This window comes from Photorhabdus cinerea (assembly GCF_011189575.1).
In the GTDB taxonomy this organism is placed as follows: Bacteria; Pseudomonadota; Gammaproteobacteria; order Enterobacterales; family Enterobacteriaceae; genus Photorhabdus; species Photorhabdus cinerea.
Window position 1 is genome coordinate 1 of record NZ_PUJW01000004.1, and the last position, 230,686, is coordinate 230,686.

A 230,686-nucleotide genomic window follows, 5' to 3' on the forward strand; every position below is an offset into this window, starting at 1 on the left:
CGACACACAAACCCGTCAAAAACGTGAGATAACTGAAATTGGCGAACTACCCGATACACTTACATTCAATAAGCCACCTACTGATTTTGATACGTGGGATGGTAAAGAGTGGGTAGTTGATAAAGACCTTCTGAAGTCTCATCAGATTAACGAAGCAAAGCAACAGCAAGCAGCACTGTTACAGCAAGCAAATGAAACACTGTCTCTATTGCAAGACTCGGTTGACTTAGAAGTCGCTACAGACTCAGAGAAAGAAGCTCTGCTTGAGTGGAGAAAATACAGAGTATTGCTGACTCGTGTAGATGTGAACCAGGCTCCTGATGTTGAATGGCCGGAAGTGCCGAAGTGATAGTAGGGCCAAGCGGCCCTTATTGTTCACAGCAATAGCAGCTTACTTTCCCATTGCTCAATAATTTCTCTCTTCTCTTTCAGATAGTCATAGCGATCATAGTGCTTTGTTGAAACACCGGGTTTCTTGTGATTCTGCAACTTATCCCTCATCTCAGAACTGATTCCCATTGCTCCCCTTTAGATAGTGTAAAATTAACTGCTACACTTCATATGGAGTGCTTTTTTTTGTTTGTACATATGTGTGTGCATTTTGTTTTAATTGAATAAATTACCATTATAACATATTGTTTTTTAATGTTAAAAATTAATGTTATTTACTTTAAGGTGGAATAATGATAAAGGTGCTGTTTTTTGCTCAGATACGTGAGCTGGTAGGTACTGATTCACTGGATTTAGATAATAGTTACACAACCGTTGATAGTTTGAGAAATACATTAATATCGAAAGGTGAACGTTGGGCTTTGGCGCTGGAAGATGGAAAACTGCTGTCAGCTGTAAACCAATCTTTTGTTCATGGCGGACATCTATTACAGGATGGTGATGAAGTGGCTTTTTTCCCACCAGTGACTGGAGGGTGATTAGTGGAAAACACCCGTATTTTTGTTGGCTTGGAAAATTTCAGTGTAGGGGAGGAGTACGAGTGGCTTTCTCAATGTGATGAAGATGGTGCTATTGTCACTTTCACGGGTAAAGTTCGTAATCATAATTTGGGGGATAGTGTGAATGGATTGAGGCTGGAACACTATCCCGGCATGACGGAAAAAGTGCTACAGAGTATTATCATTGAAGCACGCAGCCGTTGGCCATTGCAGCGAATCAGCATTATCCATCGGGTAGGTGAGCTCTATCCGGGGGATGAAATTGTGTTTGTTGGTGTCACGAGTGCGCATCGTAACATGGCTTTTGACTCTGCTGAATTTATTATGGATTACCTAAAGACAAAGGCACCTTTCTGGAAAAAAGAGTTCTTGCCTGATGGTGAACGTTGGGTTGAATCCCGTGAGGATGATCTGGCGGCGGCGAGACGCTGGTGACGTTGATTATGAAGCTATTTCCTATTTTTGCGAAACGCTTCGAAAACTGATTTAGGTACACCAAACGGCTATACAAGTAATTATTGGATGGTTAATTGTTTTGATTATATTCTGTGATAATGTATAAAACTTGAATGGGTTGTTGATATTAAACAGCCTGAATCTTTAAACATTGTCAATAAGGGTAAGCGTTATGGATCGATATCCACGCTCAAACGGTTCGATAATCCAACAGGCGGGAACCGGACTGCAAGCTTATATGGCCCAGGTTTATGGTTGGATGACTTGTGGTCTGTTGTTAACGGCGTTTGTGGCTTGGTATGCGTCACAAAGTGAGGCTGTTGTTGCATATATTTTCTCAAACTCAGTCGTTTTCTATGGATTGATTATTGCTCAGTTGGGATTGGTTTTTGTCCTCTCTGGCATGATTAACCGCATGGGTGCTTCATTAGCCACTGGGTTGTTTATGCTCTATTCAGCTCTGACTGGGCTAACGCTTTCCAGTATTTTTAAAATATATACTGGTGGCTCCATTGCGACTACTTTTGTCGTGACGGCGGGGATGTTTGGTGCATTGAGTTTTTACGGTTATACCACTAAACGTAGCCTGAGTGGCCTTGGTAGCTTCTTATTTATGGGATTGATCGGCATCATTCTGGCTTCTTTGGTTAACTTCTGGTTAAAGAGTGAAATGTTGATGTGGGCTGTAACCTACATTGGAGTAGTTATTTTTGCTGGTTTGACTGCTTATGACACTCAGAAGCTGAAAGAAATGGGTGAAGATCTGGATGTGAATGATAAAGAGAATTTGCGTAAATTCTCTATTGTTGGTGCATTGACTCTGTATCTGGACTTCATCAACATGTTCTTGATGTTGTTGCGTATTTTTGGCGATCGCCGCTAAATTTACTAATCTGTTTCTGATAAAGCCCTGCATAGTCAAAATGCAGGGCCGTTTTTATCAAGCAATTTTCCGTCGAAATAACCAATAGGCAAGGTTGCCAGTTGTGGCCGTGATCGCCAAAAGAGGCCACAGGCTTCTCCAGATAACAGTAAAATCCGCGTCTTTGAGATAAATCTGCTTGGTTATGTCATTAAAATGCCAGATAGGATTAACCCAGGTGAGATTTTGTAACCATCCCGGCATATTTTCAACCGGGGAGATATAACCGGAGATTAAGATGGCAGGCATAATAAAGACAAATACACCAATAAAGGCTTGTTGCTGAGTGTAGCAAAGGGAAGATATTAAGAGGCCAAAGCCCACCAGCGATAAACTGTATATCAGCATCGCGCAGTAAAACAGCGGTAGTGAGCCAGAAAATGGGATTTGATAGCAGAAGATACCAATAGCCAAAACTAAAGTTGCCTGAAAAGTGGCGACAACCACAGCTGGAACGGCTTTACCAATGAAAATTTGCCAGGTGGTCATTGGTGAAACTAGTAGCTGATCCAATGTTCCCTGTTCCCTTTCACGAGCAATTGACAGTGCAGTGACAGTTAATATCCCGACTGTAGTAATCAGTGCAACTAAAGACGGTACGACGAACCATTTATAATCAAGATTTGGGTTATACCAGTTGCGGACCACTAATTCGCTATTATTGGTTTTTGGTATATTGCCTGCGAGTTCTTGTTGATAGTTCAGGATAATTTCCTGGATATAGCCAGCAGCAATTTGAGCACTGTTTGAGTTACGTCCATCCAGCAATACCTGGAGGGAAACTGGGTCATGGCTGGCAATCTTAGAACTGAAATCTTGGGGGAAACGTACCACTAACAAAGCTTTCTGGCGATCGATTACTGGCTGTATTTCTTGTGAGTTAGTCAGCAATATCACGTCAGGAAATGCTTTTGATTTTGCCAGCCGCTGAGTAAGTTCAATAGAGGCTTTGCCTTTGTCTTCATCAAAAATAGCAATGGTAGCATTGGTCACATCAAGCGTTGCAGATAGAGGGAATAAGATCATCTGAAAGATAACCGGCATAACCAATATAGCTCGTGTCTGAGGATCTCTGAGCAAGGACTGTAATTCTTTAATAATCAGTGTGTAAAGACGATAAAACATAACAGCTCCTTTCTAGTCCAAACGACGCCGGGTTTTCCATGCAGTCAGGCCAATAAACAAAACAGCGGAGGCAATCAGTAGTAACAGGTTTATCATTAACACTGCGCTGATATTTCCCGCCAAAAAAAGAGTATGCAGGCTGCTGACAAAATAACGAGCAGGGATGAAATAGGTCACTATCTGAATAAATGCAGGCATGCTGTTTATTTCGAAAATAAAGCCGGAAAGCATAATTGCAGGTAGAAAGGCGACATTTAACGCGATCATTGCTGCATTAAATTGATTACGTGTAACGGTAGAGATCAGTAGCCCTATACCAAGGGCGGTGGCCAGATAGAGGCTGGTAATCGCAGACAATATCCACAGTGAGCCTCGGTATGGTACACCCAGTATGAATACTGACACTAGCATACAGAGTACCATGGCGAGAGATCCCAGCACTTGATAAGGCAAGAGTTTGGAAAGCAGTAGTTCGGTGCGGGTAATTTGTGTGGAAAGCAGGGCTTCCATCGTGCCGCGTTCCCATTCCCGAGCAACAACTAATGACGTCAGGATTGCACCAATGACGGTGATGATAATAGTTATTGCCCCGGGAATAATGAAATGCTGGCTGATTGTTGCTGGATTGAACCAATAACGGACTTGCATATCAATCAATGGAGTAACAGAGTTTCCGTGATCTTGTCTCTTTTGTTGCAGCCAAATCTGCCATATTCCTTTGGCATAACTTTGTACAAAACTTGCTGTATTGGGTTCACTGCCGTCAGTAATGACCTGGATCTGTGCTTTACCATCAGGGCGGGCAAGTTGAGCATCGAAATTCACAGGAATAACAATCAGCCCGCGTATTTCCCCTGATTGCATCATATTAATTAATTGCTGACGATTATCGCTGATTTTGGGTTCAATATATGGTGAACCAGCAAAAGCATGTATCAGCTCACGGGCATCTTCACTTTGCTGTTCCACTAAAATACCAATACGGACTGTACTGGAGTCGAGATTAATACCGTATCCGAAGATAAACAGTAGAATCAGCGGAATGACAATAGAAATTAACCCGCTGGTGGGATCGCGTAAGATCTGTTTGGTCTCTTTTACACAAAGGGCTTTCAGTCGCCACCAAGAGAAGTGGACCGCTTTCTTTGGAGCATGCTGATTTAGGCTCATTGCGGCTCCTCATCATAGTTAATGACCAGATCAATAAATGCTTGCTCCATTGATGGGTCAGGATTTTCGTCAGTAGCAACCTGCTGTTTCAGATCATCCGGCGTTCCGGCGGCAATCAGTTTACCGCGGAATATTAGCCCTATCCGGTCACAATATTCTGCTTCGTCCATAAAATGAGTGGTAACCATGACAGTAACGCCTTTATCTACCATACCGTTGATATGCAACCAAAATTCACGTCGTATTTGCGGATCAACACCAGAAGTTGGTTCATCCAGAAACAAAATATCTGGTTCATGCATGAGTGCGCAGGAAAGAGCAAGACGTTGTTTATACCCTAGTGGCAATTCGTCGGTCGTTTGATGTAAAACCGATTTGAGATTGAAAGCGTTGACCATACCATCAATTTTTTCTTTTTGTTTGCGCCCACGTAGACCATAAATGCCTGAAAAGAATTTCAGGTTTTGTTCAACGGTCAGGTTGCCGTATAGTGAAAATTTCTGTGCCATGTAACCCAGATGTTGACGAGCTTTCCCAGAACTGATTTTCAGATCCATTCCTAATACCAGCGCTTTACCTCCAGTCGGTACCATGAGTCCACACATTATTTTAAACGTAGTGGATTTACCCGCGCCGTTTGGGCCAAGCAGGCCAAAGATTTCTCCGCGTTTTACCTGAAAATCAACATGGTCGGTAGCAGCAAAATCACCAAATTTCTTAGTTAAATCCTGTGCTTCAATCACTGTTTCTGTAGGGTTGACGTTAATTTGTGGCATAATTTCTGCCAGTTCTGAGCGACGGGTAGGACCACCACCGAGTAAGTCTATAAAAGCATCTTCAAAGCGGGGTGCAGCTTTAACTATTTCAGCATCAGGTAGTTCAAGTTGGTTAAGCAGCTCTTGCGGGGAAGCATCAGGTCTAATAATAAGACGTACATATTTGCCTTGAATCACGCCATCTGTCACTAGTGGTAGGGTGAGGGCGTGTTGCAGCGTTTTTCTGCGGGAACCCTGTTTTGCGCCAAGTAGGAAAGAACGCCCGGACATCTTTTGAGTGAGTTGCTGCGGTTGCCCGCTGTAAAGCAACTTTCCTTGATTGAGTAACAGGACATCGCGGCATCGTTCAGCTTCGTCCAGATAGGAAGTGCTCCATAAGATCAGCATGCCATCATCTGCCAATGCGTGAACCATCTGCCAAAGTTCGCGGCGGGCTATCGGATCGACTCCAACTCCGGGTTCGTCCAGTAACAGAACTTTGGGTTTGCCAAGTAGGGTACAGGCGAGTCCCAGTTTTTGCTTCATACCTCCGGAAAGCTTCCCGGCCAGTCGCCCGGTAAAACGTGTAAGGTCTGTGAAAGTGAGCAATTGCTCGTAGGTTTCTTTACGTTCGTTACCCAGTACGCCGCGTAGGTCCGCGTATAGGTTCAGGTTTTCTAATACGGTCAGATCTTCGTACAAGCCAAATTTCTGTGGCATATAGCCCAATTCAAATCGCACTTGTACGCCATTTTTAATCGGATCAAGCCCCATGATTTCAATAGAACCGCTATCTGGCTTTAGTAAGCCTGCTAACATACGTATCAGCGTGGTTTTTCCGGCGCCATCCGGTCCCACAAGTCCGGTGACAGAGCCACCGTAAATCTCTGCGGTCAGGCTGGATACCGCAGGATTATTTAGGCCAGGAAAAGTTTTTTCTACTTTTTCCAGCCTTATCGTGTATTCAGAGCTGCTCATGACAGCTCCTTATTGGTCTGAATCAGGAAAATGCAGGGTAATTGGCATACCTTGACGTAGAGCATCATCTGGGTCGGTAACAATAATGCGTAACCGATAGACCAGATCGGTGCGCAGATCGGGTGTCTCGACATTCTTTGGCGTAAATTCAGCTGTTGGCGAAATAAAACCAATTTTACCGTGATAAGGTTTATCTTTGCGGCTGTCAGTGTAGAGTAAGATTTCACGCCCTGGGGTTGCCTGGCCAAGGTGGCTTTCACTGATATAAGCTCTTACCCAAACCGGATTAGTTAAAGAAAGTGTAAATACGGTATTGCCTGCTGCCAGCATAGTGCCCGGCTCAATTGCACGGGTCAGAATGGTACCGGGCGAGGGGGAGGTCAGGTGAGTATCTTGTAAGTCCAATTTAGCCTGAGCAACAGCGGCTTCGGCTTGAGCAAGTTGGCCCTTGGCTTCTGCAATTTCTTCTTTACGATAGCCGGCTTGAAACTGGTTCAGTTTATCTTTTGCTGCTTGCAAAGCTGCCAGTGCTTGATTGCGGTTAGTCTTGGCATCTTCGAGTTCGTTGGCTGAAATAACTTTGCTTTGCCATAAACCTTGCTGACGTTTGAGGAAATTATCAGCGAAACGCCAGGCGGCTTCACGTTGTGCAACTTCCGAGCGCACTTGTGCAATTTCTTCTGTGCGATAGCCATATTCCATCATAGCCAGATGTGCTTTAGCACTATCGCGCGTGGCTTTTGCTTTATTCAGTGCGTTAATGAATGGTGTATTATCCAATTGACCAATCACCTGATTCGCCGTGATCGTATCGCCTTCATCAACTTGCAGGCTGGCGAGTTTTCCATTAACCCGGAAGCTAAGATTGACCGTGCGTATATCTACATTACCGTAGAGTGTTAACGTATGGTCATTTTTACTCTGATAATAGTAACTTCCTAAAATAGCGCCAAGAATGACAGCGACTACCAATATTATTAGTGTTAGTTTCTTGCGGTACATGATATGCCTTATTGTTCTAATTGTATGAATTGTATTTTTTAAGTCCGTTTAATAATAAATCGATATGTTGGATGAGGATTTGATCAATCAATTTGTACTCGTCTGGTCCGATATTATTCCAGCTTGTCTGGCGTAATAAGGTTTCCCGTGCCATTCGGAAAGAGAGAATTTCACCCATCAGAGCGTGTGTATGGAGCATAGTAGAAAGCTGATGTTCATCAGCACCGATATAGTTGGCAATCAGCTTATTTAATCTATTGTGGAGAGGAGCCAGTGCCTGCTCATGGATTAAGGTATAGGCATCGGTTGGCGCTAGCTGTTCTCTGGCCATTATCAAGCTGATGTTGATACTCTCTTTTTCAATCATCAGACGATTAATTCCAAGAAATCCTTCATGAATTAGCCTTAGTATATTTTCTGGTGAATAAGGAGTTGGTGATGAAAAAAAATCATCAATTTCTTTAAAAAGATCAGTAAATTCAGTCTTTATTGTGTCAGTAATATATTGGGCTACCGCCTGATAAAGTCCCTCTTTAGAGCCAAAATAATAAGCTATAGAGGAAATGTTTTGTTGAGCACGGAGTGCTATTTCCCTGGTCGTTGCTCCAGCCAGTCCGGATTTACCGAAAATCTCAAGCGCTGCTTTAAGTAGCTGTTGTTTGGCTTGTTCGCCTCTGGAGGTTTGAGTGTTGTTGACTGACATGGATATGGGTCCTGTTGCAAATAATCAAAAGACTTAAACAAAATATCAATCATATGGTTAACCTTATACTTATAGTAAATCAATGTAAATTACAGAAAAATGTCACGGATCATGAAAACTACCGGCTGAATACCTGTAGTTTTAGTTGCATCATCAGAAAATATATCTGATATAATAATCCAGATATGGCGCATTGCAGTTTGTGTTATTTTCTTTGTGGTGTTTACCGCGTCTGATTTTCTTCCCATAAAACTGCCCCTGAATGTAGTTCAGGAATGGTGAAGTCTGGAGTATTTCTTATTTATGAGTTTTGAATCACTCGGCTTAAGTGCTGATATTTTGTGTGCCATTGAAGAGCAAGGTTATTCAGCACCAACGCCAATCCAACAGCAGGCAATTCCTGTCGTATTAGCCGGTAAAGATTTATTAGCCAGTGCTCAGACAGGCACGGGTAAAACCGCAGGTTTTACATTGCCGATGTTGCAATTGCTGAATAGTTCCCCTGTTCAGACGAAAGGGCGTCGGCCAATCAGAGCATTAATCCTGACACCAACTCGAGAGTTGGCGGCTCAGGTTGGTGAAAATGTACGTGATTACAGCAAATATCTTAGACTGCGCTCTCTGGTTGTCTTTGGGGGGGTTAGTATTAATCCTCAGATGATGAAATTGCGTGGTGGTGTGGATATTTTGGTCGCAACGCCGGGGCGTTTACTGGATCTTGAACACCAGAATGCGGTCGATTTATCGCGGGTGGAAATTTTGGTATTGGATGAAGCCGATCGCATGCTGGACATGGGTTTTATTCATGATATCCGCCGGGTACTGAATAAGTTACCACCGAAACGGCAAAACCTACTGTTTTCTGCCACCTTCTCTGACGAGATCAAAAGCTTAGCTAGTAAATTATTGCATAATCCTGTCAGTGTCGAAGTTGCCCGCCGTAACTCTGCTTCTGAACAGATTGAGCAATTTGTCCACTTTGTAGATAAAAAGCGGAAAGGTGAATTGCTCTCTTTCCTGATTGGCAGTCGTAACTGGCAGCAGGTTTTGGTCTTTACTCGTACCAAACACGGAGCGAACCGTTTGGCAGAGCAGTTGAATAAGGATGGTGTAACGGCTTCAGCTATTCACGGTAACAAAAGCCAGGGGGCAAGAACCCGTGCTCTGGCTGATTTTAAAGAGGGTCGGATCAGGGTGCTGGTAGCGACAGATATCGCTGCCCGTGGTCTGGATATTGATCAACTGCCTTATGTGGTGAACTTTGAATTACCTAATGTATCTGAGGATTATGTCCACCGAATTGGTCGTACTGGGCGAGCAGATGCTACAGGTCAGGCACTTTCTCTGGTATGTGTTGATGAGCACAAATTGCTGAAAGATATTGAACGTCTGTTGAAACGGGAGATTCCCCGTATGGCAATCCCCGGATATGAGCCAGATCCAACCATCAAAGCTGAACCTATTCAGAATGGCCGTCAGGGACGTGGCGATAACCGTCAGAAAAATAGTCATCGCCGTTCTGGGGCACCTTCGCGTCAGCGTAGCAACAATCATGTGGATCGATCAAATAAAGCGTCTAACATCAGAGGTTAATTAATGCGGGTTTTACTGGCTCCGATGGAAGGTGTGCTGGACTCTTTAGTCAGGGAACTTCTGAGTGAAATCAATGAGTATGATTTGTGCATTACAGAATTCTTGCGGGTCGTTGATAGCCTGTTGCCAGTAAAATCTTTTTATAAGCTTTGTCCTGAATTGCGTAACCAAAGCCGGACATTATCTGGCACTTTGGTACGGGTTCAACTCTTGGGCCAATATCCGCAATGGCTAGCAGAAAACGCGGCCCGAGCAGTTGAATTAGGGGCCTATGGCGTCGATTTGAATTGTGGTTGTCCGTCGAAAACGGTCAATGGTAGTGGTGGTGGAGCGACGTTGTTGAAAGATCCGGAACTGATTTATCAGGGGGCAAAAGCAATGCGTGAAGCTGTACCTTCTCATTTGCCTGTGACGGTCAAAGTTCGTCTGGGTTGGGATAGTGGTGATCGGCGATTTGAAATTGCTGATGCAGTGCAGCAAGCGGGTGCAACGGAAATTACTATTCATGGACGGACCAAAGAGGATGGTTACAAAGCGGAACGTATTGACTGGCAAGCGATCGGTGAAATTCGTCAGCGTCTTTCTATCCCGGTTATTGCCAATGGTGAGATTTGGGATTGGCAAAGTGCGCAGAATTGTATGGGTATTACAGGCTGTGATGCTGTCATGATCGGACGGGGAGCGCTTAATGTTCCCAATTTGAGCAGGGTGGTGAAATATAACGAGCCTAAAATGCACTGGCAAGAAGTTGTTCAGTTATTACAAAAATATGTTCGGTTGGAAAAGCAAGGTGATACTGGGCAATACCATGTTGCTCGTATTAAGCAGTGGCTCGGTTATTTACGAAAAGAATATGAAGAGGCTACAGTACTCTTTGAGGAAATAAGGAAACTGAAAACGTCTGCTGATATAGCACATGCGATTTCTTTAGTGTGATTGCTGATTAAGAACAAATTATTGTAATGGAACCTTTAATAAGGTTCCATCTTTTACTTAATCAGCGGAAGAGGTAACACAATAAATTTATTTGGTGTCGTCGTTACCTTGGGCTATGAATGAGAAAAGCTTATTAACTCTGCGAGAAAGGCCATCGTTAATCATAACAATGTCATAATCAACAGGTGGATCAGAAAGATCATTAACTGCGACTAAGCTCATACCATACTGTTCGGTATAGGCATTAATATGTTGAAATACGAGTTGTTCAACTAAGCCTAGAGAAGGTCTTGAATTGGGTTCAGTAAAAGGTAAATCAGGGGTAAGGTGGGTATAGTTTTTGTCCTTCACACTAGAGATAAAACCGTTAACTATTAAAAATGATATTGGATAGAGAGCTTTAATTTCTTCTAACCCTTTTATGTGCCAGGCCAGGGTAACGATATCCTTACGATTATGTATCCTTAGAAAATCACTTTTATAACTCGGTATTAATGTTCCGTTAAAAACAGATTCAGCATAGGATGCGAAAATATCGTTACCGGTGGACGGGCAGGCAGAAGCGCAAACATGAATACGAATATTATTATTTCCTTTCTCGATGTACCGCCTTTTTAAATACAGGCCAATAGTAGAGGCTAATACACCACCTAAACTGTGCCCTGTAAGAGTAATATTTTGTACCCCTTCTGCCAGAGCAATTTTATCAACTGCATCAATCAATGATTCTCCATAGCCAGGTGTGTTATTACTTTTTATTTGATTAATAACGTAGTCTAAGGCGATGTGGGTTCCTTTCGAAATTTTAGCATCTTTAGGGGCTTTGGGATCCCAAATTGACCAGTTTTCAGTGGTACCTACATTAAAGTTCTCATCACACCAGTTAACATCAGACCATGATCCTCGAATAACGATTCGATAGTCATTTGGAGTTTCGAGGTTTTTCACAATGAATAAAACGTGATCATCTTTTTTATCTATAACACTTTTTTTCTTATTAACATCAACATTACCAACACGAAAAACAGCAGGCCCCCAAACGATGGAGAACTTATTTGCTGTTATCTTACTACTTTCTAATGATTTTTTAATATTTTCTGAAACGATAGCGGGTTCTGATTTGTAAGTTAATATACTTCCTGAACTGCTAATAAAGCTTAATGCGAGATTTATTTTTTGGTCTTTAATAGAAATAGTCATTTTTACTTCCAACTTTTTTATATGATAAATGTTAATTTAATGTTTCGGTTTGAATATCAACAACCAAATTTTTGTTTTAAATTAAAGCTAAAAATAAAATTAAAGTTTGTAATAACCTTTAATTTAGCTACATATGAGTATATGATAATTTAATGTTAATTTATTTAACAAAATAAATTATCTATTATGAGCTTTAAAGTAAGCGATAAAAATTAAGCTATGTTTTTGTGAAATTATATTAGTTCTTAGTAATGATAAGATGGAGAAAGTTGCTGTGATATTATCCATGGAAAATAATTTAAATTGGTATCTACAAAAGCGAGTGATAATAAATTGGCGTGATTTTAGTGATATGTAGGAAGAAATAATTGACTTACTCTATTCAAATGTAATTTATTAGCATGAATGGAACCTATAGTATAGGCTCCATTTATGCTAAATCAAAGCTATACCCGTTATCTTTCAAGTTGCCTCTTTGTTGGCTGCACTCACTCACCCCGGTCACATAGTTTGCTATGCTCCCGGGGATTCGCTCCCTTGCCGTCGCGATCCATCTTGAAATCCATTGGGTATATGCACAATAAGATGACATTATGCAATACTGATTTTACCTTTGGTTAGAAACTTGAAGAGTTCAGAAATACTTTCGGATAGGCTATCATTAACCACAACAATATCGTAATCAGTCGGTATATTTGAACTATCATCAATGGTAATGAAACTCATGCCATACTCTTTGGTATAGGCATAAACATGTTGATTCCCGATATTAATGAGTAGATCGTCAAACGACATTATAGGTGATATTGGAATATCTGAATGAATAGGGAAATCTGGGAAGATTTGAGTGTAATTTTTACCGAGAACAAAAAAAATAAGAGTATTAATTGTGCCAGTTAATATTGGATAAATAGTCTTAATTTTCTCCAATCCATTTATATGCCAGGCCAGGGGAACGACATCTATGCTATTATGAATTCTCAGAAAATCACTGTTATAACCAACCGTTGATATTTCATTAAGAACAGATTCAGTGTAGGAAGCAAAAACATCGTTACCGGCAGTGGGGCCTGCAAAGGCACAAACATTAATACGAATATTATTGTTTCCTTTATCGAGGTACTGTCTTTTTAGATATAAACCAATGGTAGAAGCCAGCACGCCTCCCAAACTGTGTCCTGTAATGGTAATATTTTGTATCCCTTCTTTCAGGGCAATTTTATCAATTGCATCATTGAGCGATTCTCCATAACCTGGAGGGTTGTTGCTTTTCATTTGATTAATAATGTAATCCAATGCCATGTTCGTTCCATAAGCAATCTTTGCATTTTTAGGTGATTTTGAATCCCATAGCGCCCAGTCTATAGTTTTACAGACAATAATATCTTCATTAAGCCAGTTAATATCAGACCATGATCCCCGAATGACAACGCGGTAGTCATTTGGGTCATAGCGATTTTGCACAATGAACAAAACATGATCGTCCTTTTTGTCTATAACACTTTTTTTCTTATCAATATCAACACTGTCAACACGAAACACAGCAGGTCCCCAAACGATAGAGAATTTATTCGCGGTAGCCTTACTACTTTCCAATGATTTTTGAATATTTTCCGAGACGATGCCCGGTTCTGGTTTGTAAGTTTTTATACCTCCAGAGTTAATAATAAGGCTTAGCGCGAGATTTACCTTTTGGTCTTCATAAGAGATAGTCATTTTTACTCCCTATTTTTTATGTGAAAAATGTTAATCCGATGCTTAGGTTTAAACATCAAAAGTTAATGTTTTTAGTCTTCTATTCAGATAAAAAGTAGAATTAAACTTAAAGTTAATAATAACTTTTGAATATGTCAAATAAATGCATGGAAATTTCTGATGTTGTTTTATTTGATAAATTATTTATTATGAAATTAAAAGCGAATAACAAGAATTATATTTTTAATGATTAGGTAAAAATATTATTGCAATTTTACAATGTTATATTGATTTATAAAGAATAGTAATGTGGGGAAATAGTATTGATACTATTTTTAAATAATAATGAATGATTAATGTTATTATAGATGTCTAAATAAATAATAATAAATTAGTGTTATTTGTAGAAAAATAATTTTATTATTATATTTAAATGAATGCTATCATATTTAATGGAGCTTTTATTAAAAGCTCCATTTTTCTGGGATAAAAAATAAAACCAATATAAATCAGATTATGCAATATTAGTGTTATTTTCTGGAATAGGTATAAGTAAGAAATAGGCGACAATATCTTGAGATAAATTACTGTTAATAACAACAATATCATCAATAGGTGGTTGAGTACCGTCATTGACTTCAACTAAATTCATATCATATTGATTTGCATATGCTGTAATATGTTGAAAAATGACTTGCTTATTTAGATTTAATTCTAAAATAGGTGCTGTAAAAGGTAAATTTGGAGTGAGTTTTGTATAACCTTTATCTTTTACAAGAAGAACAATCTTTTTAAATTTATTAATTAATTCTTCATCTAGTTTAATTAATGGTTCATAGATGGTTGGAATTGTTTCTAATCCATCCAGATTCCAGATCAAGGAAATGACATCTTTACGATTATAGATCCTTAAGAAATTGCTCTTATAGCTCGTTACTGACGAACTGTTAAAGACATATTTAATATAAGATGCAAAAACATCATTACCGGTATTTGGATTAGCAAAAGAGCAAACATGAATACGAATATTATTTTTTCGCTTATTAAGATATAACCGTTTTAAGTATAATCCGAGAGTAGAAGCTAGAATGCCTCCTAAACTGTGCCCTGTAATGGTGATATTGTGCACTCCTTTTTCCAGGGCAATTTTATCAATTGCATCAATGAGTGATTCGCCGTGACCGGGAGTATTATTACTTTTCACTTGGTTAATAATATAGTCTAATGCTATATGCGTTCCATAAGAGATCTTAGCATCTTTAAATTCTTCAGGAATATTGGGGTCCCAAAGTGACCAGTTTACAGTTTCGTGTACAGCAAAGTTTTCAACTTGCCAATTAATGTCAGACCATGACCCTCGGATAACGATTCGATAGTCATATGGGAATCTGCGGTTTTTCACAATGAATAAAACGTGGTCGTCTTTATTATCCTTAGAGCTTTCGCCATTATTAATACGAAAGACAGCAGGCCCCCAAACGATAGAGAATCTATTAGCCGTAACCAGACTCTTTTCCAATGATTCTTTAATATTTTCTGCAACGAGAGTTGGTTCTGGTTTTTCGGTTATTATACTTCCTGAGCCACTGATAAAGCTTAGCGCAAGATTTATTTTTTGATCTTTAAGGTAAATAGCCATTTTTACTCTCCATCTTTATAATATAAATGCTGATATTGTGTTTTAGTTAAGACATTAATATTCAACTCTTTTATAATTTACTGTACCTAGGTATTTTATCTGTTGTTCTTTGTAGTAAAGGAAGCTTCAAGGCAGTGCTCAAGTAAAAGCTGTTGAATACACTTGAATGCAACTTTCCTTACATACTATGTATAAGCTTAATATTATTTTTAAATAAAATATAGAGTTGAATTTTAAGTTAATGATAATAATATTTAAATATACTTGTTTAATTATTTCATGTAACTTTATTTGATAAAAAACAACATTAATTAAGGAGTTAAGAAATTGAATAATAACGATATGGAAATTATTGAGTAAGATGCTATTTGATTATAAAAAAGGCATATCAGAATGTTTGTATTAAATAATGGTTATATTATTTCCAAAGTCAATGCTTACAGTTTATCCTGGGACTACTTTATTTGTTGTAGGGCATAGGGTGAATATGCCCTTTGGTGGTTAATCATTTCTCCAGTGGTAGGGCATTATCTGCTCCCCATTCAGCCCATGAGCCATCATATAAGTAACTATCTTTCTTGCCGATTATATCTAAACCTAGTACCAAAACAGCGGCTGTCATACCTGAGCCACAACTAGCGATAACAGGTTTATTTAAGTCAACGTCTTGTTTACGGAAAATATCTGTAATTTCAGCTGATGATTTAAAGTGACCATTCTCTACTAGCATAGTCCACGGAACGTTTTTACTACCAGGAATATGGCCCATTCTTAGTCCAGGGCGTGGCTCTGGTGCTTTAGCCTGAAAACGGTCCGTTGCTCTGGCATCCACGATTTGAATTTGTGGATCATTTAACGAAGCCAGAATTTGTTGCAGTGATTTCACTTTGTTGGCATCGAAACTGGTATTAAAGGTTTGAGGACTGCGTGTCACTTCACCTAATTCTGTTGTAAATCCTGCTTGTTGCCAACCTTGTAAACCTCCATTAAGAATACGGACGTTGTGGCTGCCGAATACTTTGAAGGTCCACCATGCGCGAGGGGCAGAGAACATATTGCCTTGGTCGTAAACCACGACTAGATGATTTTCGCTAATGCCCATTGCTCCAACAGTCTGACTGAACGTTTGCGGATCTGGCAGCATATGAGGTAATCCGTTTTGATGATTTGCAATTTTATCCAAATCAAAAAATTGGGCACCGGGAATGTGTGTATCTAGCCAGAGCTTATGACAATCAATTTGTTGAGGTGGTGGAGGTGCCGTTGTATCAAGGGTGACGAGATTTTCATCATCAAGATGATCTTTCAGCCATTGTGCACTGACAAAGTATGAATTATTCATGGGCGCTCTCACTTTATATAAAAGATAAAATCGTGTCGTGGTCCGTTATCATTGCTGTACCGGCGCTGTGGTTGCCTCTTGTTGTTGACTGGTTGGTGGTTCCATTGGTGTGGTTGAGCGGGTGTACATATTAAGGCCCGCTAAGAATACGCCGCCGATTGAACCGAATGCAAAGATAGCGATGAACATGATAAGTAATTTTTTCATTATTGTTCTCTGGTGCCATAGAAAATAGGAAGTATATAGGGTTCTGAATAGCTGACAAGGCAATAACCAACTTACTTTTTGGATTATGAATGATGCTTTGAATAGCTAAGTAGATGCAGTTAAATTAATGTCATTGTCATATACTATGGGTGTGTTTAACTTGCCTCTTATTGACATGAAATTGGCGTTAAATTATTTACTTAGCCTTGTAGGCTCGATATTGAGCTGATTTCATTTCTGCTCTGTGGGAAAATAGTGTTTCGGTTTGATGACAGCAGAGTTCAATGGCACTTTCTAGTTCAATAAAAAATCAAATAAGCCAGTGGTATAAGGCGTTACCTCAGCACATTAATGGCTTTATTCCCCGAGCTGCACAGAGGCAGATGATTGCCGAAGTTGCAAAAACGCTTGCCGATCAAGAAGGGCGTCATTTAGTTATTGAAGCGCCAACCGGAATCGGTAAAACCCTTTCTTATTTGATCCCTGGCATTGCTGTGAGTAGATCAGAAAGTAAGCCATTGGTCGTTAGTACCGCTAATGTTGCTTTACAGGATCAGATTTACAGCAAAGATCTTCCTTTGCTGCGCAAAATCATTCCCGATCTGAAATTTACTGGGGCCTTTGGGCGTGGTCGTTATATTTGCCCGCGTAATCTCGAAGCCATCTGTGCAAACAACAGTGGACAGATAGATTTAATATTTTTGGTTGAGGGCAAAACAGAACTTGCTAATAGTGAAGAGAGAGAACTGTGTCGCAGGTTGCACAGTGACTATACAACTTTTGCTTGGGATGGGTTGCGTGATCACCACAAACTGGCTTTGTCTGATACTTTATGGTCGAAAGTTAGCACAGATAAAGCAAACTGCCTTGGACGTAATTGTCAATATTATCATCGCTGCCCATTTTTTATTGCTCGCCGTGAAATCGAAAATGTGGATGTGGTGGTTGCTAACCATGCGTTGGTGATGGCAGCGCTGGAGAGTGAATCGGTGCTACCCGACGCCAAGAATTTGTTATTAGTACTTGATGAAGGCCATCATATACCAGATGTTGCCCGGGATTCACTGGAAGTTGAAGGGGAAATTACACTGTTTCAACTTAATGGTCAGTTAGATACTTTTATCCGCCATGTTGAGCAATATCTGGTGCAATTCCATCCTGCAAAGCCTCCACGTCTGGCTAACGCTGGCCGCCTTAATGAACATAGTGAAAAACTACGGGAATGTTTTAAAGAGCTTGCTACTGTGACTCAGGCACTCTTACCCGAGAAAAGCAAGATAGATGAGTATTTGTTTGAGATGGGTAAGTTACCGGATAACTTGCTACTTTGCTGTCAGCAATTGTTCAAATTGACCGATGGTTTACGTGGGTTGGCAGAAGCGATACTGAATGATTTGACTGAACAGACAGCTAAACAGGATATTGGCAGATTGCATCGGGCTATTTTGCATACTAGTCGCACGCTTGGATATTTTGAAAATATGACTAAATTATGGCGGTTGGCCTCATTGGAAGAGTCATCTAGTGCACCGGTATCGAAATGGTTGAGACGCCGCTATGAAAAAAATCAGTCACACCTCTATTTTTATTGCGCAGGTATCAGAGTGAGTGAACAGCTCCATCAGTTGCTTTGGCGTAATATTCCTCATGTGGTTGTGACATCAGCAACACTTCGTTCCCTGAACAGTTTTTCCCGTATTCAGGAATTAACTGGGTTAACTGAAAAAGCGGGTGACCGTTTTGTCACGTTATCATCACCTTTTAATCATGTACGGCAGGGAAAGCTGGTTATTCCCAAAATGTCGCTGGAGCCGACAATTGACAATGAAACTGCTCACTTGGAAGAGATGGCGCGTTATTTCAGGACCCAATTGTTGAGTCGGAAACATAAAGGGATGCTGATTTTGTTCAGCAGTCAGAGGGCTATGGATACTTTTCTCACTTATGTGACGGATTTACGTTTGATGTTACTTGTTCAGGGGGATCAGCCGCGTTATCGGTTAGTTGAAACACATTGTCAGCGTATAAATGGAGGACAATGTAGTGTGTTGGTTGGGTTGCAATCTTTTGCTGAAGGTCTGGATTTAAAGGGTGATTATCTGTCTCAGGTTCACATTCATAAAATCGCATTTCCTCCAGTTAACAATCCGGTAATTATTACTGAAGGTGAATGGTTGAAATCGCTTAAACGTTACCCCTTTGAGGTTCAAAGTTTGCCAAGTGCTTCTTTCAGCCTTATTCAGCAGGTAGGAAGGCTTATTCGTAGCCATGAATGTTATGGTGATGTGGTTATTTATGACCGGCGTTTGCTGAGCAAAAAATATGGATTGAGGTTGTTAAATGCTCTGCCGGTTTTCCCTATTGAGCAACCGGAAATTCTTTCAGAAAATGAAATCAGACAAATAGAAAGGATAAATAACTTACATGAAAATTTGTAATTTATTTATCCTTTATGAATAAAATCGGCAGAAGGCGTTGTTTATCCTACTTTTTTTAGAAAGCAGGTTTTCAATACCAAGCCTTTGATTTTGTCTGCGTTACATTCGATTTCATCTTCACGATGGTTTAAGCGGATATTTTTAATCACAGTACCGCGTTTTAAAGTCGCAGATGTACCTTTGACTTTCAGGTCCTTGATGACTTGAACAGAATCACCATCATTGAGCACAGTACCATTACTGTCTTTTACTTCGGTATCCATTTTATTATTTCCTCAAGTTATTTATGAAATAAAGCGTAGATTATAGACAATTTATGCTTATTTTTAAAGGATATGACGAAATTTGTCTGCATGACAGGAATTTTATGATGTTCTTCAATGCTGGAGCCTTCGGTGGTGGAAGGCTGATATAAACAGGACCACGGTGTTAGCATAGTCCTGTAAGTAACGCAGAGCTCTTATAATGGCTCTTTATATTTTATTGCTCAATGTTTGCTTCAATAAACCATAAGAATTTGTCGAGGTCCCGAGAGGCCGCGGTAAGTATATCCGCAGTATTTTCGTCTTCGACTTCGTCAATAGTTGTGCGGATATCATTAGCAACAACGGCGTAACGGTCAGCCAGTGCTTTCAGATGATCTTGCACGTTATGGATATCTATCGGGTAGATTTTCAGTAAAGTATGTTTATTCACGGCTTGTACAGTTCCAAGCGTTATTCCACCCAGTTGCACAACTCTTTCTGCGAAAGTATCCATATGTTCAGTAATAGTAACATGGAAATTATCTAGCATTTCGTGGATAGAAATGAAGTTTCTGCCACGCATATTCCAATGTGCTTGTTTGGTGAGCAGGGAAAGATCAATAAAATGGATCACCATATGATTCAGAATTTCAATTGTTTCCTGCTTAATATCATCGTCAACATCATTACGAGTATAAAGTAGTGTGGATGGTTGTGTTTTAATTAATTTGGCTGTATCCATAATAGTTTTCCCTTAGTATTAATAATGAGATTCTCATTTATTGAAATTAATATAACTCGATATTAATCTTGAATCATATAGCTTATTCCTATTAAATCAATAGCCCATTCTTATAAAGAATTTTAGGTAAAAATTAGAATTAACATATTAACAATGAAGTTATGTGATTATATATCAATAGAATAATTAAAAAAACAGGATGATTATTTATAAAAATGTGTAAGACTAATTCAGGGGTGATTATTTATAAATAACCGGAGAATTATCCTATTAATTACTCCGGTTGCCGTTTTATTTCAATTAAATAGAATTATTAATCGACTTCTACTATTTTAGGCTTACCTTTAATGGTTGATGTAGAACCGATAGAGGCGAAAATAATGCAAAATAGGGCCAGCCATTGAGTTGTCGTTAGATGTTCATTGAGGAACGTAATACCAGATAAAGCGCCGAGGGCGGGTTCAAGACTCATCAAGGTACCAAATGTTTGTGCGGGTAAACGGGTTAGAGCAATCATTTCTAATGTGTATGGGAATGCAGTAGACAGAATAGCGATTGCCAGTGCCAGAGGCATAATTGACATATCAAATAACAGTTCTGGACCCGTTTGTATTAGTCCCACAGGGAAAAATATTAAGGCAGCGATAAATGAACCGACAGAAACTGTTGCTGCTCCGTAACCTGCCCCCGCGCGTTGGCCGAAAATAATATATAGTGCCCAACAAACACCAGCACTGAGTGCATAAATAATCCCCACGGGATCTAATCCATTAATATTATTGCCAATCGGTAACAGGAAAGCCAAACCAGCGATAACCAGCGCAACCCAGAGAAAATCTATTGGCCGGCGTGATGAGAACATAGCTACGGCTAATGGACCGGTAAACTCAAGAGCAACGGCAATACCTAAAGGAATCGTCGTCAGTGCCATATAAAACGTATAGTTCATTGCTCCGAGCGCAATGCCATAGGTAAATAGTGGCATAATTGAATCTCGGCGGAAACGCAGACGCCAAGGTTTAAAAATAAGAAATAGAATGATAGTTCCAAGACCCAGTCGTAAAGCAGTAACGCCGGGTGCGCCGATGACTGGAAACAGCATTTTGGCAAGAGAAGCACCGCTCTGAATTGACGTCATGGCAAGTAATAATAGGATTACCGGTATTAACGGAAAAGCACTCTTTTGGAGCTTGGAAGAAGACATCCGGACAAAACCTCAATGAAAATCAAGTGATCTGGTTGGTAATTTTCTCAGTGAAAGGCAGATAACTCAATAGGTTTGAGAAATATAATTTTAAGTAAATACTGTCCATTCATTAGATTATATTATATAAAATAGTAAAATTATTTTTCAGTATTGGGGGATCATTCTCTAAAAAATCAAATAGCATTATGAAATGTTGTTAACTCATTGATGACTGATAATTAATTCCTTTATTATTTTGATTTTACTGGAATTAATTTTCTAATTTATATTATCTCTATACATAAATGAGTTGTATAATAGTTATGTCAATGTATAATTATATTTTTTACAGTAAATATAAAGTAACAGGGACTTAGATAATGAAAAGTATTGCCGTTTATTGTGGTTCAAGCCTCGGTATATCTGAAATATATAAAGAAAATGCCATTATCTTTGCGAAAGAACTAGTTAAGCGTGAAATTACTTTAATTTATGGTGGGGCCAGTGTAGGCATTATGGGAACTGTTGCTGATACTGTGCTGAAAGAGGGCGGTAAAGTTATTGGTGTTATACCAACATTGTTGGAAAAGCGTGAAATATCACATAAGAACCTAACGGAATTATACATTGTCGAGACTATGCATCAGCGTAAAAGTAAGATGATTGAATTAGCTGATGCTTTTGTTGCTTTACCTGGTGGCTTTGGTACGTTAGAAGAGTTCAGCGAAGTATTTACCTGGAGCCAGATTGGGTTGCACACTAAGCCCTGTGGTATCCTGAATATTAATAATTTTTATGATCCGTTGGTTTCTATGATTAATAGAATGGCCGATGAAAAATTTTTGCATGAAAAATATCGGCATATGGCAATAATCGAACAAGATCCTGTCACCTTACTTAATCGTTTTAACACCTACAAAGCGCCATCTGTAAAAACTTATTAATGATCATTTTATAATAAAAATGCCGCCCACTTTTATGAAAAAGGGAGTTATTTAGAAGGTAGCAGAATAACGGAAATTAATCTTTGATTGAAATGGGAAATGTTACATATTTAAATAAACCATTCCTGTTGAGGAAATATTAATTTGAATATTTTCTACAGGAATGGTTGTTAATATAGATTATTAAATATTAGCTTACAATAGTATATTCTACTATTGGGTTATTACCAACGTCTGCTGTATAGGACAGATGTAAATCATCACCTTCATAATCTGTTGATATTGAATAGCTGCTGCTTCCAATCAGAGGATTATTCCATGTAATATAAATGCTATAGATTTCGCCTTTGCTATCTACAAATACATAAGTACAGCGTCCTGAAACACCACTAATGATACTATTTGAGTCGCTTCTCCAAATAGCTTTTCCAGGAGTACTATCATTGTTTCTATTAATTACTTGGGGAGGAAGAGTTGTCCACTCACCTTGATCTAAGCGAATAGAATCTTGGATAAGTTTGAGTTTATATTCTGATTTATTAGTTACTTTTGCAATAACACTGATTGGTGCTTTTAATGAAATTGCTTCGATTTCTGACATGGTATTACCTCTTGTGATTAATTCTAAAAATATGTTTAAAAAATACCAAGATTTAAATTTAACCTATTTGATTAGATAAATATCTTGAGTGGAACCGACCCATTAGAATTCCGTTTCATAATTTTCCCTTAAAGTTAATTTATTTGTATTTGGAACTTCTTATTCACTGCTGTAACCATTTGCATTATAGTTAGTGATAATTCTTATCTATTTTAAATGCTAAAAAGACAAACTATCTATTAACTATACAAATAAAAACTTTTCTTAATTTCGGTGTTTTTTAAAGATACCTTTTATTTGAGATGAATGTCAATTTTTTTACCCTTTAAGTTTTATTATAAAATAATAAGAGATTAATTATATTTTTATACTTAAAAACATAAATATAGATGATAAAATATATCTATGTTTTTAATAATTTATATACAAAGTGATTGTAATGGAAAACAAAATTGGGTTGCCAGGTTTATGGTTAATTAATAATTATTTTATTATTTATCGAACATGAATTTGCAATTTTATTGATGAAATGTTAATGCGTTGTGATGTTGAATGAGTATAACTTGGTAACAAACTGTATTTATTTGACACAACGATAATCATATACACTAATTTGATAATTCCTGGTTATTGCTTATAGGTTTATTTACTTATTGATTAAGAGAAAATTATATAATGACCCAAGATTATATTCACTGATGGTATTATTACATGTTTGATAAAAATTCCAGAAAAAGGGAATTGCTGTAAACGCAATATCATCAATGCTTAATATTGGGAGAATGAATGATATTTAGCTATTTATTTTACTTATTGTTTTAATTAAGGATTGCGTTTTACGTTAAATTGAAATCACATTATGGTATGGTTTTATAATTTACAATATCAATAAGCAAGGAACTTCTCGCTATTCTGTTAAAAGTGAAAATTAAAGTTTTTCATCATTACTGGATTATTCTATTGATGAAATTTTGGGGCAGTAATTCTGTTTCAGAATTAAGTTATATGTCAGCGGGAAGAGGGTAGTAAATTGTATTAAAATGTAATTTCATACCTTTTTTGTCGACAGGGAAATTTCGGTTTAATTATAGACGACTGTTTTAATAATGTGTACGCTGTGTCCATGCAAATGAACATAAACCCCCAAGATATCCGTCAGCACATTCTAGAAATCGCTCAACAAATTATTGGGTGTAAAGGTTTTGTAGCGGTTGGAATCAATAAAATTTTGAAAGTGTCAAGGTTGTTAAAAGGCTCGTTTTGTTATTATTTTGCGTCAAAAAAGGTATTTGGCGCTGCTATGCTTGAAGATTACTTTACGCATTATCTAGAAAAGGTGAATACATCATAGCGCGCAAGGAGTGGACTGCTAAGGAAAATCTAATGCAGTATTGGTAGGGGGGGAGCCTTTGGGAGACGGTGCTGTATGTGGGCAAAGTGTCTGGCAGTTAAGTATGGCGCTGAAGTGAGCTGGATCAGGGCTGGTATGAAATGAGCCGCCAGCTTGAGTACAAGCAGCGCTGGCGAGGTGGTCAGGTGATAGCGGCCCTCACCCGCCTGAGTCACAAAGTGAGAAGGTGGGAGTAGTGGATGTCAAGAAGGTGGGTTGGATTGTACTGCTGAAGAAATCTTTCCATTGGCTGAAACCTTATTCCAGATTTGGTTGGGAGCCAGTCTGATGGCTAAGATCAGGGAGAGTAGCGCACCGTTACAGAATGCTTTGGTGACTACGAAGCGATTGCTGGATGCATAAAAGATAAAAACACTGTTGGAGATATCACTATTCATCAGTGTTTTTTTATACCTAAGAGTTAGATGACTAGTCTACTTTTAGGATATTTCGATGATATTGACGTTATGTTGAAGGAGAATATGAATGTTTCAAACGCAACAAATAAATCGCCGTATCGTACTAGCTTCACGTCCGCATGGTGCTCCCTCATCCTCTAATTTTCGTCAGGAACAGCAACCTATTCCTGAAATTAGGGAGGGGGAACTTTTATTGCGTAGTGTTTTTCTTTCGCTGGACCCTTACATGCGCGGTCGTATGAATAATAAAGCCTCTTATGCTCCACGGGCAGAACTTGATGATGTCATGGTTGGTTCAACGATAAGCCGGGTAGTGTCTTCAAATCATCCGGGATATCAGATTGGTGATTGGGTATTGGCGGATGGCGGTTGGCAGGATTATGCCATTTCCGATGGTAGTAATCTTACCAATTTAGGGCAATCTCCTTCTCACCCGTCCTATACATTAGGCGTGCTGGGTATGCCTGGCTTTACTGCTTATACGGGGCTATTAGATATTGGTCAACCTAAAGCAGGTGAAACATTAGTTGTTGCGGCTGCAACGGGTCCGGTAGGGGCAACAGTTGGTCAAATCGGTAAGCTCAAAGGCTGTTACGTCGTTGGTGTCGCAGGTGGTACAGAAAAATGCCGCTATGCTATTGATGTGTTAGGGTTTGATGCTTGCCTTGACCACCATGATCCAGACTTTGCTGACCAATTGAATAGTGCTTGTCCTAAAGGTATCGATATTTATTTTGAAAACGTGGGTGGCAAAGTGTTTAACGCAGTTTTGCCGCTGCTAAATACCTTTGCTCGCGTTCCGATTTGTGGGATGGTGTCTCTCTACAACGCGACCCGTGTTCCGAAAGGGCCAGATCGTTCGCCTTTGTTAATGGGGCAATTGTTACAGAAGCGAATTCGAATGGAGGGGTTCATTATTTCTGATCATTATGCTCGGCGTTTTGATGAGTTCTGGCGTGATATGTCCGCTTGGCTCGCTGAGGGGCAGATAAAATACCGTGAAGAGATAGTGACAGGTTTGGAAAATGCTCCAGAGGCGTTTATTGGTCTGTTACAAGGCCATAATTTCGGCAAATTAGTTGTCCGTGTTGGCCCTGATAATTAAATCCTGCGAGGAGAATTAAAGGGGATATCACGCCGGATATTAGCTATCGTATCTTGCAAGCAAGTCTTTGAGCTGGAAGAATGCCTCGAGTTGCCCGGGGCTTCTCTACAATAAAATAAGAAATTGAATTCTCCGTGTAATATCTGGCTGTGTTATCCCCTAAAAATTTATAAATGAGCAGATATCGAAAATAATCTTGATAAACTGCCTATAAGATATAGAAATTATTTTGACCAACGAATTAACAGAAAACATCAGCAACCATTATATATTCAGTCTAAAAATGATCTTTACCAGATTGTGATAAGTGATAGTCATAATTTTAATGATTGGTTATATCTGCGTAGTGCATTATGGCCTTTGGCATCAGAAAAAGAGCATTACGAAGAAATGAACTTGATTTTAGATTCTGATAATCAAGTCGCTTTTATGATCCAATCTGGTACAGATGATTGTTGCGGTTTTGCAGAGGCTTCACTGCGCTTTGAATATGTAAATGGATGTCATTCTTCACCCGTAGCTTATCTTGAAGGGATCTATATTACCCCGGAATTCAGGAGGAAAGGTTTGGCAACCCAACTTGTTACACGTATTAATAGTTGGGCTAATGATCATGGATGTACTGAAATGGCATCTGATACCGATATAAATAATGAAGAATCACAGAGTCTTCATTTATCACTTGGATTTATGGAAACAGAGCGGGTGGTTTTTTTCAGAAAATCAATTAAATAGGTATAAATGAAGGGGGTAAAAGTTTGGTTATTAAGTTAGTAGGAATACTGATTTGTACTGCGCTGTGTGGTATGTGTATTGTTTTCTTACATTCACAACATAACCCTATATTGCGCCTTTGTTAGCTCAAAGAATGCTCAAAACTTCCCGCGACCTCTTACTCTTGTTGTGGCATAATGCGCCGCTATCGATTTTTCCGATTTCCCTTTTGTTTCTAATTTAAGAGCGAATGCTGTGTTAAGTACAAACAACATCACCATGCAATTTGGCAGTAAACCCCTGTTTGAAAACATTTCTGTCAAATTTGGTAACGGTAACCGTTATGGTCTGATTGGCGCTAATGGTTCTGGTAAATCCACTTTTATGAAAATTCTTGGTGGCGATCTGGCACCAACTGCCGGCAATGTCAGCATGGACCCCAATGAGCGTATTGGTAAACTGCGTCAGGATCAATTTGCCTTTGAAGAGTTCACTGTACTGGATACAGTGATTATGGGGCACACGGAATTGTGGCAAGTGAAACAGGAACGTGACCGTATCTATGCGATGGCAGAAATGAGTGAAGAAGATGGCTATCGTGTTGCAGATTTGGAAGTAGCCTATGGTGAGATGGATGGTTATAGTGCCGAAGCGCGTGCCGGGGAGTTGCTGCTGGGTGTTGGTATCCCGGTGGAGCAGCATTATGGCTTGATGAGTGAAGTGGCTCCAGGCTGGAAATTGCGTGTATTGCTGGCTCAGGCACTGTTTTCTAATCCTGATGTTCTGTTATTAGATGAGCCAACTAACAACCTGGATATTGATACTATTCGTTGGTTGGAGCAGGTGCTGAATGATCGAGACAGCACCATGATCATTATTTCCCATGATCGTCACTTCCTAAATACAGTCTGTACTCACATGGCAGATCTTGATTACGGTGAATTACGTCTATTCCCCGGTAATTATGATGAATATATGGTTGCCGCAACTCAGGCGCGTGAACGTTTGATGGCTGATAATGCGAAGAAGAAAGCACAAATTGCGGAGTTGCAGTCTTTTGTCAGCCGCTTCAGTGCTAATGCTTCCAAATCAAAACAAGCGACTTCCCGTGCCCGTCAGATTGATAAAATTCAATTGGAAGAAGTTAAAGCATCTAGCCGTCAAAATCCGTATATCCGTTTTGAACAGGATAAGAAATTATTCCGTAATGCTCTCGAACTGGAAAGTTTGACTAAAGGTTATGACAATGGCCCTCTGTTTAAAAATCTCAGCCTTTTGTTAGAAGTTGGCGAGAAAATGGCAGTTATTGGTGCTAACGGCATAGGTAAAACGACTTTCCTGAAAAGTCTGGTTGGTGAAACAGAACTAAACAGTGGCACGGTTAAATGGTCTGAAAATAGCAGCATTGGTTACTATGCTCAGGATCATGCCTGCGATTTTGATTGCGACCTGACGGTTTTTGACTGGATGGGCCAGTGGAAGAAAGAAGGTGATGATGAACAATCCGTTCGCAGTGTACTGGGGCGTTTATTGTTCGGTCAGGATGATATTAAGAAGAAAGTTAAAGTATTATCTGGTGGTGAAAAGGGTCGGATGTTATTTGGCAAGCTGATGATGCAACAGCCAAATATTCTGGTAATGGATGAACCAACAAACCACCTGGATATGGAATCCATTGAATCCCTGAACCTTGCTCTTGAATTGTATAAAGGTACTTTGATATTTGTTTCTCATGATCGGGAGTTTGTTAGCTCATTAGCAAGCCGTATTCTGGAAATCAAATCTGATAAAGTCGTTGATTTTAAAGGTACTTATGATGAGTATCTGAGCAGTCAGGGAATTATTGGGTAATATCCTTGTAGAATAGCGTGCCGCGGTTCAGATAATCGGGGCACGTTATTTCCATCTACGGGTGGATTAACAACTACACACTTCGCAATTTGGATCTTTAAGTAATTTAATATTGCGAAATTGCATCGTCATGGCATCAAACAGTAAAACCTTTCCGCTGTTTATCTTACCGTATCCGGTAAGTAGTTTGATGGCTTCCATGGCCTGCAATGTACCGATGGTACCTACCAGTGGTGCCATAACCCCCATTTCTACACAAGTTAAATTGTTTTCACCAAACAGCCTGCTCAGGCAACGGTAGCAAGGGGAATCCGGCTGATAAGTAAATGTTGTCAGTTGTCCTTCCATGCGGATCGCTGCCCCAGAAATCAGTGGCATTTTCTTTGCTAGACACAGGCAGTTTAGTTGCTCGCGGATTGTCACATTATCAGTGCAATCCAATACCACGTCATTCTGACCGATAAGTTCCTCCAGCGCTTGATCTTCTAGTAATGCATTAACAGTTTTGATTGTGACGTGTGGGTTTATTGCTTGAAGAGTTATTTGTGCTGAGTGTACTTTGGCCATCCCAATACGCTCGTCTCGATGCAGGATCTGCCGTTGTAGGTTTGAGAGAGAAACAGTATCAAAATCCAGCAGTGTTATTGTTCCCACACCTGCGGCTGTCAAATACTGGGATGCTGCGCAACCTAAGCCACCAGCACCGACTATCAGTATCTTCGAAGATTTCAGTTTTTCTTGGCCGTCAAAATCGAACCCTCGCAGCACAATCTGACGGTTATAGCGTAGGGTTTCTTCGTCTGTCAGTTCAATGGCCATTATTCGTTTTTTAGTAAGTGATTGAACAATTCGATTTCGACATTTTCGCCAGCTTCTACCCGTCCACGTTCGCGTTCCAGAACAATAAAGCAGTTACCCAAACTGAATGAACTGAATATATGAGAGCCTTGATGCCCTGTAGTACGGACTTCCAATTCCCCTTGTTCATTCACTGAAGCAATACCGCGTTGGAAATCTGTTCTTCCCGGTGTCTTTTTCAAGGGTGTAGTGACCTTAGCACGGATACGCATTGGGGGGTGCCATGCGGTAAAACCAGACAGGCGGGCGATTAAAGGTTGAACCAACTGGTAGAAGGTGAGGACGGCTGAAACCGGGTTGCCGGGCAAACCACAGAACCAGGAGTTTTTTAGTTTGCCGAAAGCAAAAGGTTTGCCCGGTTTTATTGCCAGTTTCCAGAAACTGATTTCTCCCAATTCATCCAGAATTTGTTTGGTGTAGTCTGCTTCACCTACAGAAACGCCGCCACTGCTGGTAACTAAATCAGCTCCTTGATCCGCTATTTCAAAAGTATTGCGCAGTGCTTCGGGGGTATCTGCAATAACACCTAAATCAATTATGTCGCAATCCAGTTTTTCCAGCATTAAGCGAATGGCAAAACGATTGGTATCATAAATTTGGCCCTCTTTAAGCGGTTGACCGATAGCTTGCAATTCATCACCGGTGGAGAAAATAGCAACTTTCAATTTGCGGACCACTTCAACTTTGGCAATTCCCAAAGATGCAATCAGTGGCAATTGAACGGTGGATAATTTACTGCCTGCCGGTAGTACCACCGCACCTTTAGTCATATCTTCGCCTGCCAAACGGATATTCTGGCCTGGTTTGGCTGGTTGAGTGAAAATGATACCGTCAGCCGCAATTTCTGTGTGTTCCTGCATAATGACAGTATCAGCACCTGTAGGAATAGGCGCTCCAGTCATGATTCGGATACAGGTTGTCGCTGGCCATTCTCCTTGAAAGGGGGTGCCTGCCAAGGCTTTTCCTGCCAAAGGTAGTGGCTTATTACCGTTTAAATCGGTATAGCGTACTGCATAACCATCCATTGCTGAGTTAGCAAAAGGTGGAACATTAATAGGAGAAATAATATCTGTAGCAGTAATGCGTCCTGCTGATTGGCTAAGGCTGACGGTTTCTGTGTCAGTCAGTGGTGTCGTTTGCGCCAGAAGTTTTTCCAGCGCTTGTTCCAAAGAGATCAATTCAGAGGTATGACAGTGATCCATAATGATACTCCCAGATAGCATTTTGTAATTGCATCATTATGGCAGAGATCATCGTATGTGTTAGCGATATTTAACTTTGGTGAGGTTTCATTTGCTCCATAAGCGCGGCGATATTGGTATTGGTTACCCAAAACGCCGCAACATGTGACAAATACATAAAATATTGCGATTAACCTGATATCTTGGAGTTTGCTGTTGTAATAGTCAGGTTAAAAAGCCGGTGGAGTCTATAAAGTTTGGCCGCATTCAACTTTTATGATCTGTCCTGTCATTGCTTCTGCTTTTAATAACATCAAGGTGACTTCTGCAACATCTTCTGGTGTTGCGATTCGTTCTAAAGGCAAATGGGTACAGAGCATCTGCATTTTTTCCTCTTTTCCTTTCCACCATCTTGTTTCGACGGCTCCAGGTGCCACGCAGTTAACCCTTACCGATGGAGCAAGTGCCCGAGCTAGGGATCTTGTTAGTCCGTGAACCGCTGATTTGGAAACTGCATAGGGAATAGAAGAACCAAGGCCAGTTTCGCCAGCGATACTCCCGACATTCACGATAGCACTCCCTGTCCTTGCTTTAAGATAGGGGGCTGCATACCGGCAGCAATGAAATGTGCCTTTCACATTAACATCGACAATGGCATCCCAAATATCATCAGAGATAGCCTCAAGATCTTCAAATTGAAGTTGCCTTGTTATCCCTGCGTTATTAACTAGATAGTCAATTCCATTAAATTTTTCCACGACAGTGTTTATCATGGCTTTTACTGCTGATTCGTCGGCAACATCCGCTTTTATTGCTATGGCTTGTCCCCCGTCCCTAATAATAGATTCGGTTGTTTCCAACGCCTCAAGTTCACTTTGTGAATAGATCACTGCTACAGCCGCACCTTGTTTTGCTAGCATAATACTGATAGCTCGTCCGATGCCAGTTCCACCGCCAGTAATAATTGCTGTCTTACCTTGGAATTCTTTATGCATAAAAATCTCCTCAATAATTTAGTACGTAGTTTGACGAATCATACCTCTCCTATAGACAGGCTTGCCAGTATCATTATGGAACTATTAGATAGAGGTCTAGTTAATATTACGTTGTAAAGGCTCGATGTGATTTTATGTGGGTTCAATTTAACAAGAGGTGAATTTATAGTGCAGAACCTGAGAAATAATATATTTTGCTATTTCCAGTACTGTAATTCATGGCTTACTTGTTCTTTAATTATAGGCAGAAATAATTTACGTTCTTTGATTGGAATTTTGTTGGCTAAAAGTGTCAATTATATTTGATTTTTGTTATAATTTTATAAAAATAAATTAAAAAATAATGCCTTTCGTCACTATGAGCAATACAACATCTTCCCAACTTAGCCACAACTCTCAGGCTTTCCATATCGCAATGAGTGGGTTTTTAGCACTGGTTGTCGCTATGGGGATCGGGCGCTTTACCTTCACGCCTCAAGTTCCTTTAATGATTGCAGAATCTCAATTGAGCCTGACCGGGGCGGGTATCGTCGCGGCTTTTAACTATTTGGGTTACCTAGCGGGTTCCTATGACGCGATGCGGGCGCACCGATTTATTGAATACCGACTCTGGACAGGATTATGGGGAGCGGTGACCATTACGTTGTTTTCTGCGCTGTTAGATGGTCCGGTATTACACAGTATCGCTCGTTTTTTTATCGGCTGGGCTAGTGGCTGGACATTGGTACTGGCGGCGGCATGGGTCAATGAGCAGCTAGCCGGATTAAACCGTCCTGCGTTGGGGGCTGCTGTATTTGCAGGACCCGGAGTGGGGATATTTATCAGTGGTATCCTTGCGGTAGGTATTCAAGCATGGCAATTGAACGCTGCCGAAGCATGGATACTGTATGGCATTTTAGCGCTGATTCTTAGTGTTTATATTAGTCGGCATTTCCCTCGTCGCGGTGAACTACACCGTTCGCAGACGGAGGTGAAAAAACTGATTTTGACACCTGCAATTAAGCGATTGATATGGAGCTACAGTTTAGCGGGATTTGGTTATATTTTACCTGCCACTTTTCTTTCACAAATGGCAAGTGAGCGCTTCTCCGGCAGCTTGTTTGCCCAGTTTGTCTGGCCGATATTTGGTGCCGCTGCGGTAATCGGCATTGGTTTTGCTATTTTGACTCGTCATATGCTGACAACCCAAATCCGGCTGGCGATCACCTTATGGATTCAGGCGGTAGGTATTCTTATGTCTGAGATTGTGCCGGGAATCGGTGGTCTGGCATTAGGATCTTTGCTGGTTGGTGGTGGTTTTATGTGCGTGGTGCAAATGGGGTTTCAGTATGGACGTGAATTAGCGCCAGAACATAGCCGTTATATGGCCGGATTATTAACCACCGGATACGCTATCGGGCAGCTTGTTGGGCCAATGTTGTCAGCGGTTTCTACTGCGATAACCGGAAAATTGGAACCAGCGTTGTATGTCGCATTAATTGCCTTGGTCATTGCTGGGTTATTGGTTTGTAACAAGAATAAACAGACCAGTGAAGAGCGTGTGTAAAAAATTCATACGATGATGAAAAGCAATCACTGGATAATCACCACGTGCTCATTTACAGTGTATGAAATAGTTACCAATGCGTTGTGATTACCTTGTTGTGGTACCCATGATTCAAACATCAATTTTACTACCCGCCAGATGATGGAAAGTAATATCTTTGGAGAAAATAATGTCATCCCTAAGTAAAGAAGCTGAGCTTGTGCATTCGGCGCTGGAAGCTCGTGGTCTTGAAACTCCTCTGCGTGGTCAGGTGTTGGCACCGGAAGTACGTAAGGTGCGGATTGAGGAGCATATGACGGAAATTATGAAACTGTTGAATCTTGATCTAAGTGATGACAGTTTGGCGGAAACTCCCAGCCGTATTGCAAAAATGTATGTTGACGAAGTTTTTTCAGGGCTGGATTACAGTAATTTCCCGAAAATCACACTGATAGAAAACAAAATGAAAGTGGATGAAATGGTGACCGTGCGTGATATCACGTTGACCAGTACCTGCGAACACCATTTTGTGACTATTGATGGTAAGGCTACTGTTGCCTATATTCCAAAGGATAAAGTCATTGGATTGTCTAAAATTAACCGCATTGTGCAGTTTTTCTCGCAGCGCCCGCAGGTACAAGAACGCCTGACACAACAGATTCTGATTGCATTACAAACACTGCTTGGTACCAATAATGTCGCAGTATCTATTGATGCGGTCCATTACTGTGTGAAGGCGCGAGGCATCCGTGATGCAACCAGTACCACGACAACAACGTCCCTGGGCGGTCTGTTTAAATCCAGTCAGAATACCCGTCAGGAGTTTTTACGCACGACTCGCCATTTGTGATTTCTATATAATAATAGGGATATCAGAATGACTCGCCAGAGAATTGATACATTGGATAGTATTCGTGGTCTGGCGATTCTGGGGATATTGTTACTCAATATCTCTGGTTTTGCTTTGCCATCTGCTGCTTATCTGAACCCGGAATATAATGGCTCGGCTTCTTCATCTGATTTGCTTATTTGGTCTGTGCTCAGCATTTTTGCTCAGGGAAAATTCCTGTGTATGTTTGCCTTCTTATTTGGTGCAACATTGGAGTTACTACTGCCAAGGGGCAAAATCTGGAATTATCCTCGATTGTTCATACTCGCCCTGCTAGGGGGGGTACATGGCATTTTGCTGTGGGATGGTGATATCTTGCTCCCTTACAGTTTGGCGGGTTTTTTCAGTTTTTATCTGATTAGCCAAAATAACGCCAGCAACAGATTGTTTATGAAAGGCGCTATTTTTTATTTGGTTGGATTAGTGCTGTTATTTATTCTTGGGTTTTTATCGAGAGGCGAATCTAATAATAATGGCTGGCAACCGACGGAATTCCATGTGCTATACGAAACATTCTGGAAAACAAGTGGTGGCTGGCTGGCAATAGAAGAACGTTTCAATCAAGTCATATCGATGATGATCATGATGTTTGCTCAGTATGGCTGGCAGCTTATCGGCATTATGTTATGCGGGGCGGGATTAGTGCGTAATGGCTGGCTAAAAGGTGAGTTCTCAGTGAACCATTATCGAAACGTAGCGTTATTGCTGATACCACTTAGCGTCGCCATTCAGATACTTTCTGTGGTAATCCAATATGTTCATGACTGGGATTACTTTTGGTCAGGTATTGTCGGCTATATTCTTTCCGAGTTGGTAATACCTTTCCAGGCATTGGGTTATATGGCTCTAATATATGGCTTTTGGCCGGTGATTTCAGGTTGGCGAATTAATTATTGGCTCAGGCAGGTTGGACGAATGGCTATGAGTAATTATTTACTGCAAACCTTAGTCTGCACAACGCTGTTTTATCATTTTGGGTTGTTTGGCCAATTTAGCCGCTTGGAGTTACTTGCATTTATTCCTCTCATCTGGGCGGTGAATATTCTTTTTTCATGCTGGTGGTTACGCCGTCACCAACAAGGACCGTTAGAACGGTGCTGGCGTGATGTTACGGCTGCATTGGTCCGGCGCTCTTAGGCTGGGCTTGGTCCATTTCGTGTAACTCTTCCGGGGCTATTGCCGGATAACCCGTTATGCCTTCCGGTACTTTGTGCGGAGCAGGGATTGGGATCAAAGGGCCTAGGAAGCGAGGCTCACGTTTCAGAATATAAAGATCAGTCAAGGCACCAAGACGAGCAATTATTTCGCGTAACCGAACGGTGATCATATTTTTGGGTGTAGAAACCGCATAGCACTGAGCGGCAATTCCCATATGTATAGCGATAAACAGAGCCCGTTCGCAATGGAATCGTTGAGTGATAATGGTAAAATCATTGGTATCAAAAACCTTACGGGTTCTGACGATTGAATCAAGTGTTCTGAAACCAGCAAAATCCAAAACGATGTTTGCAGCAGGAATACCCGCTCTTACCAAATCCCTACGCATGGTTACCGGTTCGTTATAACTTTGCTGGGCATTGTCGCCACTTAGCAACAGATATTTGATTTTGTCACTGTTATAAGCATTCACTGCTCCCTGAATACGGTACATATAATACTGATTGGGTGCGCCAGAGAGGTAATATTTAGAAGTACCAAGCACCATACCTACTTCACGTTTAGGAAGTTGTTTGAGGTCATCAAAGATATAGGGAGCTGTTTTCCAACTAATCCAGCGGTCTAGTGCAATGGCTGTCAATATCAGCATCCCTGTGATGAATAACAGATTAATTATCAGGCGCTTCCACATGCTTTTGCCTTTATATACATCAATGACTGAATTCAATAAAGGCTACTGTACCTGAAATGCCTAAGCAAGTTTTCTCTGTAAGAAAAAAGCCTGACAGCAAGACTGACTGGCTTTTTTAGGTCTTTTTAATGCTAAAAATCAGAATGAAGTGCGTTTATACACGCGATATTCAGGTTTCCAGAAGTTGCGCTCAATAGCTTCATCCAGCGCACCATCTGACGTAACAGTTGCAACACCTTGTATTTGTGCTTCTTTTGCAACTTGTTTAGCAATTTTGCGTGAAACTGCCTGAATATCATCAATTAGTGGTAGTAATGGGCCTTTACCCTCTTGAGCCAACGGTGAACAATCAGCCAGTGTCCGACTTGCCGCCATCAACATACCATCAGTGACGAGTTTGGCTCCTGATGCAATGGCGCCTAGGCCAATTCCAGGGAAGATGTAGGAGTTGTTACACTGAGCGATTGGATACTCCTGACCTTTGTATTTTACCGGCTGGAATGGGCTTCCTGTTGCAACTAAGGCGGTACCATCGGTCCAGCTGATAATATCTTCGGGGCGGGCTTCAACACGGGAGGTAGGGTTGGATAATGGCATTACGATTGGACGTTCGCAGTGTTTGTGCATCTCACGGATGATCTCTTCTGTAAACAGGCCAGCCTGACCTGAAACACCAATCAAGACAGTCGGTTTGGCGTTACGAACAACGTCGAGTAGAGAGATTGTATTGCTATTCACATCCCATGCAATCAGTGAGTCGCTTTTTTGTACCAGTTTGTTCTGAAAATCCAACAGATTTGGCAGCTTATCTGTCAGTAAACCAAAACGGTCAACCATGAAAATACGAGCGCGAGCCTGTCCTTCACTTAAACCTTCAGATTTCATCTGAGCAACGATCTGTTCTGCGATACCACAACCGGCGGAACCTGCTCCCAAGAAAGTGACAGTTTGATCTTTCAATTGACGACCCGCAGCGCGGCTGGCTGCAATCAGGCTACCCAGAGTAACAGCAGCCGTTCCCTGAATATCATCATTAAAGCAGCAAATCTCATGGCGATAGCGGTTGAGTAGCGGCATGGCATTTTTTTGCGCAAAATCTTCAAATTGCAACAATACGTTTGGCCAGCGGCGTTTAACGGCCTGAATAAATTCATCGACGAATTCATCATATTCTTGACCAGTAATACGTGGATGGCGCCAGCCCATATATAACGGGTCATTCAGGCGCTGTGGGTTATTAGTTCCCACATCCAGTACCACTGGCAGCGTATAGGCTGGGCTAATGCCACCACAGGCGGTATACAGGGAAAGCTTACCGATAGGAATACCCATCCCGCCAATACCTTGGTCACCCAGGCCAAGAATGCGTTCGCCATCGGTAACAACGATAACTTTTACATTTTGTTTGGTCGCGTTTTGCAGCATGTCATCAATATGTGCTTTGTTTGGGTATGAGATGAACAAGCCTCGGGCGCGGCGATAAATATCGGAAAAGTGTTCACAAGCCTCACCTACAGTTGGGGTATAGATGATTGGCATCATTTCGTTCAAATGTGCATCCAGCAGGCGGTAGAACAGAGTTTCGTTAGTGTCCTGAATATTTCGCAGATAAATGTGTTTGTCTGCATCATTTTCGAAATCAAGGTACTGTCGATAGGCACGTTCAGCTTGTTCTTCGATGGTTTCGACGGCTTCAGGTAATAAACCATGCAGGTTAAAGTTGCTACGTTCTTCTTCAGTAAAGGCACTGCCTTTATTCAGCAGGGGGAATTCCAACAGGATTGGGCCAGCATAGGGAATATATAATGGACGTTTACTTTCGTGTTCCAGTTCCATGAATCTTACTCTTTGAACTAAATGGATAACAAGGTCAATTATAGATCCTAAGAGATAGGAAAAATATGTACAGTAAATGTTACTTAATTAGAGGTATTATGGGTAAAAATGAGAGACAACATCCAGATTTGGCTAATAAAATATTACGTTAACTGTGTTCATCGAGGAAAACCCTCTATCTGATATATAGAGGGAAAATTGAATTTTTCATCGAACTTAGAAGGTGTAGTGCTCAAATTTACTACAACCCAAAGTAGCAAGTATGGATTGAGTCGCGCTTCGTTGGGATAAGTGACTGTGTTTTCCCTCAATGAGTACCGCTCTTTCGATAGCCAAATAGTCACCACCAGACATATTCATCAAAATCAGTGCTGCTTGTAGTGGGGGTAAGCTTGGGTTAAATGCAGCATTTTCTGCGTAACGGCCAGAATAGATTTTTCCGTCTTTTCCCAAAAGTGCTATACCACTGTATGAATTGCTGTATGGGGCATGGCTCTGGTTTGCTGCATCTAGTGCAGTCAGCACCAGCTTATCGGTGGTTTCTAATTTATAGCCATGATTAACCGGGTCCATTAACAGAGTGGTAATACCCAGATCGTTTGGACCAAATGGATCGGGTAAATAGTCACCTAATGTTGAAGGTGCCTGCTTTGGCAGATGGACCTCTAGTTGTGTGCCACTATTAAGTTCGTTCATAAACTGACGACAGTGACCGCATGGAGAGTAATTCACGGTAATGGATGTCAGTTTTTTCTCGCCCCGTAACCAGGCGTGGGTGATAGCACATTGTTCAGCATGAATTGTTTGCTGTAACGGCACGCCGGTAAATTCCATATTGGCACCAAAGTAGAGGTTTCCGCTTTCTCCATGGGCAATTGCGCCGACATTAAAATGTGATATCGGCGTGAGGGAACATGCTGCTGCTAGTGGCAACAGGGCAATAGCCAATGTGTTATCGTCAAAGCTACAGGCTTTCTTGATGGATTTTACTTGTTCAGCGGTAAGCATAGCAGGAAAGTTGTCGTATCCTGCATAGGGTAAAAGTGCATCCTGTAGTTTAGATGGCAACTGTGCCCAGATAGAGTGAAAACGAACTTGCATAGAATGATCTCCAAATTAAGTTGAGATCATTCTAGGCTGTCTGGTTAGGTTTTTAATGTGATTAACATCATATAGATGGTGAAATTTTTGTAATTAAAGCCAGTAATTGAGAGATCTACATCAAATTTTTTTAACTATAACTAGCCAAATAAGTATAGCAGCACTGGGAACACAAAAGGGGCCGTCAGTGAAGTAATGATACCGCAGGTCATCAGTGCTAATGAGCTATATGCGCCTTCAATAAAATTAACTTCCGCACAACGGGCGGTACCTAAAGCATGTGATGCTGTTCCCATTGCTAAACCGCGGGATGCTTTGGTTTTTACCTGCAAAATATCAAATAGGTTATGACCAAATACGGCGCCAAGAATACCGACAAAAATGACACAAGCGGCGCTAATTGCAGGAATACCGCCGATAGCATCGGCTACTGCCATTGCGATAGGCGTAGTGACTGATTTAGGAAGTATAGAGGCTGCCATTTCAGGCGTGGCGCCGGTCCACAGTGCAATGGCAGTACCTGTCACCATAGCAACAATACTGCCGATAAAACAGATACTGATAATGGATTTCCATTGGGCCCGGATCTGATGCAACTGTTCATATAAAGGAAATGCCAGCGCAACCACGGCGGGCTGGAGCAGATCATTTAAAATCCGGCTACCTGCGAAATAGTGATCATAGGGGGTATTGGTTATTAACAATATCGGAATAAGCACCGCGATAGAAACCAATAAAGGATTGAGAATAGGAACTTTGAGCCGTAGTGAAAGTTTTCTTGCGATGTAGAATACAATCAATGTCAGTGGTAGTGACCACCAAATATGACTTAACATTTTTATTTCTCTTGTTTTTGTTGTTCAATCTTCATTTCTGATACGGAGCCAATAACCGGACGTTCACGGTGAATATAATGGGAACTGTAAGCAACGATAATCATAACAACGGCGGTGCTGATCAAGCATGAAAGGACAATTGGTAGCATCTGTTGGTTGATCTGGTCGTAATAATTCATAATGCCCACACCGATAGGCAGAAACAGTAGAGTCATATTTTTCAGTAACAGACTACAACCGGGTTTTGCCCAGTGAGCAGGGATAAGCTGAAAAGCGAGTAAAACGAACAATATCAACATACCGATAATACTGCCAGGGATAGCGATGGGTAGCAGGGCAGAGACGGCATTACCTGCCAGCAGACACAGATAAATCAGTACAAATGCTCGCAGGTACTGCCAACCTATAATCAGTACTTCACGAAACGACATAACAAAATTCCTAATTCCAGTGAGGCATTCATCATACAATTAACGCTGAAAATGTGCCATAAATCACATTTAAAAAAAGCGGGGACCATTGCTGATCCCCGCTAAGATATATCAATTAAGATGAATTTATTGCTATTTCACTTGCATACCGGGTTGTGCACCGCTGTCAGGGCTGAGTAAGAAAATATCTTTTCCGCCGGGGCCAGCAGCCATTACCATACCTTCAGAAACACCAAAGCGCATTTTACGCGGAGCCAGGTTAGCCACCATGACGGTCAAACGGCCTTCCAGCACTTTTGGATCGGGATAACTGGAGCGGATACCGGAAAACACCTGACGAGTTTCACCACCCAGATCCAGATTCAGTTTCAGTAACTTATCTGAACCTTCTACGAAATCAGCTTGTTTGATAAGAGCGATTCGCATATCAACTTTAGCAAAATCATCAAAGGTGATCGTGTCTTGAATGGGATCATCTGCCAATGGGCCACTGACTTTCTGTGGTGTGTTAATGTTTTCCTTAGATACAGCAACCATAGCATTCACTTTGTCCATATCCATACGGTTGAACAGTGCCTTAAAGGCGGCAACCTGATGATCCAGCAGAGGTTGTTCAATGCCATTCCAGGTTAATTCTGTGTTCAGGAACGCTTCGGCACGTTCTGCCAGACTTGGCAAAACCGGTTTCAGGAAAGTCATTAGAACGCGGAACAGGTTGATTCCCATTGAGCAGATAGCTTGGAGATCCGCATCACGACCTTCTTCTTTTGCGACAACCCATGGAGCTTGTTCATCCACATAACGGTTTGCCAAATCAGCCAGAGCCATGATTTCACGGATTGCTTTACTGAATTCGCGGTTATTAAACTCTTCTTCAATGACTTTTGCGCCATCAATAAACTTTTGGTAAAGCGCTGGATCAGCTAATTTATCCGCTAACTTGCCACTAAACCGTTTATTAATGAAGCCTGCATTACGGGATGCTAGGTTAACAACTTTATTAACGATATCGCTGTTAACACGCTGAACAAAATCTTCCAGATTCAGGTCGATATCATCGATACGTGAAGAGAGCTTGGCTGCATAGTAATAACGCAGGCAGTCGGCATCCAGATGATCCAAATAAGTGCTGGCCTTAATAAAAGTACCGCGGGATTTGGACATTTTTGCACCATTGACGGTGACATAGCCGTGAACAAATAGATTTGTTGGCTTACGGTAACCACTGCCTTCCAGCATGGCAGGCCAGAACAGGCTGTGGAAATAGACAATATCTTTACCGATAAAGTGATAAAGATCAGCGGTGGAATCTTTTGCCCAGAAATCATCAAAGCTCAGATTTCCGCGTTTGTCACATAAATTTTGGAAGGAGCCCATATAGCCAATCGGAGCATCCAGCCAAACATAGAAATATTTGCCCGGTGCATCAGGAACTTCAAAACCAAAATAAGGGGCATCACGGGTGATATCCCACTGTTGTAAACCGGACTCAAACCATTCTTGCATTTTGTTAGCAACTTGCTCCTGTAATGCGCCGGAACGGGTCCATGCTTGTAGCATGTTACTGAATGCAGGCAGATCGAAGAAAAAGTGTTCTGTTTCACGCATTTCTGGTGTCGCACCAGAGACAGCCGAACGTGGGTTGATCAGCTCAGTAGGACTGTAAGTAGAACCGCAAACTTCACAGTTATCGCCGTATTGATCTTCTGCTTTGCATTTCGGGCAGTTGCCTTTTACAAAGCGATCCGGTAGGAACATACCTTTCTCAGGATCATATAACTGAGAAATAGTACGATTCTTAATATGACCGTTCTTTTTCAGCTCCAGATAAATTTTAGTTGATAACTCTTGGTTCTCTTTGCTGTGCGTGGAGTGATAGTTATCATAGCTAACTGAAAAGCCAGTAAAATCCTGATGATGTTCTTGGTTCACGGCTGCGATCATCTCTTCAGGAGCAATATCCATTTGCTGAGCTTTCAGCATGACTGGTGTTCCATGAGCATCATCGGCGCAGATAAAGTGAACCTCTTTGCCGCGCATTCGCTGAAAACGGACCCAAATATCTGCCTGGATATGTTCCAGCATGTGACCGAGATGGATTGGACCGTTAGCATATGGTAACGCACACGTCACCAATAATTTTTTTGCGACTTGAGACATAATAAGGATCTAACTTCCATAAGTGAAAAAGGGAATTCGATGTTACCTGATCAAAAAAATTGTCGCTAGGGTAACGCTTAATCTTAGCGAGTTTTATTGAATAAAAATCGAATCAGTGAGCTGGAAATGAGTTTTTGTGCCTGATCTTATCCGAACTCGTTTGGTTCTGTTATGATGAAAAAATGGTTTTTAGGTAATAGCGATAATCAAAGGAGCCGGGATGAACTTACAATCCCCCGAGCAGACCAATCCTGACCTGCTGAAATCTCAGGTAACAAAAATACTTGCTGCCTTTACACATCTGACATTGGAACACGATCTGACAACTCTAAAAGCACTGCATCACTGCACGATGCTTGATGGTGTTCTACATATTGAATTGATCATGCCGTTTGTTTGGCAGCGTGGCTTTGAAGCGTTGAAACAGGCAACAACCCAAAAATTGCAGGTGATAACGGGCGCAAAATCTGTTGCGTGGAAACTGAACCATGATATCAGCACATTACGTCGTGCTAACGATCTGCCGGGAATTAATGGTGTCCGTAATATTTTAGCGGTCAGCTCAGGCAAAGGTGGTGTAGGTAAATCTAGTACAGCCGTAAATCTGGCATTGGCGCTGGCTCAGGAAGGGGCAAAAGTCGGTATCTTAGATGCAGATATCTATGGTCCTTCTGTTCCGAGTATGTTGGGAACCACTAAAGAGCGCCCAACTTCTCCTGATGGGCAACATATGGCACCTATCATGACTCACGGTCTTGCCACTAATTCCATTGGTTATCTGGTGACAGATGACAATGCGATGGTATGGCGTGGCCCGATGGCCAGTAAGGCATTGATGCAGATGTTGCAGGATACATTATGGCCGGATCTTGATTATCTGGTTATTGATATGCCTCCCGGAACCGGTGATATTCAGCTTACTTTGTCACAAAATATCCCGGTAACTGGGGCAATAGTGATAACAACGCCGCAAGATATTGCATTAATTGATGCGATGAAAGGTATCGTGATGTTCCAAAAAGTGAAGGTTCCTGTATTAGGCATTGTTGAAAACATGAGTGCGCATATTTGCAGTAACTGTGGTCACTTGGAGCCTATTTTTGGTACTGGAGGCGCGGAAAAATTAGCCGCTAAATATGACTGCAAATTGCTGGGACAAATCCCCCTGCATATTTCGTTACGCGAAGATCTAGACCGTGGTCAGCCAACCGTTATCAGTGATCCTGATAGTGAATTCACGGATATTTACCGTGAAATTGCAGCCAATATTTCTGCACAGATGTACTGGCAGGGAGAGAAGATACCGACGGAGATTTCATTCCGCGCGGTTTGATAGTTGTATTTGCCTGATGGCAACGGGTGATTGATCTTTTCATTGCCCGTTTTTTGTGTGACTGAGATAAGAATTCCTTTCAAATTGTACTTGTTGCATAGTTTTTATGCGAAACGCTTCGAAAAAATGAGACTTAATCTTGTTTACACTGGAACAGATACAATTAACTCCCTATAATCTCGCCCGACTCAGCACTCATAGGTGCTTTGTTCCCCATTTTTTCTAGAATCAGGTTATCTCTATTATGGCTGACGAAGCACACCAGTGCACAATTGTAGGAATTTCCGGTGCATCTGCCTCAGGTAAAAGTCTCATTGCTAATACACTTTACCGTGAATTACGCGCTCAGGTTGGTGATCACAATATCGGTATTATACCAGAAGATTGCTACTATAAAGACCAAAGCGATCTATCAATGGAGGAGCGTTATAAGACCAATTATGACCATCCAAGTTCAATGGATCACAATCTGCTCTTTTCTCACCTGCAAGCTTTGAAAGCCGGTAAATCAATTGAATTACCACAGTACGATTATGTTGCTCATACCCGCAAACCAGAAGCGGTTCATTTTGCACCAAAAAGAGTTATTATTCTGGAAGGTATTCTGTTACTGACAGATAAACGCTTGCGCCAGGAGATGGACTTCTCTATTTTCATTGATACGCCATTGGATATTTGTCTTATGCGCCGGATTAAACGGGATGTTCATGAACGGGGACGCTCTTTGGATTCTGTTATTGAGCAATATCATAAAACTGTGCGTCCAATGTTTCTGCAATTTATTGAGCCATCAAAACAATATGCAGATATTATTGTGCCGCGCGGGGGTAAAAACCGGGTAGCGATTGATGTATTGAAAGCCAAAATTGGTCAGTTCTGCGAATAATAAAGCTTTGCTTGTCAGGCGTTGATGAGCATCATCGTATTTGAGAGGAAAAATAATGCGACTCTGTGATCGCGACATTATTAAATGGCTTGATGAAGGTAAACTGGTCATTTCTCCACGTCCGCCGATTGAACGAATTAATGGGGCAACGGCTGATGTTCGCCTTGGAAATCAGTTTCGTGTTTTCCGTGGTCATACTGCCGCATATATTGATTTGAGTGGCCCAAAAGATGAAGTCAGTGCTGCTCTTGATCGCGTGATGAGCGATGAAATTATTCTGTCTGATAATGAGGTTTTTTTCCTTCATCCTGGGGAGTTGGCACTGGCTGTCACTTTGGAATCCGTTACGTTGCCTGATGATTTGGTGGGGTGGCTTGATGGGCGTTCTTCTCTTGCTCGTCTTGGATTAATGGTACATGTGACAGCACATCGGATTGATCCGGGCTGGCATGGTCAGATTGTTCTCGAATTCTATAACTCTGGTAAGTTGCCTCTGGCATTACGTCCGGGTATGGTGATCGGGGCTTTGAGTTTTGAACCGTTGTCTGGCTCGGCTGATCGTCCATATAACCGTCGTCAGGATGCGAAATATAAAAACCAGCAAGGCGCGGTAGGTAGCCGTATTGATGAAGATTAATACCTGGAATGGTTACTGAGTTACATACACCGCTTTGACATCAGCTGAGGAAGTCATGAAGAGATTACTAACGACACTGGTTATTTTGCTGGTCGTGATTATTGCCGGTTTGGCGGTATTAGTCATGTTAGTAAATCCGAATGACTTTCGTGTTTATATGATTAAACAAGTGCAGAAGAAGAGTGGTTATCATCTCGTCATGCAAGATAGTATGCGCTGGCATGTCTGGCCAAAACTCAGCATCATTACCGGACGTATGTCATTGACCGCACCAAATGCGGTGCAGCCAACGGTTACGGCAGAAAATATGCGTTTGGATGTTGAGTTGTGGCCACTTCTTTCGCATCAGCTTGCGGTTAAAGAGGTCATGCTGAAAGGGGCGGTGTTGCAATTAACCCCGGAGAGCAAGTCTCAGAAAAAAGAGAATGAGCCCGTTGCACCGAAAGGAAATAGAGTAAATCCTGTAGGTAAAGGTGAGCGCTGGAAGCTTGATATTGACAGAATTAAGGTCGCTGATAGTTTGCTTATCTGGCAGGATAGTGATCATTCTCAATTAAATGTCCGTGATATAAATCTGCTGATGGAGCGGGACGACCAAAACCGTATCAGCGTGGAGTTGAGCAGTAAGGTCAGTAAAAATCAGCAAGAACTTGCTTTTAATCTTAATGCAGACGTAGATATTTCTGATTATCCTCATCGTGTTGCCGGTAATATTGATTCTTTTGATTATCAGCTTCAAGGGGTTGGTATACCCACGGGGGGCATCAGTGGTTCAGGGAAAGTTAATGCGGTTTACCAGGAAGAAACCACTGGGGAGCCACAAACAATCTCTTTACAGGCGCTTAATTTCACTGCCAATGAGAGTGAGTTGTATGGCAGTATAAAGGCAATATTGGCAGCATATCCTGATTATCAGATAAATTTATCATCCAAAAAGCTGAACTTGGATAATTTGGTGGGATGGGATCGGCTTCCTAAAGATGATTCGGAAATTAAACGCTATTATCGGGTAGAAAATAGCTTAGCCAAACCTGTGATCGCAGTTTCAAGCCCTGCGCAGCCTGATTATAGTGCTAAATTTCTGAATGATTTTAATGCTAATGTTACCATTAAAGCGGACAAATTTATTTATCGGGGAATGGAGATCGATAACCTGATATTTAAAGCGGTCAGTAATAGGGGGCTTGCTGAAATTTTTGCCTTGAGGGGGAAATTATTTGGTGGTCATTTCTCTATTCCAGCTACTCTGGATGCAACAGGTGATCAGCTTAGATTACATACAAAGCCTTTACTGCAAAATATAGAATTGGAACCCGTACTAAAAGCATTTTCTTTACCACTGGTATTTAGTGGTAAATTCAATCTGAACGGGGATCTTTCTGGTAAAGGATACGACGATTATGCTATTTCACATGTTTGGCAGGGTGATCTTAATTTCAGTTTAGTTGATGCCAAAATGCATGGGTTGAATATTCCACAATTAATCCAGCAATCTGTTGCCCGTATAACGAATAAAGTGAATATTCCGGATAATATGGGTAGCTTTACTAGCGCTAAAAAGCTTGATGTTAAAGCTGTGCTTAACCAGGGTGATATAAAAATCAATCAGCTTTATGCGGTATCCGATTTGTTGAATATTAACGGTCAGGGTAAAGCTAATTTACTTAAACAAAATGTTGATGTCGCCTTAAAAGTACAGATAACTCAAGAGTGGGGCACGGATAATGAGCTGGTTCGCCGTCTGAGAAAGCTGAAAGTACCATTACGGATTTACGGTAATTGGGATAATTTGCAATACCATCTTGATATTGAACAATTACTACGTAATGAGTTGGAAAATAAAGCAAAACGGGCAATTTCCGATTGGGTTGAACGTAATAATAATTAGCCCATGCTTGATTTAGTGTATCGTTAGGAAGCTGAGTATTGAGTGGTTTTTATATATGACAGTTAACTACTCAGCTTAGTTGGATGCCTAAATAATATTCTTATGGTTACCTGAAGAGCCAATTTGAACATAAAGGGGAGTTGCCAGTTTACATTTTAATAATTGCTAACATCTCTTCATTGTCTTTATCCATACCGACTTCAACGAAACCAAAGCTGGCATAAAAGTTTTTCGCTACAGCATTATTCGGGTTGTAACAGATTTCGATTTCTTCCAGTCCATGTGTTTGTTTAATTTCGTTAAGGGCTAGCTGCATTGCTTTGCGTCCAATGCCTTTGTTTTGATGATGTTTATCTACCATAAAACGCCAAATCGATATTCTTCTGTCTGTTTCAGGTACCCACATGAAAAATCCAACAGGTTTGCCGTTTAAGCAAATTGCGCGTGTTTAATATGATGGGTTGAATTTTGATTCAACCAGTGACCATGTATTATCTGCAACATATTCATACTGGTCTTTGGTTACAGTTAAGTCACAGACATCTTCATAATTGTCTTTATCCACATCTGTAAGGGCTATATTCACGTAATATCCTTTTGAATGAATTAATAATATTATCGATTGGCAGTTTATATGAAGTCTATTGAATTGCAAAGCCATAGGACTGTGTTTTTCACGCCTACAATTGTAGGTCGCTTAATACCAAGTATTTGAGCAAGTTCTTATGAGATGAACTATTAACCGTATCTGCATATGGTATTGATAACAAAAGCTAAAAATGACCCGGTACAGTTTAAACTGACCGGGTTTTATTTTGTTTCAGAAGAAAAACTCAGTGATGGGAAATACGCTTAGTGAATAATAGCACTGAATTATTCTTTATTTTCTTCCTCTGAAACGAGCGGCGTAATTTTTACCTTATTGATCCGGTGACTGGTAACTTCCAGTGGTTCAAACAAGTAATTACCAATTTGAAATTGTTCACCTTGTTGTGGAATATGTTGTGAATGCTCCATTAATAAACCTGCCAGGGTTTGATATTCGCGCTTTTCATCCAGTTGCAAAGGAACATAAAGGATCAAATCATCCAGAGGCATATAACCATTGGCAATCCAGCAACCATTTTCAGTTGTTTGTATATCATGCCGGGCATCAGTTTCTTCACCATCTACGGGCAAATTACCTGCGATAGTTTCCATGACGTCTGTCAGAGTAACCACACCTTCCACAGAACCAAATTCGTCAACGACAAACGCAAAATGAGTTTGTGCCCGGCGGAACTGTTCTAACGCCTGAAGGAGTGAAAGATGCTCTGGGAAAATCAAAGGTTGTTTTATCAGCGACTGTAAATCAAAAGGCTGTTGGTTAAGTTGTTGGTTGAGCAAATCAATAACATGGACAACACCTAATGGTTCATCACTGGTATTTTCATCTGTGACGACAATGCGTGTGTGAGGACTTTTACTCAGTATTTGCGTCAGGTTTTCTGCTGGGGCATTAATATCAAGATACTCCACATCGTGACGGGAGGTCATGATACTGTTGACGTTACGTTGAGCCATGCCTAGCACTCGGGCAATCATCTGGCGCTCTTGTGGATCAAACACTTCTTGATTGTCAGAAATCAGATTGGATGTGTGATTATCCAATTCTGCATTTTCATGTTTACCGCTAAGGATACGTAAAACGGCTTCTGCGGTTCTTTCACGTAGTGAGCGGGAAGCAGTAAGAAATCTGCGGCGGTTAAACTGAGCGAACTGGTTTAGGGATTCAATCATAATTGAGAAGCCGATAGCGGCATACAAGTAACCTTTTGGTATGTGATAACCAAATCCTTCTGCTACCAGACTGAAGCCAATCATCAGTAAGAAACTTAGACAGAGAATCACGATTGTCGGATGGGCATTGACGAAGGTTGTTAGCGGCTTGCTTGCCAGTATCATCAGGAACATCGCAATGGTTACTGCCGCGATCATGACACCGATATTATCCACCATACCGACAGCGGTAATCACTGAATCCAGTGAAAATACGGCATCGAGGACAATTATTTGAACGACAACCGTCCAAAATTTAGAAGTTTTGTGTTGTTGTCCTGAGTGAGCATCTTTTCCTTCCAGCCGTTCATTCAACTCCATAGTTGCTTTGAATAGCAGGAAGAGGCCGCCTACTAACATAATCAGGTCACGGGCACTGAATGGATGTTCCCAAAGCGTAATTAATGGATTAGTTAGCGTTATCAGCCAAGAGAGACTAAAAAGTAGTACGACACGCATCAGTAGTGCACAGGTTAGCCCTGTAATACGTGCTTTATCTCTTTGTTTTTCAGGAAGTTTATCTGCCAGGATGGCAATAAAAACTAAGTTGTCGATTCCGAGGACAATTTCTAGAACGATAAGAGTAGCCAGTCCGGCCCATATCGTTGGATCAGCGATCCATTCCATACAGTTTATTTTACCTTATTAATATGACGGCTTATGCCGAACTATGAATAATGGGCATTGACTCATAAAATTTCAATAGTTGATTTTTCATCTGAGGAAGTTTTTTTTGAAAAATGAGGTATGGCAGTATCGATTGCACCAATGAACTATCCACTAAGCCTAATCCTGAGTTAACATGTGATCACATTAACAAATTGTCCAGCAATAATCATTATTGGTGGGCAGTATTATCATCAGACAGGAGTTATTCATGTCCAAGCAGCAGATTGGTGTTGTTGGTATGGCAGTGATGGGGCGTAACCTGGCACTGAATATTGAGAGCCGTGGTTATTCCGTATCTATATTTAACCGTTCCAGTGATAAAACTGACGAAGTCATTGCCGAGAATCCAGGGAAAAAATTAGTTCCAAATTACACTATCGAAGAATTTGTCGATTCACTGGAAAAACCGCGTCGTATTCTGCTAATGGTTAAGGCTGGTGAAGCAACGGATAAAACTATTGCCTCACTGACACCACATCTGGATAAAGGTGACATTTTGATTGATGGTGGTAATACTTATTTTCAGGATACTATCCGCCGTAACCGGGAACTTTCTGCTCAGGGCTTTAATTTTATCGGTACTGGGGTTTCCGGGGGCGAAGAGGGGGCATTGAAAGGCCCTTCTATCATGCCTGGTGGTCAGAAAGATGCGTATGAGCTAGTTGCTCCAATTTTGCAAGAGATTGCGGCTAAGGCTGAAGGTGAGCCTTGTGTCGCGTATATTGGTCCGGATGGCGCCGGTCATTATGTGAAAATGGTCCACAATGGGATTGAATACGGTGATATGCAGCTCATTGCTGAAGCCTATTCTTTATTGAAATATTCTCTGAACCTGAGCAATGAAGAGCTATCTGAGATTTTCATCGACTGGAATAACGGTGAATTGAGTAGTTATTTGATTGAAATCACAGCTGACATTTTCCGTAAGGAGGATGAAGACGGTCAATATTTGGTTGATGTGATCTTGGATGAAGCGGCAAATAAAGGTACGGGTAAATGGACCAGCCAGAGTTCTCTTGACCTGGGTGTTCCAGTTACTTTGATCACGGAATCTGTATTTGCACGTTATATTTCTTCTCTGAAAGATCAGCGTGTCGCGGCTGCGAAAATTCTGAGTGGGCCGGTAGCACAACCATTCAAGGGTGATAAGGCTGAATTTATTGAGAAAGTACGCCGTGCGCTTTATCTGGGTAAAATAGTCTCTTATGCTCAAGGTTTCCAGCAGTTGAAAACGGCATCCGATGAATATCAGTGGGCATTGAACTATGGAGAGATCGCTGGGATTTTCCGGGCAGGTTGTATTATTCGCGCTCAGTTCTTGCAAAAAATTACTGATGCATATAGTGAAAATACTGATATTGCTAACCTGTTGCTGGCACCTTATTTCAAGAAAATTGCTGATGAGTATCAGCAGGCACTGCGTGATGTTGTGTCTTATGGTGTGCAGAATGGTATCCCGACTCCTACTTTTTCCGCTGCTATTTCTTACTACGATAGCTACCGTTCAGCTGTATTACCAGCAAACCTGATTCAGGCACAGCGTGACTACTTTGGCGCTCATACTTACAAACGTACTGATAAAGAAGGTGTCTTTCATACTGAATGGATGGAGTGAATTCGGTTATCACATTTAAAATGAGGTAATGAGCTAAGGAGAGTGAAGCGTTCGTCAGGGATGATATAGCATTGCCCTCTGTGATAATCCAGAAACACACTGTTGCGGTTATAATCAATATTTACCGCAACGGTGTGGCTTAAATTTGAATATGATCAACCAGAAAGAGACAGTAGATCATTGTCTTATCACATTAAGCAATGGGATTGGTATTGATGATATGAAAATCAAAACGATTCTTTCCTACATGGACCAGTTTCAGATTTCTTGGGAAATTGAGACCTTCATCAATAGTTGCGATACCATGTACATCATAAGAAAAATAGAATGATCCGTTACCAATATATTCTCCGGTGTTGACATTTCTTACGTAAATTGAAGTTACTAACTTTTCCTGTACCAGGAGTTCATCTACGACAACATAATCTTCACCTGTCGTAGTATTAACTTCAATTTTATCTTGTCCTTCTCCATTATATATTTTAGTGGTTAGAGAGAATTTTATATCTGAATGAGTATCATCAATTACTCTTAGAGCAATCAGTCTGGTATCTTTCTGAATGACTCTAAATTTAGATAACCCTCTAATTTCTTTATCAATATCTGGATTGTCGACTACCCATTCATAATATCTATTCTCTGGATCGTTATAGTGACGCCATGCCTGAACTTTTGATAATTTTCCAATTTTTACTGAAAGGAATTTATCGTTAAGATGAGAAGGAAGCGATATAATTTTATCTAGCTCTTGGTAATCGTGTGATTTACCTTGATAGTTTTTTCCTTCGAAGAAGGTTACACCTGTAATTAATTTTTTCACCATTATTCTCTACTCCTCAAAGTTGATTCTAGTAATATATAATTTACCAAAAAAACAATATAATAATTATTAAGTTACTTTGTGATACTTTCTTGAAAGCATACCTGGTCATATTAGAGTTATAGTATTTACTTGTTTATAATTTTTATGCGAATTAGTTAGTGCTTTTTGATGTAATATTTGTCACTGGTAATGCATTCATTCCTTATCTTTAGATGTTAAATTCCGATTTAAGAAGAATAATATTAAACTAAGTAATATTAAAAATAGCACAAAAATGTATAAAGTAAAGTCAGTAGAAAAACACATGAATAATGTCTTTTTAATCATGTTAATATAATGCAATACACTGTTTGGAATGTGAAGATTTGATTATTTTTTTAATTTATCTTTCGTGTTATCATTTGATTATGAATGTTTTTCATGTTTGGTATTTTTAGAATGAATTGTAAAATTATTACTTGTTGATAATGTTGGGAAAATTCTATGTGAAAAATGTTTAGTAATTAAATGATTGAATTTATATATAATTTATGAAATTAATAATTAGAGAAATATCTATCTGAATGAAGGCCGGCCATGATAATTATTTTAATATGGCTTAATTTGATGTCTTATTTTAAGGTGTTAAAAATTTATATGATAATTCATGAAAAAAGTCATTTATAGCAAAGAATGACTTATTGTTAAAAACCTAGTCTTCCGTAAAAGAACATCAATTTTATAAAATATTCACAATCTCTTATTTCCTTACATTGTGATAAATAAAAAATTATTTTTAGCATCGGAAAATTTCAAGAATAATAGAATACACCGTTGCGGTTCTTGATGCTATTCCGCAACGGTGCAGCTTAAATTTTCAGAACGTAGCCTGTCTGAAAAAGATAGTTAATTGAAAACGATAGTTAATTATCGTTAAATTACGCCCAGATTAGTGAGAAAACTCAGTACTAATAATATGAATGTCAAAGCGATTATTACCTGCATTGACTATTCTCAGATTTTTAGGGAAATTAGCCTTCTCATCAATAGTAACAACACCATTTGAATCACGATAAAAATAGAATGATCCGTTATTAATATATACTCCAGTTTGGGTATTTCTTATTGCAATAGCGGTGACTAATTCTGTATTAAATGGGAGTATGCCAACAAGTGCATAATCATCATCAGTTGTCGTTTCAACCGGACCTACGCAATGGGTATTCGTGTACATGGAAAATTTGATACCTGAATTAGTATCATCAATAACTCTTAATGCAACCAGGCATGTATCTTTTGATGCCACTTTAAACTTAGATAATCCTCTAATTTCTCTATCAATATCTGGGTGATCAAATTCCCATTCACGATAGCGTTGACCTGGCTCCCAATCACTAAGGTGACGCCATGCATAAACTTTTGATAGAGTTCCGATTCTTACTGAACGAAATCTATCATTGAGATCGTAGGGAAGTGGAATAATGCTATCGTTTTCTGGATAATGATGTGCTTCTCCCAGAAAGTATTTTCTATCGAAGAAAGTTGCACCTGTAACTAGCTTATTTGTCATATTTTTCTGTTCCTTAAATTTTATTTTAAAAAAGTATAATCTTTCTTTCTGAAAGCGGTTTTAGAATACAGTGATTATGGGAATTTTGTATTAATAAAATATAACGAGCAGATGTATTAAATTATTTGCAATATAACATTAATATAATTGATAAATCATTTCTGATCGATATTTAAAATAAAATCGCTGAGATTTACGTAATTGAGAATTATTATCAAAAAACACTTTTCTTCTGGTGGGAAAATTATTCCTAAATGTAATTGATTCTTTTGAATATATGGCTAAATATTGAATAATTAGATATTTGTAGCATTTGATAACTAGATCTATGAATTTTACGTTTATATAACGTGTTGGTAATAGTATCTTTACCTCATGATATAAATTTACAGGGAAGCAGGATAGTTAACATTTTGAATGAATATATTTAAGATAATATCTTAAATAGCCTATTTTTATAGGCTGTTTAATTAGTTTTTGATTAATTGAATTAGATGATCATCTATTTACTTCAAGTTAGAAATGGAATTAATTTATGATGTTTTTGCTCCCTGTCTATGACTACTTTAATTTTCTTTAATAATGTTTATTCTACCCGACGAAAATTCACCAGTTCAGGTTGTGCGATTCGGAGATAATCTTTGGTGTTGAGAATCACTGAACATTCAAGGCTCCCAGCATTGAAAGCCAGTTCATCAAAACGTTCAAACAGTAAAGGGTCAGCAACCAGTTTCAGATCTGGATGGAAACTGAACGGTGGAATAGCACCGAATACACATTGCGTCAGTTCAGAAACTTCTTTAGGGCTTGCCAGTGATGCGCGAGAACCCCCAATCTGTTTTGCTAGTAAAGAGAGGTCAGCTTGTTGATCTGCAGGAAGAACAGCGAGCACATATTGACGAAATCCTTCTCCTTTGACATGACAAACCAGTCCTTTTGCTCCTTGTCCAAGTTGTGTGCCACGGATTTTTGCAATTTCTTCAGAACGCCCTGCGGTTGGATGTTCAATTACTCGATAACAGGCATGATTCTCATTCAGTAATGTAGTTAGATTGCTAAATATTTCGTTAGAGGACAAAATAAACTCCTAAGTAATAATGTAATGAATTGATCTATGAGTTTTCATAATTATTGTGTTAATTATATTTTCATCCAGACATATTACCAAATAAAAATATTATAAGATATGTATCCGAATGGATATTATATGAACTTACTGAAATACATATTTATAGTTTTTTGAGATATATGACTCAAATAGAGCTATTATTTATATTTACCTCAAGAAAACTATTTATAGTTCTATGAGATGATTTCTGAGTCTTGTGTTTTTTTATATATACCTTATGGATTTCAAGATGCATCACGACGGCAAGGGAGCGAATCCCCGGGAGCATAGATAACTCTGTGACCGGGGTGAGTGAGTGCAGCCAACAAAGAGGCAACTTGAAAAATAACGGGTATATTTCCATATCAGAACTATTTAATAGTAAGGAATTGTCAATGATGACGACTAAATTTTTTATGCCATTAGTCAATATGATTGGAGTTGGCTGTCTGGTTGAAGCGGTAAATTCGATGAAAGATTATGGTTACAAGCGAGCATTAATTGTGACTGATCGTATTTTAAATGAACTTGGAATGGTGGCAAAAGTTCAATCTTTGCTGGCTGATGTGGGTATCGAAAGTGTGATTTACGATGGTACAAACCCGAATCCGACAACGGTTAACGTTTCTGAAGGTCTGGCTATATTGCATCAAAATAATAGCGATTGCGTTATTTCATTAGGTGGTGGTTCACCGCATGATTGTGCAAAAGCCATTGTATTACTAGCAGCCAATGGTGGAGATATCCGGGATTATGTAGGTATTGATCGCTCATCTAAACCACATTTGCCGTTAATTGCCATCAATACTACTGCGGGTACCGCGTCAGAAATGACACGTTTCTCTGTCATTACTGATGTTGAGCACCATATTAAAATGGTTATCGCTGATAAAAATATAACACCTGTTTTGTCGGTGAATGATCCAGAATTGATGGTGGGAATGCCGAAAAGTTTAACTGCCGCGACGGGAATGGATGCAATGACCCATGCGGTTGAAGCTTATCTCTCTAAAGAGTCCAATCCAATAACGGACGCTTGTGCACTGAAAGCGATCTCCATGATTAGCCACTCCTTACGTCAAGCAGTAGCGAATGGGAGTAACATAGAAGCTCGTGAAAACATGGCCTATGCACAATTTTTGGCGGGTATGGCATTTAATAGTGCACTGCTGGGATATGTTCATGCCATGTCTCACCAGTTGGGCGGTTCCTATGATTTGCCACACGGTGTGTGTAATGCGGTTCTGTTGCCGCATGTTCAGGAATTTAATGCCAAAGTATCTGCTGGTCGTTTGAAGGATATTGCTGCGGCAATGGGGGTAGATGTAAGAACCATGGATGATCAGCAAGGGGCGGCAGCGTGTATTGATGAAATTCGTAAACTGTCAAAAGATATTGGCATTCCGGCTGGTTTGGCTGAACTGAATGTCAAATTGGAAGACCTGCCAATGTTGGCAACTAATGCCTTGAAAGATATATGTTGTTTGACTAACCCAGCTCAGGCTACCCACGAAGAAATCGTTGCAATTTTCAAAGCTGCCATGTGATCTGTAAATCCTCACCTCATAGGGCATAATTATCTACACATTGTCAAACTGACCCAGAATATTTGTGGCTAACTGGGTCAGTTTCTCTGCTGTCCTACAACTTTGCTCATCAATGAGCCGTACAATTGCTTTTCATCTCTGTAATAACATGTCTTGGTGGCATATTTTCTTAAAAATAATTATAGCTACACATGGGTAAAAAAAGTCAGGGTACATGCTAATTACCATGTGGAGATAAGCGGGCATTATTACTCAGTACCCTGCGCCTTTCTGGGAATTTAATCACTTGTGATTTAGTGGTGGAAGCAAGTCACCTGACTTCTGGTTCATCTTTCCCTTAACCGGCGAATGATACAACTGAGATCCAAATCTTGGTCTTGCAGCAGAACTATTAAGTGATACATCAGGTCAGCCGCTTCATTCGTAAGTTCTTCTCTGTTATTAACTGTAGCTGCCAGAGCAGTTTCTACGCCTTCTTCACCGACTTTTTGAGCAATTCGTTTAGTACCGCTGGCATATAACTTTGCTGTGTATGAGCTGTTTGGGTCGGCTGTTTTACGGCTAGCCAGCAATTTTTCAAGTTGAAAGAGAAAACCCGATTCAGTTTGTGCCGGAGCGAAGCAACTATTTGTACCAGAATGGCAGGTAGGGCCGATCGGATCAGCGAGTGCCAATAGAGTATCATTGTCACAATCCGGATAAATCTTAACTAAGTTAAGAAAATGTCCAGAGCTTTCACCTTTGGTCCACAAACGTTGTTTGCTACGGGAAAAGAAAGTGATTTTGCCCGAGCTAATAGTGATATTAAGCGCCTCTTTATTCATATATCCCATCATTAGGACATCCCCGGATACAGCATGTTGCACGATAACTGGCATCATATAGGAGACTTTTTCCCAATCCAGTTTTTCGATTTGTTGTGTGGTTAGCAAGTTCTTATCTCCACGCCTTGTTGTGAAAGGTACTGTTTTAATTCACTAATATTAATAATGTGTTTATGGAATACAGATGCGGCTAGTGCACCATCGACATTTGCTTGTTTAAAGGCGTCAAGGAAGTGTTCTGGTGCTCCTGCTCCGCCAGAGGCAATGAGAGGAACATGACAGACGTCGCGTACCTGTTTTAGCTGAGCCAGATCGTAGCCATTGCGTACACCATCTTGATTCATCATATTTAACACGATTTCACCTGCGCCACGGTGTTGTGCTTCTTTTACCCAATCAAGAGTTTGCCATTGAGTGGCTGTTGTACGTTTCTCATCACCAGTGAATTGATAAACCCGATAGTCGCCAGTAATTTCATCAAACCAGGTATCAACCCCGACGACTACGCATTGAACACCGTAGCGATCTGCCAGGCGGGTAATCAAGGTTGGGTCAGTAAGTGCAGGAGAGTTGATGGAGATTTTATCTGCACCAAATGAGAGGATTTGTCCTGCATCTTCAACAGTTTTAATGCCACCAGCAACGCAGAAAGGAATGTCAATCACTTCTGCGATTCTGGATACCCAACTTTTATCTACCACTCGTCCATCAGATGAGGCGGTGATATCGTAGAAAACTAATTCATCAGCGCCTTCTGTTGCATAGCGCTGAGCGAGTGGAACAATATCGCCGATGATTTCGTGATGACGAAATTGAACACCTTTAACCACTTGTCCATCACGGACATCAAGACAAGGAATTATGCGTTTTGCCAGCATTGGATTGCCTCCGTCAGGGTAAATTTCCCATCAAGTAATGCACGGCCAATAATAACCCCGGCTACACCGCTGATAGGTAGAGAAGCGATATCATTTAATGCTCCAATACCTCCGGAAGCCTGAAATGCAATTTGTGGATAGCGTTGGCAAATTTCCCGATATAATTCAATGTTTGAGCCGTTCAGCGTGCCATCGCGGGAGATATCGGTGCAGAGTACATGTTTCAATCCAAAAGGTAGATATTGTTCAATCACTTGTTCCAGTGTGGCTGCTGAATTTTCTTGCCAGCCATTGATAGCGACTTGCTTCATACCTGTATCATCGATGCGGACATCCAGCGCCAGCACAATGGCCTCTGAACCATAATGTTGAAACCATTGGGTAACCAATGCGGGCTGTTTTATGGCGGTAGAACCGATAACAACCCGTTTAGCGCCGGTATCAAGTAGTGCTTTTATATCTTCTTCTGTACGGATGCCGCCACCGACCTGAACAGGGATGGAAACAGCTGAAAGTAACTTATTGAGTAGAGGAATTTGACGGGCTGACGGCTCTTTAGCACCAGTCAGATCGACCAGATGGAGTAATTTTGCTCCCTGCTGTTCATATTGTTGAAAATAGGACAAAGGATCATGTCCATAATCTCGCTGTTGACAATAATCTCCCTGATGTAACCGTACTACCTTGCCATCAATCAAATCTAATGCCGGTATAATCATTGCGCTTACATCTCCAAAAAGTTCTTTAATAGCTTGGCTCCAGCTGTGCCGGAACGTTCAGGGTGGAATTGCACACCAAAGAAATTGTCTTTGGCGATTGCGCTGCTGAAAGTATTGCCGTATTCAGTTTGAGCAATTGTGTGTGCATTGACTGGAATCGCGTAACTATGAATAAAGTAAAAATAGGCATAGTCTACAATGCCCCGAAATAGCGGATGTCCCGCTTTTGGCAGTACCTGATTCCAGCCCATATGTGGTAACGGAAGCTGATTGGTAGCCATTTTTTTGACGGGTGAATCAATAAGTCCAAGCATCGTTACATTATTGCTTTCTTCGCTGGTAGTCGCGAATAACTGCATTCCGAGGCAAATACCTAACACAGGCTGGTTCAGTACTTTAATCAACGGTATAAGTTCCCGTTGTTTCAATTGATCCATTGCTGCACTGGCAGTACCAACGCCGGGTAAAAGTAATTTATCGGCTGTCAGGATCGTTGCTGTTTCTCGGCTGATTTCTGGTGCATAACCTAATCTGCGGATGGCATAAGCCACAGATGACAAGTTGGCGCAGCCAGTATCAAGAATGACGACTTTCATCACAAAACCCCTTTGGAACTTGGCAGTGTATCGCCTTCTATCCGAATCGCCTGACGCAGTGTCCGACCAAAGACTTTAAACAGGCTTTCTGCTCTGTGGTGATCATTATTGCCTTTTGTCTTTAGGTGCAGTGTGCAGTCCATTGTATAAGAGAGTGAGCGGAAGAAGTGCTCGATCATTTCGGTACTCAGATCACCGACTCGTTGATATTTGAATTCAGCTTGATATTCAAGATGTGGGCGACCGGAGATATCGAGAGCGCAGTGAGCAAGGCATTCATCCATGGGTAATACAAAACCAAAACGGGAGATGCCTCGTTTATTTCCCAGAGCCAGTTTTAACGCTTTTCCGAGAGCTAGTCCGGTGTCCTCAACGGAGTGGTGATCATCAATACAGAGATCGCCTTTAACCTGAATATTCATGCGGAAACCGCCATGGGTTGCAATTTGATCCAGCATATGATCAAAAAATCCGACGCCAGTATTGATTTTGCTGCCACCTTCACGATCTAACCAAACTTCAATGTTGATGGATGTTTCTTTGGTGACACGTTGAATGTGAGCATGGCGATCTTGACAAGTCAGTTGGGCGCTTATGGCTGACCAACTAAGGTTTTCTGGATGATAGCGCAATCCTTGAATACCCATATTTTTAGCCAGTTGCAGATCGGTTTCCCGATCACCAATAACATAACTGTTAGCCGTATCCATCAAACCCACTGTCAGATATTTTTCTGCCAGTTTTGTTTTTGGCTTACGACAATTGCAGTTATCTGCGGGTTTGTGAGGGCAGATTAAAACTTCATCGAAATTGATCCCCTGAGAGTTAAAAATTTGCATCATCAGGTTGTGCGGTGGTTCAAACTCCTCTAATGGAAAACTTTCTGTACCAAGGCCATCCTGATTGGTGATCATAATCAGCTTGAAACCTGATTTTTGCAGGGCAAGCAATGCGGGAATAACGTTAGTTTCCAGTGCTAGTTTGTCCAGGCTATCAACTTGAAAGTCTGCTGGTGGTTCAGTAATCAGCGTGCCATCTCGGTCAATAAAAAGTAGTTTCTGGTTCATCAGCTTTCTATTTCCTTTGGTTATTTGTTTTTAGTGGAAAGGGCGCTAATGGCTTCAACCACCTGTTCACACTCTTTACGAGTGCCTATAGTGATCCGCAGGCAACCATCCAAACCGGACTGTTTGCGCTGGTCACGCAGGATAATCCCCTGATGCCATAATGTTCTGAAAACTGTTTCAGCATCATAGAATTTCACTAGTATGTAGTTGGTTTCACTGGGAAATACCTTTTCAACGATTGCTAATTTATTCAGGGCATACTGCAAGTAGTCGCGGTTCTCCTTTATTTCAACAACCCGTTTTTGCATAACTGCGATACCTTCTGCTGTTAGGGCTTGTGCTGCAATATTCGCAACGGGAGTAGAAAGTGGGTAAGGCGCAATGACTTTTAATAACAGGGCGATAATATCCACAGAGGCGAGAGTAAATCCACAGCGCAAACCAGCCAAAGCAAAAGCTTTCGAGAGGGTTCGCAAAATAACTAAATTCGGATAGTTTTTTAGCCAGCTTGCGATACTATTCTCCGGGCAGAATTCAATATATGCCTCATCAATTGCGACGATTGCGCGGTTGGCGGCCAGTTCCAGAATTTTACGCAGTGAAACAGGATTAATTGGGTTCCCTGTTGGGTTATTAGGGCTACAGATGTAGATTAGTTTTACTCGGTCGAGGTTATTTTCGATCGCTTCGATATCCAGTTGCCAATTTTCCTGAGTGGCAATTTTCTTTTGTTCGACACCAAAAGCTTCAGCGCTGACACTGTACATACCATAAGTCGGAGGGCAGAACAGAACAGCATCTTGCCCCGGTTCACAAAATACGCGGATCAGCAGTTCAATGGATTCATCGGCACCACGACAGGCAAGTACTTGCTCAGGTTGTAAACCAGCATAGGTAGCATAACGGTGGATGAGGGATACCGGCTGGCAGTCAGGATAGCGGTTTAGTGTCCGCTTGGTGAACTGGAAATCAGGTGGCAGTGGGTATTCGTTGGCATTCAACCAAACATCTCCGCTGCCTCCAAGGCGACGGGCGGACATATAAGGTATTAATTTGCGGACATTTTCCCGTGCTAACAGATTGATATCAAAAATATTATCCATGTTCACTCCTTATCTGCAATATTCAGTGCAGCCACACGTAAAGTTACTGCGTTTTTGTGAGCGGTGAGTTGTTCTGCCTGCGCCAGTGTTTCGATGGTCTGAGATAGATTTAATAGCCCTTGCGGAGTCAGTTGCTGAATAGTCATACGTTTCAGAAAATCAGCCAGACCAAGGCTGGAATAAGTTGAGGTGTAGCCATAGGTTGGCAAGACGTGGTTAGTTCCTGAGGCGTAATCTCCCGCAGATTCCGGCGACCAGTCACCGAGGAAAACAGAACCCGCATTGGTGATTTTTTCAACCAGTTGTTCTGGCTGACGAGTCTGAATAATCAGGTGCTCAGGGCCATAGCAGTTGCTGATTTCTACACACTGTTGCAGGCTTTCTGTCACGATAATACGGCTATGTTCTAGCGCCTTAGCCGCTATCAGATTGCGGGAAAGCTGGGGCAGTTGTTTCTTGATTTCCTTTATAACTTCTTTGGCTAACTTTTCATCAGGAGTTACCAATATGACTTGTGAATCTGGGCCATGTTCTGCTTGTGAAAGTAAATCAGCGGCAGCAAATACTGGGTTTGCGTCCTCATCAGCAATAATAAGCACTTCCGATGGGCCTGCGGGCATATCAATGGCGGCGCCATCTATTCGTTGGCTAATTTGCCTTTTAGCTTCAGTGACATAAGCATTACCTGGGCCAAAAATTTTGTCTATTTTAGGGACGGACTTTGTTCCGAACGCCATAGCTGCAATGGCCTGAGCACCGCCAATCTGGAATATTTCTGTAATCCCACATAATTTTGCAGCATAGAGAATTTCATCTGCAATAGGAGGTGGAGAACAAAGCACAACTTTACGGCAGCCTGCTATTTTGGCAGGTGTTCCAAGCATCAAAACTGTAGAGGGTAATGGTGCTGAACCTCCGGGTATATACAACCCGACAGAATCGATAGGCCGTGTTACTTGCTGACAACGCACCCCTGGCTGAGTTTCTACTTCAATCTTTACAGGTTTCTGAACTTCGTGAAAGACGCGGATATTGTTCATTGCTTGCTGCATCGCCTGTTTAATGTCGTTATTGAGGCGGTTATCTGCGGCTGCTATTTCTTCTGGTGAGATACGGATATTTTCAATAACAGTTTTGTCGAAACGTAGACTAAGTTCTCGCAGAGTGTGATCGCCACGTTTTTTTACTGCATCCAGAATCTGTTCCACTGTGTGGGAAATTTCTTCAGAAGCGACAACCGCCGGGCGTGCCAGTAAAGCTTGTTGCTGTTTACCATTATATTCCTGCCAACGAATGGGGGTCTTGAAACGAGTAATCATCTTTGTTTACTCCATCATTTTTTCAATTGGCAGAACCAAAATGGAACTTGCGCCAAGGGATTTAAGTTTCTCCATTGTTTCCCAGAACAGCGTTTCACTGCTTACCATGTGCATGGCAATGCGGTTCTGATCACCAGCCAGCGGTAGAATAGTTGGATGTTCTGCTCCGGGTAGCAGAGAAATCACTTCTTCGAGTTTCTCACTGGGTGCGTGCAACATAATGTATTTGGATTCACGGGCTTGAATTACCCCTTGAATGCGGGTCATCAGTTTATCAATCAATTGCTGTTTCTCGGCGGGCATTTTGCCATCACGTTGAATAAGGCAGGCTTTTGAACGATAGATAACTTCCACTTCTCTCAGACCATTTGCTTCCAGTGTTGCACCCGTTGAAACGAGATCGCAGATGGCATCTGCTAATCCGGCACGAGGCGCAACTTCGACTGAGCCGTTTAGCAGACAAGATTTAAAGCGGATTTTTTTCTGATCGAGGTAACGTTTTAACAGGTGAGGATAAGAGGTGGCGATACGGGTGTTTTGTAGGCATTCGGCACCGGTATAGTTGTAATCCAGTGGAGTAGCCAATGAAAGACGACAAGTGCCGAAATCGAGACGGCGTAAGGTGAAATATTGTGGATCTTCTCCCTGAGCACGACGATTTAATAACTCTTCTTCCAGTACATTTTCACCAATAATGCCCAAATCAACGACGCCGTCCATAACCAACCCTGGAATATCGTCATCGCGTACCCGTAGGATATCGATTGGCATATTTTCTGAGAATGCAATCAGCCGCTGTTGTTGCAGATTGATTTTAATACCACAGCGAGACAACAACTCACGGGAATCTTCGCTTAACCGGCCAGATTTTTGCATCGCTATACGTAAACGTGATTTATCTAACATTTTTATCCCCACTTAAAATTGGAAACATAAAAAAACCCTCGGAAGAACTCTTCCGAGGGTTTTGTATCGCATTCATGCCACCGGAAGAACCGCTAAACGTCTTCCAGTACACAACAGCCTGAAAGACTAATCAGGATGATGATGGTGATGATGGTTGAACTGAATGCGGATCATAATGGCTTCTCTTTTTCTATTAATTTTATTAATTGTATATTTCTATTGGTTACTGTTTGCTGCCGGTTGCTTTGTGGTTGACCAACAGTGGTTCAATTTTTTGCTTGCTATTCAACCTATACGATTTGGCAGGTTAAAAGCAACCTATTTTTTAACAAGAAATTTATATTTTAATAATGTCTTGTTTTTACTTGAGATATTGTTTTTAATGAGAAAAATACAGGGTTAATAATAACAGTGGCTTAATGTTTAAATTGTTTGCATAATCAACGCAATATCAGACATAGAAGGAGTGGTGATGAAAAAAGTTTCCATTATCGGTCTGGGTTGGTTGGGGATGCCATTAGCCAAGGCATTGAGCTGTAACGGTATGCAGGTTGTTGGTAGTAAAGCGACGCCGGATGGCGTAGAAGCAGCACGTATGTGTGGGATTGAATGTTATCTATTACAACTGGAACCTCAGATTAACTGTGCTTCTGATGACCTGGAACAACTGATGACAGCCGATGTGTTGATTATTACTTTACCGGCAAGTCGTACCGCGGGTGGCAGTTATAACTATGTCAAGGCGGTTCAGTTAGTTGTTGATACCGCCCTGTCATACTCGGTGCCGAGGATTATTTTCACCAGTTCCACTTCTGTTTATGGGGTTATGGCCGGTGAACTCAATGAAGATGCTCCTTTTCGCCCTGAAACACCATCAGCTCAGGCATTGGTTGAATTGGAAAACTGGTTGCATAAATTACCAAATATTTCCGTTGATATTCTGCGTTTGGCGGGGCTGGTGGGAAGTGGCCGTCATGCCGGGCGTTTTTTGGCGGGGAAGAAAGAAGTAAAAGGTGGTGATCAGCCGGTAAATCTGGTTCATCAGGATGATGTTATTTCAGCCATTAATTTGTTACTTCAAAGGTCCAAAGGCGGTCATATTTATAATTTATGTGCGCCTGTTCATCCAACCAAAGCGGAATTTTATCCTAAAGTCAGTGGTCAGCTTGATTTAATTCCACCTGAATTTGCCAGGGAAGAAACTCAGGTGGAGAGTAAGATTGTTGATGGTAGTCGTATTTGTAGGGAGTTAGGATTTAAATATCAATATCCAGACCCCGGATGGATGCCAATGAGTTGATTTTTATCAGCTTAATTCAATCATGACAATTTCTCTGAACGCTGGTCTTTCTGTCATCAGATGATACCAGCGTTCAATATTTGGCAAAGATGGACGTTTGATACGGACATTAAGCCAAGGGTAGATCATGGGTCCTAATGCAATATCTGCCATACCAAATTTATCGCCGGAAAAGTATTCTTGTTCTGCTAAGGCGTTATCTGCTATTTCCATCAGTTTTTCAATTTCAGTTAGTGTTTGTTCTATTTGCTTTTGATCCCGTTCTGCTTCAGGCGTGCGAATAAGACCTATCAGTAGCTGTCTGATATGAGGAAATAAATGTGAACCGACCCAATCCATCCATTTTTCTACATTTGCTCTCTCTTGTAAGTTTTGCGGATAGAGAACATTTTCACCAAATTTTGCTGCAAGATAACGGACAATCGCGTTAGATTCCCACAAGATAAAATCACCTTCTTGTAAACAGGGAATTTGTTTATTCGGGTTCATTTTCAGATATTGCGGATCATCCAGTTTGCCAAATTTACCGCCAATATCTATCTGGTTATACGGCACATTAAGTTCTTTCAGGCACCAAAGTACTTTTTTTACATTAGAAGAGTTTTTACGGCCCCAAACGGTCAGCATTGGTTTCTCCTTGAATTGGGATATTAGGAAGTTATTTATTGCTATCTACCATTTCTCATCAGCTTAAATTAAAACCAATGATAAGAACAACCTTTACACTGTTAAGTTGGTTTCTTATCGTACAACATCATATATTAATAGAAATTTGACATTGTTATTGCAAGTAAAAGGGAGGAACGTTAATGAAGAAAAATCTGACTATGACGATGAAATGTGTTACTGCGGCGCTGACAGTGATATTAGTAGCAAGTACTCACGTTTATGCATCGGATGAACCGGTTGTTCCTTCGGTGGACGCCAAAGCTTATGTGTTGATGGATTACGATAGCGGTAAAATTCTGGCCTCAGCTAATCCTGATGAACGGCTTGATCCAGCGAGTCTGACAAAAATTATGACCAGCTATGTGGTTGGTCAGGCGATAAAAGCAGGAAAAATCACGCCAGAAGACGTGGTTACTGTGGGAAAGGATGCCTGGGCAACGGGTAATCCGGTATTGAAAGGTTCTTCTCTGATGTTTCTTAAGCCTGGTGATCGGGTAAAAGTGATCGACCTGAATCGTGGCATTGTTATTCAGTCGGGTAATGACGCCAGTATTGCTTTAGCTGATTATGTGGCAGGTAGTCAGGATGTGTTTGTCAGCCTGATGAATAATTATGCAAAAGCACTTGGATTGACTAATACCCATTTTCAAACAGTTCATGGATTGGATGCTGAAGGGCAATTCAGTACTGCTCGTGATATGGCGGTATTAAGCCAGGCAATGATCCGTGATGTTCCTGACGAGTACGTTCTTCATAAAGAGAAAGAGTTCACTTTTAATAAAATCCAACAGCCTAATCGTAATCGATTGCTATGGAATAAAAATATAAATGTGGATGGTGTGAAAACAGGATATACCAGTGGTGCGGGCCATAATCTGGTTGCTTCAGCGACGGAGGGACCAATGAGGCTGATTTCTGTTGTACTGGGGGCACCAAGTGATCGGGTTCGTTTCGCAGAGAGCGAAAAGTTACTTTCATGGGGATTCCGTTTTTATGAAACGGTGACACCAATTAAAGTCAGTGAGCCATTTGTTTCAGAAAAGGTCTGGTATGGTGATCGTTCAGATGTTGCTCTTGGGGTGGAAAAAGATGCGGCAATCACCATTCCCCGAGGTCAACTGAAAAACTTGAAGGCCAGTTACACGTTGAATCAGACGCTATTAGAAGCACCTTTGGCTAAAAATCAGGTTGTGGGTGTGATTAATTTTCAATTAGGGGATAAAGTTATTGAACAACAGCCATTGGTCGTTAAAGAAACGGTTGAAGAAGGCGGTTTTTTCAGTCGTATCTGGGATTTTATCGTCATGAAAGTTGGCAGTTGGTTTAATGCAATTTTTGGTTGATTTAACGTAATTTTATGTGGAAAGGTAAGATTCCTGGTTTGGAGCGCGGCATTTTTGCCGTGCTCGCTCCGCAAAGACTACCTTCACAAAACTACAACGACAATCAGCAAAAACCATGTCATGATTGTCATTGAGGATTTGCAGGTGAAAAAACTGTCAAAGTTAGCTACGGGTACGGTTGATCAACCCGGACGCAGCGACAGGGCGAAATCAGGTTTAAACTGTTCGATACTGGAGCAGGGCTGGTATGAAATGCGCCGTCATTAGAAATGATCTGTTGCATAGCCTGAAGTTGGATTTTTAATGCGTTGGCTTTCTTCTGACATTTAATCACCTATTATTATATACCCTTCATCTTTCAAGTTGCTGCTTTGTTGGCTGCTTTCACTTACCCCAGTCACATCGTTATCTATGCTCCAGGGGATGCGTTCACTTGCCGACGCGCTGCAACCTGAAATCTATTGGGTATAAAGAGTGATGAGTGGGAGAAAGTAGATATTTTTTGAACATTAAAAATAGGAGTAAGTGTTATTGATATCTGTCAAGGAAATGAGTTTAATTTGATTTTAACATTTTATAGGTAATGTTTAATTAGGAATTGATTTAATTATTACAATATATTGTTGTTAAGTTATTAAATGTGTAATAAATGAATGTGTTTAGGCTGATTTTTGTTTTTTTATTTATGATATTGAATTCGAAAAAATTCTGTCAAAACAGGCAGAACCCTGATATTGCAGCTCTGCCTGGAAAGAGTGGTGTCTGATAGAGGTTGTCTTTTAGCTTTGAATAAACGTCAGCCTCATTCTACCAAGGAAATGCTACGCCAAATTTATATTGTAACAATACTGTATTCGGTGTAGATATTTAGCAGTTTATAGATTTATCTTAAGAAGCCAACAGTGTTGCGTTGTAGATATAATTGTATCCACCAGGAGAGACTACTGATGAAGAAGTTATATTTACACGTTTGTTGCTACTGCAAGCGTTCAGAAGAAGCTGATACAGCGCTGCACCTCTGTAGTCCTGAGCATTCCACCATAAGAGGTAGTTAAATTTGCCGTTAGGGAATTGCATAGTAACAGTAATCTGCAATTGGTTTTGATCAGGTGCAGCTTGAACTGAACTTACTGTACCGACTGCGAAATAGTAATTAGGAGCCTGAGTAGTTTCGGTTTTAGTTTCTGTTGCTACTTCGTTGTTTGAAGAAGGATGTGCATAGTTCATTGTATTAATCCTATAATTTAATGTAGTTGAAAAAATAAATTTTTATTACTTAAAGATGCGAAGCAATAAGTTGTCCGCCGAAGAAATATAAGATAATTGGTAATTGTAATCTATATTAAAAGTTTATCTGTGTTATATAATTATTGATGCTGTTAAAATGTTGTCAATAATATATTTCCTCTAAATGGTTAGATATGTGATAATAAATGCATGGCGGTGATTAAAAAATAACGTTGATATTTGTTGCTGATTATCTGAATGGGGAAATTAATAATTAATTCCCATGAGCGTTATTATTTCAGGGCATTATTGTTAATAAATTATAGAGTTGAATGTCGTATAGGGGTTGGAGTGCACTCGTAGTACGTGAGAAATTATTTTCTTTTTTCTTCTTCATTTCTATTTCTTAGAGGATATTTTGTTCAAATATTAGTAAATTAGGTACTTATATAATTATAAATTTGGTGATTAATAGTTATGGTACGTTACATAGATAATAATATCAAATAAAACAACTTGATTCTTTAATAGATCATTAAAGTTATTCTTTCATTGTGAAATATTAACGATGTATAAAATGGGAATATTATTTCATCTTATTTTTGAAAATTGAATTGATAGTATGTGTTATGTTATAGACAATTTTGGATGAATAATTATCTTTTGATGAAAATTAATTCCCAGGTGGTATATGAGGGGGATATTGATTAAATATATAGTTAGGTAAATTAATTTATAAATTTCCTTTTGTTATTTTTATAGGTTTCTATTTTTAAATAACATTGAATAGAATATTGACGGGCAGAACGTTGAGATTATGTTCTGCCCTAAATCTGGTAGGATACATCTTTATGACAATCAGCTTTATTCTACCAGAAAAATGTTGCGCCTAATTCCTGTTTACAACCGTACTGTATTTTACGACCAATCAAATCGCTTAAAATCAGATTAAGTTTTTATTAGGAATCTATTATTTGGCACAGACATTTAACAACGGATGATTATTTTACATAGATAATTCTACGTAATTGATATAATCACGATCGAGAGGTCCTACTTTTCCTACGGTTCCTATTTTTACATCTTTCTTAGCACAAAGAGCTTCCATCAGAATCTTATAAATAGCCATGCCTCTATTGTCCATAAGATTCCATTTTAAAAGCATCTCTTCAGAGCCGCCATCAAGCAGTAATACAGTCACCATGACTTGCATGACATTATCAGGCATAACTTTCATGCTAATGACTTTACAGCTACGTAAGAGCATATCATTCATCATATCTTTATCTTTTACTAAAGAAGGGTGCATATCGTTAATCATCATAATAAACTCCATAATATATTTTAATTTATTGATAAATAAGCTTATATTCTCTCAAGAAAAGAACGGAAAACCACTAGCTTGAGAAATATAAGATGGTTGGTACTTCTACTATAAAAGCAATCTGCATAAGAAATATTTTTTGCACTAAAAATATAGGACAGTTGGCATTTTTAATTGGCATATAACATTTTGTCTGACACATATAACTATAGGTGCCATTTGGATGTTGTCAATTAAATTTAAGAAAATAATTTAATTAATTGATAAATATAATTATATTTCCCAAAAAGAAAATAAACTGTAAATGTGAAGTAGTTGTAATTTATTACATTTTTTATAATTAGATGGAATTAAGGTATTTTTGATAATATATTTATATTGGAATGATTAGTGTGATAATTAAAATGAAATTGCATTTTTAACTGTGTAAAATAATATTTTTTATTTTCTTAAAATTTATATAATTATCAATATGAATGAGTTGTTATGTATCTTTTCTTATAAAAAAGACCTTTCTATGATAATTGTTTTTCTATTCTTTAAATAACTTATTAGAATATAAAATAGAGTTGTTAGTGATTATTTTAATATAAGCATCAACTATGTCGGAGAGATATGCATATTAATTAATGTTGTTAATAACAGAAATGTTCATTTAACACATCAGGAATATATATCTGAGAATAAGAATAATATTAATCAGGAAGTGTAAATACTTTGTGGGATCATGCGGGGGTAAGCTGTGAAGCGGTTCCATGTAATTATGCGGTTGCTGCCCGCTGAAGAGAGCAGCAACCAGGAATTGATTATGCAAATAGTGAGTAAAGAACAGCAGAGATAGCAACTAAGCCCATGAAGGCAACAAAAGTATTGCTTAGTTTGCCGCTATATTTGCGCATAGCAGGAACTTTACGGATTGCATACATTGGCATGATGAACAGCAGCATTGCGATAATTGGACCGCCCAATCTTTCGATCATTTCCAGGATACTTGGGTTCAGAGTTGCGACTATCCAAGTAGTGACTAACATGAAAATGGATGTGATGCGATTCAGTTTATTCGGTTCAATGGTTTTACCTTGGTCACGTAGTGTCTTAACCACCATACCGTTAAAGCCTTCACGAGCACCCAGATAATGCCCAAGGAAAGATTTGGTAATCGCTATGAATGCAATGAACGGAGCAATGTAGGCAATCACCGGTGTATTAAAGTGATTAGCCAAATAAGACAGAATAGAGATGTTTTGTGCTTTAGCTTCTGCCAGGTTTTCTGGAGACAGACTCAGTACGCAACTGAATACGAAGAACATGACGGTCACAACCATCATGATGTGAGCATACGATAGAATGCGGGAACATTTTTTCTCTGCATTTTCGCCGTACTCTTCACGTTTTGCCACAGCAAATGCAGAGATGATTGGCGAGTGGTTAAAGGAGAATACCATTACTGGGATCGCCAGCCACAGAGTAATCAATAGCCCATGGCCTGCACCTGTTGCAGAAATAGTGATGTTTTCGAAGATTGCGGTGTTCCAGTTAGGGATCAGATAAAACGCCAGTAACATCAGAACCGCAACAAATGGGAATACCAGTACGCTCATCGCCTTAACGATAGCTTGTTCGCCGAAACGAACGATGGCCATTACACCAACAATTAGGATCAGAGCTAATAGGGCACGAGGCGGAGATGGCAAATGTAATTGGTGAACAATAAAGCTATCTACGGTGTTGGTAATAGCAACACTGTAAACCAGTAGTATCGGGTAGATGGCGAAGAAGTAGAGCAGGGTGATGAGTTTACCTGCCAGGCTGCCAAAGTGCTCTTCTACTACTTCAGTAATATCTTCACCTGGATTTTTACCGGACAAAACGAAACGGCACATCCCACGGTGAGCAAAGAATGTCATTGGGAAAGCCAGTAGTGCCATCACCAGCAGAGGTAGCAAGCCACCAATACCTGCGTTGATTGGTAAGAACAGTACACCGGCACCAATCGCAGTACCATATAAACCAAGCATCCATACTGTATCTGATTTACGCCAGGTTTTATAATCGCTTGGGCTGACAGCCTTGGATGCGATCGTACCTGTTTGAGTCATATCCATAATTATCTCCGAGAATAACGCGGTAAATTAAAAAAATAAAATTACAGTACCGCAAGCATTCAGTAAATGCATGTGGTTTAACTCTTTCTGTATAAATAATAAATTCTTTAAATATCTCTGGTTTTTATTTAAACGTTTTTATTACCACATTAACATATTGGTCGAAAATTAGACTTTAAATTAGCAAGCCAAAATTTTCGCTTTACTTTCTTTTTTGAAAGAAAGTCTGGAAATTTTAATTCCAGATTTTTGATAGCAGCAAGATAGCGATTTTTAGTGAATAGTACCGTGATCATAGTCTCAAATGCCAGATAAATCCCGTAAAGTCATTATGTTACGATATTTAGTGTAATTGTTGCCTAAATATTGCAATTTTAATAAGGTCAAATTATAACCTGAATTGAACCATTACTCAACTCTCATTATTCTCTTATGTTTTTGTTATTTCATTGTCTTTTGTTTACATATTAATGAATGGAAATGAAAAATAGAAGTTAGAGTTAATAAATTGATAAATATCAATTTGTTACTGGATATAAAAATATTTACATCTTATGCTATATTTGTATCTTTGTGAAAAATATATATAAAGCCAGAATAATAGATTGGTAGCGTCAATGATATGAGTGAGATATGAGCTATGTATTCTTCGATCAAATATTAATAATTCCTGCCGTTGTATATCTATTTACATAGTGGTTTAGTGTAGTTTTCTTGACTGATGAGAAGCTTTGAATTGGATTTTAAGAATAGATAAATGTTAAATATGGTCCAGAATATTATTCTATTGTTTAACTAGTGTTCATTTTTGAGGGTAAAATTAACCAATGACTTCTGATAAAAAGATCTTGATTGAAGTAGAGTTTACTCGTCTGGAATAATTAATTTGCATCTGTGTTGCTGATTAAAAATACAATTATGCGTCAATATTAGCATGTTAGTGAGCTCAAGTTGGTAGTATGCATTAATTTTTTATCCAGCCTTTACGGATAGGAAAAGCGCAGCAGCGTTGATACAGATTATTCAATATTTTTTGTAAATTTTCACCAAATAAGAACCATATCATTTGTGTGAAAGCGCATGCCATCAGACTGACGAGAAATGCTCCAACCATATCCATCGGCCAGTGGACACCTAAATAGACTCTGGACCATGCGACAGCCAACGCGATTGCCATCATACACAAGCTTGGCCAAGCCCTATACCAGAGTAGAAAAGATAGAGCGAACGTGAAGACAGCTGTGCCGTGATTACTTGGGAATGAGGTTGTTGGAGCGTGAAGAAGAAAGTTATAACCAAAGCCTTCTGCGAAAGGGCGGTCGTGAGGGCAGAATAAACCAATACAGAATGAGGTTAGCATAGCAAAACAAAAAGAAATGGTGGTTTTACTGACGATAACCCGGTGATGGGGAAGGGCACGTTCTGAACCCCATAACCAAAAACCTGCCAATATCAGAGGAAAAATTAGAGCCAGATATTTCGCAATGAAAATCGCCATTGCAATCATCAAAGGTGATGATTCAGGCGTGGCATTGAAAAAAGTAAATAGATTATGGTTTATTTGCTCTAACAAATCGGGCCTCACATACAGTCAGTTACTTGTGTACATAACGACAATTGGGCGTAAAAGATTAAAGTTGGAAGAAGTATGAGTAAAGAATAATTGTCATAATTATTTGGTATTATTTATTTTTTGTTTATATTTACACCGGAAAAATGTTGGGTGGTGATAGTAAAAAAAACGGACAATATATTGATATATATAGAAATATATCCAAATTGGCTGCATAATATTACTGATGCTTAAGAGTTTGGATCATCTGAGAAATGGGTTATGCGTTTGCGAAAGTCAGATTCTTCAGGCAATAAAAAAACCCGATAGTCTTAAACCAAAATGGATGAACTATCGGGTTCCTCAATATGGGGATATCAAAGAAAAGCAGTGGCATTAACTCAGACTACGATTTGGCAAGAAAGTTCTTCGTGATAAGAAAAAAATACAGATTTTTTTCAGTTTGATGAAAATAACATTTTTTGTGCAAATCAGACGAGGCCGAGTCAGCTGTTATCAATAATCAATGGCTGTTTTTACAGCGACAAAGTAAAGTGTGAAGTTCGATTATTGTAACAAATGGTGCTCTTTTACGTATGCTTCGAAATCTGTGCAGCCACCAATATGTTTTTCATCAACGAAAATCTGTGGGACAGTTTCTACTGGTTTACCAACAGTTTTTTCTAGATCAGCCTTAGTGATACCTTCTGCGTGAATATCAACATAATTGAAATCAAAATCATCACGTTGTTCTTTCAGTCTTTCAGCTAGCTCTTGCGCGCGGACACAATACGGGCAGCCAGGACGGCCGAAAATCACAGTAAACATATAAACTCCTTTTGGTTATATAAAAAGAATCTTAATTGATGTGTTGCTCATGTTCATTGATAGCTACTATGCCTGCATAGATCTGTAAAAAAAAGCAGGAATTGCCTTTTGTTTTAATTAATCATACCGATTTTAGCAATAGATTTACGGTAGTATAATACCGCATTAAAATTGTCAGTGAGAATGTAATGAAGAATGCGACCGGGTAGTATGAGTTCGTTGGCAGATATGTCAAAACAGGTTATCCTGCTGGAGATCATTGGCATTGACTGGTTGTTCCTGGCATATTTGACTATGAATGATATTGTCCTTAACAGATCTACTAATGACTCCAGAAGCGCATATTGTTATGATTTTTGCAGGTGTTGGTTGTCTGATTCCTGCTGCGGTCAATATCATTTGACGCGCAGTGTATGGCCTCTTTTTTCTGGGAATCGATCCTAAAAAAAGAGAGTAAAAATAAGTCGAAAGGTATCGATAACGGTAAAGAAAAATAATTTATCAGTTATTGGTGATAGCGCGATAAAGAATTATTTCGTAAGCTATAGCGCTTTTTCATTTTCCGTTGTATGGGGTTGTTAGATGGGTTCACTTGTCATTCCTGACTTACCAGTGTTGCGTGAGTGGTTGGATCAGCTCAAAATTTCCTACTTTGAGTGTGATTCGTGCCAGGCATTGCATCTACCTCATATGCAGAATATTGATGGTTTATTCGATGCTAAAATTGATTTGCTCGATAACGTCATCTTGTTCTCTGCTTTGGCTGAGGTTAAGCCAACAGCAATTATTCCTCTGATGGCTAACCTAAGCCAGATCAACGCAAGTTCGCTGACTATTAAGGCTTTTCTTGATATTCAGGATGAAAACTTACCGAAATTGGTAGTATGCCAGTCTTTCTTGGTTTCAGCCGGACTCACCTTTTCCCAGTTTTCTCATTTCTTACAACAAAGCGAAGAGCAAATTGCGGGTGTGGTTTTTGAAATTCACAGTAATAATCTGTTGTATGTTAGTCGTGATATCGAAGTTGAAGGTGACATTGAAGAGGACGAAGAGTCACAGGTTTCGGCTAAAGAACCCACTTTTACTCTGCACTAATATTCCAAACGCGGTTATTCAATAATGCAATGTGCACAGTATTCTTCGGGGCATTGTCACTCCTGTCAGTGGCTTGAGAAAACCTATTCTCAGCAGTTAGAAGATAAACAGCAGAATTTAAAACAATTATTGGCCCAAACTACCGTTGGTCAATGGTTGTCTCCGATTGCCAGTGAACAAAGTACCTTTCGCAATAAAGCTAAAATGGTCGTCAGTGGCAGCGTAGAGCGTCCATTGCTGGGAATGTTACATCGTGATGGTATCGCAGTTGATCTGTGCAACTGCCCCCTTTATCCACCGTATTTTCAGCGTGTATTCGATGTTGTTAAATCTTTCATTGCCAGTGCTGGGTTGACGCCGTATAACGTTGCCCGTAAACGGGGTGAACTGAAATATCTGTTGCTGACAGAAAGCCGTAATAGTGGTGAAATGATGCTGCGTTTTGTACTGCGTTCTGAAACAAAAATTGTTCAATTGGAACGTGCTTTGCCCCAATTGAGAGCGCAGTTGCCACAGCTTACGGTTATCTCTGCTAATATTCAGCCAATCCATATGGCGATTTTGGAAGGTGAAAAGGAGATCCTTTTTACTGAGGAAAAAGTACTAAAAGAAGAATTTAATGGTATTCCTCTTTACATTCGGCCACATAGTTTTTTCCAGACTAACCCAAAAATTGCTTCTGAATTATATGCGACAGCAGGGCGTTGGGTCCGTGAGCTAAAAATTAACAGCATGTGGGATCTGTTTTGTGGCGTTGGTGGCTTTGGGCTTCATTGTGCAGATAAAAACACCCGTTTAACTGGAATAGAAATCAGTCCTGAAGCGATTGATTGTGCTCGTGATTCGGCCAAAACACTGGGTTTGGAAAATATCGAGTTTCAGGCTTTGGATTCAACACATTTTGCGGTAGCAAAAGATCAGATTCCGGAGCTGGTTCTGGTAAATCCACCTCGTCGGGGAATTGGTAAAGAGCTATGTGATTATCTCAGCAAAATGGCACCTGGCTATATTCTTTATTCAAGCTGCAATGCTCAGACGATGGCGAAAGATATCGCTGCGTTAGCTAATTATCGTGTAGAAAAGATACAGTTGTTTGATATGTTCCCTCATACTGAGCACTATGAAGTTTTAACGTTATTGGTATTAAATCGTTGCTGATTTTGTATTGTGAAGAAAGGGATGAGGCGGTAGAAATGCTCCATCCCGTGATAGCCAAACATTTAATTTCGGTGCTCAAAAGCCAGTGCACGGCGCTCAATCATCCTCATTAGTAAGGTCAAGATACCGTTAACACACAGGTAAATCACACCAGCGGCAACAAAAGCCATTGCATCATAATTACGGCCAAACAAAAGCTGGCTGTATCCCATTACTTCCAATAAAGTAATTGTGCTGGCAAGAGAAGTACTTTTGAAAATTAATACGACTTCGTTGGAATAGGAAGACAACGCTCGTTTGAAGGCATATGGCAGCAGGATCTGCATAGATTGTGCTTTAGACATTCCCAACGCTTGGCAGGAGTGCCACTGACCGGCAGGGATTGCTTTTACTGCACCGTAAAATAGCTGAGTAGAATAGGCTGCACTGTTAAGCGCTAGCGTTACCATTGCACAGAACCAAGGTTCAGACAGCAGCTGCCAAAATAACGGATACGCTTTTATGGATGGAAATTGCCCTGGGCCGTAATAAACCAGAAAGAATTGCACTAGCAAAGGAGTGCCGGTAAATAGAGTAATGTAGATTTTTACCAGTTGTGTCAGTACTGGCAATTTCATGGTCAGAACCATAGTGAACAGCACGGATAGAGTGAAAGCGACAAAAAGAGCTGCAATAGTTAAACTCAGGCTGATTTGCAGCCCTGGTAAAATTTGTTGAATATATTCAAGCATCAGGAAGCACTCCGATCAAAGCGAGTGGTATGCATCTCAATTTTCTTCAGAATCAATTGACTGATCAGGGTGATAGCCAGATAGATAAGCGCCACAATCATATACCAGGTAAAGGGTTCTTGAGTACGTGTTGCAATACTTTTGGTTTGCAACATCAGATCATTGACGCTGATAAGCGATACCAACGCAGTATCTTTCAGCAAAACTAACCACTGATTGCTAAGCCCGGGTAGAGCATGTCGCCACATTTGGGGCATTATCAGGCGGAAAAATATTTCAGCGCGACCAAGACCCAATGCGAGACCGGCTTCCCATTGGCCGATAGGAATTGCTTTTATCGCACCTCTCAGTGTCTGGGATGCATAAGCTGAATAGAGCAGGGAAAGTGCAATAACACCACAGAGGAATGGGCTGACATAAAAATCTTGAATATCTATCTGAATTCTGGGATGCCAGAAAATAAGATAGACATCAAAGCCATCAGCCAACATCATCAGGAATTGTGATGCACCGAAGTAGACGAACAGCACAACCAAAATTTCCGGTAATCCTCTGAACAGCGTAACCCAGCAGGTGCCAAGCATGGCAAAGGGTTTCCAGCGAGCTGATTCCCAGGCAGCAAAGATCATTGCCAGAATCAGACCAAGCACTAATGCAGAAATGGCAAGGCCGACGGTGATACCGGCGGCGCTGACTAAAGATTGAAATTCATTAGATTGAAATTCATTCATTGAGATTCAGTTATTATTCAAACCATTTTTTATAGATGATGTCATAAGTGCCATCTTGTTTGATGTCAGTTAATGCTTTGTTCAGCTTATCCTGTAGCTCTTTGTTACCTTTGCGAACCGCAAAGCCTAAGCCGATGCCAAAGTAATTTGGATCAGTGACTTTATTACCCACTGTACCTAAGTTTTCATTCTTTTTCAGCCACTCGTTTACAACGGCAGTGTCACCAAAGACAGCATCTAGGCGACCGCTTTTCAGATCCAGAATGGCATTCTGATAGCTGTCATAGGGAACGGTTTTAATTTCTTGCCGTTGTTCCATCAAGTATTTCTGGTGAGTTGTACCGTTCTGGATACCCACTTGTTTTCCTTTCAAGTCCGCGATACTGGAAATTTTGCCTTTAACTGCAATGAATGTCGCTGAGTTGTCGTAGTAAGTATCAGTAAAATCAACCTGCTTTTGACGCTCAGGTGTGATGTCTATACCTGCCGCTAAAGCATCAAAACGACGAAATTTCAGGCTTGGAATTAGACTATCAAATGATTGGTTAGTGAAAGTGCATGCCGCATTAATTTTCGTACAGAGGGCATTTGCCAGATCTATGTCAAAACCTTGTATTTTGTTGTTTGCATCAATGAACTCAAACGGGGGATAAGTCGCTTCCGTAGCAAAACGAATGGTCTCTTTTTCCGTGGCGGTTGCAGATAAAGTCACTGTACCGAAGAGGGTGGCAAAAAGTAATTTTTTCATCGCTATATCCTATTAATAGTTAGTGTGACAGATAATTAGCAAAGGCTTTGGTTTGTGGTTGAGTAAAATGACGGGTATCACCTTGTTCTATAATGCGGCCATTTTCCATATATACGACACGGTTTGCGGCTTTACGGGCAATTTCCACTTCGTGAGTAACGATAATCTGTGTGATACCTGTTTCGGACAGTTCATGAATAATGTTCACAACCTGTGCTGTAATTTCCGGATCTAGTGCGGCAGTGGGTTCATCAAATAACAAAACCTGGGGTTCCATCATCAATGCTCGGGCAATAGCGACCCGTTGTTGTTGCCCTCCGGATAAATGTTGTGGGAAGCGGTCAGCAAAATCATTTAAGCGCAAGCGGGAAAGTATCTTATCTGCTTTTGCCCGCGCCTGTTGTTTGGATAAACCGAGCACACGGCAAGGCGCTTCGATTAGATTATTCATAACAGTCAGGTGTGGCCACAAGTTATATTGCTGAAAAACCATACCTACATTCTGACGTAGAGAACGAATCTCTTTTGGTCCCGGTGGTTGTTCAAAGTCGAATTGATGATTAGCGATATTCAATTGACCGGAACGCGGTATTTCCAGCAAGTTTAATACTCGCAATAAGGTGCTTTTACCCGCGCCACTCGGTCCCAGCAAAACCACGGTTTCCCCTGAAGAACACTCAAGATTAACGTCAAACAGTGCTTGATGCGCACCGTAATAGCAATCAATGCTTTTTAATTGAATACTCATGCTTTATTTCTGAATAGTCAGTGATTTAGTGTGATGCTAAACCCGTTGGCATAATTATGCAATATTTTATACAGATAATATGACTAATTGATATTTCAATTACATATCTGATTAACTGGTTCTATTCGCTATTGACACTATTCTTTAACAAGAGCTTATTTATGCTGATTTCATACTGAGGAGATTGAGTAAGACGCCAATTGATAAGCAATTAAGATGAATAATTATTGCTTCCTACCGATGGCGATCAAGTCCCCAAATCGTAATTTATGACATCAAATATTATTGTGGCTGAAATTCTGGTTAAGTAAAGAATGCTATCAGTAAAGGAGCCAGTAAGCTCAATACAAAACCGTGAACAATAGCTGCTGGAACGATACTAACACCACCACACCGTTGTAATACTGGTAGGGTGAAATCCATAGAAGTCGCGCCACTTAATCCTACTGCGCTTGAGCGGTATCGATTGACCAAGGCTGGAATTAGCATAATCGCTGCCAGTTCACGTGCCAGGTCGTTAAAGAATGCGGCACTGCCGATTACTGGTCCATAAGCATCAGAAAGCAAGATACCAGAGAGGGAATACCAGCCATAACCGGAAGCAAGTGCTAAACCTGTTTTCACTGGCAGTCCAAGGATAAATGCTGCAATTGCACCACCAGCAAGCGCACTGATCGCGACAATAATCGCAATAATCATACCTCGGCGGTTCAGCAATATTTGTTTCAGGTTCATACCGCTGTTACGTAATTGAATACCTACCAGTAACAGCAAAATAACCAGAGCAATTTCACTGGCACGACTGGCGAAATGCAGCCACGACCAGCCGGTTAGTCCAAGTAGGAAACCTAAAATCAGAACGCCACATAATTTCAGTGATTCAAAAACCATATGTAAACGGGCAGGGGGCTTTTCCTGTTTGTGCGGACCGGCAATCCATGGATCTCGTTTTTCAAGAAGGAATAATGCCAGCATATTGGCGGCAAAAATACACAAGAAGAATACAGTTGCATACTGAAAAATAGAGAAGAGGTTACGGCCTAAATCTTCTAGCAAAGCAAGGCTTACCCCCATTAAAAACAAAATAACGTATACCATTGCATTGAGGAGGCGATGAACAGCATTTAGCAGTGTTTGATTATTCGAACGGAAAAAATAACCAAGCGTTAACGGTAAAAGAATGATCAACAGCCCAGAATACATAATTAACATCCTTATAAAACAGTTAACGTCTTTTTATCCAAGTTTAGTGCGAAAATTAACCTGAAAAACCACAAAAATAAATATAACAATTTTTTTACACTAAGAGAATAGTCAGGGTAGAGAGAAGCAGGTTGTTGCTCAAAGAATTTTTTATTCTTAATGTTGGTGTGTTATTAATAACTTTCAGTGGGTATAAAACTCAAACGGAGTTGCATCTATCTGGGATGAGTGGAAATTTCTGTTTTTCGTGGTATTGCAGGAAACATTGTTTTTTGCCATTCCTTTTGTCCAATGATTAAAGTGATGATATTTAAATGAATTTTATTCTTTCGAAACGTCGATGGATGGTGTTGTTAGTTATTGTGGCAGTTATTGCATTGGTTTTGGCGTATTTTCTGCATAGGCCAGAAACGGTTAAATATCAGACTGTATCCGTCATTAAAGGCGATTTGCAAAAAAATGTATTAGCAACAGGTAAACTGGATGCGGTCAGAAAAGTGGATGTTGGAGCACAAGTTAGCGGACAGTTGCAGAACTTGTATGTTGAAGAGGGAGATAAGGTGACAAAAGGCCAGTTACTGGCGTTGATCGATCCCAAACCTGCCCAAAACCAAGTGAAAGAAGTTGAAGCGACGATCAAAGAACTAAATGCTAATTTGATGGAGGCCAAGGCGCAGTTGAAACTGGCACAGTTGACATTACAGCGTCAGAACAACTTGGCAAAAGTGCAGGCGGTATCTCATCAGGAATTGGACCAAGCTAAAACAGATGTTGAAGTGAAAAGAGCGAAGGTAGAAACGTTGCTGGCGCAAATAAGTAAAAATCAAGCCAGCCTTGATACTGCCCAAACTAATTTGCAATACACTCGTATTACTGCCCCGATGGATGGCATTGTTGTCAATATCAAAACACTTCAAGGGCAAACGGTAATCGCGGCACAGGAAGCGCCTACTATTCTGACACTAGCTGATCTGGGAACGATGTTGGTAAAAGCGGAAGTATCAGAGGCAGATGTGATTTACCTGAAACCGGGTCAGAAAGCCTCATTTACTGTATTAGGCGCACCAGATAAAAATTTTCCAGGAGTGTTGAAAGATGTTTTGCCGACGCCAGAAAAGATTAATGATGCAATTTTCTTTTATGCCCGCTTTGAAGTGGCTAATCCTGAGCAACTTTTGCGTTTGCAAATGACTGCTCAAGTGAAAATTCAGCTGGATTCCTATCATGGCATTTTAATGATCCCGCTTTCTGCTTTGGGTAGGCAAATTACATCAACCCGTTATGAAGTGGATGTTTTGAATGGGGGTAAAGAAGAGAAAAAGGAAGTAAACATTGGTGTACGCAATGATGTAGATGTACAGATTTTATCCGGCCTGAAAGAAAATGAGCAGGTGATTACTGGCCGCGGTGAAGCAGGGGATGAGTAATGAATGCGTTACTTGAGCTAAAAGGCATAGCACGCAGCTATCCTGCTGGCGAGGAACAGGTAAAAGTACTTGATAATGTTACTTTATCTATTTATGCCGGTGAGATGGTGGCAATTATCGGCGCTTCGGGATCAGGTAAATCGACACTGATGAATATTCTTGGTTGCCTTGATAAACCCAGTTATGGCGAATACCGGGTAGCAGGACAGAATATTGCTGAACTGAATAATGATGAACTAGCGGCACTGAGACGGGAACATTTTGGATTCATTTTTCAGCGCTATCATTTGCTGACCCATTTAACCGCAGAACAGAATGTAGAGATTCCTGCCGTTTATGCGGGAGCGGTTAAAACAGAGCGTAGGCAGAGAGCGATAGCATTGCTTAGTCGTCTAGGGCTAGAAGAGAGAATCAACTATCGGCCAGGGCAGCTCTCTGGGGGACAGCAGCAGAGAGTCAGTATTGCCAGAGCATTAATGAATGGTGGTCAGGTTATTTTAGCTGATGAGCCAACAGGGGCGTTGGATAGCCATTCCGGTGAAGAGGTGATGGCAATTCTCAAACAACTGTGTGAACAGGGGCATACCGTCATTATTGTCACTCATGATCCGAAAATTGCGGCTCAGGCACAGAGGGTTATTGAGATAAAAGATGGTCTTATTATGAGCGACTCTGGTCCGCAGCTGTGTAAAAAAGTAACTGAGGTCCCGTCAGTAACATCAAAAATATCATCAATCCGCCAAATCTTTGGGCGGTTTAACGAGGCTTTATTGATGGCATGGCGGGCGATGGTTGCTAACAAGATGCGAACTTTGTTGACCATGTTGGGGATTATTATTGGTATCGCATCTGTGGTGACTATTTTGGTCATCGGAGATGCGGCCAAGGCATTGGTGTTATCCGATATTAAAGAGATTGCAACGAATACCATTAGTGTTTATCCGGGAGAAGATTTTGGTAGTGACGATCCGGTCAGTAAGCAAGCGCTGAAAATAGCAGATGTCGACGCTATTAAAGTGCAGCCCTATATTTTGGCGGTTTCACCTGTGATTGAGGGGGGAATGCGTCTGCGTAAAGGAAACATTGATGTTGCGGCGAGAGTATCGGGGATTGGTGATGAATATTTTCAGGTTTATGCTCTGCGTTTTGCTCAGGGAATGAGTTTCACATCGGATATGGTACGCCGTCAGGGACAAGTTGTGGTTATTGATAAAAATACCCAGCGTAAGTTATTTCCTCACCAAAAAAATGTGATTGGAGAAGTCATCTTGATGGGTAATATGCCCGCTACTATTGTAGGGGTGATAGCTGAAAGAAAATCTGCATTTGGCGGTGATAGTTCATTACATGTCTGGTTGCCTTACAGCACAATGACCAGTCGCTTGATGAACCGCAATTACCTGGATTCTATTACCGTGAGAATAAAGGATGGTCATAACTCCAAAGATGCGGAACAGAAGATTGTTCAATTGCTGACTCTACGCCATGGAAAAAAGGATATTTTCACCTACAACACGGATATGCTGATAAAAACAGTGGAAAAAACCACCCGCACCTTACAACTATTCTTGACAATGGTGGCAGTAATTTCACTGATCGTTGGCGGGATTGGTGTTATGAATATTATGTTGGTTTCGGTGACAGAACGCACGAGAGAGATCGGTATCCGTATGGCAGTAGGGGCCAGGACCAGTGATGTCATGCAGCAATTTCTGATAGAAGCTATTTTGGTTTGTCTGGTTGGCGGTGTTTTAGGAATTGCACTTTCCTATACGATTGCATTTATTGCTCAATTAGCGCTACCTGGTTGGCGTTTTGTCTTCCAGCCCATTGCCTTACTTAGTGCTTTCGCCTGTTCTACCGCGATTGGGGTGATATTTGGGTTTCTGCCCGCCCGTAATGCTGCTCGCCTTGATCCAATAGAAGCTCTGGCAAGAGAATAAGTGAAAAAATGTTACGCCGCAGGCAATTGTCTGCGGCGTGTAAGGTAATACCTGGTTATAACTCATAGGCTAAGTTATTTATAGCCTTTGGGTTCGTTTTCAAGGGGAACAATAATGCTGGCATGATTTCCCTTTGGGCCTTGGTGAACGCTGAAATTCACCTTCTGGCCTGCTTTCAGCGTCCTGTAACCGTCCATCTGAATGGTTGAGTAATGAGCGAAGATATCTTCTCCGCCGCTTGCAGGACAAATAAACCCAAAGCCCTTAGCATTATTGAACCACTTAACAGTACCTGTCTCCATACTTCGACATCCCTCGTTTAATAATTTCGGTTGAGATGAGTCATTAATATAACAGTCGTAAACAATCACATGTAAACAGTTACATTATCTGTGTTTGTTCACAAAACATACTGTAGTAAAAATCAAATTCTCGTCAAGCACAGAACAAATGTCTGGTTGTTTTGAATGACTAAAGTTTGATATAGATAACGATATGAGTTTCGTTCATTCACTTTTATACCGAATTTTCATAGGGGAATAGTCTGTGGTAAAAGGAGTTAACCAGATAATGATAAGATAAATGGGAACATAATTTATTTGCTGGCAGTGGCTGGTATTAGAGATTAATCCTGTTGGGAAAATAATGAACGATTATCATAATAGTTTGAAAAGTAAGGAATCAGTTAAGGATGAACGACAGCAAAAATTGCAGCCGCCGTCAATGTATCAGGCCATTCTTAACAATGATGATTACACTCCGATGGAGTTTGTAGTTGACGTATTACGAAAGTTCTTTTCTTATGATATTGAACGGGCAACGCAATTAATGTTGGATGTCCATTATCAGGGAAAGGCTGTTTGTGGGGTTTATACTGCTGAGGTGGCAGAAACGAAAGCGGCTCAAGTAAATATGTATGCCAGGGAGCATCAGCATCCATTACTTTGTACGCTGGAAAAAATCTAACCAGTCATACTGATTTTAGGGGGAGGTGCTTATGCTCAACCAAGAGCTTGAACTTAGTCTTAATATTGCTTTTGCTAAAGCGCGGGATAACAGACATGAGTTTATGACCGTGGAGCACCTGTTGCTGGCGTTGTTAAGCAATTCATCAGCGCGTGAAGCATTGGAAGCTTGCAAGGTCGATCTGGTTCAATTGCGCCAGGAACTGGAGAATTTCATTTCACAAACCACACCATTATTGCCTGAAAATGATGAACGGGAGACTCAGCCAACATTGAGTTTTCAGCGTGTTCTTCAACGTGCGGTATTTCATGTTCAGTCTTCTGGGCGTTCCGAAGTGTCCGGTGCCAATGTACTTGTGGCTATTTTCAGCGAGCAGGAGTCTCAGGCGGCTTATTTGCTGCGTAAACATGATGTAAGTCGCTTGGATGTGGTTAATTTCATTTCTCATGGGGCTCAGAAAGAAGACACTGAATCGGATCATCAAGGAACAGGTGCGCAGGCTGCGGAAGAACCGCCGGCAGGTGAAGATCGTCTGGAGAATTTTACCGCTAATCTTAATCAACTCGCTCAGAAAGGGCAGATTGATCCATTGATTGGTCGCCAGGACGAGTTAGAGAGAACGATTCAGGTATTGTGCCGTCGCCGGAAAAATAACCCATTGTTGGTGGGTGAATCGGGGGTTGGTAAGACAGCTATTGCTGAAGGGTTAGCATGGCGGATTGTGCAAAAAGATGTGCCGGAAGTGATGGCGGATTGTACGATTTATTCACTGGATATAGGTTCATTGCTGGCAGGGACTAAATATCGTGGTGATTTTGAGAAGCGCTTCAAATCTCTGTTAAAAACCCTTGAGCAGGATAGAAAAAGTATTCTATTCATAGATGAAATCCATACCATTATTGGTGCGGGTGCGGCGTCAGGGGGGCAAGTAGATGCGGCCAATCTGATTAAGCCACTGTTATCCAGCGGTCGAATCAGGGTGATTGGTTCCACGACCTATCATGAGTTCAGTAATATTTTTGAAAAAGATCGGGCGCTGGCTCGTCGTTTTCAGAAGATTGATATTGTGGAGCCTTCACCAGAAGAGACAGTACAGATTATTAAAGGGTTGCGGACCAAATATGAGGCGCACCATGATGTGCGTTATACCACGAAAGCTATTCGTGCTGCGGTTGATTTGTCAGTGAAATACATTACTGACCGTCACTTACCGGATAAAGCCATAGATGTTATTGATGAGGCAGGAGCGCGTACTCGTTTGGTGCCGGTCAGCCGTCGTAAGAAAACGATCAATGTGTCGGATATTGAATCTGTTGTCGCGCGTATTGCTCGTATTCCTGAGAAAACCGTTTCTGCCAGTGATAAGGATGTTCTGAAGACGCTGGATGATCGGTTGAAAATGTTGGTGTTTGGTCAGGACACCGCGATTGCGGCATTGACTGAAGCCATTAAAATGAGTCGTGCAGGATTAGGGCAGGATAATAAACCAGTAGGTTCTTTTCTACTTGCAGGCCCGACAGGTGTTGGTAAAACAGAGGTCACCGTCCAACTTGCCAGGGTGCTGAATATTAAATTATTGCGCTTTGATATGTCGGAATATATGGAGCGTCATACCGTAAGCCGTCTGATTGGTGCACCACCGGGATATGTTGGTTTTGATCAGGGCGGATTATTGACAGATGCTGTGATTAAACATCCTCATTCAGTATTGTTGCTCGATGAGATTGAAAAAGCGCATCCCGATGTATTCAATCTGTTATTACAGGTCATGGATAACGGTACCCTGACCGATAACAACGGCCGTAAAGCGGATTTCCGCAATGTTATTTTAGTCATGACAACGAACGCTGGTGTACGTGAAACTCAGCGCACATCCATTGGATTTAAGCAGCAGGATAACAGTTCTGATGCAATGGAAGAGATCAAGAAGGTATTTACGCCAGAATTCCGTAACCGCCTTGATGGCATCATCTGGTTTAATACGCTTTCTATTGAGGTTATTCAGCAGGTAGTAGATAAATTTATTGTTGCACTGCAAGCACAATTGGATGAAAAAGGCGTTTCACTGGAGGTCAGTGCAGATGCCCGTCAATGGTTGTGTGATAAAGGATATGATAAAGCGATGGGAGCTCGTCCAATGGCTCGGGTTATTCAGGATAGTTTGAAGAAACCGCTGGCAAATGAATTGCTGTTTGGCTCATTAGTGCACGGCGGTTCGGTTAGTATTGGTCTGGATAAGGCAAAACGAGTGCTGACTTATGATTTCAGTAATGCTTATAAGCAGAAACCAGAAGATGTAGTGCACTGATATAGGATTGCACCACAGGCAAATATAAAACTGCTATTGCCTGTGGTGTAATACCTAAAAACGGTAATGAATCAGCGGCTACGGAAGACGATACGGCCTTTGCTCAGGTCATATGGGGTCAGCTCAACTGTAACCTTGTCGCCTGTCAGGATGCGGATGTAATTTTTACGCATTTTACCTGAAATGTGAGCAGTGACTACGTGCCCGTTTTCTAATTCAACGCGGAACATAGTGTTTGGTAGCGTGTCTAGCACTGTACCTTGCATTTCAATATTGTCTTCTTTGGCCATCTAATCCTCTAAGTTTAACAACCATCGTTTTTAACGGGCAAGATAATGCCGAAAAACCCTCATTATGTAAAGGAATGTTGTATTTTAAACCGCTATTTTGCAAACGGTTCACCACGATATTCCCGCCATAATCAACATAAGTGGCTAAAATATTGATTATAAATCCAGCACTTGTTGCAACCAGCAGCCTGGTTTTAATGGTCGATTTCTAAATTGATAAAGATACTGAATGAAATTTTCCCTAGAGATTTCTTTCGCTCCCAATGACGCGGTGTGATGATTCAGAACCTGGCAATCAATTAGTTCACCATCGTGTCGCAGGAAATGGTGATAGAAAGCAATAAGCGCGCATTTGGATGCATTCTCCATTTTGCTGAACATAGACTCACCGCAAAATAGTGTACCAACGCTGACACCGTACAGGCCACCAACAAGTCGCTCACCGTGCCAGACTTCTACTGAATGTGCCTGTCCTGTCTGATGTAATGCCTGATAACCTTGCCTAACATCCCTGCCTATCCAGGTTCCTTCCTGCCGTTGCGCGCAGGAGTAGATCACCTGCTCAAAAGCATGATTTACCGTAATACGGTATGGGTGATTTCGCAGAAACCGACGTAATGTCCGGCCAGTATGTAATTCTCCCGGAATGATTACCGCACGTGGATCAGGAGACCACCAAAGCGGCACTTCACTTGGTAAAAACCAAGGGAAAATTCCTTCATGGTAAGCCGCATTCAATCGTCCAGCAGATAAATCTCCGCCTACTGCTAGCAGGCCATTGGGTTCCGTCAATGCCTCTTTCGGCAGAGGAAAATCATATGAATGATCCAGTTGAATTATTGGCATTGTGTGTTACAGCTCCGACTCAGAACCAATACGATATTGTCGCTGATAAAACTGATAATAGTGGCCTTGTTGAGCCAATAACTCATCATGCTGTCCTTGTTCAACAATTGCGCCTCCGTCCATAACGTAAATACGGTTCATATGGTTAAGCCCGTACAGACGGTGAGTAACAATAATCAATGTCTTATGCTGACAGTGTTGGTGCAGCAGGGACAGAATTTGCTGTTCAGTGTCTGCATCAAGCCCTTCAGTGGGTTCATCTAATAGCATCAGTGGTGCTGAGTGCAATAACGCTCTGGCAATTCCCAGACGGCGTTGTTCACCGCCTGATAACTGACGACCGCCTTCGCCCATCCAGCAGTTCAGCCCTTCATCTGTTTCCAGCAAATTGCTTAAACCTACCTGTTTCAGCACAGTTTCCAATTCATTATCGGTTGCATTGGGTTTTGCCAGTAATAAATTTTCACGTAAAGTATGGCTGAATACATGAACGCGTTGTGAAACGACTGACATCATACTGCGCAGAGTGGGTTCGTCATAAATAGAAACAGGATGCTGGTTCAGACAGATAGTACCTGCATCACTATTCCATGCGCGTGTTAGTAACTGTAACAAAGTCGATTTACCACAACCTGTCTTTCCTAACAGAGCGATGTGCTCTCCTGCTTGCAAGGAGAGAGAAATGTTTTTCAAGACCGGTAATGCCTGACCGGGATAAGTGAAACTAAGATTCTCAATGTCAATACTGACCTGCTCTGAGCTTTTTGGCCCTGATGAGGGGAAAATGATTTCCGGTTGTTGTTGCATCAATTGGGAAACGCGGGTTGCCGAGGTAATAACTTGTCCCAGATGCTGGAATGCGGCAGTGACAGGACCCAGGGCTTCAAAAGCTGCAAGAGAGCAGAAAACAAACAACGCAATCAATGCTCCTGGCTGGTGGTTATCACCGACACTATTAGCTGCCATCCATAGGATCAACGTGACAGTCATCCCGGTAGCAAAAATCATGATTGCTTGTGACAAGCCTGTTAGATTAGCTTGCTGTTGCTGACGCTTTAACCAACGGGACTCAATATCCGCCATCGACTTGCGGAAGCGGTCAAGAGCACCGAATACCATTAATTCGGCTTGTCCCTGTAATGCCGCAGTGAGTTGAGTACGGTACTGACCACGCAGAATAGTTAAATCGCGGCCAATGGGTTTACCTGCGTTATAGAATACAAAGGGTAACAGGAGCAGCAGAGCCAGCATAATACCGCCGAGAGTATAAGCCAGCGTGAGATCCAGAAAACCAAGGCCGAAAGTCAGTATGATGATAATGACAAAGGCGGCAAATATCGGTGAAATGACCCGTAAATAGAGATGATCCAGTGTTTCAACATCAGCAACCAACCGATTTAGTAATTCACCTTGGCGAAAACGGGCAATGCCTCCCGGAGAAAGGGGTAAAATTTTCTGAAATGCAAATACTCGCAAATGAGCCAGTACACGGAATGTTGCATCATGGCTGACCAACCGTTCAGCATAACGCCCGGCAGTACGCAGAATGGCAGAGCCACGGACACCCGCAGCCGGTAGCATATAGTTGAATGTATAGATTCCGGTAAAACCTGCCAATGCTGTGCCTGCAAGGAACCAACCAGAGAGCGTCAGCAAGCCTATGCTGGCGAGTATAGTCACCGTAGCTAATACCATTCCCAGACTGATAAGAAACCAATGGCGGCGATAGAGCGCCAGAAATGGAAGCAATACCTGCATAATTAAAGCTCCTTATTCCGATGGGATAACAGACGGGTGAATACTTCCCCTGATTGACTTAGCGTCTGGTAATCTCCTTGTTCAATGATTAATCCCTTTTCCATGACCCAGATCTGATCATATTCCAGCGTTTCTTCCAGTTGGTGAGTCACTAATAGAGTTGTCTGATGATGAGATGCTTGATTCAGTGTTTCCATCACCCGTTGCTCACTACGAGCATCCAGACTAGCGGCAGGCTCATCCAGTAATAATAACTGGCAAGGTTTTAATAAGGCACGGGCGACAGCGATACGCTGAGCCTGACCAACGGACAACCGTGCTGCATTATCACCGATAATGGTATTCAGCCCATTAGGAAAATCATTAACAAATTCGGTGACATATGCCCGTTCCATAACCTGATCGATTTGTTGTTGATTAGCATCAGGCTGGTTAAGCCGAATATTATCAAGCAAAGTCTGTTCAGGTAGATGTGGGTTTTGCCCAACCCAACTCAGTTGATCTCGCCATTTTTGTGGCTCTAATTCTCGCAGTTCGGTGCCATTGATTTGGACTGAGCCACGATAGGGTAAAAACCCTAACAATAAATTCAAGAGGGAGCTTTTGCCCGCACCGCTTTGGCCAACTAATGCAACTCGTTGATTTTTCTCTATAGTAAAATTTAACGGGCCGGCGAGCAGACTGCCATTATGAGCCAGAATTTCCAGATTATTAGCGATTATCGTCACTGAATTTTGGGTGGTTAGCGTTTTACCGCCACCGGAGGGGGCTTGCTCACCATCACTGCTTAACAACGTCACTAATGATTCGGCTGCTCCAATGGCTTGTGCTTTAGCGTGATAATAAGTACCAAGATCACGTAGTGGCTGGAAAAACTCTGGCGCGAGGATCAACACTAAAAAACCCGCAAATAGAGTGATTCCCATACCGTAACTGCCAAAATTAAGTTCACCAAGATAGGAAAAACCAAAATAGACAGCGACGACGGCAATGGAAATAGCCGTGAAGAATTCCAGCACAGCGGAAGAGAGAAACGCCATCCGCAGAACTTCCATTGTTCTGCGGCGGAAGTTATCAGTGGATTCGCTGATCTGTTGTATTTCTGCTTTACCACGATAAAACAGGCGCAGTGTTTCCAATCCGCGCAGACGATCAAGGAAATTACCACTCAACCGCCCTAAAGCAACAAAATTGCGTCGGTTAGCATCCGCTGCACCTAAACCCACCAATGCCATAAACAGAGGAATAAGTGGGGCGGTCGCGAACAAAATCAGCCCGGCAGCCCAATTAATCGGAAATAAGGTAATCAGGATAAGAATAGGGATCATCACGGCAAGATACATCTGAGGCAGATAGCGGGAGTAATAATCTTGCATATCTTCAATCTGCTCAAGAATAATGGTTGCCCAGCTACCTGCTGGTTTGCCTTTAACCCATACCGGGCCAAGTTGTTCAAGCTTATCTAATACCATAGCGCGGATTTTCTGGCGCACGATTTTGCCACAAATAAAACCAATTCGTTCCCGGATAGCACTGATTATTGCCCGTAGAGCAAAAGTCGCTGCCAACATCAGAAATTTATCTGTGATGTGTTCGCGGGGAATATTATCCATGATTAAAGCTTGCAGGATTGAGGCCAGTAACCAAGCTTGGGTGATGATCAACAATCCACTGATTAAGCCAAATAGCATGGACAGGCGGAGCCAGCGCTGGGCTGGAGCACTTTGCTGCTTTAGCCAGCGAATCAATTCATACTGTCTTGTTTTATCCATAGGAAAAACTTCTGATTTAGCGGGTGATGATAACGATGTACTAAAGAGGCTGGACTGGTGTCAGCACCCTGCCGATATGTTACATGTTAAAAGGCGCTACCGAAATAGCACCTTGAAAGAAAAAGAATTTATTTAGATTTAGTTGCCAGCTCATCCAGGAAACGTTCTGCATCAAGGGCAGCCATACAACCCGTACCGGCAGATGTAATTGCCTGACGATAGGTGTGGTCCATCACATCACCGGCGGCAAATACACCGGGAATTGAGGTTTGAGTGGCGTTACCCTGTAAACCAGATTGCACTTGAATGTAACCATTATCCAGTTCTAATTGGCCTTCAAAGATAGCTGTGTTGGGAGTATGCCCGATAGCAATGAATGTACCGGTAACGGCTAATTCTTCTGTTGTGTCGCTTTTGGTATCGCGCAGGCGAACACCGGTAACACCCATATCATCACCAAGAACTTCATCCAGAGTACGATCGGTGTGCAAGACGATATTGCCGTTTTTTACTTTATCCATCAGACGGCTAATCAAGATCTTTTCTGAGCGGAATGTATCCCGGCGATGAATTAGATGAACTTCTGATGCAATATTAGCCAGGTATAAGGCTTCTTCTACAGCGGTATTACCGCCGCCGACAACGGCAACTTTCTGGTTACGATAAAAGAAACCATCGCAGGTTGCGCAGGCTGAAATACCGCGGCCTTTAAATGCGTCTTCAGAAGGCAGACCAAGATAACGTGCAGAAGCACCTGTTGCGATAATCAATGCGTCACAGGTATATTCTTGTTCATCACCATAAAGGCGGAAAGGTCGGTTTTGCAAATCAACTTTTTGAATATGGTCAAAAATGATTTCGGTCTGGAATTTTTCGGCATGCTGGTGCATACGTTCCATTAACCCAGGGCCGGTCAGACCTTCAGGATCACCTGGCCAGTTCTCGACTTCAGTGGTGGTAGTCAACTGGCCGCCTTTTTCTATTCCGGTAATAAGAGCTGGATTTAAGTTTGCCCGGGCAGCATAAACCGCGGCCGTATAACCGGCCGGGCCGGAGCCAAGAATAATGAGTTTGTGGTGGGCGGTGCTCATGAATACCTCATTTCCATTTATCACATCATATATCGGGCGATTGTAGGAGAAATAGGAGGGTAAAAAAAGCTAAAATACTCATGTTACTAACGATTTTACCGATAGATATTAACTAATAATGATTTTAACCTGAGAAAAGTGTTCTTTTAATGCGGTTTGAATTTGATTTGCTTCTTTTTAATCAATGGTAGGCTATTGAAACGATTAACTGAAAATTTGTTCCACAGGTTGTTCTGATTTTTGTTCATTTACTTTGACAATCGGCTGTGCATTTGCGAAAACATCACTGTAAGAGATAATTATCCACTTCGCTAAATTCGTTTCTATAAAAATCGACAAATTGACATGCGGATAATCCTCGGTATAGCACTAAAAAAATGGCCTGTGAGCTACATGACTGTGATAGGGCGGGCTTTAATTTAGGACATCTTTTCCAACTCAAACTCAAGAGAGATAGGGGAAAATGTTATGGGTGTAGGAAAATAAAGAGAGATCATTAAGATGATAGATAATAAAAAGCGTCCGGGAAAAGATCTTGATCGTATAGATCGTAATATACTCAATGAGTTGCAGAAAGATGGTAGAATTTCTAACGTAGAACTGTCTAAACGGGTAGGGTTGTCACCAACACCTTGTTTGGAGCGTGTACGTCGCTTGGAACGTCAGGGATTTATTACTGGCTACACCGCGTTGCTAAATCCTCATTATTTGGATGCATCATTGTTGGTATTTGTTGAAATTACCTTGAACCGTGGTGCTCCAGATGTTTTTGAACAATTCAATGCTGCTGTGCAGAAATTGGAAGAGATTCAGGAGTGTCATTTAGTTTCCGGTGATTTCGATTACTTATTGAAAACCCGTGTACCGGACATGTCAGCGTATCGTAAGTTACTGGGCGAAACTTTGCTACGTCTGCCAGGTGTTAATGACACCCGCACATATGTTGTGATGGAAGAAGTGAAGCAGAGTAACCGTTTGGTCATTAAGACTCGCTGAGATCTTGCCAAAAATGTACAGATGCAAAACTGGAAGAACTTAGGTACACTCCTGTTTATGCATACAGTTTCAACGCTGAGCTATCTCGGCGTTGTTCCGTTAAATCAACAGGAAACCTGGAGAGCCTTTCTTGAGCCAGGAATATACAGAAGATAAAAATATTAAGTTGAAGAGACTGAGTAGTGGGCGCAGGTTGTTAGAAGCTGTGCTGCTTGTCATTGTTATCCTTGTGGCTTATCTGATGGTCGCACTTATCAGTTTTAACCCTTCTGATCCCAGTTGGTCTCAGACTGCATGGCATGAGCCGGTTCATAATTTGGGGGGAGGTGTTGGTGCATGGCTGGCTGATACTCTGTTTTCTGCATTTGGTATTTTGTCTTACACCATTCCTCCATTGATGATATTGGGTTGTTGGACTGCTTTCATACAACATGATGACCGAGAATATGTCGATTTCTTTGTGCTTGCTCTGCGTGTAATTGGGGCATTGGCAATCGTTCTGACTTCATGTGGATTAGCGGCATTGAATGTTGATGATCTTCATTATTTTGCCTCTGGTGGCATTATTGGCAGCCTGTTTAGTAGTGCTATGTTGCCTTGGTTTAATGAGCTGGGCGCGACACTGGTATTACTGTGTATTTGGGCAATTGGATTTACGCTATTTACCGGCTGGTCGTGGTTGACTATTGCGGAAAAAACCGGGGCTGTTATTCTGGGGACAATAGGATTTGTGACCAACCGTAGCCGTAATGAACAAGAATATACGTCATCATATAGTGAAACCGCTATTGAGCAGGACAGCTCTGTTTATGGCAAAACAGAACCAGAATTTAAAGTGGCTGATATCGATCATGATGATGTGTTGTTTACTGCACCTTCAGCCACGGAATTAGCAAAAGCTGAATTAAATGAACCGGAATCAGAGAAAGCGGAAATTGAACAAAAGCCGCAACTTGATATTCCAGCCGTTAATATGGCTGACATTGATGCTGAACCTAAAATTCAGGTCAATGCATCCGATATTGCTGTAGAGTCCCGGTCATTAACAGAAGAATATGAAAAAAATGATGACGAACCGATTCGTTACATATTTGAAATTCCTTTTGAGCATAATTTTCAACCCGCATCTGAACGGGCTGTTGACGTGGTTCCGACATTTGAGCCGGTTGAAAACAAGCAAAACCATATTGAAAACAGACAAAGCAGTAGTGACACATTCACTTTTATGTCGGAAACCGAGCCAAAAGAGGTTGCAGTAGCGGCGACATCGGCAGCGGTTATTACAGGCAATTCTCAGGTTAAGCAGGGGATCGGGCCAGAGTTGCCTCGTCCTAATCCTGTCCGTATTCCAACCCGTCGTGAACTATATGGCATCAAAGTGCCTTCACAGCGTCTTGCAGAGCAGCAACAGCGTGAAGAAGAGACCAGACAGCAGGTAGATGAATGGGATAATGCTGAGTCTGATAAGCAGCAAGAAGAGTTATTGCGTCAACAGTTTCTTGAACAGCAGAGCGAACGTTATCGCATGCCTGCGGGTACAGAGGAAGATGTTCCAATTGAATCTCAAATAATGCTGAACCCGTTTGAACCAAAAAATCAGCCTTCAGTGGAAGAGAAGGTTCAGACAGAAATTGTTAAACGGGCAGTTGAGCCGCAGCAGCGTGAGCGTTATCAGGAACAGAACTATCAGGGGGAAAAAGAGAACGCTGTTCTGGAAAGTTTGTCTAACTTTGATAATTTCTCACCAATTGAAGATTTAGTGAAAAAAGAGTCGGCAGAGCCGTTATTTATGTCTTCTGTTCAATCAGAGCCAGAAAATAAATCCGAACTATCCACAGAAATTACTTTTATGCCAGCGCCAGAGCACACTGTTGTGCAGCAACCGCAGCAACCGCAGCAACCGCAGCAACCGCAGCAACCGCAGCAACCGCAGCAACCGCAGCAACCGCAGCAACCGCAGCAACCGCAGCAACCGCAGCAGGATAGCTTGTTCCATCCATTTTTGATCCGTAATGATCAGCCGTTGCCAAAGCCAACGACGCCAATGCCTTCACTCGATCTATTAGCCAGCCCTTTGGCAGAAGAGGAGCCGGTTGATATGTTTGCCCTTGAGCAAACGGCTCGTTTAATTGAAGTGCGTCTGAGTGACTATCGGGTTAAAGCTGATGTGGTGGGTTTCTCGCCAGGCCCAGTGATCACTCGGTTTGAATTGGATCTGGCTCCGGGTGTTAAAGCATCACGTATTTCCAACTTATCAAGAGATCTTGCGCGTTCTTTATCTGCGGTAGCGGTACGTATTGTTGAAGTAATTCCGGGTAAACCTTATGTTGGTTTAGAATTGCCGAATAAAAAACGCCAGACAGTCTATTTGCGTGAAGTATTAGATTGCGAAAAATTCCGTGACAACCCATCACCACTGACAATTGTATTAGGTAAAGATATTGGTGGTCAGCCGGTTGTAGCTGATTTAGGTAAAATGCCGCATTTGCTGGTGGCGGGTACAACCGGTTCGGGTAAATCTGTTGGTGTCAACGCCATGATCCTCAGTATCCTCTATAAAGCAAAACCGGAAGATGTTCGCTTTATCATGATTGACCCGAAAATGCTGGAATTGTCAGTTTATGAAGGTATTCCACATCTGTTGACTGAAGTTGTTACCGACATGAAAGATGCAGCTAATGCACTACGCTGGTGTGTTGGTGAGATGGAACGCCGTTATAAACTGATGTCTGCATTAGGTGTACGTAACTTGGCAGGTTATAACGAAAAGGTTAAACAAGCTGAAGAGATGGGACGTCCAATTCCAGATCCATTCTGGAAACCGGGTGACAGTATGGATGCCACTCATCCTGTGCTAAAAAAAGAGCCGTATATCGTTGTCATGGTAGATGAATTTGCTGACTTGATGATGACGGTTGGCAAAAAAGTGGAAGAGCTAATTGCACGCTTGGCGCAGAAAGCGCGTGCTGCCGGTATTCATTTAGTGCTGGCAACACAACGCCCATCTGTCGATATTATTACCGGTCTGATTAAAGCAAATATACCAACCCGTATCGCCTTTACGGTATCCAGCAAAATTGATTCTCGCACGATCCTTGATCAGGGGGGGGCTGAATCTCTGTTGGGCATGGGAGACATGCTTTATCTGGCGCCAAACTCTTCTATTCCGGTGCGTGTTCACGGTGCATTTGTACGGGATCAAGAAGTTCATGAAGTGGTAAATGATTGGAAAGCCCGTGGCCGTCCAGAATATATTGATAACATTCTTAGTGGCGGTGATGATGCTGAAGGTAGTCTGGGTTTGGATAGCGGTGAAGAGTTAGATGCACTGTTCGATCAGGCGGTTGAATTCGTTATTGAAAAACGGCGGGTTTCTATTTCTGGTGTACAGCGTCAGTTCCGTATTGGTTATAACCGTGCTGCGCGGATTGTCGAACAGATGGAGGCACAGCAGATTGTCAGTGCTCCTGGCCATAATGGCAATCGCGAAGTATTGGCACCGCCGCCGCATGAGCGCTGATAGTTAATTTTGAATGTATACCTAATAGATTTCAAGATGCATCGCGACGGCAAAGGAGCGAATCCCCGGGAGCATAGATAACTATGTGACCGGGGTGAGTGAGTGCAGCCAACAAAGAGGCAACTTGAAAGATAACAGGTATAGAAAGCTCCGATAATAAATACACCGGGTAATAATGCTGAGTAAAGGTATCTCTTACATGAAAAAGTTGATGTTGATGGGTTGTTTGATAGCTGGCATGAGTGTCACTTCTGTATGGGCAAATGCTAGTCGGAATTTACAGGAACGTTTGGGCAAAGTAAGTAGTTTTCATGCCAGTTTTACTCAGACAGTAACCAGTAATGATGGTGCAACCATTCAGGAAGGTGAAGGGCAATTGTGGGTTAAACGCCCAAACCTGTTTAACTGGCATATGACATCACCTGATGAAAGCGTTTTGATATCGGATGGCGAAACGTTGTGGTTCTATAATCCATTTGTTGAACAGGTAACCGCCACTTGGTTGAAAGATGCAACAGGAAACACCCCATTTATGCTGATTACCCGTAACGATGCTAAAGAGTGGTCTCAATATAAAATCATTCAAAAAGGAGATGATTTTAAACTGACGCCGAATAATGCAAATGGCAACCTGAAACGCTTCTTTATTACGGTGACGACGGATGGCATTATCCAGAAATTCTCAGCTATTGAGCAGGATGGACAAAAAAGTGCTTATCAGTTAAAAGGGCTGCAAAACACCTATGTGGACGCAGCAAAATTCAGTTTTACTCTACCGAAAGGCGTCACGTTGGATGATCAGCGCCAGTGAGGTTTAAGTGAGCAATCTGTCCCTCGATTTTTCACAAAATGAATTCCAGCCACTGGCCGCGCGTATGCGGCCAGTCACATTAGAACAATATATCGGTCAGCAGCATTTACTGGCTGAGGGGAAACCACTGCCAAGGGCTATCCGGGCGGGACAATTGCACTCCATGATTTTATGGGGGCCACCGGGAACCGGGAAAACGACATTAGCTGAAATTATTGGGCATTATGCACAGGCTGATATTGAACGGATATCTGCGGTCACTTCTGGCATTAAAGAAATACGTGAATCGCTTGAAAAAGCACGTCAGAACCGTAATGCAGGACGGAGAACTATTCTGTTTGTTGATGAAGTGCATCGTTTTAATAAAAGCCAACAGGATGCTTTTCTGCCACATATTGAAGATGGCACGGTCACCTTTATCGGTGCTACGACAGAAAACCCCTCTTTTGAACTGAATTCCGCATTACTTTCACGGGCGCGTGTTTATTTGCTTAAGTCGTTGACCGTGGAAGAAGTTGAACAGGTCCTTAATCAGGCCATGAATGATAAAGATAACGGTTATCATGGTCAGAATATCGTTTTACCTGAAAATACCCGTCACATGATTGCGGAATTGGTTGCTGGTGATGCCCGTCGTTCACTGAACCTTCTGGAGATGATGGCGGATATGGCAGAAACCAATACTCAGGGGCAAAGGGTTTTGACACCTGAACTATTAAACGAAGTTGGTGGAGAGCGCAGTGCGCGTTTTGATAATAAAGGCGATCGTTATTACGATTTGATTTCAGCGCTGCATAAATCTGTACGTGGTTCTGCACCTGACGCTGCGCTTTACTGGTATGCCCGGATTATTACCGCCGGTGGTGATCCATTGTATGTTGCACGTCGTTTATTAGCGATTGCTTCTGAAGATGTTGGCAACGCTGATCCCAGAGCAATGCAGGTTGCTATTGCTGCATGGGATTGTTTTACTCGTGTTGGGCCAGCAGAAGGTGAAAGGGCAATTGCTCAAGCGATTGTTTATCTTGCCTGTGCACCGAAAAGTAATGCTGTTTACACCGCGTTTAAAGCAGCGATGGCCGATGCAAGGGAAAAGCCTGACTACGATGTTCCCGCACATTTGCGTAATGCACCGACAAAACTGATGCAAGATATGGGGCTTGGTGAGGAATATCGCTATGCTCATAACGAACCTAATGCTTATGCGGCTGGTGAAGTTTATTTTCCCTCTGAAATGCAGGAAACCCGCTATTATCATCCGTCAAATAGGGGCTTAGAGGGAAAGATAGGTGAAAAACTGGTCTGGCTTGCAGAGCAGGATCAAAATAGCCCGATAAAACGCTATCGCTAACGTTATTGTTGCGGTAAGGTTGACAGGTAAAAATATCTTATGGCCCATTAACTTGTGGGCCTGTTCATATCATCTATCTTAATAACGACAAGTACAGGACTAGCATGCTCGATCCAAACATACTGCGTAATGAGCTAGACGCAGTCGCCGAAAAACTGGCTCGCAGGGGTTATACCCTTGACGTGGATACGCTGCGCAAACAAGAAGAGCGCCGCAAAGTTTTACAAGTTGAAACTGAAACCCTGCAAGCAGAACGTAATTCTCGATCGAAAGCTATTGGTGCAGCGAAAGCCCGTGGTGAAGATATTGATCCATTACGTCAGGAAGTGAACCAGTTAGGTGAAAAGTTGGATACAGCGAAATCCGAACTGGAAAAACTTCAGACTGAAATCCGCGATCTGGCTTTAAGTATCCCTAACATGCCAGATGACTCTGTACCGGTAGGTAAAGATGAGAATGATAATCTGGAAGTGAGCCGCTGGGGTGAGCCACGTAAATATGATTTTGAAATCAAAGATCATGTTTCATTAGGTGAGCTGGCAAATGGGTTGGATTTTGCTGCCGCGGTTAAACTGACCGGTTCGCGCTTTGTGGTGATGAAAGGGCAGATTGCTCGTCTACATCGTGCCTTGGCTCAATTTATGCTGAATCTTCACACAGAACAGCACGGCTATTTGGAAACTTACGTTCCTTATCTGGTTAACCATGAAACCTTATATGGTACGGGCCAGTTGCCAAAATTTGGTGAAGACCTTTTCCATACTAAGCCGCTGGAAGAAGAAACAGAAAGTTATTACGCGTTGATCCCAACCGCTGAAGTTCCGGTAACAAACTTGGTCCGTGGTGAAATTCTGGATGAAAGCGAATTACCATTGAAAATGACCGCTCATACCCCTTGCTTCCGTTCAGAAGCGGGTTCTTATGGTCGTGATACTCGTGGTCTGATTCGTATGCATCAGTTTGATAAAGTTGAGTTGGTTCAGATTGTTCACCCTGAAGAATCAATGAATGTCCTTGAAGAACTGACAGGCCACGCAGAGAAAGTATTGCAATTACTGAATCTGCCCTATCGCAAAGTTTTACTATGTACTGGCGATATGGGTTTTAGCGCATGTAAAACTTATGATCTGGAAGTATGGTTACCGGCTCAAAACGCTTATCGTGAAATCTCTTCCTGTTCTAACATGTGGGATTTCCAGGCTCGCCGTATGCAAGCGCGTTTCCGTGGTAAAGAAGATAAAAAGACTCAATTGCTTCATACCCTCAATGGTTCTGGTTTGGCTGTTGGCCGTACCTTGGTTGCTATTATGGAAAACTATCAGCAAGCCGATGGTCGTATTGAAATTCCAAAAGTCTTATGTCCATATATGGGTGGTTTGGAATATATTGGTTGATTATTGTATTAATGAAAAGCGCCGAATCGGCGCTTTTTGCTATCTATTTTATTAATTACAAATTTACTGAAAATAAAATTACTGGATTCAGTAAATACTAAATGTATTTTTTAGCTAACTAAAGTCGATGATTTCTCCTTACCAATAAAAATGCTACGGTAAGATGAGTAATAACTAGCTAAAAGAATAGGCATAGAGATTAAAAGCCCTAAACCGAAAGGAATTATGGAGATTATGAATATTACCCCAATGGTAATAAAGAATAAGAAACCGGGTAATAAATTCTTTTTCACGGCTTCCAGGCTCATTGATACGGCAGCACCAAATTTCAAATTATGGATAACGATGAGCGCTGGTGCAAACCAAGCTAAAGCGCTGGCAACGAGGCCGAAGACAAACAAAATAAGGAGAGCAAGAAATAATGGCGACAGGTCATTTTGGTAAATGTTAACGGGAGGTTCACCATATTGGCTGGCTAACAATATATTGGTTAATATACCACCGCTGATGATAAAAGTTGCGATAAATCCGAGGAGCATAATACCAAATGATAAAGCCCCAACGGCAATTAGCGACGCAAAATTTTTCTGAAATCCGCTAAATAACAATCCTAATTCGAATTCTCCAGTAGTTCTCTGTTTTTCACATAGAGCCATAACTCCACCAATAAATACTGGACCTAAGATTCCCGAAAGTATCCCAAGAAAAGGAATAAACTGTAAACCAGATATAACGGCAAAATAGATAATGGTAAGTAGTATCCACATACCCCATTTGCTTTTAACCAGTTCCCATGATTGACCAATCCATTTTGTACCTTCTCCGCTACGGAGGGACTGACCACCTGGAATAAATACCTCGTTATTGTTAGATATAGAGCTAGAATTAAAATTGAGGTTTTGATTATCCATTAATTTTTCCAATTTAATTGTTGACTTATATTAAATAATTTGTTTTTGTCTGCATCTCAAAAGCTATAGCTAGCTTGAGAAAGCCGGCGAATATAATATATTAATTTTATTAATCGACAAGTATTAAATAGACATAATTAAGGAGAAATTATTGATGTATTTTTAATCGGTAAGTTACTTGTGTTGTTAACTTTATCAAAGCGATTCATAATCACATGAATCACTAAGCTATTTACGTAATATATTGCAGTTTCTCTCATGTGACTTAATTGATATTTATATTTCAATGTTGATTTTTAATCATAGACTATTTGATTTTTTTATGAAAAAGTTTTTTCCTGTGGTTGAAAAAAATTATTAAAGTCGGGCACTGTGGAAAAAATAGATTGTCTGATTAACCTATCATTATCCTAATTTATCCTTTTTTACTGGGGTATATAAGGGTTAACAAAACCTATTTTTTTCTTATTTCTTACTTTCCGAGAGTTTTCTTATTTTTTGATTAAACATTGATGATCTCATTTTTTTCTGTGGTCACCCATTGGCGTTGATGATGATATTGTTCAGTTACTATTGGCCTAAATATCATTGGAAAAAGGCTAAAAGCAAGTCCGAATCTCCTGATTGAAAATGGGCAAACATACTGTAAATACTATGGTAATCTCTCTGGTAACCGGAGTGTTCAGAATCGCTTTTGTGAAAATAATATTGGGTTTGTTTTCTTACTATATTTCGATTGGAAAATGAACCATTGCGAAGGTAATGTTGATTTTGGTTATGTGTTTTTATGCTTATACCATGAAATAAAAAGATTCAGGGTTCCTCCCCAAAAAACACCATCAAGAAGACCACTTACCAAGCCGAATAGCAAATTATAATGTAATGAATGTAGCAACATTGGAGAAAGACTTAATAAAGCCGTCATAATAAATTTACTTATAAAAGTAATCATTATCACTATCAATGTCAAAGGTGTACCAGGACGAATAATTAAGGTACTGTCAGGTTTTTCTCTTAATCGTGGCTGTGATCTCCATAGTATCCAACCAATAGTAATGCCGAAAACCAGACCTATTCCCATCATAATGAGTGATAAATCTGAGAAGTATGTTTCTGTGAGAACACTATGTGTTCCCCAGACTAAAAATACGGTAGGCAGCAAGAAAATATGCTCTATACGCATTTCACGATCTGAGAGAGCTTTAATGCCTCTCATGACAAGAAACACAAGCAAAATCCAGACCCATATAGGCGAGTCTTTTATAATAGTAACGTATTGTGACATGTTATTACCTCGCTAGTCTTTTCGTATGGAAAATTTATCATTCAGGTGGTTTGGCTTTTTTTCTATAATAATTTCTCATTATTTATGGTAAGTGTTTAGATACAAGTATGGTGAGAACCAATAATGCTTAAAGATAGTAAACGGTAATGTATCTTTAATACTAGAATGTAACCTATGATTCCATTTATTACAAAAGCAAAATTTTAGAAGAGCGGTTAGTTGCTATAGTTGGCATTTTCCCACTACAGGAAAATACACTATGGCCTATAAACAACTGACCGAAAGAAAGATACCCGATTTTCAGCTTAAAAAAGCGGGTTTTTCACAACGTTTCATTGTCTCATCATTAATTATCCTTATAAAAAGTTGTATTTATAGTTAAACCCATCTATGTGATAAAAGCTTTAATCTCTCTGTATTAAAGCTTTTAAATGTTCATAGCAGATTAGGTAAATGTAAAATGGATGGAAGGATAGTATTGTCGAAAATGTATTTAAAACCCTTAACTGGCGGATAGCTGAATTAATGACAGATAAAAAGGCATTTACGATCATTAAAAAAGGGACATGCAAGTAAGAAGAGAACCATATTCCTATACTGCTATTTTTATTATTTTTTTAATTAAATATTCATTTAAACAAATGGTTTTCGTCAAACAATTGTTGTGAACCTAATGGCTGTTTTTATTAAATTGACACTCAGGTTTTCTCGTTTTTTCTTTTCTTTAAATTTTTAGGTTTAAAATAAAAAAGCAACAGATATATAATGGTATTAAAATCAAAGCCTATTTCTTTAATGGGTCTTAATGTTTTTAAACTTATCTATTCTTTTTTTCTGTTAATCTGGTTAATATAAGGCTTCCTTGCCTTATTTAATGGACGTAGGAACTGTTATTAATTTCTGAAATTTTTAATAGGCAGTGGGTGTATTTTTTTAGGCAATTAAAGAAGATGGTTTCTCCTTACTGATAAAAATACTACGGTAAGAGGAATAATAGCTAGCTAAAAGTATTGGCATAGAGACTAGAAAACCTAAACCAAAAGTCATTATCGAGATTATGAAAATGATTATAGAGGTGGTAAAGAATAAGAAACCGGGCAATAAATTCTTTTTCACAGCCTCCAGACTCATTGATATGGCGGAGCCAAATTTTAAGTTATGGATAACGATTAATGCGGGTGCAAACCAGGTAAATGCGGCAGCTACGAGATAGAAAATCAGCAGAACAAATACGCAGAGAAGTAATACAGGGAGATCGATTTGGAGTATCTCGGCTGAAGCATTTTGCCCGGCAAGCATGATATTAATTATTGCACTACCGCCGATGATAAACATTGCAATAACGCCAAGCAGTATAATACCAAACAATAAAGCACCGATGCTAAGCAGAGATACAAAGTTTTTCTGAAACCCGCTGAATAACAGCCCTAGTTCAAATTCTCCGGTAGTTCTCTGTTTTTCGCCCACGGCAATAATGCCACCGATAAATACTGGATTAAGAATTCCAACAAATATCTGGAGAAAAGGAATAAACTGTAAGGCGGTTATAATAGCAAGGAAAATAATGCTGAGCAGTATCCACATACCCCATTTACTTTTGACAAGTTCCCACGCCTGACCAATCCATTTCAAACCTTCTGTGCTATTGACGGATTGGCCGCCAGGAATAAATATATCCTGGTTATCGTCGGGTATCGTGTTGGGATTCAAATTTAGGTTTTGGTTGTCCATATATTTTTCCAATTTATTTGTTGATTCATAATATGAAATAGTTTTTTCCTGTCTTCGTTTCGAAGATGCAGTCAGCTTGAGAGAGCTAGTAATATATTATATTAATTCTTTTAATCAACAAGTATTAAATAGAAGTAATAAACCAAAAATATGGTGAATGACTATGGAATATATTAATAAGTGTTTCTAATTGCATTAAGTTGTAAATAATCGTAACAAAGTGTTTCAATGTAATTTAATAGCTGAGTTTAATTGAAATATATCCCTGAAATCATAAATTTTAATTCTATTTGGGCTTTTTTTATGTAGAATGAAGACTCGTGTTAATGGTAATTCATTGGTATTTTAACACTAAGAAGGAGTGTATATGTCAGACTTAATTTATTTAACTTTAAAGGGCCATAAACAGGGGTTAATATCGGCAGGTTGTTCGTCTATAGATTCAATTGGAAATAAAGGTCAGTTGGAGCATATAGACCAGATACTGGTATATAGTCTTTCTCACTCTCTAACCAGAGAGCTGAATGTCAATCATCATCCTATAACATTTAAGAAGCCTATTGATAAGTCGTCACCGCTTTTGGGGGTAGCGATTTCAGAGAATGAAGTATTGGATGCTATCTTTGATGGTTATAGAACGAATCAAGCCGGGATTCTGGAGTTGTATTACACCATAAAAGTGATTGGGGCGACGATCGTTGATTTAGCTATTTATCATCCTCATTCGATAACACATGCTGGTTCTCAGCCGCAAGAAACGATCTCTTTACGTTATAAGAGCATCACATGGACTCATCATATAGCAGGGACTAGTGCTTATAGTATTTGGGATGAGCGCATTTATTAATTTATTTGCCGGTAAAATAGTTTTGTTTTACCGGCAAAATTACCATTTGTTTTTTCTATAATGTCTGCTGTGTGCAATCATGAATGTAATAGTGCACGAAAAAGATAGAGCAAAAGAAGTGTATAGCATAAAGTCATTATCTGATACGGATACACCCAAAAATGGAATCTGGCCAGTATGAAAAACATGTAAATGAAAAATGTTAGACGCCATCATAAGTAGTACAGATGAGTAGTTAATATAAACATCATAGGGGGTTAAAAGTTTTTTAAAAGCAATGTATAGAGGGTAAAGCGCAAGTAAAGAAAAAATAATATATAAATAGTCTACCATTTTCTTCTTACCTCAATACGATCTATATTGTCTATTACATTTATTTAATAATAACTTTTCTTGCTATTATATAAGGAACACAACTTAAATAACCTAAAGCTAAAGAGTAATAATGTAAAAAATCGTTATCAATGGTATTTATATTCAAAAAAGGTATTGAATCAAAATTAAAAACATAGAAATGAAATGCTGAGAAAATCAATGGTAATATTATTGCGTAAAGATGAGGATAAAAATCAGGTGACATTAACAATCTTTTTATACAAAAATAAACAGGGAATAGTAGAATTAAAGACAGTGAAACATAAACCGAATTCATCTGTAGTTCCTCGCTTGACCATATATAGTATTTAAATCACCAGCAATTTCTAAAATTATATCTTCTGTACTCATCATCTTAATTCCTTGGTGTTTTAATCCCCAAAGCAGATCAGCATTTATATACCGATATAATCTTTGACTATCTGGCTCGAGTTTATAGCCAAGTAATCCATTCAGGGACATACCAACATCAACTGATGTATACACTACATCCGCATCACGCTTATCCATCCCAAAAACTTTTTCTCCAACCCCTTCATAGATAAATTTAACCGGCCCAGTATAACTTTCACGATAAAGAATATAATGCTCACTTTCAACAACGTTATTAAGACCATGTGCCATTAATAGCGCTCCAGGTGCGGCTCCAATGCCTGTATCAGTAAGCAAAAAACCACCAATGAATTGTATAGTCCCAGATACAAATCCAATCCATGCAATAATCAAATTGACTACTTCATCTTTTCTGCTTTTAGTATTCTCACCTGGCGCTTTTTTCTTTACAACGATGGCTTGCTTTACACTCTTTTGAGAAAGCATGGCATCCTGTTTTTCTAACGATCGCATTTCTTCATCCAATGAAGCTATTGCTTCAGAGATTGAAAGCTCTCCAGTATTTATCTTTGCGGTGATATCTTCAGAATAAGCAATAACTTCATGGATAAAATGGTCTTTAGCCAGGCTCCATTTCATATATTTGTTGGCAACTCTATCCATAAGCACCATCAACTCGTTTTGTTTATCCATCTGAATTTTCAGAAGTTTCCTTTCTTCATTGGTACTATTATCAAAGTACCCTCTGGCCCAAGGGTTCCTTTCGTAGAATTCATCTAAAGTATCCATAACAAACAACCTGTTTCTTTGAAGCTTAACTTAATATAGTGCAGTGTACTGAAAATATACAATGTAAATCATAAGTCAATATTTATTTTTGCCTATAAGGATATTTTCTTAAGTGTGTTTTAGACGCAGGAGCAGTTAGCTTGGAAATATAAGTACCAGTTCTTCGGTTATTTCCTGAATGCATTTTTGTCTTTCGGAGAAATTAGGCTTGAATTGATAGATGTTCTCTTTTTTATTTTAATCTTGAAAACCGGACTAATCCGATTTTCAGTTTTACTGTACTTCACATTTCATTTCAGGAGTGGGGGTTAAGAAATTCAATACACAACCTTATGCCCATAACTTTCCAAAATACCTTTAACTCTGTCCATTGTCTCTTTTGCTGGCGGTTTCACACCTTCCAGCTTATATTCCTCACCCATGGTAATCCATTTATGTTTACCCAGTTCGTGATAAGGCAGAAGCTCGATTTTTTCAATATTTTTCATATCTCTGGTAAATTCACCCAGCCTATGAGCGGATTCATCATCATCAGACCAGCCTGGAACGACAACGTAACGAATCCAAGTTTTTTGATTACGTTTAGCCAGATAGCGGGCAAATTCCAAAGTGCGGTGATTTGAAACACCGACCAACTGTTGGTGAATTTCATCATTAATCTGTTTTAAATCAAGCATGACAAGATCAGTCGCGTCCATCAGCTCGTCAATAACCGGATCATAGCGACGAACAAATCCATTGGTATCAAGACAGGTATGAATACCTTCGGCACGACAGGCTCTGAACCAATCACGCACAAATTCAGCTTGCAGAATGGCTTCACCCCCTGATGCAGTAACGCCACCCCCTGATGCATTCATAAAATGACGATAGGTTATCGCTTCTTTTATTAATTCTTCGACAGTAACGTTTTTGCCACCGTGGGTATCCCATGTATCGCGGTTATGGCAATAGAGGCAGCGCATCAGACAGCCCTGAAAGAAGACGATAAACCGGATACCGGGACCATCAACGGTGCCACAGGATTCAAAAGAGTGGATACGGCCAAGTACGGACATAACAGGATGGCTCCAAAACTGATTGAAAGGCCCAAATTAGGGCCTTTTTGATAACAGATTATTACATAGACTGAGTGAAAGTGCGGGTGATCACATCTTGTTGTTGTTCTTTAGTTAATGAATTGAAACGCATAGCATAGCCAGATACCCGGATGGTGAGCTGAGGATATTTCTCAGGGTCTTCCATGGCCTCGAGTAACATGTCACGGTTCATCACGTTAACGTTGAGATGCTGACCACCTTCAATGTCTGTTTCGTGGTGGAAGTAACCATCCAGTAAACCAGCCAGGTTAGTTTTACGTGTTTCATCATCTTTGCCTAACGCGTTCGGTACGATAGAGAAAGTATAAGAAATACCGTCTTTCGCATAGGCGAATGGCAGTTTAGCCACAGAGGTCAGAGAAGCGACTGCACCTTTTTGATCTCGACCATGCATTGGGTTTGCGCCCGGTCCAAATGGTGCACCAGCGCGACGTCCATCAGGAGTGTTACCGGTTTTCTTACCATAGACCACGTTAGAGGTGATAGTCAGAACAGATTGAGTAGGAACCGAGTTACGATAAGTATTCAGCTTCTGGATTTTCTTCATGAAGCGCTCAACCAGATCACAGGCGATATCATCGACGCGTGAGTCGTTGTTACCAAATTGTGGATATTCACCGTCAATATTGAAGTCAGCGGCTAAACCGTCTTCGTCACGGATCGGCGTGACTTTGGCATATTTGATAGCAGACAGCGAGTCAGCGGCGACAGACAGACCAGCAATGCCACATGCCATAGTACGATGAACGTCACGGTCATGCAGGGCCATCAGTGCAGCTTCGTAGCTGTATTTGTCATGCATATAGTGAATGATGTTCAATGCTGTAACATACTGTTTTGCCAACCAGTCCATGAAATGGTCCATGCGGGCCATAACTTTGTCATAGTCCAGCACTTCATCTTTCATTGGCTCTTCTTTTGGGCCGACCTGCATTTTCAGCTTTTCATCTACGCCGCCATTAATGGCGTACAGCATGGTTTTAGCCAAATTTGCACGGGCGCCGAAGAATTGCATCTGTTTGCCAATAATCATCGGGCTGACACAGCAAGCGATAGCGTAATCATCGTTGTTGAAGTCAGGGCGCATCAGGTCGTCGTTCTCATATTGTAAAGATGAGGTGTCGATGGAAACTTTTGCTGCGAATTTTTTGAAATTTACTGGCAGTTTCTCAGACCACAGGATGGTCATGTTGGGTTCTGGTGACGGACCCATGGTGTACAGGGTATTCAGGAAGCGGAAGCTGTTTTTAGTGACCAGCGTGCGGCCATCCAGCCCCATACCCGCCAAGGATTCTGTTGCCCAGATTGGGTCACCGGAGAACAGTTCGTCATATTCAGGTGTCCGCAGGAAACGCACCATACGTAGCTTCATGACCAGATGGTCGATCAATTCCTGTGCTTCGATTTCTGTCAATTTACCTGCTTGCAGGTCACGTTCGATGTAGATATCCAGAAAGCTGGAAACGCGCCCGAAAGACATTGCTGCACCATTTTGAGATTTAACCGCTGCCAGATAAGCGAAATAAGTCCACTGTATCGCTTCCTTGGCATCAGTGGCAGGGCCAGAAATATCATAGCCGTATTTAGCTGCCATTTCTTTAATCTGGCCCAGAGCACGATGCTGTTCAGCAATCTCTTCACGCAGCTGGATGGTCATCTCCAGATCTTCACCGCGTTCCAGTTTTTCCTGCAATGAATTGAATTGGGCTAATTTATCATCACGTAAGAAATTGATGCCGTATATTGCAACACGGCGGTAGTCACCAATAATGCGCCCGCGGCCATAGGCATCAGGCAGACCGGTTAGCACGCCAGATTTTCGGCATTTTAGAATATCGGGTGTGTAAACGTCGAAAACACCCTGATTATGCGTTTTGCGGTATTCAGTGAAAATTTGTTTTAAGTTAGGATCGAGTTCACGGCCATAAACTCTACATGATCCTTCTACCATTTTTATACCGCCAAAGGGGATCAGGGCGCGTTTTAGTGGTGCTTCAGTTTGCAGGCCAACGATGGTTTCCAGATCTTTTTCAATGTAACCCGCATCATGGGAAGTAATAGTAGCCGCGATATCAGTATCAAAATCAACTGGTGCATGAGTACGGTTTTCGATTTTGATACCTTCCATGACTTTTTCCCACAAAGCATCGGTTGCTTTGGTAGAGCTTGCGAGGAAAGATTCATCACCCTCATATGGTGTATAGTTTTTCTGGATGAAATCACGAACATTGACTTCGTTTTGCCAGTCACCCTGATTAAAACCTTGCCATGCTACAGAGAATTTTTCATTTAACTCAGTCATGATACGTCTACCTTATTTAATAATCGAACTTTTGAAAAATCAGGCGAGGGAGCTAATTAATATTTTTGCTCGCTACGCAGATAAATTAACCAGTAAGTCAAACCCACTAAAACTGCGCCACCGATAATGTTACCAATAGTGACTGGAATTAAATTGTTAGTAATAAAGTGTGAAATAGTGAGTTGAGAAAATTGTTCAGGTGTTGCTCCCACATTGATCCAGAATTCAGTGGGTGCGAAATTCTTAATAACAATACCAAGCGGGATTAAAAACATGTTAGCAATACTGTGCTCAAAACCGCTGGCAACAAACATGCCTACGGGTAAAATCATGGCAAATATTTTGTCCATTAAACTACGTCCGGCATAACTCATCCAAACGGCGAGACAAACCATCAAGTTGGCAAGAATGCCTAAAAACACGGCTTCAATAAAAGTGTGGTGTACTTTATGGTCAGCTGTTTGCAGTACATTCAGGCCCCATAATCCGTTAGCAACACGATATTGACCAGCAAACCAGATAATAGCGACAAAAAATAACGCGCCAATTAAATTACCAAAATAAACGTTAATCCAGTTTTTAAACATTTGGCACCAGGTTATACGTCCGGTTGCTTTGGAAATAATCGTCAGCACGGTGGAAGTAAATAAATCTGCGCCACAAACCACAACTAACATTAATCCAAGTGAGAAACAGATTCCGCCGACTAATTTAGCTAACCCATAAGGGACAGATTCAGTTCCTGTGGTAGCGGTAATGTAGAAAACAAAGGCAATAGAAATAAAAAAGCCGGCAGTTATTGCTGATATATAGGTGGTTACAGGATGTTTAGTGGTTTTATAAACACCAACATCATCAGCGAATTTTGCTATTACCGCAGGCGATAATAAATTAAAAGGGGTGTCAGCTTTCATACTAACATTCTCTTTATGATTAATTAGTTATGGTACGTAACGATAATAACAAAGGCATGAGGATGTAAACTTGATATAGATCATAATCCTCAGAGAGTGAACGTTGTTTTGGGGAGCTAATTGGCTAAAATTTCATTTAATTTATTGATTTTAATAAAATAAAAAAATTTTAAAAATTATTATATTTTTTTATTTAACCACTAGAGGGAAGTTTGGTAAGTAAAATTACAGGTTAAATTGTTATTTATTTGTTATTTTAAATAAATTGAATTTAACCTGCATTTTACCTTTAATAAAAAATTGTCTTTTCTACAATTTTATTTTGCGTTCCAGAAATCACGTTTTGCTTTTTGCAGTTTCTTATAAGCAGCTAATAAAGCTTGATGAGCGGGTAGTGATTTTAAATCTACATCGACTGACCACAAGCCGTAAAAACAATTTTCACCAGAAATAGCCGCTGAAGCAGCTTCAACAGCATCTTGTCCGTACATTTTTACAAATGCCTGGTAATATTGTGCAGGCTCTTTGTCTGCTTCCTGCGCAAGTAAAAGCAGTGTTTGCAGACAGCGATAATAGTTAGCTCGCTCGGTAGTGAAGACTGAGGCGTTAAAATCCTGAGTCCATTCTACCCAAATCAGAGCTTGTTCCAAATCACCGCCAGCTAATGCCAACATGGATTTCAGTTCACCAATACGTAAATTGCTCCAGCCATTATCTTTACCAACCGCAATGCCAAGCAGTTCACGAACACGGGTAAAATCATCCAGACCTTCTTCATCTAATTGCTCAAGCAGTGCCAGATATTCGTCAGACTGCCATTGACTATCCGGTAGCGCTAATAAAGTTTCCCGCAGATGAGTTCCCATGGTGTTATTAGCGATATGTAAATCTTCCACAGGATAAATATCAGACATACCTGGAACCAAAATACGGCAGGCATAAACACCGAGGTGTTCGTAGTCAGCAATATAAACTTCAGCATCCAGTTGCTTGAAAATAGCCATTAAAGTAGCAAACTCTTCTTCTGTCGTGCCGCTGAAACTCCAGTCAGCGAACTCATAATCAGCATCTTGTTTGAATAAATTCCAGCTGATCAAACCACTTGAATCAATAAAATGCGTTTCCAGATTGGTATGTTCTGCAACTTCTTCATTATCAAAAGTCGGCGCATTGAACACATCCAGATCTTTCAGACTGCGACCTTGCAACAGCTCGGTAACAGTACGTTCCAGTGCTACACCAAAATCAGGGTGAGCACCAAATGAAGCGAAACAAGTCCCATTATTAGGATTAAACAGAACCACGCAAATCACCGGGAATTGCCCACTCAGAGAGGCGTCATAACAATAGAGCGGGAAACCTTCATCCTGTAATGTGTTGACTGCTGCAACCACGCCCGGATAACGATTCATGATTTCCTGTGGAATTTCTGGCAGGCTGATGCCTTCTGCAATAATCCGGTTTTTGACATAGCGCTCAAAAACTTCGGATAACCCCTGAACTCTGGCTTCATTAACCGTGTTACCTGCTGACATACCATTGGAAACATAAAGATTGCCAATAATATTCATGGGAATATAGACCGTATGCTGATCAGATTGACGGGTAAATGGCAGTGAACAGATACCACGCTCTTCATTACCTGATTGCAAATCGACTAATTGACTTGCACATAAATCATTTTCAGGGTCGTAAAATTTACGTAACCGGGTATCCAAAATACCGGCGGGTAAGGAATCATCTTCGGGTAAAGCAAACCATTTTTCATTGGGATAGTGGACAAAATCACCGTTAGCGATAGCGTGTCCTAAATAGAAATCAGCAAAAAAATAGTTGGTTGACAAACGTTCAAAATATTCCCCTAAAGCAGAAGCTAAAGCGGCTTTTTTACTTGCACCTTTACCGTTGGTAAAACATAAAGGGCAATCGCGGTCACGGATATGCACTGACCAGACATTAGGAACCGGGTTCAGCCAAGAGGCTTCTTCGATATTAAAACCAAGATGTTGTAGTTTTTGCTGAAAGCTATTGATTGAATCTTCCAGTGCAGCATCTTTGCCGGGAATAAAGGTTTGCATCATGGTATTCACTTATGAATGCTCGTTACGGGGCGCTCATCATACGAGTTTTTTTTCGGTAGCTAAAGTCTGGTATGCATCACAGATTTATTGATATCATTATTCATAATCAGATGGGATATTTTTTATTAAGGAAATCAGTATGAAAAAGATGAAACACACAGCTTTAGCCAGTTTATTAGCATTAATTAGCAGTTCTGCTATTGCTTTGCCAAATATTACACTTTTGGCCACCGGAGGAACGATTGCAGGTGGGGGCGAATCTGCAACTGAATCCAACTATGTTGCGGGAAAAGTGGGTATTGATGTATTAGTCAACGCTGTCCCTGATATCAAAGATATCGCTAACCTGAAAGGTGAGCAGGTGGTGAGCATTGGTTCGCAGGATATGAATGATCAGGTATGGTTGACTCTGGCGAAAAAAATCAATGCTGATTGTGACAAGACCGATGGTTTTGTTATCACACACGGCACAGACACGATGGAAGAAACTGCTTACTTCCTCGATCTAACGACTCAATGCCAGAAACCGATAGTCATGGTTGGGGCAATGCGTCCGTCTACAGCGATGGGTGCTGATGGCCCGTTAAATCTGTATAACGCGGTAGTGGTTGCAGGGGACAAAGCATCGGCCAAACGTGGTGTGTTGATGGCAATGAATGATGCGGTTATCAGCGGGCGTACCGTGGTGAAAATGAGCACTACTGAAGTTCAGGCATTCCAGCCGATTAATGCTGGTGCTGAAGGTTTTATCCATAACGGCAAAGTTAATTATTACGCTGAAGCTAAACCGAGAGCGGACAAGGCTATTTTTGATGTCAGCAAACTGGATAAGCTGCCAAAAGTAGGCATTGTTTATAACTATGCGAATGCTTCTGATCTGCCAGCGAAAGCACTGTTGAGTGATGGTTATCAAGGGATCATCAGCGCCGGGGTTGGCAACGGTAATATGTACAAAACGGTTTTCGATACTTTGGCCCAGGCCGCGAAAGATGGGGTTGTGGTTGTGAGAGCAAGTCGTGTACCAGTAGGTTATGTGACTCAGAATGCGGAAGTGGATGATAGCAAATATGGTTTTGTGGCATCTGAACGTTTGAATCCGCAGAAAGCCAGAGTGCTTTTACAATTAGCGCTGACTAAAACCCATGATCCAGCAAAAATTCACGAGATGTTTGTTAAATATTAATTCCTAATTCAAAAATAGTAAAAGGGCGTATTCAGTGCGCCCTGAACAATTGTTTGACAACGGTTGTGCTGGCTTCGGAGACTAGGGTTTCGAAGCCCTTTATGCACTATGTACATTAAAGCATGCAGATTAAAGTACGCTAATTAAAACCAAAAGTTGAAAGTAGCATTTTGCTCAAGAAGTGACTAATATAATTATTTGTACGGAAATTTGCCGGATAATTTTAGTCGAGGTCTATTATGGCTGTTTCTACCGCGCGTTTTGAGGCGCGCATGAGTTCTGATCTACACGCTCTGATTAAACGTGCCGCTGAAATTCAGGGCCGTACTATGACTGATTTTGTTGTGTCTGCTGCGCAAGATGCCGCACAGCGCGCGATTGAACAGTCAGAAGTACTCCGTTTGTCTCTGGTTGATCAGGAATATTTTGCGCAGGCGTTACTGAATTCACCGGAACCTACTCCGGCGCTTAAACGTGCGTTTGCACGTCGCCGCGAGCTATTACGATCAAAATGAGTGCTACGATGTTTGATGTTATGCAACTTAACGAAAGACACGATCGTAATTCGTTTTATAGTGGTTCAGAATCGCTAGATCGCTATTTTCAAAAACAAGTTGGTCAGGATGTGAGGCGTCGCGTAGCGGCTTGTTTTGTTGCTCTTTATGATCATCAAGTGGTGGGGTATTACACTCTGGCTGCTGCCAGTATCCGGTTGACTGACCTCCCGACGACCATTATTAAGAAAATGCCTCGATATCCAACAGTGCCGGCAGTTCGGATGGGGAGATTGGCTGTTGATCATATATTCAGAAATCAGGGACTCGGCGGAGCATTGTTAGCTGATGCGCTTGAGAGGACTATTCGTTCCGAAATTGCGTCTTATGCACTGCTTGTTGATGCAAAAGACGATAATGCAGCGCAATTTTACCAGTATCACGGTTTTCTTGCCTTATCCGATTTGCCATTCACATTATTTTTGCCGCTGATGACTGTAAATAAAAAGAGAAAAAAATAAGAAGTCCACTTGTTGCTGTATGAACCAAGTTTATTGGCTATTTTTGCAATAGTTTTGATCAACGCCTGAATAACCATTGCAGCAATGAAATGGGAATGATACAACCGATATATCAGATTCTTAATTGTTATCAATCATTGTTATTTCGTCAGATTAAGGTGAGGTAAATGAATCAGGTATATAATTTCAGTTCGGGTCCCGCTATGTTGCCGGTTGAAGTGTTGCGCAGAGCAGAACAGGAACTGTGCAACTGGCAGGGCATTGGGACTTCGATTATGGAGATTAGTCACCGTGGGAAGGAGTTTATCGCGGTGGCAAAAGAAGCAGAAAATGATCTGCGAGATTTATTGTCAGTGCCTGAAAACTATAAAGTACTGTTTTGCCATGGTGGCGCTCGCGGGCAATTCGCCGCTATCCCAATGAATTTGTTGGGGGGTAATGTTAGAGCTGATTATATTGATGGTGGTTATTGGGCTGCATGTGCCATTAAAGAAGCAAAAAAATACTGCACGCCAAATGTGATTAATATTAAAACTGAAATTAATGGCTTGAAAAGCATTAAGCCAATGAGCGAATGGGTATTGAATAATGATGCAGCATATGTTCATTATTGCCCAAATGAGACCATTGATGGGATCGAAATTCATCAAGAACCAGATTTTGATGATAACAAAGTTGTTATTGCTGATTACTCTTCCTCAATACTTTCCAAACCACTGGATGTCAGCCGTTACGGTATGATTTATGCGGGAGCGCAGAAAAATATTGGTCCTGCGGGTCTTACGCTGGTTATTGTTCGTGAAGATTTATTAGGTAAAGCCCGTCAAGAAACCCCGTCTATTCTTGATTATGCTGTTCTGGCAGAGAATGATTCCATGTTCAACACGCCGCCAACTTTTGCCTGGTATCTCTCTGGTCTGGTCTTTAAGTGGCTGAAAGAGCAGGGTGGATTACAAGAGATGGCAAAACGTAATCAGGCTAAAGCTGAACTGCTTTATAGTGCCATTGATAACAGTGATTTCTATCGTAACCAGATTGCCCCTGAAAATCGTTCTCTGATGAATGTACCGTTCCAAATGGCAGATGCTTCATTAGATAGCAAGTTCCTGGCAGAAGCGGAAGCACAAGGATTGCAGGCACTGAAAGGGCACCGTATTTCCGGCGGTATGCGTGCTTCTATTTATAATGCTATGCCGATAGAAGGTGTTCGGGCTTTGGTCGATTTTATGGCTGATTTTGAGCGCCGTAACGGTTGATTTGTCAACTTTAACCGGGAACATGTGTTCCCGGAATATTCAGTACTAGCAAATATTTCCTTAAACATATAACTGATTCACTTAATAATTAGAACAATTTAATCAATAACCGGAGATCTTGTTGTTTATGCAATCCCTGACGCTACAACCTATTTCCTCCATTAATGGAACCGTTAACCTGCCAGGGTCAAAAAGTGTTTCCAACCGCGCATTATTACTGGCGGCTTTTGCCGAAGGCACAACTTGTCTGACTAATTTGCTGGATAGTGATGATATCCGCCATATGCTCAATGCATTGACTGAGCTAGGTATTAGTTATCGTTTGTCTGATGATCGTACCCGTTGTGAAGTTGACGGTATGGGTGGATTGATTACAGGTAAAGGGCCGGTAGAGCTGTTTCTTGGTAATGCTGGGACGGCAATGCGTCCACTGGCTGCCGCATTATGCCTTGGCAAGAATAACATCATTCTTACCGGTGAACCTCGGATGAAAGAGCGCCCAATTGGTCATCTTGTGGATGCTTTGCGTCAAGGTGGAGCAGAAATTGATTATCTGGAACAAGAAAATTATCCCCCGTTACACCTTAAAGGCGGTTTTATCGGCGGTAAAGTCACCGTAGATGGTGGTGTTTCCAGCCAGTTTCTCACTGCATTACTGATGACCGCGCCATTGGCAGAAAATGATTGTGAAATTCATATTCAGGGTGAATTGGTTTCTAAGCCTTATATTGATATCACCCTGGCATTAATGAAAAGCTTTGGTATTACCGTCGGGCACGATCAATATCAGGTTTTTCATATTAAAGGTCAGCAAAAATACCGCTCTCCGGGTCATTATTTGGTTGAAGGTGATGCCTCTTCTGCATCCTATTTTCTGGCGGCAGCAGCAATTAAAGGCGGTATTGTGCGCGTGACCGGGATTGGTAAAAACAGCCTTCAGGGAGATACCAAATTTGCCAATGTATTGGAAAAAATGGGCGCGAAAATTCGCTGGGGTGATGACTTTATTGAATGTGAACGGGGCACATTGACTGGCATTGATATGGATATGAATGAAATCCCCGATGCGGCGATGACAATCGCAACGACCGCATTGTTTGCGGACGGGGAAACAGTGATTCGCAATATATACAACTGGCGGGTAAAAGAGACTGACCGGCTTCATGCAATGGCAACTGAATTACGTAAAGTTGGTGCTGAGGTAGAAGAGGGGCGAGATTACATCCGAATCACACCACCACAAAGAATATTACTGGCTGAAATTGGCACCTATAACGATCACCGGATGGCGATGTGCTTCTCATTGGTGGCTCTGTCTGATACACCGGTTACTATTCTCGATCCAGGTTGTACAGCAAAAACTTTCCCTGATTATTTCAATCAATTGGAGAGATTGAGTCAGCATAAGTCATAATCATCGATGATTATGGCCCAATAAAGCACAATTCTTTGATCGAAACTAAGAATGTGCTTATTCCGATCACCCTCTGAGTGCGTATAATAAGCTACAGATATTGATTGTTTTATTGAGTAAGATTCAGCATTCGGCGAAGAGTGAATTTGCCATGCTAAAGGAGAACAATAATGGTGGCGATAGCCCCAGTGATAACTGTTGATGGGCCAAGTGGTGCCGGTAAAGGAACTTTATGTCAGGCATTGGCAGAAGCTTTAGGCTGGCAATTGCTTGATTCCGGTGCTATTTATCGGGTACTGGCGCTGGCAGCAATTCATCATCAGGTGGATATTCGGTCCGAAGATGCATTAGTTCCTCTGGCTGCTAATCTTGATGTACGCTTTGTCCCGGAAAAAGGGAAGCTCAGTGTGATACTCGAAGGCGAAGATGTCAGTAATGAAATCCGTACTGAAACGGTCGGAAATACTGCTTCGCAGGCAGCCGCTTTCCCACGGGTTCGTGAAGCGTTATTACGGCGTCAGCGTGCTTTTCGGGGTGCGCCGGGTTTGATTGCTGATGGTCGTGATATGGGAACCGTTGTATTTTCTGATGCGCCAGTGAAAATATTTCTTGATGCAAGTGCAGAAGAACGTGCGCGCAGACGTATGCTACAGTTGCAGGAAAAGGGCTTTAGTGTTAACTTTGAATGTCTTTTGTCCGAGATACAGGAGCGTGATTATCGTGACCGCAATCGGGCAGTTGCACCATTAGCGCCCGCAGAAGACGCATTAATACTGGATTCAACCAGTATGTCTATCGAAGAAGTTATCGATAAAGCGCTAAATTATGCGAAAAAAATTCTTTTATTACCTGAGCGATTTTAAGTTTTTAGCTTATAATTGATGGTGATGTACTAAAAATTAGGTATGTGGGTTAATAAAATTTTTCTACATACCGGGCAACCTTGTAACAGGGAATTGTGGCAAGGCATGTAAAACAACCCCATTCGGCTGGAGGCTAAGTGGACGTTAAATTAAAACTCTTGAAGACCATTAACATGACAGAATCTTTTGCTCAACTCTTTGAAGAATCCCTGCAATCTATCGAAACTCGTCCGGGCGCTATTGTTCGCGGCGTAGTTGTTGCTATCGATAAAGACGTTGTACTGGTTGACGCAGGTCTGAAATCAGAATCTGCTATTCCTGTAGAACAGTTTAAAAATGCTCAGGGTGAGCTGGAAATCCAGGTTGGTGATGAAATTGATGTTGCACTGGATGCTGTAGAAGATGGTTTCGGTGAAACTGTACTGTCCCGTGAGAAAGCAAAACGCCATGAAGCATGGTTGATGCTGGAAAGAGCTTACGAAGACGCAGAAACAGTTACCGGTATTATCAACGGCAAAGTGAAGGGCGGCTTTACAGTCGAACTGAACGGTATCCGTGCATTCCTGCCTGGTTCTCTGGTTGATGTTCGTCCAGTTCGTGATACTACTCACCTGGAAGGTAAAGAGCTTGAGTTTAAAGTCATCAAGCTGGATCAGAAACGCAACAACGTAGTTGTTTCCCGTCGTGCTGTTATCGAATCTGAAAACAGTGCAGAACGTGATCAACTGCTGGAAAACCTGCAAGAAGGTATGGAAGTTAAAGGTATCGTTAAGAACCTGACTGACTACGGTGCATTCGTTGATCTGGGCGGCGTTGATGGCTTGCTGCACATTACCGATATGGCTTGGAAACGTGTTAAACATCCAAGTGAAATCGTCAATGTGGGTGATGAAATCACAGTTAAAGTACTGAAATTCGACCGTGAGCGTACCCGTGTATCTCTGGGCCTGAAACAACTGGGCGAAGATCCTTGGGTAGCTATCGCTAAACGTTACCCAGAAAGTACTAAACTGACTGGCCGCGTAACTAACCTGACTGATTACGGCTGCTTTGTAGAAATCGAAGAGGGCGTTGAAGGTCTGGTGCACGTTTCAGAAATGGATTGGACCAACAAAAACATCCACCCATCCAAAGTTGTTAACGTTGGTGACGTTGTGGAAGTTATGGTTCTGGATATCGATGAAGAACGTCGTCGTATCTCCCTGGGTCTGAAACAGTGTAAAGCTAACCCATGGCAGCTGTTTGCTGAAACTCACAACAAAAATGACCGCGTTGAAGGTAAAATCAAGTCTATCACTGACTTCGGTATCTTCATTGGTCTGGATGGCGGCATCGACGGCTTGGTTCACCTGTCTGACATCTCTTGGAACGTTACCGGTGAAGAAGCAGTTCGTGAATACAAAAAAGGCGATGAAATTGCCGCTGTTGTTCTGCAAGTTGACGCAGAGCGTGAGCGTATCTCTCTGGGCATCAAACAACTGGCGGAAGATCCATTCAATAACTACCTGTCTGTAAACAAGAAAGGTGCTATTGTTACTGGTAAAGTCACCGCAGTTGATGCTAAAGGTGCTACAGTAGAACTGGCTGACGGCGTTGAAGGTTATCTGCGCGCATCAGAAGCTTCTCGTGACCGTGTTGAAGATGCAACTCTGGTTCTGAACATTGGCGATGCAGTTGAAGCTAAATATACTGGTGTTGATCGCAAAAACCGCGTAATCAACCTGTCTGTTCGCGCTAAAGACGAAGCTGACGAAAAAGACGCTATCGCTTCTGTGAACAAACAAGAAGACGCAAACTTTGCTAACAATGCAATGGCTGAAGCTTTCAAAGCAGCTAAAGGCGAATAATTTAAGTTATAACGATGGATAACACATTAGTGTGTTATCCAAACGGTAGTTTAGGGAGGTACTAATGACCAAGTCTGAATTAATTGAAAGGCTTGCTGGCCAGCAATCTCATATTTCGGCCAAGACCGTTGAAGATGCAGTGAAAGAAATGCTCGATCATATGGCTGAAACTTTGGCAGATGGTGAGCGGATAGAAGTGCGCGGATTCGGCAGTTTTTCTCTTCACTACCGTGCTCCGCGTGTAGGTCGTAACCCTAAAACGGGCGATAAAGTGGAATTGGAAGGTAAATATGTTCCTCATTTTAAACCCGGTAAAGAGTTGCGTGATCGCGTAAATATCTACGATTAAGTTTGAAGATAACAAGTTATTTCTTATTTTAATTTTAAACGGCACCTTTGGGTGCTGTTTTTATATTGAAAAACCCTACCTCAGAATCTTGTCAATTTGACATTTTTTCCCAAAAAATCATTTGATATGTAAAACCAATATCGTCATTAATTTCAAATTTATTTGTGATGTTTTCATTTGTTAAAAAACTGAATTAAAATTGTTATGAAATATGATGTATTATAAACATCAATCAACCTAATTTCTATAAATTTCGGAATATTCCTATATATTCTTAAGTTAAATTCATTGCATCATTGATCACTTATTAGTCCATAAATGATGAAAACATGATGATGATTTCAGTGAGATCCACTCGTCATGTTGTAAATCAATGGAGAAGTGAATAGATGGCAATAGGATATTATCTGCTGATTGGTGATAAAACGACCTGTGGTGGTCAGATTATCTCCGGTGATCACACCATGACGTTTGATGGGCGAGCAACTGCTCGTGAAGGGGATAAGGTTACCTGTGGTAAACATCCCGGTACTTACCTGATTGTTGGTGGTATCTCAGATATGTTTGACATGGGGCGCAAGCTGGCTGGCACACTGGATAGTGTCAGTACTTGTCCCTGTAAGGCTCGGTTTATTAACTCAATTATGGACAGCTACTAGAAACAATCTCAGCCGGTTAATCACAGCGTAACGCCAGCTAACATGGCGGCGCAGAATTTCTCGTCACCGGTGGAGAAAACGGCGGGCGTACAGTCTGCTCCGGTTCCTCCTGTGGCGAAAGCACCACCGCCGATACCGGTATTTACAAAATCCTGCTTGCGGGGTAAAGGTTGCACCGATGCTGGAACTGAGACTGAGCCGGCAAATAACTTTGGCAGGATGGCGATATATCAGGTTTCGTCATCTTCCGCTCCTGTCACGGTTCCAAAGTCTGAACAGCCGCTACAGAGTAACAAACACCCACCTAAACTGGATAAACCGCAGGACAAAAAGGTACCGTGGTATAAGCGGTGGCTTAGTAGCAGCAAAGATAAGGCGGAAGCCGCCGCTACCGCTTATGTGATGTTTAATACCCCCCGGAATCAACCGGGAGTGGTAACTGGTCGAGGGCAAAAAGTTGAAGGCAATTGGTTAAGTCTTGCAGGACAAGATATGGGTGCACCGATCCCTAGCCAGATAGCGGATAGGTTACGAGGGAGGAGATTTAATAACTTTGATGATTTCAGAAGGGCATTTTGGAAAGAGGTTGGTAATGATTCTAAGTTGTCTAAGCAATTTGACCCAAGTAATTTGTCAACAATGAAAAATGGTCGGGCACCATATGCCAGGAAGACAGAACAAGTAGGCAAACGAGTAAAAATAGAGCTTCATCACATACAGCAAATATCAAAAGAAGGTGATGTATACAATCTCGACAATATCAATGCAATAACGCCTAAGCAACATATTGAAATTCATAAAAATGGTAAATGAATATGAAAAAGATATCTGATTATACAGAAAAAGAGTTCCTTGATTTTGTTATAGGCATTTATGCCGATACATATTCTACAGAGAAAGAACATATGGCTGCTGTCATGGAGTTTGAGCGTCTATCGGAACACCCTATTGGGTCTGATCTTTTATATTACCCAGAGTATGGGAAAAGTGGTCCTAGTGCCATAGTGCATGAAATCAAAGAATGGCGAGCCAAAAACGGAAAACCGGGCTTTAAAGAATAACCAGCCTAAACTATGGTATCGATCAGGTTCTAGCAATACTGGTGTGGGAGATAAAGGCGGAGTGTCCTATGATCCTGTTTCAACTTAAAATCCGGATACCCTTTTAATTATGCCTAAGGATCTCCACGAAATTTCGTTTGATTAAAAACGTTATTCGACCCTCAGGCATAGCATTTCCTGATCTAAGAAAATCTCAGATTAAATAATGTTATTGAATATGAAAAGAAATATAGCCCAAGTATAATCAAAGTGACACCGCTGGCATAATTGATAAATTTGATAACGCGGTGACTGAGCATTTTCCTGGAGAAAAATATAATGGTATTAATGAATGCGACCCAAAAAATAACACCAATAATTGTTCCCGATGCACCGATAGCTAAACCGTATTTGTCTGATGTAATATTGTTGAGTTGTGCACTTACAGATAACCAAAAGATAATATTGTACGGATTTAATAACGTTAACAATACACCATCAAAAAACTGTCTATGATAGGGACTGGAGATGATATTGATATTTTCTTCATTTTTCCTATTTATAAAGCTGATAATACCAAACCAAATTACCATTAATGCACCTAAAAAACCAAAAATAGGCATAAAAATAGTATTGGAAAACAATTGTAATATACCAAATCCTAAAAGTAATAAATAAATTATATCAGCGAAACAAGCACCTAAACCAAAAATCACGGCGTGAAGACAACTGATATTCAAGTGCCTGCGCATAATTTCTATATTTATAGGACCAACGGGAGCCGCAGCTCCCAGACCTAAAATAAAAAATGTCCCTAATGTACTCATTACAGCGATCATATAGTTAATTCCATAACATGAGATGTTTATTTAGTGATAATCCTATAAAGCTTTGCAATGATATTCTACACCCATCAGAAAAACTGCGAATTGCATGAGGTTTCCGGGTATTTATTATTATTAAATCTCCTTGTTCTGGTTTTATGAGAATGGACGGTGGGAGAGAACCCCGCCAATTATATTCTGGATTATCTTCAATCAACTCGGTGATAGGAATAGCAGGGACATCCCACAGCTCTAACTCTCCTCCATTTGTCGGTGTTTTTATGTATATATTCACAGAGAATTGACCTAGTAAATTGACGGATTGTTGTTGAAGGCCATCAAAATGAGGTTGTTTTTCAACCATGAAAGAACGTTCGGGCCTTCTCATAACCCTGGCAATCCCAGCATGCATCTTTTTACCTTCAAAGTTTGCGATACTGGCACCCGCGGACCACACTTCATCCAACTCTAAACGGAATTTGTCGAAAGGGGCTAGCATTGGGGCACAGAAATTTCTGACGTCTCTTATTGCTGATAATGCGTTATCAAAATATTTTTTATAACTATCGCTATCTTTGGATTTGCCAAAAGTTGTGTTGTAAGAGACACCAATTCTGTCAACACCATAATCGACTAAAACAATTTCATCTCCTTTTTTCAAGTCGTGAGGGTGACATTCCAGATTTTTATGGGAGAGAAAAAAATCAGAGAGCTTGTTTGCAAGATGACTATCTACATACTGTTTTATATGAATTGCTAACACTTCATTATTAAATAACTTAGTAAGATCATGTTCTCGTAAAGAATCTGATACAATTATTTCATTGTTCATAAAAACCACCTTGTTATATTTAACATGATTTTATATGATTTTTCCACATAGAACACGCTGGAAAATATTTTTAATATTCTATCTTAAAGAATAATATTTAATCAATGTAATTTTGATTGTGAAAATTAAATGTAAGTTTTAATTGATTTTAATAACTTAATATAATGTCTGGGAATAATGATTTCAAAAAGAAATAAATTTAATATTCAATAGTGATTGTAAATAGATGATGTAATTTCTTTCGTGAATCATTTATGGCTTAGATCGTGCACTTTTATCTGTAATTAAGTTTGCGATATATTCTATTTAATACCCATGTCGAGTATCAACAAAAAATAGGGGGAATAAGCAGTAGTATTATGCCAGCGTCAGTAAAAAAACAATCATATAATTAACTTAAATTCCAGGTAAAAAAATATTTTGCGAAGCTGTTCGCATTGGTTTGTGAAATTATTCCTAGCTCAAAATTAATCTGCGAAGGTGTTTGATAATTCTTTAGGTGCTTATGGCTGCTTGGGAAGAAATAAGGAATACTCTGTTGCGAAAATAAAAGGGTAAGGATGAATAAGGATGTGGCTTTCAGTTTTGATAAACAGGATAACGATAAACTGGAAGCAACCGATTCCGGTAATCAGCGTTAATCAGGCAGCGATAGCAATTATTATCGGTATTATACCCCTGCTTTTTTTGCCTGAATTACCCCAGAAATGGCAGATTATTGCATTTTTGTTATTGGCTCTATTCTGTTTATTTTTGCCATTTTGTCTTTGCCGGATGATCTCAATTTCATTGCTGGCATTTCTGCTAGGGTGCTGGCAGGGAAATCATCTGCTTGAACAAATAATCTATCTTAGTGAGAGAGGACATATATCGCAGGCTATTATTGAAAGCTTGTCATTGGGTGATGAGGAAAAAAACAAAGTTCTTCTTCGCCTGATTAAAACAGAAGATAAAATTATTTTTCCGCCGCTGTATGTCTCTGCTTATTGGGATTTTTCCCCTGACACTTTGTGTGCTGGTCAAAAATGGCAGTTAAACATGAAATTACGACCCGTTCATAGTCAGTTAAATCAAGGTGGTTATGATAGTCAGCGTAGAGCATTAGCTATTCGTCAACCTCTGACAGGGAAAGTGCTCCATGCTGAATTAATTGATGAAAAATGTAATTTACGCCAGCGATTGGTCAGTAATATTGCGCCGACTATCCGTGAGTTGAAACATAGTGGCATTGCAATGGCATTAGCCTTTGGTGAACGTCAATGGTTGAGCAAGGAGAATAATTTATTATTACAGCAAACAGGCACGGCGCATCTTATGGCGATTTCAGGGTTACATATTACTGTTGCCAGCATGTTTGGTTGGTGGATGGCAAGATTATTGCAACTCTTTTTTCCCATCCATTGGATAGGGCACAGATTCCCACTGATCTCTGGCTGGATAGTTGCAATGATTTATGTATGGCTATCGGGTTGGGGTATTCCGGCTATTCGCGCCTTACTGGGTTTGACACTTTGGCTTTATTTACGTTATAGAAATATTCTGTGTTTCCCTTGGCAATGGGCATTGTGGACTGCTGCAATTATTCTGTTATTTGATCCTCTGACCGTGCTTTCTGACAGCTTTTGGCTCTCTTTCTTTGCCGTAATGGCGCTAATGTTCTGGTTTCGCTGGGCGCCGTTGGTTGAACCATTTCGTTATGGTTGGAAATGGTTGTGGCTGCGTGGGTTATATATGCAAATGGGCATGATGTTGATGCTTATTCCCCTCCAACTATTATTGTTTCATGGCGTTAATTTTTCCGCTCTATTTGCTAATTTCTGGGCAGTGCCAATCATCTCTTTTATTACCGTTCCGTTGATCATGCTGGCATTAATCAGCGCTTTTTGTCCTTTTATTCACGCCTTACTATGGCAATTGGTCGATTATTCTGTGACCTTTTCTTTGATCCCTTTGCCAGTTTTGCAACAGTCATGGAGTGAAACGGGCAGTTTTCCCACCTTGATCACGTTTATTGGCTGGTTTGTCGTTATTATCTGGCGATTCGCTTGGTGGCAATCATATAAATTACTGATTGGCATTTCTTTAGGTATCATGCTCTGTTATTTGAGGCGCAATGAAGAATATCTGTGGCGATTTTCTATGCTGGATGTTGGGCATGGGCTTGCTGTTATCATTGAGAAAGATGGCAAGGCGTTGATTTTTGATACCGGTAATCGCTGGGAAACGGGCAGTGCGGCTGAGAGAGTGATCATCCCTTATTTGCGCTGGCACAGATTAACACTGGAGCAAATTATTATTAGTCATAATCATCTGGACCATACAGGTGGGTTGGAATTCTTACAACGGAAATACCCTGATATTGCGGTCAGAAGTCCTTTAACTGACAATAAACACCTCCCCTGTATACGAGGTGAACAGTGGCAATGGCAAGGATTGAACTTCCGGGTATTATGGCCGCCAGAAAGGGTAGTGAATGCGGGTAATAATGAATCCTGTGTTATTCGTGTAGAAGATGGTAAACATAGCGTGTTGCTGACTGGGGATCTGGAAAAACAGGGGGAATATAAGCTACTGGGAATAGAAAAAGATAATTTAAGATCGACAATATTGCAGATTCCACATCATGGTAGTAATACCTCATCTACCGCCGCCTTTATTCACACGGTTGCTCCACAATATGCATTTGCCTCTGTCGCACGTTATAGCCCATGGCGGCTCCCGTCGATTAAGGTACAGCGATGTTATCGCAAAGCCGGGGTGGAATGGCATAGTACCGCAGTATCCGGGCAGATAACCGGTTGTTTTTATAGCGATCACGTTGAGGTTATCGGATACAGGCAACAAATTATGTCACGCTGGTATCATCAGTGGTTTGGTATTCGAGGCGATCATGAGTAGAATAACCCGCTATTTCTTTTGGTGTTGGTAACTCAATAATGAATGATAAAGACCTTTCTACCTGGCAGACGTTTCGCCGACTATGGCCAATCATTTCTCCGTTTAGGATTGGGCTGATAGTTGCTGCGGTTGCACTAATTATTAATGCTGCTGGTGATACATTAATGCTTTCATTGCTTAAGCCTTTACTTGATGAAGGTTTCGGCAAAGCAAGCAGTGATGTACTGAAATGGATGCCGCTGATCGTGATTGCTTTGATGGTTATGCGTGGGCTATCCGGGTTTGTATCAAGTTATTGTATCTCTTGGGTCTCCGGTAAAGTGGTGATGCAGATGCGCCGTCGTCTGTTTGGTCATATGATGGGGATGCCGGTATCATTTTTTGATCAGCAATCCACCGGCACTCTGCTTTCCCGTATTACTTACGATTCTGAGCAGGTTGCTTCTTCCTCTTCTAGTGCATTAATTACCGTAGTCAGGGAAGGGGCATCAATTATCGGCCTGTTTATTTTGATGTTCTACTATAGCTGGCAGTTATCTCTGATCCTGATTGTGATTGCGCCGGTAGTATCATGGGTTATTCGCTCGGTATCAAAGCGGTTTCGCAATATCAGTAAAAATATGCAGAACAGCATGGGCCAAGTGACTGCCAGTGCTGAACAGATGCTGAAAGGGCACAAAGAAGTGTTGATTTTCGGCGGGCAAAAAGTAGAAACGGAACGCTTTAATAAAGTCAGCAACAATATGCGTCAGCAAGGCATGAAGATGGTTTCTGCTTCATCGATTTCTGATCCCATTATTCAGCTTATTGCTTCATTTGCTTTGGCTTTCGTCCTGTATGCAGCAAGTTTCCCGGAGATTATGGATACACTGACCGCGGGTAAAATTACCGTGGTATTCTCATCAATGATTGCGTTGATGCGTCCGTTAAAATCTTTGACTAATGTTAACGCGCAATTCCAGCGTGGCATGGCGGCCTGTCAGACTCTGTTTGCTATTCTGGATATGGAACAGGAAAAAGATGAAGGCAAATTGGAGCTTAAAAAAGCGGACGGTAATATTGAATTCCGTAATGTAACTTTTTGCTACCCGACTAAGGAACAACCAGCATTACAAAACATTTCTATGCATATTCCGGCTGGAAAAATTGTCGCTTTAGTTGGGCGTTCAGGCTCGGGTAAATCCACAATAGCGAATTTGCTGACCCGTTTTTATGATGTCAATGAAGGCAGTATTCTGCTTGATGACCATGATTTACGGGAATATACGCTTTCTTCTTTGCGCGGACAGGTTGCTCTGGTATCGCAGAATGTGCATTTGTTTAATGACACGGTAGCGAACAATATTGCTTATGCCAGTGAAAACCAATATAGCCGTGAAGAGATTGAGAGGGCGGCTGAGATGGCTTATGCAATGGATTTTATCAGGAAGCTGGATAACGGCTTGGATACCATGATCGGTGAAAATGGTGTATTGCTTTCTGGTGGTCAGCGTCAACGTATTGCTATCGCACGTGCCTTATTGCGTGATTCTCCGGTTCTTATTCTTGATGAGGCAACTTCGGCACTGGATACTGAATCCGAGCGGGCAATTCAGGCGGCACTGGATGAATTGCAGAAGAATAGAACTTCATTGGTGATTGCACATCGTCTGTCAACCATTGAGAAAGCCGATGAAATTCTGGTTATTGAAGATGGGCATATTGTTGAACGAGGTAATCATCTCTCTCTGCTGGAGAAAAATGGCGTTTACTCACAATTACATCGGATGCAATTTGGGCAATGATTGAACGCATATGGTCAGGCCGCTCATGGCTTTATTTGCTGTTGTTACCTTTTTCAGCCCTTTATGGGCTGATAAGTGGATTACGGCGGTTGAGTTATAAAATTGGACTGAGTAAGTCTTGGAAAGCGCCTGTACCTGTTGTGGTCGTGGGTAATTTGACTGCCGGAGGTAATGGTAAAACTCCGGTAGTTATCTGGCTGGTGGAACAGCTACAGAAAAAAGGCCATCGGGTTGGTGTTGTTTCTCGCGGTTATGGTGGTAAAGCAGAAAATTACCCTTTGCTGGTGACTGAAAATATCACAACGATTCAAGCAGGTGATGAACCCGTACTGATTCATCGTCGTACCGGTTCACCTGTGGCGGTTGCTCCAAGGCGGGTTGAAGCAGTAAAAGCATTATTGGCAAGTACACCATTGGATATCATCGTTACTGACGATGGTTTACAGCACTATGCTTTGCAACGGGATTTTGAAATTGTTGTTATCGATGGTGTACGCCGTTTTGGTAATGGTTGGTGGCTGCCGGCGGGTCCGATGCGTGAATTATCCGGGCGATTGAATACGGTTAATGCCATTATTATAAATGGTGGTACGCCTCAGTCAGGCGAATTATCCATGACATTAGCTGGTGGGTTGGCGGTGAATATGGTTAGTGGTGAAAAGCGAATGGTGGACCTTATACCTGACGTTGTCGCTATGGCCGGAATTGGGCATCCACCACGGTTTTTTGCTACTCTGCAACAGTTAGGTGCTGACTTACAAAAAGAGTGTGCGTTTGCCGATCATCAAATGTACACCAAAGATCAATTGAACCATCTGGCTGATGCAAACCAGAATTTACTAATGACGGAAAAAGATGCAGTTAAGTGTTTTAATTTTGCTCAGTCCAATTGGTGGTATTTACCGGTAGATGCTCAATTACCGCAGGAAAAGGGGCAAGTGATGTTGGATAGCATCTGTTCACTATTGCCCGTGAGTAAATTGTTCGTCAGTAAAAAAACTGAGTAAATTTCAAAAATATGCAGTGACTGCTCTGCTGGCTGGGCTTTTTACGACAACCTCATTCTGATAAGAATTTCTAATGTTTTTTCTGGGTTATTCTTTGTCAATATATACAATTTTAATAGTTGTTCCCAGATTTATTTGATTTTTTGCTATTGTTGAATGATATTAAAATTATCCATTGTGGCGGAGTGGCTGAACAACCGTTTTGTGTAGTTGACTCAGATTGTATGGTTGATTCAGGCAGCTGCAATGTTGGCGGGATACTTGTTTGTATCCAATTACTCAAGCAAATGCACTACTCAAGTTAAGGGTATTTTAAGTATTGAAGTGGAGATGGAGCTTTATTCGAAAACTTAATAAAGGGTAGTAAACATCAAAAACAATAGATTGAATTATTGTGAGATGAACAGAAGGGAAAGTTATCATGACATTACAATTACAAATGGGCAGAGTGAAATGGTTTGATGAGAATAAAGGATATGGTGTTATTTCTCCACAGGATGGTGGGCAAGACATATTTGTCAGTAGAAAAGCGATTGCCAATACAAAAAATAAATCACTTACAGAAGGGCAGAATGTAGAGTTTTCAATTATTCGCAATGGTTATAGTTTAACCGCAGCAGATGTGATTGCATTCTAGTTCTCTATCCTATGGCGTTATTTTATTGTTATTCTTTAATAAAGAAGGAGCTTGAGCCATGTTTCGGATAAAGGCAATAGCTCTTTTTGAAGGTACTTTCGGTGAGTCCGGAGAGAGAACGAAGTGTGTCATTATTCACATATCACGTTTGCGCTCCGGTTTCTCGCTGCATGTGGTTTGTGTTCACGATTTGTTAACTAGCGGTTTGCACCCAATGCCTCTCCTGAGATAGTTCTAAATCTTCAACAACTTACCCTATTTGAATTCTTGTGGATAATATTGGGAAAAGGATCGAAAGATCAAATAACAAGAGTTAACGATGATACCGGGCTTATGTTATTCTGAGCCGTATTGAATCAAGGCTCCATAATTGGAGGATGTATGGATCACCGTTTACTCGAAATTATTGCCTGCCCTGTATGTAACGGAAAACTCAGCTACGATAAAGAGAATTTCGAACTTATCTGTAAGTTAGATCGACTTGCGTTTCCTGTGCGAGATGGCATTCCTGTCCTGTTAGATCACGAAGCTCGTGAATTACCTCTGGATGAGGAAAGATAAAGTATGTTCACAGTTATTATTCCTGCCCGCTTTGCTTCGACCCGCTTACCTGGAAAGCCATTAGCCGATATTCACGGCAAGCCAATGATTGTTCGTGTTATGGAGCGGGCTATACGCTCCGGTGCTAAACGCGTTATTGTGGCAACGGATAACCACGACGTTGTTTCAGCGGTTGTTGCAGCGGGGGGAGAGGCTTGCCTGACCAGCGCGAATCATCATTCTGGTACTGAACGGTTAGCGGAGGTTATCGACAAATATCAGTTCGCAGATGATGAAATTATCGTTAACGTTCAGGGTGACGAGCCGTTAATTCCTGAAGAGATTATTAAGCAGGTCGCAGAGAATTTGGCAGGTTGCAAAGCGGGAATGGCAACTCTGGCCGTCCAGATTGATAATGCAGAAGAAGCTTTTAACCCTAATGCCGTGAAAGTGGTGATGGATAAACAGGGTTATGCACTCTATTTCTCCAGGGCGACGATCCCGTGGGAGCGTGATCGTTTTATTCAATCGCGAGAAACGATTGGCGAGAATTTCCTGCGTCATATAGGTATTTATGCCTATCGTGCGGGTTTTATCCGTCATTATGTACAATGGGAGCCAAGTCCGTTAGAACAGATTGAAATGCTGGAACAACTGCGGGTACTTTGGTACGGCGAAAAAATTCATGTGGGAACAGCACTGAAAGCACCGGGAGCGGGGGTTGATACTCCAGAAGATTTAGCCGCAGTCAGAAAGGCATTGACTGAAATCTGATTACTGGTTTGAACCTATCCCAATAGATTTCAATTTGCAGTGCGGCGGCAAGTGAATGCAGTCAACAAAGAGGCAATTTGAAAGATAACGGGTATATTCTTTGATTAACGAAAGCGCGGCATTAATTAATTGCGCTTTCGTTTCTCCCCGTTTTTCAGGAAATGGTTTACGGATCAGGTGGTGAATTTACCGACTGAGAATTATCTGATTTTTTGGGAGGCTCTGAATCTCTCGATGGTTTAATACGTTGCCAGATAGTGCCTAACGTTTCATACCATGCCCGTTCTGAATGAGACAGATAATAAGCAGATGGTAGGTATTTTTCCCAGGGATGTAACGGTGAAGTGATCGCTAACTGATTTGCTGGGCCGGGAATGGGATTTAGCCCTTGTTGTTGAAAGAAAGTGATTGCCCGCTGCATATGATTGGCGGAGGTAACTAGAATAAAAGAGTGCTGACCAATTAATTTTTCAACTTCATTGGCTTCCTGTTCAGTATCCATGGGTTCTGTTAGTGCAATCGTATCCTCGGCGGGTACGCCGAGTGATTGTGCTACCATAGCGGCGACTTCCGCGCTGCTTTTAGAATTCGTTCCTTTACCTCCGGTAAAAACCATTTTAGAACCGGGATTGAGGTGATATAAACGGATACCTTCTGTTACCCGTGGCAAACTGTTGCTGAGTAAGTTTGAACTGGGTGCCCAATTTGGGTTATAAGTGAAGCCACCACCAAGAACCACGATATAATCAACCGGTGGATTGATGTCACTGGGTTCAGATTGATAACCTTTTGCATAAATTGATTCTAGTGGTAACAGCAGCTTATCGGCAATGGGTTGCAGGCTTAGCAGAAGCAGCGCGAGCCAACTAAATGTGAGAACGGTTTTTCCTGTTTTTTGCCAACGGGTAAACCACAACAGTAATAAGGCAACAAGTGAAATCAGTAATATTAACGGCAGAGGCATTAACATTGCCCCCAAGTACTTTTTGAATAAAAATAGCATTTATTTGCCTTAATTTGGTTGAATTGTAACCATATGGCCCACGGTTTGTAGTCAAAAGTGGTTATGTCAATGAATGCTGTGCCAAAATAGCAGCTAGCATAATGAAATCTCAACAGATAAATCAGATTTATTCCATTAGTGAGGCAGTTTTTCATGCGGGATCGCAATTTCGATGATATTGCAGACAAATTCTCTCGTAATATTTACGGCACAACCAAAGGTAAAATCAGGCAAGCCGTTGTCTGGCAGGATATCAGCGAATTACTGGCTCAATTACCTCAACGTCCATTGCGTATTTTAGATGCAGGTGGCGGTGAGGGTAATATGGCATGCCAATTAGCTGAATTAGGTCATCAAGTGATACTTTGTGATTTATCAGAAGAGATGATCCAACGAGCAAGGTTGGCCGCAGAAGAAAAAGGGGTCAGCCAAAATATGCGATTTATACAAAGCCCGGTACAGGAAATTAGCCAATATATAGCGCAGCCGGTAGATTTGATATTATTCCATGCGGTATTGGAATGGATTACCGAACAGAAATATGTAATAGAAGTGTTAACGAATATCATTAATCCTGGCGGTGCTTTGTCTTTAATGTTTTACAATGCTAATGGCTTGGTAATGCGTAATGCTATTTTAGGTAATTTTCATTTAGCGACGCCCAATATGCAACGTCGCAGAAAACGTTCATTGTCTCCGCAAAACCCATTGGCACCTGAGCAGGTATATCAATGGCTTGTTGAATTAAATTTGGCGATTATCGGTAAAACGGGTGTACGGGTTTTTCACGATTATTTACAGAGTCGTCAATTACAGAATGAGAACTTTCCGGCATTGTTGGAATTAGAACAGCGTTATTGCCGACAGGAACCTTATATCAGTCTGGGGCGCTACATTCATGTCATGGCCCGCAAGCCAGCTTTAAAGGAAGAATTATGAGTGAATATTCCCAGACTGTCCCGGAGTTGGTGTCCTGGGCCAGGAAAAATGATTTTTCCATTTCATTGCCGGCGGAAAGATTAGCTTTTCTGATGGCAATTTCGGTGCTGAATAGCGAACGCCTTGACGGAGAGATGAGCGAAGGGGAACTGGTTGATGCCTTTCGTGAAGTTTGCAAAGGATTTGAACAGACCACAGAATCGGTCGCGGTGCGGGCTAACAATGCTATCAATGATATGGTGCGGCAGAAACTTCTCAACCGTTTTACCAGTGAATTGGCCGATGGTAATGCAATCTATCGCTTAACACCGCTTGGTATCGGTATCAGTGATTACTACATCCGTCAGCGGGAATTTTCTACCTTACGTCTTTCGATGCAACTTTCGATTGTAGCAAGTGAGTTGCATCGGGCGGCAGAGGCGGCAGAAGAAGGGGGAGATGAATTCCACTGGCACCGAAATGTTTTTGCGCCGTTGAAATATTCGGTTGCAGAAATCTTCGATAGTATTGACATGTCTCAGCGTGTGATGGATGAGCAACAAAACTCGGTTAAAGAAGATATTGCGGCGTTATTGAACCAAGATTGGCAGGCGGCGATTGCCAATTGTGAACAACTATTATCGGAAACATCAGGTACGTTGCGGGAGCTTCAGGACACACTGGAAGCAGCTGGAGATAAACTTCAGGCCAATTTACTGCGTATTCAGGATGCGAATATGGGCAGTGGTGGATCAGAACTGGTTGATAAACTGGTATTTGATCTGCAAAGCAAACTGGATCGTATTATCAATTGGGGTCAGCAGGCGATCGATTTATGGATCGGTTATGATCGCCACGTTCATAAATTTATCCGTACTGCGATTGATATGGATAAAAACCGTATTTTCTCTCAGCGCTTACGTCAATCAGTTCAACACTATTTTGATAACCCGTGGACCCTCACTGTGGCTAACGCGGAGCGTTTGCTGGATATGCGGGATGAAGAATTAACGTTATCTAATGAAGAAGTTACCGGTGAACTGCCGTTAGAACTGGAATATGAAGAATTCAGTGAAATAAACGAACAACTGGCAGAAATGATTGAAAAAGCCCTGTTGATATATCAGCAGGAGCAACGCCCACTGGATTTAGGCGCGGTATTAAGGGATTACCTTGCTCAGCATCCGCTTCCTCGTCACTTTGATGTGGCGCGTATTTTGGTGGATCAAGCTGTACGGTTAGGTGTGGCAGAAGCGGATTTCTCTGGGTTGCCAGCGGAATGGTTAGCGATTAATGATTACGGAGCCAAGGTGCAGGCACATGTCATCGACACATATTGAACAATTTATGCCGGTTAAACTGGCACAGGCGTTAGCCAATTCACTTTTCCCGGAACTGGACAGCCAGCTTCGCGCGGGTCGTCATATTGGGATGGATGATCTTGATAATCACGCTTTTCTGATGGATTTTCAGGAGCAATTGGAAGAGTTTTACGCCCGCTATAATGTGGAGTTGATCCGTGCACCAGAAGGTTTCTTCTATCTGCGGCCCCGTTCAACGACACTGATCCCCCGCTCGGTATTATCAGAGCTGGATATGATGGTGGGAAAAATCCTCTGTTATCTCTATCTCAGCCCGGAACGTCTGGCTAATCAGGGGATTTTTACTTCTCAGGAGCTGTATGAAGAGCTGATCTCGCTGGCGGATGAGGGCAAACTGATGAAGTTTGTCAACCAGCGATCCTCCGGTTCCGACTTGGATAAACAGAAATTGCAGGAAAAAGTGCGTACTGCGCTTAATCGCCTGCGTCGTTTGGGAATGGTCTATTTCCTGCCAAATGACAATAGCAAATTTACCATCACTGAGGCGGTATTCCGTTTCGGTGCTGATGTACGCAGTGGCGACGATCCTCGTGAAGTACAGCTGAGGATGATCCGTGATGGTGAAGCAATGCCGGTTGAAGGCGGCTTGTCGCTTGATGACAGTGAAAATGATGAAACACCGAATAGCTCAGCAGAGGGTGCGGGAGATGAACAACCATGATTGAACGCGGTAAATTTCGTTCACTGACGCTGGTTAACTGGAATGGTTTTTTTGCCAGAACTTTTGATCTTGATGAATTAGTGACAACCTTATCAGGCGGTAATGGTGCGGGTAAATCCACCACGATGGCGGCTTTTGTCACTGCTCTGATCCCTGATTTAACCTTGTTGCATTTCCGTAACACCACCGAAGCCGGTGCCACTTCCGGTTCCCGCGATAAGGGATTACATGGCAAGTTGCGTGCCGGGGTCTGTTATTCAACGCTGGATGTGATTAATTCCCGTCATCAGAGGGTGGTGGTTGGCGTGAGGCTGCAACAGGTGGCGGGTCGTGATCGCAAAGTTGATATCAAACCGTTTATGATCCAGGGGTTGCCAACCGCTATCCAGCCTACGCAGTTGCTGACAGAAAATGTGGGTGAAAGACAGGCGCGTGTATTGCCGCTTAATGAACTAAAAGATCGCCTTGATGAGATGGAAGGCGTGCAGTTCAAGCAATTTAACTCCATCACTGATTATCATGCGCTGATGTTTGATTTGGGCGTGATTCCCAAACGCCTGCGTTCAGCGGGTGATCGCAGTAAATTCTATCGCCTGATCGAAGCTTCTCTGTACGGGGGGATTTCCAGTGCCATTACCCGTTCCCTGCGTGATTACCTGTTGCCGGAAAACAGCGGTGTTCGGAAGGCATTTCAGGATATGGAAGCGGCATTACGTGAAAATCGTATAACGCTGGAAGCTATCCGGGTTACGCAATCTGATCGCGATCTGTTTAAGCACTTGATCACAGAAGCAACGGCTTACGTGTCAGCTGACTATATGCGCCATGCCAATGAGCGCCGCACCCATCTGGATCAAGCGCTGGCATTACGTGGTGAACTGTTTGGCAGCCATAGACAATTGGCAACTGAGCAATATCGCCATATCGAAATGGCACGGGAACTGGCTGAACAGAATGGTGCCTCCTCCGATTTAGAAACGGATTATCAGGCTGCCAGTGATCATCTGAATCTGGTGCAAACCGCCATGCGCCAACAGGAAAAGATTGATCGTTATCAGGTAGATCTGGAAGAACTTTCCTATCGTCTGGAAGAGCAGACAGAAGTTGTTGAAGAAGCAGGGGAGCTTCAGGCTGAATATGAAGCCAGAGCGGAAGCGGCGGAACAGGAAGTGGATGAGCTGAAAAGCCAGTTGGCGGATTATCAGCAGGCTCTGGATGTTCAACAAACCCGCGCTATTCAGTATCAACAGGCGTTACAAGCGCTGGAACGTGCTCGTGAACTTTGCCAGCTACCGGATCTTGCCGCCGATAATGCAGAAAAATGGCTGGAAACTTTTCAGGCTAAAGAGCAGCAGGCGACAGAAGCCCTGTTGGTGCTGGAACAGAAATTAAGTGTGGCAGATGCGGCTCATAACCAGTTCGAACAGGCGTATCAACTGGTTAAAAGCATGGTTGGTGAAATCGGTCGCAGTGAAGCATGGCTGAGCGCCCGGGAATTGCTGCGTGATTGGCCATCACAGCGACATCTGGCAGATCGCGTTCAGCCGTTACGCATGCAGTTGGCTGAACTGGAGCAACGCCTGAACAACCAACAAAATGCGGAACGTTTACTAAGCGAATTTTGTAAACGTCAGGGACAGCAATATCAGGCTGAAGATCTGGAAGGATTACAAAATGAACTTGAAGCCCGGCAGGAAGCGTTAAGTCTAAGCGTTAATGAAAGCGGTGAACGCCGCATGGAGATGCGACAGTCGCTTGAACAACTGAAACAGAAAATTCAGTCATTGACTGCTCGTGCCCCGGTCTGGCTGGCTGCGCAAGATACCCTGAACCAACTGTGTGAACAGAGTGGTGAAACGCTGGCGAGTAGTAATGACCTAACGGAATATATGCAGCAGTTGCTTGAACGTGAGCGTGAAGCAACGGTAGAGCGTGATGAAGTTGCTGCCCAGAAACGTGAGTTGGAAAAGCAAATCGAGCGCCTCAGTCAGCCAAGTGGTGCGGAAGACAGCCGGATGATTGCGTTGGCAGAACGTTTCGGCGGGGTTTTGCTGTCAGAAATTTATGACGATATCACCATTGATGATGCGCCGTATTTCTCAGCCCTGTATGGGCCGGCGCGCCACGGCATTGTGGTGCCCGATCTTTCTCTGGTTCGGCCACAGCTTGAAACGCTGGAAGATTGCCCGGAAGATCTCTACTTAATTGAAGGTGATCCACAATCCTTTGATGACAGCGTATTTAATGCCGAAGAGCTGACCAATGCGGTATTGGTCAAATCCTCTGATCGTCAATGGCGTTACTCTCGTCATCCTGAATTGCCATTGTTTGGCCGCGCTGCCAGAGAAAACCGTTTAGAAGCTTTGAATCTGGAGCGCGATACCTTGGCGGAGCGTTATGCCACGCTCTCGTTTGATGTACAGAAAATTCAGCGTGCTCACCAGACGTTTAGCCAGTTTGTGGGTAAACATCTGTCTGTCGCATTTGATACCGATCCGGAAGCCAAAATCCGTGAATTAAGGCAGCGCCACACAGAACTGGAACGTGAACTATCCCGGTTTGAAGAGCAGACTCAACAGCAGCGCCAGCAATATACTCAGGCTAAAGAAAGCCTGACGACATTAAATCGCCTGATCCCCCAAGTCACATTATTGTTGGATGAAACCTTGATCGATCGCGTAGAAGAAATACGCGAAGAGCTGGACGAAGCGCAGGAAGCGGCTCGTTTCCTGCAACAACATGGTTCGGCGTTAATGAAGTTGGAACCGATGGTTGCGGTTTTGCAAAGTGATCCACAGCAGCATGAGCAATTGCAACGGGACTCTGAAACCGCTAAACAGAGCCAGCATCAGGCTAAACAACAGGCATTTTTGCTGGTGGAAGTGGTGCAGCGTCGTGCGCATTTTAGCTACAGTGATTCTGCCGGTATGCTCAACGAAAATGCGGATCTGAATGACAAACTGCGTCAGCGTCTGGGACATGCAGAATCGGACCGCAGCCGCGCCCGTGAACAGCTACGTCAACAGCAAGCGCAGTATTCTCAATTTAACCAGGTGCTGGCATCCCTGAAAAGCTCTTATGAAACCAAACAGGACATGTTGAAAGAGCTGGAGCAGGAGATGAAAGATATTGGTGTTCAAGCGGATACGAATGCTGAAATGCGCGCCCGCGAGCGCCGTGATCGACTCCATGAAGCGCTCAGCACTAACCGTTCCAGAGTCAACCAGCTTGAGAAGCAGATCGCTTTTTGTGAAGCTGAGATGGAAAGCTTGCAGAAAAAACTGCGTAAACTGGAACGCGATTACCATCAAATTCGCGAGCATGTAGTTTCTGCCAAGGCGGGTTGGTGTGCGGTAATGCGCATGGTGAAAGACAATGGTGTTGAGCGTCGCCTGCATCGTCGTGAACTGGCGTATATGGAGGGTGGCGCGTTACGTTCAATGTCAGATAAGGCATTGGGTGCGTTGCGTCTGGCGGTATCCGATAACGAACATCTACGTGATGCGCTACGTTTATCAGAAGATCCCAAACGGCCTGAACGCAAGATTCAGTTTTTTATTGCGGTTTATCAACATCTGCGTGAACGTATTCGTCAGGATATTATCCGCACTGACGATCCGGTTGATGCCATTGAACAGATGGAAATCGAGCTGGCTCGTTTGACGGAAGAACTGACTGCCCGCGAGCAGAAATTAGCGATTAGCTCGAAGAGTGTGGCGAATATTATTCGCAAAACTATTCAGCGTGAGCAGAACCGAATCCGCATGCTTAACCAAGGATTACAAGCCGTCTCCTTCGGTCAGGTTCGCGGTGTGCGGTTAAATGTCAATGTGCGTGAAAGCCACGCGTTATTGCTGGATGTGCTTTCTGAACAGCAGGAGCAACATCAGGATCTATTTAACAGCCAGCGATTAACCTTCTCGGAAGCAATGGCAAAACTTTATCAGCGCCTGAATCCACAAGTGGATATCGGTCAACGTTTGCCGCAAACCGTGGGTGAAGAACTACTGGATTATCGCAACTATCTGGAACTGGACGTTGAAGTTAACCGTGGATCTGACGGTTGGCTGAAAGCGGAGAGTGGGGCGCTGTCTACTGGTGAAGCGATTGGTACCGGCATGTCGATTTTGGTGATGGTAGTACAGAGTTGGGAAGAAGAATCCCGCCGTTTGCGTGGTAAAGATATTTCCCCTTGCCGATTGCTATTCCTTGATGAAGCGGCGCGTTTGGATGCTAAATCTATCGCTACTTTGTTTGAATTATGTGAACGCCTGCAAATGCAGTTGATTATTGCCGCCCCGGAAAATATCAGCCCTGAAAAAGGGACCACTTATAAACTGGTTCGTAAAGTATTTAAAAACCACGAACATGTGCATGTGGTAGGACTGCGAGGATTTGGTCAGGATACTCCGGCGACTCAATTGATTTCAGATGCTACTGCTTAATCAGACAGATGGTTTACGGTAATTGTAAGTAGGGAAAATAAAGAGATTGCGCCACGGATGGCGCAACAGATTATTGATTTTCATCCAGCACCCTGTTTTAATTCAGCTCCGTTCACCAGACGGAGCTTGCTGCTATGTTAAGGTGCTGGCGTAAACAGGGGAGTTAGACGAGTTAAATCTATTTCCTGTTTAACTTGTGCCAAGCTATACGCTTCCTGGAGTCTCAGCCACATTTCCGGCGTACTGCCGATCACGCTGGCTAAACGAACCGCCATTCCTGGCGTTACTGCCGCGCTACCTTCAACAACACGCCCAATAGTTGACGGTGAGACATCCAGCGCACGCGCAAGCGCTCTAAGACTAATATTTAAGTGCTCCATCTCGTCAGAGATATAGCGCCCCGGATGGGGTGGCATACGTTTAGTCATTAATGATAGTCCTCGTAGTTCAGTATATAAACATCACCATCGTTAAATTCGAAAGTTAACCTCCAGTTACCCGATACGCTTACCGCCCAAATACCTTTTCGATCTCCTGTAAGTGGGTGGAGTTGAAAACTCGGTAAACTCAAATCATTCAGGCAGCTTGCTAAATCTAATGCGTTTAACAGCAGGTCTAGCCTGTTAGCATGGTGGGCAACAATTCCCGCCGTGGTTCCCTTCTCGTAATACTTTCGTAACCCTTTATGCTTCCAACTTTTAATCATTGTTTGCGTCCTGTTGCGTTACGAGAGACAGCATAACACGTGTCGAGCATTGCGCGACAACATTTTTTTGATAAAATAATATCAGATTATTGACAAAGTGCTGTTTTTTTATCCGGTACTTTGTTTTAGTTCAGTTCCGTTCATTAAACGGGGCTTGCCACTATGTTAAGAACACCCCCTCTCCAGACTTTCCCGCCAGAAACGCACTCGCTTGACGAGCTGGTTCCTAAAAATCATTTGGTCCGTCAAGTCGATGCCGCCATTGATTTCGAATTTATTTATCCGCGAATTAGTCTCCCCATTGTATTGCCACAATAATAACGCCTTGGTGGGGGATTAAACCGGGTTAATGAGGAAAATGGATGGCGGAATAGATATTTAGCTTGAAAAATTGTACCGTTATTTTTTGCTTATTAGATTCGGTATTATTAATACGAGAAATGTAGTGGTCTAATAAACCCCAAAAAATCAATCAATTTAAAACCACTTTAATCGTCGTATAATTGTGGTGCCAATCACGGCATAGCGGTGTCAGTGGGCAAGCACACGGCACCATTTCAAAAAAACATTAAGGAGGAGCCTATGGCGAAACTTATTTCTGGGGGTACCTCACAATGCAAACAAAGGAGACTTCTCTTTCAAAGTTTGACTATCCAAATTTAGATCAAGAAATTACGGCAATCTTTGAAGATGATTCATTACCGACGCATTCACCTGGTAATGGGGACTTAAAACGCTGGCAGAGGAAAGAATGGCCATCGGCTATAAATTTCTCCACTGGTGACGGTCGATATAATGCTCCAGATGATACTTTTGGTGTTTGCTACATGGCAGACAAGGCCGTTTCAGCGCTTGCTGAAAGTTTTGGGCGCCTGATACATAAAGATGGGCGGAAATTCGTTGAGGAGTCTGTTATTGAAAACTCACGAATGTGTCTGATTCGCCCACTCCGGCCACTCGTTTTTGTCGATGTGGGGAAACTTCTGGGAATGCTGCACATTACGTTAGACGTCTCAGTCGGAGATGACTACACCGTGACACAGAGAGTAATTGCGTGCCTCTACAAGCTCGCCAGAGATAAGTTTGACGGTGTTTGTTACTTATCGAGGCATTTTCCTTCCACTGATTTTTGCTATGCAGTCTGGGAATCGGATGAAGAAAGGTTTGAAGATGTAGGAATGAAGAATCTTGCGGAATACTACGATTCAGAATACATGTCATCGAACTGGAAATACTCCAGCATCACTGCTGAAGAACTGCTCGAAGACGTGCTTCGATTCAAGGTTGTCCCGCTTTAAGTTTGTGCCAGGCGTGTCCTTTTCGAAAGGACACGCTTTTAACTGGCGATCTGTTCGCCCATCTGTTTCGCTGCACGAAGCATTTTTGAAACATCATCAATGCTGCTATCTTCTTTCATGATCTCGATAGGGGTTTTCCCTTTACCGTTATTGTTGCTTAAGGGCGTAGTCAAAAACGATATTCTGGAAACAGGCCCGATATCATTGCTCATTGCTTTCATGACGTCTTCAAAGTGAGGTAACAGCCCTCCCTCTTTGAACTGAAAGAGCGGGAAGACATGATCGCCGTTCTTCTTGAAAGCGAGCAGCTTATTTCCCTTCACTCGCAAATTAACGGCCTGACGCGTGATACCGAGAATATCAGCAACATCCACTGTTTTAATCACGCCACCCATGTGCTCAATTTTCTTATAAAAATTGGACAGGTTCTCTGCGCGACGCTTTAGTTTGCGGAGTTCGCGATCGGGAGTCCTGGCACTCTTTTCAAGCACGGTTGAGTACAGCAGCCCAAAAAGTTCGCTGTCCGGAAGAACGAGAGCATCGCTGGCCTTCGCCTTTTCAGCAAACTCAGGCATCAACGAGCCGAGTATTATGTCAAAGCGTTTTTGCAATAACACCTGTAGCTCATTCAAATTACGTTGCTTGGTTGTGGTGTTCATAAAACCTCCTATCTCTTGACTATTATTTTATTCTCTCAATAAGAAGCGGTCAAGTAACATAGTGCAAATCAAAGGTGATTTGCAATCAGATAAAGCCATCAACTTTTACATATGGCGGATAGGGATCGTGCGAATAAAGAGATTGCGCCACGGATAGCGCAATAGATGTTTAGCTTGATGTTGTACTACTTTTCTGTACAATGTTTGTATTATATTTATACTACAGTGAAAAGGGCATATTATGCGTAATACAACATATAGTGCGGCAAGAGCTAATCTTGCTTCTATCATGGATCAAGTTGTTCAGGACTGTACACCGACATTGATCACCAGACAAAATGGCGGTGATTGCGTCATTATTTCGAGTGTGGAATATGCAAGCCTTGAAGAAACAGCCTATTTGCTACGTTCACCGGCTAATGCTAAACATTTACTTAAATCATTAGAGCAGGTAAATAGTGGAAATTTGCAGGAAAGGCTGCTAGATGAATAAGCTCTTTACTGACGAGTCTTGGCAGGGTTATCTTTACTGGCAACAGAATGATAAGAAGCTCGTTAAGCGGATTAATGAGCTTCTTAAAGATATAGAAAGAACACCATTCTGTGGTATTGGTAAACCTGAGCCATTGAAACATAATCTTACAGGTTATTGGTCACGTCGTATTACCGATGAGCATAGGTTGATCTATAAAGTGGAAGGTGATCGATTGATTATTCTTTCTTGTCGATATCATTATTAGTGTGGATAGTGCCTCATATTTCTCGTCTGAAATTATTTGTAAATTTTTAGGAGTAAATAAGACGTCAGCCTAATTTCTTTCACATATTACTATTTATTTTACGGTAGTCATATGAATAGGAAAAAAAGCGCCACGGAGGGCGCAATAATTATTCGATATTCGAAACCGAGTATTTTTAGTTTATGTCAGCGGCCAATTCAAGAACACCACGCTATCATTGTAATGACTATTGGTACCATTTTCAGCGCTGATAATAGCTGTTCCCGGTTTGCCATCAAATATATTATCGAAATAACGCAGCTTGCATGGTTTGCCATTTCCTTCAATCTCAATACAAATTTTCTCTGTACCTGATGTGTAGGCTTTAGTTGCCATGAGATTATTTTGCCCTTTACCGGTTACTGTATCTACCAGAAGATCGTCAATATATACTTTTACAGTTTGTGGCGTATTTGTATTAGTGTAGCCTGTCAGGCCGAATCGAATACTTTGAGGTAACTGGAAACAATGTTTACCCGTGTCATTAGTACCACATGTTCCATGACAGACTTTACTATTGCCTCCACTATTTTCTCGGTGACTGCCTAATAAATCGGTATCGACCGATACAGCCGCTTGAATATTTTTGAAGATTAACCCTCTCCAACCCTGATTATCGCTGGAGATGATGATTGGCCCGGCATCAAGTGCATTAATTCATTTATAGAAGGTCTTGTTGATTCAATATTGATATTCTCGGTGTTGAATTCTAAAGTAGAGCTGTTATATTTTTTTCCATTTTTATCACCTTGTATACAAGTTTTAAATATCCTATAACTATAAATATTGCTGAGTAATTAAATGGCAATAAGATAGATGTTTTATAAGAGTTAAGTTGGTGTTTTTTGTAGTGCTATATTAATTTATACTTTATTATAGATGGTGATTTATATTCATGATTTTTCCTTTTGTTTATTGTTTACATCTAAAAGTTTATTTGGTTATTATTTAAATAACTTTTTGTGGAGCAAAATGATTATTGATGTTGATTTCTTCGGTTGTTCAATTTTAAGTATGACAAAGCGAGGATAATTAATAGGGTTGTTTTTATTGATTGGGATAAGTGGGTTTGTTCTATTTCTATGTTTATAGTTATTGCTAATAAATTAATATGATTATCAGTGAAATAAATTAAAATAATTATTGTAGTAATGAGGGGGGTTCTTAAATCCTGCTATTTACACTTTTCTTCCTGAATTAAGTTATATCGTTAAGAAAAATAGGTATAATAAATTGTACTAGCTAGAGTTTTAGCTAATACAATTCACTGTTTCACATATCTAGCTATTTTTCTTTCCGGCTTTCATATTATCAGGAAGTATGGGCCTTTTATCTCGAGTAAATATAATTTGGTGTTTGAATTCACCGCCATTCCTCCTTTTATTCAAATATTCTTGCATAGGATTCTCACTAAGGTGAGCATCCCCTATAGAGACAACAAATGTATGATTTTCTTTTTCAGCGGCATGTTTTGCAATTTTCTCTGCTAACGTTGGATTGATATATTCATCGCGCCATGTACCCGAAGTAAAACCAATCATTTCCAGAGCGATTTTATCTAATTCCCTATTACTTCCGGCTTTTGCCAGAATTTCAAAAAATTCATCATGTAATTGACTAAATTCGGGACGGAAAAAATGACGAATAGTGGTCTCATGTAATTTATAAAATGAAGAAGTTTCTTCTGGCGTTAACTTCTCACGTGTTGATTTATCCGACAATTCAAACATCTCTTTCATAGCGTTAGATAATTCTGAATCCTCCCATCCAACAATTTCAGCCCGCCTATTTTTATTCGTAAACAGTCCTGGTTTTGCCATAAATTCTTTTGGTATATACTCCGGATTATTTTCATTTATCTGTTCATCTGTTGCCTCAATATAAAGTTGAAGCGTTCCAGCATCAAAGCTACTATTAACATCAGGTATATTTTTTGCGTATTGAAATGGTGGTTTATTATGGCCATCACCAGCAATAATAATTTTAGGCTGTTTATTTGAGAATATTTCTTTTATTCTTTCTGTAGTAAGTTCCACCTCTGTGTCGTTTTCATAAGTAAACCATTTGCTATGCGCAGTGGCAGGTGTCACCGAATTAGAATGCCTCCCTAATTCTAATGAGTTGCTGTCATGATGAGTTGCATTCTTTGACTGCAATGGCAGTCTTTTTTGCTTTTCTTTCTCTTCATATTCATGTCTCATATTATCACCTGTTAGGTTGAGGTAAGAGATATACTTATACTTAGTGACTATCTCTAATGCAATAATTTTATCCTGCATTATAATGAGAAATATTTTAAATGTGTGATTTAACTTTTTGTATTTATTAATAAAATTAAAAATCGGATTCGACTAATAAATGCAATTTTTCAGAAGAACAATCGCTCTAACAACAGAAAAAGTGCCGGTTTTTTATCCGGCACTCTGTTTTAATTCAGCTCAGTTCACCAGACGGAGCTTGCCACCATCTTGTCAGAGATATAGCGCCCCAGATGGAGTGGCATACGTTTAGTCATTATTGATAGTGGCATTTACCCAAGTATTTTTAGTTTATGTCAGCGGCCAATTCAAGAACACCACGCTATCATTGTAATGACTATTGGTACCATTTTCAGCACCGATAATAGCTGTTCCCAATATCTTATCAAAATAACGAAGCTTGTATGGTTTGCCATTTCCTTCAATCTCAATACAGACTTTGCCTGTACCTGATGTATAGAATTTAGTCGCCATGAGGTTATTTTGTCCTTTACCGGTTAATGTATCTACCAAAATATCGTCAATATATACTTTTACAGTTTGCAAAGTCTCTGCATGAGTATAGACTACCAAACCGAATCTAATACTTTGAGGTAACTGGAAACAATGTTTACCCGTGTCATTAGTACCATATGTTCCACTACAGACGCCACTATTGTCTCGGTTGCTGCCTAATAAATCGGTGTCGACCGATACAGCCGCTTGAATATTTTTGAAGGTTAACCCTCTCCAACCCTGATTATCGCTGGAGATGATGATTGGCCCGGCATCAAGTGCATTCAAATTTGGGTCGAACCGAATAAAAGAATCCCCTTTGAAAAAATAAATAAAATTTCCATCGATATCTGGCCATGAAATAATAGCATCCAGATTGCTACTAAATTTTGCATATTTCCCGGTCATTCCCCATCGGTCTGAAATAGTGCTGATCTTAATTGTGTGTAAATCGATGGTGTAATCTATACAATGTCTGCCTTTAAAGAAACAAACGGTGTTGGTAGTCAATTCTATGGCGGCATCTATTCCATTTTCCAGTTCTGTTCCTTTTAATCCAGGCCAGCCATCTATAATGAAGTTTGGGCCATCAACGACCTGTGCTTTCTCGATATCGAATTTAAGATATAGTGAACCTTTAAAAAAATATAAAAAACCATTTAAATTAATAACATCGTCAATATACCTTTGGAACCCGGCAGGCAGGTTGGGCCAATCTTTACCGATGGGTTGGGGGTAACCCATGTATGTCTTTAAACATTGATTATTGAATTTAATGTTTTCTTCATTTAGGAAGAAATAACTAGATATATTCATTGTTATCCTTTGTAGTTAGAAAATAAGAGATAATTTAAATCTTTTTGGTGCGACGGAATTAAAGTTTCATAATAAAAGCTAATAGATAATAAGGCGGAATGATATCAATGCTATGATTATGTGAAGGGGACGATGCTGTTGCCGGGTGATTATGTCCTTGTCCACCTCCTGTGTTTGATGTATATGCGTAACGAGATTGGTTGCCAGGACTCATTACTGTTCCAGAGTCATTACGTATTTGCTGAATATTATTGCCGCCAGGGACAAAATAGCCATATATCATTCCATAGCCAGCATAATAACCCATACCTCCAATATGTTTATGACTAGGTATTTGTAACTCTGTTAATACTGTATTTCCCACAGTAACATTTACCGAAACCGCAGTTGATGCTGTATTCTTGGAAAAGCTTTTTTCGGTGCCACTACCATTAGCTTTACTACTGCTTTGCCCTGTCTCAGAAAGAGTTTCACCACACATGACAAAACGGCTTCTTAAATCTGGCGTTCCATTATTACCATCACAAAAAGCCCAGCCGATAGGAGCATGAGTACCGGAGAACATCATAATCATGCCTTTTGGCAGTACATTATTGGGATCAATACTGATGCCACTACTGTCTACCTTAATACCATTACCAGCTTTTACATTTAGTCCATCTTTATCTGCTGTTAAGCCGCCGTCAGGGTTAATTTTTATTGTCTGTGTATAGTCATCACCCGGTTTTAGCGCTGAATTTGGATTATCAGTCTGACCAAACGTTTTACCAATTTCATGGCGATCCGTAGTATTAGTATTCTCTATATTGGACTCTAAAGTGGACCGGTTATATTCTTTTTCCATTTTTATCACCTTATATATGATATTGAGTTGTTTTGTTCAACAAGGATATAGCTACCGCAATAACATGATTTATAGATGTTATCGTTTATATTTAAAAATTTATCCAATAGTTATTTAAATAATTACCTGTAAAACAAAATAATTATGGGAGATGAATTTTTAGATGCAACATCAATTAATAATGGAGACTGTTAATCAGTATTTATTTCTATAAGTAATAGAATGTGACTTTGATAATTGCAGTTTAATAATATTGATGACCTTAGCATTTTTTATTGGCAGATTTTTTTATTTCTCAGGCGGCTCAGTTTTAAACGTGACAAATCAAGGGGAATTAATGAGGTGTTTTTATTGATTGGGATAAATGGATTGGTTTTATTTCTATGTTTATCGTTTTACCGATAAATTAAATATATAAAAATAAAGTAAAACAATGATGCATGGATGTTTTAGCAAGGAGAATAATAAGGAGTACGCCTAATCATTCTCCCAAGTTTTTATATTAATAAGATATTGTTAGCGTTTCATAGTTAGTCTAATATTTATATGATTCTATCATTTCTCTGAACCATTATACTTCCATGCCACGCTTATTTTTAGGTGTATATTTCTGCCATAATTCTGGGTCTTTATCCCATGGTGCAATGGTTTCTTTACCATTCTCATAGAAATGAATTCTTCCGGCTAATCTTGCTCTATTTCGGTAGGCATAACGTAGTTCAGAAGCGGTAATTGATTCACCGGGTCCTGCTTTTAAAGGAGTAGGACCTTTTATTTTATTAACAATTTGTTCAATATTCAGGCCATCAAGAATAAAATGAATCTTTGTTCTCTGATTACTTGCTGCCATTTCTATACCCAGTTTGCTTCCTCTTTTCCAGAGTAATCTGGAGGCAGAATTTCCTCCTTGTATATGCCATGTATGATAATAATCAGAATTATATTGACTGGCTGTTTCTTTAAATATCTCAGCAATATTAAATTTTTTATTTCTAATCCCTGATTCAAAATAATCATTCCATAATGGATACTTTTCTATTTCTCTTGAGGAAATCTTTTCTCGTAAATCACTCTTGACCTTAATGTCTTTTGCATATTTTTCGGGGTTTTTCATAAGATTTTGTAGTCTATCTTTTTTGAAATTATTTATGAAATTTAGTAGCCTATTAGTTGGAGTTTTCTTTACATTACTATTCAAGATAATCATCGATATTCCATTGTTATAAACATCTATAATCATTGCAGCATTTTCTGGATCATCTTGATTAAAATTGGGATTAGTTTCTTTTATATATTTTCCTCTTTCAAGCGCCAGACCGTAAAACAGATCGCCATTACTTTTATTATAATTATCTTTCGGGAATCTATGTCTGTTGTTTTCTCTGCCTGTCATATCGGGATCAGCAGGATTTGCCGATGAGAATGAGGGTCTTTTTTGCCTGTCGTTTCTACTATATTCGTGTACCATAATTATCACCTATTAGTTTCGAGTAGGAAGTATATTGTGAATAGATAATATATTAATAGTCTATATTTAATTCAATGGCTTCAATTTACAATATAATATTGAATGTTTTTGTCTTGTTATTTAACTGGTTGTATTTGATAGTGAAATTATAAAAGTGGATGCTTAATTAAAATATATTTTCAGACTTGTCTTATTTTTTCACAAACTTCTTTGGGTACAGTAAAAATAGGACTAATCAGAAAAATAATAAAATAGGTGGATTTTAAAAGTAACTTATTGTTGTAAAAGGTAAAATAGGGGGCAGCATTTGCTACATTTCAGATATTTTCCTTTACTTAAATCATTGGAACAGGTAAGTGGCGGGAATTTTCAGGAAAGAGTGTCAGATAAATAAGCGTGTTTACTGGCAACAGAATGTAAGAAGCTCGTTAAATGGATTAACGAGTTTCTTAAAGATATATATCCTTCATCTTTCAAATTGCTGCTTTGTTGGCTGCTTTCACTTACCCCAGTCACATTGTCATCTATGCTCCTGGGGATGCGTTCACTTGCCGCCGCACTGCAACTTGAAATCTATTGGGTATATATATCTATCTGTTTTTCTTGCCGCCTTTCATATAATCAGGAAATGTGGGTGTCTTATCACGGGTAAATATAATTTGGTGTTTGAATTTAAATTTCTCCCTCATTTTATTTAGATATTCCTGCATAGGATTAATATTGAGGTGAGCATCCCCTATGGAGACAACAAAAGTATTATTTTCATTTTCTGTGGCATGTTTTGCAATTTTCTCCGCTAGCGTTGGATTAATATATTCATCGCGCCATGTACCCGAAGTAAAACGGATCATTTCTGGCGCGACTTTTTCCAACTTTCCCTCAATTCCGGCTTTAGCCATAATTTCATTCAATTCATTACCTAATTTTTTGAAATTAGGTAAAAAACTCTGAATAGCAGTCATATAGAATTCATAAAATGAAGAAATATCTTTTTCCGTTAACTTCATTGGTTCACTTATTGATGTCATTGATAGATCAAACATTTCCTTCATGGCGTTGGATAACGCTGAATCCTCCCATCCAATAATTTCAGCCCGCCTATTTTTATTCATAAGCAGTCCTGGTTTTACCATAAATTCTTTTGGTATATATTCTGACTTATTTTTATTTATTTGCTCATCTGTTGCCTCAATATAAAGTTGAAGTGTGCCAGCATCAAAGTTACTATTAACATCAGGTATGTTTTTTGTATATTGAAATGGTGGTTTGTTATGGCCATCACCAGCAATAATAATTTTAGGTTGTTTATTTGAGAATATTTCTTTTACTTTTTCTGTAGTAAGTTCCACCTCCATGTCATTTTCATAAGTAAACCATTTGCTATGAGAATCAGCAAGTGTTACAGGATTGGAAGTTTTCCCTAATTCTAATGGATTACTTTCATGATAAGTCGTATTCTTTGACTGTAATGGGCGTCTTTTTTGCTTTTCTTTTTCGCTATATTCGTGTTCCATATTATCACCTGTTAGGTTGATGTAAGAAATATAATTATATACCTTTCATCCTTCAAGTTGCTGCTTTGTTGACTGCTTTCACTTGCCACCGCACTGCAACTTGAAATCTGTTGGGCGTATTTAGTGACTATCTCTTATGAAATAATTTTATCCTACATCACAATGAAATATATTTTAAATTTGTGAGGTGGTTTCGTATAGAAAGCACTCCATTCCGTGGTATTGGTAAATCTGAGTTAATACAGATTAATTATTCATGTAGACTTCTTGAAGAAACTTTTAATATTTTCTTATTAATGCTATTTTAGATTTTATTTCTTGTCCTTGCTCATGTATTTAAGGTTAATTTTTCTCTCCTATGTTATTTAAATCTAATCCGATGCTTTATGGGGTACTTTCTATATCATCATTAATAGCATGACTTGACGGTATTGGAAGCTCTTCTCCTCTATTTTTAAGATGGTTTTTATTTTTACTGTATTTATATGTCGGCATATTATCACCTCTGATAATAAAAATATTAATGTAATATCAATATTAGTGATTATATATTTACTTTTCAATTTTATTCCATTTGTTCACTTTAATATTCCCTGGGATTTTGATTTCGAGACTATTACCAAATGCATTGTCTATGCTTTTTAAAATTGCTTTCGCATCTAAACGCCCTAATTGAACTGAACTTATGCCAGATCGTTTTAATAATAATGATTTCAAATCAGACAGTTTTCCTTTTACAGCAGGGGCTTGTGAAAGATTTTTTTCGTGAAGTAAATCAGGAGAAGCGAAAAATTCAGTTTGATCTAAGCCAAGTTCTTGAAGTTCTTCTGAATCTTCTATATTAATTTCTGCAAAATGAGTTGTATTAGATAGGAACTTTCTATCGGATACTTCTCCATCTATTGCTAATAAGAAGAAAGTAAATGCCGTATTTCCTAAACGGTTCCAGTCATCTTCATTGGTATTACTTCCTTGAGTACGATTTAAAGCTTTTATTCCCTTATTTACTAAATTAAAGTTTGAACCAATCTCATCAAATGTAGGTTTTTCCTGCCCATTTCCGGAAGTATAATGTCTCAGTGTGAATTTCTTGTCTTTTACTTTAGCTAAATAATCATCTTTCGCTTTTTCAGAGGCAAAGTTTATTCCATTATTGGTTACTTCATTCATTATGTCGAAGGGTAATTTTCTGTCATAAGGATCAAATCTACTTTTAAATAGGTTAAAAATATCTTCAGCTTTGACTTTTTCACTTGGATTATTACGGGTATTCGGTGTTACTGAACTTTCTTTTTTTACCTTAAAATCTGGTGTATGTTCCTGTAATTTATTTTTATTATCATCATTCTTTAGTTCATTTTCCGGCTTTCTGGTGTATTGTTGATTTGGGGTGGTTTGTGTATTTAAGTCTTTTCTATCTCCTCTATTTTTAGGTGTATTTAATTCAAGATGCTCAGTTTGTTTATTACTGTTTGATCTTGCAGGAGAAACAATAGCTTGTTGGGTATTAATTTCGAACTTTTTTATAAGGCTATTTATTGGCATGATATTACCACCTGTATAGTATATCTGTGAATTTTTAATCGTAAATATAACATATGGATTATTAACATGGAAAAGTCAAATGAATAATTATGAATAATTATAAATGATTATTTGTTAGGTGAGTGATTATTCGTTGTATTAATATATGTTTGATTTTGAACCCCAATTAACCTGTCAGAATTTTCTTTAGAAACAATAATATCAACACCATTTATCTTAATGATAATCTCTTGACTATTTTTCCATTTTTTAAGTGTATCTTTTATTTGTGTTAAATAAGCTGCGTTGGTAATACCGGAAACTTCAACAATAATGCTGTTATTTTCTTGATTTTGGTTATTTTCTGTATCGGGTTCTGTTACCAGATTGATTTTAGCCAAAGCAAGACGAGCATCTTCTGTACCACCTAAATCGGTACACAATTTATCTATTAAAGCTTGGTTTATTTTTGAATTATCAAGATTTTGTTTTTGATCTACAGAAGCGGATATTTTTCTGATTGGTATGACACTGTCTTCAATATTTTGTAATTTCATCGGTACGGTAATGGAATACATTAAAGAAAGACGTGGGCGATTACCAAGAGCTTGCCAGAAATTACCTAAGCTGTTTAAGTTTTCCTGTTGTGGAATAATTCGGGTATAGGCACCGGGGATACCGGTTAATTGACGATTATTTATTAATGCATTCAGAACACGAGTCATCACTTTCGCTGCCTGATTATTGGGCTGACTATCCGGGCTTGAACTGTCGCTTGATGGTTTATTGGCATCCCAGTAAGTAATTAAATAGTTACAATTGATATTGACCCATCCCGGTAATAATGTGCTGGTTACCGGGTTATAACGTCTTGGTTCGGCAGAACGTAATTGAAGATCTTCATTGATATCATAAAGAAATACACTGACCGTTGGTTCAGATTGAATAGAATTAATTTCGGGTAGATCAAAGCGGATATCAATCTTATTCCCATTGGTATTTAAATGCTGGGATAAAATATTATTTAATGCTGTATTCACTTCAATAATCATATTATCAGAAGCAATTATAATTGTCATGTTTACTCCTATTCTATTAAATTTTTAAAAAGCCAATCGGCCAGTTTTATTTAATTCGAGTGTAACCGCCCGATCTAAATGTTGATTTTCGATTTTTTCACAGTGATCATTTTTTGCTAACATTGATGCTAATAAAGCAATATTTCTGATATTAGCCCCAGTCAAATCAGCCCGTTCAGCCAGATATTCAAAATCAACTTCATTGGATAATGTCAGTTGTTCCGGCCAGATGGCTTGCCACATTTTTTTACGCAATGTTTCATCAGGGTAAGTAAAACGGGTAATAAAGGTAAAACGACGGTTAAAGGCGCTGTCTAAATGGCTGCGATTATTGGTGGCTAAAATCACTAATCCCGGATAATTTTCCAATCGTTGTAATAAGTAAGAAACTTCAATATTGGCGTGTCTGTCTTGAGCGTCTTTGGTTTCGCTACGCTTGCCAAATAGCGCATCCGCTTCATCGAAAAATAGCACGCCGGAGTCTGCTTCAGCCAGATCGAAAATACGGGAGATATTTTTCTCTGTTTCACCGATATATTTATTCACTACGGTAGAGAGATCGACTTTAATTAGATCAACGCCAAGATGACCAGCAATCACTTCTGCGGCCATAGTTTTGCCGGTCCCGGATTCACCGTAAAATAGCGCACTAATACCGGTACCGTAACCGATTTTTTCCTGAAAGCCAGCACTAAGAATTTGCTCACGGTAATGAATGGCGGCAATAATCTCTTTTAATTGCTGCGCTAATACATCTGAAATAACTAAATCATTAAAGCTACGTTTAGGTATTATTCGCTGGGCTAATTTACCGAAATTCTGTTGAGCACGGAAACTTAATGCCTTACGCAGATCGGTTTCTTCCAATTGACCTTCGGCTTGTCGGAGTATTTGGTATTGATTCGCTTCTTGAAGGATTTGCGGTAATGTTTCCGCAGTAAATGAAAAACGCTGACATAATTGAGTGATATTTATTTCCTGGATTATATTTTCCGGTAAACTTGCTTCCAGCATGGTTTTTTTATCTGCCAGAGTAAGTGATGGCATATTAATTTGTACCATTGGCAGATGTTTAATCCATATTAATGCATCATTCGGTTCTACCAGACAAATTACCTTTAATTTTGGTTGGTTCAATAATGTAGATAGTTCGCTGCGCCATATTTTCTTTTTATCTGTCATTAAAGAAAAGTTACGAATTAATAAGCAAGCATTATGTAACCTGGCTTCCCGTATTGCATCCGCCAATAAGCCGGAGACTGTGGCAGTGTTTTCTTCATCGGGTAGACGGGCTAAATCAAGGATTAAGGTATTAATACCATGAGACTTCATAATATTACTGACCGCTAATTCTCTGGCGCTATCCTGTTTTCCTCTGAGTATCACCAATGGGCGTATTTCGTCGGTTTCATTCAGCAATACCTTTTCAAATGAATGACAAAGGGGTAGTGGATACCAAGTCTGTGAGGCAGGAGAATGCCAATAAGCACAAGTTGTCAGTGGCGGTAAAATAATCCGTTGGCCCGTTAGAAAATGCCAGACAGCGCTGTGAGTTAAAAACTGCGTCTGTAACCAAATAGATTCTTCATGGTTATTGAGCCGTAATAGTTGGTTACTGATTAATGGTGTTTGCGGTAGAAGGCTGTTTTGCAGTAATTGCCGATCACTTTGGCGTTGGCTAAATAATTCAATTGCCAAGGAAAAACTTGGCCACTGTTTTTTACTATTACCGTGCAGAGCAGCAAATAACGCATGATAACGGCTATCGAAATGCGGTAATAAACCTAATAATAAAACATCCCGTTCAAATTCAGTCAGTTCAAAACGTTCAACTAATTGTGATAATGCATTGGGGTTTTCTTCGATTTCAGGGAAGTTAATAATATCGTCCTGTTTGGTGACCCAATGAGGAATACGCTGTGGTTTTGTCAGACGTTGGTTTAATTCATCTTCGGTAAGTAGAAAGCTATCCGGTAAATAATCATATTTTTCTCTGTTTTGGTAATAGTAATGTTGTAACTGAAGATCAATACGTTCCAGATGGGGGTAAATCCAGTGTAATTCTGCCGCCCTGTAATGGTTATTTTTAAGTAAAGAATTCATATAAACCTGTTAAATATTTTTCCAGTCGATTAATAAAGAGTGATCCAGCCAGGGAAGCTTGGCGATATTTAATGGCCACGGCCAATCAGCTAACAGCGCATCAAATGGTTGTTGCTGGATTGTGATGTTGATTTCTTGCTCATCTGCCAATAATTCCCCCGGTCGTTGTAAAAACAGTTGCCGGACGTCATTGAGGCTTAATTTTTTCCAGCCGGGAAATTGAGCAATAACGGTATCCAGCCATTGATCTGCTATCAATTGTTTTTCTGGTTCAAGTAAGATTGATTCACTGTTTTCATCAGTCATTAATCCACACAGAACGTTATTGAGTCTTTTATGTTTTGTCGGTGTTTCTTCGGTTCCCCAAATCAGATAGTCAAGGAAATTAACAGCACTAAATTGAGCTTGACGATGGATAAATTTTTTCCCCTCAAGTAGGCCAAGTTGATTAAACAATGCGGGTAGCATCGGCCATAGAATTAATATCCCGGCATTATTGACTTTGAGTAGAGAGTTTGATGCTGATAGTATTTTCTGATCTTCGGTAATGACCTTCTGATTTGTTGGATATTGATATTGCTGAACGTCTAAAAAATTAACGTTATTCATGGCTGATTTCTTATCGGGTGTATTTTTATCTATGCGGTTTGGCATAAAGTATTCCAATAGATATTGGTATTCTTCAACCGAAAGATGCTTTTGGCAAAGCCGTGAAACATAAATGGTTTGCCAGAGTTGTTTTAGCCAACTATTTAATGGAGTATTTTGGTTCATAGCTTGGCGAAATAGCTTAATAATAGGATCGGCATTAAGTATACTGTTATTAAGTTCAGTGGTAATACGTGAAATGATCTTTGCATTGGGTTTAGGTATTTCCTGAATATTATGCCGCTGTAGATATTCCAGTGCATTAAGTATCAATTGCCCGGAGGAGACAAGTTCCTCCTGATATTGTGGTTTATTTACTTTTTCGGATAACCTGCGATTGATGGCGCTCAATAAATCGGGTTGTTTGATAGCCAAAAATTGTTGTATACCGTGTTCAGATAGGCAGCTTCTTGCCAGTAATAATATCCATTTGCTCTCTATCTGTGTTAATTGGTGAATAAGTTTATTAATATTAATGTCTTTGTTATGCGTTATTGCCTCCATTGTATTAGGTTGGGCATCTTGTTGATATAAAGAGTGGATGAAATTCTCCGCATCAATTAAATTGTTATCGCATAATGCGGAATAGTTATCGGTGAATTTATTAAATGTTGGCTTATTCAGTAGAATTTCTTCTTGATAGTTATTTATCTGATATTGACTAAGTGCTTTATTCAGCTCAACCTTGAGGCGAGCAGAGAATAATGAATTAAAGTTATGGAAACTTATTTCACCAAGATTTAGGGTTAATGTCTCTAAAAATATATTCTGATGGATGTTATATTCATCAAAGTATGAATTGAATAATTTATGTATATTTTCCTGATTAAGCAGGGAGCCATGCAATACTTTTTTAGCTACCTGTTGATTATTAGCTGCAATAGTAATGGTAATCCGGTTTAACAGATTTGGCTCCGAAGTCATATTGATATTCCCTTGGTATTTAGCAGGTAATAGGTAATTTAAATCTGTATTTGTAGAATAGAATTAAAGTTTCATAATAAAGGCTAATAAGTAATAAGGTGGAATTACATCAACGCTATGATAATGTGAAGGGGATGAGGCTGTTGCTTGGTGATTGTGTCCTTGTCCTTCGCCTGTGTTTGATGTGTATACGTAATAAGGGGTACTATCTTTAGTCATTACTCCAGAATTAATGTGATTATTTATTTCGTTTGTTTCTCCCGACCCTGTTGAATAAGAATATCTCATTCCAGTATCATACCGATAAGCCATACCTCCAGTATGTTTATGACTAGGTATTTGTGCTTCTGTTAATGTTGTATTTTGCACATTAACAGTGACAGAAACTTGAGTTTGTGTTGTATCTCTGAAAAAGATTTTTGCATTTCCACTTCCACTGGCTTTATTGCCGTCGTTTCCTTTATCAGAAAAGTCGTTTCCACACATGACAAAACGGCTTCTTAAGTCTGGGGTTCCATTATTACCATCACAAAAAGCCCAGCCAGTGGGAGCACTATCACCAGAAAACATCACAATCATTCCTTTGGGGAGTACTGTATAGGGATCAATACTGACACCGTTTGAATTAACAGTAATACCATTGCCTGCTTTGACTGATACTGTTTGGTTACCTACAATAATGCCATCACCCTGACCAACGGTTATTCCACCGGATTCATCAATCAGACCATTATTAAGTTCTACAGAGAAAACATTATTTTTTAGTCTTAATGAAGAATAACGGGAATTTTTAGTTTCTCCAATATTTAAACTGACACCACTACTGTCTACCTTAATGCCATTACCAGCTTTGACTGAAACACCATCGTTATCAACATTAATACCATTACTTACTTTAACCTTTACCCCTTCATTAACTATTTCGATACCGTGATGATTATTGACCTCAAGCTTGTCGTTGTTAATTCTCAATCCTCTGCCGGTATTGACTGCTAATCCGTTATTATCAGCCAATAAGCTTTTATCCTTAATTTTGACACTTAATCCATCTTTATCTGTCTTTAAACCGCCGTTGTCGTTAAGTTTTACCGCTAGTGCACCGGTATCATCCAGTTTCAGCGCTGAATTTGGATTATCCGTCTGACTGGGAGCTTTACCAACAGCCCGGCGACCTATATCAGCAATATTAATCAGATCGGCATAATCGGTCTGTAATGGAATACTGCCTTCTTTAAAGCGTCTTTTTAAATTATCTGCTGATGGGCCATTTGATTTGGTATTTTCCATATTGGATTTTGCATTAGATAGATTAGATTTTCTTTCCATTTTTATCATCCTATATTGTATGGTATTAAATTATTGATATTTAAATATCTTGTAGATGTTTCTGTATAATTAAACAGGAAAAGATATTTAATTTTAAAATAAGTCTTTTGTAATGCTATATTAATTCGTTTTTACATTATACCCTTCATCTTTCAAGTTGCTGCTTTGTTGGCTGCGTTCACTTACCCCAGTCACATAGTTATCTATGCTCCTGGGGATGCGTTCTCTTGCCGCCGCACTGCAACTTGAAATCTATTGGGTATAGATAAATTAATTTCTATTTTTGCTATTATCCTTATTAATAATTGCATTGAGTTTAGCCATACCTCCGGTATAAGGCACATATAATAATTGATCACTTTTTATGACTGCTTCATTCCATTGATCTCCAGATTCACCAATGACCTCAATACGTTGCTGTTCGGTGGCAATTCGCATATTACCAATACCGGTTGCATCAGAAGGCAGGCGCCCTAAGGTTAAGGTTTCTAAAATATGGTATGCCTCGTCTCCTAAAGGTGCGTCATTGTTTTGCCAGCGTTTATAGGTGCTGGCAAAATCTTCAAAATGTTCCGGTGATAACCAGTGAATAATCATCGAAATATGCGCGGGGAATTCAGCTAATATTTCTGTTTTCACCCAAGACTCCAACTTATAAGGATCAACGTTGTCATTCTCAATTAACCGACGATTCACTATCACGCTAACCACAAATGAGAAGCGATCGGCCAAGGCATATTTTTCATTGGAGAAGTACCAGCGATAGCGCCATGCTTCGGTCTCTTTTGGAAAGTTTTTATTCCGTGAGTCTTGGTTGCATTTAATTAATATCTTGCCTTGAATACGATCAAATTTAACCACCCGTGCTTTGAGTTCATATTCGGATTGCGGTTCAGGGAGAACTGTGCGAGCTGATATTTTTAGGGCTGGCCCAGAGGGGGTAATCACATATTTCAGGGTGATTTCGTCACCTACTTCAATCATGGCCGGGAAGGGGCTTTGAGCACTGGAAGTAATCCAACGTTCATTTTCGCTAGCACGTTGATACTTTTCATCGGCATAAACCAATTGATAATCCATATCTTCCAGCCACACCGGGCTATTTTGCCAGCGTAGATTACCATCATTAAATGCCAGTCTTATTCTGTCCAGATTGCGTTCCAAATCGCTACTGTTGCGGGTACTAAGGGAAAATGTCTCTCCTGTCACCTCGGTGATCATTTGACCCCGCAATGTAAATTCTCTATCACCTTCAATAATGATCAGATTAATTACCTGACCTTGTAATAACCGACCTGCAATACCTTGCTGTGTAATGATGAGTTGATGATTTTTAGAATCTGAATTCTCTTCAATTACCTTTAGATCGTCAGGTTTTTGTTTATCGTCGAATTTCGTGTCGGGTTTTATCGGCAAAAGTTGACGATGTTCAATTAAATAAAAAGGCAGGCCATCCAGATTAGGCACGTCACTGAAACACTCTCCGCCCAAACCCAACCGGGCCGCAATTCGTTTTTGCAGTGCCGACACTTTATCAATCCGAATATTATTACGTTGATAGGTCAGTTCTGGTTGTTGAGCCAGATAACCTTGCTGTGTAGACAGAAAGTCTTTGAAACCCAGTAGTGAGTTCGATGTAAGTGGTCTGGCGGCCAGTTGAGCACCAAAATAGCCCAACAGATAATTCAGAATTGTCGCCTCTTTTATATAGTTTGACTTCTGAATATGGTTATCAATATAGATTTGTGAATCGCGGCTTAGTTTTTCGGTTAAATCAGGAATGACTTGTTGGTGAACACGATGGCTGACTGTACCCGTTTTAAAAGGCCATTGCACACCGTGTACTGTTTTTCCCCGTTGTTTAAAGGCCAGTAATTTCGGTAATAGAGCGAGTTCGGCACAGCCATTAGCCAGCATTTGTTCAAAAGGGAGCATAAATTGGTGTAATTGCACTTGCTGTGACGTAGGTTTGTTGGTCTGCAATCCATAGCAAGCCGGTAATTTATTGCTCACCGGATAGTAATCCAGAACTTTACGATATTTACCCCAATGCAGTAATTCAGGTTGTGTATTAATCAGTGGTTCTGTAATAAGCTGTTTCTCTACATCTTGTTTGGAAACGCCAATTTTAACGCCCCCTTTGGCAATAATGGTAAGCGGGCTGTTTGCTGAGGTAATTAATGCCAGTGGATCGTTACCCCATAATCTGGGGTAATATCCTTGAGCGATTTTCCAAGACCAATTATCATCCGACAATGGCGTAATAGTTGTGTCGTGATCAGCTAATGCCAGCCGGGTGACACTCTGAATACCTTTAATAGCTAATAATCGGTTAATCAAATGACTTAGATTTAATATGGTAGCGCCGGTGTAATTTTTGGCTTGAGGTAAGGTCGGTATCCAACCGTGATGTAAATAAGGGCCGGAAAATATCTCTTCATGACAGTGACCCTGATCTTTCATGGCCTGAGTGGTATAACGTTCGGGTTTTGCCAGCACCATCTGTTCCGCCGTCATATAAACTTGGGCGAAGATATCAGCAAAATCGATGACGTTATCTTCAAGTTCAATATCAATCTGCAAGGGGAGATCGGCAGGTTGCAACCAGATAATTTTACTGATGAATTCTCCCAGATTACGGTTATCTTTTAGGAAAGTTTTCAGCCTCTCCTCAGCTAGTGTTTTATTAGTTTCAGTTTCCCGACTAGGGAGTAAATAGAGCCAGTAATTTCCTCTTAGTGTTAATTGGCTATCTGATCCAGAGTTTTTAAAGCTATATTCACGTTTTTCTTTGTTATACCAATATTCATAGCGTTCGTTTTCAGGTTCACGAATCAGTTGAACATCGTTAAAGAAAAAATAACCATTAATGGTGTCATTACTATGTAGGTCTAATAAAGCCCGACGATAATCTTCCGCAGTGATAGGGCCACAAGTCAGCGTTTGTTGTGGGCCAAACTCTTGGGGGAAAATACCGTCGCCTAGTGTCTGTTCCTCGGGCCTTGGAGTAAGCAGATCTCTCAGTGGCAATGTGTGGCGGTAAGCCAGATCGGAGGCACCATAACAACAGGCTTCTAATAAGGTGATACCGGGATCGTTTTCACTGGTATTGCTCCAGCATTGGCCGGATTGCTGCTCAATCACTGTTTTGGCCTGAGCAAGTAAGGCATCGAAGGTAATATCGTCTTTGACGATGGGAAACAGGGCATCCTGATGATTCATTGGTTAACTCCTTGGTTTGAGGGACGCGGCTCTGGCCAGACTAAAATCAGCACTTCATTATCGGCGGCTTCGATACTTTTACCCACGGCACCGGTGACTCGGTTAGCGATGGTTATGCTTAAATCAGTGACGCGTTCCACCAGAGGAGATTGCTGGATCGTAGCTAATAACTGGTAATAATCAATGCGATTACCGACTGTCACGCCGATAGCGGCATTTTCACCCCACGGCATATATTTGCGGCTTAACTCCTGTTGTAGCTGATGATATCCGTAGTCGGGGTTAACGCCCGCAATAAAGGCCACTTGGTAGTTCACTTTAACGTCAATGTAAGTAGGATTGCTGATTTCAAGGGTTGCCCAAGGGCTGCTGAGTTGTTTGATCCATTCGACCATCTCTGCCAGCCGAGCGGGGTTTAATTTTGGACGCAGCGCATCATCGTTATCTTTGTAACGGCTGTCAGGGATCACAATCAGTTGCTGTTTTTCCGGTGCCGGGATTTTGGTTAATTCACTGGCAGAAGGGTATTTGACATCAAACAGGCTGATAAATTGCTCTTTTAATAAGGTGACAATGTTGCCCCAACTCAGCGCCCGGTTACGGTGAGATAACCGAGCCGGGAGCCGCGTCAGGAAGGCTTGTTCTGTTTCTTTCGGATGACCATCCCAAGAGGCCCAAGGTTGAGTGACGCCACTGATTGCAGGGGATGCATTGACCGGCTGTTTAATGCTGTCGGCGGCTAATTCGTTGATAAAGTGATCCTGTTCAACGGTTTCTCCATTGACTAATGTCGCCGTGGTAGCGTTATACAACAAGCCCTTAATACGTGGGTAATCTTGAGGATCGGTCTGATGAGTTATCTCGGCTTTCAGCCAGTAGCGTCCCGTCGGCATCAAAGCGGCCTGATTTGCAGCATCCTGTGGCAATAAAGTGCGCCAGATACCCCGGTCAAACAGGTTATAAGTTTGATCGTCAACTAATTTGTCTAATGTGCTCCAGCTATTGCTTTCGTTGAGATAAAACCAGGATAAAGCGAGCGCTTGAATCCCTTCTAATTGCCAATATAAAGATAGAGTTTGTCCCGGTAATACGCCCGTAAAGCCTAAATAGAATGCTTCATGGGTGAGTGTCGGCGCTTTTGCTGTTGCCTCGCCCCGGCCAAAAGGTGCCAGAGGATAGACGGAAAATTGTTTAGCTTTAGCGCTGAACTGTACCTGCAATGCACTGATTTGTGGGGTATAGGGTAATTTTTTACCTGTCGGATCTTGCCAATATTGGGTGTGCATAAAATCCTGTTCAGCCAGTTCTATGCGTACGGATGTCGGCCAGTCATTAGGGGATGGGCTGTCTGCAAGGGGATAATTCATTATTGGTAAGGTAAATTCTAGGCTTTGTCCTTGTGGTGCCTCTTTTCCATCGAATAATGCTTGTACCTTATTAAGTTTTTCTCTCTTTTGAGATGTGACTAAATAGCCTTGTACTTTGAATACACTATTATTGTCTGGTTTCGGATTGTATTTGTCATACCATGTTGAAAAACTGCTGGTCGGTAAGCCAACCCATTGAGGGGTAATCGTCAATGTTGCGTTTTCAGAGCCATACCATTCTGGGGCAACCAGATTAAAACCGGAGCTTAGCGACGGGGATTGACCAAACGGGAAGCTGGTAGTATCCGTTTGTTCAGTACCACCATCAGAGGCATAGTGCACACTGCGGTTGCCGTTAATGCTGACTTCGATCCCTGTAATCTTAGGCAGAGTAGGGCCTTGAGTGGTGCCTAGCTTTAACACCGGTACATCAAACGCCATATTATCCAAGCCGTCAGGGGAACTGATGGGGTCATCATTAGTGGATAAGCAAAGTGTAAGATAATGGATATCATTAGCCTCAGCCTTATCTTTTTTTACTGATAGAGAAAGCCAGTGATCGCCCGAACTGATTTTAGCGGTGATGTGATCAGCATTACCTATCCACTCACTGGCTAATGTGGCTTTAATCGTGCGTTCTCCTGCCGACATGGCAAATGAGGGCGAAGTAATCAGATAGCCGGACAGAACCGGAACATCATTGGCTGTTGGGCTAAAAAGTCGAATACCGTTTTCAGGCAATGCAATGTTATCTGCAAGATTTAATGCTATTGCCGATAACCAACCATCATCCTTTTTCCGATACCAACGCAGATCGGTCAGCTGACCTTGGTTCGCGAGTAAATTTGTATCTGAGGCATAGTGTAATGGGTTGCCGGCGCCATCTTGCCCGGCGTCAAACAGCGTGCCCTGAGCTATCAGCGATTCTGTATTGTCGGGGTTGAGGGTAATTCCTAGCGCAACCTTATCCGCTTGCGCTTTTTTAGGTTTCAGCCCCAATAATTCCCGGTAATAAAGATTGCGGTGCCGGGCCGGAAAAGTATTTAATAATCGATTAGTTGTTTCTAATAGCTTTAAAAAAGCCAAGATAAAAACTTGATGTGCCGGTAAAAGGCCATCCGCTTTATTTGCATTTTGGTAAATATCCGCCAATTGTTGCGGATTATTTGCTTGAATAAAGTAAAAACTATCCCAGAACTGTTTTTTCTCTTGATCGAAAGGGATTTCTTTAGCATAAGCTTTAAGCCAGTTTAAAATATCCAGCGTACTTCTTTCATCAAGTTTAAATGCAGCATCTGGCACAATAGCAGAGAGTTTATTGTCTAACTCAGCCTGTCCCATATTTTTATTACCTGTTGTTTGAATATATCCCTGATAGTTTTTCAGGAGAGTGTTGTTATTTAGAAATAAGGTTGAAGGAAATTATTTACCCGGCACTAACGGCATATTGATTGGCAATAAAACGGCCTTTACCCATACTGGGTGCTGTCACATCCGGGCCACTTGACGGATTATTGGCGGGTTGTGACGGGGTAAAACGGGCGGTAAATTGTTGCCCGACGACAATTACCGTGGCAGGGCTGCGGCAAAAGTTTACCTGCTGGCTGGCATCCAATTGAGCAATGGTGACCATCCCCATGCCGGGCACCGGGTGGCTGGGGGTGATATATTGCGCTTGAAGTTGCACCTTTTTTTCATCACCCACCATGACGATCTTTTTGCCCTGAATTTGCGCGTGCCCGCTACCGCGGATGGTTGCTGGCCCAAGAATGGTGACTTGCCGGTTGCCAAATAACGGTTCGAACAGCAAAAAGTCGCCATCTACCACCAGTTGTTTGCTCATAAACTCACCTGTACCCGGCCTTCATTAACCTCAAGGGCGCCTTCAATCTGCTGGCTGATTTCGCTGCCTCTCAAGGTGTAAGTGACCTGAATATACAGGGTATTGGGTATGTCGGTTCTCTGGTTCACCTGAATTTCGCTGATATCGGCACGGGGTTCATAACGTAATACCCGTTCTTCAATCCGGGTTTGAATTTCTGCCATCATTTCGTCACGAATATTGGCAAACAGATAATCATTCAGGCCGCAACCATAATTCTCACGCATAATCCGTTCGCCGGGTTCGGTGAGAAAAAGAATTTTCATATTTTGGCGGACGTTTTCGGCCCCTTCCGCCATGGTTACACCGGTGGGTATTTCAGGATGCGTACTATCTTTATACGTACTATCTTTATACGTACTATCTTTAATAGAAAATTGCGGCGGAAAGGCCCATCCCCGACCGTAAATATCGGCTAATACTTTGTCGGTTAATACTTTGTCGACTAATGCTTTGTTTGTCATCTCATTACCTTATTATTGGGTTAGATTAATCTTCGCACCTTTAATATCAACCCCAGATTTACCGGCGGCGGACAGAGATTTTTGGGCCTCTATTTTAATTTCCTGAGCATGGGTAATAAAATTCTTAGCAGAATTAAGCGTGATATCTTTATCTTGTTGTAAAGATAATTTATTTTTTCCGCTATTCAATGCGAGGGTTTTATCTTTATTATCGAAGATTAATGCCTGCTGATTTTCCCCTTGTTTAATCACTAAGGTTTTTACTGGATTTTTTTCACTCGGTTCTACTGGTGATTTATTTTTCGGGTTGTGCATCGAGCCTAATATCACCGGGAAGCGCGGATCACATTCAAAGAAGCCGATAATCACTTCATCCCCCGGTTCCGGGTAAAAGCAGAAACCACTTTCATGGCTGGCGTAAGGCTTACCTAAGCGGGCAAAAAGGATGCCATTGGTTAAGTTTAACGCCGGTATTTTGACCGGAATACGCCCCAGTGACTGGCTATCTCGCTGATATTTTTCCACGATCCCGACATGCAGCTCTTTAACCGGTGGTACAACTTGCTCGGTTTCCGGTAATAGTCCCAGCGTTAGTCGGGTACGCCAGCCTTGCCGTTGAGTGATGGTATGACTGACACCGGTGATAATGGCCTGACCATCCATCCCCTGACCAAAGCCGCTTAATGCCAGAATATCGCCGGCTTGATAACGGTTATCGCCTTCAACCTCAAAACTACCGGAGACGTTATGGCTTCGGCGGTTATTCAGGATACCTTGAGCAAGCTGTTTGGCCTGTTCATTGTCCAATGGATAGCTGAAAACCCATTGCCATGCTTGGTTGGTCAATGATGTCAGGCTATCTGTGGCGAGTTGATTGCGACCCAGTCCGCTGCTTTTTGCCTGATGGGCTTGAGACAGTTTTTGTTGGGCGATATCCCAGGATTGTACATTCACGGTTTTGGGGCTGCGTTGATTATCCCATTGTAGATTAGCTTCAAATAACACCGCATCCTGATGGTTAGCCCGCTGGTGGATGGTATGTACGGTTGACCGATTCAGTGATTCAGGAGCCATCAGCGTCACGCTATCGTTACCGGGCAGTAGCCAGGTGTGGGTTGCGAGCAGCCGACTTTTTAGAAAAGTCCAGTCATTACAGCGAAACTGCACCATTTGCTCATGCACCGTTTTAAGCTGAGGCGCTTGTTTTATCGTGACAGGGATACCCGCTTGGCTAAACAGCTTCTTGATAATCGCCTCATCACTTTGTTTGTTGAACAGTTGTGAGTGGAAGTTGTGAGTTAATTTTTGCAGCGAATGTTTGGTGGTCAGAGTAATGATGCTGTCCTGACCTTTAAGCCCTAGTGCTTGTCGAACGATGATCCCCTTAAACACCACAGTTTTTTCGATCTGCACGCTAAGTTCGTGATTCGGGCGGCAGCTTGCCAGTTCAGCTTGCGCCTTGGCATCAAAGATATGGCAGGCATCACCGGCGATCCCCAGAGTGATGTTAGCCGAAGGGATGCCATTGATATGATGGTTTACTGTTAAGCTGATAACCGTAAAGTGGTTGAGTGTTTTGCCGCCTATTTTGAGCGTTATCGCAGGTATCTTCATGCATCCCCCTTGGCTTGCAGTGTTTGTCCGGGGGTGAAATCGTCAAGATTATCCAGTCCGTTTTGCCAGGCCAGCGAGAGATAATCGATCCCGCCCGTCAAGGATGCTCCGGCGCCTAATGCGATCAAGGGCAGGGAGAGCATATCCGTGACGTTAACCGCAGTAGCCGGGGGAGATTTTAACTGCTGCTCGGTGGCTTGGATAACAAAGCTTTCATCTGCTACCAGAGATAAGGTAGCGCTGGCCCGCAACGGTGTGGCGTCCCGGTCAAACAGGGTGTAACTGATGCTAAGGCCGCTGGCACGACAAGCAAAATAGCCTTTGTTTTCCCAACGCATTTTGCCCCATTTAATTTTAAGAAAGTGGGGGACGTGAGTACTGGCATCCACGGCACACAGGGCTTTCAACGTCGCCAGTTGGGTTTCTACCGGGGTGTTGTTACCGGGCATGGTGGCATCAAATAGCAGGACTAATGACAGGCCAGCCGGTTGGGATAACACATAGCGGCTGCTTTGGTTGGCACTGTTAACGCTTTCATCCTGCTGATAACGGGTTTGATAATCGAGCTGGATGGCATCGGGGTTATACATTGCCTGTAAACTGCCTACCGAGGTTTTCCCTTCACGATCCTTGAAGGCGGCAAGGGTGAGTTTGGACAGGCTGCGTTCAATTAAGCTCATAATGACCTCCTGTTTCACGCAATGCATCTAACACGGCTTGTTTCACCTTTTCAATCAGGTGGGCATTGTCCAGCGCTTCCTGCGCCAGTGTTTGTGGCGCGACGGAGTGACTCGCTGAGTCGGTGACTTTGGCCTGAATAATCAACTCCTTAATTTCAACAGTCATGCTTTCACTCCTAACCAGCGCATATCTTGATAACGTAACTCCAGCGCATTCACTAAAACCGTATTGCTATTGGCATCAAGGTCGCCGATGGACCAGCGAACCGGCAGGGCGTTACTTAATGTCCAGCTTGCGACGGGAATTGAATGTTCATTCAGTAGCATGATGACCACATCGGCATACACGGCTTTCTCGCCGCGCAGGACGCGATCAAACACCCAAGTCAACGGTGTCACGGTCATCACGCCGCGCTCCAGTACCAGACTGCCATGCTGGATCTTCTCGGCTAGCCAAACATTTCTGGCATTTTCTCCGCCTTGACTGTGTTGGGTGGTTTGCAGTTCACGGCTCAAACCCGATATCCGTTGGAAAGCAATGTCGAGTGGGCTGGGGATATTGTTAAACAGAAAACTGGCGATAAAACGGTGTGACACCGACGGGGTGTATAAATTGTTCATATTTTGCCCCTGTTTAATGGGTGATCCCGGTACGGGTATCAAATGTCAGATTCAACTCGATAAATTCCGCCGGAATGAGTAGTGCCAGCCTGATCTTCATGATCATTTTCCCGGCCCGTAGATCCGCTTCGCTCATCGATTCGTCAACCCCCAGTAGCACCTCGAAAGCTTGATCTTCCTGCGTACCGCGCAGTCCGCCGTTTAGCCATAACTGACGTAACCAGTTGTAAGCCTGACCTTTAAACTTCATCCAGGTGATGGCGTTGTTAGGTTCGAACACAAAGGCCCGGCCCAGTTGAGTCATATGGGCTTCGATATAAGAAACCAGACGGCGAGTTTGTATATAGCGCCAAGGGGAGTCGGGGGTGTTGTCCAGCGTGCGGCATCCCCAGATCTTTATCCCTTTGCCGGGGAAGCTGCGAACCAGATTCAACGAAGGGCCATCCTGATTAAACAGGGCATCGGCTTCAATGTGAGAGCGTATTGGGCTTATCACTTTGGCTAATGTGACGTTCGCGGGTGCGTGCCAGACCGCCATTTGGTTATCGTTACGCTGAATGATGGCGGCCACCGCCGCAGTCGGCGAAAGAACAACAGACCGATCTTGTTCCTGATAGGCACTGTTCAATCTTGGCCAGTATACGGCGCCCCATTGCCGATCACTGGAAGAGAGCTGCGTTAAACATTCCGCGGCCAGTGCGGGATCATCGGGGGCATCCAGCAATCCCATGATGCCGCGTCGGCACTGGCAGAGGTTAAGTACTGATTGCCAAAATTGTAGCCAGAACTGAATCTTATCGTATTGAGCTATTCTTGAATCGGGAGCATCCATCTGATTCAGATAGACAATATCGGGGACCACAATCAGCGTGATAGCACTCTGTGCCGCAATTGCTTGTTTAACCCAATCTTGTTGTAGGGTAGAGCTCAATGATTGAAAATTGCCACGTGGTTCATCAGACCCTAGCGACAGTACATAGGCTTGTTGACCCCCGTTGTCAAAAAAGTGACGCACGGAATAGTACGTTAATCCTGATTCACCAAATGACAGGGTAAAGTCGGTCAGGCTATTTAACTTGACGGCGGTTTGGTTGTCTGGACTTTTTGCGGTGTAACCAATAAAAACCGGTACACCGATAAACGCCTCATCTTGTTGCTGGGATATCAGGTTCTCCGTGATGGTGACGCCGGGCTGTGTGATTTCCATTCTCGGTTCCTCAATAGAACAGGCGCGGCGAACCGCGCCTCAGTACGGTTACTGTGTTACATTTTGCGAAAATTGCAGGATGATAAATTCAGCCGGACGGACCGCCGCCATCCCAACCTTAACCACCATTTTGCCTTGTTTAATGTCAATGTCGGACATGGTGACACCTTGACCAATCTGGACAAAATAGGCTTCCTGCGGGCTATTACCGGCCAGCGCTCCTTGTTGCCAGAGTTGATGCAGATAGTTATCAATGGCTGACCGAACGCGTTCCCAAGTAGGTTGGCTATTGGGTTCAAAAACGGCAAATCGCATGGCTTGCTTGATATCCCGTTCTGCCGCATTAAATAAACGCCGAACCGGAATGTAGCGCCAGTTGTCATCATCTTGCAGAGTACGAGCGCCCCAGACGACAAAACCTTTGTTACTGAAATAACGGATAGCATTGATGCCTTTTTGATTTATGGTGCTTTGTTCATTGTCGCTGAGCCGATCCGCTACATCACTAATTCCGCTGAGAACAACATTCGCCGGTGCTTTCCAGACGCCGCGGCTGGCGTCAGTGGCGCAATAGACACCAGCCATGACTGCACTGGCAGGAATGAGGTTTTTGTTATCAGCAATTTTTTGTTTTATTGCCTCGATAACTTGCTTGTAGAGTCCTGAGTTTTGCTGTTTGAGTTCTGCCAGATTGGTAGCTTTTGTATCCCGATAACCTGAAACCGTGACGCTACTCTCCTCCATCTGAATAAGTTGTGAAACTTTAACCGCAGGATAATAAGTTGCGGTTTGTGATTGCAGGCTAACGTTAAGTGCGGTTTCTTTATCCTGATTATCAGCGATAAGAAAATATCCTGTCTTTAATAAAGGGGTCAGGCTGCCATATATTGCACTCTGATAAGAAGAATCCCGTTCAGGGCTGACGATCAAGGTAATTTCTAAAGCCTGCTCAATTAATTCAGGAATTAATGCCAGAGTAGTATCTTTGGTATCAGCAATTGGCAGGATATAGCAGGGGCCGCCACCATTTTGGAAATAAAGTTTTAAAGCATCACTGCTTGTTGTGTAGGTGCCGACAGTTATATTGTAAGAATCACTGTTATTTTTATCATCTGTATCAAGCGTAAGCTTTTGGGTGGCAAAAGTTTCTACATTGCTTTTGGCTTTTGTATTGTTTTCGGTTTTTTTATTACCTTTGTTTTTCTCAGGAACGGAAGGGGCAGGTGGTGGAGTAGGTTCAGTTAATTTGATTGTTACCGACCTAATACAACCCACATGAAACTGGTTAGTAAAATCTAACCAACTACTCACGCGTGTTATTTGTGGCGTTGCGCTGGTTTTTTTAGGTGAGAAACGGCCAATAAAAACCGGGATTGCCGTGTTCCCTTGGCTAACAGAGAGAGCCAGTGATGCATCTTCTTCAATATAGACGCCAGGATAAGTTGGTGTTGTTGACATGTTGCCTCCGATTATTGAGCGATATTCTGCGTAAATTGCAAGATAATAAATTCGGCTGGACGAACTGCCGCCAGACCCACTTTGACAATCATTTTGCCCTGCTTGATATCGTCATCGGTCATGGTGAGACCTTTACCGATCTGGACGAAGTAAGCCTGTTCGGTTTTGTTACCCATTAAACCGCCTTGCTGCCAGAGGGTGTGAAGATAGTTATCGATAGCGCGGTGAACCGCTTTCCAGGTGGGTTGGCTGTTGGGTTCAAATACCATAGCACTCATGGCATTTTTAATATTTTGCTCTGCACTGTTAAACAGACGGCGGACCGGGATATAACGCCAGTTATCGCTATCCTCAAGTGTACGAGCACCCCAAACCAGCGTGCCGCTTTTAGGAAAGGTACGGATCATATTCAGTGCCCTGCCTTGGTTATATTTCCCTTGCAGGTCATCAGTTACCGGGTATTTGGGTTGTAATCCTCCCTGAATAGGAACGTTAGCGGGCGCTTTCCAGACTCCCCGGCTGTTATCGACACTGGCATAAATACCGGCCATCACTGCACTGGGCGGAATATCAACGGCGGCTTTATTTTCTCCCCATTCAGCGGTTAGCCAAGGGTAGTAAACTGCGCCATAAGGAGTAGGGGAATAAGATTTGAGGAGTTCGTTTGGTTTTTGAGCCGAAGTTATTTGATCTTTTGGGCCATCAAAAATAGCAAATAATCCTTTACCCGGCTGACAAAGTGTTCCTGTGACCTCGTTGATCTCTTCTCCGGCAGCAACCAGCAATGTCACATCGTCAAGTTTTGGCACTTGTGTTTCTAAGTCTTGAGTTTTGACGAGATAGCAATATCCACCGCCGTTAATAAAATAGGCACGTAGTGAAACGTCAAGGATATTTTTGGGATTAAATGGCTCGTCTTTTAGTGTCAAATAGTTCATCCAACTACTAACACGAATATAGGGTTTATCTGATCTTAATAAATTGTTGTTTGCAACAGCAAAGACTGGCACTGCCGTTGCACTGGAACGAACGGAGAGTGCGGGTGAGGCGTCCTCTTCAATATAAACGCCGGGATAGGTTGGTACTGTTGGCATGTTGCCTCCAATTATTGTGCAATATTCTGAGTAAACAGCTTTATAAATGCGTCTTAAGCCGCCTGAATGGTCACTCGATCTGCGGTCAGGCTAATTTCCTGAACAGCAACTTCATTGCTGGTGGCATCAAAAGAAGGGGAAGTTAATGAAGTTGGGAAGGCATTTGCCACACTCCAGGTCATTAAAATCTCGGTGCCGGCTTCGTTGGTTAAACTAATTGAAATATCTTTTTTCTCGACCCGATTAAGTTGAATAGAGTTAAGCCAATCAAAAAGTTTAGTATCACCAGAGAAGACACCTTTACGCAGCGTAATATTAATCGCCTGACGTTGACCGGGCATTTTATAGTAATTGCCTGTACCGTCTTTATATTCGATGACGTCATGAGAAATATCGAGGCCGGAAACGCTATTAAAGGGGACTTTCTCATCACCGATTGAGACAACAAAGCGGTAAGTAGGAATAGGATATTCAACAGCGATTTGTTCTGGAGTTGTAGGCATAATTTTTTCCTTATTGGTTATTTACGTTTAAAAGATAAACAAAGCGTTATTGCTTTGTTTTGGTTAGCACTGATGTTTTGATTAACACTGAGCTATGGGTATAGCTACCGCAGCAAACTGCCTTATGGCGGTTATTATTTATGCTGAAAAAGTTTATTACGCGATTATTTATATCGCATTTAATAAAGCGGCATGATTATAAGTAATGAATCTTTGGATGGAATATTAATTAATAGTGAGTGATAACTATTAATTGGTATGGTATGAATTACCCATTTTAGGTATTAACGCGGTTTTATTTGGTTTTAGGGATAGGAAAATTATGAATGGATAATTATTTTATATTTCTTTTTCATCGATTAATTGAGGATAAAAAATCAGATATATAAGTGTGATCGTACAAATCGCCACCAACTAAATAAGATGAAAATCTTATTGGAGAATTACGGGAAGGGGATTTTTCCTGCTATTGATAGAAAATGTGGATTTAGTGTTAATTTTTAGGGCTGAGTTTGTTACGAATGGCGAGTGACAAATGACTATTTACTGAATTTTTTACGGTAGGAATGAGTAAAGAAGGGGATAAACAGTCTATTGAAGCGTTTATTTATCCAATGCGCCGTAAAACCCCGTCCTTCAGCTGTCTTCCATAGGGTATAAATAAGAACAAAAATGCCGATTTTGAATATCGGCATTTTGCTGTAAAAGAGAAGATTAATTTAATGCTTTAACGCTTCAATTTTATCCCGGCTCAGCCCGGTACTGGTGACAATAATGTCCAAACTCACGCCATGCCGTAATAAGGCTCGAGCCGTTTCCACTTTACCTTTCTCTCGGCCTAGTTCAATACCTTCCTCTCGACCTTGTTCAATGCCTCGCTCAAGCCCTTTTTGTTCAAGCTGTTCTGCAATAGTCATCAACATCGTTTCATGCTCCGGAGATTGTTCAATCAGTTGATGGACAAATTGGGAGAGGTCCAGCGTATGTCCATTCAGTAAAATATAGCGTAACACCACATTGCGCTGCTCGGTTGTATTATACCCTGCATTCAGGAGTTCCACCAACTGGGGGACCCATTCCAGCATATCCCGGCAGCGGATATGTTTTTGCACCAGTTCCATCAGGGCAACCCCTTTATGTGTCAGGATCTCTTCATCGCTGAGCACACTGACGTCCACCAACGGAAACGCCTGACGGTATAAGCGGGCAGCCTGTTCAGGGAGCGTGAAACAATCCAGCCACCGGTTTGTGTAAGGATATGGCTGAACCTCACCATGATAAAACAGCAGAGGTGCCACCAAAGGGAGTTCGGTATGGCCTTTTTTCAGGTGAGCCGCCATGGCTGACATGGCATAATACATCAGCCGCCAGGCCATCAACGGGTCAGGGGTGGACTGATGTTCAATCAGACAGTAGATATAGCCCTGCCCCCGTGCCGTTTCAACCGAGTAGAGCACATCACTGTGCAGTTGACGTAAATGCCGGTCCACAAAACTGCCGGGCTCCAGTTTCAATGTGGCTAAATCACACAACAACTGGATCTCTTCGGGCAGATAAAGGGAGAGAAATTCTCTGGCCGTTTCAGGCTGCGTTAAAAAATGCTTGAATAACGCGTCATGGTGAGGCCGTTTTTCTTTCTTTGCCACAATCTGTTTCTCTGTCTTATCAGGTAGTCATTACTACTCATTGCCAGGGTATAGTATTTCTATCAAGTTACAAAAAACATTGTCTCAGATTTCCTCAGGCAAATCTTTACCGAATGCATTAATAGAAGAGCCTAAAGAATCAAATACCAGAAAAGGAAAAACGAGAAAATATTATATTTACAACAACTACTTTATGAAAGCCATTCATTTCAATCAGTTTTTAACTTGCATTCGCATAATAATAATCCCCCTCATAAAAATATCGATTACTTATATTTCCGTTAATCTTGAATGTTCAGATCGCAAAAATTGGACTGAGTTCCCTCCAGATGATCTATTATTTTGCATCAGGTCATACAAACGAAGGAGAGATATTCTGGAACAGGTTTTTATATAAATCATTTAATGCAGATAATGAATGTGTCGGTGGTATTTTCACTATGGCTCGGAGGAAAATGACATCTAGTACGGCAGACCCCGGTTATCTACTACGCCAACCGTAAGTACCAATATACCCGTCATCTTTCAAGTTGCCTCTTTGTTGGCTGCACTCACTCACCCCGGCCACATAGTTATCTATGCTCCCAGGGATTCGCTCCCTTGCCGTCGCGATGTATCTTGAAATCCATAGGGTAATAATGATTTATTTTGCAGGACGTTGTTGACGTGATAATAATTTATTTTATTTTTTCCGGCTAAATCGGGCCATTCCCGGCTTTTGTGGATTGGAAACGAATCCGGGATTTTCTGCCCCCGGTTTCCAGCTCACTTTCATTTTTGCACCAATACTATTATAAAACTGATTCAGTTCATCGATGTCATTGGCAATTGTCCATTTCCCTTTACTGACGATAGCAACCGGAAATTCGCCTGGCTCAGCAACTGTTTTGACAATTCCTCCGTGTTTCTTTATCTCTTCTTTTTCTTTATCCATTGCAAAAGCAGGATAGCTTACTTGAGGACCATGCCTGATAACATTGTGCTCTATATCTTCAAATGGTCGGTTTGAATCAGATTTGGCGATATATTCGTTAATGCGATTGATGATTTTCTTTTCTTCTGATGAATCGGATGGTACTGAATGCGGTTGAGTAGTGAAACTAATCATGTCATGCGTATCATAATCACCCGTGAAAGGCAGTGCAGCCCAGTTCTCTTTTTCTTTCAAAGGAGCCAGACTTGCTTCGAGATTATTTAAATCTATGGGATAAATTTTCCCATTGACCTGTTCATCTGATAAACCGTGACCGCTGCTCATATAGATGCCTTTGAGACGTCCCGTTTCTTTATTCCAATGGCCTACATAGCCTTCAATACCCGCCTCTTGCACTTTCTTTATTACATCTGAAGCTTCGTCTTTGGGATAAGCTTTATTAATTGAACCGGGTTTAATTGTTTTTTCCAGAATATCATGTCCCTTAGCTGCGGCACCTTTACCCAAGGCTCTGAGAGTTGGTTCACCCGCTGCTCGAAAACTGACAGCAAAATTACCGATTCTAGACGCTTCTTCAATTGCCTCCATATGACCTTCCCAAATAAATTCTTTCTTAACTTGTTGGCGAGTGGAGGAGTCGTTAATTAGATTATTTGAAAGTGAAAGATGTTCGGTAGAAGGGTTTGATAATGGAGATTTTCTACGAGTATTTTTAGTACCCTGCGTGGGTATTCTCTGAGAATTAGAATATCTTGGCATATTTATAAATCCTTTGTCGTAGTTGGGTTTGTTATCTGTGGATTTTTTATTTATTTAAAATGATTTTCATTCCAATTATAGGTATTTAAATGGCTATATACTGATTAAATGTAATATATTGATGATGGATGTGGAAATAAAGATTGTATATTAATATTACACAGGTACTGTGTCTTCAAAAATATGTTATTTACGATGCATTTGGCAGGGATTTTTCTGGTTTTTCAAACGTTCTATCATATATTTTTAAAATTTTAATTGGTGCATTTTTATTTGCGACGAAACCTGATTCACTTTCACTACCTGGCGATAAATATTTTGATTTTATTTCAACGACTACTCCATATCTGTTTCTTGAGAAACGATCGAATACACTTTCATCTACCGAAAACTCTGGCAAATATGCTCCTTTTCCTACTTGTTGGCGAGCGTTTTCTATTGTGGGAGGTGGGGCATTGATATTGGCAGGCTCTCCTCCAGCGCTACTGTTCTTATACATGTCGAAGGCTGTTTTGCTGCTTACTCCACGATATAAAATGAAAGATGCCTCTGGGTCTATTGCTTCTTTAATAGCTCTGGCTACTGTATGATATTCTAACGTCTTAAATTGACCGGAAGTTATGTCATCTGGTAATGGGCCATCCTCATCTTCATCTGAATCATAATTATCATCATCCTCAGATAGTTGATTATAAGCTAAAAGTGCTTGTGAATTGTCTTTTAGGAATTTTTTATCATCTTCATTCATTGTATATTTAGGCATAATTATTACTCAATTATTAATGTGGTATTCTGTTGAATAAATAATGATTTTATATTGAAATTAAACTGTCGGAATTTTCTTTAGCGATAATAATACCTATCCCATTGACTTTAACAACGGCTTCTTGACTATTTAACCATATGGAAAGAATATCTTTTATTTTAGGTAAATAGGTTGAATGGGTAATGCCCGAAACTTCAAGAATAACACTTTCATTTTTCTGATTATAATTATTATCTGTTGTGGGTTCGGTTATCAGATTCACTTTATTAAGGGCAAGACGGGCATCTTCTGTACCACCTAAATCGGCACATAATTTATCTGTCAGAGCTTGATTTATTTGTGAGTTATCCAGACTGGGTTTTTGATCTACAGTAGCGGATATTTGGGTAATCGGTGTAATACTGTCTTCAATATTTTTAAGCTTCATCGGTACAGTAATGGAATAGAGTAAAGAGAGGCGTGGGCGATTACCCAGTGCTTGCCAGAAATTACCCAGACTGTTTAAATTTTCCTGTTGTGGAATAATTCGGGTGTATGCACCGGGAATGCCGGTTAATTGACGGTTGTTAATTAGTGCATTCAAAACACGCGTCATAACTTTTGCCGCTTGATTATCCGGTTGACTGTCTGGGCTGGAGCTGTCACTTGAGGGTTTATTGGCATCCCAGTAAGTAATTAAATAGTTACAATTGATATTGACCCATCCCGGTAATAATGTGCTGGTTGCCGGGTTATAACGTCTTGGTTCGGCAGAGCGTAATTGTAGATCTTCACTGATATCATAAAGAAATACACTCACTGTCGGTTCAGATTGAATGGAATTAATTTCTGGTAGGTCAAAGCGAATATCAATATTTTGACCTGGAATATTTAAGTATTTAATTAGAATGTCATTTAATGCCTTGTTAACTTCAATAATAGCATTGTCGGAAGCAATTATCGTTGTCATATTAGCTCCAATTTTATGAAGTAGTTAAAATACTAATCGACCAGTTTTGTTTAATTCAAGTGTCACGGCCCGTTCTATATGCTTATTTTCAATTTGTTCACAATTATCATCTGCTGATAATATTGATGATAATAAGGCAATGTTTCTGATATTTGCTCCGGTCAGGTCAGCTCGTTGAGCCAGATGTTCAAAATCAATTTCATTGGATAATTTAAGTTGTTTCGGCCAAATGATTTGCCACATTTTTTTACGTAATGTTTCGTCGGGGTAAGTAAAACGGGTAATAAAGGTGAAGCGGCGATTAAATGCGCTATCTAAATGGCTGCGATTATTGGTGGCTAAAATCACTAATCCCGGATAATCCTCTAATCGTTGTAACAGGTAAGAAACTTCAATATTGGCATGTCTGTCTTGGGCATCTTTAGTTTCACTGCGTTTGCCAAATAAGGCATCGGCTTCATCGAAAAATAGCACCCCGGAATCCGCTTCGGCTAAATCAAAAATGTGCGCGATATTTTTTTCCGTTTCGCCAATATATTTATTCACCACGGTAGAGAGATCGACTTTAATCAGGTCAACACCAAGCTGTTCGGCAATCACTTCTGCGGCCATGGTTTTTCCGGTTCCTGATTCACCGTAAAATAGTGCACTAATACCGGTACCATAACCTATTTTTTCCTGAAAGCCGGTAGCCAGAATTTGGTCACGGTAATGAATGGCGGCGATAATTTCTTTTAACTGCTGTGTTAATGTATCTGAAACCACTAAATCTTTAAAGCTGCGTTTGGGGGTGATTCGCTGAGCTAATTTACCGAAATTTTGTTGGGCGCGGAAATTTAATGCTTTACGTAGATCGGTTTCTTCTAATTGACCGGTTGGTTGTCGGAGCATTTGGTATTGACTGGCTTCTTTGAGGATTAACGGTAATGTTTCTGCTGTAAATGAAAAACGCTGACATAATTGAGTTATGTTGATTTCTTGAGCGATATTATTCGGTAAACTTGCTTGCAGAATGGTTTTTCTATCCGTCAGCGTGAGTACTGGCATCTCAATTTGTATTATTGGCAGGTGTTTAATCCACACTAATGAATCTTGCGGTTCTGCCAGGCAAACTACGCGTAATTTGGGTTGGTTCAGTAGAGTAGATAATTCGCTGTGCCATATTTTCTTTTCTTCTGCTAGTAAAGAAAAGTTGCGGATTAATAAACAGGCATCGTGTAGCCGGGTTTCCCGTATTACATTCGTCAGTAAGTTAGCTATTCCTATTGGGTTCTCTTCGTCTGGCAGATGGGTTAAATCGAGAGTTAAGGTATTGATGCCATGAGACACCATAATATTATTTACTGCTAATTCTCTGGCACTGGCCTGTTTTCCTCTGAGTATTACCAGCGGGCGGATCTCGTTGGTTTCATTTAATAATACCTTTTCCAGTGAATCATAAAGAGTTGGCGGGTACCAAGTCTGTGAGGCAGAAGGATGCCAATAAGCACAGGTTGTCAGGGGCGGTAGAATAACCTGTTGACCTGATAAAAAATGCCAGACAGCGCTGTGAGTTAAAAACTGTGTTTGTAACCAGACAGATTCTTCGTAGTTATTGAGCTGTAACAGATGATTACGGATTAATGGTGTTTGAGGTAAGAAACTGTTTTGTAGTAATTGCCTGTCATGTTGGCGCTGACTAAATAATTCAATTGTTAAAGCAAAACTGGGCCACTGTTTTTTACTATTACCATTTAGCGCAGCAAATAGTGAATGATAACGACTGTCAAAATGGGGTAATAAACCTAACAATAAGGCATCACGTTCAAATTCAGTGAGTTCAAAACGTTCGACTAATAGTGATAATGCATCAAAGGCCGGGTTTTCCTCGGTGGTTTTTGAGCTGTGAATAATATTATCTACTTGAGGTAGCCAATGAGGAACACCGAATGGTTCTGCCAGACGTTGTTCTATTTCATCTTCGACAAGTAAAAAACTCTCCGGCAATGAATCGTATCTGTCTTTTTTCTGGTAATAATAGTGCTGCAATAGCAGGTCAATTCGTTCCAGATGGGAATAAATCCAGCGTAATTCAGGCGTTATAGGTTGAAGTTCACCGTGGTTATTTGTCAGTAGGTAGTCCATATAAACCTTTTAAATGTTTTGCCAGTCAATCCGCAAAGGGCGGTCCAGCCAGGGAAGTTTGGCGATATTTAACGGCCACGGCCAATCGGTTAATAGTGCGTCAAATGGTTGATGTTGTATTGTGATATTGATTTCCTGTTCATTGAACCGCAATTCACCCGGACGTTGTAAGAACAATTGGCGGACATTATTACGGCTTAGTTTTTTCCAGCTGGGAAGTTGAGTGATAATAGCATCCAGCCATTGCGTGGTTATTAATTGTTTTTCTGGTTCAATAGGGATTGATTCACTGTTTTCATCAGCCATTAGCCCACACAGAACGTTATTTAGGATTTTCCGTTCTGTTGGTATTTCTTCGGTTTCCCAAATCAGGTAATCAAGGAGATTAACGGCACTAAACTGGGCCTGACGATGGATAAATTTTTGTTCCTCAAGTAAACCAAGCTGATTAAATAGTACCGGTAGCATCGGCCATAAAATTAATATGCCGGCATTATTGACCTGACGTGGCAGGCGGTGTTCAGGTAATAAAACCGGTTTAGAAGTTATGATTGATTTTTTACCAGACTCATTTTTGTCCTCTTGTTTTGCAATAAAATGTGCCGATAGATGTTGATATTTTTCAACAGATAGATGTTTTTTACAGATTTGTGAGACCGGGGCTAATTGCCATAATGGAACTAACCAGGCGGTATCTGTTTGGTCATACAATGCAGGATGTTGAAATAGTTGAAGGATATTTTGTGTTTCAATTTCTCCTTGTTGAATAGCCGTTGAGATTAATGACAGTTGATGTTGATTTAATTTTGGTAAATTTTTATGATGCTCTGTGGATAATGATCGAAATATTTCAGTTATTATCCAATTAGCGGAAGTTATTTGCTGTGAAAATTGTTCTTTGGCAGGTTGGTTTCCATCGTTAAAGAGGTTGATTAAATTTTTGTACTGCTGAATAGAGAGATGTTTTTTACATAATTGTGCAATTGATTCTATTTGCCAAAATTGTTCCAGCCATTCATTCAGTAAAGGGTTATTAGCTATTACAGCCTGGCGAAATAATTCAATAATGGATTTGGGATTAAGTGCGAGATTATTTAATTTGGCTGTAATACGTAATATGATTTTTTTATCAGGTTTGGGAATGTTTTGGATATTATACCGTTGTATATATTCTAATGCGTTCAATATCAATTGCTCAGAGTAGATAGGTTCCTCTTGATATTGTGATCGGTTTCTCCTTTCTGATAATCTGCGACTGATGGCTTGCAATAAAGCCGGTTGCCTGATAGCTAAAAGTCGTTGTAGGCCATGTTCAGATAAACAGCTTTTTGCTAATAGTGACGCTGATTTGTTTCCTATCTGCATTAATTGATTTATTAATGGTTCAATCTTGATATTGCTGTTTTTATTATCCGTTATTACCTCCATTAGATTGAATTGTGGATCTTTTTGATATAAGAAGTAAATGAAATTCTCCGCATCAATTAAATGATTATCTCCAGATAAAGATGTCTCATCATTAAATTTAGCGGGTATTGGTTCATTCAGTATGATCTCTTCCCTATGGTTGTTTATATGATATTGGCGGAGTGCTTTATTTAGTGCAACTTTGAGGCGATTAGGAAATAATAGATTAAAGTTGTGAAAACTTATTTCACCAAGATTCAGAGTTAATATCTCTAAGGAGATATCCTGATGGATATTATATTCATCAAAGTATGAGTTGAATAATTTATTTATATTGGCTTGATTAAGCAGGGAGCCATGCAATACTTTTTTAGCCACCTGTAAATTATTAGCTTCAACAGTAATGGTAATCCGATTTAATAGATTTGGCTCCGAAGCCATATTAATATATCCTTTATAATGAATAGTGAAGAGATAATTTTAATCTGCCAGTATGGAATAAAATCAAAGTTTCATAATAAAGGCTAATAAATAATAAGGCGGAACGACATCAACGCTATGATTGTGTGAATAGGATGATGCTGTTGCTTGGTGGCTATGTCCTTGTCCTCTGCCTGTGCTTGATGTGTAGGGATGATAATCATCTCCAGAAGCAGGTCTACGCCATAATAGTGATCCAGATTCATTATTTATTTGATAAGCAGTTTTTCCCATTGGCGTATAGCCATATGCCATTCCTAGAGAGATATAATATGGCATACTCTCAATATGTTTATGACTAGGTATTTGTGATTCTGTTAATGTCGTGTTTTGCACAGTAACATTTACCGAAACTGTAGTTGATGTTGTATTTCTGGAAAAGCTTTTTCCATTGCCGCTACCGTTGGCTTTACTGCTGTTTCCTTTATCAGAAAAGTTATTTCCACACATGACAAAACGACTTCTTAAATCTGGAGTTCCATTATTACCATCACAAAAGGCCCAACCAGCAGGGGCGCTATTACCATGGAACATCACGATCATTCCTCTGGGGAGTACCTTGTTAAAATCAATACTGACGCCATCTCGATCAACGATAATACCCCCATCAGCTTTAGGATTAACTTTTACCCCTCGGTCACTTAAACTTAAACCGCTTGTACTGTTTTGACCACTTGTGTTAGCTCCATCTAGTTTTAAATAGATGCCATCACTATCAATAACTTGAATACCACCTTTTTCCCAACATTTGACAGATACGCCGTCTGAATTAACCTGAATACCACCATTAACCTTGGGCTTAACGGCTACTCCGCTTGAATCAACGGTAATACCGCCACTAGTATTAGGTTTAACTGCTACTCCATTTTTATCAACAGAAATCCCATTACTTGCTCTGACATCTAACCCTTCACCACCTGATTTTACTCCCCAACCAATTCCTACAGATATTCCATCAGGTTCGACTTTAATCGTGTTATTGTTAGTTTTTGCTTTTACAGAGACACCATTGTTATCAACTTTAATACCGTTACCGGCTTTAACCTGAAGACCTTTATCATTACTACGTCTATTCAATCCTGAATCAGGGTGATTTAAGATAATCAGGCCGTTATTATTAACATAAAGTCCACTATCACTATTAACCAATTTAATAGAGACACCATTGTTATCAACGTTAATACCGTTACCGGCTTTAACCTGGAAACTCTTACTCCCTTCACGTCGCAATAATCCTGAATCACTGTCATTTAATACGGTTAGACCGTTATGACCAACATTGAGTCCACTATCTTGAGCTAATTTAATAGAGATACCTTGATCATTAACGTTAATACCATTAGAGGGTTTAATCGCTAATTCATTATTATTAAAGTACAGGCCACCGGTAGAACTCGGTGCTGTTTGTAAAGCGCCATCATTAGTCAGACTTAATCCATTACCCGGTTTTCCTGATTGTCCGGGGGCTTGCCCGGTTGCTTTGCGACCAATATCAGCAATATCAATTAAGTTTTCATAATCGGTTTGTAATGGAATACTGCCAGCTTTAAAGCGATCTTTTAATTTATCTGTTTCAGGACCTATTGATTGAATATTAGTATCTTCTATATTAGATTCTGAATTAGGTTGATTGTGTTTTTTTTTCATTGTTATTACCTTAGTATAATGTTGAGTCATGCTGTTTTAAAGATTATGTCGATATTGATTTACAGGAAATTAATAATAAAAAGATATTTATTTCAGCAGAAGAATAAGTGTGTTTAATTAAGACTTGTGCTGACTGAATATTTTATTCCAGAATATGGGGAGGAACATATAATAGTTGGTTACTCTCGATAACCTCAGAATGCCATTCAGTTCCAGATTGACCCAGTACAGCCTCTCGTTGCTCTGGGGTAGCAATTCTCATATTTCCCGTGCCGGTTAATGCTGAAGGCAGACGACCGAGAGTTAATGTTTCCAGAATATGATATGCTTCATTTCCTAAAGGAATGCTATTGTTTTGCCAACGCTCATAGGTACTGGCGAAATCCCTGAAATGTTCCGGTGATAACCAGTGAATAATCATGGAAAGGTGAACGGGAAATTCAGCTAAAATTTCGGTTTTTACCCACGATTCCAGTTTGTAAGGATTGACTTCATCATTTTCAATTAATTGGCGATTGATCACTACACTCACGACAAATGAAAAACGATCAATCTTGGCATATTTTTCACTGGAGAAATGCCAGCGGTAACGCCATGCTTCTGCTTCTGGTGGAAATTCTTCTTGTGAATCTGGATTTCGTTTAAGTAATATCCGGCCCCTAATACGGTCAAATTTAATGACCTTTGCTTTGAGTTCATAATCAGAAGCTTTGGGAGAATCTAATGGCATAATCTTATATTTTAGTGTTATGTCATCATCTATTCTGATCATTGCGGGAAAAGGGCTTTGAGCACTAGAGGTAATCCAGCGTTCATCTTTTGCATCACTTTGATATGCTGCACTGGCATAAACGAGTTGATAATCCATATCTTCCATCCATATCGGGCTATTGTGCCAGCGCAGATTACCGTCGTTAAATGCCTGCTGTACAATATTCAAATTGTACTCTAGATCAGTGCTGTTGCGGGTGCTAAGGGTGAATGTGTCTCCTGCTACCTCAGCGATCATTTGGCCTCGTAATGTGAATCCGTCTTTACCTTTGATAATCAGGTTAATGACTTGACCGGGTAGTAACCGTCCCACCGAACCTTGCTGTGTGATGATTAAGTGATGATCTTTTGAATCGGGAGTATCTTTTATAATCTTGAAATCATTAGGTTGTTGCTCATTATTGAAACTTTCGTCGGGTCTTACCGGTAAGAGTTGACGATGTTCAATCAGATAGAAAGGAAGATTAGCTAAATTCGGCGTGTCACTAAAACATTCTCCTCCCAATCCAAGTCGGGCAGCTATGCGTTTTTGCAGTGCTGACACTCTGTCAATACGAATATTATTACGCTGATAGGCCAGTTCAGGTTGCTGAGCCAGATACCCGCGTTGGGTAGAAAGAAAATCCAGTAAGTCTAATGTGAGTGGTCTGGCTGCGCGCTGAGTACCAAAATAGCTCAACAGATAATCCACAATTGTCAGCTCTTTTGCATAGTTTCCAAGCTGAATAACGCCTTCATGAGAGATTTGTGAGTCACTATTAAGCTTTTTTATCAAATCAGGTTCTATATCTTGATGGACTTTCTGAGCGACAGTATTCGCTTTAAAAGGCCACTGAGCACCGTATACGTTATTTCCCCGTTGTTTAAAGGCTAATAATTTGGGTAATAGGTTGAGTTCGGCACAGCCGTTAGCCAGCATTTGCTCAAAAGGCAACATAAATTGATGTAACTGCACTTGCTCTTGGGTATTAGCGTAGGTTTGTAATTTGTAACAAGCCGGTAATTTATTGCTTACTGGGTAGTAATCCAGGACTTTACGATGTTTGCCCCAGTTCAATAATTCCGGCTGTGTATTGATCAAGGGGGGAACAATTATTTTTCCCTCTATTTGTTGTTTAGATACCACAACGGTAACGCCACCTTTAGCGGTAATGGTGAGTGGGCTGTCTGGTGAGGTAATCAGTCCTAATGGGTCGTTGCCCCATAGTCTGGGGTAGTACCCTTGGGAAATGATCCAGGACCATTTGTCTGACGGTAATGGCGTGATTTTTTCGTCGTGCTTACCTAATGTGAGTCGGGTAATGCTTTGTATTCCTTTAATCGCCAATAATCGGTTAACCAGATGGCTGAGATTTAACACGGTAGAGGCGGTGTAATCTTTGGTTTGAGGTAATTTGGGTATCCAGCCGTGATGTAAATGAGGTCCTGAAAATATTTCTTCATTGCTGTAGCCCTGCTCCATCATGGACTGGGTGGTATAGCGTAACGGTTTTTCAATGACCATTTGTTCCGCTGCCATATAAACTTGGGCGAATATGGCCGCGATATCTTTGACGTCATCATCTAGTTCAATATCAATCTGCAAGGGCAGATCGGTGGGTTGCAGCCAGATAATTTTGCTGACGGCTTCCCCCAGATTACGGTTATTTATCAAAAAAGCCGCCAAACTTTCCTGAGCCTGAGTGTTATCAATTTCAGTTTCCCGGCTGGGGAGTAAATAAAGCCAGTAGTTTCCTCTTAGTGTTAACTGTTCGCCATCTTCGGGAGGAATAAAGCTGTATTCACGTGTTGTCTTGTTATACCAGTAATTGTAGCTCTGATCTTTAGGTTCACGAATGAGTTGTGCATCGTTAAAGAAAAAATAACCTTCACTATTTCGAGTACTTATCGGGTCGGAGTAATGCAAATCCAATATGGCCCGGCGATAATCTTCAGCCGTGATTGGGCTACAAGTCAGCATTTGTTGTGGGCCAAACTCCTTTGGAAAAATACCCTCGTTGGGTGTCTGTTCCTCTGGTTTGGGAGTAAGGAGATCTCTGAGTGATAATGAGTGGCGGTAAGCTAAATCCGATGCACCATAACAACAGGCTTCTAATAAGGTAATACCGGGATCACTTTCACCTGTATTGCTCCAATGTTGGCCGGATTGTTGCTCAATCACCGTTTTTGCCTGAGCGAGTAAGGTGTCAAAAGTAATATCGTCTTTAACGATGGGAAACAAGGCGTCCTGATTATTCATTGTCAACTCCTTGGCTTGAGGCAGTATTATCGGGCCAGACTAAGATCAGTACTTCGTTATCGGCAGCCTCAATACTTTCACCCACGATGCCCCTGTATCGGTTGGGTATTGTCATTTTTAAGTCGGTGACGCGTTCAATCAGCGGGGATTGCTGGATTGTGGCTAGCAACTGGTAGTAATCAATGTGGTTACCGGTTGTGACGCCAATTGAAGTATTTTCTCCCCATGGCATATATTTTCGGCTCAGTTCTTGTTGTAGCTGATAATGGCCGTAGCTGGGATTAACGCCGGAGACAAACACCAGTTGATAGCTGATCAGAACATTAATGTAGGTAGGATTGCTGATGACAATGGTTGTCCATGGGCTGCTTAGTTGGCCCAACCATTCGGCCATTTCTTGCAATCTGGCGGGTTTCAGCATTGGGCGTAATGCGTCATCGTTATCTTTATAACGGCTGTCCGGGATGACAATTAATTGCTGCTGCTCGGAGGCTGGAATTTGGGTTAACTCATTGGTAGACGGGTATTTGACGTCAAATAGACTGATAAAATGATCTTTCAGCAAGGTGACAATGCTCCCCCAGCTTAACACTCGGTTACGATGAGACAAATGGGCAGAAACCCGCGTGAGGAAGGATTGTTCGGTTTCCGGTGGGCGGCCATCCCAGGATGCCCAAGGTTGAGTGATATCGCTGACTGCAACGGAAGTGTTGACCAGTTGTTTAATACTGCCGGCAGCCAATCCGTTGATGAAGTGGTCTGGCTCAATGGTTTCCGTATTAATTAATGTGGCAGTTGTGGCGTTATACAATAAGCCTTTAATAATTGGGTAATTTAGAGAATTATTCTGTTCGGTGACATCAAGTAATTTTGGTGTCATTTGTGCTTTCAGCCAGTATCGTCTTGTTGGCATTTGGACGGCTTGATTTGAAGCATCTTGTGGTAACAAAGTGCGCCAGGCTCCTCGATCAAACAAGTTGCGGGTTTGGTCGTGAACCAGTTTAGTTAATGGTTGCCAGGTATTGTCTTTGTTCAGATAGAACCAAGATATAGAGAATTCGCTAAAGCTTTCCAGTTGCCAATATAGAGATAAAGTTTGTCCGGGGAAGACACCGGTAAAGCCCAGGTAGAATGTATTATCGGCTAATGGCGGTAGGTTTGTTTCTGTCTCGCTCCAACCAAAAGGTGTCAGAGGATAAATGGAGAATTGTTGAGGTTTGGCTGTAGCACAGAATTGAACCTGCAATGCACTCATTTGCGGGGTATAGGGTAAATTTTTATCGGTGGGATTTTTCCAGTATTGTGTGTGCAGAAAGTCATGTTCAGCTAGTTCGATACGTATTGACGCAGGCCAATCATTGGGTGATGGGCTGTCTGCAAGAGGGTAATTCATTGCTGGCAAATTAAAACTCAGGCTTTTTCCTTGAGGGGCATTATTTCCTTCGAATAATGACAGGGGATCATTAATCACGGTTTTTCTCTGGGGGGTGACTAAATAACCCTGAACTTTAAATACACTATTATTGGCAGGTTTAGGATTATATTTTGCATACCATGTTGAAAAGTTCTCTGTGGGCAATCCAATCCATTGTGGGGTAATAGTCAGTGTCGCATTTTCAGTACCATACCATTCTGGAGAAACTAAATTAAAACCGGAACCCAGCAATGGTGATTGATCAAAGGGAAAACTCGTCGTATCCGTTTGTTCAATGCCACTATCAGAGGCGTAGAGTACATTACGGTTGCCGATAATATTGATTGTAATCTCTGTAATTGTGGGTAGAGCCGTTCCTTGGATAGTGCCCAGTTTTAGTACTGGTACATCAAATGTCATTCCATCAAGGTTGTCAGGAGGGCTGATGGGATCATTATTGGCCGACAGGTGAAGTGTAAGATGTTGGTTATCTTTTTTTACAGTTGATAGTGAAAGCCAGTGATCTCCTGAGCTGATCGTAGCCATGATGTGTTTATCATCCCCATCCCAAGGACTGGCCAACTTCAATGTGATGCTACGTTCTCCTTCCGACATAGCAAATAAAGGTGAGGTAATCAGGTAGCCGGACAAAATCTGAACATCATGGGCTGTTGGACTAAAAAGTTGAATACCGTTTTCAGGTAATGAAATGTTATCTGCAAGATTTAGCAGTATTGCTGATTGCCAGCCATTGCTATCTTTTCGATGCCAACGCAGGTCGGTCAGTGTTCCCTGATTCGCCAGTAGCTCTGTATCTGATGCATATTGTAGCGGATTGCCGGCACTATCCTGTCCTGCGTCAAACAGGGTTCCTTGTGCCACCCGCGATTCTGGATTATCCGTATTCAAGCTAATGCTTATGGCAACGCTATCCGCTTGCGCATTTCTGGGTTTTAATCCCAATAATTGCCGGTAATAAAGATCACGGTGTTGCGCCGGAAAAGTGTTTAATAGTAGGTTGGTTGTTTCTAATAATTTTAAAAAAGCCAGTACAAAAGCTTGATGTGCCGGTAAAAGCCCATTTGCTTCATCGATATTTTGATAAATATCGGCTAATTGTTGAGGACTATTTTCCTGAATAAAGTAGAAACTATCCCAAAACTGTTTTTTCTCTTGATCGAAAGGGATTTTTTTAGCGTATTCTTGGAGCCAGTTTAAAATATCCAGCGTATTTCTTTCATCAAGTTTAAAAGCAGTATTCGGTACAATAGCGGTGAGTTTATTTTCTAACTCGGCCTGTTTCATGTTTATACCACCTGTCATTGAATCTATTCCTGATAGTTTTCAGGAGATCGTTGTTATTTAAAAATAGGGTTGAAGGGGTTATTTATCCGGCACTGATAGTATATTGACTGGCGATAAAACGGCCTTTTCCCATACTTGGCGTCGTCACATCTGGGCCAGTTGACGGGTTATTCGCCGGTTGGGTTGGGGTAAAACGGGCAATAAATTGCTGCCCGACGACAATTATTGTGGCAGGGCTGCGGCAAAAGTTTACCTGCTGGCTGGTATTTAATTGAGCAATGGTAACGATGCCCATACCGGGTATTGGGTGGTTAGGGGTGACGTACTGTGCTTGAAGCTGCACCTTTTTTTCATCACCGACAATGACGATCTTTTTGCCTTGAATTTGTGCATGTCCGCTACCCCGGATGGTCGCCGGCCCCAAAATGGTAACCTGCCGGTTGCCGAATAAGGGCTCGAATAGCAGGCTGTTGCCATCAACTACCAGTTGTTTGCTCATGGGCTCGCCTGTATTTGTCCTTCGTTGACCTTAAGGATGCCTTCAAACTGTTGGTTGATGTTGCTGCCTCTTAGCGTGTAGGTCACCTGAACGTGCAGGGTATCGGGCAAATCTGTTCTCTGATTCACTTGAATTGCGGTGATTTCTGCTCGTGGTTCATAGCGCAGTATTCGTTCTTCAATACGGGTTTGAATCCCTGCCATCAGTTCATCACTGATATTTTCAAATAAATAATCATTCAGGCCACAGCCATAATTCTCACGCATAATTCGTTCGCCGGGGTCGGTGAGAAAAAGGACTTTCATACTTTGATGAACATTTTCTGCCCCTTCCGCCATGATGACGCCAGATTGTACTTCAGGTGTGTTGTCATGGATAAAAAACTTTGGCGGAAATGCCCAGCCTCGGCCATAAATATCGGCTAATATTTTATTGGTCATCTTATTGCCTTATTACTGTGTTAGGTTAATTTTCGCACCTTTAATATCGACCCCGGATTTTCCAGCCGCGGACAGGGATTTTTCAGCCTGTATTTTTATTTCTTGTGCATTAGTGATGAAATTTTTAGTGGAATTAAGCGTGATATCTTTATCCTGTTGCAGAGATAAGGCATTTTTTCCACTATTGAGTGAGAGAGTTTTTTCTTTATTATCGAAAACTAATGCTTGCTGGTTATCCCCTTGTTTAATGACTAAGGTTTTCACCGGGTTTTTTTCACTGGGTTCTAACGGGGGTTTATTTTTAGGGTTGTGCATAGAGCCTAATATCACAGGGAAACGCGGATCGCATTCAAAGAAACCGATAATCACCTCGTCCCCCGGTTCGGGGTAGAAGCAGAATCCACTCTCATGGCTGGCATAAGGCTTACCTAATCGGGCAAAAAGCACACCATTGGTCAGGTTCAAGGCGGGTATTCTGACCGGAATACGTCCCAGTGATTGGCTGTCTTGCTGGTATTTTTCTACGATACCGATGTGAAGTTCCCTCGCTTGGGGGAGGGGGCGTTCTATATCTGGTGGTATGCCGAGGGTTAACTGAGTACGCCAGCCTTGCCGTTGGTTAATGGTTTGACGTACGCCGGTGATAATCCCTTGACCATCCATACCTTGGCCAAATCCTTTCAGCGCTAGGACGTCCCCCGGTTGATAGCGATCATCTCCTTCGACTTCAAAACTGCCAGATACATTATGACTTCGCAGATTATTCATGATGCCTTGAGCAAAATGCTTGGTTTGTTCGTTATCTAGCGGATAGCTAAAAACCCATTGCCAATTTTGATCGGTTAGCGCCGTCAGGCTGTCCGCGGCAAGTTGACCACGACCTAATCCACTGTTTTTTGCCTGGGTTGCCCGAGACAGTTTTTGTTGGGCAATATCCCAGGTCTGTACGCTTACTGTTTTGGGACTGCGTTGGCTATCGAATTGCAGATTTGCTTCAAACAGGACAATGTCATTATCACCGCTACGTTGATGAATGGTATGTACAGTTGACTGATTCAGTGATTCGGGTGTGACCAATGTAATGACATCGTTACCGGGTAGCAGCCAGGTGTTCATGGTGTTAAGTCTGCTTTTTAAGAATGTCCAATCATTGCAACGGAATTGCACCATTTGCTCATGTACCGTTTTAAGTTGAGGTGCCTGTTTTATGGCTACAGAGATACCCGTTTGACTGAGTAGTTTTCTGATAATCGCTTCATCACTTTGTTTGCTGAATAGCTGTGAGTGGAAGCCATCAGTTAATTTTTGCAATGGATGCTTTGCTGTCAGGGTGATGATGTTGTCTTGACCTTTAAGTACTAGCGCCTGCCGAACAATGATCCCTTTAAACACCACCGTTTTTTGGATCTGTACAATAAGTTCATGATTCGGACGGCAACTTGCCAGCTCAGCTTGCGCCTTGGTAGAAAAAATATGGTTGGCATCGTCAGTTGTGTTCAGGGTGATGTTGGCCGAAGGAATACCATTGATGTTGTGATTTACGGTAAGACTAATGACAGAAAATTGGCTGAGCGTTTTTCCACCTATTTTAATGGTGACTACGGGTGTATTCATGCATCCCCCTGTGCTTGTAGTGTTTGTCCTGGCGTGAAGTCATCAAGATTATCCAGATCGTTTTGCCAGGCCAGGGAGAGATAATCGATACCTCCTGCTAAAGAAGCACCAGCATTTAAGGCAATCAATGGTAGAGACATCATATCTGTTACGCTGACTGCTGTGATCGGGGATGATTTTAATGACTGCTCAGTGGCTTGAATGACAAAGCTCTCGTCTGCGACTAAAGATAAGGTGGCACTGGCCCGCAGAGGTGTGGCATCCCGGTCAAACAGGGTGTAACTGATGGTAAGGCCACTGGCGCGGCAGGCAAAATAGCCTTTGTTTTCCCAGCGCATTTTGCCCCATTTGATTTTAAGGAAGTGGGGAGCTCTGGTACTGGCATCAACTGCACACAGGGCTTTCAGGGTTGCTAGTTGGGTTTCTATCGATGTGTTATTGCCAGGCATAACGGCGTCGAATAGTAGGATTAATGACAGGCTGGCCGGTTGAGACGATACATAGTGATTACTTTGGTTGGCATTATTAACGCTTTCGTTTGGTTGATAATGGGTTTGGTAATCAAGTTGAATTGAATCGGGGTTATACATGGCTTGTAAACTGCCAACAGTAACCTTACTTTCCCGGTCTTTGAAGGCTGTCAGGGTGAGTTTAGATAGACCTCGTTCAATTAAGCTCATATTTTCCTCCCGCTTCACGTAATGCGTCTAATACCTCCCGTTTCACGATCTCGATCAGCCGGGCGTTATCCTGTACTTCCTGAGCTAATGTCCGCTGGGATGGGGATGATGGATCACTCGTTGAATCGGTTACTTTGACTTGAATAATCAGTTCCTTAATTTCTACGGTCATGCTTTCACTCCTAACCAGCGCATATCCTGATAACGTAATTCCAGAGAGTTCACCAAGATAGTATTGCTGTTGGCATCGAAATCGCCGGTGGACCAGCGGACTGGTAGTGCGTTACTGACCGTCCAGCTTGCTACGGGAAGTGTTTGTTCATTCAGTAGCATGATCACGACGTCGGCATAAATCGCTTTTTCGCCACGCAGGACGCGATCAAATATCAGGGTAAGCGGCGTGACTGTCATGACGCCACGTTCTAGCATCAGGCTGCCATGTTGGATCTTCTCGGCCAGCCAGATATTTCTAGCGTTTTCTCCACCTTGGCTATGTTGGGTAGTTTGTAGTTCACGGCTCAGGCCCGATATGCGCTGAAAGGCAATATCCAGCGGGCTGGGGATATTGTTAAAAAGAAAACTGGCGATAAAACGGTGTGATACTGACGGGGTGTAGAGGTTGTTCATAATCTACCTCTACTGATACTCGGTACTGCACTCATTCCGCTATGGCTATCAAATGACAAGTTCAATTCAATAAACTCCGCTGGAATTAAAAGAGCCAGTCTGATTTTCATGATCATTTTCCCGGCTCGTAGATCTGTCTCACTCATTGACTCGCCAATACCCAGCAATACTTCGAATGCCTGATCTTCCTGAGTTCCTCGTAGACCACCTTTTAACCAGAGCTGACGCAGCCAGTTGTGAGCTTGACCTTTAAATTTCGTCCAGGTTATTGGGTTATTAGGTTCAAAGATAAAGGCTCGTCCCAGTTGGGTCATATGGGCTTCGATGTAGGAAACCAGACGACGAATTTGGATATAGCGCCAGGGGGAACCGGGTGTGTTGTCCAGCGTTCGGCATCCCCAAATTTTAATACCTTTGCCGGGAAAACTACGCACCAGATTCAGTGAGGTGCCATCCTGATTAAACAGGGCATCGGCTTCAATATAAGAGCGTACTGGGCTGACAACTTTGGCTACTGTCACATTGGCAGGGGCAGCCCATACGGTCATTTGGTTGTCGTTATTCTGTATGATAGCGGCAACCGCAGCAGTAGGTGAGAGTACGATAGATTGCTGGTAGACACTTTTTAATCCCGGCCAGTATACGGCGCCCCATTGCCTGTCACTTGAGGAAAACTGAGCCAGACACTCAGCAGCTAATGCCGGATCGTCTGGAGCATCCAGTAACGCGATGATACCAAGGCGACTTTTGCAAAGATCGAGTACTGACTGCCAGAACAATAACCAAAGATCCACGTTGACGTTAGGATCATTCATCTGACTAAAAAGTATCATATCAGGTACAACAATCAGCGTGATTTCGCTCTCTGAGGCAATCGCTTGTTTAATCCAGTCCAGTTGCAGTGCGGCTACTAATGATCGGAAATCTTTGAGTTGTTCATCAGGGCTCAATGACAGGACGTAGGCTTGCTGACCACCATTTTCAAAGAAGTGGCGGACTGAATAGTACATTAATCCTGATTCACTGAATTCCCGGGTAAAATCAGTCAGGTTATTGAATTTGATGGCGATTTTATTATTGGTATTTTCCTTGATGGCAGGTCGGGGGTAGGTGTAACCAACAAAAACGGGGATACCGATAAATGTATTATCCAGATTTGGAGAAATAGGGTTTTCCGTTACGATTACGCCAGGTTGCTTTATCTCCATTATCGTCTCCTTAACGACGGAATAGACGCGGTATTGAACCGCGCCTTAGTGCAATTACTGGGTTACATTTTGTGAAAAATGAAGGATGATAAATTCAGCCGGGCGCACGGCAGCCATGCCAACCTTGGCAATCATTTGTCCGTTCTTAATGTCTCCGGCAGACATGGTTATATCCTGGCCAATTTCGACAAAATAGGCTTCCTGTGGGCTATTACCTGCCAGTGCTCCTTGTTGCCAAAGTTGATAGAGATATTGCTCAATGGCTGATCGCACCCGCTTCCAGGTGGGCTGGCTATTGGGTTCAAAGATGGCAAATCGCATTGCCTGCTTGATATCACGTTCTGCGGTATTAAATAAACGCCGTACCGGAATGTAGCGCCAGTTGTCATCGTCTTTTAGGGTACGTGCACCCCAAACGACAAAACCTTTGTTGGTGAAATAGCGAATAGCATTTATGCCTTTTAAGTTCATGTCACCTTGTTCATCGTCAGTGAGCCGTTTAGTGACATCACGAATCCCATTCAGAGCAATATTAGCCGGGGCTTTCCAGACGCCACGGCTGGCGTCAGTGACACAATACACGCCCGCCATGACAGCACTGGTAGAAATAGTTCCTTCGTTATTAGCAATCGCTTGCTGCATTTCTGAGATAACTCGCTCGTAGAGTGGCGGGTTTATCCTTTTGAGCTGCGCTAAATTTTTGACTTGTCCTGATGGCGTTCCTGCATCTTCGTAACCGATGATGACCACATTTTCATCTTTTTCTGATGTCAGTGGTGGTTGCTGAATTTTAAGCTCAGGATAATAAGCGGCAACCTGGGCGATTGCGTTGAGACCTGGGACGGTTTCTCCGTCAAGGCTGTCAGCAATCAGGAAATAGTTTCCACGGTTTGGATCGGTGAGTAATGGGAATAGATTACCATATACAACTGTTTTATAAGAATATTCTCGTTCTGTGCATACCAGCAATGTAATATTGATTGCTTGTTCAATCAGCTCTGGTAACAGTGGTAGGACAGTAGAAGAATCACTAACGTCTTCAAGTGGCAGGATATAGCAAGGACCGCCACCATTTTGGAAATAGAGCCTCAATGCATCATAACTTGATGTATAGGACACGGCAGATATTGTGTAAGTGTAACTACCGGGTTCTGCCTTGGGGTCTGGATCTTTTTCCGGCTCGTCTTCCTCTGGCGGTTCAGGTGGTGTTGATGTAATAGATACCGACTGTACCGGGTTGATCAAATAGTGAGTAGTGAAATCCAGCCAGCTATTAACGCGTGTTACTTTCGGCAGTGTGCTGGCATCTTTCGGCGAAAAACGCCCAATAAAAACGGGTATTGCGGTATTTCCTTGACTAACAGAAAGAGATAATGACGCATCTTCTCTAATATATACGCCGGGGGTAGATGGTTGTGTGGCCATAATGCTTCCTTATTACTGGTTCATATTCTGCGTGAACTGCAAGATAATAAATTCGGCAGGACGAACTGCGGCCATGCCGATTTTAACGATCATTTGGCCATTATTAATGTTGTCTTCGGTCATGGTGATGTCTTTGCCAATTTGAATAAAGTAAGCTTGCTCGGCTGTATTACCCATGAGTCCGCCTTGCTGCCAGAGAGTATAGAGGTAGTTATCAATAGCGCGTTGCACGGCTTTCCATGTGGGTTGGCTGTTGGGCTCAAATACCGCGAAACCCATGGCATTTTTAATGTCCCGTTCTGCGCTGTTAAACAGACGGCGAACTGGGATATAGCGCCAGTTATCGCTATCTTCAAGCGTGCGGGCGCCCCAGACAAGCGTACCGCTCTTAGGAAAGGTACGGATCATATTCAGCGCCTTACCTTGGTTATAGGTTCCTTGTAGACTATCAGTAATAGGATATTTAGGTTGTAATCCTCCTTGAATCGCAACATTAGCTGGTGCTTGCCAGACACCCCGGCTGTTATCGACACGAGCATAAATGCCGGCTATGACTGCACTGGGCGGAATATCAACGGGGGCTTTATTTTCTCCCCAGTAAGCCGTTAGCCAAGGGTAATAAACGGCGGCATAAGGGGTAACGGGGTAGGATATGAGTACTTCGTTTGGATCTTGGGTTGCAGTTATTTGTTCTGTTGGGCCATCAAAAATGGCAAATAAGCCTTTGCCTGGTTGGCAAAGGGTGCCTGTGGCAGTAGTGATATTTTCGCCGGCAGCAACCAGTAATGTCACATCGTCAAGTGTTGGAACTTGCTGTTCTAAGTCTTGAGTTTTGATGAGATAGCCGTATCCACCGCCGTTAATAAAATAGGCACGCAGTGCAATATCAAGTGAGCTGGTAGGATCAAATTGTCCATTTTTGAGTATCAGATAGTCCAGCCAGCTACTAATACGGGCTGGAGTATTCAGTACATTGTCATTTGCAACGGCAAAGACAGGCACTGCGGTTGCACCAGAGCGAACGGAGAGTGACGGTGAGGCATCCTCTTCAATATAAACGCCGGGGTAGGTTGGTGTTATTGGCATATAGTCTCCAATTATATTGTGCGATATTTTGAGTGAATTCAGCCAAAGTCATACATTATGATGATCATTTGTCGGTGCTGGCAGCCTGATTAAGCCGCTTGAATTGTGACTCTATCTGCTGTCAGTGTTATTTCCTGAATTGCAATATCATTGCTGGTGGCGTCAAAAGAAGGGGAAGTTAAGGAGGTTGGAAAGGCATTCGTTACGTTCCAGGACATTAAAATTTCAGTACCTGCTTCATTGGTTAAGCTGATAGAAATATCTTTTTTTTCAACCTGATTAAGCTGAATAGAATTAATCCAGTCAAAAAGTTTCGTATCGCCGGAGAATATACCTTTGCGTAAAGTAATATTAATCGACTGACGTTGGCCGGGCATTTTATAATAATTACCGATGCCATCTTTATATTCTATTACATCATGGGAAATATCTAGCCCGGAAACGCTGGTAAAAGGGATTTGTTCATCACCAATCGACACAACAAACCGATAAGTAGGAATGGGATAGTCAACAGAAATTTGTTCTGGAGTTATAGCCATGATTTTTTCCTTTGTTTATTATTTACATTTAAAATATTAAGGGAGCGTTTTTTACTTTGTTTTCATTGGGCATGAATTATGGGTATAGCTACCGCAATAACCTGAATTTAAAAGGTTATTTTTTATGGTAAATATTTATCTTAGTGATTTATTTAAATCACTTTTAGTTAAATAGTGAAATTATAGGTGTAAGGTCTGTATATAATTTTTATTTTATGATTATCATTAATTAATAGGGGGCGCAAGATGAATTTATTAATGATGTTACGTATCTAAATATTTATATCCTTCATCTTTCAAGTTGCTGCTTTGTTGGCTGCTTTCACTTACCCCAGTCACATCGTTATCTATGCTCCAGGGGATGCGTTCACTTGCCGCCGCGCTGCAATTTGAAATCTATTGGGTATATATTGTTTTTGTAATTCAGGTTGGTAATTAATAGGGTTATTTTCTATTTATCTGGATTAATAACTTGATTTTATTTTTTTATCTGATCAACTTATGATCATTGTGTGTGTTTTGTTCTGTTATTTAAAAGATGAGGTTGGTATTATTTGGCTTTAATTGAGTATTTAATCCTCTATTCCCTTTCTCGATAGCTAGTGAGTAAGAATCCTCTGTTGGCATTTAAGAAACCTTGGTTAATGAAAGGTGTTTTTCTTTAGCAAGGAGAACGGTTGCATGTCCCATTGTTACGAAAATGTGATCTGTGACAGGCTCGGTACAACAGTAAGTCTTAACAACAAGTTAATTTTATATATAAGTAAAATTTATTAATGTTTGTTTGCAGCTAATTGACAGAATAAAATTCATTGATTTTTTAATGGGCTATAACATCAGTTTTAATCGATATTCACGATGGAAATTAAAATATTTGATAGTTTTTAACGATCGTTTGTATTATTTTTGAACGTTTTAAACAATTTTATTTTTCAAATTGTAACCTATAGTATTAATTTCAATATGAAACACTAAAGTGTTTTAAATGTTTTTATGTGTGTTATTATTACGTTAATGTTTTATTTCATTTTGTGAGTATGTGAGTGGTAATGCGTCTCTTATTTTGATTTTGGAGTGATTAGCATGAATAAGAAAGTCAATGTACTGCGTAATGTTAGGTGTCAATCAGGTTTTACTCTGATTGAGGCGTTGGTTGTAATGATTGTTGGTATTGTGATATTAGCCGCGGCAGCAGCGGGGATCGGTAAGTTGTTCCGGGCTTCGGAAATCTCAACTGAATCGTCGAATATTACTCAGATGGCAGCAAATGTGAAATCAATTAAAAACGGCGCTAAAGGCTATGACAGTTTGGATAACAAGGTTGCCATTAATTACAAAGTTGTTCCGGCTAATATGACTCAGGATGGTAAGGCTGGAATCATTTTTAATAGTTGGAATGGCAAGGTGACGATTTCTCCGGGAGATACTACCGCTCAGACGTTCAAGATTGAGTATCAAAATGTGCCTGATGAGGCTTGTCAGCAACTTTCGCTGAAATTGCGGGTGGCGGGTTGGTCGAAAATGACTGTTGGTAGCGGGAAAGGGCAGAAGTCTGCTACAGAAATTAAACCAGATTCGACTTTGGCTCAAATTGATGCCGCATGTAATGCCAACGATGCCAATACGGTGACACTTATTTCTGCCAGTTAGGACATTGATTCTTTAAGTGAATGCGTCGGGAGATGATCATGGTGATAGGGTGGTTGCAGTCTGAAACAGGATATTTAGTCTTGGTAGCAGGGTTACTGGGATTGTGTGTCGGAAGTTTTCTGAACGTGGTGATCTGCCGCCTGCCGATCATGATTATCTCTGAAAGCAATAATGAGGCCACTGGTTTTAATCTCTGTTTTCCCCGTTCTCATTGTCCACGTTGCAGTCACGTGTTAGCAGTCCGCGATAATATTCCCTTGTTGAGCTATTTGTGCCAGAAAGGGCGCTGTCGGTACTGTAACGGTATGATTTCAATACGTTATCCATTGGTTGAAGGTACTGTGGCAGTGCTCTTTTCTTTGCTGGCTTTGTTCACTGGATGGAATTATTCGTTGTTGGGTTTATTGATGCTGAGTTCGATGTTGGTAGCGTTGGCCGTCATTGATTTCGAATATATGTTACTACCTGATCAACTAACGCTTTCTTTGTTGTGGTTAGGGTTGTTGTTCAATCTGTATTCTGCCGGATTTGTGGCATTACCTCTGGCAATCAGTGGCGTGGTTTGTGGATATCTGTTTTTTAGGTTGGTGGGGTGGATTGCCCGGCAATTGATCCAGCGTGATGCGTTGGGAAGGGGAGATGCTAAATTTCTGGCGGCGCTTGGTGCTTGGTTGGGGGTGGAAGCGCTCCCATTGGTGGTTTTGCTTGCAGCAAGTCTGACACTAATAAGTTATCTGACGATTTGGCGGCTACGCAGAATAAGAACGGAGCCACAGATACCTTTCGGTCCAGGTTTGGCAATGGCTGGATTGATTGTCGCATTTTGCCAAAGGTAGCCAGGGAGTGGTATGAGCAGTGGCGTAGTCCCCTTAAGCAGGATCTCTTTTGGGGGAAATAGGTTATCGGATGGAAGAGGTTTTCGTACTTATTATGTAAAAAGGGCTATTTATGCATGATGATGAGTCTGTATCTATATTGACGATACGCCGCCATGATGCAGGTTTCACTTTACTGGAAGTGATTGTTGCACTGATGGTACTGGCATCAATGATGGTGGTTGGTGTGGTTTATCTAAGCAGGCAGAGTGATATGTTGGTGAACCAGGTAATCGCCGGGCAGATCCAACATCTTGGTGATGCGGTGGTGGATTATGTTAATGACAATTATGTTGTTTTAAGTCATGGGTCAACGCCTGTATCAATCAATTGGGCAGAGATGATCCCCTATTTACCGCCGGGACTTGACCAGAATACGGTCAATCCGCTTGGTCAGAAATATGATGGTGTTTTGCGTATTGTCATGTTACCCAATGGCAAAAAACGCATTGATCCGTTGATTTATACCGTGCCGGCAATGGCTGATGGAAAACAGCCAAATGTGGCTGATCATTCGATGAAGATCGCGCAATTGATTGGGGTTGGTGGCCTGTATTTGGATTACAGAAATCGTGACAGCCATAATCCGGTCACTTATTGGAATAGTTATGGTCAGGTTAATACGCCTGAATCTTTTGCGGGGTTTTTCAATGAGCAGCCTGATGAAATTGGCCGCATTTTTTATGCCCCATTCATGCGGGATGCGTCAATCTATGGTCCAGGGACATTGGCGGGGGATTTGCTTCACCGACAAAAAACCGGGGGGCATCCAGAGTGGAATAAGATGGAAACCAGCATTAGTATGAGTGGCAATAGTCTCGATCAGGTGGATACGTTGTCGATGCAAGGCTCTGGAATGGTTAATGGTGCGAATAAGATAGCCTTTTCTTCCCGTTCTCAAGAGAAACCATCTTATATTGAACAAAATAATGACGGCGCAATAGTTATCAATCCAGCACATGGCACGTTATTTATCCTTGATGGTAATGCTAATCCTGGTAATAAAGGTACTTTGGCTGCTGGCGATATTCAGTCAGATAAAAATGTCGTTGTTGGCAACAACTTAGTAATAAACACCAAAACTGGAAATTCTGTTGGTGGCACTTGCCCTGCGTTAGGTAACGTATCCATGAACAAACAAGGGGAACTGCTGGTGTGTCAGAAAACCGGCATTGGTCCGCCGGCGTTGCAATGGAAAGACGCTACTGGAAATGGGCGGTTATTTGCGGATCAACCGGTAATCGCTAATGGTGGTAAGGCAAATAGCCAGCCCTTTTTTAACAACTCTGATTTCCCTGTGTTAGTCACCGCTTCTACATCTCCATCTCCGATTTCTGATGGCTGTTATATGTGTTGTGTGTTGGCTGTGTATGAGGCGGATAAAAATGGTAACAACCAGGAATCTGACTTACCGCTTGTTTTTCAGCGATCTGGGTTGGTGGACTATCCAGAAGTTAATACCAATGTAAATCGACAGAATACGAGGGCTTGTGTCGTGGCATTCATTGCGAGACCACATCACAAATATAACATTACCAGCGTATTCCACTCTTCTGAAAACAATATTCATATTTTGGGCAGTCATCACTGATGATTAACAGCACCCTGTATCTGGTTATTTGGAATTAACCAATCTATAGGATCGCGGCTGTTCTTAACCTAAATAGGAGAACATCAATGTGGCCATTAGCTATTGTTGGGATCGCCGTCGGATTTTTCATGCAACTGATGTTCGGTGAACTGTTGTATGAAGTGCGTGAGCAGTCAGTACGTGCCAGAACTGATATAGCTGCGTTGTTTCGTAGCTATGCTTCAGCGGGTGTGCAATTGCTTAATAGTCATTCTGTTGGTGTGATTAGTCGCCGCAAGATGCAGCAAGCATTGACCACTCTGCATATGACGTGGGTGAATACCGATGCCTGGTGTAATAGCTTTTCCAGCCAGTGTCTTTGGGGGGGGATGATTTCAGGGAAGCATATCTATGTTTTCCGCAAAAATATCAGCACCGGCGACAATGTGTTGTTACATAGCGCTTTCGGAGAATTGCTTAAATGGGGGGCAGAACCAGATCAGATTGGTTTCAAGAGCGGCTCCAGGCTTATCGATGGTAGAGGAAGAGGAATAGGAAGTCCGCTGGCCAGACAATTACCGGGTGATGTTCGGAAGTTTGTGTCTGACGGAGCGTTGGTGGAAATACTGTAGTTGTTGTTCTGCAAGTGGGTTTTCTTCAGGTCACTGAACTTTATTAATGGGTTGTTTGGCTACTTCTTTTTATTTGGAAAGAAAGATCGATGAACAAAATAATCACATATGTTTTGACGGCATTTGTCTGTATGTCAAATATCGCCGTTTACGCAGCACCTACGCCAACATCGGTTCCTTTAGCGGCGGCATGGATAGCAACGCCGGGGCAAACTCTGCGTGGTGTGACGCAAGAGTGGGCTAGTAAGTCCGGCTATCAGGTGGTATGGGATGCTTCCTATGATTTTCCGATCAGGGCTGGCTTGCGTTTCAATGGTTCGTTTATTCATGCGGTCAGTGAGCTGTTCGAAGCTTACGCAATGGCGAATCGTCCTTTCACCGTCGATATTTATCAGGAACAGCGGCTTGTCCATGTACAGGCTCAGGGGTAATAACATGCCTATCCGATTTTTGCAGTTTTTTAGATTGATATTGCTACCCTGCATAGTCACTGGCTTGTCAAGTTGTACAGCAATTTCTAATGTCGATCATCGGGCAGATACCGAGATGGCAAAGGCTACCGATATTATCAAGGAGTTACGCGAGGCTCCCGCGGCGGCAGTTGTGCATGTTCACGAGCATGGTTATTGGGTGTCAACCAAGGAGATTCCATCAAAGAAGGAGAGTGAGACAGTTTCCTGTATGTTGACTCTGGAAGAAGCTGAGCCGATGACGCTGAACCAGTTTGCAGAAAAGATCAAACGTATCTGTGGTGTGCCGGTGCTTATCAGTGCCGATGCGCGGCTTGCAATGTATTCCAGTTCGGCATCGGATGAGAAAGAAAGCGGCAGGGAGGTTGTTATTGTCAATTCGAACACTCAGTCGGGATCTGAAGGAGGCGGATCAGAAGAGATGAAAATCAACGTAAATTGGCATGGTTCTTTGGCAGGCTTGCTTGATTCGGTTATTTTATCAGCAGGATTGCATTGGAAAGTGCACAATGGTGCGGTGCATATTTTCAAAACCGAGACGCGGGTATTTCAAATATATGCACTGCCGGGTACAGATGCGTTATCTTCCAGCGTGACGGCGACCACCAGTGCAACATTCGGTGGTGGCTTAGGTGGAGAGGATAGTGGTAACAGCGGTAGTTCCCAAACTCTTGCGACTTCTTTGACTCGTTCGGTGATGGATGAGATCCAAAAAACAGTATCCAATATGTTAACGTCTGGTGAAGGGAAGTTAACTTTGTCGATGGCGACAGCGTCATTGGTGGTAACGGACTCACCTGAAGTGCTTGATAGAATTAAGGATTATATCGATCAGCAGAACAAGTTACTGACAACGCAAGTGGTGCTTAATGTCAAGATCCTTAACCTAACGTTTGATCGGACTGATCAGTATGGTGTCGATTGGTCACTGGCTTATAAAAGCGCTCACATAGGAGTGGGTGGTGAGGGCAGTAGTGCCATTAATGGGCGCGATATTAGTACGAATATTCATATTCTCAAGGGGCCATTTAGTGACAGTACCTTACTGATCAAGGCGTTATCGGCTCAAGGTAAAGTCTCTATAGTGACTCAACCTTCGGTTACTACACTAAATTTGCAAGCGGTACCGATGCAGGTCGCAACGCAGACCGGTTATGTTTCATCCATTTCTAACACCTCAACGCCACAAATTGGCACTTCGGTAGGGATTGAGCCTGCGACAGTAACGACCGGTTTTAATATGTTGATGCTGCCTTATGCAATGGCCGATAAGCAAATATTGTTACAGTACAACATTAGCTTGAGCGATTTAAAAAAGCTGGAGAAATTTGGCAAGGAAGAGACCGGTCAGGTGCAGTTACCGACCATAGATTTACGTGCATTCAGTCAGAAAGTGAGGCTACATTCAGGTGAAACTCTGGTGCTGTCAGGATTCGAGCAACAGTCAGATACCAGCGATCGCAGTGGCTTGGGTAGCCCGGATAATCAATTTCTGGGTGGAAGTCGTGAGGGTAACAGAAACCATAATGTGATCGTAGTCATGATTACCCCTATAGTGGTAGATTGAAAAATGACCCAGACTGAAACAGGCGTGGAGCGCGCTATGCAAATCAAGTTATATGGTAAAACCTTGGTAGCAGGCATCATTTGGCGACCGCCTGTTACTGCGTTGGCGCGTTCTAATATACGTAGAAACGGGATTGCTGCGGGGTTTACCTTGGTTGTCCGGCATCGTGTTGGACGAGGTATACAGGTTGGGTATATACCAAAAGAGGCAGGAGCACCGGGTTGTTATTCATTGGCAGCTACCCTTGCTAAAGCCGTGGATAAGCCTAACTGGATAGGCGCGTTTTGTTTACCTGATGGACAGTATGCATTGGTAGCGGTACACAAGGGCGCGATAATGGCTGGACGTGATTTGATCGGTACTCGTGAAGAAATTGAAACGAAATTGCATGATACGGTGCAGTTGGTAGAGGGTGCCAATGGGGTTTGGAATGCTATCTATGCGCCGAAGGAGTTTGAATCGCCGTGGCCGGAGGTGTCATTGGTGCAATTGTTACCGAAGTCTGCATTGAGAAAATCTGTTGGTCAGATCGAAAGTTTAACCGGCGAAATGTCGAAGTATCAAATTAAGATCTTTGCCATGACCGCAGGTACTGCGTTCTTGTTAGCTGGCGGTTGGTGGATGTGGCACATCTATAAGCAGAATACAGAAATAAGGGTACCGGATTTATCCAATGAGGTGGTGGAAGTTCCACCGCCGCATCCGTGGCTTGCACAGCCAAAAATGGCATGGCAGTTTTCTGCATGGAATAAAGCTTTAGCCAAGGTTCCCTTATCGCTCGCGGGTTGGCAGGTTGAATCCATTATGCTGGACACTGATACGGTTTCTGTGAGTTATCAGCGTCATGACGGGATGCCGATCAACATTTTTCAGGTTGCTGCTATCAATATTTTCCGAGCTGGCCCGGTGATTTCCAATGGTGGGGAGCAGGCACAGGTATTGATACCGTTTGAGCAGCCGCAAGGTCGTGATCAGAAAAACAATGATGATGTGTTGCAGCCGTCAGATCAGGCGTTGATTGAGTTGATGTCTTATTTTCAGGCATTAGGTTTACCATCTCCAGCTTTGACGGAAGGCGCTTCCGTTTTGCCCCCTCCGCCTCCGCTTTTGCCGGGGGGTGAAACACGTGTGTGGTCTAATCCTGATTGGCAGACTTATGACTGGACACTGACTTCTCAATTATCGCCGGATGCATTGTTTTCAGGTAAGCCACTTCCCGGATTGAGAGTGACCAGTGCCAGAATTGTGTTATCTGATGGTTTTCCTGAGTGGAAGCTGAGTGGAGTTTTCTATGCAAAAAATTAGTCAGCTTATAATTAGCCTATTTCTATTTGTAGTGTCGGTATTTTCCTTGACATATGCACAAACATCACCTAATGAGCTACCGGCAGCTCAGGCGAAGCATGTTGCACACAAGCCTGCATTGCCAGCGGTAACGACTGACAGTGTTGCTGCACAGCTGGAAAAGTTACAGACGGATTTGATGTTACTGAAAGCTGAAACCGCAAGGGCAAATGCTCAGGCTGAATTCGATAAAATTTCCAGAGAGGTGAGTAAAAGAGGTGCTGTCAATAATGATTTGCCTTTGGTTAAGTCAATTTTCGGGCGAAATGGGGCATTGACCGCGACACTCCGGTTTCGTTTTGGCGGCATTATGGACGTGAAAACGGGTGATCAGCTGCCAAATGGTTATAAAGTGATCCGCATCGATACAGGGGTAGTGACTTTCACCAAACAGGGGCGATTCTATGATGTCGGTCTTACGGCTACGAATGATGCATCGTTGTTGGATAGCCTTGATTTGATGGTTGCACCACCATTGCCGTTAAGCCATTAATCACTAATGGATGGAGATTTCTAATGGTAATAACAAGTTCCGATCTGTTGTGTATGGTCAAGCAAGGTGCAAAAGTTTTATCTGCTTTGAGCGGTGCACTTGAAATAGAGTTGGCTAACCGTAGCTTGATCTGCCTTGTTGAGTTACCCCAGCAAAAAGGGCAATGCGTACTTGCCGTGTCTGCATCCCACCGGCTTGATCCACATGTGCTGGCCTATGAAGAAACGGTTAAAAGACATGGTCTCATCTACCAAATTGTCACTTGTGGTATGGGAGGCATATTAGAATTGTACCGTCTTGGTAAGGGGCATAGTCATGGGCTGGGAGGTACTGAATCGGATGTTCAGCGTTATATCATTCGCTTAATCAGTGAAGTGACTGAGGAGCGTGCGTCAGATTTACATGTTGTTGCTCGCCACAATTATTGTGAAATCCGTTGCCGGGTTGATGGTTATTTGCGACCAATAGGACAATTGCGCCCGGAAGAAGGATTACGATTATGCGCGACTATCTATCAAAGTATGTGTGATGTGGCCGAGCCGACGTTTAAGCCGATGCAGGCACAGCGTGCGCGAATGAAGGATGAGTTCCTGAGTGAATGTGGACTTTCCGGGGCGCGTATTAATACTCGTCCGCTCGATCGCGGCATGTTGATGGTACTGCGATTGTTGTATGCGGACAGCCCCGGAACAATGTGCACCCTAAGCGATCTTGGCTATTTGCCGGAACAGTGTCAGATCCTGGAAGAACTTATGGACCATCGGGCCGGTGTGGTCCTCTTGTCTGGTGCGACCGGTAGCGGGAAGAGCACCACCTTGAAAGTCGTGATGCAGAAGATGATAGCTGAACAAGCTGGCATTCATCTACTCACACTCGAAGATCCACCTGAATATGAGATTACTGGCGCTAATCAATCTCCTATAACCGGAGATCGAGGTGATAGCGTCGTTATCGAACAAGAATGGGCGATGGCAATTGCTGATGCAATGCGACTCGATCCCGATGTGATTATGGTCGGTGAGATACGTGACGCTGTGACGGCAAAGATGACATTTCGTGCAGCCATGACGGGCCATTTGATCTGGACCACGATACATGCAAACGATGCTTTAGCGATTTTGCCTCGCTTACAGGATGAGGCTGTGATGGAGTCGTTATTGATGGATTCGCGGCTGGTGATTGGTTTGGTCAGTCAATCGTTGATCCAGGTGTTATGCCCACACTGCAAAGTTCCCCTGAAAGGGCATGAACAGGAAGTTTCCGATCGCCTATTGAAAAGGCTCAATCTTTACTGCCAGCCGGAATCAGTTTACCTACAGGGAGAAGGTTGTGACTATTGTAAACAGTGCGGTACTTTGGGCCGAACTGTAGTCGCTGAAGTGATACGGACTTCCCCTGACTTAATGCAAGCTTATCGAATTGGTCACCATCACGAAGCAACCCGATATTGGATTATCGAGATGGGAGGATTAAGCAAGCTCGACGCACTTATTCGCAAAATAAATGACGGAATTATTGATCCCCGTGCCGCAGAACGTGTTATGGGGCCGATTATTCCTGCGATCAATCAAGTAGAGTGAAACGATATGGTTATGACCGATTTTGTTGAAAGACTGAACTATCGATTGACGAAGATACAGTTTGGTCAGAAAGTGCGGATTCGTTTTTACGGGCATCTCGTCATGATGCTGGAAAATCGTATCATGCTGATTGATGCATTACGTGAGATGTATAATATTGCCAGCAACGAAGGCCATAAACCCAATAATGGTTTTGCATTGGTGTTAAGTAGTTGCTATGAATCTGTGAGTCAGGGCAGCACTTTGGCAGAGAGTTTGCGGCAATGGATTGGTCCCAATGAAGTCGCGGTGATTGCTGCGGGTGAGCGTTCCGGCGATATATGTAGCGCTTTTATGGATGCGATCGCCATGATCGAAGCGGGTAATAAGATCCGCAATACTGTTATTGGTGCATCTATTTATCCAGTGGTGCTTATTGGAATGATATGCGTATTGTTGCATATTGTGGCAGGCAATCTGGTGCCCAAATTGGCCGCTGTTTCTAAGCCGGAGACCTGGGATGGTGCTGCTTATATCCTTTATTTGATGGGAACATTTGTTAACGATTATGGATTTTATTCGCTGATATTTCTGGTGATATTGATCATTTTATTGTCGTTATCGTTGTCTTTTTTGGGTGGCCCATTACGAACGGTGCTTGACCGGTTTCCGCCATGGTCACTGTATAGAACTATTCATGGCAGTATGTTTATACTGAATGTGTCGTTGCTGATCCGCTCAGGGATGATGTTGCAATCGGCGCTGGAATTGCTGCTGGAACAAGCTGGTTCACGTTGGTTGTATGTGCGTATAGCTGCTACGCTTGAGCATATTTCAATGGGGGCTGGCTTTGGCGAGGCGTTACGTGATACTGGTTATCGTTTCCCAGACGATGAAGCGATCAGCTATCTAAGATTATTGTCACGATTGCAGGGTTTTGATCAATCAATGGCGAAGTTTGCACGGCACTGGTTGGATGAAACAATAGTTAAAGTGCAAATAGTGACTCGTGGATTCCTGTTGGCTTCAATTCTTATGATTGGTGGCATGCTGATGCTGGTGGTTACGGCAGTGTCTGGCATTGAAAATGCCATTGAACAGTCGCTATCTATGCCATCTGTTTAAGAATGGCAATACTAGATAGTGGAGTATCAACAAATGCGGAAAAAAACAGGGAATTAAATAAAGTATATACCTTATGGATTTCAAGATGCGTCGCGACGGCAAGGGAGCGAATCCCCGGGAGCATAGATAACTCTGTGACCGGGGTGAGTGAGTGCAGCCAACAAAGAGGCAATTTGAAAGATAACGGGTATATTCTGTAAGAGGAGCTGTTTAGATAATACAGTGATAGAAAACTTCTTTATATTATTAAAGACATAATGTGTTTATGCACAATCATGAGAGAATAAAACCAAAATTAAATGGCCTGAGTCCGGTGTAATACCGAACTTAGGCCATGTTAACCACCGGGTAAATTGTTCAATAATTGCAGTTCACTTTAATTTGGCGGTCTTTAATTTCCTAACCATATCTTTCCTTATATTTTATTAAGTTAAAAATTAGACTCTCTCTTAGATATCAAGTTGTTGTTTGTCGCCCGGATAATACATATATTCAAGTTCTATAAAATAGGACAAGAATCTACTGAATAATCCAGACATGGATTATTTATTATTATTATTTTAGACAAAGACTTTCCGGTCGATGCGATAGAAGATAATCGCCTCTCTCTTATTGAGTCTTCATTTTTTCAAAAAGAGGATCTCACTTATTTACCAAAAACAGATTATATTCTTGACCTGAAACAATATTGTAGTAAACCTTCTACTCATCGTTCATCCAAGTTATTTAAGGTAAAGTGAAAGTCTCTTTATTGTGTACTACTAAAGAAATTGGTAGTACCTAATTCTATTTTTCCCTGGTGTTGGACATATTTTTTTGACGGGAATAGCCGTCGTTTCACTGGTGGTAAAGCTTGTGCAACCCGCAGTGCAGTTCGAAACAGTATTCGCTTGATTATTGAGCTATTAGTTGTATTTAGGGTGGTATGTAACGAAATTTCAACGGCTTCATTAGCATATATGCGCATCTGTTGTTCATAATCTGAGATTGCCTTAATTAAGTCTTCACGCCCGGATGCGACACGAGTAAGCACCTGCGCGAGTAAAAGTGAATCTCGAAGTGCTGTGTTTGCTCCCATTCCCATCACTGGCGGCATATTATGAATGGCATCTCCAAGTAATGTGACAGAGCTGGATCGCCAGGGTAAGAGATGGGCCATACTGCGTATAGGCAGCATAGATATGTTTTCCATATCACTCTGTTTAATCAGGGTATACAGGGTTTGATCCCATGAAGTAATGCGGGAGCGAATCAGCGCACACAGAGATTCAGCAGAAAAATCAGTAATAGTATCTGGGTAGCTGTTTTTTGCCGCTGCGTAGGCCCATACGACAAAATTATCATTTTCCGTTGAAGTGGTCTTTACTCGGGAATTGATCGGAGCACACCATTGAGAGATAAACAATCCATCGGAGCTTTTAGGCACGATATTATTGGGTGACCCATCCTGCATACATGAGGGCAACAAGGCTGTAAGAGTCGGAGTAAGGCGTGAACGACCAATGGTGAGAGTGGCACCAGTATCAAACCTTTCTATAGTAGGTAGGTACTGCTTGCGTACTTTTGAATTGCTACCATCTGCACCGATAAGAACATCAACATCTTCGTGACTTCCATCTGTAAAAAAAATCCTGACATTATTGTTTTTAATATGTTCATAGCGCTCGAACGTTTTGTTCCATTGAATTGTCTCTGAGAGTCCCTCGTGTAGTACTTCTATAAGATCAGATCTGTTGATTAACATTCGATTTTCGGAAGTGATCTGCCCATCCTTCTGACGAATATCGCTTTGAGCCGAGAGAAGAAGATGTAGATGCTCATCATAGAATCTTATCTGTCCACCAACAGATTTTGAAATTTTTTTAAATGCCTGCCAGTTGGTATCTGGGAGGCATTCCTGCATTGCTTGTTGGCCGAATGTGTCGATATAAATTCCATAACCGGAAAGCATGGATAATGTGGAAGAGCTACGTTCATAGACTTTCACTTTTATTCCGTTTTTGCGCAGGCCATGAGCCAGGCATGCGCCACCAATTCCTGAACCAATTATTCCAACGTTCATTTATTTTTTCTCCGTAAGTAGTACGATGTGATTCTGAAAGAATCGTGGTGACTGTAGCTGGCTGGGACCGTCTGATCTCAGACATCAGTCGTGTTACTGCTATAGTTTTATGCTATAGTTTTAATGATAGTATACCGTACCGTTCGGTACCAATAAAATTTCAGGTTTTTTTACATGACAAATACGCCTAAAGCCCAAACAGATCACAAAAGAACCCGTTCGTACTCTAGAATTTCAGGAGAACGCGTTAACGAGTTGTTGAAAGTCGCTGCTCAAGTATTTGCAGAACGGGGTTTTGATGGTGCCAGTGTCAATGAGATGGCAAAACGTGCTAATGCTTCGAAAGGGACTTATTATAGTCGATTCCCTTCTAAAGAAGAGTTGTTAGTGGCCGTTATCAGTCAGAGAATACAAGATGTTGAAGTCGGTCTGGATGAGGCCATGAATCCCGAACCGGATATTGGGAAAGCGTTAACAATTTTTGCAGAAGAAATGTCCACGGTAATCCTTTCTGAAACAATGATCGAAAACTATCGGGTAGTAACTTTGGAGTCCCAACGTTTTCCACAATTGGGCAAGATTTATTATGAAAAAGGGGTGAAACAAATCGTAGATTTTTTAGTCGTATATCTGGTACGAAAGGTGCAGGAAGGGAAATTGAACATAGGAAACCCGAAAATCTCCGCAGAGGTGTTTATTGATAGCATCATTGGTACGCCAAGGCTCAAGGCTACTTTAGGCATTGGTTTACCCACTCCGGAGGAGAAATCTCAGCGAATTGCCATCGCTGTTCAGTCATTTCTCGCTGCATATAGTATTGCCTCATGATAGTTACATTGTCGTAAACGGAAAGTTATTGCGAGAATGGAGTTAATTAAGGGCCTGCCCGTTATCAGGCAGGTCTCTTTGCGGAATTGGGCCAGAATAACAGTAACGCAGTTTGAATATCGTGAAATAGACGCTTCGGCGTCTTTTTTGCTCTCTTGTGTTTGGTTTACTTGCGATTACTTAACCTGAGTTCTGGTTAAGCCGTCACTAACTTATCCATTTCTGAGCAGAAAATATTCAGTGACGGTTTGTTCTCTTTGAGACAATAAGCGATGAGTCCCCCCAACACATTCAACATTAATCCCTGCACACTACGGTGTCGTGAATGTTCTATCTGAGAAATATTCTTTAATTGATCATTGATGGTTTCTATGATGAAACGCTTTGATAACATTATCTTATCCCATACCGAGACAGCTACAGTCGAATGTTAACCTTAAATGAAGAAAAGGGCTTCCCTGGATAGTCACGCCGGTTTGTTGTTCTTTCTAGCCATCACTGAAATGAAGGGATAGGACTGCGGTACTATAAATAGTCATGATGAATCGTTATCGATTCGGACCCTGATGAAAGATGCTCGTGAGGTTCTCGTTCGCTAAACGGATACGGGTATCTAGTAGGTTTTACAGATATTTCTCACGAGGTCTAACTCTTTGACATCAATACCTTCAGCCAGAAAAGGAACTTTATCTATACATCTATATAGAGTTGTTTCCGTTGTCTGGTGATGAAGTCTTACCCAATAACGGGTGCAGGAGCAGGCTTCTATGCCGATAATACAGAGAGGTAAAACAATTAACTCTGACAGCGCGGCTCGTGGTACTTTGGGCTTAACGAGAACAGGTTTGCCATTCTTATCAACACCATGAATAGCAAAAACATTTTTGGCGAGATCGATTCCAACAGTTACAACGGTCATAATAATTCCCCTGTAATATTTTTGTGACTCCCCATGATGTCACGAAAGATGGCTACGGTAATCAAATTGAGAGGAAGTCCCTTTCATTCATTAAGCCGGTTGCAAAGGTCGTAGCAGCCTGAATTTGCCTGCCCCGATTTTGGCGCTGCTGCGCCAGAGGTAATCACCAGTCAGATTGATGTGCTCCCATCCCAGCGGGGACAGGCATTGTAACAGTTCGACATCAATAGCCTGACCGTGTTCACGTAAAAAGGCTGAACCGAAAAATGATGAGCCATTCCAAGTGCACGATAAGGTCATAGGGACTTTCATTGAACACGAATACTACATTTGATAGGCAATCTAACTTTTAAATACATAACCATATTATTAAACTTTTTTTATTTTAATTTTATTAAAGTCAAATTTCAGTTTGATAAATATTTTTTTAAAGAAACAGAAAAATAAACTAAAATAAATTTTTAGATGAAAATATTTACTTTTGTCATTAAAGTCCATGTAAGCAAACATATTTTAATTGTAATTAAATAAAAAGGTTTTCATAACATTAAATATATAGTTAAATTTAATTTGATAAATCATCAACACTAATGGGTAACAATATGTTATTAAATCAATCTTTAGAAGAAAATAAATTACCTGAATCAGAAGTTCCCGCTGCTACTTTAAACATATTAACCGGCCAAGTGCAAGGCGTAGCCCGTTCAGCGGGAATCTTTACTAAAGAAGACCTCATTAATATCAAATTATATGTTAAAAATGGCTTGGAACTTCCTTTTACTTTGCCGACGGTAAAGGAATATATTCATTACAATGATACTGATATTGATGGTTTGAAACCTGAAAATATTAAGACTTTATTTGAAGAAATTCATAACAATGCGCTTAGCTGGAGTGAGGTAGAAGATAAAGTCCAACAACAGAGTATCGATCTGGAAAATGCAGGAAAACAAATTACCCAAAAGGGAGAGTCAATAATCAAAATCATTGAAAAAATGCCGATTACAGATAGTATAGAGACATTAAAAAACACATACAATAATCGCAAACCAACCAATGAGCAATTATTTAAAATAACTTATACCGATGTTGATAAAAAAGTAGCAGTCGGATTGAAAAGTATCCTAGAAAGCATGGAGAAAGATATAAAAGAATATAAGGAGAGTAGCCAGCGAGTTAAAGATGCAGTAACCGACTTTAAAATCACACTGTTTGGTGGAACTTTATCAGATGGCAAAAAAGCTGATGGATTACTGCCACAGGTTGATATCAAGCAAAAACTGATGGAAGATAATAATCTTTCTACAACTATCAAAGAGCTGCAAGATAAGATCAATGAGAAAAAAAAAGATATTGAGCAACTCCAAAAAGACTATGATCAATATGTTAAATCGTCATTGTATGGCGCGATTAGTGTTATTGGTGTGGTGATTACCGGTAGTATTTTTGGCCCTAAAGCAGAAAATGCGCGTAAACGGAAAAATGAATTGATTGAGGAAGTCAAAGAGTTACAAGAGCAAATTAAAGGTAAAAGTGCATTACAAACGGCAATCCAAAATTTATCCTTACACTTCCTTAGTATTCATTCCTGTATGCAAGATGCAGAAGTTGCCCTAAAACACTTGGATGTCATGTGGAGTACAATGCTAACGCAAATTAATCTCTCCAAAAAGTCGTTTGCTGAAATTGATAATGCATCAATGCTTTTAGTGTTTGAGGCAACATTTAAACAAGCTATTAGCCCCTGGAAAGAAGTTCAAGGTTCTGCTGAAAAATTGGTTAAAATTTTTGATGAAGCATTGGCGGAATATAAAAAACTCTCTAAATAATTTCTTAAATTAATTTATAAAGTGAAAAAGGAATATTAAAAAGTGTCTGAAAGCATCATCTCACAAAAAGAAATCCAGTATCCAAAAGTTAATATCACATCCTTGGATGAGACTGTAAATAAAATTTGGCTTTTGGCAGAACGACAAACATCCGGTATTACAGCTATTGGAGAGAAAGCCGAGCGAGTCAGGTCCTATAGCCGTGAACTTAGTGAATTGGTAAGTGAATCTTTATCACAATTACCACCAATATTAAGTCAATTTTTAGCAGGAGATATTTTCCGATCAATCCGTAAAATTGATAAAGCCTTGGAAGCTCATGATTTGAGTGATGAGAATCGCAATGCCATACTAAAAGGACGCGATCAATTGATTCAGAAATTATCAAAAGATATTCACAATGTGATTGCTAATTTCGATGACAGAATCAACAAACTAACTGGAAAAGTTAATGATATTAACGATATAGTGATTGCAGAGCATTTTGAAGATGTGTTGGCGAAAACAAAAAAACAAAAGGCAGAATTGCAGAGTGATATTGAACAGAAAATCAAAGAAAGAAAGAAGTTAGATGCCGAACGGAATAAAATTATCGAAAGTCAGGATGTTATTCGCGCAAAAAATATTGCGGATATGTTTAAAGATTATCTCCCAAATACCAATGATATTGATGGCCTGAATTTCGCTCAACCTGAAAAAGAAATTATTAAACAAAGTATTGAGATAGTAAAAAAAGTATTGGGAAAAATTTCTGAAGGATTGAAGTACATCGATTTGGAAAATGCCAGAATGAAGCTCACTGAGCAAATTGATCATACCATGCAAGAATCTAAGGCACTGAAAACGGCATTAGAAGAAACAGAGCTGAGGTTTTCTGGTTTAAAAGATGTGATGCAAATCGATACAGAACGCACCACTATGCTTAACGAGGTAGGTAAACTAGAAAAAGCGTGGCGTTTATTCTCCAGTCAATTACACGAATTATCAGGTAAGGATATTAATCAGGACTATCTAACCAATCTGATAAACGGACAATTAAATTTTTTGGATAATTTGTAATATCAATATAATATGTTGAAATAGAAATAAATATATTGGTAACGTCAACTTTGTTTAAGAATAGCGATATCAGAATCCCATAAATTTAAGCTCGGTTTTTTTAGGTTGGAACGTATAAGCGATTAGGCCCGCGGCGACTTCCAATAAAAAACCGAGCTGACTACGGTGCCTTGAATGCTCATCTAAGAAATATTTTTCAGCTGGTCAATGATAGTTTTTATTACAAATCGCCTTTTTAACATCAGCTTATCCCAGAAAGATAACGCTTTTGCCTTCATGTTACGACGGACATGGGTGATTAACGTTATTCCTTCTACTTTCAGCTCATCGCACAAATCCTGTGACAAATAACCTTTATCACCATATAAACACCCTGTTAACCCTTTTACCCGCGCTTTGACGGAGTGACGAGTCCTTATTTCCTGAGATCAACTTAACCGCCAAAAGTTCACCACAATCATTGATAACCCGATGAAGTTTAAAGCTATAAAAACCAGCCCGTACTCGTTTTCCCCTGCGGTGCAATTCCCTCAAACACCCGATGGCGTGGAATCCGAAGGTTGTGATAAACGGCAGTTTTAGTTGAATCAATAAAAGCGATCCCTTGTGTTTTAGTCTTACGCGCCGAAAGAAAAGCGCATAGGGGAATGGAAGCCCTTTTCTTCAAGGTTAACATTCGACTGTAGCTGACTAATTCGGGAAAATCGGCCTTAAGATATTGTTTCGCATGTTCAATATAAGACGTTTTAAAATCACCGATAATGACTCATATGAAATAAAATGAAGAGCGTCATGATTTCACTGAGAGAAAGGGAAGCTTCGCGGTGACATTTGAGTAATCCGTTTTCAATTAAATGCTGATGCCAGAGAGGAATAAATTTACCTACCTGAGGATCTCCACTATTTTGTTTTCTTTAGCAAAAACTTTGCTCGTGCCTCAGGCACTTAGTTCCCTTCTTAAGCAAATCTCAGGTTACTTATTGTATTTCCTTTGTAGGTAAATAGTTTACAATGTAATTAACTTATTGTTTTTCTTTGATTAGAGTCTGAATTTGTCATAATCAAAATTGATTTTTGAAGATGTTCCGAATATGGGTATGTTGATATGGTAAAAAGAGTGATAAAGCTACTGCGTATTTCGGTTATTTGCAGTACATTTATGGTAGCTGGATATGCTTTAGCCAATTATCAGAGTAGGCTGATTGAAGATGATATTCAAAATCTGTCAAAAATACAGGCTGAAAAGATATTTGAGACGACAACATCTGAACAAGCACAAATTCAAACTGCTGCGATTTCAGAAACAGAAAGTCGTGAAATGCTTCGAAGCTGGCTGCCAGCACAAGTTAAGCCTGTTTTCTTTGACCGATTGGTTAGTTTGTACGCCGCTAACCAGATGCAACCTTTATGGCAGAATAAAGCCGCCGCTCATCATCTTGAACAACAACTTTCAGAACTTGCATTAGCGGGCTTTCAACCGCAATTTGGTCAATGGCTGACTGAACTCAATGATTCCCAATTGAGTCATATGGGACGGGATATCATCTTATCGGATGCTATGCTAGGTTATTTACAGTTTGTCTCAAATGTCGGTCAGCAGGGCCAAAGCTGGCTCTATCGTACTACGCCATACAAAATTGTTTTACCTTCACCAGTAGTTATAGATCAGTGGCAGCAAGCTGTTGCAGATCGCAATGTAGCAACTTATGTTGCAGCGTTAGCACCACAGCATCCACAATATGGAAATATGCGCAAGGAGATGATGAAACAACTGGCGGATAGTAAACTGTGGCCACAACTTTCTGACAAAAGCGTATTAAGGCCAGGGCAGAGTAGCCATGATGTTACGGCTTTAAGAGAAATACTTATTCGCACCGGTATGTTGAGTGAACTGATAACCAAATCAGATAACACCTACAGCCCTGAATTGGTCGATGCAGTAAGAAATTTTCAGCAATGGCAGGGATTGGCACCAGATGGTGTGATTGGTAAACGCACAAGAGATTGGTTGAATACTTCACCTCAAGATAGAGCCGGATTGATGGCGCTTAATATCCAGCGTCTGCGGATTATCCCGGATCATGTATCCACTGGGATTATGGTCAATATTCCTGATTATTCATTACAGTATTATCTTAATGATCAGGAAGTGCTGAACTCGAAAGTTATTGTTGGTCGCCCAAGCCGTAAAACACCCATTATGAGTAATATACTGAATAATGTGGTGATTAATCCGCCCTGGAGTGTACCAACCAGTCTGGCAAGAAAAGATATTGCACCACGAGGGGTTAATGATCCCGGATATTTCCAGCGTCGTGGATATGTTATCTTTTCAAGCTGGCGTGCTGATGCCAGTGTAATTGACCCGTACTCAATTGACTGGAATGTGATTACACCAGCTAATTTTCCTTATCGCATATGGCAAGCCCCGGGGACGGCTAACTCACTAGGCCGCTATAAGTTCAATATGCCAAATTCTGATGCTATCTATTTGCACGATACGCCAAACCATAGTCTGTTTAACAAAGATATTAGGGCGATTAGTTCTGGTTGTGTCCGGGTTAACAAAGCTTCGGAATTGGCCAGCATGTTACTGGGAGATGCCGGTTGGACCCAAAATAGGGTGAGTAATACCCTGAAACAGGGCAAGACGGCTTATGTTAATATCCCGCAGCGCATTCCTGTTTATTTGTATTATTTGACTGCTTGGGTAGATGAGCTAGGAGTAGCACAGTACCGCACAGATATTTATGATTACGACAACAGTGTGAGGCAAGGTTCCCAGTTTTTGTCAAAGTTATTACCTTTACAAAACTAAATGCAACTAATTTTCACTATCATCGGTCATAGTAACCGGTGTTTGGCTGCTAGTTGGCTTATTTTTTCCATAATCTGGGTAGATATTTCTTCATGGATATAATCGATTATAACCGCCGCAAGTGGCTTAGTGTGGGGGTGGCTGCTTTAGGCTTGAGTGTGTTGCCGGGGCAGGTTTTTGCTACTTTGACTACTCCCCGCCCACGAATTTTACGTTTTGACAACTTACATACTGGTGAAACGATCAAGGCTGAATTTTTCGATGGTCATCGTTATAACAAAGTAGAATTGGCTCGTCTGAATCATCTGTTTCGTGATTATCGCCAAAATAAAGTTAAGACTATCGATCCTAAATTATTTGACCAAATTTATTTACTGCAAATGATGCTGGGTGTTAATAAGCCTGTACAACTTATTTCTGGTTACCGCTCACAGATGACCAACAATCAGTTGCGCAAGCAAAGCAAAGGTGTTGCTAAACAGAGCTACCATACCCGTGGAAGGGCGATGGATTTCCATATTGAAGGTATTGAGCTTAGTCGTATCTGTAAAGCTGCGTTGAAAATGAAAGCCGGAGGTGTGGGATACTATCCAAACAGTAATTTTGTTCATATTGATACAGGTCCCGTCAGGACGTGGTAATCTGGTGAGTAACTATTTTGTTTTGACTATGGAGTAAATGAAATAATGAAATACCAAGTTATTCCTGTTACTGCTTTTATGCAAAATTGTACCCTTATTTGGAATGAAGAGACTAAGGAAGCGGCAATTGTTGATCCGGGCGGTGAAGCAGCAAAGCTGATTGCTGAGATAGAGAATCTCGGTTTGAAATTGACCCAGATTTTACTGACTCATGGTCATTTTGACCATGTTGGTGCAACAGCAGAAGTCGCTGAGCATTTTAATGTACCAGTTTATGGGCCACAGCAGGAAGATGCTTTCTGGATCGAAGGCTTACAGGCTCAAAGCCGGATGTTTGGCATTGAAGAATGCCCATCATTTAAGCCTGATCGCTGGTTGAATGAAGGTGATGAATTACGAGTTGGTGGGGTCGATTTGTCCGTATTGCACTGTCCGGGGCATACACCAGGGCATGTGGTATTTGTGAATCATGCCGATAAACTGATTTATATGGGAGATGTACTGTTCAAAGGGGGAGTTGGGCGTAGCGATTTTCCACGCGGTAATCACCAGCAGTTAATCAACTCAATTAAAGATAAACTTCTGCCACTTGGTGATGATTATAAATTTATTCCGGGGCACGGACCAATGTCTACATTAGGCTATGAACGGCAGACCAATCCGTTTTTACAAGACGAAGTACCAAGTTGGTGATGGAACAATGGTATTTATATTAAAATAAGTGTTGGTTTGAATAGCTGTCTGATGGGCAGCTATAACTGATTGGATACTTCAATTAAGTTTTGATCCGGATCGCGGAAATAAACTGACATAATGGTGCCGCTTGCGCCAGTACGTTTGACTGGCCCTTCAAGAATTTCAACTTTATACACTTGCAAATGTTGAATAATCTCGTCCATCGGCGTCAAGCTGATAAAGCATAAATCAGCAGAGCCGGGCAGTGGAGTTTGGGCTTTGGGTTCAAATTCCTGCCCATATTCGTGCAGGTTAATTTTTTGGTTACCAAATGACAGAGCGGTACGACCTTCACCAAAGGTAACAATCGACATGCCAAGAATATGTTGGTAGAAGTGACTGCTAGTTTCAATGCTTTTAACTGTTAGTACCAGATGGTCAAGCTGTTCTATTTTCATCTTGTTCGCGTACACTTAATGAAATCAATATCACTTTTATAGCGGCGTTGTACTTCTGAGTGATAAAAACCGCCGAAATTCAGCGGTTTTTATAGCAAGGTAGATATTGACTTAGAGGACCGCAATAATAGCTTCACATAGTGGAGCCATATTCTCTAGTGTCAGGCCAGCGACGTTAATACGGCCGGAACTGACCGCATATATACCAAATTCCTCGCGCAGACGTTCTACTTGTTCTTTTGTCAAGCCACTGAATGAGAACATACCATTCTGGTTGATAATGAAGCTGAAATCTTGGTTTGCACCTTTTTCTTGTAAGGTGTTCACGAACAGTTGACGCATACGCTGGATACGTTCGCGCATGGTGGTCAGTTCTTGTTCCCAGACAGCTTTCAATTCTTCATTTGACAAAATAGTGGCGACAATAGACGCACCATGAGCGGGTGGGTTGGAATAGTTAGAACGGATAATCGCTTTAGCTTGGCTGAAAGCTTTTTCTGCCGTATCGCTGTCTTTGGCGACAATAGTACAAGCGCCAACACGCTCATTGTACAGGCCAAAGTTTTTGGAGTAGGAGCTGGCAACAATCAGTTCATTATGATTTCTTGTAAAAATGCGCAAGCCTTCTGCATCTTCATTCAGACCCTTGGCGAATCCCTGATAAGCGAAATCAAAAATAGGCAACCAGCCTTTTTCCGCAGATATTTCTGCCAGTTGAGCCCACTGTGCTGGGGTTGGATCGATACCTGTCGGGTTGTGGCAGCAGCCGTGGAACAGAACGATATCACCTGCCTGAACTTCAGACAGGCTTGCCAGCATGTCTTCGAAATTCAGGGCGTGCTTTTCAGCGTCATAGTATTTATATTCGCAAACTTCCAGACCTGCGGCAGAAAAAACATTTTTATGGTTTGGCCAGGTTGGATTGCTAATCCAGACTCGTTTAGCATTAGTCTGTTTGGCAACAAAATCTGCGGCAATACGTAAAGCACCTGTACCTCCTGGGCTTTGTGCTGTACGAGCGCGTTTATCTGTTACGACGGGGTTATCTTTACCAAACAGCAATTCCTGAGTGACACGACCAAATTCGGCTAAACCGCTAATCGGCAGGTAATTCTTAGTCGTCTCGTTTTCTAGCAGGTATTGCTCTGCTTTTTTGACACTGGTCAGAACAGGGGTTTCTCCTGTTTCATCTTTATAGATACCAATACCAAGGTTGATTTTATTTGTACGAGGATCAGAACGAAAACTATCGGCTAAGCCAAGAATAGGGTCGGCAGGCGCTGCGGTGATTTTCTCAAACATGTTTGTTATTCCAAAGCTCTGAGTTAAGCCTAAAAGGGTAGTCAGGTTAACGCTGCCGAAACAGTTTGCCAACTATTTGTAGCAAAAAGAAGATAATCTTGTGAAGCAGTTTGCGGAGTGAAAAAAAGTTTAAATAACAGTAACAAAAGATAGGAATAAAAAAAGCAGCACTTGAAGCACTGCTTTATTTCAATTATGTCTAACTTGTTCAGTTAAACATATTCACCAAATGGTGATTAGAACTGGTAGATCATACCTACACCAACAACGTTGTCAGTGCTGATACCAAATGATTTGGTGAAGTCATTATCATCCAGCAGGTTGATTTTGTAATCAACATAGGTAGTCATGTTTTTGTTCAGGTTGTAGAAAGTGCCGACGGAGATATATTTAACGAGATCGTGGCTGCCGGATTCTTTTTCATAACCACGAACGTCGTCGAACAGGCTCTTACCTTTAGACTGGACATATGCCAGAGACGGGCGCAGGCCGAAATCGAACTGATACTGTGCAGTTAATTCGATGTTCTGAGTTTTGTTGGCGATATTTTCCCAGTTTACACCATCAGCTTTTCCACCGAAGCGAGTCATGTTACGGGTTTCACCGTACATGGCAGCCAGGTAGATGTTATTAGCATCGTATTTGGCACCGATGTTCCATGCTTCAGCACGCTCACCTAAAGCAGTAGATCCCGCTGGTGTATCTTTTCCGCCCTTATTCGGAGCAATACTAAAAGCAGCTTTTTGCGCAGTAGTACGGGCAGAGTTAGAGTATGCACCACCTACGCTGATACCGTAACCTGCGTCATAAATCGCAGCGAAACCGTAGCCATCACCATTGTCTTTGCGGTTAGCACGACCATTAGCTGTGTTTTCACTGTTCTCCCCCTGATATTGCAGAGAGAAGTTCAGGCCATCAACCAAGCCGAAGAAATCAGTATTACGGTAAGTTAACAGACCAGTAGAACGGCCAGTCATGAAGTTGTCAGTCTGAGCCATGGAGTCACCACCAAATACTGGCAACACGTCGGTCCAAGCGTTGACATCATACACAACACCGTAGTTACGGCCATAGTTTAGTGAACCGTAGTCAGAAAGTTTCAGGCCAGCGAAAGCCAGACGAGTTTTAGTTTCTTCGTCAACAGCTTCTGCACGGTTACCTTTGATATTGTATTCCCAACGACCAAAGCCGGTCAGTTGATCATTGACTTGAGTTTCGCCTTTGAAACCCAGACGAGCAAAGGAGTTATCGCCGTCTTCACCGCTGTTATTGTTAGCGAATTGGTGACGTACCTCAACTTTACCGTACAGGTCCAGTTTGTTACCGTCTTTGTTATAAATTTCAGCTGCATTTGCTGCGCCAGCAGCCAACAGAGCTGGGATTACCACTGCAAGAACATTGCGTTTCATCATTATTATTACCCTCATTGGTGTTATATTCGGACACCTGCCACTGCTATAAATAATTCTTTAAAAATCTATGGAACTATTTGTGAGAGTTTAGTGTCGTCTTTTTCGCTGTCAAGTGTTTCATTGGTTGTTATTTTTATCCACTCACAAAGTGCTATAAAAAAAAGAATTTAGTAATAATGTGAAACAAAGTGTTTAAAAATGTAAACTATGGGTTGTTTTTTGAGCTATGGTTGGTCCAGTTGTTCAAAAGAGCAGAAAATGAATAGGAGCCAGTGAAGGGAAAAAGTATCTGTTGATCTTAGTAAAAAAGGTAAAACAAAGTGTTAATTTTTCATGAAATTTTTTATAAGTAATTTGCTGATATTTTTGTCTGCATATTGCCTCAGTCACCGTACTATTTTTAATCAATGGTGTGATTGTTATTATTTCTTTAAAAAAAGATGGCGTTCACTTCAAATGAACGCCATGCCGAATTAATTAGAGTTTGTTTGATTTTATTTCAGTTAATTAGAACTGATATACCAAGCCTACACCAATAGCATTTTGGGTATTAACTTCGAAATAGTCGGTATATTTGTTGTCTTTTACTAAGTTGATCTTGTAATCAATATAAGCAGACATATTTTTGTTAAAGTTGTAATAAGAACCAATGGAAATGTATTTTACCCAGTCCTGATTTGTGAAAAAAGTTGTTCCCTTGGATTGAACGTATGCCAGAGATGGACGCAGACCTGAATCAAACTGATATTGAGCCGTTAATTCGATGTTACGGGTTTTTGCCGAGACGACATCTTGGTAGCCGAAAGAGGTCATATTGTGGGTTTCACCGTACATAGCCGCCAGGTAGATGTTGCTGGCATCGTATTTAGCACCAACGTTCCATGCTTCTGCTCTTTCACCGCGAGCGACAGATGTCACTAATCTTTCATGTATGATAGGACGGTCAGCGTTGGAATAGGCGCCACCTACGCTGATACCATATCCCAGATCATAAGTCACAGATAAGCCAAAACCGTCACCGTTACCACCACCATTGGGTTTGATGATATCGCCTCGCTTGAGAAGTGAATTACGACCATTTTTGCTGTCTTCATCGTTCTTACCTTGATATTGCAGGGCGAAGTTCAGGCCATCAACCAGGCCAAAGAAGTCAGTATTACGGTAAGTCAGAACACCAGTAGCACGATTAGTCATGTAGGTGTCAGCTTGGGACATGGAGTCACCACCGAATACTGGCAATACATCGGTCCAGGCGTTGATGTCATAGAGAACACCGTAGTTACGACCGTAGTCCAAAGAACCGTATTCAGCAAATTTCAAACCAGCGAAGCCCAAGCGGGTTTTGTTACCTTTAGCCCCGTCTGCTTCTGAGTTGTTAGCTTGAATTTCGTATTCCCAGCGACCAAAACCTGTCAACTGGTTATTGATTTGGGTTTCACCTCTGAAACCTAGACGAACATAGCTTGCATCACCATCTTCACTCCGGGTAGGAGCACTATCTGATTTTTGAAAGGCTTTAGAAAATTGATGACGGGCATCAGCTTTACCATACAAATCCAGTTTGTTTCCATCTTTATTATAAATTTCAGCGGCATTTGTTGCGCCAGCAATTAACAGTGCTGGGATTACCACTGCAAGAATACTACCCTTCATTCAATTGTTACCTTCTGTTAATTTCCATCATTGGTGTGATTCGGACATTTGTTACTTCAAGAAATAATTCCTTTAAGAAAATCTTTGAAACTATTTATGAAAACATGGCGCCGTCCGTGTCGGGGCAAAGTGTTCCATTGGTAGAGGGCTTTATCCACTAATAAAGTGATACAAAGTGATGGTTTTTGTAATAAAGTGAAAATAATATATGTGAAAATGTAAATAAAGAGATATTTATGATCGCCAGCAGGATAAAAAAATAAAAAAGCCAGCTTTTGCTGGCTTTTACACATAAGAATTTTTAATGTTATGTTTGCGAGTTTATTAGAAGCTGGCACTTCTCGGTGTGCGTGGGAATGGGATGACATCACGTACATTTGGGACACCGGTCACATAAGCGACCAAACGCTCAAAGCCAAGGCCAAACCCGGAGTGAGGTACGGTACCATAGCGACGCAGATCACGGTACCACCAGTAATCTTCTTTATTAAGCCCCATCTCTTCCATGCGCTTATCCAGCATATCCAGACGTTCTTCACGTTGTGAGCCACCAATAATCTCGCCAATGCCCGGTGCAAGTACATCCATTGCAGCGACAGTTTTGCCATCGTCGTTCATGCGCATATAGAAAGCTTTAATATCTTTTGGATAGTTTTTCACAACAACGGGAGCTTGGAAGTGTTTTTCTGCCAGATAACGCTCATGTTCTGAAGAAAGGTCAACCCCCCAGAATACGGGGTTCTCAAATTTCTGGTCGCAGTTTTGCAGAATTTCAACTGCGTCGGTGTAATCAATCTGAGCAAAATCGGCATTGATGAATTTTTCCAGACGGGTGATGACGTCTTTATCTACACGTTCAGCAAAGAATTGCAGATCATCGGCGCGTTCTTCTAATGCGGCTTTGAAAACATATTTCAGCATATTTTCAGCTAGTGATGCCGCGTCATTGAGATCAGCAAAAGCCACTTCAGGTTCAATCATCCAAAATTCTGCCAGATGGCGGCTGGTATTTGAGTTTTCAGCCCGGAAAGTCGGACCGAATGTGTAGACTTTGCTTAATGCACAGGCATATGCTTCGCCGTTCAATTGGCCTGATACCGTCAAGAAAGCTTCGCGGCCAAAGAAATCTTCGTTGAAATCCACTTCACCTTTGTCAGTTAAAGGCAAATTTTGCAGATCCAGTGTGGAGACTCGGAACATCTCACCAGCGCCTTCTGTGTCAGCCGCAGTGATCAATGGAGTAGAAACCCAGAAATAACCATTTTCATGGAAGAAACGGTGCAATGCTTGTGCAAGGGTATGACGCATACGGGCAACAGCACCAATCAGGTTGGTACGTGGGCGCAGGTGAGCCACTTCGCGCAGGTATTCAATGCTATGGCGTTTAGCTGCCATCGGATAAGTGTCAGGATCTTCAACCTTGCCAATAACCACAACTTTTGTCGCTTGTAGTTCAAAATTCTGCCCTTGACCCAAGGAAGCAACAACTGTTCCTGTCACTTCTACCGAACAGCCAGTAGTTAAATACAGAACTTCATCCTGATAATTGGGCAAATTATTATTAACGACGGCCTGTAATGGATTAAAGCAGGAACCGTCATAGACGGTGAGGAAAGAGATACCAGCTTTAGAATCTCTCCTTGTACGTATCCAGCCGCGAACGGTGACTTCACTATCAACCGCAACCCGGCCTTGCAGTACGTCGACTACAGGCGCTACGCTCATAAATTTCTCTCTTCTTTATATATACAATTCAGGTTTGTGAAAATGAATATACCCGTTATCTTTCAAGTTGCCTCTTTGTTGGCTGCATTCACTCACCCCGGTTACATAGTTCGCTATACTCCCGGGGATTCGCTCCCTTGCCGTCGCGATGCATCTTGAAATCCATAGGGTAGATACCCACAAAGGGCAACTTGTTCTATGTTACTTGCCATATTTCAGGAAACAAGAGGAAATCACTAATTTAAACGGTGAAATAGAGAGAAAAAGGTCTTTTTAAGATGTGCCGCTACTTTTTTGCTAGCGGCACGGTTGTATTTTCAAATAAAAATTGTGTTAGCAAGCTTGTTTGATCTGGGGTATATCAAAAGCTGCCCGCAGCCTGTTAACAAATTCATTATCCTCACAAATGGTTTTTCCGGGACTGTCTGAAAGTTTTGCTACCGGTTTGCCATTACACTCGACAAGTTTGATGACGATATTCAGCGGATTAACCCCCGGAATATTGCAGGTCAGCCGTGTACCGATACCAAAAATCAGGTTGATTCTGTTGTGAAAATGGCGATAGAGCGTCAGCGCCTTCTGGAAATCCAGGCTATCAGAAAATACCAAGGTTTTTGTTATCGGGTCGATGCCCAGCTTTTGATAGTGGGCGATAGCTTTTTCACCCCATTGGACTGGATCACCCGAATCATGGCGCAAACCTTGATAGCTGTTGGCAAGCGGGGCATCAAAATCCCGCAAGAAAGCATCCATTGTAATGCAGTCAGTCAGGGCGATACCTAATTGGTTGGGATATTCATTTAGCCAATTTTGTAATGCTTCCCGCTGACTGTTTGCCAATTCGGGGCTGATTTGTTGATGAGCCTGAAACCACTCATGCGCTTGCGTACCAACAGGAGTGAGCCCAAGTTGTTGTGCAAGTTGATAATTGCTAGTGCCAATCAGGTAAGGGAAACGCTGTTGCAGTTCACTGACAATAGCATGCTGAACACTGTGTGAAAAGCGGCGGCGTGTGCCGAAATCCATCAGTTTAAAACCGGAGAGATCGATTCCTTCCTCTTTGGCATCTTGATAGAACAATTTAATCAATTTGCGAAGCTGGCTGGTTGCATTTTCAGCAGCGTTATTCAGTGAGTGATGGCGGTGGACCAGCTCACTGATCAATGCCAGTAAGGGGACTTCCCACATAATGACTTCATGCCATAATCCTGAAATACGGATGGCTAATTGACCGGCACTTGTAACAGAAATATTGACTTGTTGTGGGTTAAAACGAAAAGTTTTTAACCAGTTTAGATAATCAGCTTTGAAAAAAGGCAGATTGGCAAGATAATTAAATTCAGCATCGGTTAATGCCAGATCAGCCATCATGTTAACCTGATGGCGTAATTCTTCGGCATATTCACCCAGCAGTTCATCACCGCGACAGCGGAATTCTGCAACTACAGGAATGTCGTTGTAGCGGTGGTACACTGCTTGTTGCATATGAAGCTTATAAGCGTCAGTATCAAGCAGTGATTTAATAATCGGGGTAGCGTCTAGGGTCATGGCGCGTTATGCATCCTCACGGAGCGTATTCATATCAGCTAAATCGATAAAGTTGGAAGAGTATACCGAGATTATTTTGTTATTGAAGTCACATAACATCATAAAGTTCACCAAAAGATCGAAGCTAAAAGGGGCCGTTAGTTAAATGTTATCATGTTATTTGATCATTGCGTGACAACAAGCACCAAAGAGCAAACATATTCTTTACATAATATCATACTCGTGCTGAATGAATGTTTAACGCCAGAAGGTGCGTTATTTTGCTCTTGAAATTCAACCTATTTCTGTGTCAGCGTAAGATTTAGTATTGAATTAATTCCATAAATATGAACCAAAAGGTTTCTTATGACACAACAGCGACAAGCTAAATATCGCCGGGATTATCGCGCTCCCGACTATACGATTACTGATATTGAACTCGATTTTAATCTTGATGCCGATAGCACAGAAGTTACTGCAATAAGCCAGGTGAAGCGTCTGAGTCATGAAATAGCGTCATTAGTGCTAAATGGTGAAGACTTAACACTGAAAAGTCTTCATGTAAATGGTCAACCGTGGGAACATTACCGTGAGCAGGATAGTGTTCTGATCATTGAGCAGTTGCCCGCTCAGTTCACGCTGAAAATTGTGAATACCATCCATCCGTCGAAAAACACGGCTCTTGAAGGATTGTATGTTTCTGGCGATGCACTTTGTACCCAATGTGAAGCAGAGGGTTTCCGTCACATTACCTATTATCTTGATCGCCCTGATGTGTTGGCGCGTTTTACAACTCGTATCACTGCCGATAAATCTAAATATCCTTATCTGCTTTCAAATGGTAATCGGGTTGAGCAGGGAGAAACTGATGATGGGCGTCATTGGGTGAAGTGGCAGGACCCATTCCCAAAACCAGGTTATTTGTTTGCTTTAGTTGCTGGGGATTTTGATGTTCTGCGCGATACTTTTACAACCCGTAGCGGTCGCGAAGTTGCATTAGAGCTGTTTGTTGATCGCGGTAACCTTGACCGGGCTGATTGGGCAATGACTTCCCTGAAAAATGCCATGAGATGGGATGAAACCCGCTTTGGTCTTGAGTATGATCTCGATATCTATATGATTGTTGCAGTGGATTTTTTCAATATGGGCGCAATGGAGAATAAAGGTCTGAATGTCTTTAACTCCAAATATGTGTTGGCAAAATCTGAAACTGCGACTGATAAAGATTACCTTAACATAGAAGCCGTGATCGGCCATGAATATTTCCATAACTGGACAGGTAATCGTATTACTTGCCGTGATTGGTTTCAGCTTAGCCTGAAAGAAGGACTGACTGTCTTCCGTGATCAGGAATTCAGCTCTGATCTCGGCTCACGCTCTGTTAATCGTATCGATAATGTGCGCGTTATGCGTTCAGCGCAATTTGTTGAAGATGGTAGCCCAATGGCTCACCCAATTCGTCCCGATAAAGTGATTGAGATGAATAACTTTTATACGCTGACTGTGTATGAAAAGGGGGCAGAAGTCATTCGCATGATTCACACTTTACTGGGTGAAGAACAATTTCAGACAGGGATGCAGCTTTATATTCATCGCCATGACGGTAGTGCTGCAACATGTGATGATTTTGTTCAGGCAATGGAAGATGCATCAAATGTGGATCTGTCACTTTTTCGCCGCTGGTATAGCCAATCGGGTACACCAGTGCTGACCGTCCGTGATGAATACGATGCAGAAAAGCAGCAATATAAGTTGCATGTCAGTCAGATGACACCACCTACAGCTGATCAAAAAGAGAAACAACCTCTGCATATTCCGTTGGATATTGAACTCTATGACAGTAAAGGCCATGTGCTCCCACTGTATTATAATGGTCAGCCAGTACACCATGTGCTGAATGTAACCAATGCAGAGCAGACGTTTGTATTTGATAATGTGCCGTCATTGCCAGTCCCTTCTTTATTACGTGAATTCTCAGCACCGGTGAAGCTAGATTACCAATTTAGTGATGAGCAATTGGTATTCCTGATGAAGTATGCCCGTAATGAATTTTCGCGCTGGGATGCCGCTCAGTCGCTGATGGCAAACTATATCAAGCTGAATGTTATCCGTTACCAGCAGAAGCAGCCGATTGAACTGCCAATGCATGTGGTAGATGCTTTCCGTACGGTGTTATTAGATAAGGATATTGATCCTGCTTTGGCTGCTCTGATTCTGGTTTTGCCATCAGAAAGTGAGATAGCGGAATTGTTTACGGTTATTGATCCAAAAGCAATTCATGAAGTTCTGGATGCAACTACCCGTACTTTGGCTCAGGAAATGGCTGATGAGTTTGCGGCAGTTTATAACTCCATCAATATAGGTGCATATCGTGTCGATCACCAGGATATAGCCAAGCGCTCTCTGCGTAATATTTGTTTATATTATCTGGCCTTTGGTCATCAAATTCAGGCTGATAAGCTGATATCAAATCAATATCACCAGTCTGACAATATGACTGATGCATTAGCTGCGTTATTTGCCGCGGTGGTAGCCGAGTTGCCTTGCTGTGATCAACTGATGGTGGAGTTTGATGAGCGCTGGCATCAAGATGGTTTGGTTATGGATAAATGGTTTGGCTTACAGGCAAGTAGCCCGTCAGCAGATGTTCTGGCTAATGTGCGCAATCTTCTGAATCATCGATCATTTAGCATGGGGAATCCAAACCGAGTGCGTGCTCTGGTTGGAACATTTATTAACAATCCGGTTGCATTCCATGCTGAAGATGGCAGTGGTTATCAATTCTTGTTAGAAATCTTGACTGATCTTAACAGCCGTAACCCGCAGGTTGCTTCCCGTTTAATTGAACCATTGATGCGCTTGAAGCGTTATGACGATAAACGTAAAGATATGA

At 41.3% G+C, this 230,686-nt stretch carries 194 protein-coding genes, 9 pseudogenes and 1 other annotated feature (1 of these 204 cut by a window edge); of the genes and pseudogenes, 80 read left to right on the forward strand and 123 right to left on the reverse strand.

The annotated features are described in order from the left end of the window. Positions 1–349: tail fiber assembly protein (locus C5469_RS04685; RefSeq protein ID WP_166303021.1), on the forward strand; the 349-nt coding region annotated here is incomplete at its 5' end. 26 nt (positions 350–375) lie between these two features. On the opposite strand, the gene C5469_RS04690 is transcribed toward C5469_RS04685, so the two are convergent. Beyond that, positions 376–519 (reverse strand): site-specific integrase, encoded by a 144-nt coding sequence (locus C5469_RS04690; protein WP_166303023.1) that lies wholly within the window; start codon positions 517–519, stop codon positions 376–378. Positions 520–683: 164 nt separating this feature from the next. On the opposite strand from C5469_RS04690, the gene moaD reads away from it, so the two are divergent. The 3 genes from moaD (at position 684) to C5469_RS04705 (ending at position 2,289) form a co-directional block, all read left to right on the forward strand. Beyond that, a complete protein-coding gene (gene moaD, locus C5469_RS04695; protein WP_166303026.1) occupies positions 684–929 on the forward strand; it encodes a molybdopterin synthase sulfur carrier subunit in 246 nt (81 codons plus the stop codon). Positions 930–932: 3 nt separating this feature from the next. After that, positions 933–1,385, forward strand: a complete 453-nt coding sequence (moaE, locus tag C5469_RS04700) for a molybdopterin synthase catalytic subunit MoaE (protein WP_166303029.1) — start codon at positions 933–935, stop codon at positions 1,383–1,385. A gap of 193 nt (positions 1,386–1,578) precedes the next feature. After that, positions 1,579–2,289, forward strand: a complete 711-nt coding sequence (locus C5469_RS04705) for a Bax inhibitor-1/YccA family protein (RefSeq protein ID WP_054475082.1) — start codon at positions 1,579–1,581, stop codon at positions 2,287–2,289. A gap of 57 nt (positions 2,290–2,346) precedes the next feature. Here the strand turns inward: C5469_RS04705 and C5469_RS04710 are convergent, their stop codons facing one another. From C5469_RS04710 to C5469_RS04735, 6 genes are all read right to left on the reverse strand, one after another. Then, entirely contained in the window at positions 2,347–3,453 is a 1,107-nt protein-coding gene (locus tag C5469_RS04710; RefSeq protein WP_166303032.1) for an ABC transporter permease, read from the reverse strand. 12 nt (positions 3,454–3,465) lie between these two features. Next, a complete protein-coding gene (locus tag C5469_RS04715; RefSeq protein WP_166303035.1) occupies positions 3,466–4,623 on the reverse strand; it encodes an ABC transporter permease in 1,158 nt (385 codons plus the stop codon). After that, positions 4,620–6,356, reverse strand: coding sequence for an ATP-binding cassette domain-containing protein (locus tag C5469_RS04720; protein WP_166303038.1), 1,737 nt, complete (start codon positions 6,354–6,356; stop codon positions 4,620–4,622). The genes C5469_RS04715 and C5469_RS04720 overlap by 4 nt, the downstream gene beginning before the upstream one ends. A 9-nt stretch (positions 6,357–6,365) precedes the next feature. Further along, positions 6,366–7,358, reverse strand: a complete 993-nt coding sequence (gene hlyD, locus C5469_RS04725) for a secretion protein HlyD (RefSeq protein ID WP_166303041.1) — start codon at positions 7,356–7,358, stop codon at positions 6,366–6,368. Positions 7,359–7,374: 16 nt separating this feature from the next. After that, a complete protein-coding gene (locus C5469_RS04730) occupies positions 7,375–8,061 on the reverse strand; it encodes a transcriptional regulator (RefSeq protein WP_166303044.1) in 687 nt (228 codons plus the stop codon). Between the two features lie 89 nt (positions 8,062–8,150). Then, positions 8,151–8,309, reverse strand: coding sequence for a hypothetical protein (locus C5469_RS04735; RefSeq protein ID WP_166303047.1), 159 nt, complete (start codon positions 8,307–8,309; stop codon positions 8,151–8,153). 55 nt (positions 8,310–8,364) lie between these two features. On the opposite strand from C5469_RS04735, the gene rhlE reads away from it, so the two are divergent. Both rhlE and dusC read left to right on the forward strand, forming a co-directional pair. Continuing rightward, the gene (rhlE, locus tag C5469_RS04740) at positions 8,365–9,654 is read left to right on the forward strand and encodes an ATP-dependent RNA helicase RhlE (RefSeq protein WP_166303050.1); all 1,290 of its coding nucleotides are present in this window, start codon (positions 8,365–8,367) and stop codon (positions 9,652–9,654) included. A 3-nt stretch (positions 9,655–9,657) separates the two neighbouring features. Next, positions 9,658–10,590: a tRNA dihydrouridine(16) synthase DusC gene (dusC, locus tag C5469_RS04745; RefSeq protein WP_166303053.1), complete on the forward strand. Its 933-nt coding sequence runs from the start codon at positions 9,658–9,660 to the stop codon at positions 10,588–10,590. Positions 10,591–10,677: 87 nt separating this feature from the next. Here the strand turns inward: dusC and C5469_RS04750 are convergent, their stop codons facing one another. The 5 genes from C5469_RS04750 to C5469_RS04770 all read right to left on the reverse strand — a co-directional run bounded on the left by C5469_RS04750 (position 10,678) and on the right by C5469_RS04770 (position 16,673). Next, positions 10,678–11,790 carry a lipase family protein gene (locus C5469_RS04750; protein WP_166303056.1) on the reverse strand — a complete coding sequence of 371 codons (1,113 nt, stop codon included), beginning with the start codon at positions 11,788–11,790 and terminating at the stop codon, positions 10,678–10,680. Positions 11,791–12,381: 591 nt separating this feature from the next. Further along, complete coding sequence (locus C5469_RS04755) at positions 12,382–13,506, reverse strand: lipase family protein (protein WP_166303059.1); 1,125 nt, start codon at positions 13,504–13,506, stop codon at positions 12,382–12,384. 493 nt (positions 13,507–13,999) lie between these two features. Then, entirely contained in the window at positions 14,000–15,124 is a 1,125-nt protein-coding gene (locus C5469_RS04760; protein WP_166303062.1) for a lipase family protein, read from the reverse strand. A gap of 505 nt (positions 15,125–15,629) precedes the next feature. Continuing rightward, a complete protein-coding gene (sseA, locus tag C5469_RS04765; RefSeq protein ID WP_166303065.1) occupies positions 15,630–16,466 on the reverse strand; it encodes a 3-mercaptopyruvate sulfurtransferase in 837 nt (278 codons plus the stop codon). A gap of 48 nt (positions 16,467–16,514) precedes the next feature. After that, positions 16,515–16,673, reverse strand: coding sequence for a hypothetical protein (locus C5469_RS04770; protein WP_166303068.1), 159 nt, complete (start codon positions 16,671–16,673; stop codon positions 16,515–16,517). A gap of 284 nt (positions 16,674–16,957) precedes the next feature. On the opposite strand from C5469_RS04770, the gene dinG reads away from it, so the two are divergent. Then, positions 16,958–19,111 (forward strand): ATP-dependent DNA helicase DinG, encoded by a 2,154-nt coding sequence (gene dinG, locus C5469_RS04775; protein WP_166303071.1) that lies wholly within the window; start codon positions 16,958–16,960, stop codon positions 19,109–19,111. 41 nt (positions 19,112–19,152) lie between these two features. On the opposite strand, the gene C5469_RS04780 is transcribed toward dinG, so the two are convergent. The 3 genes from C5469_RS04780 to rhtA form a co-directional block, all read right to left on the reverse strand. After that, positions 19,153–19,374, reverse strand: a complete 222-nt coding sequence (locus C5469_RS04780; RefSeq protein ID WP_054475056.1) for an alkylphosphonate utilization protein — start codon at positions 19,372–19,374, stop codon at positions 19,153–19,155. 217 nt (positions 19,375–19,591) lie between these two features. After that, positions 19,592–20,098 (reverse strand): DNA starvation/stationary phase protection protein Dps, encoded by a 507-nt coding sequence (gene dps / locus C5469_RS04785; RefSeq protein ID WP_166303074.1) that lies wholly within the window; start codon positions 20,096–20,098, stop codon positions 19,592–19,594. A gap of 313 nt (positions 20,099–20,411) precedes the next feature. Then, on the reverse strand, positions 20,412–21,302 hold the full coding sequence (gene rhtA / locus C5469_RS04790) for a threonine/homoserine exporter RhtA (RefSeq protein WP_166303077.1): 891 nt from the start codon (positions 21,300–21,302) through the stop codon (positions 20,412–20,414). 362 nt (positions 21,303–21,664) lie between these two features. Between rhtA and C5469_RS04795 the strand changes: the two genes are divergently transcribed. After that, positions 21,665–22,228, forward strand: a complete 564-nt coding sequence (locus C5469_RS04795) for an LOG family protein (RefSeq protein ID WP_166303080.1) — start codon at positions 21,665–21,667, stop codon at positions 22,226–22,228. Between the two features lie 190 nt (positions 22,229–22,418). Here C5469_RS04795 and C5469_RS04800 read toward each other — a convergent pair whose 3' ends face one another. Continuing rightward, positions 22,419–22,829: a toxin gene (locus C5469_RS04800; protein ID WP_166303083.1), complete on the reverse strand. Its 411-nt coding sequence runs from the start codon at positions 22,827–22,829 to the stop codon at positions 22,419–22,421. A gap of 1,117 nt (positions 22,830–23,946) precedes the next feature. Between C5469_RS04800 and C5469_RS04805 the strand changes: the two genes are divergently transcribed. The 5 genes from C5469_RS04805 to C5469_RS04830 all read left to right on the forward strand — a co-directional run bounded on the left by C5469_RS04805 (position 23,947) and on the right by C5469_RS04830 (position 28,308). Continuing rightward, entirely contained in the window at positions 23,947–24,180 is a 234-nt protein-coding gene (locus C5469_RS04805; RefSeq protein ID WP_166303086.1) for a TetR/AcrR family transcriptional regulator, read from the forward strand. Positions 24,181–24,435: 255 nt separating this feature from the next. Continuing rightward, positions 24,436–24,582, forward strand: a complete 147-nt coding sequence (locus tag C5469_RS04815; protein ID WP_166303089.1) for a hypothetical protein — start codon at positions 24,436–24,438, stop codon at positions 24,580–24,582. A gap of 123 nt (positions 24,583–24,705) precedes the next feature. Next, complete coding sequence (locus C5469_RS04820; protein WP_166303092.1) at positions 24,706–25,743, forward strand: NADP-dependent oxidoreductase; 1,038 nt, start codon at positions 24,706–24,708, stop codon at positions 25,741–25,743. Positions 25,744–26,040: 297 nt separating this feature from the next. Then, positions 26,041–26,478 carry an aminoglycoside 6'-N-acetyltransferase gene (gene aac(6') / locus C5469_RS04825; RefSeq protein WP_166303577.1) on the forward strand — a complete coding sequence of 146 codons (438 nt, stop codon included), beginning with the start codon at positions 26,041–26,043 and terminating at the stop codon, positions 26,476–26,478. 234 nt (positions 26,479–26,712) lie between these two features. After that, on the forward strand, positions 26,713–28,308 hold the full coding sequence (locus tag C5469_RS04830; RefSeq protein WP_166303095.1) for an ABC-F family ATPase: 1,596 nt from the start codon (positions 26,713–26,715) through the stop codon (positions 28,306–28,308). Between the two features lie 66 nt (positions 28,309–28,374). Here C5469_RS04830 and moeB read toward each other — a convergent pair whose 3' ends face one another. The 3 genes from moeB to C5469_RS04845 all read right to left on the reverse strand — a co-directional run bounded on the left by moeB (position 28,375) and on the right by C5469_RS04845 (position 31,342). Further along, positions 28,375–29,127, reverse strand: a complete 753-nt coding sequence (gene moeB / locus C5469_RS04835; RefSeq protein ID WP_166303098.1) for a molybdopterin-synthase adenylyltransferase MoeB — start codon at positions 29,125–29,127, stop codon at positions 28,375–28,377. Further along, a complete protein-coding gene (gene moeA / locus C5469_RS04840) occupies positions 29,127–30,368 on the reverse strand; it encodes a molybdopterin molybdotransferase MoeA (protein ID WP_166303101.1) in 1,242 nt (413 codons plus the stop codon). Before moeA ends, moeB begins: the two co-directional genes overlap by 1 nt. 227 nt (positions 30,369–30,595) lie before the next feature. Further along, positions 30,596–31,342 (reverse strand): SDR family NAD(P)-dependent oxidoreductase, encoded by a 747-nt coding sequence (locus tag C5469_RS04845; protein ID WP_166303103.1) that lies wholly within the window; start codon positions 31,340–31,342, stop codon positions 30,596–30,598. Between the two features lie 358 nt (positions 31,343–31,700). Between C5469_RS04845 and C5469_RS04850 the strand changes: the two genes are divergently transcribed. The 3 genes from C5469_RS04850 to yeiB all read left to right on the forward strand — a co-directional run bounded on the left by C5469_RS04850 (position 31,701) and on the right by yeiB (position 34,893). Next, positions 31,701–32,888 (forward strand): YbfB/YjiJ family MFS transporter, encoded by a 1,188-nt coding sequence (locus C5469_RS04850; protein ID WP_166303106.1) that lies wholly within the window; start codon positions 31,701–31,703, stop codon positions 32,886–32,888. 169 nt (positions 32,889–33,057) lie between these two features. Beyond that, positions 33,058–33,717 carry a GTP cyclohydrolase I FolE gene (gene folE, locus C5469_RS04855; protein ID WP_166303110.1) on the forward strand — a complete coding sequence of 220 codons (660 nt, stop codon included), beginning with the start codon at positions 33,058–33,060 and terminating at the stop codon, positions 33,715–33,717. Positions 33,718–33,744: 27 nt separating this feature from the next. Beyond that, on the forward strand, positions 33,745–34,893 hold the full coding sequence (gene yeiB, locus C5469_RS04860) for a DUF418 domain-containing protein YeiB (protein WP_166303113.1): 1,149 nt from the start codon (positions 33,745–33,747) through the stop codon (positions 34,891–34,893). Here yeiB and sanA read toward each other — a convergent pair. From sanA to metG, 6 genes are all read right to left on the reverse strand, one after another. Further along, positions 34,865–35,605, reverse strand: coding sequence for an outer membrane permeability protein SanA (gene sanA, locus C5469_RS04865; RefSeq protein WP_166303115.1), 741 nt, complete (start codon positions 35,603–35,605; stop codon positions 34,865–34,867). The two genes, yeiB and sanA, sit on opposite strands and share 29 nt — an antisense overlap. A gap of 138 nt (positions 35,606–35,743) precedes the next feature. After that, a complete protein-coding gene (locus C5469_RS04870; RefSeq protein ID WP_166303118.1) occupies positions 35,744–37,441 on the reverse strand; it encodes an NAD-dependent malic enzyme in 1,698 nt (565 codons plus the stop codon). A 216-nt stretch (positions 37,442–37,657) separates the two neighbouring features. After that, on the reverse strand, positions 37,658–38,542 hold the full coding sequence (gene cdd / locus C5469_RS04875) for a cytidine deaminase (protein WP_166303121.1): 885 nt from the start codon (positions 38,540–38,542) through the stop codon (positions 37,658–37,660). Positions 38,543–38,682: 140 nt separating this feature from the next. Then, the gene (locus C5469_RS04880) at positions 38,683–39,378 is read right to left on the reverse strand and encodes a CidB/LrgB family autolysis modulator (protein WP_166303124.1); all 696 of its coding nucleotides are present in this window, start codon (positions 39,376–39,378) and stop codon (positions 38,683–38,685) included. A 2-nt stretch (positions 39,379–39,380) separates the two neighbouring features. Next, entirely contained in the window at positions 39,381–39,809 is a 429-nt protein-coding gene (locus tag C5469_RS04885) for a CidA/LrgA family protein (RefSeq protein ID WP_166303127.1), read from the reverse strand. A gap of 132 nt (positions 39,810–39,941) precedes the next feature. Continuing rightward, positions 39,942–41,969, reverse strand: a complete 2,028-nt coding sequence (gene metG / locus C5469_RS04890) for a methionine--tRNA ligase (RefSeq protein WP_166303130.1) — start codon at positions 41,967–41,969, stop codon at positions 39,942–39,944. Between the two features lie 220 nt (positions 41,970–42,189). On the opposite strand from metG, the gene apbC reads away from it, so the two are divergent. The 4 genes from apbC (at position 42,190) to asmA (ending at position 46,713) form a co-directional block, all read left to right on the forward strand. Further along, on the forward strand, positions 42,190–43,302 hold the full coding sequence (gene apbC / locus C5469_RS04895) for an iron-sulfur cluster carrier protein ApbC (protein WP_166303133.1): 1,113 nt from the start codon (positions 42,190–42,192) through the stop codon (positions 43,300–43,302). A 244-nt stretch (positions 43,303–43,546) separates the two neighbouring features. Next, the gene (gene udk / locus C5469_RS04900; RefSeq protein ID WP_036774300.1) at positions 43,547–44,188 is read left to right on the forward strand and encodes a uridine kinase; all 642 of its coding nucleotides are present in this window, start codon (positions 43,547–43,549) and stop codon (positions 44,186–44,188) included. 55 nt (positions 44,189–44,243) lie between these two features. Further along, positions 44,244–44,825, forward strand: a complete 582-nt coding sequence (gene dcd / locus C5469_RS04905) for a dCTP deaminase (RefSeq protein ID WP_054475017.1) — start codon at positions 44,244–44,246, stop codon at positions 44,823–44,825. Positions 44,826–44,880: 55 nt separating this feature from the next. Further along, positions 44,881–46,713 carry an outer membrane assembly protein AsmA gene (asmA, locus tag C5469_RS04910; RefSeq protein ID WP_166303136.1) on the forward strand — a complete coding sequence of 611 codons (1,833 nt, stop codon included), beginning with the start codon at positions 44,881–44,883 and terminating at the stop codon, positions 46,711–46,713. Positions 46,714–46,861: 148 nt separating this feature from the next. Here asmA and C5469_RS23485 read toward each other — a convergent pair whose 3' ends face one another. Continuing rightward, the gene (locus C5469_RS23485; protein WP_339413780.1) at positions 46,862–47,152 is read right to left on the reverse strand and encodes a GNAT family N-acetyltransferase; all 291 of its coding nucleotides are present in this window, start codon (positions 47,150–47,152) and stop codon (positions 46,862–46,864) included. Between the two features lie 434 nt (positions 47,153–47,586). Next, the gene (locus C5469_RS04920) at positions 47,587–49,158 is read right to left on the reverse strand and encodes a TerC family protein (RefSeq protein WP_166303139.1); all 1,572 of its coding nucleotides are present in this window, start codon (positions 49,156–49,158) and stop codon (positions 47,587–47,589) included. 250 nt (positions 49,159–49,408) lie between these two features. On the opposite strand from C5469_RS04920, the gene gndA reads away from it, so the two are divergent. Further along, entirely contained in the window at positions 49,409–50,815 is a 1,407-nt protein-coding gene (gndA, locus tag C5469_RS04925) for an NADP-dependent phosphogluconate dehydrogenase (RefSeq protein ID WP_166303142.1), read from the forward strand. Between the two features lie 193 nt (positions 50,816–51,008). Here gndA and C5469_RS04930 read toward each other — a convergent pair whose 3' ends face one another. The 3 genes from C5469_RS04930 to C5469_RS04940 form a co-directional block, all read right to left on the reverse strand. Continuing rightward, a complete protein-coding gene (locus C5469_RS04930; RefSeq protein ID WP_166303145.1) occupies positions 51,009–51,638 on the reverse strand; it encodes a beta/gamma crystallin domain-containing protein in 630 nt (209 codons plus the stop codon). A 928-nt stretch (positions 51,639–52,566) separates the two neighbouring features. Then, positions 52,567–53,187, reverse strand: a complete 621-nt coding sequence (locus C5469_RS04935; protein WP_166303148.1) for a beta/gamma crystallin domain-containing protein — start codon at positions 53,185–53,187, stop codon at positions 52,567–52,569. A 586-nt stretch (positions 53,188–53,773) separates the two neighbouring features. Beyond that, positions 53,774–54,265 (reverse strand): YbaK/prolyl-tRNA synthetase associated domain-containing protein, encoded by a 492-nt coding sequence (locus C5469_RS04940; RefSeq protein ID WP_166303151.1) that lies wholly within the window; start codon positions 54,263–54,265, stop codon positions 53,774–53,776. Positions 54,266–54,690: 425 nt separating this feature from the next. Here C5469_RS04940 and yiaY point away from each other — a divergent pair, with 425 nt between their 5' ends. After that, complete coding sequence (yiaY, locus tag C5469_RS04945) at positions 54,691–55,842, forward strand: L-threonine dehydrogenase (protein ID WP_166303154.1); 1,152 nt, start codon at positions 54,691–54,693, stop codon at positions 55,840–55,842. Positions 55,843–56,019: 177 nt separating this feature from the next. Further along, positions 56,020–56,118, forward strand: a pseudogene (locus C5469_RS24405) (Mu transposase domain-containing protein); the annotation flags it as partial. Between the two features lie 50 nt (positions 56,119–56,168). Here C5469_RS24405 and hisIE read toward each other — a convergent pair. From hisIE to hisL, 9 genes are all read right to left on the reverse strand, one after another. Continuing rightward, positions 56,169–56,774 carry a bifunctional phosphoribosyl-AMP cyclohydrolase/phosphoribosyl-ATP diphosphatase HisIE gene (gene hisIE, locus C5469_RS04950; protein ID WP_166303157.1) on the reverse strand — a complete coding sequence of 202 codons (606 nt, stop codon included), beginning with the start codon at positions 56,772–56,774 and terminating at the stop codon, positions 56,169–56,171. Further along, the gene (gene hisF, locus C5469_RS04955; protein WP_166303161.1) at positions 56,768–57,544 is read right to left on the reverse strand and encodes an imidazole glycerol phosphate synthase subunit HisF; all 777 of its coding nucleotides are present in this window, start codon (positions 57,542–57,544) and stop codon (positions 56,768–56,770) included. Before hisF ends, hisIE begins: the two co-directional genes overlap by 7 nt. Continuing rightward, positions 57,526–58,263, reverse strand: a complete 738-nt coding sequence (gene hisA, locus C5469_RS04960) for a 1-(5-phosphoribosyl)-5-[(5-phosphoribosylamino)methylideneamino]imidazole-4-carboxamide isomerase (protein ID WP_166303164.1) — start codon at positions 58,261–58,263, stop codon at positions 57,526–57,528. The genes hisF and hisA overlap by 19 nt, the downstream gene beginning before the upstream one ends. A gap of 5 nt (positions 58,264–58,268) precedes the next feature. Continuing rightward, entirely contained in the window at positions 58,269–58,859 is a 591-nt protein-coding gene (gene hisH / locus C5469_RS04965; RefSeq protein WP_166303167.1) for an imidazole glycerol phosphate synthase subunit HisH, read from the reverse strand. After that, on the reverse strand, positions 58,859–59,926 hold the full coding sequence (gene hisB, locus C5469_RS04970; protein ID WP_166303170.1) for a bifunctional histidinol-phosphatase/imidazoleglycerol-phosphate dehydratase HisB: 1,068 nt from the start codon (positions 59,924–59,926) through the stop codon (positions 58,859–58,861). Before hisB ends, hisH begins: the two co-directional genes overlap by 1 nt. A 20-nt stretch (positions 59,927–59,946) precedes the next feature. Continuing rightward, the gene (gene hisC / locus C5469_RS04975; protein WP_166303173.1) at positions 59,947–61,029 is read right to left on the reverse strand and encodes a histidinol-phosphate transaminase; all 1,083 of its coding nucleotides are present in this window, start codon (positions 61,027–61,029) and stop codon (positions 59,947–59,949) included. A 2-nt stretch (positions 61,030–61,031) separates the two neighbouring features. Beyond that, a complete protein-coding gene (gene hisD / locus C5469_RS04980) occupies positions 61,032–62,348 on the reverse strand; it encodes a histidinol dehydrogenase (RefSeq protein ID WP_166303176.1) in 1,317 nt (438 codons plus the stop codon). A 6-nt stretch (positions 62,349–62,354) separates the two neighbouring features. Next, the gene (gene hisG / locus C5469_RS04985; protein ID WP_166303179.1) at positions 62,355–63,254 is read right to left on the reverse strand and encodes an ATP phosphoribosyltransferase; all 900 of its coding nucleotides are present in this window, start codon (positions 63,252–63,254) and stop codon (positions 62,355–62,357) included. Between the two features lie 26 nt (positions 63,255–63,280). After that, positions 63,281–63,405, reverse strand: a sequence feature (His leader region). After that, positions 63,381–63,428, reverse strand: coding sequence for a his operon leader peptide (gene hisL, locus C5469_RS04990; protein WP_152552705.1), 48 nt, complete (start codon positions 63,426–63,428; stop codon positions 63,381–63,383). (Overlaps the previous feature by 25 nt.) Before the next feature lie 298 nt (positions 63,429–63,726). Between hisL and C5469_RS04995 the strand changes: the two genes are divergently transcribed. Next, positions 63,727–64,554 carry an SDR family oxidoreductase gene (locus C5469_RS04995; protein WP_166303182.1) on the forward strand — a complete coding sequence of 276 codons (828 nt, stop codon included), beginning with the start codon at positions 63,727–63,729 and terminating at the stop codon, positions 64,552–64,554. A gap of 6 nt (positions 64,555–64,560) precedes the next feature. Here the strand turns inward: C5469_RS04995 and C5469_RS05000 are convergent, their stop codons facing one another. Beyond that, complete coding sequence (locus tag C5469_RS05000) at positions 64,561–65,181, reverse strand: glutathione S-transferase family protein (protein WP_166303185.1); 621 nt, start codon at positions 65,179–65,181, stop codon at positions 64,561–64,563. Positions 65,182–65,363: 182 nt separating this feature from the next. On the opposite strand from C5469_RS05000, the gene C5469_RS05005 reads away from it, so the two are divergent. Together C5469_RS05005 and C5469_RS05010 are read left to right on the forward strand one after the other, a co-directional pair. Continuing rightward, positions 65,364–66,566 (forward strand): serine hydrolase, encoded by a 1,203-nt coding sequence (locus C5469_RS05005; protein WP_166303189.1) that lies wholly within the window; start codon positions 65,364–65,366, stop codon positions 66,564–66,566. A 63-nt stretch (positions 66,567–66,629) separates the two neighbouring features. Further along, positions 66,630–66,827, forward strand: a pseudogene (locus C5469_RS05010) (RNA-guided endonuclease InsQ/TnpB family protein); the annotation flags it as partial. Positions 66,828–67,454: 627 nt separating this feature from the next. Here the strand turns inward: C5469_RS05010 and C5469_RS05015 are convergent. The 5 genes from C5469_RS05015 to C5469_RS05035 form a co-directional block, all read right to left on the reverse strand. Next, on the reverse strand, positions 67,455–67,793 hold the full coding sequence (locus C5469_RS05015) for a hypothetical protein (protein ID WP_166303192.1): 339 nt from the start codon (positions 67,791–67,793) through the stop codon (positions 67,455–67,457). Between the two features lie 1,006 nt (positions 67,794–68,799). Then, the gene (locus tag C5469_RS05020) at positions 68,800–69,117 is read right to left on the reverse strand and encodes a Cro/Cl family transcriptional regulator (protein WP_242689400.1); all 318 of its coding nucleotides are present in this window, start codon (positions 69,115–69,117) and stop codon (positions 68,800–68,802) included. Between the two features lie 806 nt (positions 69,118–69,923). Continuing rightward, positions 69,924–71,222 carry an HAAAP family serine/threonine permease gene (locus tag C5469_RS05025; protein WP_166303199.1) on the reverse strand — a complete coding sequence of 433 codons (1,299 nt, stop codon included), beginning with the start codon at positions 71,220–71,222 and terminating at the stop codon, positions 69,924–69,926. Positions 71,223–72,186: 964 nt separating this feature from the next. After that, a complete protein-coding gene (gene ybjG, locus C5469_RS05030; RefSeq protein WP_166303202.1) occupies positions 72,187–72,795 on the reverse strand; it encodes an undecaprenyl-diphosphate phosphatase in 609 nt (202 codons plus the stop codon). Positions 72,796–73,341: 546 nt separating this feature from the next. Further along, positions 73,342–73,602 (reverse strand): GrxA family glutaredoxin, encoded by a 261-nt coding sequence (locus tag C5469_RS05035; protein ID WP_166303205.1) that lies wholly within the window; start codon positions 73,600–73,602, stop codon positions 73,342–73,344. Positions 73,603–73,830: 228 nt separating this feature from the next. Here C5469_RS05035 and C5469_RS23490 point away from each other — a divergent pair. The 3 genes and pseudogenes from C5469_RS23490 (at position 73,831) to rlmC (ending at position 75,855) form a co-directional block, all read left to right on the forward strand. Next, positions 73,831–74,005 (forward strand): annotated as a pseudogene (locus tag C5469_RS23490) (DUF1418 family protein). A gap of 179 nt (positions 74,006–74,184) precedes the next feature. Next, complete coding sequence (locus C5469_RS05045) at positions 74,185–74,697, forward strand: type III secretion system chaperone family protein (protein WP_054480139.1); 513 nt, start codon at positions 74,185–74,187, stop codon at positions 74,695–74,697. A gap of 24 nt (positions 74,698–74,721) precedes the next feature. Next, entirely contained in the window at positions 74,722–75,855 is a 1,134-nt protein-coding gene (gene rlmC, locus C5469_RS05050) for a 23S rRNA (uracil(747)-C(5))-methyltransferase RlmC (RefSeq protein WP_166303207.1), read from the forward strand. A gap of 62 nt (positions 75,856–75,917) precedes the next feature. Here rlmC and artM read toward each other — a convergent pair whose 3' ends face one another. From artM to C5469_RS05075, 5 genes are all read right to left on the reverse strand, one after another. Then, entirely contained in the window at positions 75,918–76,586 is a 669-nt protein-coding gene (gene artM / locus C5469_RS05055; RefSeq protein ID WP_166303210.1) for an arginine ABC transporter permease ArtM, read from the reverse strand. After that, the gene (gene artQ / locus C5469_RS05060) at positions 76,586–77,317 is read right to left on the reverse strand and encodes an arginine ABC transporter permease ArtQ (RefSeq protein ID WP_166303213.1); all 732 of its coding nucleotides are present in this window, start codon (positions 77,315–77,317) and stop codon (positions 76,586–76,588) included. Before artQ ends, artM begins: the two co-directional genes overlap by 1 nt. Before the next feature lie 13 nt (positions 77,318–77,330). Beyond that, positions 77,331–78,065 (reverse strand): arginine ABC transporter substrate-binding protein, encoded by a 735-nt coding sequence (gene artJ, locus C5469_RS05065; RefSeq protein WP_166303216.1) that lies wholly within the window; start codon positions 78,063–78,065, stop codon positions 77,331–77,333. A gap of 19 nt (positions 78,066–78,084) precedes the next feature. Then, positions 78,085–78,813 (reverse strand): arginine ABC transporter ATP-binding protein ArtP, encoded by a 729-nt coding sequence (artP, locus tag C5469_RS05070; protein WP_166303219.1) that lies wholly within the window; start codon positions 78,811–78,813, stop codon positions 78,085–78,087. Between the two features lie 303 nt (positions 78,814–79,116). Then, a complete protein-coding gene (locus tag C5469_RS05075) occupies positions 79,117–80,016 on the reverse strand; it encodes a LysO family transporter (protein ID WP_166303222.1) in 900 nt (299 codons plus the stop codon). A gap of 314 nt (positions 80,017–80,330) precedes the next feature. On the opposite strand from C5469_RS05075, the gene macA reads away from it, so the two are divergent. Beyond that, entirely contained in the window at positions 80,331–81,443 is a 1,113-nt protein-coding gene (gene macA, locus C5469_RS05080) for a macrolide transporter subunit MacA (RefSeq protein ID WP_166303225.1), read from the forward strand. Continuing rightward, the gene (gene macB / locus C5469_RS05085) at positions 81,443–83,386 is read left to right on the forward strand and encodes a macrolide ABC transporter ATP-binding protein/permease MacB (RefSeq protein ID WP_166303228.1); all 1,944 of its coding nucleotides are present in this window, start codon (positions 81,443–81,445) and stop codon (positions 83,384–83,386) included. The genes macA and macB overlap by 1 nt, the downstream gene beginning before the upstream one ends. 74 nt (positions 83,387–83,460) lie before the next feature. On the opposite strand, the gene cspD is transcribed toward macB, so the two are convergent. Further along, a complete protein-coding gene (gene cspD, locus C5469_RS05090) occupies positions 83,461–83,688 on the reverse strand; it encodes a cold shock-like protein CspD (protein ID WP_166303231.1) in 228 nt (75 codons plus the stop codon). Between the two features lie 343 nt (positions 83,689–84,031). On the opposite strand from cspD, the gene clpS reads away from it, so the two are divergent. Together clpS and clpA are read left to right on the forward strand one after the other, a co-directional pair. Continuing rightward, positions 84,032–84,352, forward strand: coding sequence for an ATP-dependent Clp protease adapter ClpS (clpS, locus tag C5469_RS05095; protein WP_166303234.1), 321 nt, complete (start codon positions 84,032–84,034; stop codon positions 84,350–84,352). A gap of 31 nt (positions 84,353–84,383) precedes the next feature. Further along, entirely contained in the window at positions 84,384–86,660 is a 2,277-nt protein-coding gene (gene clpA, locus C5469_RS05100; RefSeq protein ID WP_166303237.1) for an ATP-dependent Clp protease ATP-binding subunit ClpA, read from the forward strand. 71 nt (positions 86,661–86,731) lie between these two features. On the opposite strand, the gene infA is transcribed toward clpA, so the two are convergent. From infA to trxB, 5 genes are all read right to left on the reverse strand, one after another. After that, positions 86,732–86,950 (reverse strand): translation initiation factor IF-1, encoded by a 219-nt coding sequence (gene infA / locus C5469_RS05105; protein ID WP_002211347.1) that lies wholly within the window; start codon positions 86,948–86,950, stop codon positions 86,732–86,734. A 156-nt stretch (positions 86,951–87,106) separates the two neighbouring features. Next, entirely contained in the window at positions 87,107–87,796 is a 690-nt protein-coding gene (aat, locus tag C5469_RS05110; RefSeq protein WP_166303240.1) for a leucyl/phenylalanyl-tRNA--protein transferase, read from the reverse strand. Positions 87,797–87,802: 6 nt separating this feature from the next. Beyond that, positions 87,803–89,554 carry a heme ABC transporter ATP-binding protein/permease CydC gene (cydC, locus tag C5469_RS05115; protein ID WP_166303243.1) on the reverse strand — a complete coding sequence of 584 codons (1,752 nt, stop codon included), beginning with the start codon at positions 89,552–89,554 and terminating at the stop codon, positions 87,803–87,805. 2 nt (positions 89,555–89,556) lie between these two features. Further along, entirely contained in the window at positions 89,557–91,326 is a 1,770-nt protein-coding gene (cydD, locus tag C5469_RS05120) for a heme ABC transporter permease/ATP-binding protein CydD (protein WP_166303248.1), read from the reverse strand. Positions 91,327–91,454: 128 nt separating this feature from the next. Further along, positions 91,455–92,417 carry a thioredoxin-disulfide reductase gene (gene trxB / locus C5469_RS05125; RefSeq protein WP_166303251.1) on the reverse strand — a complete coding sequence of 321 codons (963 nt, stop codon included), beginning with the start codon at positions 92,415–92,417 and terminating at the stop codon, positions 91,455–91,457. A 501-nt stretch (positions 92,418–92,918) separates the two neighbouring features. Between trxB and lrp the strand changes: the two genes are divergently transcribed. The 5 genes from lrp (at position 92,919) to serS (ending at position 100,489) form a co-directional block, all read left to right on the forward strand. Then, positions 92,919–93,413, forward strand: coding sequence for a leucine-responsive transcriptional regulator Lrp (lrp, locus tag C5469_RS05130; protein ID WP_011145896.1), 495 nt, complete (start codon positions 92,919–92,921; stop codon positions 93,411–93,413). 130 nt (positions 93,414–93,543) lie between these two features. Further along, positions 93,544–96,933 carry a DNA translocase FtsK 4TM domain-containing protein gene (locus C5469_RS05135; RefSeq protein ID WP_166303254.1) on the forward strand — a complete coding sequence of 1,130 codons (3,390 nt, stop codon included), beginning with the start codon at positions 93,544–93,546 and terminating at the stop codon, positions 96,931–96,933. A gap of 199 nt (positions 96,934–97,132) precedes the next feature. Then, the gene (lolA, locus tag C5469_RS05140) at positions 97,133–97,744 is read left to right on the forward strand and encodes an outer membrane lipoprotein periplasmic chaperone LolA (protein ID WP_166303257.1); all 612 of its coding nucleotides are present in this window, start codon (positions 97,133–97,135) and stop codon (positions 97,742–97,744) included. A 7-nt stretch (positions 97,745–97,751) separates the two neighbouring features. Continuing rightward, complete coding sequence (locus C5469_RS05145) at positions 97,752–99,095, forward strand: AAA family ATPase (protein ID WP_166303260.1); 1,344 nt, start codon at positions 97,752–97,754, stop codon at positions 99,093–99,095. 104 nt (positions 99,096–99,199) lie between these two features. Beyond that, complete coding sequence (serS, locus tag C5469_RS05150; RefSeq protein ID WP_166303263.1) at positions 99,200–100,489, forward strand: serine--tRNA ligase; 1,290 nt, start codon at positions 99,200–99,202, stop codon at positions 100,487–100,489. A gap of 110 nt (positions 100,490–100,599) precedes the next feature. Here serS and C5469_RS05155 read toward each other — a convergent pair whose 3' ends face one another. The 3 genes from C5469_RS05155 to C5469_RS05165 form a co-directional block, all read right to left on the reverse strand. Further along, the gene (locus C5469_RS05155) at positions 100,600–101,400 is read right to left on the reverse strand and encodes a BPSS1780 family membrane protein (protein ID WP_242689401.1); all 801 of its coding nucleotides are present in this window, start codon (positions 101,398–101,400) and stop codon (positions 100,600–100,602) included. A 775-nt stretch (positions 101,401–102,175) separates the two neighbouring features. Continuing rightward, positions 102,176–102,685, reverse strand: a complete 510-nt coding sequence (locus C5469_RS05160) for a DUF6622 family protein (protein ID WP_166303268.1) — start codon at positions 102,683–102,685, stop codon at positions 102,176–102,178. Between the two features lie 933 nt (positions 102,686–103,618). Then, on the reverse strand, positions 103,619–104,416 hold the full coding sequence (locus C5469_RS05165; protein ID WP_166303271.1) for a BPSS1780 family membrane protein: 798 nt from the start codon (positions 104,414–104,416) through the stop codon (positions 103,619–103,621). Between the two features lie 367 nt (positions 104,417–104,783). Here C5469_RS05165 and C5469_RS05170 point away from each other — a divergent pair, with 367 nt between their 5' ends. Next, positions 104,784–105,263 carry an Hcp family type VI secretion system effector gene (locus C5469_RS05170; RefSeq protein WP_036774222.1) on the forward strand — a complete coding sequence of 160 codons (480 nt, stop codon included), beginning with the start codon at positions 104,784–104,786 and terminating at the stop codon, positions 105,261–105,263. Positions 105,264–105,911: 648 nt separating this feature from the next. On the opposite strand, the gene C5469_RS05175 is transcribed toward C5469_RS05170, so the two are convergent. The 5 genes from C5469_RS05175 to ycaO all read right to left on the reverse strand — a co-directional run bounded on the left by C5469_RS05175 (position 105,912) and on the right by ycaO (position 113,157). Then, positions 105,912–106,760 carry a DUF4225 domain-containing protein gene (locus C5469_RS05175; protein ID WP_166303274.1) on the reverse strand — a complete coding sequence of 283 codons (849 nt, stop codon included), beginning with the start codon at positions 106,758–106,760 and terminating at the stop codon, positions 105,912–105,914. 317 nt (positions 106,761–107,077) lie between these two features. After that, entirely contained in the window at positions 107,078–107,818 is a 741-nt protein-coding gene (pflA, locus tag C5469_RS05180) for a pyruvate formate lyase 1-activating protein (RefSeq protein WP_166303277.1), read from the reverse strand. 61 nt (positions 107,819–107,879) lie between these two features. After that, positions 107,880–110,162 (reverse strand): formate C-acetyltransferase, encoded by a 2,283-nt coding sequence (gene pflB / locus C5469_RS05185; protein WP_166303280.1) that lies wholly within the window; start codon positions 110,160–110,162, stop codon positions 107,880–107,882. 56 nt (positions 110,163–110,218) lie between these two features. Then, a complete protein-coding gene (gene focA, locus C5469_RS05190; protein ID WP_166303283.1) occupies positions 110,219–111,076 on the reverse strand; it encodes a formate transporter FocA in 858 nt (285 codons plus the stop codon). A gap of 317 nt (positions 111,077–111,393) precedes the next feature. Further along, a complete protein-coding gene (ycaO, locus tag C5469_RS05195; protein ID WP_166303285.1) occupies positions 111,394–113,157 on the reverse strand; it encodes a 30S ribosomal protein S12 methylthiotransferase accessory factor YcaO in 1,764 nt (587 codons plus the stop codon). A gap of 139 nt (positions 113,158–113,296) precedes the next feature. Between ycaO and ansB the strand changes: the two genes are divergently transcribed. The 10 genes and pseudogenes from ansB to C5469_RS05245 all read left to right on the forward strand — a co-directional run bounded on the left by ansB (position 113,297) and on the right by C5469_RS05245 (position 122,804). After that, the gene (gene ansB, locus C5469_RS05200; RefSeq protein WP_166303288.1) at positions 113,297–114,340 is read left to right on the forward strand and encodes an L-asparaginase 2; all 1,044 of its coding nucleotides are present in this window, start codon (positions 113,297–113,299) and stop codon (positions 114,338–114,340) included. Between the two features lie 239 nt (positions 114,341–114,579). Next, positions 114,580–114,855 (forward strand): type II toxin-antitoxin system TacA family antitoxin, encoded by a 276-nt coding sequence (locus tag C5469_RS05205; protein ID WP_166303290.1) that lies wholly within the window; start codon positions 114,580–114,582, stop codon positions 114,853–114,855. A gap of 8 nt (positions 114,856–114,863) precedes the next feature. After that, positions 114,864–115,355 carry a GNAT family N-acetyltransferase gene (locus tag C5469_RS05210; protein WP_207628765.1) on the forward strand — a complete coding sequence of 164 codons (492 nt, stop codon included), beginning with the start codon at positions 114,864–114,866 and terminating at the stop codon, positions 115,353–115,355. A gap of 167 nt (positions 115,356–115,522) precedes the next feature. Further along, positions 115,523–116,611, forward strand: a complete 1,089-nt coding sequence (serC, locus tag C5469_RS05215; protein ID WP_166303296.1) for a 3-phosphoserine/phosphohydroxythreonine transaminase — start codon at positions 115,523–115,525, stop codon at positions 116,609–116,611. 127 nt (positions 116,612–116,738) lie between these two features. Then, on the forward strand, positions 116,739–118,025 hold the full coding sequence (gene aroA, locus C5469_RS05220; protein WP_166303580.1) for a 3-phosphoshikimate 1-carboxyvinyltransferase: 1,287 nt from the start codon (positions 116,739–116,741) through the stop codon (positions 118,023–118,025). Positions 118,026–118,195: 170 nt separating this feature from the next. Then, on the forward strand, positions 118,196–118,888 hold the full coding sequence (cmk, locus tag C5469_RS05225) for a (d)CMP kinase (protein ID WP_166303299.1): 693 nt from the start codon (positions 118,196–118,198) through the stop codon (positions 118,886–118,888). A gap of 173 nt (positions 118,889–119,061) precedes the next feature. Then, on the forward strand, positions 119,062–120,735 hold the full coding sequence (gene rpsA, locus C5469_RS05230) for a 30S ribosomal protein S1 (protein WP_166303583.1): 1,674 nt from the start codon (positions 119,062–119,064) through the stop codon (positions 120,733–120,735). A 64-nt stretch (positions 120,736–120,799) separates the two neighbouring features. Further along, positions 120,800–121,084 carry an integration host factor subunit beta gene (gene ihfB / locus C5469_RS05235; RefSeq protein ID WP_036774195.1) on the forward strand — a complete coding sequence of 95 codons (285 nt, stop codon included), beginning with the start codon at positions 120,800–120,802 and terminating at the stop codon, positions 121,082–121,084. Positions 121,085–121,473: 389 nt separating this feature from the next. After that, positions 121,474–122,556 (forward strand): annotated as a pseudogene (locus C5469_RS24410) (PAAR domain-containing protein). Then, a complete protein-coding gene (locus C5469_RS05245; protein WP_065823863.1) occupies positions 122,553–122,804 on the forward strand; it encodes a bacteriocin immunity protein in 252 nt (83 codons plus the stop codon). The pseudogene C5469_RS24410 and the gene C5469_RS05245 overlap by 4 nt, the downstream one beginning before the upstream one ends. Before the next feature lie 182 nt (positions 122,805–122,986). Here C5469_RS05245 and C5469_RS05250 read toward each other — a convergent pair whose 3' ends face one another. Beyond that, positions 122,987–123,622 (reverse strand): LysE family translocator, encoded by a 636-nt coding sequence (locus C5469_RS05250; RefSeq protein ID WP_166303302.1) that lies wholly within the window; start codon positions 123,620–123,622, stop codon positions 122,987–122,989. Between the two features lie 4 nt (positions 123,623–123,626). Next, entirely contained in the window at positions 123,627–124,439 is an 813-nt protein-coding gene (locus tag C5469_RS05255; protein WP_166303304.1) for a 2OG-Fe(II) oxygenase, read from the reverse strand. A gap of 570 nt (positions 124,440–125,009) precedes the next feature. On the opposite strand from C5469_RS05255, the gene C5469_RS05260 reads away from it, so the two are divergent. The 6 genes from C5469_RS05260 (at position 125,010) to kdsB (ending at position 132,079) form a co-directional block, all read left to right on the forward strand. Next, positions 125,010–127,337, forward strand: coding sequence for a ComEC family protein (locus tag C5469_RS05260; protein ID WP_166303307.1), 2,328 nt, complete (start codon positions 125,010–125,012; stop codon positions 127,335–127,337). A 35-nt stretch (positions 127,338–127,372) separates the two neighbouring features. After that, complete coding sequence (gene msbA, locus C5469_RS05265; RefSeq protein ID WP_166303586.1) at positions 127,373–129,121, forward strand: lipid A ABC transporter ATP-binding protein/permease MsbA; 1,749 nt, start codon at positions 127,373–127,375, stop codon at positions 129,119–129,121. After that, a complete protein-coding gene (gene lpxK / locus C5469_RS05270; protein ID WP_166303309.1) occupies positions 129,118–130,128 on the forward strand; it encodes a tetraacyldisaccharide 4'-kinase in 1,011 nt (336 codons plus the stop codon). The genes msbA and lpxK overlap by 4 nt, the downstream gene beginning before the upstream one ends. A gap of 421 nt (positions 130,129–130,549) precedes the next feature. Further along, positions 130,550–130,765: a cold-shock protein gene (locus C5469_RS05275; RefSeq protein ID WP_054479902.1), complete on the forward strand. Its 216-nt coding sequence runs from the start codon at positions 130,550–130,552 to the stop codon at positions 130,763–130,765. A gap of 381 nt (positions 130,766–131,146) precedes the next feature. Beyond that, positions 131,147–131,326: a Trm112 family protein gene (locus tag C5469_RS05280; protein ID WP_054479903.1), complete on the forward strand. Its 180-nt coding sequence runs from the start codon at positions 131,147–131,149 to the stop codon at positions 131,324–131,326. A 3-nt stretch (positions 131,327–131,329) separates the two neighbouring features. Continuing rightward, the gene (kdsB, locus tag C5469_RS05285) at positions 131,330–132,079 is read left to right on the forward strand and encodes a 3-deoxy-manno-octulosonate cytidylyltransferase (RefSeq protein WP_166303312.1); all 750 of its coding nucleotides are present in this window, start codon (positions 131,330–131,332) and stop codon (positions 132,077–132,079) included. A gap of 166 nt (positions 132,080–132,245) precedes the next feature. On the opposite strand, the gene elyC is transcribed toward kdsB, so the two are convergent. Further along, the gene (gene elyC, locus C5469_RS05290) at positions 132,246–133,082 is read right to left on the reverse strand and encodes an envelope biogenesis factor ElyC (protein WP_166303315.1); all 837 of its coding nucleotides are present in this window, start codon (positions 133,080–133,082) and stop codon (positions 132,246–132,248) included. 153 nt (positions 133,083–133,235) lie between these two features. On the opposite strand from elyC, the gene cmoM reads away from it, so the two are divergent. The 4 genes from cmoM to mukB are packed head-to-tail and all read left to right on the forward strand — an operon-like array spanning position 133,236 to position 140,488. After that, positions 133,236–134,021 (forward strand): tRNA uridine 5-oxyacetic acid(34) methyltransferase CmoM, encoded by a 786-nt coding sequence (cmoM, locus tag C5469_RS05295; protein WP_166303316.1) that lies wholly within the window; start codon positions 133,236–133,238, stop codon positions 134,019–134,021. Then, on the forward strand, positions 134,018–135,340 hold the full coding sequence (gene mukF / locus C5469_RS05300) for a chromosome partition protein MukF (RefSeq protein WP_166303319.1): 1,323 nt from the start codon (positions 134,018–134,020) through the stop codon (positions 135,338–135,340). Before cmoM ends, mukF begins: the two co-directional genes overlap by 4 nt. Then, on the forward strand, positions 135,321–136,043 hold the full coding sequence (gene mukE, locus C5469_RS05305; RefSeq protein ID WP_166303321.1) for a chromosome partition protein MukE: 723 nt from the start codon (positions 135,321–135,323) through the stop codon (positions 136,041–136,043). Before mukF ends, mukE begins: the two co-directional genes overlap by 20 nt. Continuing rightward, positions 136,040–140,488, forward strand: a complete 4,449-nt coding sequence (gene mukB / locus C5469_RS05310; RefSeq protein WP_166303324.1) for a chromosome partition protein MukB — start codon at positions 136,040–136,042, stop codon at positions 140,486–140,488. The genes mukE and mukB overlap by 4 nt, the downstream gene beginning before the upstream one ends. 137 nt (positions 140,489–140,625) lie before the next feature. On the opposite strand, the gene C5469_RS05315 is transcribed toward mukB, so the two are convergent. Beyond that, a complete protein-coding gene (locus C5469_RS05315) occupies positions 140,626–140,916 on the reverse strand; it encodes a HigA family addiction module antitoxin (RefSeq protein ID WP_065822914.1) in 291 nt (96 codons plus the stop codon). After that, entirely contained in the window at positions 140,916–141,194 is a 279-nt protein-coding gene (locus tag C5469_RS05320; RefSeq protein WP_023044862.1) for a type II toxin-antitoxin system RelE/ParE family toxin, read from the reverse strand. Before C5469_RS05320 ends, C5469_RS05315 begins: the two co-directional genes overlap by 1 nt. A gap of 162 nt (positions 141,195–141,356) precedes the next feature. On the opposite strand from C5469_RS05320, the pseudogene C5469_RS05325 reads away from it, so the two are divergent. Both C5469_RS05325 and C5469_RS05330 read left to right on the forward strand, forming a co-directional pair. Next, positions 141,357–141,513, forward strand: a pseudogene (locus C5469_RS05325) (transposase); the annotation flags it as partial. Between the two features lie 295 nt (positions 141,514–141,808). Continuing rightward, entirely contained in the window at positions 141,809–142,492 is a 684-nt protein-coding gene (locus tag C5469_RS05330; RefSeq protein ID WP_166303327.1) for an RES family NAD+ phosphorylase, read from the forward strand. Positions 142,493–142,530: 38 nt separating this feature from the next. Here C5469_RS05330 and C5469_RS05335 read toward each other — a convergent pair whose 3' ends face one another. Beyond that, positions 142,531–143,151 carry a DNA-binding protein gene (locus C5469_RS05335; RefSeq protein WP_166303329.1) on the reverse strand — a complete coding sequence of 207 codons (621 nt, stop codon included), beginning with the start codon at positions 143,149–143,151 and terminating at the stop codon, positions 142,531–142,533. A gap of 241 nt (positions 143,152–143,392) precedes the next feature. Here C5469_RS05335 and C5469_RS05340 point away from each other — a divergent pair, with 241 nt between their 5' ends. Further along, positions 143,393–143,644, forward strand: coding sequence for a type II toxin-antitoxin system Phd/YefM family antitoxin (locus C5469_RS05340; RefSeq protein ID WP_166303332.1), 252 nt, complete (start codon positions 143,393–143,395; stop codon positions 143,642–143,644). Beyond that, on the forward strand, positions 143,637–143,891 hold the full coding sequence (locus C5469_RS05345; RefSeq protein ID WP_166303334.1) for a Txe/YoeB family addiction module toxin: 255 nt from the start codon (positions 143,637–143,639) through the stop codon (positions 143,889–143,891). The genes C5469_RS05340 and C5469_RS05345 overlap by 8 nt, the downstream gene beginning before the upstream one ends. Before the next feature lie 180 nt (positions 143,892–144,071). Here C5469_RS05345 and C5469_RS05350 read toward each other — a convergent pair whose 3' ends face one another. From C5469_RS05350 to C5469_RS05555, 42 genes are all read right to left on the reverse strand, one after another. After that, complete coding sequence (locus tag C5469_RS05350) at positions 144,072–144,587, reverse strand: fucose-binding lectin II (protein WP_422615849.1); 516 nt, start codon at positions 144,585–144,587, stop codon at positions 144,072–144,074. A 623-nt stretch (positions 144,588–145,210) separates the two neighbouring features. Then, a complete protein-coding gene (locus C5469_RS05355; RefSeq protein WP_166303337.1) occupies positions 145,211–146,131 on the reverse strand; it encodes a hypothetical protein in 921 nt (306 codons plus the stop codon). 348 nt (positions 146,132–146,479) lie between these two features. Continuing rightward, on the reverse strand, positions 146,480–147,499 hold the full coding sequence (locus C5469_RS05360; protein WP_166303340.1) for a fucose-binding lectin II: 1,020 nt from the start codon (positions 147,497–147,499) through the stop codon (positions 146,480–146,482). Between the two features lie 58 nt (positions 147,500–147,557). Beyond that, positions 147,558–148,343 (reverse strand): tail fiber protein, encoded by a 786-nt coding sequence (locus C5469_RS05365; RefSeq protein WP_166303342.1) that lies wholly within the window; start codon positions 148,341–148,343, stop codon positions 147,558–147,560. A 571-nt stretch (positions 148,344–148,914) separates the two neighbouring features. Next, complete coding sequence (locus tag C5469_RS05370) at positions 148,915–149,811, reverse strand: hypothetical protein (protein WP_207628769.1); 897 nt, start codon at positions 149,809–149,811, stop codon at positions 148,915–148,917. A gap of 590 nt (positions 149,812–150,401) precedes the next feature. Continuing rightward, positions 150,402–151,325, reverse strand: coding sequence for a hypothetical protein (locus tag C5469_RS05375; RefSeq protein ID WP_166303348.1), 924 nt, complete (start codon positions 151,323–151,325; stop codon positions 150,402–150,404). A gap of 552 nt (positions 151,326–151,877) precedes the next feature. Then, positions 151,878–152,870: a hypothetical protein gene (locus tag C5469_RS05380; RefSeq protein WP_166303351.1), complete on the reverse strand. Its 993-nt coding sequence runs from the start codon at positions 152,868–152,870 to the stop codon at positions 151,878–151,880. 107 nt (positions 152,871–152,977) lie between these two features. Beyond that, positions 152,978–153,928, reverse strand: a complete 951-nt coding sequence (locus tag C5469_RS05385) for a Pvc16 family protein (protein WP_166303354.1) — start codon at positions 153,926–153,928, stop codon at positions 152,978–152,980. Positions 153,929–153,952: 24 nt separating this feature from the next. Beyond that, entirely contained in the window at positions 153,953–156,031 is a 2,079-nt protein-coding gene (locus C5469_RS05390; RefSeq protein WP_166303357.1) for an ATP-binding protein, read from the reverse strand. 9 nt (positions 156,032–156,040) lie between these two features. Then, a complete protein-coding gene (locus C5469_RS05395; RefSeq protein ID WP_166303360.1) occupies positions 156,041–157,603 on the reverse strand; it encodes a contractile injection system tape measure protein in 1,563 nt (520 codons plus the stop codon). A gap of 63 nt (positions 157,604–157,666) precedes the next feature. After that, positions 157,667–158,929 (reverse strand): tail fiber protein, encoded by a 1,263-nt coding sequence (locus tag C5469_RS05400; RefSeq protein WP_166303363.1) that lies wholly within the window; start codon positions 158,927–158,929, stop codon positions 157,667–157,669. A gap of 270 nt (positions 158,930–159,199) precedes the next feature. Beyond that, entirely contained in the window at positions 159,200–162,151 is a 2,952-nt protein-coding gene (locus C5469_RS05405; protein WP_166303367.1) for a hypothetical protein, read from the reverse strand. Further along, positions 162,148–164,859 (reverse strand): hypothetical protein, encoded by a 2,712-nt coding sequence (locus C5469_RS05410; RefSeq protein ID WP_166303370.1) that lies wholly within the window; start codon positions 164,857–164,859, stop codon positions 162,148–162,150. Before C5469_RS05410 ends, C5469_RS05405 begins: the two co-directional genes overlap by 4 nt. A gap of 85 nt (positions 164,860–164,944) precedes the next feature. After that, positions 164,945–165,361 (reverse strand): hypothetical protein, encoded by a 417-nt coding sequence (locus C5469_RS05415; protein WP_166303373.1) that lies wholly within the window; start codon positions 165,359–165,361, stop codon positions 164,945–164,947. Next, positions 165,358–165,864 carry a GPW/gp25 family protein gene (locus C5469_RS05420; protein WP_166303376.1) on the reverse strand — a complete coding sequence of 169 codons (507 nt, stop codon included), beginning with the start codon at positions 165,862–165,864 and terminating at the stop codon, positions 165,358–165,360. The genes C5469_RS05415 and C5469_RS05420 overlap by 4 nt, the downstream gene beginning before the upstream one ends. A gap of 12 nt (positions 165,865–165,876) precedes the next feature. Continuing rightward, a complete protein-coding gene (locus tag C5469_RS05425) occupies positions 165,877–167,478 on the reverse strand; it encodes a phage baseplate assembly protein V (protein WP_166303379.1) in 1,602 nt (533 codons plus the stop codon). After that, positions 167,475–168,158: a CIS tube protein gene (locus C5469_RS05430; RefSeq protein WP_166303382.1), complete on the reverse strand. Its 684-nt coding sequence runs from the start codon at positions 168,156–168,158 to the stop codon at positions 167,475–167,477. Before C5469_RS05430 ends, C5469_RS05425 begins: the two co-directional genes overlap by 4 nt. After that, positions 168,145–168,324, reverse strand: a complete 180-nt coding sequence (locus tag C5469_RS05435; protein WP_112895170.1) for a DUF5908 family protein — start codon at positions 168,322–168,324, stop codon at positions 168,145–168,147. Before C5469_RS05435 ends, C5469_RS05430 begins: the two co-directional genes overlap by 14 nt. After that, a complete protein-coding gene (locus C5469_RS05440) occupies positions 168,321–168,779 on the reverse strand; it encodes a phage tail protein (protein ID WP_166303385.1) in 459 nt (152 codons plus the stop codon). Before C5469_RS05440 ends, C5469_RS05435 begins: the two co-directional genes overlap by 4 nt. Positions 168,780–168,792: 13 nt before the next feature. Then, positions 168,793–169,986 carry a phage tail sheath C-terminal domain-containing protein gene (locus C5469_RS05445; protein WP_166303388.1) on the reverse strand — a complete coding sequence of 398 codons (1,194 nt, stop codon included), beginning with the start codon at positions 169,984–169,986 and terminating at the stop codon, positions 168,793–168,795. Between the two features lie 48 nt (positions 169,987–170,034). Continuing rightward, a complete protein-coding gene (locus C5469_RS05450; protein WP_166303391.1) occupies positions 170,035–171,444 on the reverse strand; it encodes a phage tail sheath family protein in 1,410 nt (469 codons plus the stop codon). Positions 171,445–171,455: 11 nt separating this feature from the next. Continuing rightward, entirely contained in the window at positions 171,456–172,538 is a 1,083-nt protein-coding gene (locus C5469_RS05455) for a phage tail sheath family protein (protein WP_166303394.1), read from the reverse strand. Positions 172,539–172,591: 53 nt separating this feature from the next. Further along, positions 172,592–173,041, reverse strand: a complete 450-nt coding sequence (locus C5469_RS05460; protein ID WP_166303397.1) for a phage tail protein — start codon at positions 173,039–173,041, stop codon at positions 172,592–172,594. Positions 173,042–173,760: 719 nt separating this feature from the next. Beyond that, the gene (locus C5469_RS05465; RefSeq protein ID WP_166303400.1) at positions 173,761–174,687 is read right to left on the reverse strand and encodes an Rpn family recombination-promoting nuclease/putative transposase; all 927 of its coding nucleotides are present in this window, start codon (positions 174,685–174,687) and stop codon (positions 173,761–173,763) included. Between the two features lie 682 nt (positions 174,688–175,369). Then, positions 175,370–176,380: an Insecticial toxin gene (locus C5469_RS05470; RefSeq protein WP_166303403.1), complete on the reverse strand. Its 1,011-nt coding sequence runs from the start codon at positions 176,378–176,380 to the stop codon at positions 175,370–175,372. A 190-nt stretch (positions 176,381–176,570) separates the two neighbouring features. Next, entirely contained in the window at positions 176,571–177,143 is a 573-nt protein-coding gene (locus C5469_RS05475; RefSeq protein WP_166303406.1) for a DUF4765 family protein, read from the reverse strand. Positions 177,144–177,192: 49 nt separating this feature from the next. Next, positions 177,193–178,095 (reverse strand): Pvc16 family protein, encoded by a 903-nt coding sequence (locus C5469_RS05480; protein ID WP_166303409.1) that lies wholly within the window; start codon positions 178,093–178,095, stop codon positions 177,193–177,195. A gap of 24 nt (positions 178,096–178,119) precedes the next feature. Next, entirely contained in the window at positions 178,120–180,219 is a 2,100-nt protein-coding gene (locus tag C5469_RS05485) for an ATP-binding protein (RefSeq protein ID WP_166303411.1), read from the reverse strand. A gap of 9 nt (positions 180,220–180,228) precedes the next feature. Next, positions 180,229–182,067, reverse strand: a complete 1,839-nt coding sequence (locus tag C5469_RS05490; protein WP_166303414.1) for a contractile injection system tape measure protein — start codon at positions 182,065–182,067, stop codon at positions 180,229–180,231. 63 nt (positions 182,068–182,130) lie between these two features. Next, positions 182,131–183,753, reverse strand: coding sequence for a tail fiber protein (locus tag C5469_RS05495; RefSeq protein ID WP_166303417.1), 1,623 nt, complete (start codon positions 183,751–183,753; stop codon positions 182,131–182,133). Between the two features lie 142 nt (positions 183,754–183,895). Then, positions 183,896–186,763, reverse strand: a complete 2,868-nt coding sequence (locus tag C5469_RS05500; protein ID WP_166303420.1) for a hypothetical protein — start codon at positions 186,761–186,763, stop codon at positions 183,896–183,898. Next, entirely contained in the window at positions 186,756–189,482 is a 2,727-nt protein-coding gene (locus C5469_RS05505) for a hypothetical protein (RefSeq protein ID WP_166303423.1), read from the reverse strand. The genes C5469_RS05500 and C5469_RS05505 overlap by 8 nt, the downstream gene beginning before the upstream one ends. Positions 189,483–189,564: 82 nt before the next feature. Continuing rightward, positions 189,565–189,981, reverse strand: coding sequence for a hypothetical protein (locus tag C5469_RS05510; RefSeq protein ID WP_166303426.1), 417 nt, complete (start codon positions 189,979–189,981; stop codon positions 189,565–189,567). Further along, positions 189,978–190,421 carry a GPW/gp25 family protein gene (locus C5469_RS05515; protein ID WP_166303429.1) on the reverse strand — a complete coding sequence of 148 codons (444 nt, stop codon included), beginning with the start codon at positions 190,419–190,421 and terminating at the stop codon, positions 189,978–189,980. The genes C5469_RS05510 and C5469_RS05515 overlap by 4 nt, the downstream gene beginning before the upstream one ends. A gap of 12 nt (positions 190,422–190,433) precedes the next feature. Next, positions 190,434–192,035 (reverse strand): phage baseplate assembly protein V, encoded by a 1,602-nt coding sequence (locus tag C5469_RS05520; RefSeq protein WP_166303432.1) that lies wholly within the window; start codon positions 192,033–192,035, stop codon positions 190,434–190,436. Continuing rightward, complete coding sequence (locus tag C5469_RS05525; RefSeq protein WP_166303435.1) at positions 192,032–192,715, reverse strand: CIS tube protein; 684 nt, start codon at positions 192,713–192,715, stop codon at positions 192,032–192,034. The genes C5469_RS05520 and C5469_RS05525 overlap by 4 nt, the downstream gene beginning before the upstream one ends. Then, complete coding sequence (locus C5469_RS05530) at positions 192,702–192,887, reverse strand: DUF5908 family protein (RefSeq protein WP_166303438.1); 186 nt, start codon at positions 192,885–192,887, stop codon at positions 192,702–192,704. Before C5469_RS05530 ends, C5469_RS05525 begins: the two co-directional genes overlap by 14 nt. Beyond that, the gene (locus C5469_RS05535) at positions 192,884–193,342 is read right to left on the reverse strand and encodes a phage tail protein (protein ID WP_166303441.1); all 459 of its coding nucleotides are present in this window, start codon (positions 193,340–193,342) and stop codon (positions 192,884–192,886) included. The genes C5469_RS05530 and C5469_RS05535 overlap by 4 nt, the downstream gene beginning before the upstream one ends. Next, the gene (locus C5469_RS05540) at positions 193,339–194,550 is read right to left on the reverse strand and encodes a phage tail sheath family protein (protein WP_166303444.1); all 1,212 of its coding nucleotides are present in this window, start codon (positions 194,548–194,550) and stop codon (positions 193,339–193,341) included. The genes C5469_RS05535 and C5469_RS05540 overlap by 4 nt, the downstream gene beginning before the upstream one ends. Before the next feature lie 54 nt (positions 194,551–194,604). Beyond that, positions 194,605–195,975: a phage tail sheath family protein gene (locus C5469_RS05545; RefSeq protein ID WP_166303447.1), complete on the reverse strand. Its 1,371-nt coding sequence runs from the start codon at positions 195,973–195,975 to the stop codon at positions 194,605–194,607. A 12-nt stretch (positions 195,976–195,987) separates the two neighbouring features. Beyond that, positions 195,988–197,061 (reverse strand): phage tail sheath family protein, encoded by a 1,074-nt coding sequence (locus C5469_RS05550; RefSeq protein ID WP_166303450.1) that lies wholly within the window; start codon positions 197,059–197,061, stop codon positions 195,988–195,990. A gap of 89 nt (positions 197,062–197,150) precedes the next feature. Next, on the reverse strand, positions 197,151–197,600 hold the full coding sequence (locus C5469_RS05555; protein ID WP_166303453.1) for a phage tail protein: 450 nt from the start codon (positions 197,598–197,600) through the stop codon (positions 197,151–197,153). A 1,083-nt stretch (positions 197,601–198,683) separates the two neighbouring features. Here C5469_RS05555 and C5469_RS05560 point away from each other — a divergent pair. The 10 genes from C5469_RS05560 to C5469_RS05605 all read left to right on the forward strand — a co-directional run bounded on the left by C5469_RS05560 (position 198,684) and on the right by C5469_RS05605 (position 208,885). Further along, the gene (locus tag C5469_RS05560) at positions 198,684–199,250 is read left to right on the forward strand and encodes a type 4 pilus major pilin (protein ID WP_166303456.1); all 567 of its coding nucleotides are present in this window, start codon (positions 198,684–198,686) and stop codon (positions 199,248–199,250) included. A 38-nt stretch (positions 199,251–199,288) separates the two neighbouring features. Continuing rightward, on the forward strand, positions 199,289–200,086 hold the full coding sequence (locus tag C5469_RS05565; protein WP_166303459.1) for a prepilin peptidase: 798 nt from the start codon (positions 199,289–199,291) through the stop codon (positions 200,084–200,086). A gap of 112 nt (positions 200,087–200,198) precedes the next feature. Further along, on the forward strand, positions 200,199–201,716 hold the full coding sequence (locus tag C5469_RS05570) for a prepilin-type N-terminal cleavage/methylation domain-containing protein (protein WP_166303462.1): 1,518 nt from the start codon (positions 200,199–200,201) through the stop codon (positions 201,714–201,716). 86 nt (positions 201,717–201,802) lie between these two features. Next, positions 201,803–202,327 (forward strand): hypothetical protein, encoded by a 525-nt coding sequence (locus tag C5469_RS05575; protein ID WP_166303465.1) that lies wholly within the window; start codon positions 201,803–201,805, stop codon positions 202,325–202,327. 89 nt (positions 202,328–202,416) lie between these two features. Continuing rightward, complete coding sequence (locus C5469_RS05580) at positions 202,417–202,758, forward strand: toxin co-regulated pilus biosynthesis Q family protein (protein WP_166303468.1); 342 nt, start codon at positions 202,417–202,419, stop codon at positions 202,756–202,758. Between the two features lie 4 nt (positions 202,759–202,762). Next, positions 202,763–204,364 (forward strand): PilN family type IVB pilus formation outer membrane protein, encoded by a 1,602-nt coding sequence (pilN, locus tag C5469_RS05585; RefSeq protein WP_166303471.1) that lies wholly within the window; start codon positions 202,763–202,765, stop codon positions 204,362–204,364. A 3-nt stretch (positions 204,365–204,367) separates the two neighbouring features. Further along, positions 204,368–205,669 carry a type IV pilus inner membrane component PilO gene (locus C5469_RS05590; protein WP_166303474.1) on the forward strand — a complete coding sequence of 434 codons (1,302 nt, stop codon included), beginning with the start codon at positions 204,368–204,370 and terminating at the stop codon, positions 205,667–205,669. After that, entirely contained in the window at positions 205,656–206,201 is a 546-nt protein-coding gene (gene pilP / locus C5469_RS05595; protein WP_166303477.1) for a type IV pilus biogenesis protein PilP, read from the forward strand. Before C5469_RS05590 ends, pilP begins: the two co-directional genes overlap by 14 nt. Before the next feature lie 23 nt (positions 206,202–206,224). After that, the gene (locus tag C5469_RS05600; protein WP_166303480.1) at positions 206,225–207,781 is read left to right on the forward strand and encodes a GspE/PulE family protein; all 1,557 of its coding nucleotides are present in this window, start codon (positions 206,225–206,227) and stop codon (positions 207,779–207,781) included. Positions 207,782–207,793: 12 nt separating this feature from the next. After that, entirely contained in the window at positions 207,794–208,885 is a 1,092-nt protein-coding gene (locus tag C5469_RS05605) for a type II secretion system F family protein (protein WP_242689402.1), read from the forward strand. Positions 208,886–209,633: 748 nt separating this feature from the next. Here C5469_RS05605 and C5469_RS05610 read toward each other — a convergent pair. Beyond that, on the reverse strand, positions 209,634–210,947 hold the full coding sequence (locus C5469_RS05610; RefSeq protein ID WP_166303486.1) for an FAD-dependent oxidoreductase: 1,314 nt from the start codon (positions 210,945–210,947) through the stop codon (positions 209,634–209,636). Between the two features lie 174 nt (positions 210,948–211,121). On the opposite strand from C5469_RS05610, the gene C5469_RS05615 reads away from it, so the two are divergent. Then, positions 211,122–211,775, forward strand: a complete 654-nt coding sequence (locus C5469_RS05615) for a TetR/AcrR family transcriptional regulator (protein ID WP_166303489.1) — start codon at positions 211,122–211,124, stop codon at positions 211,773–211,775. Between the two features lie 196 nt (positions 211,776–211,971). Here C5469_RS05615 and C5469_RS05620 read toward each other — a convergent pair. From C5469_RS05620 to C5469_RS05630, 3 pseudogenes are all read right to left on the reverse strand, one after another. Continuing rightward, positions 211,972–212,190, reverse strand: a pseudogene (locus C5469_RS05620) (transposase); the annotation flags it as partial. A 318-nt stretch (positions 212,191–212,508) separates the two neighbouring features. Further along, positions 212,509–212,694, reverse strand: a pseudogene (locus C5469_RS05625) (IS110 family transposase); the annotation flags it as partial. A gap of 90 nt (positions 212,695–212,784) precedes the next feature. Next, positions 212,785–212,943, reverse strand: a pseudogene (locus tag C5469_RS05630) (Tn3 family transposase); the annotation flags it as partial. 353 nt (positions 212,944–213,296) lie between these two features. Here C5469_RS05630 and C5469_RS05635 point away from each other — a divergent pair. Beyond that, positions 213,297–214,523, forward strand: coding sequence for an alpha-xenorhabdolysin family binary toxin subunit A (locus C5469_RS05635; RefSeq protein WP_278249746.1), 1,227 nt, complete (start codon positions 213,297–213,299; stop codon positions 214,521–214,523). Positions 214,524–214,565: 42 nt separating this feature from the next. After that, entirely contained in the window at positions 214,566–215,582 is a 1,017-nt protein-coding gene (locus C5469_RS05640) for an alpha-xenorhabdolysin family binary toxin subunit B (RefSeq protein ID WP_166303495.1), read from the forward strand. A gap of 69 nt (positions 215,583–215,651) precedes the next feature. On the opposite strand, the pseudogene C5469_RS05645 reads toward C5469_RS05640, so the two are convergent. Then, positions 215,652–216,457: pseudogene (locus C5469_RS05645) on the reverse strand (IS982 family transposase). 230 nt (positions 216,458–216,687) lie between these two features. Here C5469_RS05645 and ldtD point away from each other — a divergent pair. The 3 genes from ldtD (at position 216,688) to C5469_RS05660 (ending at position 219,734) form a co-directional block, all read left to right on the forward strand. Next, complete coding sequence (gene ldtD / locus C5469_RS05650) at positions 216,688–218,400, forward strand: L,D-transpeptidase (protein ID WP_166303498.1); 1,713 nt, start codon at positions 216,688–216,690, stop codon at positions 218,398–218,400. 92 nt (positions 218,401–218,492) lie between these two features. Next, complete coding sequence (mepK, locus tag C5469_RS05655) at positions 218,493–219,041, forward strand: peptidoglycan L,D-endopeptidase MepK (RefSeq protein ID WP_166303501.1); 549 nt, start codon at positions 218,493–218,495, stop codon at positions 219,039–219,041. Positions 219,042–219,086: 45 nt separating this feature from the next. Further along, complete coding sequence (locus tag C5469_RS05660) at positions 219,087–219,734, forward strand: MBL fold metallo-hydrolase (RefSeq protein ID WP_166303503.1); 648 nt, start codon at positions 219,087–219,089, stop codon at positions 219,732–219,734. Between the two features lie 59 nt (positions 219,735–219,793). On the opposite strand, the gene C5469_RS05665 is transcribed toward C5469_RS05660, so the two are convergent. The 6 genes from C5469_RS05665 to pncB form a co-directional block, all read right to left on the reverse strand. After that, on the reverse strand, positions 219,794–220,174 hold the full coding sequence (locus C5469_RS05665; RefSeq protein ID WP_166303506.1) for a VOC family protein: 381 nt from the start codon (positions 220,172–220,174) through the stop codon (positions 219,794–219,796). Positions 220,175–220,285: 111 nt separating this feature from the next. Beyond that, positions 220,286–221,476 carry an amino acid aminotransferase gene (locus C5469_RS05670; RefSeq protein ID WP_166303508.1) on the reverse strand — a complete coding sequence of 397 codons (1,191 nt, stop codon included), beginning with the start codon at positions 221,474–221,476 and terminating at the stop codon, positions 220,286–220,288. Positions 221,477–221,712: 236 nt separating this feature from the next. Further along, positions 221,713–222,888 (reverse strand): porin OmpC, encoded by a 1,176-nt coding sequence (gene ompC, locus C5469_RS05675; protein WP_278249747.1) that lies wholly within the window; start codon positions 222,886–222,888, stop codon positions 221,713–221,715. 507 nt (positions 222,889–223,395) lie between these two features. Further along, entirely contained in the window at positions 223,396–224,541 is a 1,146-nt protein-coding gene (locus C5469_RS05680; RefSeq protein WP_166303510.1) for a porin, read from the reverse strand. 324 nt (positions 224,542–224,865) lie between these two features. Next, on the reverse strand, positions 224,866–226,266 hold the full coding sequence (gene asnS / locus C5469_RS05685; RefSeq protein WP_166303513.1) for an asparagine--tRNA ligase: 1,401 nt from the start codon (positions 226,264–226,266) through the stop codon (positions 224,866–224,868). 333 nt (positions 226,267–226,599) lie between these two features. Further along, a complete protein-coding gene (gene pncB / locus C5469_RS05690; protein WP_166303516.1) occupies positions 226,600–227,814 on the reverse strand; it encodes a nicotinate phosphoribosyltransferase in 1,215 nt (404 codons plus the stop codon). Between the two features lie 345 nt (positions 227,815–228,159). Here pncB and pepN point away from each other — a divergent pair, with 345 nt between their 5' ends. Then, positions 228,160–230,686 carry the 5' portion of an aminopeptidase N gene (gene pepN, locus C5469_RS05695; protein WP_166303519.1) on the forward strand. It continues 86 nt past the right edge of the window, so 2,527 of the gene's 2,613 nt are visible here — the first part of the coding sequence; the start codon lies at positions 228,160–228,162; the stop codon falls past the right edge of the window.

Excerpts from the sequence above, each read along its gene's own strand:
- C5469_RS05610 (WP_166303486.1), bottom strand. The coding sequence starts at position 210,947 with ATGAACGTTGGAATAATTGGTTCAGGAATTGGTGGCGCATGCCTGGCT.
- cmk (WP_166303299.1), top strand. The coding sequence starts at position 118,196 with ATGGTGGCGATAGCCCCAGTGATAACTGTTGATGGGCCAAGTGGTGCC.
- C5469_RS05360 (WP_166303340.1), bottom strand. The coding sequence starts at position 147,499 with ATGAATATATCTAGTTATTTCTTCCTAAATGAAGAAAACATTAAATTC.
- C5469_RS05480 (WP_166303409.1), bottom strand. The coding sequence starts at position 178,095 with ATGACAACGATAATTGCTTCCGACAATGCTATTATTGAAGTTAACAAG.
- hisA (WP_166303164.1), bottom strand. The coding sequence starts at position 58,263 with ATGATTATACCGGCATTAGATTTGATTGATGGCAAGGTAGTACGGTTA.
- C5469_RS04920 (WP_166303139.1), bottom strand. The coding sequence starts at position 49,158 with ATGGAATGGATCGCTGATCCAACGATATGGGCCGGACTGGCTACTCTT.
- C5469_RS05170 (WP_036774222.1), top strand. The coding sequence starts at position 104,784 with ATGTCAGACTTAATTTATTTAACTTTAAAGGGCCATAAACAGGGGTTA.
- C5469_RS05670 (WP_166303508.1), bottom strand. The coding sequence starts at position 221,476 with ATGTTTGAGAAAATCACCGCAGCGCCTGCCGACCCTATTCTTGGCTTA.
- ansB (WP_166303288.1), top strand. The coding sequence starts at position 113,297 with ATGAAAAAGATGAAACACACAGCTTTAGCCAGTTTATTAGCATTAATT.
- pflA (WP_166303277.1), bottom strand. The coding sequence starts at position 107,818 with ATGTCCGTACTTGGCCGTATCCACTCTTTTGAATCCTGTGGCACCGTT.
- dinG (WP_166303071.1), top strand. The coding sequence starts at position 16,958 with ATGGCACTTTCTAGTTCAATAAAAAATCAAATAAGCCAGTGGTATAAG.
- C5469_RS05415 (WP_166303373.1), bottom strand. The coding sequence starts at position 165,361 with ATGAGCAAACAACTGGTGGTAGATGGCGACTTTTTGCTGTTCGAACCG.
- C5469_RS05455 (WP_166303394.1), bottom strand. The coding sequence starts at position 172,538 with ATGCCAACAGTACCAACCTATCCCGGCGTTTATATTGAAGAGGACGCC.
- C5469_RS05635 (WP_278249746.1), top strand. The coding sequence starts at position 213,297 with ATGTTATTAAATCAATCTTTAGAAGAAAATAAATTACCTGAATCAGAA.
- C5469_RS05345 (WP_166303334.1), top strand. The coding sequence starts at position 143,637 with ATGAATAAGCTCTTTACTGACGAGTCTTGGCAGGGTTATCTTTACTGG.
- hisG (WP_166303179.1), bottom strand. The coding sequence starts at position 63,254 with ATGTTAGATAAATCACGTTTACGTATAGCGATGCAAAAATCTGGCCGG.
- dps (WP_166303074.1), bottom strand. The coding sequence starts at position 20,098 with ATGGATACAGCCAAATTAATTAAAACACAACCATCCACACTACTTTAT.
- hisF (WP_166303161.1), bottom strand. The coding sequence starts at position 57,544 with ATGCTGGCAAAACGCATAATTCCTTGTCTTGATGTCCGTGATGGACAA.
- mukF (WP_166303319.1), top strand. The coding sequence starts at position 134,018 with ATGAGTGAATATTCCCAGACTGTCCCGGAGTTGGTGTCCTGGGCCAGG.
- cdd (WP_166303121.1), bottom strand. The coding sequence starts at position 38,542 with ATGCAAGTTCGTTTTCACTCTATCTGGGCACAGTTGCCATCTAAACTA.
- elyC (WP_166303315.1), bottom strand. The coding sequence starts at position 133,082 with ATGCTATTTTTATTCAAAAAGTACTTGGGGGCAATGTTAATGCCTCTG.
- C5469_RS05485 (WP_166303411.1), bottom strand. The coding sequence starts at position 180,219 with ATGGACTACCTACTGACAAATAACCACGGTGAACTTCAACCTATAACG.
- hisC (WP_166303173.1), bottom strand. The coding sequence starts at position 61,029 with ATGGATAATATTTTTGATATCAATCTGTTAGCACGGGAAAATGTCCGC.
- moaD (WP_166303026.1), top strand. The coding sequence starts at position 684 with ATGATAAAGGTGCTGTTTTTTGCTCAGATACGTGAGCTGGTAGGTACT.
- C5469_RS04800 (WP_166303083.1), bottom strand. The coding sequence starts at position 22,829 with ATGTCAGAAATCGAAGCAATTTCATTAAAAGCACCAATCAGTGTTATT.
- C5469_RS05020 (WP_242689400.1), bottom strand. The coding sequence starts at position 69,117 with ATGATGATTAACGATATGCACCCTTCTTTAGTAAAAGATAAAGATATG.
- C5469_RS05315 (WP_065822914.1), bottom strand. The coding sequence starts at position 140,916 with ATGACTAAACGTATGCCACCCCATCCGGGGCGCTATATCTCTGACGAG.
- C5469_RS05420 (WP_166303376.1), bottom strand. The coding sequence starts at position 165,864 with ATGACAAACAAAGCATTAGTCGACAAAGTATTAACCGACAAAGTATTA.
- C5469_RS05515 (WP_166303429.1), bottom strand. The coding sequence starts at position 190,421 with ATGACCAATAAAATATTAGCCGATATTTATGGCCGAGGCTGGGCATTT.
- C5469_RS05390 (WP_166303357.1), bottom strand. The coding sequence starts at position 156,031 with ATGAATTCTTTACTTAAAAATAACCATTACAGGGCGGCAGAATTACAC.
- cmoM (WP_166303316.1), top strand. The coding sequence starts at position 133,236 with ATGCGGGATCGCAATTTCGATGATATTGCAGACAAATTCTCTCGTAAT.
- serS (WP_166303263.1), top strand. The coding sequence starts at position 99,200 with ATGCTCGATCCAAACATACTGCGTAATGAGCTAGACGCAGTCGCCGAA.
- aat (WP_166303240.1), bottom strand. The coding sequence starts at position 87,796 with ATGCCAATAATTCAACTGGATCATTCATATGATTTTCCTCTGCCGAAA.
- moeA (WP_166303101.1), bottom strand. The coding sequence starts at position 30,368 with ATGGATCACTGTCATACCTCTGAATTGATCTCTTTGGAACAAGCGCTG.
- C5469_RS05365 (WP_166303342.1), bottom strand. The coding sequence starts at position 148,343 with ATGGAAAAAGAATATAACCGGTCCACTTTAGAGTCCAATATAGAGAAT.
- C5469_RS04750 (WP_166303056.1), bottom strand. The coding sequence starts at position 11,790 with ATGACTATTTCTATTAAAGACCAAAAAATAAATCTCGCATTAAGCTTT.
- C5469_RS05435 (WP_112895170.1), bottom strand. The coding sequence starts at position 168,324 with ATGACTGTTGAAATTAAGGAGTTGATTATTCAGGCCAAAGTCACCGAC.
- rlmC (WP_166303207.1), top strand. The coding sequence starts at position 74,722 with ATGCAATGTGCACAGTATTCTTCGGGGCATTGTCACTCCTGTCAGTGG.
- cydD (WP_166303248.1), bottom strand. The coding sequence starts at position 91,326 with ATGGATAAAACAAGACAGTATGAATTGATTCGCTGGCTAAAGCAGCAA.
- C5469_RS04880 (WP_166303124.1), bottom strand. The coding sequence starts at position 39,378 with ATGTTAAGTCATATTTGGTGGTCACTACCACTGACATTGATTGTATTC.
- metG (WP_166303130.1), bottom strand. The coding sequence starts at position 41,969 with ATGTCTCAAGTCGCAAAAAAATTATTGGTGACGTGTGCGTTACCATAT.
- C5469_RS05370 (WP_207628769.1), bottom strand. The coding sequence starts at position 149,811 with ATGGTACACGAATATAGTAGAAACGACAGGCAAAAAAGACCCTCATTC.
- mepK (WP_166303501.1), top strand. The coding sequence starts at position 218,493 with ATGGATATAATCGATTATAACCGCCGCAAGTGGCTTAGTGTGGGGGTG.
- C5469_RS04870 (WP_166303118.1), bottom strand. The coding sequence starts at position 37,441 with ATGGAACTGGAACACGAAAGTAAACGTCCATTATATATTCCCTATGCT.
- C5469_RS04710 (WP_166303032.1), bottom strand. The coding sequence starts at position 3,453 with ATGTTTTATCGTCTTTACACACTGATTATTAAAGAATTACAGTCCTTG.
- C5469_RS05165 (WP_166303271.1), bottom strand. The coding sequence starts at position 104,416 with ATGGACAACCAAAACCTAAATTTGAATCCCAACACGATACCCGACGAT.
- mukB (WP_166303324.1), top strand. The coding sequence starts at position 136,040 with ATGATTGAACGCGGTAAATTTCGTTCACTGACGCTGGTTAACTGGAAT.
- artP (WP_166303219.1), bottom strand. The coding sequence starts at position 78,813 with ATGAGTATTCAATTAAAAAGCATTGATTGCTATTACGGTGCGCATCAA.
- C5469_RS05590 (WP_166303474.1), top strand. The coding sequence starts at position 204,368 with ATGACCCAGACTGAAACAGGCGTGGAGCGCGCTATGCAAATCAAGTTA.
- ompC (WP_278249747.1), bottom strand. The coding sequence starts at position 222,888 with ATGATGAAACGCAATGTTCTTGCAGTGGTAATCCCAGCTCTGTTGGCT.
- C5469_RS04850 (WP_166303106.1), top strand. The coding sequence starts at position 31,701 with ATGAGCAATACAACATCTTCCCAACTTAGCCACAACTCTCAGGCTTTC.
- C5469_RS05445 (WP_166303388.1), bottom strand. The coding sequence starts at position 169,986 with ATGGAAATCACACAGCCCGGCGTCACCATCACGGAGAACCTGATATCC.
- C5469_RS05250 (WP_166303302.1), bottom strand. The coding sequence starts at position 123,622 with ATGATCGCTGTAATGAGTACATTAGGGACATTTTTTATTTTAGGTCTG.
- C5469_RS05555 (WP_166303453.1), bottom strand. The coding sequence starts at position 197,600 with ATGGCTATAACTCCAGAACAAATTTCTGTTGACTATCCCATTCCTACT.
- C5469_RS05210 (WP_207628765.1), top strand. The coding sequence starts at position 114,864 with ATGTTTGATGTTATGCAACTTAACGAAAGACACGATCGTAATTCGTTT.
- C5469_RS05540 (WP_166303444.1), bottom strand. The coding sequence starts at position 194,550 with ATGGAGATAAAGCAACCTGGCGTAATCGTAACGGAAAACCCTATTTCT.
- C5469_RS05600 (WP_166303480.1), top strand. The coding sequence starts at position 206,225 with ATGGTAATAACAAGTTCCGATCTGTTGTGTATGGTCAAGCAAGGTGCA.
- C5469_RS05495 (WP_166303417.1), bottom strand. The coding sequence starts at position 183,753 with ATGAAAAAAAAACACAATCAACCTAATTCAGAATCTAATATAGAAGAT.
- C5469_RS04690 (WP_166303023.1), bottom strand. The coding sequence starts at position 519 with ATGGGAATCAGTTCTGAGATGAGGGATAAGTTGCAGAATCACAAGAAA.
- sanA (WP_166303115.1), bottom strand. The coding sequence starts at position 35,605 with ATGTGGAAGCGCCTGATAATTAATCTGTTATTCATCACAGGGATGCTG.
- apbC (WP_166303133.1), top strand. The coding sequence starts at position 42,190 with ATGAACTTACAATCCCCCGAGCAGACCAATCCTGACCTGCTGAAATCT.
- hisD (WP_166303176.1), bottom strand. The coding sequence starts at position 62,348 with ATGATTACTCGTTTCAAGACCCCCATTCGTTGGCAGGAATATAATGGT.
- clpS (WP_166303234.1), top strand. The coding sequence starts at position 84,032 with ATGAACGATTATCATAATAGTTTGAAAAGTAAGGAATCAGTTAAGGAT.
- dusC (WP_166303053.1), top strand. The coding sequence starts at position 9,658 with ATGCGGGTTTTACTGGCTCCGATGGAAGGTGTGCTGGACTCTTTAGTC.
- C5469_RS05450 (WP_166303391.1), bottom strand. The coding sequence starts at position 171,444 with ATGTCAACAACACCAACTTATCCTGGCGTCTATATTGAAGAAGATGCA.
- C5469_RS05680 (WP_166303510.1), bottom strand. The coding sequence starts at position 224,541 with ATGAAGGGTAGTATTCTTGCAGTGGTAATCCCAGCACTGTTAATTGCT.
- C5469_RS04795 (WP_166303080.1), top strand. The coding sequence starts at position 21,665 with ATGAAAAGTATTGCCGTTTATTGTGGTTCAAGCCTCGGTATATCTGAA.
- C5469_RS05580 (WP_166303468.1), top strand. The coding sequence starts at position 202,417 with ATGAACAAAATAATCACATATGTTTTGACGGCATTTGTCTGTATGTCA.
- C5469_RS05075 (WP_166303222.1), bottom strand. The coding sequence starts at position 80,016 with ATGTATTCTGGGCTGTTGATCATTCTTTTACCGTTAACGCTTGGTTAT.
- C5469_RS04705 (WP_054475082.1), top strand. The coding sequence starts at position 1,579 with ATGGATCGATATCCACGCTCAAACGGTTCGATAATCCAACAGGCGGGA.
- ycaO (WP_166303285.1), bottom strand. The coding sequence starts at position 113,157 with ATGATGCAAACCTTTATTCCCGGCAAAGATGCTGCACTGGAAGATTCA.
- C5469_RS04820 (WP_166303092.1), top strand. The coding sequence starts at position 24,706 with ATGTTTCAAACGCAACAAATAAATCGCCGTATCGTACTAGCTTCACGT.
- C5469_RS05175 (WP_166303274.1), bottom strand. The coding sequence starts at position 106,760 with ATGGATACTTTAGATGAATTCTACGAAAGGAACCCTTGGGCCAGAGGG.
- artQ (WP_166303213.1), bottom strand. The coding sequence starts at position 77,317 with ATGAATGAATTTCAATCTAATGAATTTCAATCTTTAGTCAGCGCCGCC.
- C5469_RS05330 (WP_166303327.1), top strand. The coding sequence starts at position 141,809 with ATGCAAACAAAGGAGACTTCTCTTTCAAAGTTTGACTATCCAAATTTA.
- C5469_RS05440 (WP_166303385.1), bottom strand. The coding sequence starts at position 168,779 with ATGAACAATTTATACACCCCGTCGGTGTCACACCGTTTTATCGCCAGT.
- C5469_RS05460 (WP_166303397.1), bottom strand. The coding sequence starts at position 173,041 with ATGCCTACAACTCCAGAACAAATCGCTGTTGAATATCCTATTCCTACT.
- yeiB (WP_166303113.1), top strand. The coding sequence starts at position 33,745 with ATGACTCGCCAGAGAATTGATACATTGGATAGTATTCGTGGTCTGGCG.
- C5469_RS04760 (WP_166303062.1), bottom strand. The coding sequence starts at position 15,124 with ATGGCTATTTACCTTAAAGATCAAAAAATAAATCTTGCGCTAAGCTTT.
- C5469_RS05335 (WP_166303329.1), bottom strand. The coding sequence starts at position 143,151 with ATGAACACCACAACCAAGCAACGTAATTTGAATGAGCTACAGGTGTTA.
- C5469_RS05565 (WP_166303459.1), top strand. The coding sequence starts at position 199,289 with ATGGTGATAGGGTGGTTGCAGTCTGAAACAGGATATTTAGTCTTGGTA.
- C5469_RS04995 (WP_166303182.1), top strand. The coding sequence starts at position 63,727 with ATGAAAAAAGTTTCCATTATCGGTCTGGGTTGGTTGGGGATGCCATTA.
- cspD (WP_166303231.1), bottom strand. The coding sequence starts at position 83,688 with ATGGAGACAGGTACTGTTAAGTGGTTCAATAATGCTAAGGGCTTTGGG.
- C5469_RS05000 (WP_166303185.1), bottom strand. The coding sequence starts at position 65,181 with ATGCTGACCGTTTGGGGCCGTAAAAACTCTTCTAATGTAAAAAAAGTA.
- C5469_RS05470 (WP_166303403.1), bottom strand. The coding sequence starts at position 176,380 with ATGCCAAGATATTCTAATTCTCAGAGAATACCCACGCAGGGTACTAAA.
- C5469_RS05605 (WP_242689402.1), top strand. The coding sequence starts at position 207,794 with ATGACCGATTTTGTTGAAAGACTGAACTATCGATTGACGAAGATACAG.
- C5469_RS05500 (WP_166303420.1), bottom strand. The coding sequence starts at position 186,763 with ATGAATAATCAGGACGCCTTGTTTCCCATCGTTAAAGACGATATTACT.
- C5469_RS05405 (WP_166303367.1), bottom strand. The coding sequence starts at position 162,151 with ATGAATCATCAGGATGCCCTGTTTCCCATCGTCAAAGACGATATTACC.
- C5469_RS04780 (WP_054475056.1), bottom strand. The coding sequence starts at position 19,374 with ATGGATACCGAAGTAAAAGACAGTAATGGTACTGTGCTCAATGATGGT.
- macB (WP_166303228.1), top strand. The coding sequence starts at position 81,443 with ATGAATGCGTTACTTGAGCTAAAAGGCATAGCACGCAGCTATCCTGCT.
- C5469_RS05245 (WP_065823863.1), top strand. The coding sequence starts at position 122,553 with ATGAATATGAAAAAGATATCTGATTATACAGAAAAAGAGTTCCTTGAT.
- C5469_RS05385 (WP_166303354.1), bottom strand. The coding sequence starts at position 153,928 with ATGACAATTATAATTGCTTCTGATAATATGATTATTGAAGTGAATACA.
- aroA (WP_166303580.1), top strand. The coding sequence starts at position 116,739 with ATGCAATCCCTGACGCTACAACCTATTTCCTCCATTAATGGAACCGTT.
- pncB (WP_166303516.1), bottom strand. The coding sequence starts at position 227,814 with ATGACCCTAGACGCTACCCCGATTATTAAATCACTGCTTGATACTGAC.
- rpsA (WP_166303583.1), top strand. The coding sequence starts at position 119,062 with ATGACAGAATCTTTTGCTCAACTCTTTGAAGAATCCCTGCAATCTATC.
- cydC (WP_166303243.1), bottom strand. The coding sequence starts at position 89,554 with ATGCAGGTATTGCTTCCATTTCTGGCGCTCTATCGCCGCCATTGGTTT.
- C5469_RS05375 (WP_166303348.1), bottom strand. The coding sequence starts at position 151,325 with ATGGAACACGAATATAGCGAAAAAGAAAAGCAAAAAAGACGCCCATTA.
- C5469_RS05155 (WP_242689401.1), bottom strand. The coding sequence starts at position 101,400 with ATGGATAATCAAAACCTCAATTTTAATTCTAGCTCTATATCTAACAAT.
- C5469_RS05410 (WP_166303370.1), bottom strand. The coding sequence starts at position 164,859 with ATGGGACAGGCTGAGTTAGACAATAAACTCTCTGCTATTGTGCCAGAT.
- C5469_RS05520 (WP_166303432.1), bottom strand. The coding sequence starts at position 192,035 with ATGAATACACCCGTAGTCACCATTAAAATAGGTGGAAAAACGCTCAGC.
- C5469_RS04935 (WP_166303148.1), bottom strand. The coding sequence starts at position 53,187 with ATGACAAATAAGCTAGTTACAGGTGCAACTTTCTTCGATAGAAAATAC.
- C5469_RS05355 (WP_166303337.1), bottom strand. The coding sequence starts at position 146,131 with ATGAGACATGAATATGAAGAGAAAGAAAAGCAAAAAAGACTGCCATTG.
- C5469_RS04845 (WP_166303103.1), bottom strand. The coding sequence starts at position 31,342 with ATGCATAAAGAATTCCAAGGTAAGACAGCAATTATTACTGGCGGTGGA.
- pflB (WP_166303280.1), bottom strand. The coding sequence starts at position 110,162 with ATGACTGAGTTAAATGAAAAATTCTCTGTAGCATGGCAAGGTTTTAAT.
- C5469_RS05560 (WP_166303456.1), top strand. The coding sequence starts at position 198,684 with ATGAATAAGAAAGTCAATGTACTGCGTAATGTTAGGTGTCAATCAGGT.
- hisB (WP_166303170.1), bottom strand. The coding sequence starts at position 59,926 with ATGAACCAGAAACTACTTTTTATTGACCGAGATGGCACGCTGATTACT.
- C5469_RS05475 (WP_166303406.1), bottom strand. The coding sequence starts at position 177,143 with ATGCCTAAATATACAATGAATGAAGATGATAAAAAATTCCTAAAAGAC.
- rhtA (WP_166303077.1), bottom strand. The coding sequence starts at position 21,302 with ATGTCTTCTTCCAAGCTCCAAAAGAGTGCTTTTCCGTTAATACCGGTA.
- folE (WP_166303110.1), top strand. The coding sequence starts at position 33,058 with ATGTCATCCCTAAGTAAAGAAGCTGAGCTTGTGCATTCGGCGCTGGAA.
- C5469_RS04885 (WP_166303127.1), bottom strand. The coding sequence starts at position 39,809 with ATGTCGTTTCGTGAAGTACTGATTATAGGTTGGCAGTACCTGCGAGCA.
- yiaY (WP_166303154.1), top strand. The coding sequence starts at position 54,691 with ATGATGACGACTAAATTTTTTATGCCATTAGTCAATATGATTGGAGTT.
- C5469_RS05025 (WP_166303199.1), bottom strand. The coding sequence starts at position 71,222 with ATGGATATGACTCAAACAGGTACGATCGCATCCAAGGCTGTCAGCCCA.
- C5469_RS05535 (WP_166303441.1), bottom strand. The coding sequence starts at position 193,342 with ATGAACAACCTCTACACCCCGTCAGTATCACACCGTTTTATCGCCAGT.
- C5469_RS04930 (WP_166303145.1), bottom strand. The coding sequence starts at position 51,638 with ATGGTGAAAAAATTAATTACAGGTGTAACCTTCTTCGAAGGAAAAAAC.
- mukE (WP_166303321.1), top strand. The coding sequence starts at position 135,321 with ATGTCATCGACACATATTGAACAATTTATGCCGGTTAAACTGGCACAG.
- C5469_RS05275 (WP_054479902.1), top strand. The coding sequence starts at position 130,550 with ATGACATTACAATTACAAATGGGCAGAGTGAAATGGTTTGATGAGAAT.
- C5469_RS05425 (WP_166303379.1), bottom strand. The coding sequence starts at position 167,478 with ATGAAGATACCTGCGATAACGCTCAAAATAGGCGGCAAAACACTCAAC.
- C5469_RS04755 (WP_166303059.1), bottom strand. The coding sequence starts at position 13,506 with ATGACTATCTCTTATGAAGACCAAAAGGTAAATCTCGCGCTAAGCCTT.
- C5469_RS05255 (WP_166303304.1), bottom strand. The coding sequence starts at position 124,439 with ATGAACAATGAAATAATTGTATCAGATTCTTTACGAGAACATGATCTT.
- C5469_RS05045 (WP_054480139.1), top strand. The coding sequence starts at position 74,185 with ATGGGTTCACTTGTCATTCCTGACTTACCAGTGTTGCGTGAGTGGTTG.
- C5469_RS05320 (WP_023044862.1), bottom strand. The coding sequence starts at position 141,194 with ATGATTAAAAGTTGGAAGCATAAAGGGTTACGAAAGTATTACGAGAAG.
- focA (WP_166303283.1), bottom strand. The coding sequence starts at position 111,076 with ATGAAAGCTGACACCCCTTTTAATTTATTATCGCCTGCGGTAATAGCA.
- C5469_RS05380 (WP_166303351.1), bottom strand. The coding sequence starts at position 152,870 with ATGCCAATAAATAGCCTTATAAAAAAGTTCGAAATTAATACCCAACAA.
- lrp (WP_011145896.1), top strand. The coding sequence starts at position 92,919 with ATGATAGATAATAAAAAGCGTCCGGGAAAAGATCTTGATCGTATAGAT.
- ihfB (WP_036774195.1), top strand. The coding sequence starts at position 120,800 with ATGACCAAGTCTGAATTAATTGAAAGGCTTGCTGGCCAGCAATCTCAT.
- artM (WP_166303210.1), bottom strand. The coding sequence starts at position 76,586 with ATGCTTGAATATATTCAACAAATTTTACCAGGGCTGCAAATCAGCCTG.
- C5469_RS05510 (WP_166303426.1), bottom strand. The coding sequence starts at position 189,981 with ATGAGCAAACAACTGGTAGTTGATGGCAACAGCCTGCTATTCGAGCCC.
- C5469_RS04720 (WP_166303038.1), bottom strand. The coding sequence starts at position 6,356 with ATGAGCAGCTCTGAATACACGATAAGGCTGGAAAAAGTAGAAAAAACT.
- C5469_RS05035 (WP_166303205.1), bottom strand. The coding sequence starts at position 73,602 with ATGTTTACTGTGATTTTCGGCCGTCCTGGCTGCCCGTATTGTGTCCGC.
- C5469_RS05395 (WP_166303360.1), bottom strand. The coding sequence starts at position 157,603 with ATGACTTCGGAGCCAAATCTGTTAAACCGGATTACCATTACTATTGCA.
- lpxK (WP_166303309.1), top strand. The coding sequence starts at position 129,118 with ATGATTGAACGCATATGGTCAGGCCGCTCATGGCTTTATTTGCTGTTG.
- clpA (WP_166303237.1), top strand. The coding sequence starts at position 84,384 with ATGCTCAACCAAGAGCTTGAACTTAGTCTTAATATTGCTTTTGCTAAA.
- C5469_RS05550 (WP_166303450.1), bottom strand. The coding sequence starts at position 197,061 with ATGCCAATAACACCAACCTACCCCGGCGTTTATATTGAAGAGGATGCC.
- kdsB (WP_166303312.1), top strand. The coding sequence starts at position 131,330 with ATGTTCACAGTTATTATTCCTGCCCGCTTTGCTTCGACCCGCTTACCT.
- ldtD (WP_166303498.1), top strand. The coding sequence starts at position 216,688 with ATGGTAAAAAGAGTGATAAAGCTACTGCGTATTTCGGTTATTTGCAGT.
- macA (WP_166303225.1), top strand. The coding sequence starts at position 80,331 with ATGAATTTTATTCTTTCGAAACGTCGATGGATGGTGTTGTTAGTTATT.
- pilP (WP_166303477.1), top strand. The coding sequence starts at position 205,656 with ATGCAAAAAATTAGTCAGCTTATAATTAGCCTATTTCTATTTGTAGTG.
- artJ (WP_166303216.1), bottom strand. The coding sequence starts at position 78,065 with ATGAAAAAATTACTTTTTGCCACCCTCTTCGGTACAGTGACTTTATCT.
- C5469_RS05400 (WP_166303363.1), bottom strand. The coding sequence starts at position 158,929 with ATGGAAAGAAAATCTAATCTATCTAATGCAAAATCCAATATGGAAAAT.
- infA (WP_002211347.1), bottom strand. The coding sequence starts at position 86,950 with ATGGCCAAAGAAGACAATATTGAAATGCAAGGTACAGTGCTAGACACG.
- moeB (WP_166303098.1), bottom strand. The coding sequence starts at position 29,127 with ATGGCCATTGAACTGACAGACGAAGAAACCCTACGCTATAACCGTCAG.
- asnS (WP_166303513.1), bottom strand. The coding sequence starts at position 226,266 with ATGAGCGTAGCGCCTGTAGTCGACGTACTGCAAGGCCGGGTTGCGGTT.
- C5469_RS05665 (WP_166303506.1), bottom strand. The coding sequence starts at position 220,174 with ATGAAAATAGAACAGCTTGACCATCTGGTACTAACAGTTAAAAGCATT.
- hisH (WP_166303167.1), bottom strand. The coding sequence starts at position 58,859 with ATGAAAGTCGTCATTCTTGATACTGGCTGCGCCAACTTGTCATCTGTG.
- sseA (WP_166303065.1), bottom strand. The coding sequence starts at position 16,466 with ATGAATAATTCATACTTTGTCAGTGCACAATGGCTGAAAGATCATCTT.
- C5469_RS05505 (WP_166303423.1), bottom strand. The coding sequence starts at position 189,482 with ATGAAACAGGCCGAGTTAGAAAATAAACTCACCGCTATTGTACCGAAT.
- C5469_RS04735 (WP_166303047.1), bottom strand. The coding sequence starts at position 8,309 with ATGGGAAGAAAATCAGACGCGGTAAACACCACAAAGAAAATAACACAA.
- C5469_RS05575 (WP_166303465.1), top strand. The coding sequence starts at position 201,803 with ATGTGGCCATTAGCTATTGTTGGGATCGCCGTCGGATTTTTCATGCAA.
- C5469_RS04730 (WP_166303044.1), bottom strand. The coding sequence starts at position 8,061 with ATGTCAGTCAACAACACTCAAACCTCCAGAGGCGAACAAGCCAAACAA.
- udk (WP_036774300.1), top strand. The coding sequence starts at position 43,547 with ATGGCTGACGAAGCACACCAGTGCACAATTGTAGGAATTTCCGGTGCA.
- C5469_RS05015 (WP_166303192.1), bottom strand. The coding sequence starts at position 67,793 with ATGAACTATGCACATCCTTCTTCAAACAACGAAGTAGCAACAGAAACT.
- dcd (WP_054475017.1), top strand. The coding sequence starts at position 44,244 with ATGCGACTCTGTGATCGCGACATTATTAAATGGCTTGATGAAGGTAAA.
- C5469_RS05570 (WP_166303462.1), top strand. The coding sequence starts at position 200,199 with ATGCATGATGATGAGTCTGTATCTATATTGACGATACGCCGCCATGAT.
- C5469_RS04770 (WP_166303068.1), bottom strand. The coding sequence starts at position 16,673 with ATGAAAAAATTACTTATCATGTTCATCGCTATCTTTGCATTCGGTTCA.
- C5469_RS05160 (WP_166303268.1), bottom strand. The coding sequence starts at position 102,685 with ATGTCACAATACGTTACTATTATAAAAGACTCGCCTATATGGGTCTGG.
- C5469_RS04715 (WP_166303035.1), bottom strand. The coding sequence starts at position 4,623 with ATGAGCCTAAATCAGCATGCTCCAAAGAAAGCGGTCCACTTCTCTTGG.
- C5469_RS05530 (WP_166303438.1), bottom strand. The coding sequence starts at position 192,887 with ATGACCGTAGAAATTAAGGAACTGATTATTCAAGTCAAAGTAACCGAT.
- lolA (WP_166303257.1), top strand. The coding sequence starts at position 97,133 with ATGAAAAAGTTGATGTTGATGGGTTGTTTGATAGCTGGCATGAGTGTC.
- trxB (WP_166303251.1), bottom strand. The coding sequence starts at position 92,417 with ATGAGCACCGCCCACCACAAACTCATTATTCTTGGCTCCGGCCCGGCC.
- C5469_RS05430 (WP_166303382.1), bottom strand. The coding sequence starts at position 168,158 with ATGAGCTTAATTGAACGCAGCCTGTCCAAACTCACCCTTGCCGCCTTC.
- serC (WP_166303296.1), top strand. The coding sequence starts at position 115,523 with ATGAATCAGGTATATAATTTCAGTTCGGGTCCCGCTATGTTGCCGGTT.
- hlyD (WP_166303041.1), bottom strand. The coding sequence starts at position 7,358 with ATGTACCGCAAGAAACTAACACTAATAATATTGGTAGTCGCTGTCATT.
- asmA (WP_166303136.1), top strand. The coding sequence starts at position 44,881 with ATGAAGAGATTACTAACGACACTGGTTATTTTGCTGGTCGTGATTATT.
- C5469_RS05340 (WP_166303332.1), top strand. The coding sequence starts at position 143,393 with ATGCGTAATACAACATATAGTGCGGCAAGAGCTAATCTTGCTTCTATC.
- C5469_RS05260 (WP_166303307.1), top strand. The coding sequence starts at position 125,010 with ATGTGGCTTTCAGTTTTGATAAACAGGATAACGATAAACTGGAAGCAA.
- rhlE (WP_166303050.1), top strand. The coding sequence starts at position 8,365 with ATGAGTTTTGAATCACTCGGCTTAAGTGCTGATATTTTGTGTGCCATT.
- gndA (WP_166303142.1), top strand. The coding sequence starts at position 49,409 with ATGTCCAAGCAGCAGATTGGTGTTGTTGGTATGGCAGTGATGGGGCGT.
- C5469_RS05280 (WP_054479903.1), top strand. The coding sequence starts at position 131,147 with ATGGATCACCGTTTACTCGAAATTATTGCCTGCCCTGTATGTAACGGA.
- C5469_RS05490 (WP_166303414.1), bottom strand. The coding sequence starts at position 182,067 with ATGGCTTCGGAGCCAAATCTATTAAATCGGATTACCATTACTGTTGAA.
- C5469_RS05525 (WP_166303435.1), bottom strand. The coding sequence starts at position 192,715 with ATGAGCTTAATTGAACGAGGTCTATCTAAACTCACCCTGACAGCCTTC.
- C5469_RS05545 (WP_166303447.1), bottom strand. The coding sequence starts at position 195,975 with ATGGCCACACAACCATCTACCCCCGGCGTATATATTAGAGAAGATGCG.
- C5469_RS05005 (WP_166303189.1), top strand. The coding sequence starts at position 65,364 with ATGAAGAAAAATCTGACTATGACGATGAAATGTGTTACTGCGGCGCTG.
- C5469_RS05660 (WP_166303503.1), top strand. The coding sequence starts at position 219,087 with ATGAAATACCAAGTTATTCCTGTTACTGCTTTTATGCAAAATTGTACC.
- C5469_RS05615 (WP_166303489.1), top strand. The coding sequence starts at position 211,122 with ATGACAAATACGCCTAAAGCCCAAACAGATCACAAAAGAACCCGTTCG.
- C5469_RS05205 (WP_166303290.1), top strand. The coding sequence starts at position 114,580 with ATGGCTGTTTCTACCGCGCGTTTTGAGGCGCGCATGAGTTCTGATCTA.
- pilN (WP_166303471.1), top strand. The coding sequence starts at position 202,763 with ATGCCTATCCGATTTTTGCAGTTTTTTAGATTGATATTGCTACCCTGC.